This window comes from Paenibacillus sp. GCM10027629, assembly GCF_042676425.1.
GTDB classification, from domain to species: Bacteria; Bacillota; Bacilli; order Paenibacillales; family Paenibacillaceae; genus Paenibacillus_K; species Paenibacillus_K terrigena.
The window spans coordinates 58,321-289,006 of the sequence record NZ_JBHTGZ010000009.1 but is presented as its reverse complement, the minus strand read 5'-3'; the positions used below and the strand labels follow the sequence as shown (position 1 = coordinate 289,006).

General features: G+C 46.1%; 223 protein-coding genes, 2 pseudogenes, 3 riboswitches and 1 other annotated feature (1 of these 229 cut by a window edge). Of the genes and pseudogenes, 57 read left to right on the top strand and 168 right to left on the bottom strand.

The window, feature by feature from the left end:
• From ACFQZR_RS10575 to deoB, 8 genes are all read right to left on the bottom strand, one after another.
• On the bottom strand, window positions 1–146 hold the 5' end (the start) of the coding sequence (locus tag ACFQZR_RS10575; protein ID WP_379345570.1) for an aldehyde dehydrogenase family protein. Its footprint begins 1,333 nt before the window's first position; only the first 146 of its 1,479 coding nucleotides appear in the window; its start codon is at window positions 144–146; its stop codon lies off the left edge, out of view.
• A 12-nt stretch (window positions 147–158) separates the two neighbouring features.
• On the bottom strand, window positions 159–446 hold the full coding sequence (locus tag ACFQZR_RS10570; RefSeq protein WP_379345568.1) for a BMC domain-containing protein: 288 nt from the start codon (window positions 444–446) through the stop codon (window positions 159–161).
• Window positions 447–464: 18 nt separating this feature from the next.
• The gene (eutL, locus tag ACFQZR_RS10565) at window positions 465–1,118 is read right to left on the bottom strand and encodes an ethanolamine utilization microcompartment protein EutL (RefSeq protein ID WP_379348798.1); all 654 of its coding nucleotides are present in this window, start codon (window positions 1,116–1,118) and stop codon (window positions 465–467) included.
• Between the two features lie 432 nt (window positions 1,119–1,550).
• A complete protein-coding gene (locus ACFQZR_RS10560) occupies window positions 1,551–2,504 on the bottom strand; it encodes an ABC transporter permease (RefSeq protein ID WP_018756947.1) in 954 nt (317 codons plus the stop codon).
• Window positions 2,505–2,507: 3 nt separating this feature from the next.
• Entirely contained in the window at window positions 2,508–3,581 is a 1,074-nt protein-coding gene (locus ACFQZR_RS10555) for an ABC transporter permease (RefSeq protein ID WP_018756946.1), read from the bottom strand.
• Window positions 3,578–5,110, bottom strand: a complete 1,533-nt coding sequence (locus tag ACFQZR_RS10550; RefSeq protein WP_379345564.1) for an ABC transporter ATP-binding protein — start codon at window positions 5,108–5,110, stop codon at window positions 3,578–3,580. Before ACFQZR_RS10550 ends, ACFQZR_RS10555 begins: the two co-directional genes overlap by 4 nt.
• 104 nt (window positions 5,111–5,214) lie before the next feature.
• Window positions 5,215–6,246 carry a BMP family lipoprotein gene (locus ACFQZR_RS10545; protein WP_379345562.1) on the bottom strand — a complete coding sequence of 344 codons (1,032 nt, stop codon included), beginning with the start codon at window positions 6,244–6,246 and terminating at the stop codon, window positions 5,215–5,217.
• Between the two features lie 137 nt (window positions 6,247–6,383).
• Complete coding sequence (gene deoB / locus ACFQZR_RS10540; RefSeq protein ID WP_379345560.1) at window positions 6,384–7,550, bottom strand: phosphopentomutase; 1,167 nt, start codon at window positions 7,548–7,550, stop codon at window positions 6,384–6,386.
• A gap of 108 nt (window positions 7,551–7,658) precedes the next feature.
• Between deoB and ACFQZR_RS10535 the strand changes: the two genes are divergently transcribed.
• Window positions 7,659–8,381, top strand: a complete 723-nt coding sequence (locus tag ACFQZR_RS10535; RefSeq protein ID WP_379345558.1) for a Crp/Fnr family transcriptional regulator — start codon at window positions 7,659–7,661, stop codon at window positions 8,379–8,381.
• 192 nt (window positions 8,382–8,573) lie between these two features.
• Window positions 8,574–9,290 (top strand): purine-nucleoside phosphorylase, encoded by a 717-nt coding sequence (gene deoD / locus ACFQZR_RS10530; protein WP_018756941.1) that lies wholly within the window; start codon window positions 8,574–8,576, stop codon window positions 9,288–9,290.
• Between the two features lie 339 nt (window positions 9,291–9,629).
• Here the strand turns inward: deoD and ACFQZR_RS10525 are convergent, their stop codons facing one another.
• Window positions 9,630–9,974 carry a hypothetical protein gene (locus tag ACFQZR_RS10525; RefSeq protein WP_379345555.1) on the bottom strand — a complete coding sequence of 115 codons (345 nt, stop codon included), beginning with the start codon at window positions 9,972–9,974 and terminating at the stop codon, window positions 9,630–9,632.
• Between the two features lie 356 nt (window positions 9,975–10,330).
• On the opposite strand from ACFQZR_RS10525, the gene ACFQZR_RS10520 reads away from it, so the two are divergent.
• The 5 genes from ACFQZR_RS10520 (at window position 10,331) to ACFQZR_RS10500 (ending at window position 16,626) form a co-directional block, all read left to right on the top strand.
• A complete protein-coding gene (locus tag ACFQZR_RS10520; RefSeq protein ID WP_379345553.1) occupies window positions 10,331–11,266 on the top strand; it encodes an ABC transporter permease in 936 nt (311 codons plus the stop codon).
• 11 nt (window positions 11,267–11,277) lie between these two features.
• Window positions 11,278–12,189, top strand: a complete 912-nt coding sequence (locus tag ACFQZR_RS10515; RefSeq protein WP_379345551.1) for a carbohydrate ABC transporter permease — start codon at window positions 11,278–11,280, stop codon at window positions 12,187–12,189.
• Window positions 12,190–12,224: 35 nt separating this feature from the next.
• The gene (locus ACFQZR_RS10510; RefSeq protein WP_379345549.1) at window positions 12,225–13,880 is read left to right on the top strand and encodes an extracellular solute-binding protein; all 1,656 of its coding nucleotides are present in this window, start codon (window positions 12,225–12,227) and stop codon (window positions 13,878–13,880) included.
• Window positions 13,881–13,980: 100 nt separating this feature from the next.
• Window positions 13,981–16,218 carry a helix-turn-helix transcriptional regulator gene (locus ACFQZR_RS10505; RefSeq protein ID WP_379345547.1) on the top strand — a complete coding sequence of 746 codons (2,238 nt, stop codon included), beginning with the start codon at window positions 13,981–13,983 and terminating at the stop codon, window positions 16,216–16,218.
• 156 nt (window positions 16,219–16,374) lie between these two features.
• Window positions 16,375–16,626 carry a YolD-like family protein gene (locus ACFQZR_RS10500; RefSeq protein ID WP_018756933.1) on the top strand — a complete coding sequence of 84 codons (252 nt, stop codon included), beginning with the start codon at window positions 16,375–16,377 and terminating at the stop codon, window positions 16,624–16,626.
• A 74-nt stretch (window positions 16,627–16,700) separates the two neighbouring features.
• Here ACFQZR_RS10500 and ACFQZR_RS10495 read toward each other — a convergent pair whose 3' ends face one another.
• The 4 genes from ACFQZR_RS10495 to ACFQZR_RS10480 form a co-directional block, all read right to left on the bottom strand.
• Entirely contained in the window at window positions 16,701–16,925 is a 225-nt protein-coding gene (locus ACFQZR_RS10495; RefSeq protein ID WP_379345545.1) for a helix-turn-helix domain-containing protein, read from the bottom strand.
• A gap of 15 nt (window positions 16,926–16,940) precedes the next feature.
• Entirely contained in the window at window positions 16,941–17,123 is a 183-nt protein-coding gene (locus ACFQZR_RS10490; RefSeq protein ID WP_379345543.1) for a hypothetical protein, read from the bottom strand.
• A complete protein-coding gene (locus tag ACFQZR_RS10485; protein ID WP_379348796.1) occupies window positions 17,108–17,548 on the bottom strand; it encodes an ArpU family phage packaging/lysis transcriptional regulator in 441 nt (146 codons plus the stop codon). Before ACFQZR_RS10485 ends, ACFQZR_RS10490 begins: the two co-directional genes overlap by 16 nt.
• 190 nt (window positions 17,549–17,738) lie before the next feature.
• Window positions 17,739–18,197 carry a phage holin family protein gene (locus tag ACFQZR_RS10480; protein ID WP_379345541.1) on the bottom strand — a complete coding sequence of 153 codons (459 nt, stop codon included), beginning with the start codon at window positions 18,195–18,197 and terminating at the stop codon, window positions 17,739–17,741.
• A gap of 1,077 nt (window positions 18,198–19,274) precedes the next feature.
• On the opposite strand from ACFQZR_RS10480, the gene ACFQZR_RS10475 reads away from it, so the two are divergent.
• Genes ACFQZR_RS10475 through nagA form a run of 3 tightly spaced genes read left to right on the top strand, consistent with a single transcriptional unit; the run spans window position 19,275 to window position 22,043 of the window.
• On the top strand, window positions 19,275–20,132 hold the full coding sequence (locus ACFQZR_RS10475; RefSeq protein ID WP_379345539.1) for a MurR/RpiR family transcriptional regulator: 858 nt from the start codon (window positions 19,275–19,277) through the stop codon (window positions 20,130–20,132).
• Window positions 20,133–20,139: 7 nt separating this feature from the next.
• On the top strand, window positions 20,140–20,868 hold the full coding sequence (gene nagB / locus ACFQZR_RS10470; RefSeq protein WP_379345537.1) for a glucosamine-6-phosphate deaminase: 729 nt from the start codon (window positions 20,140–20,142) through the stop codon (window positions 20,866–20,868).
• Window positions 20,865–22,043 carry an N-acetylglucosamine-6-phosphate deacetylase gene (gene nagA, locus ACFQZR_RS10465; RefSeq protein ID WP_379345535.1) on the top strand — a complete coding sequence of 393 codons (1,179 nt, stop codon included), beginning with the start codon at window positions 20,865–20,867 and terminating at the stop codon, window positions 22,041–22,043. Before nagB ends, nagA begins: the two co-directional genes overlap by 4 nt.
• A gap of 100 nt (window positions 22,044–22,143) precedes the next feature.
• Here the strand turns inward: nagA and ACFQZR_RS10460 are convergent, their stop codons facing one another.
• The 11 genes from ACFQZR_RS10460 to ACFQZR_RS10410 all read right to left on the bottom strand — a co-directional run bounded on the left by ACFQZR_RS10460 (window position 22,144) and on the right by ACFQZR_RS10410 (window position 38,911).
• Window positions 22,144–27,843, bottom strand: coding sequence for a family 10 glycosylhydrolase (locus ACFQZR_RS10460; RefSeq protein ID WP_379345533.1), 5,700 nt, complete (start codon window positions 27,841–27,843; stop codon window positions 22,144–22,146).
• Window positions 27,844–28,389: 546 nt separating this feature from the next.
• Window positions 28,390–29,310, bottom strand: coding sequence for an N-acetylglucosamine kinase (locus ACFQZR_RS10455; protein WP_379345531.1), 921 nt, complete (start codon window positions 29,308–29,310; stop codon window positions 28,390–28,392).
• A gap of 39 nt (window positions 29,311–29,349) precedes the next feature.
• Window positions 29,350–30,495 (bottom strand): exo-beta-N-acetylmuramidase NamZ family protein, encoded by a 1,146-nt coding sequence (locus ACFQZR_RS10450; RefSeq protein ID WP_379345529.1) that lies wholly within the window; start codon window positions 30,493–30,495, stop codon window positions 29,350–29,352.
• Window positions 30,496–30,513: 18 nt separating this feature from the next.
• Window positions 30,514–31,218 (bottom strand): PIG-L deacetylase family protein, encoded by a 705-nt coding sequence (locus ACFQZR_RS10445; RefSeq protein ID WP_379345527.1) that lies wholly within the window; start codon window positions 31,216–31,218, stop codon window positions 30,514–30,516.
• Window positions 31,219–31,220: 2 nt separating this feature from the next.
• Window positions 31,221–32,189, bottom strand: a complete 969-nt coding sequence (locus ACFQZR_RS10440; RefSeq protein WP_379345525.1) for a GNAT family N-acetyltransferase — start codon at window positions 32,187–32,189, stop codon at window positions 31,221–31,223.
• A gap of 214 nt (window positions 32,190–32,403) precedes the next feature.
• Window positions 32,404–33,600, bottom strand: a complete 1,197-nt coding sequence (locus ACFQZR_RS10435; protein ID WP_379345523.1) for an anhydro-N-acetylmuramic acid kinase — start codon at window positions 33,598–33,600, stop codon at window positions 32,404–32,406.
• Window position 33,601: 1 nt separating this feature from the next.
• Window positions 33,602–34,462, bottom strand: a complete 861-nt coding sequence (locus tag ACFQZR_RS10430; protein WP_379345521.1) for a carbohydrate ABC transporter permease — start codon at window positions 34,460–34,462, stop codon at window positions 33,602–33,604.
• A 19-nt stretch (window positions 34,463–34,481) separates the two neighbouring features.
• Window positions 34,482–35,384: a carbohydrate ABC transporter permease gene (locus tag ACFQZR_RS10425; RefSeq protein WP_379345519.1), complete on the bottom strand. Its 903-nt coding sequence runs from the start codon at window positions 35,382–35,384 to the stop codon at window positions 34,482–34,484.
• A gap of 86 nt (window positions 35,385–35,470) precedes the next feature.
• Window positions 35,471–36,931: an ABC transporter substrate-binding protein gene (locus ACFQZR_RS10420; RefSeq protein ID WP_379345517.1), complete on the bottom strand. Its 1,461-nt coding sequence runs from the start codon at window positions 36,929–36,931 to the stop codon at window positions 35,471–35,473.
• Between the two features lie 22 nt (window positions 36,932–36,953).
• A complete protein-coding gene (gene murQ, locus ACFQZR_RS10415; RefSeq protein ID WP_379345515.1) occupies window positions 36,954–37,868 on the bottom strand; it encodes an N-acetylmuramic acid 6-phosphate etherase in 915 nt (304 codons plus the stop codon).
• Between the two features lie 179 nt (window positions 37,869–38,047).
• On the bottom strand, window positions 38,048–38,911 hold the full coding sequence (locus tag ACFQZR_RS10410; protein ID WP_314591317.1) for a MurR/RpiR family transcriptional regulator: 864 nt from the start codon (window positions 38,909–38,911) through the stop codon (window positions 38,048–38,050).
• 266 nt (window positions 38,912–39,177) lie between these two features.
• Here ACFQZR_RS10410 and ACFQZR_RS10405 point away from each other — a divergent pair, with 266 nt between their 5' ends.
• Window positions 39,178–40,479, top strand: coding sequence for a 6-phospho-beta-glucosidase (locus ACFQZR_RS10405; RefSeq protein ID WP_379345512.1), 1,302 nt, complete (start codon window positions 39,178–39,180; stop codon window positions 40,477–40,479).
• Window positions 40,479–41,480, top strand: coding sequence for an N-acetylglucosamine kinase (locus ACFQZR_RS10400; RefSeq protein ID WP_379345510.1), 1,002 nt, complete (start codon window positions 40,479–40,481; stop codon window positions 41,478–41,480). The genes ACFQZR_RS10405 and ACFQZR_RS10400 overlap by 1 nt, the downstream gene beginning before the upstream one ends.
• 79 nt (window positions 41,481–41,559) lie before the next feature.
• Here ACFQZR_RS10400 and ACFQZR_RS10395 read toward each other — a convergent pair whose 3' ends face one another.
• The 5 genes from ACFQZR_RS10395 to ACFQZR_RS10375 all read right to left on the bottom strand — a co-directional run bounded on the left by ACFQZR_RS10395 (window position 41,560) and on the right by ACFQZR_RS10375 (window position 46,050).
• Window positions 41,560–42,795 carry a site-specific integrase gene (locus ACFQZR_RS10395; RefSeq protein ID WP_379345508.1) on the bottom strand — a complete coding sequence of 412 codons (1,236 nt, stop codon included), beginning with the start codon at window positions 42,793–42,795 and terminating at the stop codon, window positions 41,560–41,562.
• 342 nt (window positions 42,796–43,137) lie between these two features.
• On the bottom strand, window positions 43,138–43,341 hold the full coding sequence (locus tag ACFQZR_RS10390) for a helix-turn-helix domain-containing protein (RefSeq protein ID WP_379345506.1): 204 nt from the start codon (window positions 43,339–43,341) through the stop codon (window positions 43,138–43,140).
• A gap of 217 nt (window positions 43,342–43,558) precedes the next feature.
• The gene (locus tag ACFQZR_RS10385) at window positions 43,559–44,443 is read right to left on the bottom strand and encodes a helix-turn-helix domain-containing protein (protein ID WP_379345504.1); all 885 of its coding nucleotides are present in this window, start codon (window positions 44,441–44,443) and stop codon (window positions 43,559–43,561) included.
• A 131-nt stretch (window positions 44,444–44,574) separates the two neighbouring features.
• The gene (locus ACFQZR_RS10380) at window positions 44,575–45,621 is read right to left on the bottom strand and encodes a beta-carotene 15,15'-monooxygenase (protein WP_379345502.1); all 1,047 of its coding nucleotides are present in this window, start codon (window positions 45,619–45,621) and stop codon (window positions 44,575–44,577) included.
• 3 nt (window positions 45,622–45,624) lie between these two features.
• Window positions 45,625–46,050 carry a MarR family winged helix-turn-helix transcriptional regulator gene (locus tag ACFQZR_RS10375; RefSeq protein ID WP_379345501.1) on the bottom strand — a complete coding sequence of 142 codons (426 nt, stop codon included), beginning with the start codon at window positions 46,048–46,050 and terminating at the stop codon, window positions 45,625–45,627.
• A gap of 166 nt (window positions 46,051–46,216) precedes the next feature.
• Here ACFQZR_RS10375 and ACFQZR_RS10370 point away from each other — a divergent pair, with 166 nt between their 5' ends.
• On the top strand, window positions 46,217–46,960 hold the full coding sequence (locus tag ACFQZR_RS10370; protein WP_379345500.1) for a suppressor of fused domain protein: 744 nt from the start codon (window positions 46,217–46,219) through the stop codon (window positions 46,958–46,960).
• A gap of 76 nt (window positions 46,961–47,036) precedes the next feature.
• Here the strand turns inward: ACFQZR_RS10370 and ACFQZR_RS10365 are convergent, their stop codons facing one another.
• The 12 genes from ACFQZR_RS10365 to ACFQZR_RS10310 all read right to left on the bottom strand — a co-directional run bounded on the left by ACFQZR_RS10365 (window position 47,037) and on the right by ACFQZR_RS10310 (window position 58,429).
• Window positions 47,037–48,506 carry an erythromycin esterase family protein gene (locus ACFQZR_RS10365; RefSeq protein ID WP_379345499.1) on the bottom strand — a complete coding sequence of 490 codons (1,470 nt, stop codon included), beginning with the start codon at window positions 48,504–48,506 and terminating at the stop codon, window positions 47,037–47,039.
• Between the two features lie 122 nt (window positions 48,507–48,628).
• Complete coding sequence (locus ACFQZR_RS10360) at window positions 48,629–49,819, bottom strand: tyrosine-type recombinase/integrase (RefSeq protein ID WP_379345497.1); 1,191 nt, start codon at window positions 49,817–49,819, stop codon at window positions 48,629–48,631.
• Between the two features lie 280 nt (window positions 49,820–50,099).
• The gene (locus tag ACFQZR_RS10355) at window positions 50,100–51,047 is read right to left on the bottom strand and encodes a YhcN/YlaJ family sporulation lipoprotein (RefSeq protein ID WP_379345495.1); all 948 of its coding nucleotides are present in this window, start codon (window positions 51,045–51,047) and stop codon (window positions 50,100–50,102) included.
• Window positions 51,048–51,219: 172 nt separating this feature from the next.
• The gene (locus tag ACFQZR_RS10350) at window positions 51,220–51,873 is read right to left on the bottom strand and encodes a hypothetical protein (RefSeq protein WP_379345493.1); all 654 of its coding nucleotides are present in this window, start codon (window positions 51,871–51,873) and stop codon (window positions 51,220–51,222) included.
• A gap of 300 nt (window positions 51,874–52,173) precedes the next feature.
• A complete protein-coding gene (locus ACFQZR_RS10345; protein WP_379345491.1) occupies window positions 52,174–53,511 on the bottom strand; it encodes a CgeB family protein in 1,338 nt (445 codons plus the stop codon).
• Window positions 53,508–53,909 carry a hypothetical protein gene (locus ACFQZR_RS10340; protein ID WP_379345489.1) on the bottom strand — a complete coding sequence of 134 codons (402 nt, stop codon included), beginning with the start codon at window positions 53,907–53,909 and terminating at the stop codon, window positions 53,508–53,510. Before ACFQZR_RS10340 ends, ACFQZR_RS10345 begins: the two co-directional genes overlap by 4 nt.
• Before the next feature lie 730 nt (window positions 53,910–54,639).
• Window positions 54,640–55,038, bottom strand: coding sequence for a hypothetical protein (locus tag ACFQZR_RS10335; RefSeq protein ID WP_379345486.1), 399 nt, complete (start codon window positions 55,036–55,038; stop codon window positions 54,640–54,642).
• Between the two features lie 202 nt (window positions 55,039–55,240).
• The gene (locus tag ACFQZR_RS10330) at window positions 55,241–55,498 is read right to left on the bottom strand and encodes a hypothetical protein (protein WP_379345484.1); all 258 of its coding nucleotides are present in this window, start codon (window positions 55,496–55,498) and stop codon (window positions 55,241–55,243) included.
• 47 nt (window positions 55,499–55,545) lie between these two features.
• Window positions 55,546–55,818, bottom strand: a complete 273-nt coding sequence (locus ACFQZR_RS10325) for a hypothetical protein (RefSeq protein WP_379345482.1) — start codon at window positions 55,816–55,818, stop codon at window positions 55,546–55,548.
• A 213-nt stretch (window positions 55,819–56,031) separates the two neighbouring features.
• Window positions 56,032–56,583 (bottom strand): hypothetical protein, encoded by a 552-nt coding sequence (locus ACFQZR_RS10320; protein ID WP_379345480.1) that lies wholly within the window; start codon window positions 56,581–56,583, stop codon window positions 56,032–56,034.
• 199 nt (window positions 56,584–56,782) lie between these two features.
• On the bottom strand, window positions 56,783–57,313 hold the full coding sequence (locus ACFQZR_RS10315; protein ID WP_379345478.1) for a GNAT family N-acetyltransferase: 531 nt from the start codon (window positions 57,311–57,313) through the stop codon (window positions 56,783–56,785).
• A 219-nt stretch (window positions 57,314–57,532) separates the two neighbouring features.
• Window positions 57,533–58,429, bottom strand: coding sequence for a helix-turn-helix domain-containing protein (locus tag ACFQZR_RS10310; protein WP_379345476.1), 897 nt, complete (start codon window positions 58,427–58,429; stop codon window positions 57,533–57,535).
• Between the two features lie 127 nt (window positions 58,430–58,556).
• On the opposite strand from ACFQZR_RS10310, the gene ACFQZR_RS10305 reads away from it, so the two are divergent.
• On the top strand, window positions 58,557–59,336 hold the full coding sequence (locus ACFQZR_RS10305; RefSeq protein ID WP_379345474.1) for a phytanoyl-CoA dioxygenase family protein: 780 nt from the start codon (window positions 58,557–58,559) through the stop codon (window positions 59,334–59,336).
• Window positions 59,337–59,631: 295 nt separating this feature from the next.
• On the opposite strand, the gene ACFQZR_RS10300 is transcribed toward ACFQZR_RS10305, so the two are convergent.
• The 3 genes from ACFQZR_RS10300 to ACFQZR_RS10290 all read right to left on the bottom strand — a co-directional run bounded on the left by ACFQZR_RS10300 (window position 59,632) and on the right by ACFQZR_RS10290 (window position 61,219).
• Entirely contained in the window at window positions 59,632–60,201 is a 570-nt protein-coding gene (locus ACFQZR_RS10300; protein WP_379345472.1) for a beta-class carbonic anhydrase, read from the bottom strand.
• Between the two features lie 188 nt (window positions 60,202–60,389).
• Window positions 60,390–60,842 carry a hypothetical protein gene (locus ACFQZR_RS10295; protein WP_379345470.1) on the bottom strand — a complete coding sequence of 151 codons (453 nt, stop codon included), beginning with the start codon at window positions 60,840–60,842 and terminating at the stop codon, window positions 60,390–60,392.
• A 206-nt stretch (window positions 60,843–61,048) separates the two neighbouring features.
• On the bottom strand, window positions 61,049–61,219 hold the full coding sequence (locus ACFQZR_RS10290) for an aspartyl-phosphate phosphatase Spo0E family protein (RefSeq protein WP_379345468.1): 171 nt from the start codon (window positions 61,217–61,219) through the stop codon (window positions 61,049–61,051).
• Window positions 61,220–62,401: 1,182 nt separating this feature from the next.
• Between ACFQZR_RS10290 and ACFQZR_RS10285 the strand changes: the two genes are divergently transcribed.
• The gene (locus ACFQZR_RS10285) at window positions 62,402–62,968 is read left to right on the top strand and encodes a DUF4062 domain-containing protein (RefSeq protein ID WP_379345466.1); all 567 of its coding nucleotides are present in this window, start codon (window positions 62,402–62,404) and stop codon (window positions 62,966–62,968) included.
• Between the two features lie 719 nt (window positions 62,969–63,687).
• Here the strand turns inward: ACFQZR_RS10285 and ACFQZR_RS10280 are convergent.
• From ACFQZR_RS10280 to ACFQZR_RS10200, 17 genes are all read right to left on the bottom strand, one after another.
• A complete protein-coding gene (locus ACFQZR_RS10280; protein ID WP_379345464.1) occupies window positions 63,688–65,016 on the bottom strand; it encodes a sensor histidine kinase in 1,329 nt (442 codons plus the stop codon).
• Window positions 65,009–65,689 carry a response regulator transcription factor gene (locus tag ACFQZR_RS10275; RefSeq protein WP_379345462.1) on the bottom strand — a complete coding sequence of 227 codons (681 nt, stop codon included), beginning with the start codon at window positions 65,687–65,689 and terminating at the stop codon, window positions 65,009–65,011. The genes ACFQZR_RS10280 and ACFQZR_RS10275 overlap by 8 nt, the downstream gene beginning before the upstream one ends.
• 166 nt (window positions 65,690–65,855) lie before the next feature.
• Entirely contained in the window at window positions 65,856–66,866 is a 1,011-nt protein-coding gene (locus ACFQZR_RS10270) for a sialidase family protein (RefSeq protein WP_379345460.1), read from the bottom strand.
• A gap of 544 nt (window positions 66,867–67,410) precedes the next feature.
• Window positions 67,411–68,055: a CPBP family intramembrane glutamic endopeptidase gene (locus ACFQZR_RS10265; RefSeq protein ID WP_379345458.1), complete on the bottom strand. Its 645-nt coding sequence runs from the start codon at window positions 68,053–68,055 to the stop codon at window positions 67,411–67,413.
• Window positions 68,056–68,304: 249 nt separating this feature from the next.
• Window positions 68,305–69,159: a MerR family transcriptional regulator gene (locus ACFQZR_RS10260; protein ID WP_379345456.1), complete on the bottom strand. Its 855-nt coding sequence runs from the start codon at window positions 69,157–69,159 to the stop codon at window positions 68,305–68,307.
• A gap of 207 nt (window positions 69,160–69,366) precedes the next feature.
• Window positions 69,367–69,654, bottom strand: a complete 288-nt coding sequence (locus ACFQZR_RS10255; RefSeq protein WP_379345454.1) for a MazG nucleotide pyrophosphohydrolase domain-containing protein — start codon at window positions 69,652–69,654, stop codon at window positions 69,367–69,369.
• Between the two features lie 170 nt (window positions 69,655–69,824).
• The gene (locus tag ACFQZR_RS10250; protein WP_379345452.1) at window positions 69,825–70,280 is read right to left on the bottom strand and encodes a hypothetical protein; all 456 of its coding nucleotides are present in this window, start codon (window positions 70,278–70,280) and stop codon (window positions 69,825–69,827) included.
• 165 nt (window positions 70,281–70,445) lie between these two features.
• The gene (locus tag ACFQZR_RS10245; RefSeq protein ID WP_379345450.1) at window positions 70,446–71,060 is read right to left on the bottom strand and encodes a histidine phosphatase family protein; all 615 of its coding nucleotides are present in this window, start codon (window positions 71,058–71,060) and stop codon (window positions 70,446–70,448) included.
• Window positions 71,061–71,603: 543 nt separating this feature from the next.
• On the bottom strand, window positions 71,604–71,873 hold the full coding sequence (locus ACFQZR_RS10240) for a hypothetical protein (protein WP_379345448.1): 270 nt from the start codon (window positions 71,871–71,873) through the stop codon (window positions 71,604–71,606).
• 220 nt (window positions 71,874–72,093) lie between these two features.
• Window positions 72,094–72,399 carry a hypothetical protein gene (locus ACFQZR_RS10235; RefSeq protein ID WP_379345446.1) on the bottom strand — a complete coding sequence of 102 codons (306 nt, stop codon included), beginning with the start codon at window positions 72,397–72,399 and terminating at the stop codon, window positions 72,094–72,096.
• Between the two features lie 158 nt (window positions 72,400–72,557).
• Window positions 72,558–72,941: a VOC family protein gene (locus tag ACFQZR_RS10230; RefSeq protein ID WP_379345444.1), complete on the bottom strand. Its 384-nt coding sequence runs from the start codon at window positions 72,939–72,941 to the stop codon at window positions 72,558–72,560.
• 40 nt (window positions 72,942–72,981) lie between these two features.
• Window positions 72,982–74,010 (bottom strand): hypothetical protein, encoded by a 1,029-nt coding sequence (locus tag ACFQZR_RS10225; protein WP_379345442.1) that lies wholly within the window; start codon window positions 74,008–74,010, stop codon window positions 72,982–72,984.
• A gap of 457 nt (window positions 74,011–74,467) precedes the next feature.
• Window positions 74,468–75,232, bottom strand: a complete 765-nt coding sequence (locus ACFQZR_RS10220; protein ID WP_379345440.1) for a glycosyltransferase — start codon at window positions 75,230–75,232, stop codon at window positions 74,468–74,470.
• On the bottom strand, window positions 75,232–75,837 hold the full coding sequence (locus ACFQZR_RS10215; RefSeq protein ID WP_379345438.1) for a TetR/AcrR family transcriptional regulator: 606 nt from the start codon (window positions 75,835–75,837) through the stop codon (window positions 75,232–75,234). Before ACFQZR_RS10215 ends, ACFQZR_RS10220 begins: the two co-directional genes overlap by 1 nt.
• A 373-nt stretch (window positions 75,838–76,210) precedes the next feature.
• Window positions 76,211–76,672: a DUF2269 family protein gene (locus ACFQZR_RS10210; RefSeq protein ID WP_379345436.1), complete on the bottom strand. Its 462-nt coding sequence runs from the start codon at window positions 76,670–76,672 to the stop codon at window positions 76,211–76,213.
• A 13-nt stretch (window positions 76,673–76,685) separates the two neighbouring features.
• On the bottom strand, window positions 76,686–77,414 hold the full coding sequence (locus ACFQZR_RS10205) for an NAD(P)-dependent oxidoreductase (RefSeq protein ID WP_379348794.1): 729 nt from the start codon (window positions 77,412–77,414) through the stop codon (window positions 76,686–76,688).
• 237 nt (window positions 77,415–77,651) lie between these two features.
• Entirely contained in the window at window positions 77,652–77,984 is a 333-nt protein-coding gene (locus ACFQZR_RS10200; protein ID WP_055747654.1) for a winged helix-turn-helix transcriptional regulator, read from the bottom strand.
• 254 nt (window positions 77,985–78,238) lie between these two features.
• Between ACFQZR_RS10200 and cdaS the strand changes: the two genes are divergently transcribed.
• Entirely contained in the window at window positions 78,239–78,859 is a 621-nt protein-coding gene (gene cdaS / locus ACFQZR_RS10195) for a sporulation-specific diadenylate cyclase CdaS (RefSeq protein ID WP_379345432.1), read from the top strand.
• 180 nt (window positions 78,860–79,039) lie between these two features.
• On the opposite strand, the gene ACFQZR_RS10190 is transcribed toward cdaS, so the two are convergent.
• From ACFQZR_RS10190 to ACFQZR_RS10135, 12 genes are all read right to left on the bottom strand, one after another.
• Window positions 79,040–79,879, bottom strand: a complete 840-nt coding sequence (locus tag ACFQZR_RS10190) for a VOC family protein (RefSeq protein ID WP_379345430.1) — start codon at window positions 79,877–79,879, stop codon at window positions 79,040–79,042.
• Window positions 79,880–80,365: 486 nt separating this feature from the next.
• Window positions 80,366–80,680 carry a hypothetical protein gene (locus tag ACFQZR_RS10185; protein WP_379345428.1) on the bottom strand — a complete coding sequence of 105 codons (315 nt, stop codon included), beginning with the start codon at window positions 80,678–80,680 and terminating at the stop codon, window positions 80,366–80,368.
• Between the two features lie 86 nt (window positions 80,681–80,766).
• Window positions 80,767–80,991 carry a hypothetical protein gene (locus ACFQZR_RS10180; protein WP_379345426.1) on the bottom strand — a complete coding sequence of 75 codons (225 nt, stop codon included), beginning with the start codon at window positions 80,989–80,991 and terminating at the stop codon, window positions 80,767–80,769.
• The gene (locus tag ACFQZR_RS10175) at window positions 80,951–81,328 is read right to left on the bottom strand and encodes an alpha-helical endospore appendage domain-containing protein (RefSeq protein ID WP_379345424.1); all 378 of its coding nucleotides are present in this window, start codon (window positions 81,326–81,328) and stop codon (window positions 80,951–80,953) included. The genes ACFQZR_RS10180 and ACFQZR_RS10175 overlap by 41 nt, the downstream gene beginning before the upstream one ends.
• 16 nt (window positions 81,329–81,344) lie before the next feature.
• Window positions 81,345–81,506: a hypothetical protein gene (locus tag ACFQZR_RS10170; RefSeq protein ID WP_379345422.1), complete on the bottom strand. Its 162-nt coding sequence runs from the start codon at window positions 81,504–81,506 to the stop codon at window positions 81,345–81,347.
• Window positions 81,507–81,618: 112 nt separating this feature from the next.
• Complete coding sequence (locus ACFQZR_RS10165) at window positions 81,619–81,774, bottom strand: hypothetical protein (protein ID WP_379345420.1); 156 nt, start codon at window positions 81,772–81,774, stop codon at window positions 81,619–81,621.
• A gap of 151 nt (window positions 81,775–81,925) precedes the next feature.
• Window positions 81,926–82,849, bottom strand: a complete 924-nt coding sequence (locus tag ACFQZR_RS10160; RefSeq protein WP_379345418.1) for a GT-D fold domain-containing glycosyltransferase — start codon at window positions 82,847–82,849, stop codon at window positions 81,926–81,928.
• Window positions 82,850–83,009: 160 nt separating this feature from the next.
• Window positions 83,010–83,741 (bottom strand): sugar phosphate nucleotidyltransferase, encoded by a 732-nt coding sequence (locus ACFQZR_RS10155; protein ID WP_379345416.1) that lies wholly within the window; start codon window positions 83,739–83,741, stop codon window positions 83,010–83,012.
• Window positions 83,742–84,088: 347 nt separating this feature from the next.
• On the bottom strand, window positions 84,089–85,018 hold the full coding sequence (locus ACFQZR_RS10150; RefSeq protein ID WP_379345414.1) for a glycosyltransferase family 2 protein: 930 nt from the start codon (window positions 85,016–85,018) through the stop codon (window positions 84,089–84,091).
• A gap of 4 nt (window positions 85,019–85,022) precedes the next feature.
• Window positions 85,023–85,817 carry a glycosyltransferase family 2 protein gene (locus ACFQZR_RS10145; RefSeq protein ID WP_379345412.1) on the bottom strand — a complete coding sequence of 265 codons (795 nt, stop codon included), beginning with the start codon at window positions 85,815–85,817 and terminating at the stop codon, window positions 85,023–85,025.
• Between the two features lie 252 nt (window positions 85,818–86,069).
• The gene (locus ACFQZR_RS10140) at window positions 86,070–93,845 is read right to left on the bottom strand and encodes a WIAG-tail domain (RefSeq protein WP_379345410.1); all 7,776 of its coding nucleotides are present in this window, start codon (window positions 93,843–93,845) and stop codon (window positions 86,070–86,072) included.
• A gap of 144 nt (window positions 93,846–93,989) precedes the next feature.
• Window positions 93,990–95,153, bottom strand: a complete 1,164-nt coding sequence (locus ACFQZR_RS10135) for a glycosyltransferase family 4 protein (protein ID WP_379345408.1) — start codon at window positions 95,151–95,153, stop codon at window positions 93,990–93,992.
• A 452-nt stretch (window positions 95,154–95,605) separates the two neighbouring features.
• On the opposite strand from ACFQZR_RS10135, the gene ACFQZR_RS10130 reads away from it, so the two are divergent.
• Entirely contained in the window at window positions 95,606–96,694 is a 1,089-nt protein-coding gene (locus ACFQZR_RS10130; RefSeq protein ID WP_379345406.1) for a YheC/YheD family endospore coat-associated protein, read from the top strand.
• Window positions 96,695–96,762: 68 nt separating this feature from the next.
• On the opposite strand, the gene ACFQZR_RS10125 is transcribed toward ACFQZR_RS10130, so the two are convergent.
• Window positions 96,763–96,942, bottom strand: coding sequence for a hypothetical protein (locus ACFQZR_RS10125; RefSeq protein WP_379345404.1), 180 nt, complete (start codon window positions 96,940–96,942; stop codon window positions 96,763–96,765).
• 215 nt (window positions 96,943–97,157) lie between these two features.
• Complete coding sequence (locus ACFQZR_RS10120; protein ID WP_379345402.1) at window positions 97,158–97,292, bottom strand: hypothetical protein; 135 nt, start codon at window positions 97,290–97,292, stop codon at window positions 97,158–97,160.
• Between the two features lie 231 nt (window positions 97,293–97,523).
• On the opposite strand from ACFQZR_RS10120, the gene asd reads away from it, so the two are divergent.
• Window positions 97,524–98,315 (top strand): archaetidylserine decarboxylase, encoded by a 792-nt coding sequence (asd, locus tag ACFQZR_RS10115; protein ID WP_379345400.1) that lies wholly within the window; start codon window positions 97,524–97,526, stop codon window positions 98,313–98,315.
• Window positions 98,316–98,589: 274 nt separating this feature from the next.
• On the opposite strand, the gene ACFQZR_RS10110 is transcribed toward asd, so the two are convergent.
• The 3 genes from ACFQZR_RS10110 to pdxR form a co-directional block, all read right to left on the bottom strand.
• Entirely contained in the window at window positions 98,590–98,673 is an 84-nt protein-coding gene (locus tag ACFQZR_RS10110) for a putative holin-like toxin (protein WP_018759281.1), read from the bottom strand.
• Between the two features lie 133 nt (window positions 98,674–98,806).
• Entirely contained in the window at window positions 98,807–99,592 is a 786-nt protein-coding gene (locus tag ACFQZR_RS10105; RefSeq protein ID WP_018759280.1) for a helix-turn-helix domain-containing protein, read from the bottom strand.
• A gap of 51 nt (window positions 99,593–99,643) precedes the next feature.
• The gene (gene pdxR / locus ACFQZR_RS10100; protein WP_379345398.1) at window positions 99,644–101,119 is read right to left on the bottom strand and encodes a MocR-like pyridoxine biosynthesis transcription factor PdxR; all 1,476 of its coding nucleotides are present in this window, start codon (window positions 101,117–101,119) and stop codon (window positions 99,644–99,646) included.
• Between the two features lie 133 nt (window positions 101,120–101,252).
• Between pdxR and ACFQZR_RS10095 the strand changes: the two genes are divergently transcribed.
• Both ACFQZR_RS10095 and ACFQZR_RS10090 read left to right on the top strand, forming a co-directional pair.
• Window positions 101,253–101,867 carry a pyridoxamine 5'-phosphate oxidase family protein gene (locus ACFQZR_RS10095; RefSeq protein WP_379345396.1) on the top strand — a complete coding sequence of 205 codons (615 nt, stop codon included), beginning with the start codon at window positions 101,253–101,255 and terminating at the stop codon, window positions 101,865–101,867.
• Window positions 101,868–101,983: 116 nt separating this feature from the next.
• Window positions 101,984–103,279, top strand: coding sequence for an aminotransferase class I/II-fold pyridoxal phosphate-dependent enzyme (locus ACFQZR_RS10090; protein WP_379348792.1), 1,296 nt, complete (start codon window positions 101,984–101,986; stop codon window positions 103,277–103,279).
• 230 nt (window positions 103,280–103,509) lie between these two features.
• Here the strand turns inward: ACFQZR_RS10090 and ACFQZR_RS10085 are convergent, their stop codons facing one another.
• Window positions 103,510–104,391, bottom strand: coding sequence for a LysR family transcriptional regulator (locus ACFQZR_RS10085; protein ID WP_379345394.1), 882 nt, complete (start codon window positions 104,389–104,391; stop codon window positions 103,510–103,512).
• Window positions 104,392–104,530: 139 nt separating this feature from the next.
• Between ACFQZR_RS10085 and dapA the strand changes: the two genes are divergently transcribed.
• Window positions 104,531–105,418: a 4-hydroxy-tetrahydrodipicolinate synthase gene (dapA, locus tag ACFQZR_RS10080; RefSeq protein WP_379345392.1), complete on the top strand. Its 888-nt coding sequence runs from the start codon at window positions 104,531–104,533 to the stop codon at window positions 105,416–105,418.
• A gap of 1 nt (window position 105,419) precedes the next feature.
• On the opposite strand, the gene ACFQZR_RS10075 is transcribed toward dapA, so the two are convergent.
• Window positions 105,420–106,616 (bottom strand): oxalate decarboxylase family bicupin, encoded by a 1,197-nt coding sequence (locus ACFQZR_RS10075; RefSeq protein WP_379345390.1) that lies wholly within the window; start codon window positions 106,614–106,616, stop codon window positions 105,420–105,422.
• A gap of 181 nt (window positions 106,617–106,797) precedes the next feature.
• Between ACFQZR_RS10075 and ACFQZR_RS10070 the strand changes: the two genes are divergently transcribed.
• The 3 genes from ACFQZR_RS10070 (at window position 106,798) to ACFQZR_RS10060 (ending at window position 109,406) form a co-directional block, all read left to right on the top strand.
• The gene (locus ACFQZR_RS10070; RefSeq protein WP_379345388.1) at window positions 106,798–107,394 is read left to right on the top strand and encodes a TetR/AcrR family transcriptional regulator; all 597 of its coding nucleotides are present in this window, start codon (window positions 106,798–106,800) and stop codon (window positions 107,392–107,394) included.
• Window positions 107,395–107,508: 114 nt separating this feature from the next.
• Window positions 107,509–108,729, top strand: a complete 1,221-nt coding sequence (locus ACFQZR_RS10065) for an MFS transporter (protein ID WP_379345386.1) — start codon at window positions 107,509–107,511, stop codon at window positions 108,727–108,729.
• Window positions 108,730–109,028: 299 nt separating this feature from the next.
• Complete coding sequence (locus ACFQZR_RS10060) at window positions 109,029–109,406, top strand: DinB family protein (RefSeq protein WP_379345384.1); 378 nt, start codon at window positions 109,029–109,031, stop codon at window positions 109,404–109,406.
• Between the two features lie 26 nt (window positions 109,407–109,432).
• Here ACFQZR_RS10060 and ACFQZR_RS10055 read toward each other — a convergent pair whose 3' ends face one another.
• Window positions 109,433–110,437, bottom strand: coding sequence for a hypothetical protein (locus ACFQZR_RS10055; protein WP_379345382.1), 1,005 nt, complete (start codon window positions 110,435–110,437; stop codon window positions 109,433–109,435).
• A gap of 136 nt (window positions 110,438–110,573) precedes the next feature.
• Here ACFQZR_RS10055 and ACFQZR_RS10050 point away from each other — a divergent pair, with 136 nt between their 5' ends.
• Window positions 110,574–111,896: an MFS transporter gene (locus ACFQZR_RS10050; protein ID WP_379345380.1), complete on the top strand. Its 1,323-nt coding sequence runs from the start codon at window positions 110,574–110,576 to the stop codon at window positions 111,894–111,896.
• On the opposite strand, the gene ACFQZR_RS10045 is transcribed toward ACFQZR_RS10050, so the two are convergent.
• The 20 genes from ACFQZR_RS10045 to ACFQZR_RS09950 form a co-directional block, all read right to left on the bottom strand.
• Window positions 111,882–112,526 carry a hypothetical protein gene (locus ACFQZR_RS10045; RefSeq protein ID WP_379345378.1) on the bottom strand — a complete coding sequence of 215 codons (645 nt, stop codon included), beginning with the start codon at window positions 112,524–112,526 and terminating at the stop codon, window positions 111,882–111,884. The genes ACFQZR_RS10050 and ACFQZR_RS10045 overlap by 15 nt on opposite strands.
• Window positions 112,527–112,586: 60 nt before the next feature.
• Window positions 112,587–113,327 carry a WecB/TagA/CpsF family glycosyltransferase gene (locus ACFQZR_RS10040; protein WP_379345376.1) on the bottom strand — a complete coding sequence of 247 codons (741 nt, stop codon included), beginning with the start codon at window positions 113,325–113,327 and terminating at the stop codon, window positions 112,587–112,589.
• Window positions 113,324–113,611, bottom strand: a complete 288-nt coding sequence (locus ACFQZR_RS10035; protein WP_379345374.1) for a hypothetical protein — start codon at window positions 113,609–113,611, stop codon at window positions 113,324–113,326. Before ACFQZR_RS10035 ends, ACFQZR_RS10040 begins: the two co-directional genes overlap by 4 nt.
• 123 nt (window positions 113,612–113,734) lie before the next feature.
• Window positions 113,735–114,232 (bottom strand): GNAT family N-acetyltransferase, encoded by a 498-nt coding sequence (locus ACFQZR_RS10030; RefSeq protein WP_379345372.1) that lies wholly within the window; start codon window positions 114,230–114,232, stop codon window positions 113,735–113,737.
• 17 nt (window positions 114,233–114,249) lie between these two features.
• On the bottom strand, window positions 114,250–114,924 hold the full coding sequence (locus tag ACFQZR_RS10025) for a hypothetical protein (RefSeq protein ID WP_379345370.1): 675 nt from the start codon (window positions 114,922–114,924) through the stop codon (window positions 114,250–114,252).
• 60 nt (window positions 114,925–114,984) lie between these two features.
• Window positions 114,985–115,566 (bottom strand): CDP-diacylglycerol--glycerol-3-phosphate 3-phosphatidyltransferase, encoded by a 582-nt coding sequence (pgsA, locus tag ACFQZR_RS10020; protein WP_379345368.1) that lies wholly within the window; start codon window positions 115,564–115,566, stop codon window positions 114,985–114,987.
• A gap of 29 nt (window positions 115,567–115,595) precedes the next feature.
• Window positions 115,596–115,979, bottom strand: a complete 384-nt coding sequence (locus ACFQZR_RS10015; RefSeq protein ID WP_379345366.1) for an ankyrin repeat domain-containing protein — start codon at window positions 115,977–115,979, stop codon at window positions 115,596–115,598.
• A gap of 142 nt (window positions 115,980–116,121) precedes the next feature.
• Window positions 116,122–116,646, bottom strand: a complete 525-nt coding sequence (locus ACFQZR_RS10010; RefSeq protein ID WP_379345364.1) for a GNAT family N-acetyltransferase — start codon at window positions 116,644–116,646, stop codon at window positions 116,122–116,124.
• A 17-nt stretch (window positions 116,647–116,663) separates the two neighbouring features.
• Window positions 116,664–116,795 carry a hypothetical protein gene (locus tag ACFQZR_RS10005; RefSeq protein WP_379345362.1) on the bottom strand — a complete coding sequence of 44 codons (132 nt, stop codon included), beginning with the start codon at window positions 116,793–116,795 and terminating at the stop codon, window positions 116,664–116,666.
• Between the two features lie 136 nt (window positions 116,796–116,931).
• Entirely contained in the window at window positions 116,932–117,777 is an 846-nt protein-coding gene (locus ACFQZR_RS10000) for a class I SAM-dependent methyltransferase (RefSeq protein ID WP_379345360.1), read from the bottom strand.
• Window positions 117,778–117,793: 16 nt separating this feature from the next.
• The gene (locus tag ACFQZR_RS09995; RefSeq protein ID WP_379345358.1) at window positions 117,794–118,309 is read right to left on the bottom strand and encodes a GNAT family N-acetyltransferase; all 516 of its coding nucleotides are present in this window, start codon (window positions 118,307–118,309) and stop codon (window positions 117,794–117,796) included.
• A gap of 33 nt (window positions 118,310–118,342) precedes the next feature.
• Entirely contained in the window at window positions 118,343–119,809 is a 1,467-nt protein-coding gene (locus ACFQZR_RS09990; RefSeq protein WP_379345356.1) for a serine hydrolase, read from the bottom strand.
• A 408-nt stretch (window positions 119,810–120,217) separates the two neighbouring features.
• Entirely contained in the window at window positions 120,218–122,500 is a 2,283-nt protein-coding gene (locus ACFQZR_RS09985) for a glycoside hydrolase family 3 protein (protein ID WP_379345353.1), read from the bottom strand.
• Between the two features lie 171 nt (window positions 122,501–122,671).
• A complete protein-coding gene (locus ACFQZR_RS09980) occupies window positions 122,672–122,944 on the bottom strand; it encodes a hypothetical protein (protein WP_379345351.1) in 273 nt (90 codons plus the stop codon).
• A 17-nt stretch (window positions 122,945–122,961) separates the two neighbouring features.
• Complete coding sequence (locus ACFQZR_RS09975) at window positions 122,962–124,167, bottom strand: hypothetical protein (protein WP_379345349.1); 1,206 nt, start codon at window positions 124,165–124,167, stop codon at window positions 122,962–122,964.
• A gap of 13 nt (window positions 124,168–124,180) precedes the next feature.
• Complete coding sequence (locus tag ACFQZR_RS09970; RefSeq protein WP_379345347.1) at window positions 124,181–125,011, bottom strand: hypothetical protein; 831 nt, start codon at window positions 125,009–125,011, stop codon at window positions 124,181–124,183.
• Window positions 125,008–125,697, bottom strand: a complete 690-nt coding sequence (locus ACFQZR_RS09965) for an ATP-binding cassette domain-containing protein (protein ID WP_379345344.1) — start codon at window positions 125,695–125,697, stop codon at window positions 125,008–125,010. The genes ACFQZR_RS09970 and ACFQZR_RS09965 overlap by 4 nt, the downstream gene beginning before the upstream one ends.
• On the bottom strand, window positions 125,690–126,121 hold the full coding sequence (locus ACFQZR_RS09960) for a GntR family transcriptional regulator (protein WP_379345340.1): 432 nt from the start codon (window positions 126,119–126,121) through the stop codon (window positions 125,690–125,692). The genes ACFQZR_RS09965 and ACFQZR_RS09960 overlap by 8 nt, the downstream gene beginning before the upstream one ends.
• Window positions 126,122–126,303: 182 nt before the next feature.
• Window positions 126,304–127,095: a Cof-type HAD-IIB family hydrolase gene (locus tag ACFQZR_RS09955; protein ID WP_379345338.1), complete on the bottom strand. Its 792-nt coding sequence runs from the start codon at window positions 127,093–127,095 to the stop codon at window positions 126,304–126,306.
• An 18-nt stretch (window positions 127,096–127,113) separates the two neighbouring features.
• Complete coding sequence (locus tag ACFQZR_RS09950; protein WP_379345336.1) at window positions 127,114–128,307, bottom strand: MFS transporter; 1,194 nt, start codon at window positions 128,305–128,307, stop codon at window positions 127,114–127,116.
• 156 nt (window positions 128,308–128,463) lie between these two features.
• Here ACFQZR_RS09950 and ACFQZR_RS09945 point away from each other — a divergent pair, with 156 nt between their 5' ends.
• Window positions 128,464–129,435, top strand: coding sequence for a LacI family DNA-binding transcriptional regulator (locus ACFQZR_RS09945; protein WP_379345334.1), 972 nt, complete (start codon window positions 128,464–128,466; stop codon window positions 129,433–129,435).
• A gap of 283 nt (window positions 129,436–129,718) precedes the next feature.
• Here the strand turns inward: ACFQZR_RS09945 and ACFQZR_RS09940 are convergent, their stop codons facing one another.
• The 3 genes from ACFQZR_RS09940 to ACFQZR_RS09930 form a co-directional block, all read right to left on the bottom strand.
• Complete coding sequence (locus ACFQZR_RS09940) at window positions 129,719–130,522, bottom strand: pyruvate, water dikinase regulatory protein (protein ID WP_379345332.1); 804 nt, start codon at window positions 130,520–130,522, stop codon at window positions 129,719–129,721.
• A gap of 86 nt (window positions 130,523–130,608) precedes the next feature.
• Window positions 130,609–131,208, bottom strand: a complete 600-nt coding sequence (locus ACFQZR_RS09935; protein ID WP_379348790.1) for a CBS domain-containing protein — start codon at window positions 131,206–131,208, stop codon at window positions 130,609–130,611.
• A 114-nt stretch (window positions 131,209–131,322) separates the two neighbouring features.
• Complete coding sequence (locus ACFQZR_RS09930) at window positions 131,323–131,502, bottom strand: GapA-binding peptide SR1P (protein WP_018759245.1); 180 nt, start codon at window positions 131,500–131,502, stop codon at window positions 131,323–131,325.
• A gap of 252 nt (window positions 131,503–131,754) precedes the next feature.
• Here ACFQZR_RS09930 and glpX point away from each other — a divergent pair, with 252 nt between their 5' ends.
• The 8 genes from glpX (at window position 131,755) to ACFQZR_RS09890 (ending at window position 137,979) form a co-directional block, all read left to right on the top strand.
• Complete coding sequence (gene glpX / locus ACFQZR_RS09925; RefSeq protein ID WP_379345329.1) at window positions 131,755–132,738, top strand: class II fructose-bisphosphatase; 984 nt, start codon at window positions 131,755–131,757, stop codon at window positions 132,736–132,738.
• 83 nt (window positions 132,739–132,821) lie between these two features.
• Window positions 132,822–132,931: riboswitch (TPP riboswitch) on the top strand.
• Between the two features lie 91 nt (window positions 132,932–133,022).
• Window positions 133,023–134,057 (top strand): ABC transporter substrate-binding protein, encoded by a 1,035-nt coding sequence (locus ACFQZR_RS09920; RefSeq protein WP_379345327.1) that lies wholly within the window; start codon window positions 133,023–133,025, stop codon window positions 134,055–134,057.
• Between the two features lie 209 nt (window positions 134,058–134,266).
• Complete coding sequence (locus tag ACFQZR_RS09915) at window positions 134,267–134,560, top strand: thiamine-binding protein (protein ID WP_379345325.1); 294 nt, start codon at window positions 134,267–134,269, stop codon at window positions 134,558–134,560.
• 56 nt (window positions 134,561–134,616) lie between these two features.
• Entirely contained in the window at window positions 134,617–135,393 is a 777-nt protein-coding gene (locus tag ACFQZR_RS09910) for an ABC transporter permease (RefSeq protein ID WP_379345317.1), read from the top strand.
• On the top strand, window positions 135,393–136,253 hold the full coding sequence (locus ACFQZR_RS09905; RefSeq protein WP_379345315.1) for an ABC transporter ATP-binding protein: 861 nt from the start codon (window positions 135,393–135,395) through the stop codon (window positions 136,251–136,253). The genes ACFQZR_RS09910 and ACFQZR_RS09905 overlap by 1 nt, the downstream gene beginning before the upstream one ends.
• Window positions 136,243–137,040, top strand: a complete 798-nt coding sequence (locus ACFQZR_RS09900) for a TatD family hydrolase (protein WP_379345313.1) — start codon at window positions 136,243–136,245, stop codon at window positions 137,038–137,040. The genes ACFQZR_RS09905 and ACFQZR_RS09900 overlap by 11 nt, the downstream gene beginning before the upstream one ends.
• Window positions 137,041–137,072: 32 nt before the next feature.
• A complete protein-coding gene (gene rpiA, locus ACFQZR_RS09895; protein WP_379348788.1) occupies window positions 137,073–137,735 on the top strand; it encodes a ribose-5-phosphate isomerase RpiA in 663 nt (220 codons plus the stop codon).
• Window positions 137,736–137,748: 13 nt separating this feature from the next.
• Window positions 137,749–137,979, top strand: coding sequence for a hypothetical protein (locus tag ACFQZR_RS09890; protein ID WP_379345311.1), 231 nt, complete (start codon window positions 137,749–137,751; stop codon window positions 137,977–137,979).
• Window positions 137,980–138,166: 187 nt separating this feature from the next.
• Here the strand turns inward: ACFQZR_RS09890 and ACFQZR_RS09885 are convergent, their stop codons facing one another.
• The 7 genes from ACFQZR_RS09885 to ACFQZR_RS09855 all read right to left on the bottom strand — a co-directional run bounded on the left by ACFQZR_RS09885 (window position 138,167) and on the right by ACFQZR_RS09855 (window position 148,460).
• Entirely contained in the window at window positions 138,167–139,282 is a 1,116-nt protein-coding gene (locus tag ACFQZR_RS09885; RefSeq protein ID WP_379345309.1) for a glycoside hydrolase family 88 protein, read from the bottom strand.
• Between the two features lie 34 nt (window positions 139,283–139,316).
• Window positions 139,317–141,479 (bottom strand): alginate lyase family protein, encoded by a 2,163-nt coding sequence (locus ACFQZR_RS09880; RefSeq protein WP_379345307.1) that lies wholly within the window; start codon window positions 141,477–141,479, stop codon window positions 139,317–139,319.
• Between the two features lie 30 nt (window positions 141,480–141,509).
• Window positions 141,510–143,105, bottom strand: coding sequence for a response regulator transcription factor (locus tag ACFQZR_RS09875; RefSeq protein WP_379345305.1), 1,596 nt, complete (start codon window positions 143,103–143,105; stop codon window positions 141,510–141,512).
• A 22-nt stretch (window positions 143,106–143,127) separates the two neighbouring features.
• Window positions 143,128–144,861: a sensor histidine kinase gene (locus tag ACFQZR_RS09870; protein WP_379345303.1), complete on the bottom strand. Its 1,734-nt coding sequence runs from the start codon at window positions 144,859–144,861 to the stop codon at window positions 143,128–143,130.
• Between the two features lie 146 nt (window positions 144,862–145,007).
• Entirely contained in the window at window positions 145,008–146,384 is a 1,377-nt protein-coding gene (locus ACFQZR_RS09865) for an ABC transporter substrate-binding protein (protein WP_379345301.1), read from the bottom strand.
• Window positions 146,385–146,663: 279 nt separating this feature from the next.
• Entirely contained in the window at window positions 146,664–147,500 is an 837-nt protein-coding gene (locus tag ACFQZR_RS09860; protein ID WP_018759231.1) for a carbohydrate ABC transporter permease, read from the bottom strand.
• Between the two features lie 21 nt (window positions 147,501–147,521).
• Entirely contained in the window at window positions 147,522–148,460 is a 939-nt protein-coding gene (locus ACFQZR_RS09855) for a carbohydrate ABC transporter permease (protein ID WP_379345298.1), read from the bottom strand.
• A 258-nt stretch (window positions 148,461–148,718) separates the two neighbouring features.
• Between ACFQZR_RS09855 and ACFQZR_RS09850 the strand changes: the two genes are divergently transcribed.
• Complete coding sequence (locus tag ACFQZR_RS09850; RefSeq protein WP_314591692.1) at window positions 148,719–149,351, top strand: DJ-1/PfpI family protein; 633 nt, start codon at window positions 148,719–148,721, stop codon at window positions 149,349–149,351.
• 856 nt (window positions 149,352–150,207) lie between these two features.
• Here the strand turns inward: ACFQZR_RS09850 and ACFQZR_RS09845 are convergent.
• The 3 genes and pseudogenes from ACFQZR_RS09845 to ACFQZR_RS09835 form a co-directional block, all read right to left on the bottom strand.
• Window positions 150,208–152,268 carry a hypothetical protein gene (locus ACFQZR_RS09845; protein ID WP_379345295.1) on the bottom strand — a complete coding sequence of 687 codons (2,061 nt, stop codon included), beginning with the start codon at window positions 152,266–152,268 and terminating at the stop codon, window positions 150,208–150,210.
• A 464-nt stretch (window positions 152,269–152,732) separates the two neighbouring features.
• Window positions 152,733–153,140, bottom strand: a pseudogene (locus ACFQZR_RS09840) (hypothetical protein).
• A 607-nt stretch (window positions 153,141–153,747) separates the two neighbouring features.
• A complete protein-coding gene (locus tag ACFQZR_RS09835) occupies window positions 153,748–154,545 on the bottom strand; it encodes a copper amine oxidase N-terminal domain-containing protein (protein WP_379345293.1) in 798 nt (265 codons plus the stop codon).
• A gap of 579 nt (window positions 154,546–155,124) precedes the next feature.
• On the opposite strand from ACFQZR_RS09835, the gene ACFQZR_RS09830 reads away from it, so the two are divergent.
• Window positions 155,125–155,601 carry a hypothetical protein gene (locus ACFQZR_RS09830; protein WP_379345291.1) on the top strand — a complete coding sequence of 159 codons (477 nt, stop codon included), beginning with the start codon at window positions 155,125–155,127 and terminating at the stop codon, window positions 155,599–155,601.
• 546 nt (window positions 155,602–156,147) lie between these two features.
• Here the strand turns inward: ACFQZR_RS09830 and ACFQZR_RS09825 are convergent.
• Window positions 156,148–156,603: a MarR family winged helix-turn-helix transcriptional regulator gene (locus ACFQZR_RS09825; RefSeq protein WP_314592124.1), complete on the bottom strand. Its 456-nt coding sequence runs from the start codon at window positions 156,601–156,603 to the stop codon at window positions 156,148–156,150.
• Window positions 156,604–156,718: 115 nt separating this feature from the next.
• Between ACFQZR_RS09825 and ACFQZR_RS09820 the strand changes: the two genes are divergently transcribed.
• The 4 genes from ACFQZR_RS09820 (at window position 156,719) to ACFQZR_RS09805 (ending at window position 161,003) form a co-directional block, all read left to right on the top strand.
• Entirely contained in the window at window positions 156,719–158,017 is a 1,299-nt protein-coding gene (locus ACFQZR_RS09820; protein ID WP_379345289.1) for an FAD-dependent oxidoreductase, read from the top strand.
• Between the two features lie 352 nt (window positions 158,018–158,369).
• Window positions 158,370–159,044 carry a response regulator transcription factor gene (locus tag ACFQZR_RS09815; RefSeq protein ID WP_379345287.1) on the top strand — a complete coding sequence of 225 codons (675 nt, stop codon included), beginning with the start codon at window positions 158,370–158,372 and terminating at the stop codon, window positions 159,042–159,044.
• Between the two features lie 41 nt (window positions 159,045–159,085).
• Window positions 159,086–160,369 carry a histidine kinase dimerization/phospho-acceptor domain-containing protein gene (locus ACFQZR_RS09810; protein ID WP_379345285.1) on the top strand — a complete coding sequence of 428 codons (1,284 nt, stop codon included), beginning with the start codon at window positions 159,086–159,088 and terminating at the stop codon, window positions 160,367–160,369.
• 70 nt (window positions 160,370–160,439) lie between these two features.
• Window positions 160,440–161,003, top strand: a complete 564-nt coding sequence (locus ACFQZR_RS09805) for a DUF3995 domain-containing protein (protein ID WP_379345283.1) — start codon at window positions 160,440–160,442, stop codon at window positions 161,001–161,003.
• 332 nt (window positions 161,004–161,335) lie between these two features.
• Here the strand turns inward: ACFQZR_RS09805 and ACFQZR_RS09800 are convergent, their stop codons facing one another.
• The gene (locus tag ACFQZR_RS09800; RefSeq protein WP_379345281.1) at window positions 161,336–162,187 is read right to left on the bottom strand and encodes an aldo/keto reductase; all 852 of its coding nucleotides are present in this window, start codon (window positions 162,185–162,187) and stop codon (window positions 161,336–161,338) included.
• 200 nt (window positions 162,188–162,387) lie between these two features.
• On the opposite strand from ACFQZR_RS09800, the gene ACFQZR_RS09795 reads away from it, so the two are divergent.
• Both ACFQZR_RS09795 and ACFQZR_RS09790 read left to right on the top strand, forming a co-directional pair.
• Window positions 162,388–163,281 carry an AraC family transcriptional regulator gene (locus ACFQZR_RS09795; RefSeq protein WP_379345279.1) on the top strand — a complete coding sequence of 298 codons (894 nt, stop codon included), beginning with the start codon at window positions 162,388–162,390 and terminating at the stop codon, window positions 163,279–163,281.
• Window positions 163,282–163,521: 240 nt separating this feature from the next.
• Entirely contained in the window at window positions 163,522–163,911 is a 390-nt protein-coding gene (locus ACFQZR_RS09790) for a cytidine/deoxycytidylate deaminase family protein (RefSeq protein WP_379345277.1), read from the top strand.
• 534 nt (window positions 163,912–164,445) lie between these two features.
• Here ACFQZR_RS09790 and ACFQZR_RS09785 read toward each other — a convergent pair.
• The 6 genes from ACFQZR_RS09785 to ACFQZR_RS09760 form a co-directional block, all read right to left on the bottom strand.
• The gene (locus tag ACFQZR_RS09785) at window positions 164,446–165,900 is read right to left on the bottom strand and encodes an alpha/beta hydrolase family protein (protein WP_379345275.1); all 1,455 of its coding nucleotides are present in this window, start codon (window positions 165,898–165,900) and stop codon (window positions 164,446–164,448) included.
• Window positions 165,901–166,675: 775 nt separating this feature from the next.
• Window positions 166,676–167,059: a DUF6223 family protein gene (locus tag ACFQZR_RS09780; protein ID WP_379345273.1), complete on the bottom strand. Its 384-nt coding sequence runs from the start codon at window positions 167,057–167,059 to the stop codon at window positions 166,676–166,678.
• 365 nt (window positions 167,060–167,424) lie between these two features.
• On the bottom strand, window positions 167,425–167,817 hold the full coding sequence (locus ACFQZR_RS09775; RefSeq protein ID WP_379345271.1) for a DUF6223 family protein: 393 nt from the start codon (window positions 167,815–167,817) through the stop codon (window positions 167,425–167,427).
• Window positions 167,818–167,963: 146 nt separating this feature from the next.
• On the bottom strand, window positions 167,964–169,193 hold the full coding sequence (locus tag ACFQZR_RS09770; RefSeq protein WP_379345269.1) for a cytochrome P450 family protein: 1,230 nt from the start codon (window positions 169,191–169,193) through the stop codon (window positions 167,964–167,966).
• A 246-nt stretch (window positions 169,194–169,439) separates the two neighbouring features.
• Window positions 169,440–169,925: a DUF6223 family protein gene (locus tag ACFQZR_RS09765; RefSeq protein WP_379345267.1), complete on the bottom strand. Its 486-nt coding sequence runs from the start codon at window positions 169,923–169,925 to the stop codon at window positions 169,440–169,442.
• Window positions 169,915–170,307 (bottom strand): DUF6223 family protein, encoded by a 393-nt coding sequence (locus ACFQZR_RS09760; protein ID WP_379345265.1) that lies wholly within the window; start codon window positions 170,305–170,307, stop codon window positions 169,915–169,917. Before ACFQZR_RS09760 ends, ACFQZR_RS09765 begins: the two co-directional genes overlap by 11 nt.
• A gap of 171 nt (window positions 170,308–170,478) precedes the next feature.
• Between ACFQZR_RS09760 and ACFQZR_RS09755 the strand changes: the two genes are divergently transcribed.
• From ACFQZR_RS09755 to ACFQZR_RS09735, 5 genes are all read left to right on the top strand, one after another.
• Window positions 170,479–171,165 (top strand): response regulator transcription factor, encoded by a 687-nt coding sequence (locus tag ACFQZR_RS09755; RefSeq protein WP_379345263.1) that lies wholly within the window; start codon window positions 170,479–170,481, stop codon window positions 171,163–171,165.
• Window positions 171,162–172,304: a sensor histidine kinase gene (locus ACFQZR_RS09750; RefSeq protein WP_379345261.1), complete on the top strand. Its 1,143-nt coding sequence runs from the start codon at window positions 171,162–171,164 to the stop codon at window positions 172,302–172,304. Before ACFQZR_RS09755 ends, ACFQZR_RS09750 begins: the two co-directional genes overlap by 4 nt.
• A gap of 74 nt (window positions 172,305–172,378) precedes the next feature.
• Window positions 172,379–172,546, top strand: coding sequence for an NUDIX domain-containing protein (locus ACFQZR_RS09745; protein ID WP_379348786.1), 168 nt, complete (start codon window positions 172,379–172,381; stop codon window positions 172,544–172,546).
• Between the two features lie 504 nt (window positions 172,547–173,050).
• Window positions 173,051–173,350: a hypothetical protein gene (locus ACFQZR_RS09740; RefSeq protein WP_379345259.1), complete on the top strand. Its 300-nt coding sequence runs from the start codon at window positions 173,051–173,053 to the stop codon at window positions 173,348–173,350.
• A gap of 138 nt (window positions 173,351–173,488) precedes the next feature.
• Window positions 173,489–173,905 carry a hypothetical protein gene (locus ACFQZR_RS09735; RefSeq protein ID WP_379345257.1) on the top strand — a complete coding sequence of 139 codons (417 nt, stop codon included), beginning with the start codon at window positions 173,489–173,491 and terminating at the stop codon, window positions 173,903–173,905.
• 187 nt (window positions 173,906–174,092) lie between these two features.
• Here ACFQZR_RS09735 and ACFQZR_RS09730 read toward each other — a convergent pair whose 3' ends face one another.
• The 3 genes and pseudogenes from ACFQZR_RS09730 to ACFQZR_RS09720 form a co-directional block, all read right to left on the bottom strand.
• Window positions 174,093–174,758, bottom strand: coding sequence for a hypothetical protein (locus ACFQZR_RS09730; protein ID WP_379345255.1), 666 nt, complete (start codon window positions 174,756–174,758; stop codon window positions 174,093–174,095).
• 378 nt (window positions 174,759–175,136) lie between these two features.
• Entirely contained in the window at window positions 175,137–175,670 is a 534-nt protein-coding gene (locus ACFQZR_RS09725; protein WP_379345253.1) for a hypothetical protein, read from the bottom strand.
• 100 nt (window positions 175,671–175,770) lie between these two features.
• A riboswitch (SAM riboswitch) is annotated at window positions 175,771–175,899 on the bottom strand.
• A gap of 227 nt (window positions 175,900–176,126) precedes the next feature.
• Window positions 176,127–176,431: pseudogene (locus tag ACFQZR_RS09720) on the bottom strand (DUF4303 domain-containing protein).
• Between the two features lie 269 nt (window positions 176,432–176,700).
• Here ACFQZR_RS09720 and ACFQZR_RS09715 point away from each other — a divergent pair.
• Complete coding sequence (locus tag ACFQZR_RS09715; protein WP_379345251.1) at window positions 176,701–177,894, top strand: macrolide family glycosyltransferase; 1,194 nt, start codon at window positions 176,701–176,703, stop codon at window positions 177,892–177,894.
• An 88-nt stretch (window positions 177,895–177,982) separates the two neighbouring features.
• On the opposite strand, the gene ACFQZR_RS09710 is transcribed toward ACFQZR_RS09715, so the two are convergent.
• The 20 genes from ACFQZR_RS09710 to ACFQZR_RS09615 form a co-directional block, all read right to left on the bottom strand.
• Complete coding sequence (locus ACFQZR_RS09710; RefSeq protein WP_379345249.1) at window positions 177,983–179,209, bottom strand: ABC transporter permease; 1,227 nt, start codon at window positions 179,207–179,209, stop codon at window positions 177,983–177,985.
• Window positions 179,210–179,953, bottom strand: a complete 744-nt coding sequence (locus ACFQZR_RS09705) for an ABC transporter ATP-binding protein (protein WP_018758814.1) — start codon at window positions 179,951–179,953, stop codon at window positions 179,210–179,212. It lies immediately after the preceding gene.
• A 79-nt stretch (window positions 179,954–180,032) separates the two neighbouring features.
• Window positions 180,033–180,842, bottom strand: a complete 810-nt coding sequence (locus tag ACFQZR_RS09700; protein WP_379345246.1) for an energy-coupling factor transporter transmembrane component T family protein — start codon at window positions 180,840–180,842, stop codon at window positions 180,033–180,035.
• Window positions 180,839–182,356, bottom strand: a complete 1,518-nt coding sequence (locus ACFQZR_RS09695; protein ID WP_379345244.1) for an ABC transporter ATP-binding protein — start codon at window positions 182,354–182,356, stop codon at window positions 180,839–180,841. The genes ACFQZR_RS09700 and ACFQZR_RS09695 overlap by 4 nt, the downstream gene beginning before the upstream one ends.
• A 28-nt stretch (window positions 182,357–182,384) precedes the next feature.
• Window positions 182,385–182,978: an ECF transporter S component gene (locus tag ACFQZR_RS09690; protein ID WP_379345242.1), complete on the bottom strand. Its 594-nt coding sequence runs from the start codon at window positions 182,976–182,978 to the stop codon at window positions 182,385–182,387.
• A gap of 188 nt (window positions 182,979–183,166) precedes the next feature.
• Window positions 183,167–183,281: riboswitch (TPP riboswitch) on the bottom strand.
• A 72-nt stretch (window positions 183,282–183,353) separates the two neighbouring features.
• Complete coding sequence (locus tag ACFQZR_RS09685) at window positions 183,354–184,514, bottom strand: hypothetical protein (RefSeq protein ID WP_379345240.1); 1,161 nt, start codon at window positions 184,512–184,514, stop codon at window positions 183,354–183,356.
• A gap of 34 nt (window positions 184,515–184,548) precedes the next feature.
• Window positions 184,549–184,986, bottom strand: coding sequence for a hypothetical protein (locus ACFQZR_RS09680; RefSeq protein WP_379345238.1), 438 nt, complete (start codon window positions 184,984–184,986; stop codon window positions 184,549–184,551).
• On the bottom strand, window positions 184,983–185,525 hold the full coding sequence (locus tag ACFQZR_RS09675; protein WP_018758820.1) for an RNA polymerase sigma factor: 543 nt from the start codon (window positions 185,523–185,525) through the stop codon (window positions 184,983–184,985). The genes ACFQZR_RS09680 and ACFQZR_RS09675 overlap by 4 nt, the downstream gene beginning before the upstream one ends.
• 130 nt (window positions 185,526–185,655) lie before the next feature.
• On the bottom strand, window positions 185,656–186,441 hold the full coding sequence (locus tag ACFQZR_RS09670; RefSeq protein WP_379345235.1) for a polysaccharide deacetylase family protein: 786 nt from the start codon (window positions 186,439–186,441) through the stop codon (window positions 185,656–185,658).
• A 30-nt stretch (window positions 186,442–186,471) separates the two neighbouring features.
• A complete protein-coding gene (locus ACFQZR_RS09665) occupies window positions 186,472–187,083 on the bottom strand; it encodes a YkoP family protein (RefSeq protein ID WP_379345233.1) in 612 nt (203 codons plus the stop codon).
• 22 nt (window positions 187,084–187,105) lie between these two features.
• Window positions 187,106–187,798 (bottom strand): ABC transporter permease, encoded by a 693-nt coding sequence (locus tag ACFQZR_RS09660; RefSeq protein WP_379345231.1) that lies wholly within the window; start codon window positions 187,796–187,798, stop codon window positions 187,106–187,108.
• The gene (locus ACFQZR_RS09655; RefSeq protein WP_379345229.1) at window positions 187,791–188,714 is read right to left on the bottom strand and encodes an ABC transporter ATP-binding protein; all 924 of its coding nucleotides are present in this window, start codon (window positions 188,712–188,714) and stop codon (window positions 187,791–187,793) included. The genes ACFQZR_RS09660 and ACFQZR_RS09655 overlap by 8 nt, the downstream gene beginning before the upstream one ends.
• A gap of 154 nt (window positions 188,715–188,868) precedes the next feature.
• Window positions 188,869–189,804, bottom strand: coding sequence for a HAMP domain-containing histidine kinase (locus ACFQZR_RS09650; RefSeq protein WP_379345227.1), 936 nt, complete (start codon window positions 189,802–189,804; stop codon window positions 188,869–188,871).
• Window position 189,805: 1 nt separating this feature from the next.
• Window positions 189,806–190,516, bottom strand: a complete 711-nt coding sequence (locus ACFQZR_RS09645) for a response regulator transcription factor (protein ID WP_379345225.1) — start codon at window positions 190,514–190,516, stop codon at window positions 189,806–189,808.
• Between the two features lie 167 nt (window positions 190,517–190,683).
• Window positions 190,684–192,426: a phosphoenolpyruvate--protein phosphotransferase gene (gene ptsP, locus ACFQZR_RS09640; RefSeq protein WP_379348784.1), complete on the bottom strand. Its 1,743-nt coding sequence runs from the start codon at window positions 192,424–192,426 to the stop codon at window positions 190,684–190,686.
• Window positions 192,427–192,441: 15 nt separating this feature from the next.
• Window positions 192,442–192,705: an HPr family phosphocarrier protein gene (locus ACFQZR_RS09635; RefSeq protein WP_152396886.1), complete on the bottom strand. Its 264-nt coding sequence runs from the start codon at window positions 192,703–192,705 to the stop codon at window positions 192,442–192,444.
• 147 nt (window positions 192,706–192,852) lie between these two features.
• A complete protein-coding gene (gene nagE / locus ACFQZR_RS09630) occupies window positions 192,853–194,301 on the bottom strand; it encodes an N-acetylglucosamine-specific PTS transporter subunit IIBC (RefSeq protein ID WP_379345222.1) in 1,449 nt (482 codons plus the stop codon).
• A gap of 40 nt (window positions 194,302–194,341) precedes the next feature.
• Window positions 194,342–194,824 carry a PTS sugar transporter subunit IIA gene (locus tag ACFQZR_RS09625; protein WP_379345220.1) on the bottom strand — a complete coding sequence of 161 codons (483 nt, stop codon included), beginning with the start codon at window positions 194,822–194,824 and terminating at the stop codon, window positions 194,342–194,344.
• Window positions 194,825–195,140: 316 nt separating this feature from the next.
• Window positions 195,141–196,010: a PRD domain-containing protein gene (locus tag ACFQZR_RS09620; protein ID WP_379345217.1), complete on the bottom strand. Its 870-nt coding sequence runs from the start codon at window positions 196,008–196,010 to the stop codon at window positions 195,141–195,143.
• 77 nt (window positions 196,011–196,087) lie between these two features.
• On the bottom strand, window positions 196,088–197,407 hold the full coding sequence (locus tag ACFQZR_RS09615) for a DEAD/DEAH box helicase (protein ID WP_379345215.1): 1,320 nt from the start codon (window positions 197,405–197,407) through the stop codon (window positions 196,088–196,090).
• A gap of 91 nt (window positions 197,408–197,498) precedes the next feature.
• Here ACFQZR_RS09615 and ACFQZR_RS09610 point away from each other — a divergent pair, with 91 nt between their 5' ends.
• Entirely contained in the window at window positions 197,499–197,762 is a 264-nt protein-coding gene (locus ACFQZR_RS09610) for a YusU family protein (protein WP_379345213.1), read from the top strand.
• A 19-nt stretch (window positions 197,763–197,781) separates the two neighbouring features.
• On the opposite strand, the gene ACFQZR_RS09605 is transcribed toward ACFQZR_RS09610, so the two are convergent.
• Window positions 197,782–198,561: an SDR family NAD(P)-dependent oxidoreductase gene (locus ACFQZR_RS09605; protein ID WP_379345211.1), complete on the bottom strand. Its 780-nt coding sequence runs from the start codon at window positions 198,559–198,561 to the stop codon at window positions 197,782–197,784.
• A 142-nt stretch (window positions 198,562–198,703) separates the two neighbouring features.
• Window positions 198,704–199,159: a chemotaxis protein CheX gene (locus ACFQZR_RS09600; protein WP_379345209.1), complete on the bottom strand. Its 456-nt coding sequence runs from the start codon at window positions 199,157–199,159 to the stop codon at window positions 198,704–198,706.
• Window positions 199,160–199,453: 294 nt separating this feature from the next.
• Here ACFQZR_RS09600 and ACFQZR_RS09595 point away from each other — a divergent pair, with 294 nt between their 5' ends.
• On the top strand, window positions 199,454–200,413 hold the full coding sequence (locus ACFQZR_RS09595) for a zinc dependent phospholipase C family protein (protein WP_379345207.1): 960 nt from the start codon (window positions 199,454–199,456) through the stop codon (window positions 200,411–200,413).
• Between the two features lie 56 nt (window positions 200,414–200,469).
• On the opposite strand, the gene ACFQZR_RS09590 is transcribed toward ACFQZR_RS09595, so the two are convergent.
• A complete protein-coding gene (locus ACFQZR_RS09590; RefSeq protein WP_379345205.1) occupies window positions 200,470–201,729 on the bottom strand; it encodes an MFS transporter in 1,260 nt (419 codons plus the stop codon).
• A 200-nt stretch (window positions 201,730–201,929) separates the two neighbouring features.
• On the opposite strand from ACFQZR_RS09590, the gene ACFQZR_RS09585 reads away from it, so the two are divergent.
• Window positions 201,930–202,832, top strand: a complete 903-nt coding sequence (locus ACFQZR_RS09585; RefSeq protein ID WP_018758838.1) for a LysR family transcriptional regulator — start codon at window positions 201,930–201,932, stop codon at window positions 202,830–202,832.
• 13 nt (window positions 202,833–202,845) lie between these two features.
• Window positions 202,846–203,661 (top strand): histidinol-phosphatase, encoded by an 816-nt coding sequence (locus ACFQZR_RS09580; protein WP_379345203.1) that lies wholly within the window; start codon window positions 202,846–202,848, stop codon window positions 203,659–203,661.
• Window positions 203,662–203,821: 160 nt separating this feature from the next.
• Here the strand turns inward: ACFQZR_RS09580 and ACFQZR_RS09575 are convergent, their stop codons facing one another.
• The 3 genes from ACFQZR_RS09575 to ACFQZR_RS09565 all read right to left on the bottom strand — a co-directional run bounded on the left by ACFQZR_RS09575 (window position 203,822) and on the right by ACFQZR_RS09565 (window position 206,540).
• Window positions 203,822–204,805: a DMT family transporter gene (locus tag ACFQZR_RS09575; protein WP_379345201.1), complete on the bottom strand. Its 984-nt coding sequence runs from the start codon at window positions 204,803–204,805 to the stop codon at window positions 203,822–203,824.
• Window positions 204,806–204,894: 89 nt separating this feature from the next.
• Window positions 204,895–205,650: a metallophosphoesterase family protein gene (locus ACFQZR_RS09570; RefSeq protein WP_379345199.1), complete on the bottom strand. Its 756-nt coding sequence runs from the start codon at window positions 205,648–205,650 to the stop codon at window positions 204,895–204,897.
• Between the two features lie 29 nt (window positions 205,651–205,679).
• Window positions 205,680–206,540 (bottom strand): metallophosphoesterase, encoded by an 861-nt coding sequence (locus ACFQZR_RS09565; RefSeq protein ID WP_379345197.1) that lies wholly within the window; start codon window positions 206,538–206,540, stop codon window positions 205,680–205,682.
• A 270-nt stretch (window positions 206,541–206,810) separates the two neighbouring features.
• Window positions 206,811–207,059: a binding site (T-box leader), on the top strand.
• Between the two features lie 319 nt (window positions 207,060–207,378).
• Here ACFQZR_RS09565 and ACFQZR_RS09560 point away from each other — a divergent pair.
• Window positions 207,379–208,461, top strand: coding sequence for a bifunctional 3-deoxy-7-phosphoheptulonate synthase/chorismate mutase (locus ACFQZR_RS09560; protein WP_379345195.1), 1,083 nt, complete (start codon window positions 207,379–207,381; stop codon window positions 208,459–208,461).
• Window positions 208,462–208,670: 209 nt separating this feature from the next.
• On the opposite strand, the gene sdhB is transcribed toward ACFQZR_RS09560, so the two are convergent.
• Genes sdhB through ACFQZR_RS09545 form a run of 3 tightly spaced genes read right to left on the bottom strand, consistent with a single transcriptional unit; the run spans window position 208,671 to window position 211,883 of the window.
• Window positions 208,671–209,435 carry a succinate dehydrogenase iron-sulfur subunit gene (sdhB, locus tag ACFQZR_RS09555; RefSeq protein ID WP_379345192.1) on the bottom strand — a complete coding sequence of 255 codons (765 nt, stop codon included), beginning with the start codon at window positions 209,433–209,435 and terminating at the stop codon, window positions 208,671–208,673.
• Between the two features lie 2 nt (window positions 209,436–209,437).
• Window positions 209,438–211,195, bottom strand: a complete 1,758-nt coding sequence (gene sdhA / locus ACFQZR_RS09550; protein WP_379345190.1) for a succinate dehydrogenase flavoprotein subunit — start codon at window positions 211,193–211,195, stop codon at window positions 209,438–209,440.
• 13 nt (window positions 211,196–211,208) lie between these two features.
• Complete coding sequence (locus ACFQZR_RS09545) at window positions 211,209–211,883, bottom strand: succinate dehydrogenase cytochrome b558 subunit (protein ID WP_314589614.1); 675 nt, start codon at window positions 211,881–211,883, stop codon at window positions 211,209–211,211.
• 167 nt (window positions 211,884–212,050) lie between these two features.
• Between ACFQZR_RS09545 and ACFQZR_RS09540 the strand changes: the two genes are divergently transcribed.
• On the top strand, window positions 212,051–212,977 hold the full coding sequence (locus tag ACFQZR_RS09540; RefSeq protein WP_379345188.1) for a LysR family transcriptional regulator: 927 nt from the start codon (window positions 212,051–212,053) through the stop codon (window positions 212,975–212,977).
• A 24-nt stretch (window positions 212,978–213,001) separates the two neighbouring features.
• Here the strand turns inward: ACFQZR_RS09540 and ACFQZR_RS09535 are convergent, their stop codons facing one another.
• The 3 genes from ACFQZR_RS09535 to ACFQZR_RS09525 form a co-directional block, all read right to left on the bottom strand.
• Window positions 213,002–214,237 (bottom strand): cation:proton antiporter, encoded by a 1,236-nt coding sequence (locus tag ACFQZR_RS09535; protein WP_379345185.1) that lies wholly within the window; start codon window positions 214,235–214,237, stop codon window positions 213,002–213,004.
• 222 nt (window positions 214,238–214,459) lie between these two features.
• Window positions 214,460–215,137 (bottom strand): potassium channel family protein, encoded by a 678-nt coding sequence (locus ACFQZR_RS09530; protein ID WP_379345183.1) that lies wholly within the window; start codon window positions 215,135–215,137, stop codon window positions 214,460–214,462.
• Between the two features lie 17 nt (window positions 215,138–215,154).
• Window positions 215,155–216,540 (bottom strand): TrkH family potassium uptake protein, encoded by a 1,386-nt coding sequence (locus ACFQZR_RS09525; RefSeq protein ID WP_379348782.1) that lies wholly within the window; start codon window positions 216,538–216,540, stop codon window positions 215,155–215,157.
• 142 nt (window positions 216,541–216,682) lie between these two features.
• On the opposite strand from ACFQZR_RS09525, the gene ACFQZR_RS09520 reads away from it, so the two are divergent.
• Complete coding sequence (locus ACFQZR_RS09520; RefSeq protein ID WP_379345181.1) at window positions 216,683–218,398, top strand: CPBP family glutamic-type intramembrane protease; 1,716 nt, start codon at window positions 216,683–216,685, stop codon at window positions 218,396–218,398.
• On the opposite strand, the gene uvrC is transcribed toward ACFQZR_RS09520, so the two are convergent.
• From uvrC to trxA, 3 genes are all read right to left on the bottom strand, one after another.
• Window positions 218,370–220,208: an excinuclease ABC subunit UvrC gene (gene uvrC, locus ACFQZR_RS09515; RefSeq protein ID WP_379345179.1), complete on the bottom strand. Its 1,839-nt coding sequence runs from the start codon at window positions 220,206–220,208 to the stop codon at window positions 218,370–218,372. The genes ACFQZR_RS09520 and uvrC overlap by 29 nt on opposite strands.
• Before the next feature lie 86 nt (window positions 220,209–220,294).
• Window positions 220,295–221,629, bottom strand: coding sequence for an outer membrane protein assembly factor BamB family protein (locus tag ACFQZR_RS09510; protein WP_379345177.1), 1,335 nt, complete (start codon window positions 221,627–221,629; stop codon window positions 220,295–220,297).
• A gap of 149 nt (window positions 221,630–221,778) precedes the next feature.
• Entirely contained in the window at window positions 221,779–222,096 is a 318-nt protein-coding gene (gene trxA, locus ACFQZR_RS09505) for a thioredoxin (RefSeq protein ID WP_018758854.1), read from the bottom strand.
• Between the two features lie 218 nt (window positions 222,097–222,314).
• On the opposite strand from trxA, the gene ACFQZR_RS09500 reads away from it, so the two are divergent.
• Window positions 222,315–222,479 (top strand): hypothetical protein, encoded by a 165-nt coding sequence (locus ACFQZR_RS09500; protein ID WP_018758855.1) that lies wholly within the window; start codon window positions 222,315–222,317, stop codon window positions 222,477–222,479.
• Between the two features lie 83 nt (window positions 222,480–222,562).
• Here the strand turns inward: ACFQZR_RS09500 and ACFQZR_RS09495 are convergent, their stop codons facing one another.
• From ACFQZR_RS09495 to ACFQZR_RS09470, 6 genes are all read right to left on the bottom strand, one after another.
• Window positions 222,563–222,757, bottom strand: coding sequence for a YezD family protein (locus tag ACFQZR_RS09495; RefSeq protein ID WP_018758856.1), 195 nt, complete (start codon window positions 222,755–222,757; stop codon window positions 222,563–222,565).
• A gap of 97 nt (window positions 222,758–222,854) precedes the next feature.
• Window positions 222,855–223,742 carry a sulfate ABC transporter permease subunit CysW gene (gene cysW / locus ACFQZR_RS09490; RefSeq protein WP_379345174.1) on the bottom strand — a complete coding sequence of 296 codons (888 nt, stop codon included), beginning with the start codon at window positions 223,740–223,742 and terminating at the stop codon, window positions 222,855–222,857.
• A 14-nt stretch (window positions 223,743–223,756) separates the two neighbouring features.
• Window positions 223,757–224,596: a sulfate ABC transporter permease subunit CysT gene (gene cysT, locus ACFQZR_RS09485; protein WP_379345172.1), complete on the bottom strand. Its 840-nt coding sequence runs from the start codon at window positions 224,594–224,596 to the stop codon at window positions 223,757–223,759.
• Between the two features lie 2 nt (window positions 224,597–224,598).
• Window positions 224,599–225,642, bottom strand: coding sequence for a sulfate ABC transporter substrate-binding protein (locus ACFQZR_RS09480; protein ID WP_379345170.1), 1,044 nt, complete (start codon window positions 225,640–225,642; stop codon window positions 224,599–224,601).
• A gap of 274 nt (window positions 225,643–225,916) precedes the next feature.
• Window positions 225,917–226,876: a primosomal protein DnaI gene (gene dnaI, locus ACFQZR_RS09475; protein ID WP_379345168.1), complete on the bottom strand. Its 960-nt coding sequence runs from the start codon at window positions 226,874–226,876 to the stop codon at window positions 225,917–225,919.
• A 23-nt stretch (window positions 226,877–226,899) separates the two neighbouring features.
• Window positions 226,900–228,429, bottom strand: coding sequence for a DnaD domain protein (locus ACFQZR_RS09470; RefSeq protein ID WP_379345166.1), 1,530 nt, complete (start codon window positions 228,427–228,429; stop codon window positions 226,900–226,902).
• 195 nt (window positions 228,430–228,624) lie between these two features.
• Here ACFQZR_RS09470 and ACFQZR_RS09465 point away from each other — a divergent pair, with 195 nt between their 5' ends.
• Window positions 228,625–229,596: an MraY family glycosyltransferase gene (locus ACFQZR_RS09465; protein WP_040675774.1), complete on the top strand. Its 972-nt coding sequence runs from the start codon at window positions 228,625–228,627 to the stop codon at window positions 229,594–229,596.
• A 62-nt stretch (window positions 229,597–229,658) separates the two neighbouring features.
• Here the strand turns inward: ACFQZR_RS09465 and ACFQZR_RS09460 are convergent, their stop codons facing one another.
• On the bottom strand, window positions 229,659–230,348 hold the full coding sequence (locus ACFQZR_RS09460) for a YidC/Oxa1 family membrane protein insertase (RefSeq protein ID WP_379345163.1): 690 nt from the start codon (window positions 230,346–230,348) through the stop codon (window positions 229,659–229,661).
• Complete coding sequence (locus ACFQZR_RS09455) at window positions 230,275–230,652, bottom strand: hypothetical protein (protein ID WP_379345161.1); 378 nt, start codon at window positions 230,650–230,652, stop codon at window positions 230,275–230,277. Before ACFQZR_RS09455 ends, ACFQZR_RS09460 begins: the two co-directional genes overlap by 74 nt.
• Window positions 230,653–230,686 lie beyond the last annotated feature (34 nt).

Below are 230,686 nucleotides of genomic sequence, written 5' to 3'. Positions count from 1 at the left end.
GACCGCCGGACTTCGCCTGCCATCTCCGCAATCACGGCGTCGATCTGCACTTGGCTCATCGCCTCCAGCTGCGCTTGCGCAGCCTTCGCACGCTGTAAGGAATCACGTACTTCTTGTATGGATTGTAAATCAATATCGAATCCCATAGGGTCTCCTCCTTACTCCGGATTCGGATAGATCCGATCTCGCACCTGCAGATCCGGTCTTGCAATGACATGCGCACTTAACAGCTTGCCGACTTTTCTTGCCGCTTCCTGCCCTGCATCAACCGCTGCTCGAACGGAAGCCACATCCCCGACCAAATAGATCGTGACGATTCCGGCATCCGCCTTCTCCAGCGTAACGACACGTACATCTGCGGCTTTGGCGGCCGCATCCGATGCAGTGATCAAGGCGGGAATTCCCCACGTCTCGATCATGCCTAACGCTTCATGTTTACCGCTCATACGCTACCTCCTCTACCCTCATCGCATGTACTGTGGGTTACGTGCAACGTCGTGTACCGCAGCACGGAACGCCTCCGCTGCAGCTGTACAAGCCGATTGACTGCCTGTTAAAAGTCCGCCTGCAAAGTTCGTCTCTGTCGGTGGACCGTAGAAGGTCTGCAGCTTCACATCTGCCGCCTTCAAGGCCGCATCCAATCCGACCATCGCTTCGAGCGGAGGTGCAATCAAATAGGCGAGTGGCTCACCCTCACGGATACCCGCAATGCGTGATAAGTACCGACCTGTTCGAGAGACGACATGCGCATAATAGGCATGTGTCGCCTCGGCATTAAGCGCGTAGAAGCACGCGCCACGATCCATCACTTCAATGGCGGCAGAGAGGCCACTCTGCACTTCTGCTGGACTGGCACCGCCAATCATCCCGATAAATTCACCCGATAGCGGCCCTGATGCATGGCCTGATCCGGCATAGAATGACTTTGCATAGACGACGTCCACATCTGCACGCTTCGTCGCTTCATCGATTGCTGTATAACCGACGTCATCGATCGTTGATGTAATCAGTCCCAAGCTGCGGACTGTAGGGGATAGATCCAGATGTGCTGCCAAGCCTGCATCCACATTCGGGATCACGCGAACGGCGAGCGGTACGGCTCGAATGGGCTTATCCATCACAAGCATTCAACTCCGATCCTGCATTTTGACGATAACGTGGGGACCCCGACAACGTAAGACAAAAAAACGCCATGCTCCATACAATCCATTCGGAAGACTCCGAAGTCGCATGAATCAAGGCGCCATTGCCTTATCGTTATCGCTATATACTTGTATTATCAGCTTATGATGGACAAAGCTGATTATGCCTCGAAATGTAGAAGTTTGACACCTTCATGGGAGGTACCCAAATGGATACCACCTTAGCCAAACCATGGCTAACGAACTCAGATCATCTTATCAGGGCAGATTATTGCCTTTTGAAGTTGTAACGAACTCCAGGCACGTTATTCACGGCGAAACGGCTCCTTCTGCACATGAATTCACCCAGGCAACACAAAAACGCCTCTCATCCCTAAGGATAAGAGGCGTTCATTACTTGAAATCGAATTATCGTTTACCCGGATCGTACGGTTCCCCGAGCGCACTAGGTCCGCTGGAGCGACCAACGGCGAACAGGAGAATGAGAAGTGTCATCAAGTACGGCAGCATGTAGAATACTTCCGTCGGAATGCTTTTCGCCCAATCATAGATTTGTGCCTGATCCTTCAGTGCTTGCGCAAAACCGAAGAATAACGAAGCGCCAAATGCGCCAACTGGATTCCATTTACCGAAGATAACAGCTGCTAACGCGATAAACCCTTGACCCGAAATAGTACTTTGTGCGAAGCTGCTTCCTGCTGTCAAGGCAATCGTCGCACCACCAAGCGCAGCGATCGATCCGCCGACAAGCACGGCATACGTACGGATACGGTTTACTTTGACACCCGCTGTATCAGCTGCTCCCGGATGCTCCCCTACAGCACGCATACGAAGACCAAGCGGTGTCTTATACATAACGAACCAAACCACGGCCACGAGAATCAGAGCAATATACGTTGTTGGATAAGCCGTGAAGATCGCGTTACCCAGGAACGGAATGCTGCTCAGACCTGGAATCGCCCATTTATGGAATACATGATCGATAATCGGTGTCTCTGCTGCACCATCGAATAACAATTTAACCATGAAGAAGGTCGAGCTCGCGGCCAGTAAGTTAACGACAATCCCGCTAATAACCTGATTCGCCTTGAACTTAATTGAAGCAAGTGCATGAATGCCTGAGAAGATTAAGGTAACAACCATCGCACAGATCAAGCCGATCCATGGTGAAGCGCCACCCATTCCTGCTGTCTCCGCATAATGTGTAGCGACGGCTGCCGAGAAAGCACCGGATACCATGAAGCCCTCAAGCCCCAAGTTGATAACCCCCGTACGCTCTCCAATTACCCCGCCGAGTGAAGCAAAGATTAATGCTGTGGCGAACACGAACGTCCCGTTGATTAGATTGCTTAGAATATCCATGTCCTACCCCTCCTCCCGCTTCGGTTTGCGTCTGAACATCTTCAAGAACATCCGGATTGCGGCCGGTGCTGCAGCGAAGAAGATAATAATACTAATAACCATTCGAATAACTTCTGGCGGAACATCCGCACCGAAGCTCATCCCTTGCGCACCATAGTAGAGCGCTCCGAACAATGTACCCGATAAGAGTACGCCTACCGAAGTGTTCATACCCAGCAATGCAACCGCGATACCATCGAACCCGATACCTGACGTATTCGGTGCAATCGCCATGTATTTGAACACGCCTAGTATTTCGAAAGTACCGATCAATCCGCCAATCGCACCCGAGATGAAGAATGTACGGATTGCAATGCTCGATACGTTCATCCCCGCATATTCAGCCGCATGCTTATTGTAACCAACCGCACGCAATTCATAGCCCCATTTTGTACGGTTCAAATAGTAGTAGTACCCGATTAACATGAAGATGACGATGAAGAATCCCCAGTGAATCCGTGCGCCGCCGAATAGATCGGACAACCAAGCAATTTGAATACTTGCCGAATCATGAATCGGCTGCGAACGAGAAGTTCCCATCTCCGCCATGAATGTCTTAATTACGATATGGCTAATGTATAAGGCAATCCAGTTCAACATGATACAGGAGATAACCTCGTTCAAGCCGCGTTTAACTTTGAAAATCGCAACAAGTGAGCCCCAGATTCCGCCGAACAATGCGCCGACAAGAATCGCTACAATCCCGTGAAGGATTGGCGGCAAATCTAACATATTACCGACCATCAAGGCACCAAGTGAACCCATCACAATCTGTCCCTCGACCCCAATGTTGAACATACCGCCGCGGAAAGCTACGGCAACAGCAAGACCTGATAAGATGAGCGGTACGATTTGACGAAGCGTCTCACCGATGTCGTACGGACTTCCGAAAATTTTCTCAATCAAGGATTGATAAGCGAGAATAGGGTTGTAGCCGCCGGCCAACATGACAATCGCGCCGATCAAAATCCCGATAATAATTGATAAGACCGGAATCCAAATCGAATCGGAACGAAGGAGTTTACGTACATTATTCAATTGGAATCCCCTCCTTGTCGTCTGCCTGCCATCATCAGTCCGAGCTCTTGATCATTGGTTTGATCTGGGTACGTTTCCCCTACAATTTGACCATTGAATAAGACAATAATGCGGTCTGCTACATTCATAATCTCTTCAAGCTCGAACGATACGAGCAATACGCCCTTCCCGTTGTTGCGCTCTGCAATTAACTCTTTGTGCACGAACTCGATTGCACCTACATCCAATCCCCGTGTTGGTTGTGCCGCGATCAGTACCTTCGGACGGCGGTCAATTTCCCTTGCAATAATCAGCTTCTGTTGATTCCCCCCGGACATCGCCCGAACCGGCACATCATACCCTGGAATCCGAATATCGAAGGATTTTACGTATTTCTCAGCAAGCGTTTGCGCTGCTTTGCTATCCATCAATCCGCCTTTGTTCATCTCAGGCTTATTATAAATTTGAAGAATGGAATTCTCAGGCACCGTAAAGTCTAGAACTAGACCATGTTTGTGTCGGTCCTGCGGAATATGCGATATCCCGGACTGTCCAACGATACGCGGTGATTTATTCAGAATATTGACGCCATCAAGCTCAATAGCACCTGAATCAGAACGACGCATACCTGTCAATGCCTCAATGAGTTCCGCTTGACCGTTGCCATCTACCCCTGCAATCCCGACGATCTCACCTGCGCGCACTTGGAAGGATAGACCGTTAACCGCCATTTGTCCATTATCGCCACGAACCTTTAGATCTTTGACCGAGAGCATCGCTTGCTGTGGTTGCGCTTTCTCTTTATCCGTCTTGAATCGAACTTCCCGACCAACCATCTTCTCGGCTAGCTCTTGCGGACTTGACTCTTTAACAACAACCGAATCAATGACGCGGCCACGACGGATGATCGTACATGTGTCCGCTACTTCCATAATTTCTTTCAATTTATGCGTAATGATAATAATCGATTTGCCTTCACTTGCCAGGCGTCTCATAATCGCGAGCAGCTCGGTAATTTCTTGCGGCGTGAGAACGGCTGTCGGTTCATCTAGAATGACAATCTCCGCACCGCGATAAAGCGTCTTCAAAATTTCAACCCGTTGCTGCATCCCTACTGAAATATTCTCAATCTTTGCGGATGGATCGACATTGAGTCCATACTGCTCCGATAATTGTCGTATTTTTGCGGAAGCGCTCTTCATATCTGTGGCAAGGCCAGCTTTTGGCTCCATACCAAGAATAATGTTCTCCGTTACTGTGAACGGTTGCACCAATTTAAAATGCTGATGGACCATCCCGATCCCCAGTTCAATCGCCTTATTCGGCGTATCCATCTGTACCTCTTGATTTCTTACCCAAATCGAACCTTCTGTCGGCTGATATAGCCCAAATACAATGTTCATCAGTGTTGACTTGCCCGCACCATTCTCGCCGAGCAATGCGTGAATCTCACCCTGCTTAAGCGCAAAGCTTATATCCTCATTCGCAACTACTTCACCAAAACGCTTCGTTATTCCCTTAAGCTCCAACACCGTTTCAGCCTGCGCCATTAGACGTTCTCCTTCCTGCTACCTACTGCCAGAAATCATGAATCTTAGAGACCATCCTCTGCACGATTGCAAAGGATGGCCTTCTCGTTCACAACAAAAATCGTTTATTTCTCAGGAATCTTAATTTCACCGTTAATGATTTTTGTTTTGTACTCTTCAACTTTCTTCAATACATCTGCCGGAACATTCTTGCTCGATGTATCAGCAATGCCTACACCATCTTCTTTTAGACCCATTTGAGTAACTTTACCGCCTGGGAATTTACCTTCAGCAAGTTGTTTGGAGATTTCATATACCGCAACGTCAACTTTCTTGATCATCGAAGTCAATGTTACTTCGTCACCGAAAGTTAAGGATTGGTCTTTATCTACACCAATAACCCATACTTTTTGACCTTTAGCAACACGCTCTTTGGCTTCGTTAAATACGCCGTTACCTGTCAAACCGGATGCATGGAAAATAATGTCCACGCCGTCGTTGTACATGGTAGCTGCTGCCGATTTACCCATGTCAGCACGTGTAAATTGACCCGTGTAGTTCTCGATGTATTTCGCATCTGGGTTTACAGCCTTGATCCCTTCACGGAAACCAGCTGAGAAACGTTGGATTGGAGGAATTTCCATCCCGCCAACAAAGCCGATTTTGTTCGTCTTCGTCATAAGTCCTGCGATAACCCCTACCAAGTAAGCTCCCTCTTGCTCTTTGAACGAAACAGCCGCTACGTTAGGTACTTCGATCGAGGAATCGATAATTCCAAGCTTCGCGTTCGGATTTTCTTTTGCGATTCTTGTTACCGCATCATCGAGTGTAAAAGCTGTTGCCCAAGTTAGGTCATAACCGCCTTTTACGAATTGGTTCAAGCTTGGATCTACGTCGGAATCTTGTTTAGGCTCCAAGTATTTTACATCATAACCGAAGTCAGCTTTCAACTTCTGAAGACCTTCCCAAGCGTTCTGGTTAAAGGACTTGTCATTCACACTACCAAGGTCAGTAACCATACCGACTTTCAATTTTTTGCCGCCAGGAGCTTCACCCGTAGCTGCGCCGCCTTCTTCCGTCTTCTTCGCACCACAAGCTGTTAATGCCATAGACACCATCAAGACGAAAACGAGCATAAGATTGATTCGTTTTTTCATGTAGATCGACCCTCCAAGACTTATTTTTTATATATTTCATTGACAGCAGGGACATTTGGCTAGAACAGTACTTCAAGGAAGTTGAATTTTCGCCGCCCCGCCGTCATAATGAACAAGTAGAACAATATATCGGATGACTATAAGAAGCTTTTACCGTGTGTATCGAAGGATACTTGGAAATTCGCTGCAATCGTCGCTGCCAAGTCGGCAAAAGTCGAACGAACACCAATCGTCGTTGTCTTCCCTTGGAACTTCGGACTATATGCAAGTACCGGCACGTATTCACGCGTATGATCGGTTCCCGGATGAATCGGGTCATTTCCGTGATCTGCTGTTATGATTAACAGGTCATCTTCACCCATGGTGGAGAGGATCTCAGGCACATAGCGATCGAACTCTTCAAGACATGCAGCATAACCTGCTGGATCCCGACGATGTCCGTACAAGGAATCGAAATCAACCAGATTCGTGAACAACATGCCATGGAAATCTTTCTTCATATATTCAATTGTTTTATGAATACCATCCTCATTGCTCTTCGTGGAAGTGTACTCCGTAATGCCTTCGCCTGTGAAAATATCATTTATTTTACCTACAGCAATGACATCAAGTCCATGATCCTTCAATGCATTAAGAACAGTTGGTCCAGACGGGCTAAGTGCATAGTCATGACGATTCGGTGTACGGGTGAAGTTACCCGGTGTTCCTACATAAGGTCTAGCAATGATACGTCCCACTGCGTAAGGAGCAGTTAATGTCATTTCTCGAGCAATTTCGCATGCGCGATACAATTCATCGAGCGGAATAATGTCTTCGTGTGCAGCCAATTGGAATACGCTGTCCGCTGAAGTATAGACAATCCACGCGCCTGTGCGCATTTGCTCTTCGCCGTATTCGACTAGGATTTCCGTCCCGGACGCTGGTTTATTCCCGATCACTTTACGGCCTGTACGTTTTTCGAATTCTTCAATCAACTCTGCTGGGAATCCATTCGGATACACTTCGAAAGGAATCGTAACGTTTAAGCCCATGAGCTCCCAGTGACCTGTCATTGTATCCTTGCCAACAGAAGTCTCTGCCATTTTACCATACATCGCAAGAGGCTCTTCAACTGGCGGGATTGCAGCGATCGGAGCAATATTCCCTAACCCTAGCTTCTGAAGGTTCGGTAATTGAATAGTCGGCACACGCTCAGCGATATGCCCTAAAGTATGGGATCCTACATCCCCGAATTGATTAGCATCCGGTAATTCGCCGATGCCAACGCTGTCTAATACGATCGTCGTAATTCGTTTGAAAGTCATAAGTAACCACTCCTGTTGTTATATTTGCCTATATTTCATGGAAAAATGTTCGGCTCTTGCAATAAATAAGTTGAATCCCATGAAACCGCCCGAAAGTGAGGTCTACCCATGATAACCGATTTGAGACAAATCACCATTTTTCAAGACTTGCCCGATGAGGGCGTGGAACGCATCATGCCGATGCTCAAGAAACGTCAATTCCGGAAAAACCAAGTCATCATCTACGAACAAGATCAGAATGGCGATGTGTTCATTATTCGTTCAGGGTCGATCAAAGTGTATAGTTTATTAGAAGATAAGGAAATCATATATGGGGTCGCCTTCCCCGGCCACGTCGTCGGCGAGATTGAAGCTATCTATTATGACGATTACCGCATTGCCTCGATCGCGGCGATGGAAACCGTTCATACGTGGTTTATTACTAAGCAAGATTTTCTCAAAATCGTGGATGAATATCCAAGCGTACTCCGCCGGGCTTATTGGTTGCTCGTGGAGAGTGTTCGAATTTTGAATCGTAAAGCGCAATATATCTCTTTCCTAGATACACGTCTGAAGGCTGCCAACCTCATCTACGACCTGTATTGCAACCTTGGAATGGAAACGGAAACTGAATCCGCTTACATTATTGACTACAAACTCACACATCATGTAATTGCCAATATGATTGGCGTAACGCGGGAGTCCATCTCCAAAGTGTTGAAAGATTTCCAAGATGAGGGCATCATCTCGATTGAACGAAAGACGATTACGATTACGGATCTCGCCAAGCTTCGCAGCATTTGTGATTCCGTAGGTCACGTCCCGCCGAAGCATCGCATCTGGTATGCGTAGCCTCGTGACAATTCGATTATAGGTCTAATGGTCAAGAAGTTCAGTTAACCTCTGCACGGTTTTTTTGTAATCTAGTTCACATAAAAGGAATGGTACGGGTTACGGAAATATTGAATGAGGTATGTTACTGTAGTGAAGTAAAACGTTTTCAAAACAAATGGCTTGAAATTCACGGAGGAGGCTTTTATTACGATGAGTGTACATTTAGCAGCAAAACCAGGTGACATTGCACCCGTAGCTCTAATGCCAGGAGATCCGCTTCGCGCGAAATATATTGCAGAGACGTTCCTAGAAAATGCGAAATGCTATAGCGAAGTACGCGGCATGTTAGGATATACAGGTACGTATAAAGGGAAACCCATTACTGTTCAAGGTTCCGGGATGGGTGTTCCATCGTTCGCGATCTACTCGACAGAATTGATCCAAGATTACGGCGTGAAAACAATTATCCGTATCGGAACTTGCGGCGCGATCCAAGAGGATGTGAAGATCCGTGACGTACTCATCGCACAAGCGGTATGTACAGATTCTTCGATCAACCATACACGTTTCCCAGGGTACTCGTTCGCACCGATCGCTGATTTCGATCTCATCAAAACAGCTTACGAAATCGGACAACAAAAGAACTTGAACCTTCGCGTAGGTAACATCCTGTCTTCCGATGTGTTCTACACAGAAGATAACAATAGAGAAACGATGATGAAGCTTGGCCAATACGGCGTATTAGCAGTTGAAATGGAGACTGCGGCGCTCTACACATTGGCAGCGAAACATAAGATCAAAGGTCTTGGCATGTTCACGGTAAGTGACCACTTGATCACGCATGAAGCAACTTCTGCGGAAGAGCGTCAAACGACGTTCAACGACATGATCGTGGTAGCGCTTGAGACAGCTATTCTTCAAGGTTAATAATTGCATTACTGGAATGGAAAAAGGCCCGAATTGGATTCGGGCTTTTTGATTATATTGGAACTTTCCCAATGCTGCATTCGGAGGATAGTTGTTCCACTACTAGTGTCCGACACGATGCGCGGATTCATCGAAATGCTGCAGGATAGCCACGATGACAAGCATAACTGTCATTCCAAGGAGAGCATATCCGATCCACTTACCGTTAGTATACTTCTTATTAGAAGTTCGACTTGTTAGGAGTAGAAAACCTACTCCTATTAGTAGTCCAATTATGATAACTAGATTAAGATAGTGAGACATAGTAGCCTCCCTTTTTTCACAGAATGAATCCTGAATCTATTCTTCTCCTCCAAGGGCATCGAGCGGAACCAAATACAGCTCCATTCCCTCATCTTCGACGAGCGCTAGATTCTCATTGTCATAGGCATGCAACAAGGTAAGCTCGCTGCCTATCGGGAGCTCTTCTACTTCTCTCGTAAGCGCGACAGCTTTCTCCACTTTACCTTCAGGATAGTAATTCGAGATTTGTAACAGCTTGGATTGCAGTTCGTCCAAATGATAGGTTAATTCGGTATAGATGTTACGTGTTTCTTCATTTCCCTCTTTTGCGGCCAACTCGTTGTATCCATCGGCTAGTGCTTCCATTTCCTTCGCGACGGCAAAGGTATTCTTGATGTTCATATTTTTATCTCCTTTTAGATTAACGATAAGACTATATTCGATATTCCTCAGTGTACTCCCTTTTCCCACATTCAACCACGTTTCGATGGTAAAGATGATTAGTCTTCGCCTTTGAATTTGAATTTATAAGTGAGCGAAATGAACAGCGGATCCATTTAAGCAATAAACATTTCTTGATTTCGGAATACATTTTTTTACTTTCGAACCATTTTACATACCTCCTCGCCATGCCCGAAAATATTGCGCAGCATTTCAAAATATGTTACTTGCTGCCACCTAAAATTCCCCATTATGATAAATCCATGCGGAAGAACGGGCCCGGAAATGCCGCAATCGATCGGTGAAAGGAGAAGGTTATGAGAGCAATCCGTCAGCCAGGTAAGCGTGTCTCTTTTCGCTTACGTGAGAATATGCAGCTGTATTTGATCATGCTGCCTGTCCTACTGCATATTTTTATTTTCAGCTATATTCCCATGTACGGGATCGTCATCGCATTTCAGAATTATTACCCGGGAAAACCTTTCTTCTCTTTTGAAAGCGCTAACTGGGTTGGACTGCAGCATTTTATTGATTTTTTTAACGGTCCTTATTTCGGAAGGCTGATGCGCAACACGTTTTTACTCAGTTTATACACGCTTGTCTTCGGCTTTTGGGTGCCAATTCTATTCGCCCTTCTACTTAATGAGCTGAAGAGCGGTATTTTCAAGAAATTCGTACAGACGGCAAGCTACTTGCCTCACTTTATTTCTAACGTTGTCGTTGCCGGCATGGTCTTGTCCTTCATTAATGCGGACGGCATTATCAATGCGATGGTGAAGCTGTTCGGCAGCGAGTCCACGGTTGCGCTGAACACGGAACCAGGCTATTTTCCTGCCATCTATACGATTACGAGCATCTGGAAATCTTTTGGCTGGAGCAGCATTCTCTATCTCGCATCGATGTCCTCCGTCGATCCGCATCAATATGAAGCGGCCAAAATGGACGGTGCGAACCGGTTCAAGCAAATGCTCCATATTACACTGCCTTCCATTCGCCCGACGATTTTCATTTTGCTGATCTTCGCAATTGGAAATTTATTGTCAGCGAACAGCGAGTTTATTCTACTCATCTATAATCCGATGGTCTATGAGACGGCCGATGTCATCGGCACTTACTTATACCGTGACGGCTTGCTGGGCGGCAATTTCAGCTTGGGGACGGCGGTCGGCTTGTTCATCGCGCTCATCAATTTCTCTTTGCTCTACGTTGCCAATGCATTAAGCCGCAAATATTCTGACTACGCTCTATGGTAAGGAGGAGTTCGATGATCGCCTCGCTGAAGAGGAATCCGAACACGATTCGGCAAGGTTCCGTCGTTGTCGATGTCGTCTTGCTCGTGATTGCGCTCATCATTTGTTTTATTACGCTGTATCCTTTTTATTTCGTCATCATCATGTCTATCAGCAATCCTCAAGAAGTCGCGGCTATGAACGTATTCTGGTTCCCTAAAGGGTTCTTTCTCGGATCCTATGAGCTGATTGTCCGAGACACCAAAATGTGGTGGGCCTACTCGAATACGATAATCTATGTATCCGCGGGAGCGTTCTTGAATTGTCTCATGGCCGTGCTAGGTGCTTATCCACTGACGGTACGCGGACTGATCGGGCGCAAATGGGTTGTTGCGTTCATCCTGATCCCGATGTATTTCGCCGGCGGATTGATTCCATCGTACCTGCTCGTGAACCAGCTCGGGCTATACAACACCATGTTCGCCGTCATCATTCCCGGCATGGTGAGCATCTGGAACATCATTCTCGTTCGGACGTTCTTCTCGACGATCCCGGAAGGGCTGAAAGAATCCGCCTTTATTGACGGTGCCTCACACTGGCAGATGCTGTTCCGAGTCGTCCTGCCGATATCCAAACCGATTATCGCGGTCATTGCCATCTATTCGATCGTCGCCATTTGGAACAGTTGGTTCGATGCGCTCGTGTATCTGCCGAATGAGAAGTTGCATCCGCTGCAGATGTATCTATACCGCGTCGTGGTACAGCAATCAGTAGATTTGAAAACACTGTCGCTCCAGGATACCCGAAATGCCGTAGAGAACATGTTATCGAACATTCAATTGAAGTATGCCATCATCGTCTTTACGACGCTGCCCGTTATTTTTACCTATCCATTCTTTCAGAAATATTTCATCAAGGGCGCTCTGCTAGGTTCATTAAAAGAATAGAAGCATAAACATTTAATTATAGGGGGAATTCGTCCATGAAGCTTTGGAAAAGAACATTTCTATCCGGGTTGACGGCTGTGTTGCTCGTTGGATCCGTCGCTGCTTGCAGCAGCAAAACCGATAACGACGCGAGCGGCACGAAGCAGGAAGGCAACGGCAGCACCACTTCTTCCGAACAGAAGGTTACGAAACTAAAAATGCTCGGACCCGCCGGCATCAACAAATATATTAAATACGATGATCGCGAGAACTATCCGGTATGGGGCGAGATCGACAAGCTGCTGAAGAATGAAGGACTCGAGCTGGACAACGAATTTGTCCCTGCAGAACAATATGAAGTGGTGCTCAAGACAAGAATGGCGTCGGGGTCCAATCTGCCTGATATCGTGAACATCTCGAAGCTGGATAATACAACCGTGCTAAACCTTGCGAAGCAAGGCGTGCTGCTCGACCTGAACCCGCTCATCGAGAAGTACAGCAACGGAAATATCAAGAAAATGTACGACCAGGAGTTCCCTTACGCAAGAAAATCGACGACCTCTCCAGACGGCAAAATGTACTGGTTCAGCAATCTGCACAAAAAGACCTACCAAGGCAAAGATCCGGCACCGGTCTCCCTTACGATGCTCATCCGCAAAGATTGGCTTGAAAAGCTCAATCTCTCCGTTCCGACAACGGCTGATGAATATCTAGAGACACTCAAGAAATTCAGAGAACTTGATGCGAATGGCAACGGCAAACAGGACGAGGTGCTCGCCTACAATTATCCAGGTCAATTCACCGGTGCGATCGCCCAATGGTTCGGGCTAGGTTCGGGCATCACAGCCGTTGATGTCGAGAACAAGAAAATCGTATCTCCATGGTATCAAGAAGGCGTGAAGGATTACTTCCGCTACATGCAGCGACTCGTGAAGGAAGGCGTGCTCGATACGAGCCTCATCGAAGCGACAGGTGAGCAGAATCAGCAGAAAATGACGGATAATCAAGTAGCTTCATTGCACGATTATAACCTCGAGAATTATCAAGAACCGACAATTAAAGGCGGAGGCGAATTCCTGCCGCTCATGCCGCTGAAGGCTGTTGAGGGAATCACGCCAGCGGTGCAGCAGGAGCCTCACTTCCTTATTTTCAATAAATATGCCATTACAAAAGATTGCAAAGACCCCGCGGCAGCTATTAAATTCTTCGATATGGTCTACTCGGAGAAATATGCGGATCTGATGTTCTGGGGTATTGAAGGACAGACCTATAAAGTCGAGAGCAACGGTGCAAAAGTATATCTAAACAACGGATCGGCGGAAGAAAAAGCGAAAACCAAACAGGTGACGGGCAACATGCTGCTCGGCGATACCGTCTTCCCGCGCGTGCAATTCTCCAACCTGGAGTTCGAGCTCTCCAGTGCGCCGAAATATAAAGCGGATAACGAACTACAAGTACTTAACTACAAGCCGTATTATGTCAACATGAACAATAACTTCTTGGCGATTCCGGATGATAAGCAATTGGAGACAAAGACGAAAATCCTGACCAACCTGAATACCTACTCCTCAGAGCTTGCGACTAAGCTCGCTTTAGGTCAGAAATCGCTTGACGACTGGGATCAATATATTGCGGAACTGAAGAAGCTTGGCCTCGACCAATTGATTGAGATCGATCAACAATTGCTTGACAGGTACAACAGCATCCAGTAAGGTTACAAAAAAAGGAAAATGGCAGACCTCACGTGATCGGGATGGACTGCCATTTTCTTCATTCATTCAGTTCGATTCTATGCCGGAGGAGGGATGCAATTTGCATAAGAAAAGGTTCGGAAACCGTACGTTTCGTAAAATATTTTTGTCGTATACCGCCATCTTAATCATTCCAATCATCATCTTCAGCAGCATAAACGTACACCGGAACATCGTGGAGGAGCAGCGACAGCAATATGACAGACACGCGTCGGATGCAAGGCGAATTGCAGATATCATCGACAACAAGTTAAATGAGCTCAAACAATTCGGCAAAACGTTGAGCAGCAAGTCCTGGGTGAAGAAGCTTATGCAAAATACGAACGTATATGACCAGGAATTCGACTTATTGAAAATGATTGAGATCCGCAAAGATTTTGACAATGATGTCAATTCCATCGGCATTCTCTCCTTCGGCATGGTCATCTTCCCTGAGAAGCAATGGATCCTCTCTTCCATCGGCAACTTCCAAGCAGAAGACTTCTTCTCGTATGTCACCGTATTTGACCCAAACACACAACAGGCCATTCAGAAATCCGTGATGGACAATAACGATTTCAAAATTATGCAGCCTACCACTTTGAAACTATGGGATAGCCCTAAGCGCGTCATCCCTGTCCTTCAAAGTTTAGAAGTCGTCAATCGGCCGCGGGCGGTCTTAGTACTCTTTATTGACAGCGCTTACTTATCAGATTATATGCATCGATTTGCAGGAAGCGAGTTTAAGGAACTATCGATTACAACGCATCAAACGAGCATCTATCAACAGATACAGCAATCATCCGGCGAGCAAAGTACTCGTGAGAAAGGTTATACCCTAGCGCTGCCCTCGAAATCTAGCGATTGGCAATATGCTGTCACGTATACGGACAGCAGCGGGGTATGGATCCATAATTTATTCAGCTCGCTGTTAGCCATTCTAATATCGATCGCCGTCGGCACCTGCTCAGCCTTCATATTAACTCGCATCACCTATCGCCCGCTTCGCGCCCTGTTGAACAAACTCTCGGATGGCGATCGGTATGAAGATGTCAAGCCTGATGCCGGAGCCAGTTCGGAATACAACTATATTGAGAAGTCGATCGATCGCTTGCTGCATGAGAATCAAGAGCTTCAACAGTCGATGCTTGCGTTCGAGAGCGCTGCCAGATCGAATATGTTCCTTCGGCTGCTCAAGGGGTACTTCCCAGAAGATCCGCAGATCAACGGACTCGCTAAATTCGGCATCCGCTATACGGAGGACATGTCCTATTGCACGATGCTTGTCAGCCTTCACGCCATTCACGAAGTGACCGAGCTGGCAATGATCCGTAAAATCGAGATGATCACCATGCTCGTCGTCGAGAAAGTGATGAAGCAGGCGCAGCTTGACTATGAGCTCTTCGAGATCACCAACGCCGATAAAGCGCTGATCGTATCTGCGGGACAGCCTTTTGGCGCCGATGGGCTAATCGAACGCATCGCCTCTGAGATTACTGCGGAAATTGCGCAGAACAGCGGATTCCATCTGGACGTCCTGCACGGCCCGGTGGAGCAAGGTCTGGTCGGCATCAGCAAATCCTATTACGCTGCGCATGAGCAATTGCAGTATCTGCTCTTCTCGCGCGGCCATATTCGTACGATGCAGGAAGAGGCGGTCCCGAATGAGCTCGACTATTACTATCCGACCGATTGGGAGGTTCAGCTGATTAATAACCTCAAGGTAGGCAACTTGGATACGTCGATGCATATTCTGCAAGAGATCAGCAGCGAGAATGCAAGGCGGCAGCTGTCGGAGAGCAGCACTGTTCGACTTGTCTCCTTGTTGATGGAGACGTTGCTCCGCGTGCTGCATGAGGTCAATCTCGATACGAGCATCTATGCCAAGCAATTCACGAGCATGATAAACGCGGGGAACACCACCGTGATGTGGAGTTATGTCTATGAAGTGGGTACGCTGATCTGCGAGCGGAACCGGTATTCGAACACCTCGTCCACGATGGAAGTGGGCAGCAAACTGCTGCAATACGTCAATGACAACTATACGAGCGCCGACGTCTCATTGAAGATGCTAGCGGAGATGTACCAAATGTCGAGCTCGAACGTTTCGAAGATTTTCAAAGAGGTAACCGGCATTAATTTCTATGATTATCTGTGCCGATTGCGGATGGAAATGGCTAAAGAGTTACTTCGGGAGAAGAAATGCGCAATCGATGCGATCGCGCTTCGGGTGGGGTATGAGAATGTATATTCCTTTAAGCGGGCTTTTACCCGGTATGAGGGGATTAAACCGGATGAGTATATGCAGATGGCGATTTGAGGCAGAACTAGAGAACTAGATACAGATAGTGCCCTATAACTGTCTATGTCTGCACGCGAAGGAGCCCTTTGCAATTGCGAGGGGCTCTTATTTATCTTTTAATATGATACAATTGATACCTATTCTAATTAGAACTGTATCAGGAGGACAAACATAATGGCAAAAACAAAAATCCCAAAACGTCCAACACGTGATGAATTTGTGTTAGAGGAGTTAGGAAATCAAATTACTGAAGCTTTTCATGAAAAATCAGAGGTCTTACTTACGGTATGGGGATGGGAAGAACAAGCTCGTGGACAGATTGTCCATTTAGATTCAAGAACCAGTAAAGTTCATGTTGAACAAGGAAGCGAGACAATAAAAGTTCCCTTTATGGATATTATGAGAATTGACTACCCAAGGGACTAAATCAAAGAACCTTCCCACCCTTGTTCCCCAAGGAACAAAGGCAAAGAAGGCCAATTAGAGCATAACAAGCTCAACTAAATTTTTAGCTCCCCAAGCTTGATCAACTCGACAACCGCTTGCGAACGACCCTTTACATTGAGTTTCTGCATTACGTTGGAAATGTGATTACGCACCGTTTTCTCACTGATAAATAATTGACCTGCGATATCTCTCGTTGTTTTATCTTGTACCAACAGCTCGAATACTTCGCGCTCGCGATTCGTCAACAAAAATTTCGTTTTATGGTCGCTACCCTTCAATAGTATTGTCTGTCGTTATGAGGTGAAATGCACGTATGTAGAATTAATGCGGTATCCAGGGGCTTCCTTGTGATCAAGAAAATCGTTAGTTAGCTTGTCTCCCGCTTCAGGCGGCTGTCCATCACAGAAATATCCGCGCAAGACGCCGCCATCATGCCACCAATCAACCTTGTTCGCTCGTCCTAACTTCCCTTGCATACCTGAATGTTGAGTGCATAGGCAAGCTTCTTCGTCGCTTCCCATTTGAGCTTGTAGAACGTATATTCACTAATCGGAGGATCAAAAATCTGGTTGTATACCACGTAGTTATAGACTCGATCCTTCTTCGTCATCTCCGTCATGAGCAGCTTCTCCCGCTGCGGCAAATGTTCAATGATCTGCTCGATCCGTTCACAGTATAGCTTACGCTTCTCCGGCTCGTCCACATTATAAATCGCGATATTCGCCGTCTTATCACTTGTCTGATTCGTCGATCCATGAAGGCGCTCTTGGTAGGAGGCCGTTATACTGCTCTCTCTAACTTCGAAGGTAATCGTCTTGAAAAATCGATACTTCTCCAGCGCGTCATCGACAGCGGCTTGCGTTCGTTTACGGTCCAATTCCTGTAACGTAGGGATAATCATTGGTTCCAATCGAGGTCCCTCCTTGTTCGTCTTGGTTAGACCATTATAGCACATTTTAGGAACATTTGTTCTTATTTTTTCGAGATATGGATTTGTTGCTTCGGTAGCAATCTAGAGGACTATGTGCTTCTCTCACAGTCTATAGCCTGTTGCTACAAGATCTTTGCCCCTGCGTCCCACATAACGATTTTCATGATTTGGATTCCCCCTTTCGGCTCTCGGCCCGTTCTGTCTTCTTGTCCAGTTCACTCCTCACCCACTCCGTAATTCGTGTCATGATCCATTCCGGGAACCAATTCCCCCACCCAGCGCTAATCGCATTCGCTGTCATCGACTGCAAATTGCGATACAGCACACCCACCGAAATGGCACCAAACAAAATGTCCGGCATTTGAAAAGCTTCATCGAGCAAATGCCCGCCTGCTGGCAATAATAGAATAAAAAAAGTGCGGAATACCCCGTCGATCCCGTATTTACTGGCGTAGAATCGGTCTTTTTGTGCGGCACGAATACCCGTAATCCAATCTAGTAGGACAAAGAAAACAAGTGCAACCATAACCCCACTCGACATCGTTCCACCTCCATAGAAAAAGTTACATACAGGTGCTGCTACGGCTCCAAAAATGAACGTCAACGCTTTGTCGATCATGTCATCCCTCCTTTGAAATGAAATGCCCTCGGGTGTACCAAGGGCATAAAAATAGCGCCTGCTTAGAGAGCGCGCTTAAGGTGTGTTTATAATCGTGTAAAATAACTTATGTTATTGCGCAGTATCGTCCTACTCTACTAATTCAGGTGAACATCAGCGATATGGGCATCACATTTCAGCTTGTAGGGACGTAATAAGCTCTGCTTGGCCTTCAAGCTTATAGACTTCTTCGAGCCCCGGCGAACCGTCTTTTGCAATACGCTTCAATGCCCTGCTCATTGTCGTTAACAGGGTCCATCACCTCATTTCCTTCGATCCTTGTTCGCATATCTACCGCCTCCCCTCAGCGTGAAAAAAATAAGAGATTCGAGCTGTCACCGATCCATGCCTACATTTGTTCGTACAGCCTTCATTATTAGGACTGCATATCGACTACTTGATTAGGTGTTCCGTGTTTCCTCTCGAATCTCTATGGTATAAATTTACCATACAATAGAACAAGTGTTCTTATTTTGATCTGTTTTATTTCTTTGACTTTTCTTTGGACACCTCTGTACGGTAACAGGTAATCACCTCTATATTGGAATTCGTACAAGATAAGCCTCCGATATCAGCACTTACATGATGTATGTTGGATAATTGCAATAACTTTGGTGATTATGGGCTCCAAAAGTAATGTTTCGGTGTTCTATCCTGCAACGATCCAATATAGCCCCTCATACAGTGTCAAAACACCAAATGTTCGTGGATTAAATCCATGATAGCTTCCGTAGCAGCAGAGAATAACAGCACCGAATAGGGAACCCTCAACACAAAAAAGATAGACTGCCAAGTCAACTTTTTCCACCTATCCTTTACTCGCTATCTATCCAATGGCGAATAACACGATATTTTTTGATAATCTGTCAATTTATTTACATTGCATGTGACTTGTTTACGATAAAAACATGATCTTATCCAACCCTTTCTATTGAAAAAAAAAGAACCATCATATATGATGGTATTGAAATAATTTTCATGATTAATGGTTAAAATATTAAAATCTTTTTCACACATGAACACAGAGGGGTGCGAGTTTTGTCCAGCATTTTGAATGCCATTGAACAGCAGCTTGACACCTTTCATCAGCAAGAACGCAAGCTTGCCGACTACATCCTGAGCTTTCCGGGAAATGTAGTCAATATGGGCATTACCGAGCTTGCGGAACAATCTACGACGAGCGCAGCAACGGTAACGAGGTTCTGTAAATCCTTGCATTTTCGCGGGTTTCCAGACTTCAAGATGCGACTCGCCGCGGACATCGCGCAGAAGGAACAAGCGCAAGAGTATAAAGATATTGTCGCAGGCAACCCGCTTGCAAGTGTGGTTGCAGCCATCGAAGCCAATCATTTGCGTTCCATCGTTGATACAACACGTTTACTAGATCTTCATCAACTTGAACGCGCATTAGATGTGCTGCGAGAGGCGAAGTTGGTTGATGTATACGGCATGGCGACATCGGGGATCGTCGCACAGGATTTGTGCTACAAGCTAGGGCTTGTCGGCAAGAGAACGCGATACAGCGCAGACTCACATCTACAGATCATCTCCGCTTCGAACCTGACACCGGGAGATGTCGCAATTGCGATCTCACATTCCGGTGAGACACAAGAGACGATTGATGCACTCAAATGTGCCAAAGAAAACGGGGCAACGACGATTTCATTAACGAAATACGGCAGTTCTACGGTATCGACCATGGCGGATATTCCATTGTTCACATCAACGATGGAAGCAGGCATGCGCCGAGGCGACATGGCATCCCGAATTGCACAGCTGCATGTCATTGATATCCTGTTCTCAGGTCTCGTCAGCGAGCAGTATACACGCTACATTCCACGTATTGAAAGATCGTATGAAATGGTACAGAAGTACCGCAATGATAAGGGGAGGTAATTACCACATGAATATTTTGACTTTTGAGACGAATGAAGAATTGAACCAAGTCGGGGCGAACATTATCGCCAGCCTCGTGCAGACGAATCCTTATTCCGTTCTAGGGCTAGCTACAGGCAGTACGCCAATCGGGATTTACCAAGAACTTATCCGTCAATATCAGAATGGTCTCGTGAGCTTCAAACATGTCACTTCCTTCAACTTAGATGAATACGTTGGCTTGCCTGAAGGTCATCAAGAGAGCTACCGTACATTCATGAACAACCAACTCTTTAACCATATCGATATTCCAATGGAACAAACGCATGTACCGAACGGTAATGCGGAAGATTTGCACGCGGAATGTCTAAGCTACGATGAGATGATGTCGACTTCCAAGCAAGTGGACATGCAATTGCTCGGCCTTGGCCACAATGGACATATCGGCTTCAATGAACCAGACGATACGCTGAACGGCGGAACGCATTTGGTAGAATTGAAAGAACAAACGCGTGAAGCGAATGCACGCTTCTTCAAATCCATTGATGAAGTGCCTACACAAGCGATTACGATGGGTGTAGGTACGATCCTCAAAGCGAAAATGATCATCCTCGTCGTTCGTGGCAAAGACAAAGCTTCCATCGTGAAACGCGCGCTGCAAGGCCCAATCACAACCGATTGCCCGGCTTCCTTGCTTCAAACACACTCGAATGTTGTTGTCCTACTCGACAAAAAAGCGGCAGGTGAATTGCAATGAGTACATCGAACCCATTTTTTATCGTTAACGCAAACGTCGTAACCCCGCAAGGAATCATCGAAAATGGTTGTGTACGCATCGAGAATGGAACGATTGTATTTGTTGGAACACAAGCGGAAGTACCGGTCGCAGACCTTGCGGCATGGCAGCATGAAGCGCTTGATGCACAAGGCGGATGGATTATTCCTGGATTCATCGATGTGCATGTTCACGGTGGATACGGTGCCGACTTCATGGATTCGAACAAAGAAGTGCTCGATACCATTACGAAGTTCCACCTGAACCAAGGTACCACAACCATTATGGCGACGACCATGACACAATCGCACGATGCGATTGAACGTGTCTTGGCAGAAGTCTACGAATATAAGAACAATTCCATGCCGTACGCTCAAGTCCATGGCGTACACATGGAAGGGCCTTTCATTAACCCGAAATATAAAGGTGCACAGAACCCTGAATTCATGGTTGAAGCACGTGTGGATTGGCTGGAAGATTGGAATACGAAATATCCAGGCGTGATTAAGCAAATCTCCCTGGCTGCCGAGCGTAACGGCGCAATCGAAGCGATTCGTTGGGCCCGTTCGCACGGAATCAACGTCGCAGCAGCACATACGGATGCAACGTACGAAGAGATGATGACGGCTGTCGAAGCAGGTCTGAACCAAGCGGTGCATACGTATAATGCGATGACGCCTCTGACGCATCGTGCGCCAGGTACGGTCGGTGCGGCCCTGAGTGAAGACCGGATCGTAGCAGAGCTAATCGCAGACTGCATTCACGTGCATCCTGCAGCAATGAAAGTTCTGGTAAAATGCAAGACGAACAACAACCTCGTGGTCATTACCGATGCGATGTCTGCTGCGGGTCTTGGCGATGGCGATTATGATCTTGGCGGTCTTGCCGTTGTGGCGAAGAACGGTGAAGCACGTCTGAAAGACGGCGGCTCCCTTGCAGGCAGCTTGCTGACGATGATTGTTGCATTCCAGAACATCATCCACCGCGTCGGCGTAAGCATCGAAGAAGCAGTACAGCTTACGAGCTACAACGCTGCGAAGCAGCTTGGTATCGATGATCGTACAGGCAGTATCCGTGCAGGTCTGCAAGCCGACTTGCTGCTGCTGGACACGGACCTGAATATTCAATCCATTTGGGTCAAAGGCAACAAAGCCTAAAATTTAGCATTTCCCGATCCAATCGGCAGAATTCCTGATTCGTCCGAAACACAAAAGACCAACCGTAGTTAATTAATACGGTTGGTCTTTGTGTTACATACTATTCCACAATTTTTCTCGCTATGGCAGCGAGGTCATCAATATCGATCACGCCATTGCCGTCGTAGTCGGCGGCCTTGATCCGACTCCAGTCCGGATGCTTATTGTCTTTACCATAATTCGCAGCCGCGAACGCTAAGTCGCCGATCGTGTACTTGCCGTCATGGTTCGCATCACCCGGCAAGCCTGGTGGAACCACCGTAACTTCAATTCGGATTGATGTTGGCCGCGCCTCCAGCTCGTTTCCTTCCCCATCGCCAAGCCATGCTTTGGTGACCGAGATCTCGCCTGAAGCCGATTGTGTGACATTTTTCGCTTGGAAGGAGAGCTTCACCAATTCAGCGTTGCCGCTAACCGCATTGCCCGCACCTTGACTAACAAGAATGAGCCGGACTTTGCCTGGACTCTTCTTCTCCGACAGGATATCGATCCCGTTCATCAGCGGTGCTGACGAGACGTATTCGGCAATCGATTCATCATACGCAATCGTAATGTCCTGAGCGTATACATTCGATGTTACGCCATGAAGACCGAATTGGACGGTAAACGACTGTCCGGTCTGTACTTTGCTTGGCCCCGTTAACACGGTCGATAGCTGCTGCTCTTGCTTTCGAACTTCTATAGTCGCCATTGCTGTAAGCCCGCCATAGGTCGCCGTAATGACACTCGTGCCTTCTTGATGCGCTGTAATCAATCCCCCTGCGTCGATCGATGCAACAGCAGTCTGACTGCTTGCAAATTGTGATCTGCCCGTCACATCCATCGGCACGTCACTGTTCGGAAGGTAGGCGAATACTTGAGCCTGCTTGGTACTACCTACCGCAAGCTCGCCCAGCATTCCGAGTTCGATCCGCTTCACGCTCTCGCCAAGGGTGATTGGATTACTGACTTCGCTCTCGTGATGAAGCCGGTTCACGGCCGTGACGGCGTAAGTGTACACACGTCCCTCAACGGCATTTTTATCGGTATAATGCTGAACATCAACCGACTGCTTGCGAATGATGGCTGCGATGTGAGCGGGATTATCCACGCTTAAGCCCTCTTTGCCTTCAATCCGGTATAGCACATAGGAAGTCTCATCGCTGCCTTGTTCACCCTTCCAGGTGACTTCGATGCCTGCCGCGCCTTTGGTCACAGACTGCAGAACAGGCTTTTTAGGAGCCTTATTGTCCAGCCAAGGCATAACAGGAATCAGGGAAGGCAATTTATAGCTGTCTTGGGTAAGTCTATCCTTAATGCCGAGTGGATTTCGGATAAGATCCGAGGCGCTGAAATGCATGCTGCCTTTAACCCCCTCGAAGTTCCAATTGTACTTGAGCTGGTTCGGCAGCTCATCGGGTTTGGCCCAAGCTTCGTTGTTATCGTTAATTTTGTAGTCGGCATGCCCGATATAGAGATGTACATTCGTTCCCTTTGTTTCTTTCGTCCACCAATCGACCAGTTTCTCGTAAGCAGCCGCACTAAATCCGAAGTTCCAATAAATTTGCGGCGTTATATAGTCGATCCAGCCTTCGTGGATCCACTTGCGCGTATCCGCGTACAAATCATCATAGTTGCGCTGCCCAGCCGTCGTATCCGAACCCGTCGGATCATCCGCGATGTTCCGCCATACGCCGAACGGACTGATGCCGAACTTGACATAGTTCTTCTCCTGCTTAATCTCGACTGATAATTCATGAACCAGCTGATTCACGTTGTCTCTTCGCCAGTCGGCTTTGTTCGTGAAAGCTCCGCCGTACGTCTTATAAGTGTCCGCGTCCGGGAAGTCTTGGCCGTTGACCGGATAAGGGTAGAAGTAATCATCCATATGCACAGCGTCGATATCATAATTGCGGACAACCTCCATGACGCTTCCGACGACAAAATCTTTTGCTGCAGGTACGCCCGGGTTATAGTACAATTTGCCGCCATAACTGACTATCCAGTCCGGATGCTGCCTTGCCGGATGGTTCTCGACCAGATTCCCGATGTTATCCTTCATGCTGACACGGTACGGATTGAACCAGGCATGGAACTCCATGTTGCGCTTATGCGCTTCTTCGATCATAAAGGCAAGCGGGTCATACCCCGGATCTTTCCCTTGGACGCCGGTCAGATATTCGGACCAAGGTCCATACTGGGACGGGTAGAACGCGTCAGCGGTCGGTTTAATCTGAACAATGATGGCATTCATGCCCATGCCGGCCAATTCGTCCAGCAATGCGGAGAAGTCCCGTTTCTGATCCTCCGGTTTCACGACGCCCTGCTTCGGCCAATCGATATTCTCAACCGATGCGATCCAAGCTGCTCTCAGTTCCCGTTTCGGAGAAGAGGTTACTTTATTGACAACGACGGTAAATTCAGCCGTTTTGCCTCCGAAGGAAGCTCTTATTGCGCTAATTCCTATACTCAGCGCCTTGACTTTCCCTGCTTCGTCAACCGTCGCAACCTGCGGATTGCTGCTCGTGAAGGTGACGCCACTCGTAAGCTCCACTGGATCAGGCGTCAAGCTGTATTTTGCCGTAACCTTGGTCAGCTGTGTATCACCAATCGTCATGGCGCTAAGACCATTGATCTCAATGCTCTGCAATACAGGAACTGGATTCTTGACCTCCAGCTCGTAGATAGCTGATTTCTCGCCATACGATGCTGTGATTGTCGTCCGTCCTGGTTTCAGTGCACTCACCTTGCCAGCGGCATCGATCGACGCCACGTCGGGTTGACTGCTGCTAAATGTGACTTCGCTGCTGATAAGTTCAACCGGGTTCGGATTGCCTGCGAACGTTGCGAACACCTTCGCTTGCTTCGCCTGACCGGTCTCCATTGCACTTAGTCCCGTCATTTCTACACGTTCGAGCACAGGAGCCTCCTTCGTTACTTTAAGCTGATATTCAGCCGGCTGTGCGCTGCCGTACAACGCGATAATCGTTGCTGTTCCCTCTTGGAGCGCCTTGACCGTACCGCTTGCATCGATGCTTGCTACCTTCGAATTGCTGCTGTAGTAAGATACACCGCTCTGCACCGGCACGTGCTCCGTGCTGCCTGCGTAAGCTGCAAGCAAGCTCACTTGCTTCGTCTCTCCAATGACCATTGGCGTAAGTCCCGACAGGGCGAGCTCAAATACATCAGTGTTCGTGTACAAAGCGGACAACTGATCGACGTGTAGCGTTCCACCATTCTTATTGGCGTCGTTCGTCTCCACAATATATACCTGATTCAGTCGGATCGGTGGGGTAAGGCCTGTCGGCATATTCACCGTAACGTATTTCCATCCGGACCAGTTCAATCCACCGGATGCCGTAAAATCAACGGTAGGTTTGTTGCCTGCCGCATCCTGGAGCGCTGCGCGCAGCCAATGTTTCTGAGCATCCCCGTAGAACCACATCCCAAGCTTCTTCGGATAGCCTTCCAAGACGCGTCCCGTCCCACCAAGCGCATCCTTAAAGTTCATATACGCTGCCGACGTTCCTTTAGTATCCGTGAAATCATAGGCGAATTTACCGGCATACACGCCAGCGCGAACCGGTTCAGGCCTTGCAACGCGGGTCAGTTTCACAGAATCCGGCACGGCACGCACGCTTGAAGCCATGATATCTTGAATGTCCTCGAAGTCTTCCACGAGTTGAGCAAGCTTGCCGACAATGACCGCCGCTTCCGCACTAACGGTCCCCGTCGATACGGTGACTTTGCCTGCAGCTGGATTGGTCGCTGCCTGCAGCACGCCACCGGCTGATATGGAGCCAATCGCGCCCGTTTGGCTCCACGTCAACTGATCGGCTTGCACCGCCATTTCGTTGCCGCTGCCATCATAGCCTTTGACCGTGAAGGCTTGCTCCGCCCCGAGATTGATTGATGCAATCGCAGGTGAAATATCCAGCCGACTTAGCACGGGCGCATTCAGATCCACGAGCTGCATGCCCTTGTAATAGCTGTTGAGAATCCGGTCGTAACTCCATCCCTGCATCCCGAGCATTTGCGCCCCGAATTGGCTCATACCGACGCCATGCCCGTTGCCGCCGCCATAGAAGGTGACATTCTTCAAACTGCCATTCTCATCCCGTTCGAGATCGAATGTCATGAAGGCGGAATAGAGAATGCTCGGGTTTTTAAGCGGAGCATTATCGTAAGCGCCCGCTCCGCCTTTGGCACGGTAAGCGAGGATGTCCGTCGTTCCGCCGGTATACGTCTTGCTCGGTCTAATGGTGAAGCGAATATTGAATTCACGAATAATTTTATAAGTGCCCGTACTGCCTTCAATCACGAGCTCCATCGCGTTGCCACCTCGGCCTCGCTTCGCGACGTACATGTTGCTGATGGTGCCTGCGCCTTCCGCCGGAATCGGTCTGCTGACGAAGCTGCCGTTAGCGTCCTTCGTCAATACGAACATCGGCTCTGCCGCATAGCGATCAAGAATATTTTTATTGACTGTGTTCTGCAGCTCCGTACTTGTCAGACTAACCTTCCAGCGGAAATACGGAGATTCCGAATCGTAGCCTGTATAGTTCAAATTTTTGTAGAATGCGTTCAACACTTCCTCACTCGCCGTATCGATCTTAAGCAAGCTGCCGCTGTTCGCCGGATCGTATGTATAGCTGTCTCCGATTAGATAAGGGAGCGGCGTACCAGGGAATTGATTCGTGTCGATATCTTGCCATACTTCATGCTTCGATGCGCCATAGCCGCCTGATGTCGAGTAAAATCTCGCATCAACCAGATCGCTGCCGCTCTTCATAATTTTGCCAGCCGTTGCCTGTACGGCTTGTGTCGTCAGCGTGTTCTCCGCCTGGTTGTTATACACTTGGCTTAATGTGCTGTCGTCGATATGGAAGCCGCGATCTGCGAATCGGCTCGTCATATAATCGGTAAGCGCATACGTCCTTGCCGCAACGGACTGTGCTTTCAGCGCTTCCAATCCATAAGATGCCGGCATTTCGCTAGGAACGACTTGGTATAAATACTGTTCGATATCGAGTTCATTAATCAGCCGCAGCTTATCCTTCTCTGGATTCAGTGACACCTCGAATATCCCTCGATACTGTGGCTTCCCGTGACTGCGTGTGATGGACGTCACCTGAATAAGTGAGCCGCTATTCACAGGCTCTACAATTAGGCGGTTTGCTGTCCTGATCAGCTCTGCGCCATTCTGTTTTACCGTAATCTGCCCATTGTCAACGGTGAATAAGACGAGCGCTCCAGCAGTCATATCCAGGCTTGTGCCGCCTTTTTTGTCTCTGATACGTAACCCGTCGATCGATTTCATCTCGATTTGCGAATGGCCCAGCTGTGTCATATCCGCTATATCGGCGATATCCTTGCGGATGCCGACACGCATACGATTCATCGGCGTATCGCCGTTAATCACAATCTTGGCTGCTTTCCCATCCGCTCCGAGATAGACATCCACATTCTCAGCGCCTACCATGACATCCCTTAGCGTCTTGGTTAATACGTTCTGGCCGAAGTGCTGTTCCACCGTCAGCGCATCGCTCAGCTCGACCTTTCCTTTCAATTCCAGCTCGATCGTTCTGGCTACAGAGTCTTTCGCCATCACCTTCTCACGAATCGGGGCAGATTCCGCGGCAGCCTTCGTGCTGGTACCGCCTTCTTGTGCATGAACCACCGGTAAAACGCTTACAAATCCTGAAACCACCGTACTACAGATCAACACCGCAGCTAATGCTGCATTCATTTTCACTCGCAATGAATTCACGAAGTTTCTCACTCAAGGGCACATCCTTTCTGTGATTGTTCCAACCATTCGTTTCAGTCCATGCATTCGTGTCCACTCAACTCTGATCGATCAGCTATTCAGCGTTTCATCGCATCACCGTCCTTCTTGGAATATCAAGTTACAAACTTTATTCCAAAATATTTTTCTAAATTTATATATAATAGTGAAATTTAATTTCATAATTACACCTCAAGTTTAGCTTGAATGCTTAAAATTTGTATATAGCGAATCATGACTGTTTTTGTCTTCATTTCAACGATTTCAAGCGACCAAAAACGACGCATTCCGCACTGAACCCTCTAACGAACCCACATATGCTTATTCGCCCCGAAGCACACTACGATTCGTTAGCCACGCTACAGCACCACGCACCATTCAGCACATCACGCAACTCACCACTCACCCCGATTAGCGACTTCCCCAAGTCAACAAATAATACAAATAACCCCACAGTGGGGCTTTGGTTTCGGAGACGATTCCCCTATTTGTCTATCAAAAAAAGCACCCCGGGTCATCTAATCCGGCGTGCTTCACCTATTATATTGCTCGATTCAACCGCTCCAACGCCATGAGAACCGCGCCGACGGACGCATCCTGCTTCGGGGTTATGCATTGCAGCTTCGGATATTTCTCTTGCAGCATGTCGACCAACGCCGTCTGTACGAAATGGTTCTTTAGCAACACGCTCCCCGCCATCGCCAATGCTCCTTCCTGTAAAGACAGCTTCTCTGCTACAGGAATGACCAGCTCGAACAAGGAATCAGCGCTTCGATGCGCTATGCCAAGAGCCGCTTGATCACCAAGCAGGCATGCCTCCGAGAGAATTGGGGCTAATGCCGCAATGTCCTTCTTATGGGTCCGCGCATCGTACACAAAACCGATCATCTCCGCAATTGTCGACATGTTCAGCTGTCTATATACCATTTCCGTGATTACCGTTTCGGGTGCGCGTCCATCATTCGCCCGAACCACAGCCGAGATTAAATCCCGTCCGATACTATAGCCGCTGCCTTCGTCATCAATCAGATGACCGTAGCCGCCGGATCGATGAACATCACCGAATTCATTTTTCCCATAACAGATGGACCCTGTGCCGGCAATAAGAATGATTCCATACGGACGCCCGTGCGCGCCGCTTAACGCTGTTTCTTGATCGCCCAAGATGAGCAAATCTCCATGATAGCCACATGCTCGGATCGTGGCTTCCAGCCGTGCCGTGACCGTAGGATTGCTGACTCCTGCCGCCCCAATACAGATCTGTACGCAGTAGTCCAATCCTCCACAGACGCTCCCAATGGTATCGACAATTTCTTGCAGATTATGGCGAACGCTGCCCTCGTCCTGCCCGTTATAGTTCATGCCTCCGGACGTGAACGAATGTACGACGCGACCTTGATCATCGGCGATGGTGACCGCCGTCTTGGTGCCGCCGCCATCCAGTCCGGCAACAAATCTCATCAATATGTTCACGACCTTTCAGACCAGATCTGGCGATCCTTAATACAAATGATACTGCTGCTTAATGCGGGTGAACGCTTGGCTCTCGGCACGGAATTGCTCCAGCATCGTCGGTACGTCAACTGAAGCTGTATCATCCCCGTACAACTTCTCGCCGCACAATAAATCAATAAAAGGTCTGGAACCCTCCTTCAGTGGGGGAAGAAATCGGAAGTCTTCATAGTTCCGTCTGATCGTATCCAGCAGCATAAACCCGGTCGCCACCGGCTGCAGTGCATGGCGGTCCGTTACATGCAGCTGCACACCTCTGCACAGCTCCCCCTGATATTTGGAGGAGGAAGGTTGAAAATAGACCGGACGGAACATCACGCCAGGCAGCTTCTTGCCGTTCATTTCATTCGCCAGCCGATAGGCGTCAATAAACGGCGCCCCGATCAACTCAAATGGAGCCGCCGTACCTCTACCTTCCGAAACATTGGTCCCTTCGAATAGACAGGTGCCCCCATACAGAAGGGCCGTATCGAACCGCGGAATCCCTAGCGAAGGCATGACCCACATACGCCCGGTATCCGGGAACTGCATCTCCCGCTCCCAGCCTTCACAACGCACAACATGGAGCTTGCCGTTCCAGTTCATTTGGTCATTCGCCATCATTGCTAATTCGCCAGCGGTCAGGCCATATCGAATGCAGAGCGGATAATTACCAACAAAGGATTGATACCCCTGCTTAAGGATGTTGCCTTCCACCGTTACCCCGTCGAGCGGATTCAACCGGTCCAAGACGGTGAATTCCTTTCCCGCCCTTGCGCAATCCTCCAACGCATAGAGCATCGTATAGATGAATGTATAATACCGTACGCCGACGTCCTGAATATCATAGACGATCATATCGACTTCATCCAGCATTTCCGGGCTTAGTCGCTTGGAATCTTCACGGTACAAGCTGTACACCGGGACACCTGTCATCGGGTCCTGATAGCTGCCAACCTGTGCGCCTGCAGCCTGATCGCCGCGTACGCCATGTTCCGGAGAGAACAGAGCCGTCAAGTTGAATTGCTCGTGCAGAACTTGAATGGTCGTGCCGAAATCTTGCGTCAATCCGGTTGGCGACGTAATTAATCCCAATCGTTTTCCCTTGAAAAGATCGGCATAGTTCGCAATACAATCAATCCCATTTCGAATCATAGCTGTCTCCCTCGATCCTTATAGTTCCGTCCTAACCATACGCATGCTCTCTTCCGGAATCATGAACGTTTCTGCATATTCCTTTCTTGCCTCAATGCCCCGAACACGAGCCAAATGCTTGTAATATTCCAGATAAGGGAAGGAAGTGCTTCCGGTAACGAACCAATGCTGGGATACCGCCTTCACCCACAAATCATAGGCTTCCTGAGAGAAATCCACATACACATATGGCTTATAATCGACCGCATCCTCCCAGTTCTCCGCATAATAGAGCTTAGAAGCAAAGAACGCAGGCTTATCTCGCTGGAAGGATGCCAGACCTGCATAAAAGCGTGCATCGTTCACAATCTTGTGCGTCGTCATATGATCCTTGTGCATGCTGTTCTTGAAATGCGTAATGATGATGTTCGGACGGACCTCGCGAATCACGTCGCATACTTTAAAACGCATTTCATCATTGTCCTGGAGCTCTCCATCAGGAACGTCGAACACGATCGATTCTCCGCCCAGCATCTCTGCGAATGCCTTGGCCTCATTCACTTTCTGTATCCGATATTCCGCCATATCTCTGCCTGCGGGAACCCCGCGTTCTCCAGCTGTCATCGCTAACGTGACTATCCGGTCGCCTCTCAGCGAGTGACTGGCTAATACGCCGCCTGCCGTCAACTCTGCATCGCCTACATGACCGCCAATAGCCAGTATCGTTAATCGATGCTCGCTCATAGTTACAACAACTCCCTTCGCATCACTGAAAATTGTCTAACGGTTCGAAATCCTGCCTTCTCATAGATGCGAATGGCGGGATTCGTACTACCGGTGTAGAGGGACATATACGCCGTTCCGATCTGCTGAAAAGCCTCGCATAGTCTAAAAAATAAAATGCTGCCCAGCCCGTGTCCTTCATGCTCCGGGTGCACCCCGATCCCGGCAAAATAACCTCGGCCGTTCGGTTGACGGATCACCGGACCAGCAAATCCGATCGCCTTGCCGCGATGCGCCGCGATGACGACGGGCACGCCTGCGTTGACGCACTGAGCGATCTCTTTCTGCCATAGCGGATTATCGAATCCGCTGAGCATGTCCTCCACGCCGTCATGCAGGGTCGGATTGAACAAGGCTACGCTATAATGCTCAAGTGACGCACTAGCTTCCTTCGCCTTGATATCTTCCGGGACGTTGAATCCTTCCAAATTCAGATACATCGCGCACTCGATGGCGCGTTCAGCATATCCCTCCCGCAGCAGAAATGCATACAGCGGACTATCTATCGGAACGCCCGGCGCGTTATTGTGTTCATGCTTCGGCGTATTCGGGATATACCACGGCAGCATCATCGGATTGAAGAACAACACATCCGCCTGCATCTTCCCGAGTGATCTAAATCGTTGCTCTAATGCCCCCAGCATGATTCGGTAGTGTTCATCGGTTCTGACGTCATCGGATAATATGATGCAGGTGATATATCCCGCAATACTCCCTAGCGGCAGGTCATCGCCTGTACACCCGCAAGCAAACCCTGCCACTTGACCGGCATCCAATAAGACAAACGTATTCTCCCTGTCGAAATACGGGCTGGACATAAAAATACGCTCGAAGCTATCCTCATCCAGCTCCTTATACCCTTCTCTCACAGCGACCTCGTTCCACAACGAAATAACCTCATGAATATACTGAGGATCCCAGCACACGACCATTCGAACCCGCCCCCCTTAGCCGAACATAAAGGTTGTTCAAAAAATCATCTTTTGATCACGAAGTGTTTCATGTAGAGAATTCGACATCGAATCTTGCGTTCATCCTCGAAGTCCGGTACTCATTTAGGTTTTGCCTAAACTCCGTTCCTCCTTCTTCAGATTCTCGCAACCTTCTCGGTGCTGAAAAGCCGACTTTTTGAACACGATTCTAATTCTAATACGAAACTTTCCCCATCACGACCGCGCGCTTGGCGCCTGTCACAGCAGGAAGATTGTTCGGCTGCCGGACCAGTGTATAATCCGCAAGTAAGGCGAACGCGACGGCTTCTTTGGCATCGCTGCTCAGACCAACCTGTTCCTGCGTCATCACTTGCACGCCCATCGGTTCCATTTCTTGCGAAATGTACGCCATCAGCACGGGATTATAGCTTCCTCCGCCGCCTACCAGCATGACATCTGCAGGATTCTGGTCTCGGATATAGCGTCGATACGCATCTCCGATCGACCACGCTGTCAGCTTCGTAACCGTTGCTACAATATTCTCGGAAGAAATTCCGTGCTCCTCCGCATACCGAAGCAACCTATCTATATAAGAAGAACCAAATTGTTCTCTGCCTGTCGATTTCGGCAAAGGCAGTGCATAGTACCCCTCTTGCTGCAAAAAATGAAAAAACCCCGCGTCTATGCTGCCCGTTCGAGCAATGGCTCCCCCAGTATCCATCGTTAGTTGTCCCGGATATAGACGCTCAACAACACCGTCGATAAGCATGTTCCCCGGTCCGGTATCAAAAGCATATACCTGCTCAGGCATGCAATTGGCAGGAATAATCGTAATATTGCCGATTCCGCCGATATTCTGCAGCAGCATCGTTCGATGAGCTTCCCGATACAGCAGATATTCCGTGAAAGGAACGAGCGGCGCACCTTGACCACCGACTGCCATATCTGCCGGCCGAAAGTCCGACACGCAAGGTATTCCTGTTCTTGCCGCAATCACGGAACCTTCACCGATCTGTACGGTATAATGCACATCAAATCCATGCATACGCTCCAGATCCGGTGCATGATAAATCGTCTGTCCATGCGAACCGATGACCGAAACCTCTGACGGCGTAAGCCCTGCTCTTGCAATCACGGAGAGCGCAGCTTCAGCAAATAATTCGCCAAGCAATACATTCATCTTGCCAACCTTGTCTACGGTTGCCTGGATCGGATCGAAGAGCGTGAAGATCTCCTCTCGAATTGCAGCCGTATAGGCCGTATTCTCGAACGCGATCAGCTCGACCTGCGGCGATTCGCCCGGAATACCGCTCATTCGTATGACAGCCGCATCGATTCCATCAACGGACGTGCCGGACATCAGGCCGACAGCATAACGAGATTGGGACTTAGATACCATCGTACTGCTCATATTAACCTTTCACCGCGCCTACCGTGACGCCTTTTAAGAAGTATTTCTGCAAGCTGAAGAAGAGGATGAACATCGGCAGCGCAGAGATCGTCGCACCCGCCATCATTGGTGCGAAGTACGTCGTATTCGCAAATCTGAAGTTTTTGAGCCCGACTTGAATCGTCTGCATATCCATCGTATTGGTGACGAGCAGCGGCCAGAAGAAAGTATTCCAGCTTTCCATGAAGGTAAGAATCGCCATAACGGCGAGAACCGTTTTGGATAATGGGAGAATAATTCTCAAATAGACCTGGAACTGGTTACACCCTTCAATCTTCGCGCATTCAAGAATTTCTCCAGGAATGCTGCTCATGAACTGCTTCGACAGGAATATGTTATATACCGTTACAAGTCCCGGCAGAATCAGGGCGCTATAGGTATTCTGGATTTCAAAAATATTAACGATCAGGATGTACAAAGGCACTTGCGTGACCTGATACGGAATCATCATGGCAACGAGCAAGATGGCAAAGAGAACGGATCTGCCCTTAAATCGTATTTTAGAGAATGCATAACCCGCCATACTGGCAAAAAACACATTTGAAACGGTAACGACGCTTGCCACAAGCAGGGAATTTAAAAGCCATCGTAAAGAATAATCACTATAGTCAAAAAAGAACTTGTAGGATTCTAACGAAATTTTGGTGGGAAATAGCGTATAACTCATTGCCCCGGCTTCGACGGGATCGCCTAAGGAAGAAATAATCATAAAATAAATCGGGAATATCGTCGCAAGAGCAAACAGCAGTAGTATGATAATAATGACCGTATTTCTAGCATATTTGAGCGGCTTTTTCCCCGTGTGTTCACTATAGAGCGCCATATGGATTTCTCCCCTTTCCTCAATACTCCACGTCTTTGCCTAAGAATTTAAATTGAATCAATGAGATACCCCCGATAATCAAGGCCAAAATGAGAGATTGTGCGGCAGCTTTGCCAAATTCAAAATATTTGAAAGCATTGTTAAAAATCAATAATCCGACCATTGTTGTCGCATTGTCCGGGCCGCCTCCCGTCATAAGGTAAGCGTTCTGGAATACCTGGAACGAGCCAATGACACCCGTTACAAGCAGGAATAATGTCGTTGGTTTCAGACAAGGAATAACAATATACCACAGCTTTTTCAAGAATGAAGCGCCATCCAATTCTGCTGCCTCGTAGTAGCTGTCATCAATACCGAGCAAAGCGGCCAAATAGATAATGATACTCGTACCGTGACTCGACAACCATGACATGAGAACGAGCGAGAACATGGAGGTGGAGGTAGCTCCAAGCCAATTCACATTGCTTATGCCGAAATATCCGAGCAGTTGGTTGAAGATCCCGTTCGGCATCGGATCGAAAATCCAAAGCCATACGACGGATAATGCGACACCGGATGCAACGGCCGGCAAATAATAAATAGCTTTGAACACGGTTTGCAGCTTTTTTCTCAGCGGCAGGATTAGGAGAGATACACCTAACGAAATGAACAGAGCTACAGGTACGGTTAGCACGGTATACACAACGGTATTCTTAATCGCTTTCCAGAATAGAGGGTCCTTGAACGAGTCGATATAATTATCGAATCCGATAAACTTAGAACCAAGCGGCATATATTTTTGAAAACTAATGATCAATGCGCTCAGAACCGGATATGCAGTAAACAACGCGAAAATAACCAACGCAACGGCAATAAAAGCATAACCAGCGCCGCTGTCTCCTTTGATTTTTCTTCTCTTTATCGGCTTTGCGATTTGGGTCATGTTGCGCCCCCTCTCCCATCTCAGTTTCATAAAAGTTTCGGATAGCCGCATGAACATTCGCACGGCTATCCGAGACAGCTTACATCTTAGTCTTTTACAACACCATCTTCGCCGAAGGTTTGAATGGCTGCCGCCTTCACCGCATCATACATGGCTTCTGGCGTGATTTCACCAGCAATCAATGCCTGCAATTTCGGAATGATGACTTCATCTTCCAGCTTAATTGCTTTGGCGCCTAAATCTGTTGGAATGTCAGGACGAGCTGGAGATGCTGTCGCGAGCATCGCTTCTACCGCTGCGACATTGTCAGGATTCCGGTTCACGGTCATGCTCTCTGCTTCTTTTTTACCGCTCTTCGTGATATGCGCAGCGAACAGATCGTTATTCGTCGTCGCCGCTACTTTGCCGCTCGCCAAGAAGTAAGCTGCTTTAACCACATTGGCTTTGTGCTCAGGCGTTGGCTCCTTCTTGCCGCGGAACGCGACGTATCCGTCTACGACAGCACTTGCCATCGCCTTCTGGCCTGCGAAGGAAGGAACCGGGAGCACGATGTATTCTGCCGGAATACTTCCTTTGACAGCACTGCCATCATTCGCTTTAATTTTCTCGTTATTTTTATTCGCGGAGTTCTCGAACACCGCCAGCCCTTTACCTGTAATCATCGTCTGGCCTGTCAGGAACATATTCCAACGTTTACCGGCGTCAACCGAACTCAACTCTTTCGGCATTGAACCGTCATCGATCATCACCCGGATATCTTTTAAGACTTCCAGATAGTTTTTACTCGTATAGGCAAACTTCAGATCTTTATCAAATGCCGCTGGCATGCCCGCACTTTTGACGAGAATCGCCAGATAATCTTTCGACGCTACGCCGGCCGTCGCGAATACGAATCCGTAACGGGAGGTTTTGCCCCCTTCGGATACAACGCCTTTCTTGATGTCTTCACGGAATTGCTCGAAGGTCCAGCCTTCTTTTTGAATTTTCTTGTAGTCGATCCCCGCTTTTTCGAGGAACTCCTTGTTTCCGCCTAAGGCGTGTACTTCCATATAAGCCGGGAAGCCGTATAGACCGGTGCCATTCTTCATGTATTCAAGCGGTGCTTGATCAAAATCCGCAATCATCTCAGCCGTTGCCGCATCCGTAATATCCAAGGCCATCCCTTGCTCAACGTATTTCGAAATGCCTGACGAACCCAGGAATGCGATATCCGGTGGGCTGCCCGCATTCACCTGCGTATCCAGCTTCTGGGTCATATCTTCCCAGCTGGCAGGTTCAATTTTCAACGTAAGATTCGGATATAAGGCATTAAAATCTTTTTCCATTTGCGAGAAATTTTCTTGATAGGCTGGTGATACTGGCGGCAACAGTGCCGTAATGGTATCTTTCGCTGCTTCGGTGCTCACATTCGTGTTGTTGTTGTTCGTATTGTTTGTGCCCTCTGGCGTCCCCTCTTTGGTCGTCGATGAGCTGCCACATGCTGTCAAGGCGGTTAAAGCTAAAGTTAAAGCACAAATCGATGCTAATACACGCATTTTTCTTTTCATAAATACATGCCTCCTTAATCTTTTACACTACCTTGTTAAAACTGCCGATTGCCTTTTTCAAACTGCCGTCGAACTGTTCCAACACATGCTCTGCTTCCTTCGCATCCAGACCGGTTTTAATCATCATAATAGCAAGCTTACAACTCATGGAAGCGCTTTCTAAATAAGCAGCAGCTGTACCGGCATCGACGCCTGTCGCAGACCGAATGATACGAACGGAACGGTCTCGCAATTTTTTATTACTTGCCTTCAAATCTACCATCAGGTTGTTATACGTCTTCCCGAGCTTCACCATCGTGCATGTCGTGAGCATGTTGAGTACAAGTTTCTGTGCTGTACCCGCTTTCAATCGAGTAGAACCCATGATGACCTCTGGCCCGACAACGGGCGCTATGCATACATCGCAGACAGGCTCTAATTTGGAATTCTTGTTATTGACGACACCGATCGTTGCGGCTCCAATTTCCTTCGCCTTCGTAAGTCCGGCAATCACAAATTGCGCGCTTCCGCTGGCCGTAATGCCGATAACAACATCCTTGTCTGTCACCCCGCACCGTTCAATAAGTGCTATACCCTCCTCTGCATTGTCTTCACAACCTTCAACAGCGGTTCTCAGCGCCCCATCGCCTCCAGCAATATGTCCCTGCACAATCATCGGGTTAATGCCGAACGTAGGAGGACATTCCGATGCATCGAGTACACCAAGTCTGCCAGAAGATCCAGCTCCTACGTAGAACATTCTGCCGCCGTTCTTGAGCACATGGTGCAGTATGTCAACCGCTCTTGCAATTTGCGGTATTTCTGCTGCGACTGCACCCGGAACCGTAGCATCCTGCTCGTTCATGAGACGAACCATTTCCTCGGTTGAACATTCATCAATTATCCGTGTCGTCTCATTGATCGCTTCCGTAGTCAATCTCGCCAGATATTCATCCATTGCCATCCTCCTATCCATCCTGGTGATGTATTTATCTTAAATTCATATTATCCAGTATTTTCAATTCGGTCAACAGTTTTTGAAATAAAATTTTATTATAAAATAAATTATTGTTTTTTTATTTCCCTATTTCGACAAAAAACACCGGCTCTATGGCAATAGACCGATGTCTGTATCATTTATTTCCGATGTTTGCTGGATAATATATTATGCGTCTTGGTTAAATATTTCTTGACGTTCTTATACTCGGCGCTGGCTACGCCTGCAAAAAGGATATCGATCACGGTCAACATCGCAATTCGCGATCCCATCGCCCCGCTTCGAATCGTAACTTCTGGCGTCGAGATGCTTAGCACGATATCCGCTTTATCCGCCAGCTCACTTTTATGATATTTGGTGATGGCAATCGTACATGCGCCGTTCTTCTTGGCAATCTCGAGCGAATCAAGGATTTCCACCGTATCGCCGGAGTTCGAAATAAAGATAGCCACATCGTTCTTCTCCATGAGCACCGCTGCCGTCAGCTGACTGTGACCGTCCGCATAGGTATGACACACCTTGTTAATCCGGGTAAATTTCTGCTCGGCATCAATACCGATCAGACTCGAAGCGCCGATCCCGAAGAACGCGATCCGTTTGCTTTGACGCAGCACTTGGACCGCCCGAGCGATTTCATTCTTGTCGATGACGCTCTGCGTGTCTTCAATCGATTTAATATTGTTGCGAGAAATATTCGAGATAATGACGGACAGATCGTCTCCAGGCTGTATATCCGTATATTGATCCTTCTCTTCCTCGTCCATTGAACCGAGCGATGCCGAAATACTTACGATAAAACTGCGGTACCCGGTATAGCCCATCGTCTTACAGAAACGAAGGACCGATGCGTCGCTAGTCTTGGTCAGTTGTGCGAGATTCTTGATAGAGAGATGCGGGATATCTTCCAAGTTTTCTAAGATATACTCGGCAACCAGCTTCTCTACGGGCGTCAAGCTTTCTTTCATGTCCCGAATCTTAATTAGAATATTATCGTTAATTGACATGTCTCTTCCCTACTCGTCATTATGATTTATGTTGCAAAATTTAATTTCATCATAAGGGGAATGGTGTAAAAATACAAGAATTATGCCAGAGGCCGAAGCAGGGCCTACTAGAAGACAAGTCCAAAATTTTATTTCAAAATTTTATTATCACTATGAAATATTAATTCTATTTTATATTGCGGCATGTCAAAATGCAATGCTATAATAACAGCGTAATCTTATGGCAACATTTTCCGGATAACTAAGGACTGAAGGGTGGGAAACGGATGAATAGTAGATTGAAAATTGCGATCATCGGATCAGGCAGCACCTACACGCCCGAGCTCATTGAAGGCATGATCAAGCGTAAAGACGTTTTGCCGATCGATGAGCTCGTTCTGATGGATATCGATGATAGAAAGCTTAAGATTGTAGGCAGTCTATGCGAACGGATGATTCAGGCAGCGAACCTGTCCTGCCGCGTAGTCATGACCCAGAACTTGGATGAAGCGTTGCGCGATGCGAGCTTCGTACTCGCGCAAATTCGCGTCGGCAAGCTCCCCGCCAGAGTCATCGATGAATCGATCCCGCTGAAATATGATTTAATAGGCCAAGAAACGTGCGGTATCGGCGGATTCTTCAAAGCGATGCGCACCATTCCGGTGATGCTCCATATTGCGGAACGTATGCAGGAGCTATGCCCGGACGCATGGCTCATCAATTTCTCCAATCCGGCAGGGATTGTTACCGAAGCGATGCTCAATCACAGCAAGGTCAAGATGCTCGGCCTGTGCAATGTGCCTTTCAACATGTTCAAGAGTATTCGCGAAACCCTGCAGCTCGAACGTGCAAATTTCACCTATATCGGCCTTAACCATCTGAGCTGGATCACATCCATCGAGCAAGACGGCAAAGACTATCTGAAAACTGCACTGGAGATGGGCCTGAATAGCGAAGCGATGAAGAATATCCCTTCGAGCGGATTCTCGAAAGATATCATTCAAATGGTAGGGGCGATCCCTTCTTCTTATCTGGAATACTACTATTTCAAAGAAAAGAAGCTTAAATTACTCAAAGAAAGTGAATTAACGCGCGGCCAGAAGTGCATGCAGATCGAAGAAGAACTGCTGAATATCTACATGGATGCCGAGCTTCATACCAAGCCTGAGCTGCTATCCACCCGCGGAGGCGCGAACTATTCTGAAGTCGCGATCAGTCTTGTGGATGCGATCTATAATGATAAACAAGAGATCCATGTCGTGAACCTGCTTAATAACGGCGCTTTAGATTTCATGGAGGACACGGACGCCGTTGAAGTGTGCGCCGTTGTTGGCAAGGATGGCGCCGTACCGATCAAAGTTCGCGACTTCCAAAATCGGCATATTATCGACTACATGCGGATGCTCAAAGCCTATGAGCGCGAAACCGTTGCTGCTGCCGTACACGGGGACGAGGACGCGGCGATGCGTGCCCTATTAATGAATCCATTGGTCGGCGACTATGATGCCGCTTATCACTGCTTCAGTGAGTTGAAAGCTGCTCACAAGGTCGATCTCCCGCAATTTTTCGCAAAGGAAACGAAGGTATAATGAATCGAAATCACATTATCGGTGTCGATGGCGGCAATAGCAAAACCGACTATTTCCTGTTTGATCTGCAAGGGAATTTCGTGGATCACATCAACACTGGCACATGTAGTCATGAGCAATTTTCCGACGCCTATGCAAGCTCATTCCGTATCATGAATGAGAATATTCAGCATCTGCTGACGCGGAATCAGTTAACCATGAGCGACATTGCAGCTGGGGCATTCGGACTCGCTGGCGCCGACATCCCTTCTCAGAAAGAGAATTTATGCCGAGTGATTGAGGAAATCGGGTTTACGCATTATGCGATGGACAATGACTCTTTTCTTGGCGTAAAAGCAGGCAGTGAAAAAGGATACGGCATATGCTCCATCAACGGCTCCGGCACCTCCACTGGCGGCATATCCCCAAGCGGAAAGCGCCTGCAGGTAGGTGGTGTTGGCAGCGAGCTGTCCGGCGATGAAGCGGGAGGGTTTTATCTCGCAAGAAAAACGCTCCGGGCAGTATATGACGCCTATTACCGGATGGGACCGACAACGGCGATGACCGGGCCGGTGATGCAGCTGCTTCAGATCCCAAGTCAGGAATTATTCATTGAATATGCGTTAACTGGTATGCTTCAACGAACACTTCCGAATACCGAGCTGATGCAAATCCTGTTCTCCTGTGCAGATCGAGGGGATATGGCGGCACTGGACATCATCGAACACTCAGCCAAGCAGCTTGCCTGCTCGACGGTTGGCTGCATGCATCATTTAGACTTCGATCATGAGGTGGACATTGTACTCGCTGGTTCGGTATGGGTCAAAGCGGAGAGCCCGCTACTATTACAGAAATACAAAAGATATGTCGAACAATTAACCTCACATCACTGCAACTACATCCTGTTGCAAGTACCGCCAGCTACAGGCGCCGTGTTATGGGCGTTGGAGCTGGCGCACGGTCAACCGGTGGATCAAGCAGCTCGCCAGAAGGTCATCCACTCGGTAGAAAATCGATCATAGCATGAATCTATGGTTTTCCTTCACAAGTCAAAGAAGCTAAGGCTGTCATTCCACCTTAGCTTCTTTGCGTTAATCCGTGTTAATGCGGGAGCAAAGGCTGGCTAAAAAGAAGTTGGTCTAGGGGCTCGATCATATCATGCTGAAGATGAGGAAGAAGATGGGAGTACGTATTGAGGGTCATATGAACGGAGGCGTGACCGAGCCGTTCGGATACGATTTTGGGGTGAACGCCTTGCTGCAGCAGAATACTCGCATGAGTATGCCGCAAGTCGTGAAACGTAATGCGCGGAAGCTGCCAATCCTTAAGCAGGCGCAGCCATAAACGATGCAGCAGGCGGGGCGAGAGCGGGCCTCCTTCTGGCGTACTAACGACAAGCGTTGGCGGTCTCAGCATCTCCTCTGCAAGCTCCTCATGTTCGCTCTCGATCTCATGAAGACACCTTAATCTACGCTTCTCCTCCCATTCTGCGATCAAGAAAGCCTGATGCGCCTCAAGCATGCGAACCGTCTCCTGCGATAAGGCAACGACCCGCACGCTTTGCGCTGTTTTGCCTCCTGCTTGAAAAGCCTTCCCACGATGGGTGAGCGTCTGCTGCATCCGAATAACACCTTGCCGGTAATCGACATCCTGCCAACGTAAGCCGAGAATTTCTCCCTGCCGCATGCCGGTGAGCACAGCAAGGGAGAATGCGATTGCGTAGCGATCTCCCTCTGCCTGTAGACGCATCAGAAAGTCACGAATTTGATCGAGTGACCAGACTTCGAACCTCCGGCGACGGATGGTCGGCTTCTCGATCTGCGCTGCTGTATTGCGAGGAATATGTTCTGCCCTAACCGCCGCTTGTAATATCGCATGCAGTAGTGAGAAGATGCGCTTGATGGTCGTGTCGGACAGAGACTTCGAGTACAAGGTATCTACAAAATGTTGAATCTGCTGCGATGTCAGTGATGTTAGCTGCATGATGCCAAACGCGGGAAGAAGATGGGTCCGTAAAATCGACTGATATAGCTCCTGCGTATTCTCACTTAGACCACGGCGCTGTGATATCCATCGCTGCGAATAAGTGGCAAAATTCAGTCCAACGGATCCTGCTGTATTGCGCCGCGGAACATCTACACTTGCGCCATATTCTGACTTTCGCAACACTTCCTCGATCTCGCATCGCCATTTCGCTAACGCAAGTTCCGCTTCTTTCTTCGTGCTGAATCCACGCTGTTTGTAGCGTATCCGCTTGCCTGTCTGCGGATCTCGTCCCGCTTCCGCCTCGATATACCAAGGGTTCCGCTTCGCGTTCGGATTTTTATACACAGGCATCGACTCATCCCCTTTACACCAAGCTGCCGCCTGAAGCATACGGTCTAATCCGTATCAGTATATGCCGCCAATTCCCCGCCAACGACTAACCAGCATAAGAAAAAAACCTTTGTGAACAGAGGGTTCTTCTCAGCCGCCCTACCCTTCAATAGTGTTGGGGTCATTTATCTGGTTATTATCTCCAATCATTATTAGACTTCAGAGATCATTCAAAGTATTGGAATATCTAGATTCTATGCTGATCCTAATAATTTATTAATTCCTTATGTAGCTTATAATCATCGGAAGTATAGTGCCAACTTTAGTGCCGGATGTAGTGCCAAATAAAAAAAGAAGCAGGGGTTACTCAGCCTGCTCCTCACTAGTTCCATCAAACCACTTTAAAAATCCATTCCTTGAAATGATAATCCTTCTCCCCACATTAACAACGTGGAATTTTCCTGATTTAACTAAATCATATGCTTGAACTTTCCCAATACCTAAAAATTTCTGAATATCAGCAACAGTCATTACTTCAGGTAGATCTTCTTTTTTTCGTGTCAGCATTAAATCACCTCTTATGTCATTTATACAATTCGCATGAATTGTCCTATTACTCTAAGTTATTTAAAATGATTCTTATGCAACTCCAATATCCGAAATTAGTACCACATGAAACAAAAAAACATTCGTATACCGAAGCCGTCGCAGATTTAAAATCATACAGGTTCTAGTATGATCAAATGCGACTAGATGGCTATGGTATACGAATGTTCTTCTTTGCCTACTCCTCAAACGATAAATTCATAGGCTCGTCTAGAAGATCACACGAAAAATCAATATTCGTCGTAGGTACCTTGGTATCCACTTCCTCGAATTGCAGCCCATCAATCCAGACCTGCCCGCTTCCGGACAGCAGCACACCAAAAGCAATCGCAGCACTATGATCTGGCACATCTAGCACGATGCTGTAATGGTTCCACGCCGTATCTCCGATAATAGGGCGGTCACTCATGTTATCAAATTGCAGTACATCATGAAGAGCATCGTCGACTCGCATCCAGAACCCGCAAAACCCGCTCACTGCCTTTGTTTTGATAAACCCTGAGAGCTTTAATCTTTTGCCGATATATTTATCCGCTTTGAATTGCTGCATCATCGTTGCAAATTCGCCTTCCGTCTGTACCACGGTAACCGACTTTAAAAATCCGGACGCTTTCCCTTGATGGAAGGTTTCCCGGTCAATCCCCATCTGATAATTAAAGGGGTGACTTCCGCTTAACTGCCATCCTTTTAATAATTGTTCATTTTTCATTTTCATTTCCTCCCTTTGCATCGTTAATTTGCCCATGATTTTGCGATACTGCCCTGGCGGTAATTGATAGTATTTCTTAAAAGAACGGGTGAACGATTCTTGGCTCTCAAAGCGATAATAGATGGCAATATCTATAATTTTGTCATCTGTGAACAGTAACATATTGGACGAATTTGCAATTCTCCGAAATCGGATATATTCAGATGCGGTCACTCCAACCTCTTGCTGAAAAATCCGATGGTAATGATACTTTGAAAACCCTGCAAACTTAGCCATGCTCTCTAGCGACAATTCTTCGTGCAAATGTGACTCTATAAAGGCAATCGACTGTTGGATGATCGGACTGTAGCTCAATTTATAACCTCCTTAGGAACAAAATAACAGAAGCAGCCGCTGCTTTTTTGACGTATATTGCTTTGTTTGCCTACTTTGAAAAAAACACGTGGGGAACGGATATATCACCCAATCTCCTCACGTGCTGCGATTTAAAACTCCAGGCTGTTATTCTCCATTTGATGCACAATCATTTCTCTGAGCTGCATCGGCTGATCCGAACGAATAGCGATTTGGGAATATTCTTTTTGGATGCCCATCATTAAGGTTGCTTTGACAGGTGTTTTCATTTTCAAAATGAGATCTGGATGAACCTTTTCAAAATCTCGCGCAATGAACTCCATCGTATCTTTCGATAATTTGCTTGCAAGAATCGCAGGATCTTCGATAATACACTCGATGTTATCAAATTCGATCTCTACACGCTTCAATAATCCAAGAGAGAGAAACAAGGAGCCCTTATGGATATGGACCGGATTTAATCGGACCGCTTGAATATCTGCCAAGAAAAAAATGACCGAATATACATTCAGAACGAGTAAAATGATCGAAAGAATGATCGATTTTTGATGAAGCCACAAATGGACACCTAATGTTTCAATGACAATGGCATGGATCATCATCACTTGGAATGCGATGTAGCTTGAACGTTTATACAGTGTGATCCCTGGCGGTGGCGTCTTTTTCCAGCTAAAGAAAGCATAATAGAACATCATCGCTTCTGAACAGATCATCTGAATGATTGGATTTTTGTGTATGTATACATCGATTGCCTGAGGGAAAGTAAAAACGGCCGGTAGTGTGCTCGTTTTCACCTTTTTTATGATTTTGGGCATGTAATGGACAAGCGTAACAATGAGCATCAATTCAAAGATGATGAGCCCCGCCTCGACTGCAATACCGGCCCAAGTAATCGCTGCAAAAGGTTCTAACAGCGAATTGGGAATGAGCAACCTTGCTAAGACGCACCCAGCCGCCGACAATATAATCGCTGTCTTGAGAGAGAACTTCTTACGGTACAACATCGAGAGTAGAGGCAGCATGATGATTAGATCAAATAAGGACCCTAATACGACCCCATTCGTGTGGGATGGGAGTAATTGATCTCCGATATGCGTGCGATAGAGCATGAAATTACTGCATAGAACAAAACCCAACAATAATAACCAAACATACTTACCTCTTTCAATGACACGCATCGCCTATTCCCCTTTCACAATCCCATTTAATTGTTCGAGTATACGAACCATATGCTCCAAGTCTTCTACAGGCAGCTGTCCGTAAACCTCGCGGTTGATCTCCTCTTCAAACGTTTGCGCTTCTTCGAAGTACCTCTCGCCCTTCGCCGCCAGCTTCAGTACAATTTCACGCCGATTTTCCGGGTTGATACTGCGGGTAATGTATTCTTTGGTCTCTAGTTTGTTGAGAATTTGACTAACGGCACTCATAGATATATTCAATTGAGCAGCTAAATCCTTCGTTGAAGCGCAGCCGGTCCGGATGAGCTCTAATAATAAAACCTGCTTCACTGTAAGATCATTATCGATTTGATGCTCAAATCTGCTTGCTAATTGAACGCTTAAACGATTTAGTAAACCGTTAATTTGTTGAATAAGATCATTTTTCACGTTTAATACACCTCACTTAATAATTAAGTTGACTTAACTATAAAGTAAAATAAATTAAAAGTACATAGAAATTAAGGCGAGGATATCCTTGTCAGAAGGGGGCTGTAATATGATAGACTGACATTATCAATATTTTCCACCAACTGAGATGAGGAGAGAGGATTAGATGGGTTTCCTTAAAAAGATATTCGGGGGTAAGAACGACGGAGAAAAGTCGAATGACGGCACTACGATTTACAAATACGAAGAAAGTGCCGATTATGCGCCGCCAGCTCCAATGGAATACGTGGAAGAAATCGTTGCACATTTCGAAACGGTATTTCCCGGACGAACAAGCAGTGTCTTTCATGAGATTATATCCGACACCATACATATTGATGTAAATATCATGGAACCTACGGAAGAAGAGCCATTCTGGGTACTATACACGAACGGTATGAGTGACTTGCCGATGACGCTTCCAGATGAAATACTAGCTGAGCTCGACGATCAATACGATCGGGCGGAAGTTATGATGTTCCTTCCCGCTTCCTGGGAACTGACAGAAGAATCCGTCAAGGATGAGAACAACTACTGGCCGATCCGACTCATGAAGCAGATGGCTCGTTTTCCCCATCAGTATAATACGTGGTTGGGTTATGGACATACCATCCCCAATTACCAGGACTATGAACCCTATGCCGACGGAACGGGGTTGAATGGGGTTGTACTCTATCAATTAAACGAAGAAATCAGCGTCATCCCTACTAAAGACGGGAATAAGATTCATACCTATTTCTTGATTCCTCTGTATAAAGAGGAGATGGATTATAAGTTAGAGCATGGCATGGATGCACTGATGGACAAATTATTGGAGTTGGACGATGAAGTACTTGAGTTACACGCAAACAGAATGAATACTTGCAAATAGTACATCGACCTGAACGAAAGCTAAACAAGCTGCCTTCTGTTCCATACAGAAAGCAGCTTCGTATATCTGCCGTCACCTATTTTTTATGCGGCAAATATGTCGGCATCTTCACTTGTTTGACCAGCAGAACGCCGTCGAAATGCCGTCTTAGCTCTAGCGGCATCGGCATCATCACCTGATAAGAGGCGATCATCCGTTCGAACATCCACGAATTTCCCCGTTCATTATCCCGATAGCGTAAATCCATGAATGTATATGGCTGTCCTCCTGCCGATAAAATATCTTCCATAGATCCCGTGATCATCGGATCCAGCTTATGCGGTTCCCTCGTGTTCTCGGCCACTTGTCCTTCACCCATAAATAGACCCATGACATAGCTTTCCTGCTGCAGCTCCTTCGGCATGAGCTCTCCCATACTCTTCGGCATGGTGGAAATGAGAGACTGTGCTTTGCTGATATGGCCATTATGTCCCCACACGATGATTTTCTCTTCCGGATAAACTTCTGTCGCCAACCACGCTAGGTTGCTGGCCATCGCCCGGTCGCGCCATTCCATCATGGACTGAGCGGCACTATAATCGCCTTGTTCTGTTAGTATATTGGATTGGATACACAGTTCATTGAATTCCTGAATGACCCGGATGCGATCCTCCAGCGCTCGCTTCATCAACTTGACGATATGCGACTCATCGGGATAGTCCATCTTCAGCGCATTTTCATTCTTAGTCACGACCTGCAATAGCTCTTCATACACCTTAATCAGCTCAGGCTTGACCTTGCGGAATCCGCTGAGATCCTTGCTCTTTCTCCACTTATGAACCTCTTGTTCCGCTTGTAGCGCTCTGTCCTTCAGCCCTTTGCTTGGAATCCAATTCGCATCCTGAAATAGCGGGGATTGCACCTGAATATCGAAACCCGTCAGCCGCAAAGGAGATTCGATCTTATGTGTCACCTTCATATACTCGAATAGCGGCTTCGTCTCTTCCGTCCACCATACGCCAAATATGGAACGCATCATCGTCTCCTGGGTCGCAGCCTTTTTTATCCGTCCCTGTGCAAGGGCAGCATCGCCCAGACCACTTTCAAAGGCAATAATGTTATACCCTAGCGTTTGGTGCAAATATTGAATGAGGCGCGTTTTGACGAGGTTAAATTCGGCCACGCCATGTGAATTTTCTCCCAAATATACAATTCGCTTGTCAGCAAGCAAAGGGATCATCATATCTAGGTCGCTAAATTTGTCCTGCGCAATGGATCCTCCGTTCGAAGACCATGGTTCCGGTTGAATCGTATTTAAGGCATAAGCATGATCCGCGGCCCAACGCTTCCAATCGGATAAAGCGGCCTGATACGATCTTGCTGTTCTGACTTGCTGTTCATCTACTAATGTCCCGTTCATGGGTTGGGACGAAGTTCCCACCGCAGCTTCCCCATATGCGGTCTTTACCGGAATAACAGCAGATGTCATCGAGGTACTAAGCATGATCAACGTGAGCGGCATGCACAAAAAGCGTCGCAAACCAAGGGTATCCGTGTTCCATGTCATTGAATCTAACTCCTCACAGAAATGTAATTTACGTTCTTTTTCAAGAATACATAAATTGCATCCTGCCTTTTTGATCATTATTGCTATCTTCATTTGAAAAACGTCATGTTGCCGTTCCCTTCTCAGGATGGATCTGCGCAGAATATCTCTCTCAAATCATTCTCTATCTTCCTATTATCCTCTTTCTCTCTTTCACTCCCGCTCTTAATCAACAAATCTAATCCATCCGCTGCATCCGCTTGTAAGTTAGGAAGTAAATGCGAATATGTATCCAATGTGATGACAACAGATGAGTGTCCTAGACGTTCGGAGACAATCTTAGGATGTACGCCTTGCTGAAGCAATAGACTTGCATGGGTATGCCGGAGGTCGTGGAAGGTGATTCGCGGAAATTCCAATCGTTCTATAAACTTATTCCATACTTTCATAATAGATCGTGTGCTTGCTGGTGTTCCTTTGGATGAGCAGATTACCAGATCATTCTTCTGATAATCTTCTCCTTCCTTAACCATTTCCATGACAATAAGTTTGCGCTGCTCCTTAAGTCGAGCTACGGTTTCCGTTGAGATCGCAACGGACCGAATACTTTTCTTACTCTTCAATGTATGGTTTATTGTTTTGCCATCACGAGCGAGCGACTGCTGAACGTGAATAGTCTTATTGTCAAAATCAATGTCCGCCCAACGTAATCCAAGTAACTCGCCCTGGCGCATCCCTGTCATGAGTGCAAGGTACATTGCAATGGAATACCGACTACCGTCTTGAGTCGCTTCAAGAAATCGATTGATTGTCTCCAAATCCCATACCTTAAGCTCTCTTCTTTCACCTTTAGGCTTACTTACCACACTAGCCACATTCCGTCTAACAAGTTCCATCCGGAACGCTTGGTTTAAGGCGGTGTTGATGACGGAGAAGATCCGTTTGACCGTATTCTCCGCTAATCCTTTGCTTCGGAGTAATGAAATGAAGTTCTGTATATCCATCGAACATAATTTATCGATTGGATGATGTCCCAAATCCGGAATAATGTGAGTTCTTAAGTACGATTCATACAATTCACGCGTTACTGTATTTAGATCCTGTTTATTATCAAGCCAGCTGTTCATATACTCAGCGACCGTTATTTTTTTCCCTTTAACAAATTCACCGCGTTCGAATTCTGCTTTGGCTTTAACCATTGCAGCATCAGCTTCTTTCTTCGTGCGAAATCCCCGCTTCTTTATTCTTTCCCGTTTCCCATTAATAATCTCGCCCGTATAAAACTGAAAGAACCAAGGATTTTTCTTTGCTTTCTCATCTTTATGGACAGGCATAATTCATCATCCCCCTGCCTACACTTTAATAATGACAGAGTAACACCAAATTAGTGCCAATTCAATAAAATTATATTCTGAAAATGACGAAGAACCCTTATAAATAAAGGGTTCTTCACTTTTGACAAACACCCTTCAATAGTGTCACCCCTCCTTGCTCGGGATTTTATGGTGTAACAAGGTTAAGGGATACAGTCAAATCATACTATGAAGGGGGCAAACTAATGGTGCGGTCATCGTGGAAAAATGGGCAGTACTGCGTCTAGACCATCGTGTTTCCTTAACGACGTACAGATGGAGTTGTTGGCACATTCATATCTTGATTATAATAAGTCCCTGTGTTGTTCATCATATTGCCACGATACATTTTTGGAGTGACCGTGCCCGTGCCTGGTCCAGCAGCGCGTTCTGGGAAGAGGCGATTAACCATGGTCGTAAATTCATTCGCAAGCCCTGAAATCGGATGTCCTGCACGAACTTGATCCGCATAACCGTTCACACGGGATACGAAGTCAGCATTTGCAGAGACGTATACATTTTTAGTTTGAGGCACAGCCTGCTTCACCGCATGCGCAATGTGCTTCTTCATGTCATCCGTTACACGATCTCCAGATGTTGCACCAGATGTTGCATACGGTCTGACATGCGTCGATTGACGATGCGTCGTGGGATTCATCCCCATATCTGAACTCATATGGTGTACCATGCCACTTGTGTTACCTGTACTATAGGTTCCATAGGTACCATAGCCATCTTTTGTAGCGATATGGGTACCCTTGCCAACGCCTTTTGCCGACGTTGATTTCAAGACAACAGCTACATAAGCGTCATTACCCATCATGACGACATTCGCAGAACGAACCCCTGGAACTTTGGTGACGTGATCAGCAGCGATCTTACTTAATTCCATCTTGTTGGCTTTGTTCGTGCCATAAGGATGGACTCCTTTCGTGCCATATCGACCATCCACCCCAGTTCCATAAGTCCCATAGCGACCATCCATCCCGGTGCTATAAGTCCCATAGCGGCCATCTAGACCATACGTGTTCCCCGTATTTAATGGGTTCAAATTGTTCCGGGTTGTCGAGTTCGGCACAATTTGATTACTCGTATAACCTAAGCTGTTCGTCTTCACCTTTGACGGATTGGTACATCCTGTCAATCCCATAGAACTAACCATGATTACAGCCGCGCTTAGACAGATCAGAGCAGTTTTTGAGCTTCGCATAACCATCCTCCATCCAATTTGTAATGGCCTTGACATGTCATATCATGCATCGGTGGAGGATAAGCTATACCCTCAGGAATTTGGCAGTGAAGGAACGAAATAACCCTACAAAGTTATACATTCAAAATGAAAAAGCCGTTCGGCCAAATGACCAAACGGCTAATCAACTATCTTATAGGATGGATCCAAAAAATCCTGAAGACACAATACCAAGCACAATCACATAACTTCCTATAGCATAGACCAGCAATTCTGCTCTCTTCTGCATGGATTCAATTGCATAAATTTCTAGTGCGGCGATAACAATAAAAATAAGATTTAAAATCAACGTAACACTGGCAAGCAGGAACCCAATCTGACCTAACAAAAGACCAATGATGGCAGCAACGATGTATCCTGCTCCGAATAACCACTGTATACCACCTAAGTATGTAATTAAATCACGCCAAGCATACTTACGACTTCCTAGCCAATTACCGAATACCCAGATCGATCCGGTTAGGAGTCCTTGCGAAATAATGGCTAAAACAATCATGCGGAAGAACATACTCGAATAGACGCTAAATCCAATTCCTCCCCCGCCTGTGAGGCTCGCTAATGGATTCAAGAACGCGCCAAATATCGAGGATACCGACACCGTCGTCCATAGCGCAAATCCAACGATAGAAGCAACGAAACCGAGGACCCCATACAACCACTGTGATCCCGTTGATAAGGCTAGCCCTTGGAATGGGCTGCGAATCAATTGCACCACAATCTGCATGTCGAACGACGACCCCGACGGCCTTGGCGACCCCGAGTTCGGATTTAAATGCGGTTCAGACATAAAATACCTCCTTAGATAATGTATTGGAAATTTACCATTATATTAACTGATTACGGAACATATTGGAACCATTTCCCACAACAAAATCCTCCTTAAGTCATGACACCCTCCATACAAAATTAAAAGAAGCTCTTATCAGCGAAATGTTAAGAGCTTCTCTTATTGTTACCGTATGACTAAATGGATCCTAGCATTAATATATCTTCCCACTCCAAATACAGTCGAGTAGTATCTTGCTCCGTAATATCATGCAAAGATCCCCTGTATAAAAGTCGTATACCGGGGTTGATCGGTACCACATTAGGTGTTAAATATCGTCGATAACATATAATCAAGCCGTTTGGCGTAGGTATGCTCGCGGAAGGAACGTTCGAGCGCTCGCAAGGCAATCTCTCTTCGTTCTTTCTCATGCGTGAGGTAGAAATCGACCTTATCCCTCAGTTCCTGTGGTGAGGAATACGTCTCGATCTCTACGCCTGGCGTAAAGAACCGGGCGAGATCATCCCGCACATCGGTTAATTGCAGCGTTCCAGTTGACGCAATTTCGAAGGTGCGAATGTTCGGGGAAATGGCTGTTAATCGGGTGTCATTGCTGTTGACATTATCATCATCATACGCACGATGCATGTTAATGACGATCTTCGAAGAGCCGTAGGCATCTGAGGTTTCTTGCGGTCCCATCCATTTATCTAGCTCGATTTTATGCTTAATCGCATGATATTCACGAAGGCGATCCCACCAGATCCCGGATATGATTATATTTTTGTCCTGTAGGTAACCTGTCAGTTGATCGATATATGCAACACGGTTCCAATAGCCTGAGCCGATAAAGCTTATATCGCGGCGTACACCCGACACATGCGTGAGCGGCCGATATTGCCCAGGATGGAAGCCAAAAGGTAAATAATGGACTCGGCTGCAACCTTTGGATTGATAATGCGCTACGCAATTCAGCTCCAACGTGAATACATCATCATAGTGAGGTACGATCGTAGATGTGATGTCGGTGTAGTATGGATCATCCGTGAGCCAGATTGCCGTACGAACGCCTAAGGCGCGAACGGCTTGAATTTGTTCAACAGGAACCACCATACCATCAAGAACGAGTACCAGGTCGGGATGCAGTTCCGCTACTTGCGCAGAAATAGGCTGTCTCGGGTCGGTCGGCGTAACACGGGCTACCATGCTCTGCAGCGTTGTAATGATCGCTTCATCCAGCGGAGAATAAGGGAGTCCTTTGCCTGAGGAGACGTACAGCACATGAAGCGGTCGAAATACTGGCTGCTCCTGATAACGATTCACAATCACATTTGCTCTGGCGCGCAAGTAGCCTTCATCAAAGCCCTTCTCATATCCATGCTCTCTCCCTTGTCTTCTCATTTCTTCAATCGCATGGGTATTCTTGATCACTCTGATCACAGGGGATACGGCTAGCTTACGTCTGATCTTCGTTCTAACCTTCGATCTAGCCTTCGGTCTATAATTAGATATCACTCGAGCCAACAGCTTCGATTTCACTCTGGGCTTCGGACTCAACGTATTGTTATGATTCGTACTTGGACTTGAGATCGTACGTGCTGAAAAGCGGTTCATGATGCTACTTGGTACAACGACACCAGTCTTAAAACGAAATGTCATGACGCCACTCCTTCACAAAAATTCAATTTTCTCCTGCAATTCGAAAGGGCTCTCAAAGGTCTCAATGTCATAGCCCTGTCTATACAAGCTGCTCCAATCTTCTCGAATATCGATGATTTGCAAAGTAGCCCCTCCTGCGATTCCGTAGGTTCACGGGTTGGTCGATGTGCCGACAATGCATTGCCGATGAAGCAGATGTCTGACATATCATTCGAATCGACCTTCATGACCCCCATATTACGAATTTCATCCATATGCTCATGATGCATCGCCGGAAAAGCGGAAGCGAGCATATCCGTTGCACTTACTTCGCGATAATCCTTCATTAAGCTGCAAAGGGTCTCTGAAATCCCCAGATCGATCGAATCAAACCCTTGAGGTACATAGATCACGCTCATTTTTCAAGTCGAATAATGATCTCTCGGGAGTCTCATGATAATGGATTCACTGTGTCCTAGCCGATAGCCATGTGAATAACCCAACGCATATTGATCATCCCGTCCGCTGCTCGAAAGACCATGATTCTTTGTTTCCACAGCATTCATCCTGTCTATAGCTGGATTATTAGGTCTGTATACTATATATGCACCATAGTTATTTGCATCATGGACATTAATCCAGCTGAGGGAAAATTGGCGAATGACCATTTTTTGAGAAGGGGGGACTGTAGTGTAGTGCTGCTCCGGGAGCTTTCGGGGGATGAGGGTGCATGAGATGGGGGAGAGAATCTCGTAAACTTAAAAGTTTCCAAAGGAAGCTCACATACGCTCCGCGAGTTTCCCTCCCTCCTTGTCTCAGGCGGTGAGTAAATGGAAAAAGAGACTCTATTGGGACTATATCAGAGTCTGAGTTCTAGATGCATTACAAAGTATGAAGTTAGAAATGATTGATTTGTTTAAAAATAAATAGTTTTATTGTGGTTTTTAAAACACCACCGTCTATTTCCCCTTCTAAGAGAAATGGACGATGGTGTTTTAATTCAACAAATGATATTCTAATTTTTTCTGATCTCTTGGTGATCCGATGGAGAGATCTGTTATTAATTAAAAAACAAGCAGTCCTTCTTTTAAAGGCTGCTTGTTTTATTTAATAAAATTATTGCGGATATGGAAATTAACACGGATAAAATTATATAGTAAGTTTTAATGCTTTCATATTATTTGCCCAACATCCTATAGAGAATACAATAGCAGTTCCAGCAAAAAATGCATAGAACGGGATCATAATCGTTGTTTTAAAAAAGCTACTCGTATACATCATAAAACCCATCAAGAAAAAAGCAATAAACGTAGGAATAATACCAACAAATATAAAAATTAGAGTTCGAAGCCAGAAATAGGAACGGTTAAAGTGTAAGAGAAGATAATGAATAAATAAATATAAAGGAATGACGATAAATAAGAACGAAGTTGCTGTCAAATAAATAAGATTTTCCGCATATTCAAAGCTTTGGCCATAGATAAAATCAAGTAGAAGCTGCATTCCCAGATAGGAAATAACTCCAGTAAAATAACTTGCAATCGACACGGTTATAAAATATAGAAATTGTTTCACAAACGTTTTCCTCCTTATTTAGATAGCTAAACCACCGATTGGGTAGTAATCCGAAGAAAAACAATGAAACATAAAAAAACGCCTGGTCACAATGAATACGAACACAGAAGGAATCCGGTTTTCGTAATCGGTTAGCTAGAACTCGTTGAACTAACGTGTCCCGTTAGCTTAATGATTAATTTGACTCGTCTTTATAATGAAAATGTTCGTGATGAATAGCATCCATTCCAACTAACTTTCCACTCTTTTTATGGAAATACGAAAAGTCTTTATTTATCGGCATCCGAAGTAGCTGATAATTATTATCTCTGGGCATGGCTTCAATTTGGTTAATAGCTAATTCGCGTGTTGTAAATAGTCCAACTGGAAAGAAATTAGGGAATGGCTTTGAACTATCGGCTACAAATATCCCCCAAACAAATGTATCATTCATTGTCCCCGTCCACCTTACATATTCAATAGTTATACTAAAGTTTCCCGTTAGTGTAATAATTCTTCTCTGTTCACTTTCTCAAACAATGTTCTGTAATGAGTTAATCCAAAATCCCTTTCAAGACCACTTACATTTCTCCAAAACTTATCTTCGTCAAAGCCTTCAAAATCTTCAATGATGAACAAGGCAAGATTGTGAAAAACATGAGCGATTCGAAATACTTGATTAAAGTTCTCTCTACTGAATTCACCACTATTTTTAATATCTAATAACGCTTGATAATTGATCGTCAAGTATGCCTTTTTTTTATTTTCTTCCAACAGAACCCCTCATTTCAAATGTTTTCTCGTTAGATTTAACACAGCTGCTTCAATTGCTTTACAGCGGTCTCTTGGGGTTCTTGCGTAAGCTAACGTGTCCCGTTAGCTTAACCGCTTTTTGCATACTATAGTGAACAACCCTCAATATTATTTGAACAAGAGAAAAGTACAAACGGATGTTGATGCTAACTAAATATTAGGACACCAAATATATTACTGACTATGAATTAAATTATTTTGTTTATCAAAGACTTCAACAAAGTAGTTAGCTGATTCTTCTTTAAAGTGTCCATACCATAAATATGTGTTAGGTATATCCTTATCATACGTCAAACTATCTTCCAAGTTTATCAATGTTGCGGGGTAAGTGTTATTAATAATAATTTTTTCAATATTATTAAATGAGGTAAGACCAAAATAGAATTTATTAGAGTCGTTCAATGCACCAGTACTCGCCTTTGATAATTTCTGTTTTATATCAATTTCTAAACCAGTCCCAGTGGAAGATCCATTGAATTTCCATCCAAAAATACCTTTATCTAATCTTACTCCAACTATATTGTTTTCTTTATTCAAGAAAAAGTAAAAGGCTTTTCTTCCATATTCACTCCCTCCAATAATTTGATTTATCTGCATAAAATTCGAGGAACTATCTTCGTTATAGAGTGCTTCATTTATTGATTTAAATGACCTATTGTAATCTGAAACGATATAAACTAAACCGTAGATTAATAGGATTATTAATAGAAATTTTCTTTTCTTCATTTGAGTCTCCGTTCAGTATCAGTGGTAATTTCACATAACTTATTAATCACGAACTCTGTAAATAATTCCTTATATAGTATTCGCAAAATCATTAAGTTATCCTGCCCGTTAGCGCAACGCGGCTGCCGATCTATGTCGGTAGCCGCGTTTTAGTTATTTATTAAGCTATAGTGTCCCGTTAGTTGAAATAGCTACTGACTTATCTCCATTCACTTTCTAAGATAGAATAAATAAGTTCATTGCACCATTTCTGATTACATAATTTAGTTTCTCTAAGAATACCCTCCCTTACCATTCCAGATCGTATCATTACTTTTTCTGAAAGCCCGTTTTCAGCATTACAGTAGGCTACTATTCGATGAGCATTAAGATTCTTAAACGCAAAATCAATTAGTATTTTTACAGCTTCGGTTGCATAGCCCCTTTTCCAATAATCTGGGTACAATGCCCAACCGATTTCCCATTCGCGGATTTCACTCCAGTTTAATTTTATACTTACTCTGCCAACTGGAATCGAATCGAATTTTTGACATAACAGAAAAGAATATCTGGTACGAGAATTACCATTTACATCTGATAAAATGGATAAGAAATGCTCTTTAATATGAGGTGCACCAGGATTATTGCTTTCGTATTTATAAGTATGTATATTTTGTTCTAATTCATTATAAAAAGAAAAGTCTGCCTCATTATAATCTCTTAGGAAAACTCTCTCTCCTGTGATTACCACTTACATTCCTCCGTTCATTGAGTCTCGTATAACTGTATAGTTCTGCAAATCGCTCCGTTATCCTGTATTCGGTATTAAATTATCCTGCCCGTTAGTTGAGAAAAGGCAGCCGATCTCAAGAAGTCAGCTACCTTCAAATGTCTTTTATTGAGCTATCGTGTCCCGTTAGTTCAATCGTCGGATTGAATGGACTTGAGATTTCGAACACTATATTTATTATCATAAACCAGAACCATATTTACGATATTGTCCTGGGGACAATCCGGTAGCCTCTTTGAACAAACGTGTAAAATAGTGCACGGAACTGTAGCCAGTTTCCTCGGCAATCTCTTGTATTGATAAAATTGAGGTTTTAAGTAGGGTTGTCGCTTTTCGGACACGTTCCTTCCTAACATAATCAGAAAGAGAAACCCCTGTTTCCCTAGCAAATAATCGACTCAAATGGCGTTCCGAAATATGCAAATAGTTTGCCAATTCCTTGGAGTGAATTGGAACGGATAAATTATCCCGAATATACAACTTTGCTTGGTGTAGCAATAAAGACGTCGTTTCTACAGATGTTGCGGTCGGTTTGATATTTTCATGAAAATAAGGGGATGCGAATTGCTGCAAAATGGATACCAGAAGACCGAAAGCAAGCGCTGGAAAAAGCTCATCCGGCATAAAGGTTTGCGGAACGTCCGGGGAACCAAGCAAGGACCACAGTTTACCTGCCGGTAAATTTCTGGAGTCCTCAAGATAAAAATGCTCACACTTCGTCAAATGTTCGTTTAGTTGTTCCATATATCCGGAATTTTTTAAATGCTCCAGTTCAAAAGCGACGTATACCAGACTAACACCGTCCTCATTCTGACCCTTGATTTTATGCCAAATGCCTGGACGCGATAAAAACATGGCCCCTTCACTTAGCGGAAAATATATGCCGTCATCTACATAGGTTCCTGAGCCGCCGGTAATATAACAAGCTTCATAGAAAGAATGTTTATGAAGAGGATGGTCAAAATGTAAAACGCTTCCCCAGTAATGAATATTAAAAGAAAGAGCGTTACCCGTCAGTTTTAGAGAATAGGAATTGAGATACGCTACACTCTCCACATTAAACTCTTGTCCAACCATGCCGCTGCCCCCCTGATTAAAAAACGCAAAAACATGTCTCTCAAGTGCAAAGATTTCGTATAACTATCCCATTATACTTTTCTTGTAATTCTACTCATTATAGAAAAGAAGCTAGGAGATGAAAAGTATGAACTTACCGGAATCTTTGAATGAGCAATACGAAAGAGATGGTTACGTCAAGCTACCAAAAGTATTGGATGATAATTTGGTCAAGGAAGCCAAAGCGCATTTAGATTGGTTGACAAGAAAGCATCCAGAGCTTCGTCCCGAACAATTTCATGCTGGTTTGGTGAAGAACGATCCATTCTGGTTGCGTTTGGTTAGCGACGACCGATTGCTTGATATTGCCGAACAATTTATTGGATCAGATATTGCATTATTTGCTTCCCATTATATTTGTAAATCGCCTTTTGATGGGCAACCTGTTCTCTGGCATCAGGACGGAGCGTTTTGGCCGCTTGAACCGATGCAAGTGGTTACGCTTTGGCTAGCAGTGGACGATTCGACAACCGAGAACGGTTGCTTGCGGGTCTTACCAGGCACTCACAAAATGGATTTGAAGGGAATGAACAAACGGGATGACATCGCCAATGTATTGGAGTATGAAGTTGATCCAGCCTATGTGGATGAATCGAGAGCAGTAGATATAGAGCTTCAAGCCGGCGGCGTATCAATTCACCATCCGAACATTATTCATGGCTCCAAGGCCAACCATTCTCCTAACCGCCGTTGTGGACTCACAATTCGATACATTCCTACGACCACGAAAATCAAAACGGAAGATGCATCGAAAAGTGCTTTCCTGCTGAGAGGGAAAATAGTTCCTGGTATTAATGAATATATGCCTAGACCACAATATTCTGCCGGAGAACACATGTATTTTCAGGGATGTGAGAATTGGAAATAAAAACTATCTAAAAGATAAAAGCTGTCGGGTCAAGTCGGCAGCTTTGAACTATCCTGCCCGTTAGTTGAGAATTGGCAGCCGTCGTCTGCCATGAAAAAATCCCCTCCAGTCAACAGTTGAATTCATCATAACATGAACTCTTTTTTTACTGTCTACCTTAAGGGGATAATACCAGATCAGCGGCTTTTTTTATGTTACTAAAGTTCTTGTCATTTATGAGATCAAGTTTTTCCTGATTCCTTAAAAAACACTGCTTTTTCCCATTTTTTATTGGTTATTGGCGATGTCTGATCATCTATTCCTGCTCCCGGTAATCCTCAACAATCAATTCAAGAGCTCCCGACTCGGGGTCCATTACAAGCCCGTGTACGGGTATCGCTTTGGGGAACAGCGGATGCCGGCGGATCATCCTGATGCTATGCATGATGCCTTCCTCGGCGCTTCCGAAGCCGCGCAGGAACTTTTCCATGTGGATCCCGGCGTTCTCCAGCGTCTCCACGGCAAGTGAGTCAATGCCATGATCTGCAAATTTATCCACGATACCTCTGGCATCGACATTCGTCATCCCGCAGCCATGATGGCCGATAACAAGCACCTCGCGAGCGCCCAGCTCGTATACCGCCACCAAGATGCTACGCATCGCGCTGCCGAACGGTTGGGTCAGAATGGCACCTGCATTTTTGATAAACTTGGCGTCTCCATTTTTGAAGCCGAGCGCCTTGGGCAGCAGCTCAACAAGCCGCGTATCCATACAGGTTAATACGGCGACCTCTTTATCCGGGTATTTATCGGTCAGATATTCTTCATACCGCTTCTCTTTAACAAACTCTTTGTTGTATTCGAGTATACTCTGCACGTTGGACATTTGGACCAACCTCCTCGCAACTTGTCTCTTATGTATATTATTTTCGAAGTCATAATATTTAGGGCCGCAAAGGGCAATGTTCCATAAATGTACGACAAAAGTCAAAATGGCAAAAACAGAGGAACCAATCGGTAAAAGATCATTAATCGGATCTACATCATTGGATTCTTAGCCCTATTGTATCTTCATTATTTCCGTTCTTTATTTCTTTTTCTTTTAACGCCTAAATAAAATACCCAAATAATCGCAGCAAAGATTAAGATACCTAGCACAATTCCTAATAAGTTGGAAAAAATATACGTAATGAAAATAAATGAAAATATAACATGAATAATTGCTATTATAAACGATACAACTCTTATGGTTGTAGGATCCATATCCACATAGTCATCTTTCAATAACTCTTTTAACCATGACCATACCATTACAATATTAAGAACTAGGCTTAAAAGATTTATCCCAAATGTCCACATTATCTCTAAGTTTTCTCGGCTGTTAAATATACTGCTATAAAAACCTTTTACAGTTGCAATTCTTATTTCTTGAAATCCAAAAATCGCTACAATCCCCATAATCATTACAATTAATGAACCTAATGATTTTCCTAGATGTTTTTTAATGATATCTATTACTTTCTCCATAATATCTCTCCCCATACTTTTTATAATGAATACGTTAATTAGGCTGAACAATTCCTACATTTACTAGATTTATAGGTTTAAAGTATAATATTCAGTGGTTGTATTCGTCCCATCTGATTTCGCTTCATGATTGAGTGGTTGACGTCGGCCGGCAATTCAGGATCTGCCATCAATTTAACGGTTACGCTTTTATTAAATTTGTGTTTTTACAAAACCTTCTGGTATTTATTGAGAAGCTCATCCAATTCGATGGATAAGCTCAATACCTCTTCTATCTGAAGATCGAATCCAAGGTGCATTCCCACCTGATTCAACGCTTTCCTTTTTCGCTCGATCTCTTCTTCGATATCCAATGAATCTCTCAAAAGCTTGTACATTCAAATCCTCCTCAAGCGTTTTACGACAGCTAATCATGCATTGTGATTTTCTATCTTTTCTTCAGTTTTGAAAAAGAGATACTAATGAAGAGGTCTATTTCTTCATTAGCAATCATACGCTTGCTACCGCTCTGGCCTTATCGATCGCAGCTTGAAAGCCGTTTCTATCTAATAATAGAAATGAATTAATGATTGGACTTTTGAAAGTCGCTAGACGATAATCCCGTAATTTCCTTGAAAACTCGGCTAAAATATTTGGGATCGTTATAAAGCAATTAGAGCTTGAATGTCACGTTTCATTTCATATGAACTCCTTGGATGCATAAAATCTGTACAGCTCATATTATTTCATGAAATCAAATTCTTTTATGGTATAAAATTAAGAAAAATTGTATTAAAAGAGGACTCCCTAGCTATTATCACAATTGGTTATCAATCAACATCCGAGCAAAAGCTCAGGGGAGACCCGCGATTTATAACCCAGCGATGCAAAAAAAGATACCGCGAAAAAGACGGTATCTTTTCTTGCATTTAGCTTAGGGACTTTTTCTGAGATGATTATTTTATCAGTTTTAAATCATTTCTGGAGTTTCTTCAGGCTCTTCTCGAACAGAACTTTTACGAATGTTACCGGATCCGTAATTGCTTCTCCCCACTTATTCTTAATTTTGACCTGATAACTAAAAGTGGTTTCAGCTTTCAAAGTATTGTCACGGAATCTTGTAGCCGAACCCGCATAAACAATGTATCTACTGTCTCTGATAAGAGTATAAATAGTGCCTATGCTTTGTGCGATCCACTGAGCAGAAGATCCGTCATGATAAACAAGCCGCGTTTTAGTTATTTATTAAACTATAGTGTCCCGTTAGTTCAAAGCTTGCTCATTGGTATCCTTCACTATGGCATAATCTCCTTAAGCATCTTTGAATACAAGTCCGCCTGCATATAGAATCATATTCGAGTATTGCGTCCATTCCCCAATCCGAACGATCGATCTGAACCCGGTCCAGCTCAACAGGATTATTGATCAGAATCTTTTTTTCCATTTTTCTTCGGCACGAATAAACCTCCTATTTGCCGTCTGGTGCAAGCTTGCCGCATGAAAACCCTAGTCATTTTTGACAAATAAAGTGAGGGAGTGGTAAATTCTTTTTATACTAATTCTTTAATTTGGGTGGGCCTATGAGAAAAAAATTACAAATTTACATATCGTCTACTTACTACGATCTTATTGAGGAAAGACATACCGCTGTTGAAGCCGTACTTCAAGCCGGTCATATCCCAGCCGGAATCGAGCAATTTTTCAAGGAAAGTCCATTGAAAATCAGGAAGAGATGGATCGACGACTCCGATGTATATATCCTGATTCTCGGAGGATTCTATGGTTTAACTCTTCCTGATGAATCCAAGAGCTATACGCATTGGGAGTATGAGTATGCCGGAGAAGCGGGCAAACCTAGATTTGCTTTTGTTGTCACAGATGAAGCATTAAGACAAAAGCCATACGACTTCGCAGCAATTGAATACTATCAGGAGTTTCAAGAGTTTAAGCAATCGGTCATGGAACAAATCCCTACCTATTATGTTGAAGATGTACGGCACATTAAAATGGTACTTCGTGATCAATTGCCGGAGTATGCAGCAAGAGACGATTTGTATGGCTGGTTATCCGGCAAGGATGTCCCGGACGTTCAAAAGCTGTTGGAAGAGAATGCAAGATTAAAGGCGGAGTTGGAGAAAAAGAATTGAAAGAGGGGCTGGCATAACCAGCCTCTTTCTTCCGTCTTCCTGCGTATTATCAGTTTCGCCATACTTACTGTATGGTTCACCGCGTATGATCTTAAACTATCCTGCCCGTTACTTAAATGAAAACGGCAGCTGATCGTTTGACCAGCTGCCTCTATATCATGATTCAACTATCGTGTCCCGTTAGTTCAATAAAGCGTGACTAAAATTTTGCATAATTATGATTGTTTTTCTACGTGAACCACCATCCGCGACAATGTAGGTAACTTTGTGTCAAATAACGATTATGTGGGGACATTTGTGTGTTTTTCTATGAAACAAATGTTCCTACATAAAAGAAGAAAAGCCTGATTTATCACGTTAAGATATGTTTGGCACTTTTGTGTGAGTAGACAATGTCTTCTCAGTACTGACTATTGAGAGCCAACCCATCCTGCGCTAGCGGCAGCCGTGTGACTAGTGAGATAGAGGAGTTCTTTACGCTAACGGGGAACTATCCCAAATCCTCTACGCCCTCTCCAGCTTCGAGAAAGATATTGCATACGAATCTAAGCATGACACTTATCGAGTCATAGTATGTTAACTTGGATATGATTACGAGTACCTGCTCTTCAAGATCCGGTTTCTCGGAAAGCGAGTTCAGGTTATTGAAGGAGATTATTTGAAAAAGCGAATGTTAGAAGCGTCAACGAAGGCTCAGGAACGATACGGCGTGATTCCATCTAGCGAGGAGTAATCCTCGTTAGATGGTTAAGTGTGAAAGTGAATGATGTCCATTCATTTTCTACACTTGTCACATGAATGCTGCCATCAAGCAAATGAACAATTGATTTCGCAATGGATAGTCCCAGTCCATGTCCTTCTGTCTTTGTCGCTCTTGAAGGATCGCCGCGATAAAAACGATCAAACACTTTAGGTAAATCGGCTTGTAGAATTCCTTTGCCGCTATTTTTAATAACAAATTTGACCTGTTTTTTGGTTTTGGATAGAGTAAGTTCGATCTGGCCACCACTATTCGTATATTTAACCGCATTGTCGAATAGAATCGTAACAAGCTGCTTGATTCTTTCTTCATCACTTTCTATGACAATACTCGGTTCGATGTCACGCAATAATGTGATTCCTTTATCATTCAGTATCCCATCCATCGACTCCGTCACCGTTCGTATAGCTTGGCTGAGATTGAATTCCCTCTTGCATAACTCGATGTTTGCTTCATCCATTCTTGTTAAAGTCAACATATCGTTAACCAATTTCGCCATTCGATCCGTTCCTGTTTTCATATAACTTAACCATTTGTGCTGACTCTCGATCGTCTCAGTCTCATTTGCCATGAGTACATCATAGTTGGCTTTCATAATCATTAGTGGTGTTTTTAACTCATGCGAAGCATCTGCAACAAATTGTTTTTGTCTAGCCCAAGCCTCTGCGATAGGCACAATAGCACGATTTGCAAAGTAACGACTAACCAAAAAAATCACGACCAGCATGACTAATCCGATACTTATTAATGTTGTTAGAAGATTAATTAGCGTTTTATGAGATTCTGTGATATCTAATAAATTTATTGTATAGTAGTATTCCTGCAGAATTCGTGTTTCGCCCTTTTGATCAACAACATGTGTGGTGGGAGGCAAGATGACGGTATACATCCATTGTTTCCCCTCTAATGTGAAGGACCCATTCTCTCTATTCTTCCAAGCCATTTGAGTCGCTTTTTGAATCATATTAATTTGGGATGGGCTACCGATATTTCTATCTAACAAATTGCCGTTTGAATCCACTCTGATACTAAAGAATGACGATGACGGCTTGGAGTTAAGATCCGTTATGGATGTGGTACCTTGAATTTCTGTAACAGGACCATGACTTGTTTCTCTAATGACCGATTGAGTTCCTTGTATATTCAATTTGTTTTGGTTTTCCGTTTGAATATTGTTGTAAGTTATCCAATAGATGAGTGAAAAAGCAACAATCATCAGTAGCGATGTAATAGACATATTGATGATGAGAAATTTATTGCGAAGTTTATTGAACATTGTCTTATCCATCTTTCTTTTTTAAAATATAGCCTGCTCCTCGTATCGTATCAATCATGACAACGGATGGTAGTTGTTTCAATTTTTTCCTTAAGAATGAAACTTGTACTTCAACATGGCTATCGTCTGCATCAGAGTTATAACCCCAAAGTTTTTCAATGATGATTTCTTTAGAGGTAACTGTGTTTTTGCGATGGATAAAGAGTTCTAAGAGCTGTGCTTCCTTCAAAGTGAGTTTCGTATTATGGTCGTGGCAACGAAGTAGCAACTGATTTGTATCCAGCTCCAAATCTTCAAACGATAGAATGCCATCGGGAATCAGTTCTGCCTTTCTACGTGTTAATGCTCTTAAGCGAGCAAGTAATTCGTTGGTGTGAAATGGCTTGGCTAAATAATCATCAGCCCCACTATCTAATCCGCGTATTTTATCTTCAATATCACCTTTTGCAGTTAATAAAATAACAGGTGTTTGGATGCCATTTTGGCGCAATTCTTTTAAAACTTGAATACCATCTAATTCTGGAAGCATAATATCGAGGATAATAATATCATAGATATCCGTTAGCCCACAGTCTAACCCGTACGATCCATCTATTGCTAGGTCAACACTATAGTGATTCTTCTTGAGAACTTGGGCAATTGCTTCTCCAATTAAGATTTCATCTTCAACGATTAACACTCTCATAGATAGCCTCATTCAATTGGTTTATTTTGAATATATAATACGATATTTAACAATTTATTCATAAGACTCTATCACCACACTTCTAGCAGAAGTGTGGTGATAGAGTCTTCCCAATGTTTTCTTTGCCTTTATATCTCTTGGAAAACCGTTCTCTATTTACATCATTTTATTTTAGCTCTTGGAATTGTACACCTGCTGGTGCTTTTTTGGACCATGTTTTCCCGCCATCCGTGGAGTATTCTTCATTTTTCCCATTCGCATCGGTTCGAATCGAAACTCCTGGTCCGAAATCATCTTTGGAGTAATTAGGATCTGCAGTAGAAACCGATTGCGATCCATCTGCGTTTTTCGCTGTCTTTGTTACTTCAGGGAGACCATTCTTCCACGTTTTACCTCCATCTGTTGAGAACTGGAATGAACCATCATCCTTTTGCTTTATTTGCAATTGTACATGAGATGAAAATTGTTTACCATCTAGCTCTTGGAATTGTACACCTGCTGGTGCTTTATTGGACCAAGTTTTCCCGCCATCCGTGGAGTATTCTTCATTTTTTCCATTCGCATCGGATCGAATCGAAACTCCTGGTCCGAAGTCACCTTTGGAGTAATTAGGATCTGCTATAGAAACCGATTGCGATCCATCTGCGTTTTTCGTTGTCTTTGCTTCTTTAGGAAGACCGTCCTTCCACGTTTTCCCTCCGTCTGTTGAGAACTGGAATGTGCCATTATCCTTTTGTTTGATTTGCAATACATTAGATGCAGATTTTTTACCATCTAGCTCTTGGAATTGTACACCTTCTGGTGCTTTACTGGACCAAGTTTTCCCGCCATCCGTAGAGTATTCTTCATTTTTTCCATTCGCATCGGTTCGAATCGAAACTCCTGGTCCGAAATCAGATTCAGAGTAATTAGGGTCTGCTATAGAAACCGATTGCGAGCCATCTGCGTTTTTCGTTGTCTTTGCTTCTTCAGGAAGACCGTCCTTCCAAGTTTTCCCGTTATCTTTTGTGTAACGGAATGAACCATCTTGGTTTTGCGCTACTTCTACAAATTTAGATGGATTACTTGCAGCATATACTGCTCCAGCTCCAGCACCGACAACAAGGACTGCGACTGCTGCAGTAAAAACAACTCCTTTCTTTGTTGTACCTAAAAATGATTTGACTTTTTCTTTCATACTCGATTACCTCCTTTATTTTTCGTAAGAATCTATCTTACAGGACTTATCATACCTGCTATAGCTTTAACCAACCTTTAATCATGAAAAAGAGTTTTAAATTTGATCCCTATATAAAAAGACTGCCCTCAGACAGTCTTTTCTCCCAGCATTAATTCACTATTAAAATCGATCCTGCATTCATTCATTACATCATCAAGCTATTTTGCATCATACCTTGCGTTTTCGTATTCCCTTATCTTTGATGACCTTTCTTATACATTTGCTTTAACTCGGAATTAACATTGATATAATCAACAGATTCCATTTTTAACTTGGGAGCTACTTTGGATATAGGAGACCTAGGATTAGATTGTGAACAGCTCGCTATCAAAATAACCAATAGAAAAATGTAAAAAAATACCATCAAATCAACTCGTAACTTAGACGCTAAGTAGATCAGAATTGTTTCGTCTTACTACACTAAACTGCCCGTTAGCGCAACGCGGCTGCCGATCCATGCCGGCAGCCGCGTTTTTTTATTAAGCTATCGTGTCCCGTTAGTTCAAAAGCCGAAAATTTCCATAAGCATCTGAGGTGGAGCATTCATAACTCCATGAATAATGACGATTGCCCAGACGTTGCGATACTTTGCCCATAGATAACCGAGGAATAGACCTGTGATTCCCTGGTTGGACAATACGGTCGCTAAATCGACGTTCCACTGCCCTATGCTTTGGATTGCCAGATGCCAGCTCGCCCACAATACGGATGTGAGGGCGATCGCAGGCCACCTGCCCAGTAATTGTTCCAGACGGGTTTGCAGCCAAACCCGATAAAACACTTCTTCCAGCAAACTATTAATGAGAAAGCCGAACAGGACGGCAAGCGCCAACGCGGCCGGATCAAACCCGGTCGGTACGTAGGGAAGGCCGTAGGGAGAACCATAACTTATATACAACCAGACGCACACGACGAAGAGCGGACCGAACCAACGCCACGGAGACAACGAAGGCGGCCTGGCGATAACGGAGCGCCAAGGTTGTAGTGATGCAGACATTCTTCGCAGCATGACCAGCGGCAGGAGTAGGAGAAGTCCGAGTTTGAGGCCGATATACCATATTTGAAATTCATTTTGATTGTTGACCAGAATCACGCCGACAGTGAATAATGCCGCGCACGCTATCAGGATCCAAGCTTGGATTGCCAAGGTACGCTGCTGCAAACCTTGAAGGGGGGGTGTAGGCGGCAGGGGGCCAGGGAAAAAGGCGAATAAGCAAAATACAAACCAGAGCTGGGATCCATTGATGCCAGACAGGCATGGTTCGTTCGTGATCCGCCGTATATCGAATCTCTAAATTACCGCTCCATAACAGCCACAATGCGGCCGTAAAAATAACGGCGAGACCGATGACTCCGACTGACCGGGCCCAGAGCGGTTGCGGTGTACGCATCATAATCACCCTTTCCTCTCATCCCGGTCGAACTGCTCCATGATTCGATCTACGTACCGGATTAAAGCCTCATCCAATCCGAAGACGACGGGTTTCATCGAACCTGTGGGAGTAACCAAAGCGAAGTATTTGTCCATCAGCCCGGCGTTTCCTTCGAACCATCCGGAAAAGCAATCCCTCCACTTTCCGGCTAGAGTCCGAACGGCGGACGGGTTCCACGGAGAGGCCATGCACCGCCGAGTCTCCTGAATAAGTTTCAGCGCATGATGTATCCGCGGGTCGTCACTACCGATAAGCGGGAGTCGCTTAAGAACTTCAATTTCTTCCTCCTTGAACAGATGTGCAGGGAACGTGGCCGGAATCTCGCCGTTGACGAAGTCGGGGCTCTGTATTTTCTGGAACAGTTCAAGGACATACGTATCATTGCGTTGTCCCGACATTTGAATGGTCTGCAGCACGCCCCGCAATATAAACTGTTTTCGTTTCAATTCCTCGATTTTTTGAGCAGCGTAATCGATCTGCAATTGCAACAGTAAGACCCATGGATCGTCCTTTCCTGTACTCGGTGGCTGCGCGTCAAACAACGCTTTAATCTGATCTAGCGGGTAATCCATCGACTTCAAGGAAAGAATGGTTTGTAGCTTGATTAAGGCTTCATCGTCGTAGTAGCGGTAGCCGTTATCCTTGACGATGGCCGGCTTCAACAGGTCGATCCGGTCATAATAATGCAATGTTCTTCTACTGATATTGACTTTGTTAATGATGTCTCCGATTGTGTAGATAGATCTTCGACTCCTTTCACTCGTGCAATGTTCGGAACTCGATGTTGGATAAAAGCCCGCAGCAGATGCGACGCACATGATGATTACACGCTTATTTAATCATTGACGTTAACGTCGAAGTCAAGTCGTCATTTTCATATATTATCGCGACGAATCGCTGGCCGCTCTGTCGCTACATTTTCTAAAAATTGCTCGTTTACCCCCATTAGTAGTGAAAACGGCAACCTTTCGCGGCTGCCGTTTCTTTGTAGTCGTTAATCTATCGTGTCCCGTTAGCGTAATCCCTTAATTGTATTTTTCTTTATTAATCGCTTCTTTTAATTGATGACAATTCTCTAAATCAATATCGTACACATTAGCTAAGCAAGTAACATAGTAGAGTACATCGTACAGTTCTTCTTCAATGGTTCCTTTTATCGTGCTCTGATCAGTTAGCCGCTTATCTTTCCTTAAAACCTCAGCTAATTCGCCTATTTCCTCGATCAATTTCAGAAAGTATGCCTGCTTAAGTTCAGGCTTATAATCCTTTTCTTTAAGTATTGATTGCAATTGCTTCAGTGTTAAATCAGACACCTATTTCCCCCCTGATAAAATTGATTGTTAACATATATTTCTTGGTTTACTAAGCAATCTCCTTCTGAATTTTTTCCTGCCCTTTAGCTTAACGAGGCTGCCGTTTCATACTGGTAGCCTCGTCCTGGTGATTGTTAATCTATAGTTCCTCGTTAGCATAACGATATTCTTCATTTTTGATCGTGTACTTGAACCGTAATACTGTCAAAAAGTTTTTCACCGATATAAGCATCTAATCTCCAAAGACCAGGTGAAGGTAATGACATTTGTGAAGGAGTGTGTCCGTCAGCTCCATTATTAGGTCCACCTAATGCTAAGGCTTCAATTACAGTGATTTTATCTCCTGTTTCTTTGCTAATACCCATTACTTTTAATGAACCTTGTAGTTCTTCAGGTTTTCCCCAAAAGTGCCACATATATTTTTGTTTTTTATTCGGGTAAAAACGGACTGCTTCACCATCATCATAAATAAACCCTAATTTTCCTTCTTGTCCAATCATCGTATAGGCACCTGATTTATACAGATGGCTAACTTTCCAATCCTTGTTCTCGGGAATAGTTTTTTCTGCTGAGCATCCTGCCAGTAATAACAATACTGCCATCAATACAATTTTAGGATAAATCATTTCAACTAATCTCCTTTCGAATTATTTACTTAATCTTACCATTTATGGTTTCGAAGAGGAGATTTATTTTAGTATTTGTTAAACTAATCTGCCCGTTAGCGCAACAAAAGCTGCTGGTCTTATGCCGGCAGCTTCTTCTGGTGATTTTTGAGCTATCGTGTCCCGTTAGCTTAATGATTTTAAATGTTCAACTGATGCAAAGTCTTCTATTTTATACTTTCCGTTTTCATAATTAAGCGTTGTTATTGAACACTCAGGAATCAACTCGCTTTGTACGGAGATGAAATTAGAATGACAAGCATCAAGTTCGTTTTTAGGGAATGTATGAACCAGAAAGTCAGTTATTAAACCTCCATGAGTAACTATCACAATATTACTTTGAGACGGGTGTTGCATTGCTAATTCTGATAATAAAGAGGATAGGCGTTGCCCTGCTTGCTTTGCAGAATCACCAACGGGTGGTATATATTCAGGCTCACGTGTACATCTCTCCCACATCGCAACAAACTCATCAAAAGTTTGTCCTTGCAAGTCTCCCCAATTAGCTCGTTCTCGTAAACGGGCATCTACATTAATTGTTGATTTCGTCTCTAATCCTATATGATCAGCGGTTTCTTTTGCTCTTAGAAGTGGGCTTGAAAGTATGACTGCTATCGGCAAATTGCAAAAACGTCTAGCTGTCGATTGTGCTTGTAATATACCCCAAGGGGTTATTGGAACATCTCCAATTGCCTTTTCTTTTAAAGCATGCCTAACAAGAAAGAAAGTCGTTGTGCCCATTTATCGAACCTCCTGCTAGAGATTACTGCCATTATCTTCAACGATTATGTACAATTCGTATTGTAGTTATTTCCAGATTACACCTTATAGGAAATACGAACAATGTAAAATTTAGTTCAAGTTAAACTATCCTGCCCATTAGCACAACGCGGCTGCCGATCATGCTGGCAGCCGCGTTTTAGTTATTTAATAAGCTATCGTGTCCCGTTAGCGTAATGAACTCTCCTGTCCTCTATGTTACGGTTCACCGTGATATAACCGATTGTTTCGTGGGTCAGCTGTCTGATTACATCTTTCAAATGAATGTCAGTGAGAACAGTATGGATTGTTCATTGAAAGAAAAAAATGCGGATGTGAACTACAAGACAATAGTACATAAAAAGGACAATGGAGAGTATTTCACTTATAGATATAACTATTAGTGGTCAGCGCAATTAAATAGAAGCCTGATCAAAAGATAACCACTCCTTTGATGGGAGTGGATTCGCAGTAATGAGGTTAGTTACAACATCATTTGTAACCTCCAATGAAATTGTTGTTTTATTAGATCTCTGAACTCTTAACGAACTTTATCATCAATACACCATCTTGCAGTTCGGCAGAATAACAATTTTCGTTTAAATTTTCAGTTGAAAATTGATATTCGAGAATTGCATCTGCCATTTCTTGAGTGAATCTCCCTTTAAAATACGGTATATTCAACTTAGTTCCAACTTGGAAATCTTCATCACAACAATTAGTATCAATGTGTTCTATTATCGTTTTAACTGGATCGCTTAAATCAGCCCATTTTAATTTACATTTATTATTCACGACTTTCTTCCCCCTTAAAATTATCTTTTCATCATTAGTTGTTTAGCTGCTTTAGTAACATTTTTCACCTAACGTCTTATTCACGTACTTCGTAAATAATTCCATATGTAGGGTATTCGAGAAACGATTGAACTATCCTGCCCGTTAGCACAACGCGGCTGCCGATCCATGCCGGCAGCCGCGTTTTTTTATTAAGCTATCGTGTCCCGTTAGTTGAGTGCTAATCACCATTAATTCGGATTTTCCGCACATTGTTATCTGAAATAGCATCCAACAACAGTTGGAGTGTGGTTTGGTATTTGACATCCATCAGGGGCTTATAGTTAATCAAGTCGTTTTTCAAGCCATCCATTGCCTTTCCACTGAATTCCTCATTTGTACAATAATAGTCACTTAACTTTCTAAGAAATAAATAACTCGCCCAGAGTTTATAAGGTGCAAATATGTCTTTATGTAAGTTTTCATCAATTTCATGAATCAAAATGAGTCTATTCCTATTGTCAAAGAGTAAGACGTCAAAACCCACAAAAAGACCTCCTAATTTAATTTTAAACTTAATGTATCATATTTCACTAGTTCACTACATTATCCTGCCTGTTAGCTCAACGCGGCTGCCGATCCATGCCGGCAGCCGCGTTTTTGTTATTTTATTAAGCTATAGTTCTCCGTTATCTGAATGACAATTTACTTGGGCCAGCCACCCCAAATATCGATTTTATTTCCATCTGGGTCATAGGCATAAAAATTAAGACCACAGCCCCCATTATCTTCAATCTCCGATACCTTAGCTCCGTTGTTTTTCATTTGGCTGTAGAGTCCGTGAAAATCATTGACTTCCAAGGTAAGTGCACATTGTTCCGTTCCACCTATTTGAATGTAGTTTAGATTTGTCTGCTCAGGAGTCTTAATCAAAAAAATGGATTGTCCCAAAGGGATACGAAGCTGAGCCTGATTTTCATGAACGGGTCTCATTAACTCCAAACCTAAATTATGCACATACCATTGGGCCGATTCTTCTGTATCGGTTGTAGGGATGTAAATGCAATTAATTTCTTTTACAATACTCATCACATCATCTCCTTTAATTTAAAGGCAAAAGTGACTCAGTTTATAAGAAGCATATCTCTCTTAAGCAAGACAAACCTTTTCTCTCTAACAACAATATATCCCTTAGAATGGTAACTACGTCTTGCCGATTTACTTCGTTAAATGATTCCCGCGGCTGCTCATAAGGAAATTTGTCTTTTAATACCTTGGTTTTTGTAGCTATATTTCCGTATGTACTAATCGCTTCATCAAACAAGTGATGTGATTTTCCATCAAATATTTGTTTTAACTCCGTCAAGAAAAGATTGGCATGGTGCCTAGCCTCGCTAACTACTTCAATAACAAGGGCAAAATCATATTTTAGAACTCTATTGCTTTCTATTGCGTTTATCCATTCTTCAAAAGCCTTTAGACCCACAAAATACCTTTTGCCAAACTCCTCATATGTCTCCTTTTCATTTAGGCTAAGGACGAATTGTAAGGCCTCTTTCATGGAATTCATCTTGTCATTAGCAGGGATAGGCGTAGCCCAATGCAGAGAAATCAATCCACTCGTTGCTTCTTTAGATTCAGAAACTTTACGGTCGTTCACGCAGTTCACACAAGGACATCGAGATAATCCCAATAAGTTCCATGGGATGACATCTTGCCCGTTTTCATACCCTGTATGCCATGAATCGATGTAATAGCCGATATCGTCGAAAGCGGTTATTACTGAGGTCTGGTTTTCTTGAGCAATATTTTTAGAAAATACAGGTTTCTTCGAATCGATTGCAGCTTTGGCTTTGTCCCATGCATCCGCTTGAAGTTTAATAAATGCAGCACCATCAGCATATTGGTGTATTCCTTCAATATGAATACCTAAATTGCGAACAAGTCGGAAAATATCTGGTTCAGGTGGTCCAGCGTTTGGCTGGACAAAGTTTTCATCGAATACGTTGAGAAACGCGAGCCCCGTAAAACCAAGAATCTCCGTTGGCGTTAAGGACATTTGATAATAATCTGCAACTGATTTAACTGCACCGATTTGGGATGAGTCTAGACCTGAGAATCCGTAATTGTCTAATTTTACTTGAATACGCTCCAGCATGAGAACACCTCCATCTTATTAAAGGAAATATTCTCCATATTAAAGCGAAATTCCTGTTTAACGACAATCGTTAAACTATCCTGCCTGTTACTTCAACAACAGAAGGCAGCCGATCGGCTGCCTTTTTGTTTTATTGAACTATCGTGTCCCGTTAGATTAATGGCTACATATCTAATTTAGGATTATATAGGGATAATGAAATACATTATTGTGATGCTATAAATGATTGCATTTGAAAAATCGTCCTTGTCGTCCATTGATAAGTTCGATTTAATAACAGTAACAACAAAAACGATAATCGTATCATATTCTTGGCACTTTTTTGGAAATCTGTACACTTTTCACATGCTGGCTAGCTGAGAACCGATTCCTTTCCTTTCGATGTCCCTGTAATACGTGCTCGGATTTTACAGACGAACAATAGATGGGAGGCATTTAGTATTAGGGATACTTGGTTCTATCGGATTTGATCCTCATAATATGCTTCATCAGCATATTTACGATCTGTCCCTTTCAGATACGCCATGATCAATTGCGGACGTCTCACTAGAATCCAATCGCCACCTTGATCGAATTTACGGCAAGAGGTAATCATCTGCGCTTTTTTGATCGTGCCGTACTTCTTACCGTTTTGTATTCCCCATTTTTTTAACCGCAAAGCAAAATCAGCATCCTCTGACATCAACATCTGATCATTAAATCCGCCAATCGCATCGAAATCTTTCTTATAACACCAGAAGATGCCGACAGAGATAGCACCATATATGAATAACATGGGAATAATCAACATTATCGTCGATACGATAATCCCTAGAGAGACACGCTCGAATTTGCCGCTAACCCCCCCACCAATATACGATCCCATCTGAAGATGACGATCAATCTCCGATAACATATTCGTTGTCACCCGACTATCCGCATCTATCGTCACAAGGATGTTACCCCGAGCCTTATTCGCTCCTGCGTTGCGAATTTGCGATAGATTTTTCATATCATTCCGGACAATCACACAGTTGTAATCTCTTGCAATCCGCTCAGTACCATCCTGACAACGATTCAGCACAACAATCACTTCGACCTGACCTAAATAAGGTACCGCCGCTTCGGCGATCGATTCTAGGCAGCGTCCAATATATTTTTCCTCGTTATGCGCAGGAATGACAATACTGAATTTCACACTTGCTTCTTCTTGTTCTCCGACGAATACGTATTTCCCCATCATCACTTCACCTCATGATTTGGATTGATAATACCTTCGAGTATCAGCCTTGTTGCATTTCGGTACAATTGCTTCATTGCCGCCTTGTCCATCAAGCGATGGCTGTCACTGAGCCCTGAATAATAGCTCATGAGGATGAATGCCAGCTCTTTAGGATTCTCATGCTTGAATTCTTCGCGTGCCACACCTTCTGCTACCAATGTCTCAAATCTAGCAACGTATTCCATAATGATCACCAAGAACTTCTGTCCAACTTCTGATTCCATGCCGACCTTGGCCATAAAATCTTCCCCTGCTTTATTCAGGGGCTTTTCGAGCGTGTCTGCGAAGTAATCGGCGTAAGCGTAAAGTTTATCGATCGACGTCTCATAAGTTGCCGACCGTGCATCCCAAGTCTCCCAGGAATGTTGGAACGCTCCTTCAGCCAATTGGATGAAGAGATCCTCCTTACTCTTAAAATGGTAATACAAGCTTCCCTTGCTGTACCCTGTCGCAGAGCAAATATCATCAATCGATGTCGCGGTATACCCTTTATTCGCAAATAACTCTCGTGCTGTCATGATAATATTCGCTCTTGTTTGCTCAGCATCGTATGCTCTTCGACTCAAGAATACTCACATCTCCTTTAAAACATACCGCGTAGTCGGTATGTTTTAATCGTAACCAAATATCGGAAATATTTCCAGTGAATTTTCAGTGACTAAGGAGGAAAATTCTCAGTCAAGACCCAAAACAATCATGTATGACGAAGACGCAGCAACAGCAGCAGCCCTGGAATTAAAGTCCTAGGCTGCTGCTGTTTTTATAGCTCTATAGTGTCCCGTTAGCGTAACCTCTTGTGCGAACTATAGAGCCTTAACCGTGGCAATCTCTCTTCCAGCCCATGAGCGCTTTGACTGAACGTATTGCTTCCATAATCAATCCCCTTGTTTCAAAACAACATGAATCACGGGCCGATTGTTAAAAGGCTTGACGGCTTCTTTAGAATGGCTTAAGGACCATTAGCACGGTTATGGCAATCATCAGCAGCTGTGACGCCGTCTCGATTGGTTCGATCTTTTTCATCAATCGACCGAGCTCGGCAGGTACTACATCCCCTTTGCCTTGACTTATAGATGCAATCTGCATGATCTTTTTAATGCGCGGCCCGATCAATCCGTCGATCGTGGCGACCATGAGCAGCGATAAAAGGATCGATATATTTAGCCACATTTGGGACAACCCCATCTGGGTTATGATCATTAGCCAAACCCCAGTAATAATAAGTACGGCACCGCCAATTTTAGGCAGGATGGCAAGCTTGTTCGTTACATCAAAAGCAAAGCGCAACTGGTCGACGGTTCTAGCGGACCTTCGAATGACGGGTACCACGAAAGCGGGACCGATTACCGCGATAGAAGCCAATATATGCAAAACGAGGAGCCATCCAAACAAACTGATCATCTCCTTCTTGCTCTTAGCGCACCGGAATATCGCTTTGATAGGCGAGACCGACCCTTTTCCTCTTAAAAGGCCCTCCGAGCTCGATATGGTCCAGCATGCATTTCACGACATCATCATAAGCAACATCCAGCTCTTGAATCCGGCTGAACAAGTAACCGGCTATATCAGCCTCGGAAAATTCCTTAATCGTCTTCGGAATTGATATGGGTAAGGTTTCCGTTGTCACATTTAGATGAACCGACGCCGGAGGCTCTATCGAATCAATCATAGTTCCCGGACACATAATTGACCAATCGAGCTCAGACTGCAGCAGTCGTTCAAAATTCCGGTTGTGATCTTTATACGCGGGTGGGAAGCCGGGTAGATTGTTGCCAATGAGATCAGTATATGGAATATCCAGCAGGCCGGCACCTCCCATTACCCATACCCTCCCAGAAAAACTTGGGTGGACTTCACATTGGCTTACAATGTTATCAACGAGACGAATGAACTCATCTCCTTGACCTGCATGGCCTGCAGCAATAATAGCGGCGTCTTGATGCGAGAGCGCCTCGCCGACGCTTACTGGGTTTATGATATCGTCCACGATTACCTTCACATGTTTTGCGGAACGCTCGCCTTGCTGTTCATAAAACTTCTCAGAGTTTCGCACGAATGCTGTCATTTCATGTCCCATTTTACCCCCTTGCTCCAGCGCTCTTCTCCCTGTATTTCCAGTTGCTCCGAAAACAATAATTTTCATCATTTTTTCCTCCTTTTATAATTGCTCCCGATATTTCATCTTTGGATTGACTCAAGCGTACCATCGTTTCAAAATCTTGATAAGAACCCACTTTAATGTAGGGTACTTACTTAAAAGTAAGCATAAGTAGAAAGGGATAGGAATGCTGACTTAAATGAGAAAAAGCCGCCAGGTCAAATCCCGTGGCAGCTTTTGTTATGAGTGATTGAATTAGTGTACAAATTAATTGAACCATCTTTAAGAAGCAGGTTCTTCATATTTCCGCTTATTATGGTTTTCTCCCCAAGCACACATGACTTCTGCTACAGGAATCAATGTTTTGCCATATTCACTAAGGGAATATTCTACTTTTGGAGGGACGGTGGGGTAGACCGTTCTATCGATTATCCCCTCTCGTTCCAAGTCCCGTAAATGTTGTGAAAGCATTTTTTGAGAAACATCAGGTATAAGCTTTTCCAGATCGTTGAATCGCTTATTGGATTGTATCAAATGCCATAAAATCATTGGTTTCCATTTGCCACCTAGAACATGAATGATTGTCTCCACTGGACATTCAAGCTGATGAATCATTGATAAATCATCCCCTTACCTTTAAGTAAGTTCATTACTTAAAGCATACAATTAACAAAATTTTACATCATGTTTTCAATCCGGTCAACCAAATACAACTAATTCGAACAGATGTCAGCAGGAAGTCTTTATTCCACGCGTAGCCGATGGCTCCATCCTCTGAGGCACCATCTGCGAGCTTGGAGTTGGATAATTGTTGGTCTATTGGGAAACGATAGAACATGATTTTCATCTTTTCGAATCGAGGTTATGACATGAGTGACCCTAATACTTGCAACACCTCCCCATTGAAGCAACAATTGGAGCAACAATTGAAAGAAATTTCAACACTGGCCGAGCAAAATATGATGCGGCTAAGCAATGAAAACATGTGTCTCATCCAAGAATTCGAAACGATGCGCAAGGTGATGACTGATATCGTAACGACAGCAGCTTCGTTTTATTTAAAATGCTATTTATCCCCTTATACATCCAAATACGAAGATTTGACGACTTGTGTGCGGCATTTATCCGAACGCAAGCATGGCGCGTTAATTGTCGTGGAGCGCAACGATCCGCTTGAAGCGCTCATTCGTCCCAATGTACCTATCGGAGGGATGATAACACATGCCTTAATCGAATCGATATTTTATCCGGGAAATCCGCTGCATGACGGCGCTGTCTTGATTCGCTCCGACGTTGTTATATCTGCTGCAAATGTCCTGCCTCTGTCTAATATTCAAGCAACAGATCAGAAACTGGGCACAAGGCATCGAGCGGCGATCGGCCTGACCGAACGTTGCGATGCTATCGTCATTGTTGTGTCTGAGGAGACCGGTCAGGCTTCATTTGCCATCAGGGGAGCACTCCATCCGATCAATATGGGAAACGCGTGATATCCATCGTTAAAAAGGGACGCATGATTATATAGATATTGGAAGTTTTCTGTCCATTAGCACAACGCGGCTACCGATCCATATCGGCAGCCGCGTATTTATATTTTTTAAACTATAGTTCTCCTTTAGTGCAAAGGTCTATCAGAGGTTTTTGTCACACTCTGGTCGTTTACGATTCAGTTAATATTTATATACATTAAATCGGTTGCCGTCTGGGTCATAAAAGTGAAAAAATGCAAAAAAACCACCAGTAATGTAGTCAGAAGTACAGATACCGTTATCTCGTAGATATTGAAAATATTGAGAAAAAGCCTCTCCATCATGAGTGACACAATAAGGGCGGCAAGGTCCATCTACTGGTCCATTATCCGGTGCGTCTTCTGAAAGTTGGTCAAGCCACCAAACGGAATGTGCATCGGGATGATGTTCCAAAGATAACCCCATTTTTAGGGACCCTTTTGTAGAGTAATCCTCCAATAATACCATCCCTAAATATTTTTCATACCACGTTCTAGCCTCTTGAAGATTTCTTACTCCAATACGAACCCAACTTCCGCCAAAGCGTGAACCGTCTTGAATATCTTGGCTTTCTGCTGCGGTTAAGCGGGTACCTTCGAATCCCCAAAAATCAAAGTGACCCTTACCATCGGCTGTGTAATAAATGTCAGAAGTACGTATGCCTTCTTTTTGGAAATAAGCATGCTCGGCTTCTACGTCACGCGTAGCATAACACCAACGAACGTTTGGGTTAACCGTGCCACGTTCGGCGAAAAAATGATTAACTCTTCTGTCCGTCAGTACAGATTTGAGCCATAAACCAGCTCGCAACTCTGTCATAATTTCCGCTGTAGATAATTTTTCATTTTTCCCATTCATTACTTGCTTGCGGGTAAATCCCATATGTTTTTCATACCATTGGACAGCCATTTCATGATTGTCCCAAATTACATCGATTTGTCCGCCGTCATATGCCAATTTAGGGACAGATGTAACCGTAGCTGGCTGCTGCGTAACCTCCATCGGGCAAACCTTCTTTCCTCTTTTTTTAGTACAAGTAAGAATTCAATGCTCACCATTATTTTCCTGCGATAATGAAAAATATATTGATAAACTATCCTGCTAAAAAAGAGGTTTGGGATTTTTTCTTATTTCGTAGTCTAAAGTTCTCTAAGGTTTACCACTGTTCCCTGGCTTTGCCGGGGATTTGTAGAGTAGAGCGACTACGCGCCTTATCCTGCATTACCTAAATTCTCTCTCTTCGCTCGCAACTCTAGGTAATGCCCACCGGAAGAAGCAAAAAAGGAAAAGAACTCCAAGCGTTCGCGGCGCTCAAAGTCCCATAGGTAGAGTGTTGCTTGGAAGGGTATTAGCTCTTCCTTATCCCCCTTCGCCGCCACATGGAAGCAGTCCCTCTCAAAGACTCTTATTCGCATTTCGGGAGGCAGCAGAAAGAGAGGTACCTCGTCAAACGGAAGATACCTCTCTATAGTAGAGAATGATTTTAGTTTAATTGTTGCTGTAGGAGTTTTTATGACCATCCTCGAAACCTTGCTCAAACCCGGCATTAAATCCTTCATTATACGCAAGATCATATTCTTGGTTAAATTCCTTCGAATGCCCGTCTTGAGGCATCACAAGAGGCTTCGAAGTCTTTTGGCGTTTTTTACGCACAATTTTGCGGAGTCCGCGTTTAAGTACACGTTTTTTTCCTTTAACTACTCTACGTTTTTTTACCAATTGGCGGCTTACTTTTCTGATTTTGCGCAGCACTTTGACCTTGCGTTTCAGGCCATTTTTTTTGGTTTTTACTTTTGTTAACATTTCTGTTATCCTCCTGTACTCCTCGGGTTACATTCGGTACTTTGGCGAAGTCTGCAGCTTTCCACGGCTTTGTAGGAGTTCCCTTTTTATAGCGCCGAATGAACGATTTTCTTGACGCCATACGACACAATGCATTCTGATAACACTTGAATATTCCCAACCAGCTTCTTCGCCAGCTCATTGTTCGACGAGTCGTGTGCCGCGACGTCCGCAACCGAATCGAGGATACGCGACAACGCACCTTGACTTCTCGCTATCGCATGAATTAACTTATCCTTTGCTGCCCATTCCCTGCGATGAAGATCCATCATCAGTGTCTCCCGTTCCGAACTGATCACCAAACCAGCCGCCTTCACCGAAACCGCCCAAACCACCATCGGCCTCCCGGTTCAGTACAACCTTTAAATTATGCGCAAGTCCGTTCTCTAGCTTGGTTAATCCATCGAGGACATCCACGAGTGAATCATGAATGCCGAGAGACTCCTTAAGCAGTTCCGTATGGCTCGTGAAGGCTTGCTCCGACAAATGATTCAGCGCCCAATTACGCACTTTTTCTGCTTCAACTGCTTTCGCCTCTAGAATCATAGCGACATTCCATTGGATCTTGGCAGCTGCGTCCAGCATATTCAGATATGCTTGTTCTCTCATACACAACCCTCACTTCTTATTCCATCATTCTTCCATCGAAATTCGGATGCTGATCTGGTAAAGCGTGAATGAGATGTGCCATTCGGACAGCAACATGGCGTTTCGCATCAATAACTGTTGCCATATGGAGATGCGAATTGGACATATGCACGATCATCTCGGTAATTCTGTTCTGCATAGGCCCCCCCTCTCTAACGTTAATCATTCGCAAAGAGAGCCCTTAGCACTACCCTTTTACAGCATATGCTGACAGGTGTACCGTGCTACTGAGCATTCGCCCAGTTCCAAGGCTATAATTCGGGATTACGAAACAAGGGTGGAGCAATAATCGGAAGTCCTTCGGGATATAGACCAAGTTCCTCTTGGGTCCATACCGTATGCGCACGCTCCTGCAAATGCCAGCGCATGACCGGGATAAAAAACTGTTCATTTCGACGATTGACCACCCTCGGTTCTGGGAATCGATATGACGGCGAATGGCTCTACCGATGGAAATATTACCATCGGTAGAGCCATTATCGATGACAATGATCTCATACGGCGCATCCGTGTACCACATGATCCCCCAGAACCTCATTCATCCTTCGTCTAGACGGGTTAGCCCTTCACAAGCTTGTTAGCGAGGTGCCCGAAATCAATGGCGACACGACCCAGCTCCGTTGCAACCCGCTCCGAAATGATGACAGCTGGAATACCTGCTGCGACAAGCGCAATATCAAAAGCATGTGTAGCGATTTCCTCCACTACACGATCCACATCGTGAATCCCTTGAACTGGCGTGACGATTCCGACGATACGTACACCACGTGATGTAAGTACAGCTCCCAGCGCATTAGCTTCATTCCCGACAACTAGCACACGTCTTCCTTTGAGCAATAACGTTAAGTACCCCAATTCATAGAATAAATAGTTGATTGTCGATATGGTCATACGTAAGTCTCGATAATCGATGCCATGTGCTTTAAGTGCAGGGAATAGCATTCCTTGGAAGCTGCGCATGCGAGAGACGGGAATGCCTACGATGGTGGCACGTCTAATCGAATCGGCTAACAATTGCCGCGCTGTAGGATCAGGTAGACTAACGCCTGCATAAGGTAAAAAAGGGCCAATCTGTCGCGCTTGATCTGCAGGGATAATCAAGTCATGAGACAGCGTAAGCATCTCACCATCCCCTAATCGAACGATGGACATCGGCTTCTCCGAGTCCAATGCCTTCTTCATCTCGCGGTATAGCGTAACCGGATCGACGAGAGGATGCAGGAGGTGTTGCATTTGGCTGAGCCCCGCCTGCAGAACTTCTCGCAATTCAACATTCGGCAGTACCGTAAAAGGTGGAAGCATCTGTGTTAGGATACCATCCCCGCCTTCGTAGAACCCCTTATCAAAACCTTTATCGTAGGCGTTCCGCCATGCTTGATGATCAGGAATGGATTGGTCTTCCTTATGCCTTCCCAGCTTTCTTGTAACACGGTTCGCATACGAACGATACGATACATCCGAACCTCGCAGTCTCGATTTCATTCTTGATTTATGTGAAGCGGATTGCTTTTTACTGCTTTTCCTCGGTTTCCTGATCACCGATTTACGATGCGCTGTTTTGTTCTTACGTCTTTTTCTCGGCAGAAGGAGCATTTCAGCACCCCACTTTCTCTTCGCAAGTCATGAAAATAATCCATCGTTCTCAAGGATGAAGTCCTCGCAGCTTGCGACTCGCTTCCTGCAAAGAATCAAATGTTCCCGCATCCGTCCACCATCCGCGAAGAACATCAAATTGCAATCGACCTAACTCCGCATAGATGTTATTGACATCTGTTATTTCGAGTTCACCGCGCGCTGAAGGCTGAATCTGGTCAATGGCTTCAAACACAAAAGAATCATACATATATATCCCTGTGACGCAATAGTTAGCTGGCGGCTTCTTCGGCTTTTCTTGAATCCGAATGATCAGGTCCGGATTATTCGGATCGAATACGGGCACGCCAAATCGTTTGGGGTCATTCACCCGCTTGAGCAGCACACGTGCAGAACCTGGCGGTTGATCCCTGAAGGCAACAACATAAGGCGTCAGATCATCTTGGAATAAGTTATCTCCGAGCAGGACGACAAATTTCTCTTGCGGCGAGATATAGCCCTGGGCAAGATTCAGTGCCTGTGCAGTTCCACCAGCATTCTCTTGAATTTTGTATGAGATATTCACGCCCCATTCTACACCGCTCCCTAGAAAATTCAGATAAAGTCCTGCGGAAGCTTTACCGATGATGAGCAGAATATCTTTAATTCCCGCCTTCCGTAAGCGGTCAATCCCGTAACAGATCATGGGGAATCTACCGACTGGCAGCAGATGCTTATTCATCATCTTCGTAAGCGGATAAAGTCTGGCTCCTGTCCCGCCGGCTAGTATTATTCCTTTCACACAAATCCTCCCTTTCCTGAAGAGGTAGTTCAAAAAGTCATCTTTTGATCACGAAGTGTTTCATGAAGCGAATTCGACATCGAATCTCGCGTTCACCCTCGAAGTCCGGTACTCATTTAGGTTTTGCCTAAATTCCGTTCCTCCTAAAAGTTTTTCGAAGAAAAACTCGCTACGGAAGCATAGATCTTCGAGTTCTCGCAACCTAAGCTTACGCTTACGATGTAAGTTTTCTTCGAAAACTTTTAGGTGCTGATAAGCCGACTTTTTGAACACTCACTTGTACACTCCCCATCCAGAAATAAATGTGAGGATCCTACTCGAAGCCCAAAATTACATGCTGGTCGGTCTCATATCCCGTTCCTACTCGCCGCAATGCGTTTCCGCGAATGATCGGGCAGCGATAATCGATTCCCGCTCAAGTTCATCGCTTGACGAATCGCTTCGAGGTGATCGCCGATAATCATTTGTGCGACAGGATTCACATCGCCTACATTACTCTTACGCAACTTATTGCGTTCGATCACATTTACACTCCCCACAAGCTCAATCTTAAGTCCCTTCAACATCGCGATCGCTTGCGCTTTTGGCGGGACCATCAAGTTGTCATATCCAATGATTTCGATCGCTCTGCGGGATAGCGCATGCGGGATCGCTGTCATGGAATTCACCGTCAGATCGCTGCGACCTAAGCTTCGATTCAGAAATTCTTTGCAGCGGGTCAAATCATCTCGACGATCAAATGTGGATATGAACGGACTAATATCATTCAGTGCGACATCAATTCCTCGATGCACAGCATAGATAAAAGACATTAACGCATTTGCAGATATAGGAATATCCCCATCCACGAACAATAGAATATCCGAGGTCGAGAGTTTGGCACCGATTGCCCGCCCGACATCATGTCCGATCGGATCTGCATAATGAACAATTTTCACATTTTCATGCTGCCTAGCTATGTCATAACTACGGTCCGTACACCCATTCAAGATAACGATAATCTCATCAACTTGCAGCTTCTTCAGTTCATTCAGAACTCCGCCAATGGAATCTTCTTCATTCTGCACGGACAGAATGGCCGACACCGTCTGCTGAAGCGGTGGGAAGACAGTCCCCGTATGAATCGGATAGCGTGGGGATAGCTCTGTGGCAGATCGTAATCTTACTTGTGATCGTGGTCGTGACCGTCTAGCCAGACGTGGCTTGGATCTTACAGCAGGCTGCCGTTTGGCAGTAGGCTGCCGTTTGGTAGTAGGCAAATTCATTCGTTGTCTCATCTGCTCACCTCGCGATCTCACGATTCCGCGTCAAATCCGTGAATCCCCCGCGAACACCAAGCTCATGACTTAGCCAGTCCATCGTCTCCAAATGATCGCCAACAATGAGATTCTCCAGCGGATCACCATTTCGATTACGAACACGACTCGGATTAAGCTTACCAACATTCACATGATGTACGGCTTTCACATGCAATCCACGTTGGACAGCCATCGCATGCGCTAAAGGGGGAATGGATAAATTCGGCGGCTGGATGATATCCAACGCTCGCCGGCTTAATGCATGCGGAACAGCTGTCATGGAAGTCCCGTGAAGATCGGGTCTTGAGAGCATGATGTTCAACACATGCTTGGCTAATACGACGCCATGCACTGTTCGTTTATGTGTCGGTCCTGAGTAGTCATTGAGCGCAACATCCGTTCCGCTGGCAATGGCTTGAACGAAGGGCCTTAATTGCTTACAAGGAATAACCATATCTCCGTCGATAAATAACAGCACTTTCCCTCTTGCCGCGTTCGCTCCAATACTACGTCCCACATCATGGCCCAATGGTTCTTCGTAAGAGAGCACTGTCACCCTTTGCTGGGCAACAATTTTCTTGGTTCCGTCCGTTGAACCATTCACGACGACGATGACTTCCGTATTCGGGTGGATTCGCTTCGCCTCTCGAATCACTCTCGCGATCGTACGCCGTTCATTCATGACCGGGATGATGACGGAAAGATAGGGTGAGGCATACGGACCAGATCGTACGCTGCGTCTTCGTTTCGGACCCCTTTTTCGGTTGTTTGCAATCAATGACGATTCACCTCCAGTTCCAAGAAAAGTTCACTCCCTCATGCATGGCCTTTCTATAGCAGCCGCAGCCCTATATACAAGACATTTTATGTTGTACATTCCTTTGTGCGACGGCTTCTGTACTGCTCCACACGCAAAGAGGATCGCCACCCCAAGCTTCATGCTTTGGAGCGCGATCCTCTTTGTTTCTTTAATGACCTGTTACGTATGATGGCACTGGGGCTCGACGTATAGCCTAATGGTTGAAGCTCATTAACCTTTGGTTCCCATAGCGATCCACGAGATGACCGCGTTCGGTTCCGGTGTGAATCTTGTGCGCACGACCTCAACAACCGCATACTTCTCATTCTTGGATTTGAGCGAGGTATAGCATGTCGATTGATTTGTCATTGCGACAACCACATAGTTCGAATTGCCGAATGCTTCTTGGAATGGAATTGTAACTTCAATCTTCTCGTCATGCAGATTAAAGGTGAACGGTGTCATACCAAATTGCTGCAATGTGGCTCCATTCGAAGCAACGGTCTGAACAGGCTGGAAGGATAGCTTCTCTGGGGTAACGGATTGATTCTGCAACTTATCCGTACCAATACTATCTGTCTGAACATGCCAGGAAAGAATCGATGACGGCTGAATATGGCGTGATACGATCGTTTGAGCCCGAATATGATCCGTCGTCACTTCATCCGGTCCAATATGCTGACTTTGAATAATTCCTTCAACCAGATGGTGGGATTGAATCACTTGCTCCTGCAAATGCCCCGCTTCAATCTGCTGACCACCGATATGCGCTGTAAGAATCGATCCGGGGGTCACATGGGCAGAGGTCACTGCAAGAGGCGCTATTTTATTCGAAGTCACAGACTCATCGGCCAGAACATCACTGGTTACACTGTTTTCTGGTAACTCTATCGTCATGGAGCGAGACATCGCTTGGATACAATCCAGTGTCTCGATTTGCAAATGCTCAACGCCAATGGATTGCTTAGCCAGTTGCTCACAGCCAATAACCTCAAGAGCAAGCTTATCTCGCGTTACAGCACTTTCTTGCAGATGATCCGATGTAATGCTGCCTGCTACCAAATGATCGCCCTTAATACTTCCCGCTTGCAGCTGCCTTGCGCCGACGCAGCTTTCGCCAAGATGTGCTTCGGTCACGCTGCCAGCTTGTAGATGAATACTGCTAATGATGCCTTCTTGCAGAGATTCACTGCCAATTGCGCCTATTTGCAAATGTGCTGTGCCGACAATACCTTCCTGCAAATGCTGGCTTCCGATGACACCGGCTTGCAGATGACTCGATGTGACAGAGGCTAGGGCCAGATGCTCCCCTTGAATGGATTCCTTCGCCAAGTGGTTACCCCTTACGGATTCGACGGCAAGATGTTCTGCATGAACAGCTTCCATCGAGAGATGCGCCTCTGTTACGGATTCGGATGCAAGCTGCTCTCGACCCACTGCATTTGCCGCTAGCTTCTCCCGCGTAACCGCGCCATCCATAATGTTCACGTCATGAACACTGCCTACCTGCAAATGCTGCGTTCCTACACTATCTTCAAGCAAGTGGTCCTCTGACACGGATCCAGACTGCAAATGTTCCGAACCTACGATGCCTACACGTAAATGCTCACTGCCGATAATTCCATCTTGCAGGTGTTCACTGCAGATCGTATTCACTTGGATATGATCCGATGTAACGGACTCATGAGCAAGATGCGTCGTATTGACTAATTCCGTCGCCAAATGCTTGGATGTGATCACGCCAACACCGAGCTGATCGCTGCCAACAGCATCTCTCGCTAATTTCTCCCGTGTAACGATCTCATCGGCCAGACTCTCCGTCTGTATACTGCCTGTTTGCAAATGTTCGCGTCCAATGGATTCATTACCTAGATTTACACGCTGCAGCAGCCCTGGCTCCAAATGCTCCATCGTGACCGAACCCATTGCAATGTGTTCGGATTTCACAGATTCGTAAGCAATATGGGCTGTGTCTACAGATTGATTCGCGAGCTGCTCTCGGCCGACTGCACCTGCACTTAATTTATCTCTCGTGATGGCACGATCCTGGATGTTCCGTGTCTGCACGCTAGCTTCCTGCAAATGATCGCTTGTTATTATGCCTTTACGCAAATGTTCTGTCGTTACGGATGCAGATGCAATATGCTCGGATGTGATCGCGTCGCTCATTAAATGTTCCGAAGTCACGGATTGATCCAGTAGATGCTCCCGTCCTACGGCTCCCTCACTTAACTTGTAACGGGTAATCGTACCATCCTGAATATGACGAGATTGAACACTAGCATCCTGCAAATGCTCTTTACCGATCAGTCCATTCGTTAAATGGGCGCTCTGAATCGTATCCGACTGCAGATGACGTGACGTAATGGCCCCATCTGCAATGTGTTGTGATTGAACCGCTTCGCGAGCAATATGCGATTCGCTAACCGCATGCTCTTCGAGCTGCTCGCTGCCAACAGCACCTCGCCCGATTTTACTCCGAGCAATAGCCCCATCCTGTACGTGTAGTCCTTGAACACTATTTTCTTGCAGTTGATCACTGGCGACAGTATTCTGCTGCAAATGCAGTGTCGAGATGCTGCCTGCTTGCAGATGATCGCTCGAAATCGCTCCGCTCGTGATGTTCTCTGATCTTACGGCATCGTAAGCGAGATGCGAGGAATTCACAGATTTTTGAATCAACTGCTCCCGGCCAACAGATCCGTCACTTAATTTATCTCGCGTAACTGCGCCATCCTTCAGTTGATTCGAATGCACGACACCCGCTTGCAGATGTTCATTTCGAATAATGCCCTGCTGCAAATGCGCGCTTCCAATAATGCTGTCATTCAAATGCGCGGCTGTAATGATTTGCGGTTGCAGATGCTCCGAACCGATCACTTCCATGGAGAGGTGAGCTGAGGTTACCGTGTCATGCATCAGTTGGTCGCGTCCCACCGAATCTCTGCTCAATTTATTGCGTGTAATCGTCCCATCCTCAATATTCCGATTCTGAATGATCTCTTCCTGCAAATGACTATTATCGATAATTCGTTTCTGTAGATGCGGCCCTTGAATAATTTCCAGCTGTAAATGAACTTCGTTAATGCTAGAAGGCTGCAAGTGATTGGAATCCACCGCTCCTGAAGCTAAATGCGAGCTCTGAATCGCATTCTCTTCAATCTGTTCTCTGCCTACTGACTGTGGGCTGAGCTGCTCGCGCATAATGGAACCGTCTTGCAGATGCCTTGTATGAATAGCCCCTTCCTGCACATGTTCACTGCTAATGATCCCTTGCTGTAAATGAGCACTCTGCACAATTTTCTTCTGCAGGTGAGTCGTCGTTATACTATTCGGCTGTACATGCTCCATGCCTACAGATCCTGACGCCAAATGAACAGAGGTTACCGATTTATCGACGAGATGTTCCCGTCCTACAGCACCCTCACTCAGCTTATCGCGCGTCACGGCGCCATCCTGCAAATTCTTCGTGTGAACGATACTATCCTGTAAATGATCATGGGTGATGCTCGATGACTGCAAATGATGGCTCTGAACGACGTTATCGAGAAGATGAGTGCTGGAGACGATGAGCGATTGAAGATGTTCCGATGCGACGGAGCCCTGGGCCAAATGCGATGAAGATACGGACCGCGGTGCGAGCTGTTCACGTCCTATGGATGCCTCGCCAAGCTTCTCGCGGGTAATTGATCCATCCTTCAGGTGACTCCCGCTAACAGCTTTCTCTTGCAAATGCTCCTCTTGTACGATGCCTTCCTGCAAATGTTTGCTCAGAATGATCCCATCTTGCAAATGCTCCGTCCCAATACTACCCGGCTGCACATGCTCTTGACCTACGGCTTCTGCGGCCAAATGGGTGGAGGTCACCGACTTCTGTACCAGATGCTCCCGTCCAACAGATCGATAACTGAGCTTATCGCGCGTTACAGAGCTATCCTGTAAATGTCGGGCTTCCACAATACTCTCCTTCAAATGGCTGCTTCCGATAATTCCAGATTGCAGATGTGCTTCTTGAATACTCCCTTCTTGCAGATGCACATCAGAGATACTGCGCGGCAGCAGGTGATCGGACCCTATCTCCATCGCTCCTATATGGACGCCTTCTACGGCTCCCGCACTAATATGCTCGGATAGAATCGAATCCTCAGCCATATGATCGGCCGTCACCGACTTGAGCGCCAGCTTATCACCGGATACAACGCGGTCATTCAGTTTATTCCGCGTGACGCTTTGATCCTGCAGCATACCGGTATGAATGGCATTGTTCTGAATGTGCAGTTCCGAAATGGACTGCTCACGCAAATGATGTGGAAGAATAACCCCTTCTTGTAAGTGCTCTGTCTGAATAATATTCGGCTTCAAATGGTTGGAATCAATAATGCCCGGCTGCAAATGGCTGTTACCCACGCTTAGTGGATTCAAATGTTCTGCCTGGATTGATCCCACAGCCATGTGCTCGGTCTGAATGGACTCCGGTGCGATTTTGGAGGCTGATACTGCGCCTTGTGCGAGTTTAGATTCCACGATACTTCCAGCTTGCAGCTGCGCGGAGCCTACCGAGCCCGTCTGTAGATGTCCTTCTTGGATCGCTTCTTGCTTAATATGCTCGGCGAATATTGATCCTTCTGCCAGATGCTCTGGCTGAATGACGCCATATTGAATATGCGATGACTGAATCGAGCGAGGCTGCAGATGTTCCGAGAGGATGCTTCCCGGCTGCACATGCTGCGATTGAATGGCAGCTTGCGATATTTTATCCGGTGTAATCGAGCTGGATTGCAGCTTCTTGCCTGCCACGGAGAGATCTGCAAGATGGTACGATTCGATGACACCCGGCTTGATTTTGCCGCCGACGATGCTTTCTTCCGGCATCCAATCCGAATTCAATACATCTTGGGCGAGATGCGCCGTCGTGATGATCCCTTTCTTCAGATGATATCCTTGAACGGCCTCGACTCTCAGATGCTTGCTGGAGATCACTTCAAGTCCAACATGACGGCCTTCAATCGCTCCCGAGCTAATCTTCTCACTCGTGACGGACTGATTCTGCAACATATCCGTTCGGATGGCATCCTGCTGAATATGACGTTCTCCCACAGCATGATCCTCGAGGTGCTGCTCCTGAACCGACTCATCTTGGATATGGAAAGAAGTAATGGCTCCAGGCTGAATTTTGTCTTGCCCCACGGAGCTTGACGCCAAATGATCTTCCGTGATGCTATCGATGGCTAGCTTATCACTCGTCACACTGCCGTCCGCGAGCTTCGCTGTCGATACGCTCACATCGCTTAGATGTTGGGACTGGATCGTTTCTTGCATTAGATGACTGCTGTGAATGGCTTGATTGCGAATATGCGGCCCATCAACAGAACCGATGGCCATCTTGTCACTGGTAATACTCTGTTTCGTAAGCTTCTCTGAAGTAATGGATCCGTCCTGTAACTGTTCCGTGCCAACCGCATCGAATTGAAGATGCTCTGTCCCGATAATCTGATCCTGTAGATGCTCGGAGCTAATCGCCTGTTCTGCAATAATTGGCGAAGTCACAGCACCAGCGGATAGATGTGATGTCATAACAGCTTCGTATCCGATTTTTGAGGAGTTAACACTCTGATCTGCCAGCTTTGGTGTTGTAACAGCCATGTCATTTATTTTATCTGTGGAGACACTCTCTGGAGAAATTTTGAGCGATGTCACGGCATGATCTGCCAGATGGTGGGAGAATACCGTACCAGGTCCGATATGTCGGTCACGGATCGCATTGGATGCGATTTTCTCCGCAGATACCGCCTCGTTCTTCAGCATCGGTTGACCGACGGAGAACATCTGGAGATGCTCACTGCCAATCGAGCCTGACTGAATGTGGAACGATTGAACAGCTTCTTGCGCAATCGCCTGTGATGTGACGGACTTCTCTGCGATATGGAAGGCCTGAACAGCGTCATCGGCCAGAACATCGGCAGTGACACTTTGAGAAGCCAGCTTCGCTTCCGTCACGGAACCATCGACGATGGCTTCGGTTAGGACACTATTCTTCGCTAATTTATCGCTCGTAATGGTTTCATTTGCCAAATGTTCGGTATGAATGCCTGCAAGTTCGATGTGCTCCGATTGAACCGCACGATTGTTAATCTTATCGGATGTCACGGCGCTTCTGTTCAGATGAATCTCCATGATCGCTTGATCTTGAATATGCTCCGGTCCTACGGACTCTGATTTCAAATGGCTTGAACCGATGGCAAGCGGAGCAATTTTATCGGAGACCACAGTGTTCTTAGCGAGGTGACGGGATTGAATGGCTTCATCGGCTAACTTCTGCGGAATGATGCTCTGATCCGCAATTTTGGAAGTCGTCACCGCATGGTCTACGAGTTTTACGGTGGATACCGCTTGATCTGCAAGCTTCGGCGATGTAATACTCTGATCCGCAAAATGCCATGTCTGAATTTCAGATACACCGATATGCTGCTGCTTAATCGCGTCATCTTGGAGATGCGGTGTGCCTACAGCCTGCGAGTCGAGTAAAACCGACGAGATCGAATTCGGCTTCAAATGCACCGAATGAATCGCGGCAGGCAAGATATGATGGGAATCAATCTGAGCGTCCTCGATATGATCACGTTGGATTGACTTCTTCGCGATATGGCGTTTCGTTACAGCGCCTTCCTTCAGGTGGACGCCAACGACACTGCCCGGGAAGATTTTACTCTCCGTTACGGATTCATCCTGCAGCTTATCTGATGTCACCGCACCATCGCTAAGCTTCGAAGTATCGATAACGTCATTCGCGAGGTTCTCGGTTTGTACCGCACCGCTGCGGATTTTCTCGGAGGTAATCGATTGGTTCTGTATAAGATCGCTGGATACGATAAGCGAAGCCAAGTGTTTCGTCTGAATAGAACCTTCTGCGATTTTATTCGAATCGATGGTCTTGTCGGCGAGCTTCTCAGATGTAATGCTTCCGTCTTTAAGCTTCTCACCCGTGATGGAACGATCGCGGATTTTACCACTGGTGATGGATTGACGGATGAGGTGTTCACCGGATACCGATTCTGGAGCAATTTTGGCGGCGCTAATGGCTCCGTCTGCAATCTTAATGCTCTGAATGGCATAATCCTTCAGCACGTCAGCGCCAATGCTCTCCTTCTTGATCTTCGATCCGTCAATCGAATAAGGGGCGAGCTTCTCATTCGTAACGGCACCGTCGACAAGATCGTCGGTATAGACGACCCCTTTATTGCGCCCGAACGGAGAGAAGATCCGCGAGAGGCTGTTCGCTTCATCGTATTCCTGTTGTTCAAAGGCTTCTGGCACTTGCTGTACCTCGACCTTCACTTCTTGGACTGCTTCGCTCTTGACCTCCTCAACCTTTGGAGGTTCAGACGAGGCTTCTGGCGGTGTCACTACCGCTTGAGGCTCTGACTTCGATTTGGATCGCGCTCTGACGGCTGCGCGTCGTTCTTCAACGGATTCGCTTGCGGTCTTGTTCCCTCGTGTGGACGGGGGTTGCGTGGCGCTGTCCGCTTCCGCCGCAACTTCAGATGGCGGCTTCATCGCAGATGCTCTTCTTGCTTCCAGCTTCGTCCGTGATGCAGACGATGCCGAAGTATCGGATTCGGATGATTCCGGTCGCTGCTCTAGTGGCGCGGGCCCGGATTCCGTGTCTTTCGAAATCTCAGACTTCAAGCCCTTCGCAAGCTTCTGTTCTTGTAAATTGACTTCCGGCTCGGATTGCAGCTGCAGCTGAGCTTCTTCTATCACTTGGCTAAGGACATCTTCCAATGGGATCAATATTTCAGTGTCATCGGATTTCGAATTTGTTTCAGGCCGAGTCGGAAGTGGAGTCATCGCATTAATCGATACATCCTTATCTTCTTGGGGATCGACGGCCGCCTGCGTTTTGTTCGCAGTTCCGAGCCAATTTAGTTCGCGAGAGTTCGGGTTATCGACATAATAAAGCGGCTTTTTCGATTTCGTCGATCTCGCCGATCTTTTCGGTTTTTTCATGAGCCCTCTCCTTCCTGCATAGATCGTCATTTGCATCATATGCACTCGACTAGGACCCTGTCACTCGCCTAAGCCCTGAAAAAAGAAAAACACCGAACGAATTTCCTTCGGTGTACGCTTGAAAAATCTGCTATAAGAACTCAATCAAACACTGGCATGTTGTTCGATTAGGCTGGCCCAGCGATCCGCTGTATGCTGCCATGTGAAATACTTCTGCACCCGCTCCGCACCTGCCTGACCCAACCGATGTTGGAGCGAAGCATCTCGCAGAATATATAGGATATACGGGACGAGTTCCTTCGTGAGCTGCTGCGTGTCTACGAGGAACCCTGTTATATGATGCTGCACAATCTCACGGATTCCGCCTGTCCTCGCAGCAACCACAGGCACCCCTGCAGCCATGGCCTCCACATTGACAAGCCCGAATGCTTCATCCCGTACGGAAGGGACAACGACAACATCAGAAATGCTGAACCAGCGTGCTATCTCATCATAAGGGACATACGGTATAAACTGTACATGATGCGGGATTCTCCGTGCCATCCGCTCTAATTTACGAACATAAGCGGTCCGTCGTCTTGAACCATAGAAGGCGCTGCCCACAATGACCAGCACAGCTGAAGGCTCTATCAACGCGATGTACCGCATCGCTTCCAGCAGATGATGCACCCCCTTCTGGGGATTCAATCTTCCTGCGAATAATATGATTCGCCGTCCCGATAACCCTTGACGAATCTTCCAGTCATTAGTTACATTCCTATACCCGAATTCACTCTTATGAAGCTGGAACTGCTCAGGATTGACCCCAAGATGATTTACGACAATTTTCGCTTCCATATCACGAAACCGACTAATAAGGTGCTCCTTCATGAACATACTGTTCACCATTATCTGATCCGCACACTGCAGTGCGCGGCGCAAGGTTCGATCCGGTATGACGGTCTTCGAAATATAGGTCATCGAATGCAAATAGAGAAATACACACGCATGCGGCATACGCTTCTTGATCGCCAGGACATATCTGGGTCGATTCTCAACTTGTATGATGTCTGGTCTAAGGAAGAGCAGATGCATGATCACCGCTTGGATGTAACGCGCTCCGCTTCCGTATGGAACCCGATAACAAGGTACGCCATGAACCGTCCCATAGCTAGGAAGATGCTTCACAGTACGGCCAAAAATGTAACAATGGAGCCGATGCTGCACCAGCGGAACGACTTGCTCAACCACCCGTTCCACCGAGCTGCTTCGCACCGAAGGAATCGGAAAGGAGCCCGGTGTAACAATTGCCACGCTAGGTCGTCCCATCGTATTTCTCCCTTCCAGAGGATATTCAAAAAATCATCTTTTGCCCACATCAGAATGTGAACATTCTGATTGGCGAATAAACCTACCTTAATAGCGGTCGCTCATCATCGAATGAAATGACTTCGATCAAGGTTTATCTCATCACGAAGTATTTTCATGATGTGGATTCGACATCGAATCTTGCGTTCACCCTCGAAGAGCCTCTGCTTACGAAGTATGTTTCCTTCAGAAACATTTCAGGTACTCATTTAGGTTTTGCCTAAATTAAACTCGCACGAATGAATACTTCTATATCACAGCATATACACCTTCGTCCGAGAACGATCATGACTTCGCCAAAAATGGTCAAATCACCGTCAGCAATCGCCTTTTCGAAACATCCACCTAACTCATACTCTAATATACAAGCATCAAACGTTTATGTATCCGATAGAACAGGAGGAGAAAAGCTCATGGGGGGAGCCTATGTGGGCATATTACTCAATGCCAGTGCGTATCGCGGCATACCGTTAGGTAGGACGCAGAACGAATCATTATCCGCCTACGAAGAGGCCGGTCAAGAATTCGGAATCATCCCGTGTTATTTTCGCCTCGCAGATATTCAACCAGGGGAGCCGTTCACAACCGCTTATGTCAAGTCGAAGTATGGGTATATCCAAAAAAGTGTTCCCACGCCCCGTGTCGTGCACAATCGAGCGATCTATTTCAAAACCGATTGTTATCACCAGATTCGATCACTCATCGCGAGCGGGATTTATATCTTCAACGAAGAAAATCGTTATGGGAAGCTATACGTTCATGGATTGCTCCAGCATGATCTGATGCTCAAGACACATTTGCCGGAGACCCTTCCGCTCAGCAATGTGAACCTGCAACAGATGATGGAACGACATACTGAACTGATCTTGAAACCCAATAACAGCAGTCTAGGGCGCGGGGTCATGAAGCTCCGGTGCATCCATGGCACTTGGCATGCAACCTACCCGATCACAGGCAGAAGGACCGTCTGGAGAACGGTCAAATGTCGTATGGGTGAGCTGCCTGGCGTCATCCAGCGTAAAATTGGAAAAGAACAATATCTTATTCAACAATATATTCCACTCGCGAAATACCAAGGTCGTCCCTTCGACCTAAGAGTATCCGTACAGCGAAACGTGAACGGCGAATGGCAGATCACCGGCATGATCGCACGTGTCGCCGCCCACCATCGGTATGTCACCAATCTCGCTAGAGGTGGCACCAGCTTGCCTGCGGATAAAGTAATCGCAAGAGCTCTACCAACCCTTTCCAAAGAGTACCTCATGAATCACGTTAGCTTCCTCTCTATGTATATTGTCAAACGCCTGGAAATGACACTCCCCCATCTCGCGGACGTAGGGCTCGATATTGGCCTAACCCAAGAAGGCGTTCCCATGTTCATCGAATGCAATGGCCGGGATCAGCGCTACAGCTTCCGCGAAGCGGGACTGACGCAGGTCTGGAAGTCAACCTTCCGCAACCCAATCGCGTATGCGAGTCATGTATTGAAGCAATCTCATTAAGATGAAGAGCCCCACAGGCCTGATGAAGACTTGCGGGGCTTTTGGTGTTAACTATCTGTCTATTGAAATTACAGTAAAATATATCCTCCATCCGGGAACAACGTACTACCCGTCGTGTAACCATTACTCATCAAATAAAGCACTGTATGGTCTGCTACTTCCGTATAACCAACTCGTCCAAGCAGATTCATTTGAGCCTGGATTCCTGTCCGATCCTCGCATACGATTCTACCTATCATGGATTCCATGCAACATAAGGGCACGGTTTGCACCCCATTTACTTCCTATCATGAATTCAAGCAGGATAGAGGCCTCCATTTAACACTTTTTAGCCCAATCACACAAAGTAAATGCAAAAATACAGGGTAGTCCTTAACCGGATACAAATGCATAGAAAGTTACTGCAAATATCCAGTGTAGGCAGCAGAGGGTGACACTGCGGCATCATCACGCGGCTTTTTAATTAACTCTTTTCAAAGCTAATCAATAGATCCCCTTTTGCCGTCGCCCTTCCTTCATCACCAATCTTCATCGTCTTGAACAAAGTAGGATCCATGACGGTAACCGTAACGCTTTGAGCGTTATCCTTTAACAACATAACCGTTCACGATTGTACTGTATTCGCCGCTCCCATAACCGTAAAACCTAACAAGAAGAACTCCAAAAGTTAATCTACTGCACATGACTTGAAAATCGTTAATTTCCTCTACAGCATGGCGACAGTCTGTCTCGGCTTATCTCCCACGAACACTCGCCCCGCCATCTTCCGTATTGATTTACACTGCGTTATATGGCAATATAACGGATGAGAAGGAAGGGTGAAAGAAACATGGCCAAATCATTGCTGCGGTTAATGACCGAGCTCTCCTCACGGAAGTGGATCTCACAGTTGACGGGGAAGTTCGCCCATTCCAGCGCAAGCCGGCATCTCATTCCGAGATTTGCAAAGATTTACGGAATATCAATTGAAGATGCGGAGAAAGCATTACATGAATACCGTACGTTGAATCAATTTTTTACAAGACGGCTCAAGCCGGGACTTCGTCCGATCGATCCGAATCCGGATACCCTCGTCAGCCCTGTCGATGCACTGATCACAGGAATCGGTCCGATTGAAAATGGACTGCTGCTGAACGTGAAGGGGCAAGATTACACGATCGAGGAGCTGCTCAATCAATCCCCTTATACGCAAAAGTATAAGCATGGAACTTATTTCGTCCTCTATTTAAGCCCAACTGACTATCACCGCATTCATACGCCTATCGCAGGGAACTTGGTTGAATCCGAGCATGTACCGGGAAAAGTCTATCCGGTCAACGATTTTGGACTCCATCACATGAAGCGGGTGCTTAGCCGGAATGAAAGGCTAATTACATACATACGTCATCATTTTGGTGAAGTGGTTGTTGTGAAGGTCGGCGCGATGAATGTCAGCAGCATTCAATACGTGAAACCGCTGCCTAAATCGTGGGAGAAAGGGCAGGATCTCGCCTATTTTGAATTTGGATCCACCGTCGTCCTGCTCACAGAGAACGGCACCTTCACCCCGCGAAGCGATCTAGCGCTCGGCTCCACAGTCAAAATGGGCGAAGCACTCGGTACAATCCATCCAAAAGCCTAATCTGGACGTGAGTGTGAGATTTGCCCTTTTCAAAATATTGGCAACTATGTTAGAATAGCGTTATGTGAAAGGGCAGCACTGCCCGAAGCTATACCAATTATTGCATAATCATGCAAAAAACGCCCTACATCCTTGGCGGGATGGAGAGCGTTCATAAAGGCCATAAGTGTTGGCGCACCTGCGGCCTTGACAATAGATCGCCTTCATAGGCGGCCGGCTGCATAGCATCGTATCCGAAGACCTCCCTTATCCGCGAAGATAAATCAAGGGAGGTCTACTTCTTTTTCATGTACGAAAGTAAAGTAATGAGAAATAGCCCAAATGAGAGCATCAATGTTAATGCATCCTTTACTTCCATAGTAACACCCCCTCCGTCCTCCGACTTGTTAGGAATGCAACCGTTCACCTTAGTCTATTGTGTTTTGATTATAACATATTTTTCCAAAATAGGAACATGCTTTGTGTGAAATCCTTCTTTATTCCTAATATTTCTAACGAATCTCCGAAGGACTTTTTCCAGTATACTGCTTAAATTGTCGACTAAAGAAGAAAATGTCCCGATAACCGAGCGCATCCGCGACTTCAGTCACATTCATCCCTGCATGGTGCAGCAAATGCTCCGCCCGTTCGATCCGCGTCCGAATAATGTAAGACTGGACGGAAGCGCCAATCAGCTCCTTGAATTTAATGGAAAAGTATCGCGGCGACAGCTGCGCCCGCTTCGCTAAATCTTCCACGCGATGCTGCACGCTCGGATGCTGACGAATATAGTTCGCGATCTCATGGATCACTTCGGTGATCTGGTTGCTCACTTTCTTCTCCACCGGTACCTCCTGCTCTTCCCGAAGCAAATGAATCATCATCTGCTTGAGCATCAGCTTCGCCTCAACATCGGCGGCGAACGTCTGCACGAGGAACAATCGAACATAACGAGATAATAAATATTCAAAATCAAGTGTATCCTGGATCACTCGATAACGAGCGGGAATAAGATTCAAGGCTTCTTCAATATCAAAGTGAATGTACGTAAGGACAAGCGGTTTCTGTGGATTATGCGTCGCACTCGTGTGATCCCCAGGACGAAATAAGAAGCAGCTACCCTTGCCCACTTGGTACGGCTCATCGTTCAGAATCAATTCGCCTTCGCCGCTCCATACATAGAACAGATCGAAGTTTTCAAGCGGCTTTTCCCGCTTGGCCCACTTCCAGTTCGGTTCACATACGATTTTGGCAAAAGCTGGTTTTAATACAAATGATGAAGGTGATACATCAATCATCGGATTCCCTCCTACTGATCTGCGAAAGCTTTCTTACGACAATCTTCATTGCTACGTGTTATATATGTGTCTATCTTCCCATGCTGTCTTCATCCTCAGAATGCCCTGAAGAAGCTCTTCCTCTTGTAAATGCGCAAATCCAAAACAAGCAGCATTCTGCGTACTTGGCAAATAGAGATACCTCCTGTCGTCTGTCCAGCCAACACCATGCGCTGCTGCGGAGCATCGGAAGGCCTCATAATCCTTCGCCGTTCCTTTCCACGACGCATAGACATGCATCCCGGCATCACAAGGTAATACATTAAACAAATGACCGACATGTTCCTGCATCATTCGATAAAAAAATGCATATTTCCTGCTATATATTCGGCGCATGCGACGCAAATGGCGTTCATAATGCCCATTCTGAATAAAGGCTGCTAGAGCGCGCTGCTCGATCATCGAAATGGGACTCGGCTCGTAGATCTCCTTCGCACGCCGCATCGGTTCAACGAGGCACATCGGCAATACTGCATACCCGATTCGAAGCCCTGCGTACATCGTCTTCGAGAAAGTCCCCACATAGACAACACGGCCTTCAAGGTCCAGCGACTTGAGCGGCTCAATGGGCCTGCCGCCATACCTGATCTCACTATCATAATCGTCCTCGATAATGACGCCATTCCGCCTTGCTGCCCATGCGAGCAGCTGCTGTCGGCGTTCTAGACTGAGCACAGCACCCGTTGGGAACTGTCTGCTCGGTGTGACGAAGACCAGCTTCTCCTCCCAGTCTTGCACCAAAATCCCATGTTCATCCACCGCATTCGGTTTCACGATGCCTCCAGCCGCTTCGATCGCCCGCTTCATCCCCATGTAACCCGGATTTTCGACGATCACGCGGTCCCCTGGATCGATGAGCAGCTGCGTAAGTAATGCGATCGCATGCATCGAACCGTTGAAAATAACGACTTGCTTCGCATCGGCTTGAATCCCGCGCATCCGACGTAGATGGAGCGCGATCGCCTCGCGTAACGGGACATGACCTAACGTATCCGGATGTTCCGTATCCATTCGGGTGGACTCGAGCTGCCGAATTTCTTGATAGAGTACATGGTTCCAGGCGTCCGTGGGAAAAGCATCCACCACCATCTTGCCCATCTCTAGGCTAATGTACGGCTGCTTCAGTGACTCCGGCCAATTTTCACGTGGCAATGGCATCCCCTGTGTGGCCCGTCTCCCCCATGCGGAGAGCGCAATGTGTTGACTGCTCTCCGGATCTGTCCCCTGCGGCTCCTGCAGCTCATAGGTTACATAAGTCCCGCTGCCAATCGCAGCAGTTACATATCCCTCAGCCAACAGCATGTCATACACTTGATTAACCGAACCGCGAGACAGCTGATACAGGTCCGACATTTCCCGCGTCGAAGGCAGCTTCGCGCCATGCGGGATTGTCCCTGCAAGAATCGCTGCGCGAAGGGCATGAAATAGGGCCAAATATTTATACCGGTACTCCTGCAAATAGGATGCAAATGGCACACCAAAATCCATTTCCGTACCCCCTCGCACCATTCCATCCATCTCACGACGAAATGGTCTATTAAAAATACTCTAAATTGGTTCTTTTTTATTGTCAACTTCCCCGTTATTGTTAGTTGAAAAAGATGAGCCAGGGGGAAGAACCATGCGTAGAAAAGAATTTTCGATCCAAGAAGAACAAGAAATTGAATCCTTTTTAGCGGAGATGACCTTCGGATTTCTAGGCACGATTAGTGAGGATGGTTGGCCGCATATTACACCGCTGAATTATGTGTACTTCGAAGGCGATATTTATTTTCATGGCAGTAAAATTGGGGATAAGATGCGGCAGATGAAAAAGGATGCGCGCGTCACCTTCTCGGTAGCCAAAGAGTATGCGATTATCCCGTCGTATTTCACCGAGCCGACTTATGCTTGTCCAGCAACGGCCTTTTTCAAATCGGTTCTGCTCAAAGGCACAGCTTCGATTATGGAAGATCTAGAAGAGAAAGCCCGCGTCTTCGCAGCCTTCATGCAGAAATTACAGCCCGAGGGCGGTTATGCCCCATTCGATATGTCGGATCCGAAGTATGCTAAACAGGTGGCTGGCGTAGCTATGGTTCGCCTCTCCGTCGAATCGATTACGGCCAAGTTCAAATTCGGACAAAATGCTTCCGAAGCGAAATTCGATCAGATCACATCCGGTCTCGCAGAGCGCCAATTGGATCTCGATGAAGAGACCATCGCATTGATGGAAAAATATTGCCCGCACCACCAGTGAAAATTCCTATCCTGCAAGTGACGGTTGCCTTCCAAAATGCTATAATATGGGGAATGTGTTTAGGCACGAATAATCATGAAACCTCTGAAACTGATTCTGGAAGGATGACAAAACAAATGAATCCATTAGCCCAGCAATTGAACAACACTCTGCAAGAAGAAACACCACATGTATACGCGATGTTATCAACTTTAGGGAAGCAGATCTACTTTCCAAAGGAAGGCATTCTGAGCCAATCGGCAGAAGCTGGTAGTAAAGCGAAAAAATATAATGCAACGATCGGAATTGCAACCGAAGGCAAAGGACCAATGCACCTGAGCATCATTCAGGACACATTGTCCGCATATCAACCGAAGGATCTCTATCCTTACGCACCTCCGCAAGGCAAACCTGAGCTGCGTACTGCTTGGCGGAACAAAATGCTTCATGAAAACCCATCGCTCGAAGGCAAATCCTTCGGTAACCCGATGGTAACAAATGCATTGACACACGGCCTAAGTATCGTAGCAGACTTGTTCGCTGATGCAGGCGATGTGGTGATCTACCCGGATAAAAACTGGGAGAACTACGAGCTGACTTTCGGTATTCGCCGCGGTGCAGAAATCGTGAATTTCCCTCTCTATACAGCAGATTATAAATTCAACAGCGAAGGACTTCGGGAAGCGATTCTTGCGCAACGTGACAAAGGCAAAGCCATCGTTGTATTGAACTTCCCGAACAACCCAACGGGCTACACGCCAAGCATCGAAGACGGTGACGCGATTATCGCAGCGCTTCAAGCGGGTGCGGAAGCGAGCATTAAGCTTGTTGTCGTAACGGACGATGCGTACTTCGGACTCTTCTTCGAAGATTCCTTGCAAGAATCGCTATTCGGTAAATTGGCGGGGTTACATCCGAACATCCTGCCGATCAAAGTCGACGGCGCAACCAAAGAAGAATATGTATGGGGCTTCCGCGTTGGATTCATCACATTCGCATCGGAATCAGCTGCCGCACTTACGGCATTGGAGCAAAAAGCACTTGGTATCATTCGTGCGACGATCTCCAGCTGTTCGCATCCTTCACAGACTTTCGTGCTTCATGCGCTAAATTCGCCGGAGTTCGAAAGCCAGAAGCTTGAGAAATTCAACATCATGAAAGGCCGTGCGAATAAGGTCAAATCGATCCTCGACAGCGGCAAATACGGGGATGTATGGGAATATTATCCGTTCAACTCCGGTTACTTCATGTGCTTGAAGCTGAATACCGTGGATGCCGATCAACTGCGTGTACACTTGCTTGATCAATATCAGATCGGAACGATCGCCCTTGGCGAGACAGATCTTCGTGTAGCGTTCTCCTGTATTGAAGAAGAGTATCTGCAAGATCTATTCGATACGATTTACCAGGGCGTATTGGATTTGCAAGGCTAATATAGCTTAATATGTAGGGTTCGTTGGCGGCTTGTGTGGCGGCTAACGAACCCTACATTGCTTATTGGCGCAAAATACCGTGTTTTGAAATTCTAACGAACTCCAGCGGCGCTATTGTCTTCAATTTCGCCCAATTTCACCTGAATTTGATCAAATAGCGATAACTGAGTTCGTTAGCACAAAAAAATACGATTTACTAGAGAATAAGCATGATACGGTTCGTTAGCGGGTTAGCGGAGATGTGTATTATCCATCAGTCGGATGAAATGATCGAGCGCAGCGGAACGCCACTTCTTCGGGTGCATCACCCATTGCAGGTAGATGCGTAGGTCGGGGTGGTGGAACGGGATGACCGCAAGACTCCCACGTTGAATTTCTTCCTCCGCAACAACGCGCGGCAAGAGCGCAATCCCAAGCCCCTTCATCACGCAATGCTTGACCGCCTCCAAATTGCCCAGCTCGAAGACAGTACGATACCTAATCTTCGTATCTTTCAATAGCAGTTCGAACATACTGCGGTACAGGCAGCTTCCTTCCGTCATAATGAATTCACAATCTTCGAGATCCGCAATCTCGACCTGCGCCCGTGTCGATAGGGCATGTCCAGGCTCAGCAATAAGAACAAGCGGCTCTTCACGCACAACCTGACATTGCAGAGCAGGATCTGCCGGGATCCGGTCGAGCAACAAGCCAATATCGTAATCCCCTTCCTTCACCTTCGCGAGCAAAACATCTTCACGGTCCGGGAATAAATGAACGGATAGTCCTGGGATTTCCACACGCAGCTGCTGCAAATACGTCGGCATTACATAAGCAGCGAGCGAATCGATCGTTCCGATCGTCAGCGTGCCGCCCATTTGCTGCGAGATTTTCTCCATCGACTCCGCATACAAATCCAGCATCGGCAGGACGAACTTCAAGAGTTCTTCCCCTGGCGGCGTCATCCGCATCTGTCTGCCAGCCCTCTCGAATAACGTAACCCCGTACGCCTGCTCTAGCTTCTGAATTTGTGCCGTAATGCTAGATTGCGCGTAACCCAGTGCTTCAGCTGCACGAGTAAAGCTGCCTCGTCTTGCTACCTCGCGGAATGTCTGAAATGTCGTCATATCCATCGCTCGTCCGCCCTCCACTGAATCATCAATATTTTCGATACCTATGATCACTTATTATAGATAACTCCGATGGAATATTCCATGATAAGGTGGAAGAAACGAATCATCGCATCATCCACTTGAAGGAGGACTCCTATTCATGCTAAATGAACACCAACTACACGGCGTCTACGTTCCCGTCGTGACACCATTTGACGCAAATGAAGAGCTTGATCTGGAATCGCTGCATTATCTCGTATCGACCGTAGCGAAGAGTGCCGTGCATGGCATCGTGCTGAACGGTACGACAGGCGAATCGCCATCGACCTCGAAAGAAGAAATCGAACGCATGATGGCAACCGCACAAAGCGCATTAGCTGACTCCCGCATCCCTATTGTCCTTGGGGCAGGCACCAATGATACCCGTTCGACGGTATCCCGCATCGAACAGGCTGGTAAGCTTGGCGCAGAGGCCGTACTAGTCGTCGTCCCTTACTACAATCGTCCCTCGCAGCAAGGGGTCGTTGAGCATTTCCGCAGAGCGGCGCAGGTAGGCGTACCTGTCATTCTCTATGAAATTCCACACCGTACCGGGCTTAAGCTCAAACATGATACGGTTCGTCGAATCCTCGATATCGATGGTGTGATCGGGATGAAAGACAGCACGCCGAACACCGATCTTGTGACAGCACTTGCGCAAGGCTCAGAGACGAAGCCGATCCTATGCGGCGAGGATACGCTGCTCTACGCTTCCTTATCCGCTGGAGCGAAAGGCATGATGTCCGCATCCGCCAATGTGCATACCGATCGATTCGTCACGTTCTATAATACATTTGTAGCTGGTCAGCACGCCGATGCTGAAGCGCAATTCAACGCGCTGCTGCCGTTGGTCCGTCTCCTTTTTGCCGAGCCAAATCCCGCACCACTCAAATGGCTGCTTCACGAGCAAGGCATCATCAAGCATGAAAGCTTACGACTACCGATGCTCCCGATCAGTCCTGAGCTGCGTGAACGACTCTCGCCTTATGTTCAGCAGTTACAAACCTAGACTATGGCGATTTCGGATAGCGTACCACAGGCCACTTTTCCTTGCGGAGCGCGTTCAGTAGTTCGTCTCCCACATCCAAATTATCTCGCACGAGATCACGTGGGGTGAGCGCCATCCATTGGTTCAAGGAAATGTCAGCGAACCGGTCGCTCTTGAACATCTCAAGGAACCACAGCGTATCCGTGCCTGTGTTCTGAATATAATGCCCGAACGCAAACGGCACGTACCCGACATCGCCTGCCCGGTAATCGAAGGTGCGTGCTGCTCCATTTCCCCCGAATACCGTCATCCGCCCCTGCCCCGTCAAATAATACTGCCACTCATCATTGTTCGGATGCCAATGCAGCTCTCGCATGCCGCCAGGCAGAATCTCCACCAATGCAGCTGCGACCGTCTTCGAGATTGGAAAGTTCGTAGAATCTACAATGCGTACGCTTCCTCCCGGTGTGATAATCGGTTTCTGTGCCAGCAATTGATGCTTGAAGCTTAGCGGTATCGTTCCATAAGGGGACTGAACCTCCTGGCTGTCGATCGAACCTGGCACTTGATCTTGAAAAATATAGACTTGCCCCTTAGGAATATCCTCAAATGCCTTCTCAGGCACGCCAAAATTCGCTGCGAGCACATCACGCGGCGTATGTGCGAACCAATCGGATATCGATAATGTATTCAGATCAGAGAAGTGCCCGTCATCAAAGACCAATAGAAATTCGCAACCATCCTCAAGCCCTTGAATCGAATGTGGAAGCCCCGGTGGAAAATACCATAGATCTCCATGACCGACATCCGCAATAAAATTTCGTCCCTCGGCATCCACCGATGTGATCCGCGCTTTGCCCATAATCATGAAGGCCCATTCCGCTTGCTGATGCCAATGTAGTTCACGTACGCCTCCTGGCGTTAATCGCATATTGACGCCGGCGAGCGTGGTTGCGATCGGCAGCTCTCTTACCGTAATTTCCCGGGACCAGCCGCCTTGATTGAGCTGCATATGTGTATCCGAGAATGAGAATCTCATGTTCGGAATGAGACCGTTATCCGTAACCGGCGGAACGAGCATATTCGGATTCTCGCAATCCCGCATCACATCACGAGGCCCAAGGTCGGTTGCACCCGCACCGTCCTCGCGCCGGATTGGCTGTGGAATATCCCCGTTCCTAGCTCCATTTCCCGTTGAAGTTCTCTGACGGTGTTCCATCAGACTCACTCCTCTCGCATTGACTTTTCACAAGCGACATCATACATCACCAAGTAACCTATGCTCAATCCGTCTCGTCCTATGACTTGAATCTACTAGCAAACTCTGATAAGATACTGAACAAGCGTTCAGTATGTATGATTTTGGGATAATGATCCGTCCTACAAGTGAGGGGATTCTGATGAATAAGAAGCAAATCCAGAGTGAGCAGACCAAGAAGCGGATAGCTGATGCGGCTAGGGCTCTTTTCACACTGAAGGGGTACAAAGCCACATCGATTGAAGATATTGTCGAAGCGACAGGAAGCAGCAAAGGGAATATTTATTATCATTTCAAAAGTAAAGAAGGCTTGTTCCTCCACTTAATCGATGAATGGGATCAGGAATGGGAAGTGAAGTGGAAGCAGAAGGAATCACAGTACAAGACGACGACCGAGAAACTATTCCAGATTGCCGAAGAGCTGGTGCTCGATGATCTGAATCACCCGCTGACGAAGGCTGCCGATGAATTCTTCTACACCGAGGAAATTACGCCCGAAGCGGAAGAGAGAATTGCAGAGATGGTTGCGCGCCACTTGGTGTTCTATCAAGATTTACTACAGGATGGCATCCAGCAAAGCGAATTCAAGTCGCTGAACGTGGAATATATGGCTATCATTTTGGAAAGTCTAACCTACGGGCTAAATCAAATGTCACGGAAATCGACGCTTGAGGAGAAGCTTGGGCTCTATCGAATGGCGATCCAAGTCGTCCTTCATGGCATTGCAACCGAATCTTAGCGATGCTCAACATAACTCGGCCCTCTCTAGTAAACGAAAGGGTCGAATATTTTCATAAAATATAGACCGAACATTCAGTATTATTCTATTTTTTCAACAGTTAAGGAGATTATTATGTCATTATTACTACGTAATCGAGGGGCCTTGCTGCTCCTCATGTTAAATCTATTTCTAGTCTTCACCGGTATTGGCCTCGTCATTCCGATTATGCCAACGTATATGAACGAGCTTCATATTTCCGGAAGTGTCGTTGGTCTGCTCGTCGCAGCATTTTCGGTCACCCAGCTCGTCTGCTCTCCGATCGCAGGGCGTCTTTCCGATACATTGGGTCGTAAAAAAACGATCATCGCCGGTCTGATTGTTTTCGCGGTCTCCGAATATTTATTCGGTGCTGCGAATGCACCTACACTCTTATTCCTCTCCCGGATGCTCGGAGGGGTGGGCGCGGCGCTCATTATGCCTTCCGTTATGGCTTACACCGCTGATGTGACGTCGGTTGAAGAGCGTGCCAAAGGGATGGGGCTCATCAATGCAGCAATTACAACCGGCTTTATTATTGGTCCAGGAATTGGGGGGTATATTGCAGACTTCGGGATTCGTGTGCCCTTCTACTCTGCAGCCGTCGCTGGGGTCGTCGCAGCTGTCCTTACCTTCTTGATCCTGCCAGAATCTCGGTCTGTGGAGAAGCGTACCGCAGCCAATAACGAGAAACGAAAGAAACAACCTCTGATCAAGCAGGTTCTTCAATCTTATCGCGAGCCGTACTTCATCAGTCTGATCATTGTATTCGTGTGTTCATTCGGCCTCGCCAATTATGAGACGATCTTCGGCCTGTTCGTGGATCACAAATTCGGATTCACAGCGAAAGATATTGCCTTCATTATTACATTCGGTTCCATCGCAGGCGCTGTGGTCCAGGTCACAATCTTTGGATGGCTGCTTAACCGATTCGGTGAGAAAAAAGTGATTAGCACCTGTCTGCTCATCGCAAGCATATTCGTTCTCCTAACACTCGCTGTTCACACGTATTGGCTGATTATTGTCGTCACGTTCATCCTGTTCTTGTCGATTGATATCTTGCGACCGGCGATCGGTACGCAAATGTCCAAGGTAGCCGAAGACCAACAGGGGTATATTGCCGGGTTGAACTCCGCATTCACGAGTCTCGGAAATATTGCCGGTCCTGCTGTAGCAGGCGTCCTGTTCGACATGAACTTGAATTTCCCGTACATCTCAGCGGCGATCATCCTATTCCTTGGGTTCATTTTGGCCCTCAGATCAAGACTTAGCGCTCCAGATCCGGTTCAGATGAAAGTGAAAAATAACGAATCATAATTAGTAAAATGACGAAGAGCGCTCCGATGGGGCGCTCTTTTTCGAATCCGCTATATCCTCCCGTCTCGCTGGTGACCGCGAAGGAGAATGCTCCTCCGGGTGGAACGGCTGTCTTCAATGGATAGGCGTCTGACACTTGGGAGATTGCAAGTATGGTCCTTTAATGATCTCTAGTATAGTGGACACCTCTCAACCGCGGATTTATGTAAAATTTGCTAAACCCTATCGAATTCGTTACGATGAATCTAATAAATTGCATCTATGAAACAGCGACCCATTTACTGAGGAGGAATTCTATAATGAGTACCGTATCCATCATTCGTGACCACTTGTTACATGAATTAGAGCATGGCGTGATCAGCACACAACGATTGGTTGGTCTCATTACAACCGAACAGTGGGATTATCGTCCACAGGAGAACATGCGCTCCTTACGCGAGTTGACACACCATCTCGTCATGATCCCTGCAACCGATCTCGCTATTATCCAGGAACAGGATGGCTCCGAATTCGCGCGCATCGAAGGCAGTATTCAGGACGTAACGGATCCACAGCAGTTATGTGATAGTATGCAGCAGAGCTACGAAGCACTGAAGGACTATATGGTTTCCCTGAATAAAGAAGATTTTCTGAATAAATTAGAAGACTACCGGCTGATTGATGATTGGTGGAGATGATCCGCGATCGAGGTGTGATCTTCTCCTCAGCTTATCGATAATGCTTGTCTAACCAGACCGACCGTTTCTACCTCTAACGCCCTAGCCCGCTCCAGAAGCGGTATCATTTGCTGTACCTGCGTCTTCGATACGGGCTTGCCAAGATGTTGATTCCCATTCCAGTCCTGCATGAGCACCTCTTCCGACATCACCCGATAGATCTCCCATACTTCTTCAAATTTTGCTGCAATATCAGCTAACCCGGATATTCCCATCCACGTCTCCGATAACTTGCGAACATACTCCGCAGCACACATTTTCGATTCCGCATAGACCGATACCAAATATCGCAGGCCGAAATCCTGATAGGATGCCTCTCTTAGCGATTGAATCCAGTTATCATACGCCTTGAATCCACATTGGAAATCCGGTGCAATATGCTCCTCTTTCTCCATTTCGTTCACATAATAATGTAACGAGTCTCGGTACACTTGCTCGCAGTCATAAGGCACACGCTCAATTGGAATTTGATAATGAAGAAACGGGGCGGGTGAGAACTTCTTCGCAATATTCGCATACAGCATCGGATCACTGCCAAGTGTACGGTTGAATTTATCCACACCATCTACGTGGAATACGCCATCTTCATCATCGTACCCGTAAATCACCCCGAACTCTCCCGTATCGATAGCCCAAGCTATAACGCCGATTCCGCGATCGATCGAAGCTTTAATATGTTCAACAGCGCGTATTCGGGCTGCTTCATAGGTTCGTGCTCCCGGCTCATAATGATAGACCTCCGACAACACGCCAATCCGATCCAACGCATTACGATGGCGCCCTACCCAATCGTAGACGGTAACCGATGCCACATCGCAGTGCTTATGTATGATCAATTGAAAAGCCATTCCTGTCATCCCCGCCATCTCGCTAAAAGAGAGATCCGTCATTTGCGCTGCAGATAATACACCATGTATTGCACCGAGATAGGTCGTCCAACATGGACTTAATCTTGCTGTCGTTGTTCCAGCTTGAAAAGATGCTTGAGTCATCGAAAAAAACCTCCATCTTCGCTGTTAGCGTTTTGATTCGTAAATTCGTGTTCTTGAATTTTTGAACTACCTCAAATATAACATAGGGGTGTGCCATATATTGTCATATGGTATTGTTAGATGGAGGTGATTTTGAATGGAGCTTAAACACGAACATTCATCCGCTATCCAGAATAGTAGAAAAAAAGCGGATAGCTACATACATTCCCCTGCTGAGCAGCAGAGGCTGTATAAAAGAACACTGCTCATTGTCGTTATTTCTCAGATTTTTGGCGGTGCAGGTCTCGCTGCGGGGGTAACGGTTGGGGCTCTATTAGCCCAAGAGATGCTCGGGACAGATAGCTATGCCGGAATTCCGGCTGCCCTGCTCACATTAGGTTCTGCCTTATCCGCTTTTCTCATCGGTCGATTCTCCCAGCGTTCGGGGCGGCGGCTCGGGCTCGGCCTAGGATTTCTAGTGGGTGGAATAGGCGCGATTGGCGTTGTCATGGCTGCAATCATGAGTAATATCATCTTATTGTTCGCCTCGCTGTGTGTATACGGAGCGGGAACCGCAACCAATCTCCAAGCTCGTTATGCAGGGACGGATCTAGCGGGGCCTACCCAACGAGCAACAGCCATTAGTATTGCCATGGTCTCGACAACCTTTGGCGCCGTAGCAGGTCCGAATTTAGTCGAGCCGATGGGTCGGTTCGCCCTCTCTATGGGAGTTCCTGCATTAGCAGGCCCATTTATGCTAGGAGCCGCAGCATTTACCCTTGCCGGACTCGTATTACTTGCATTTCTCAGACCTGATCCGCTGTTGATCGCGAAGAGCTGGGATAGGCAGCAACCGAAGAAGTCTGCTGAATCGAACCCGTCTGCAGATCAATCTTCTATCGTCAACAATCGTGGGATCATTGTGGGAACAACCGTCATGGTCTTAACCCAAATCGTAATGGTTGCCATCATGACGATGACACCAATCCATATGAAGCACCATGGACACGGACTGAGTGAAGTGGGACTCGTTATTGGAATCCACGTCGGTGCCATGTATTTTCCTTCTCTTGTTACAGGTATCCTCGTGGATAAATTGGGACGGACTTTCATGGCTTACACATCTGGAGTCACACTGCTCGCTGCAGGGTTACTCGCTGCCATCGCACCAGGGGATTCCCTCATTCTCTTGATTACGGCCCTTGCACTATTGGGACTAGGGTGGAATTTAGGATTCATTAGCGGTACGGCTTTGATCGTAGATGCGACCACAGCATCGACACGTGCCAAAACGCAAGGAACGCTGGATGTACTTACGGCATTAGCGGGAGCAGCGGGCGGAGCCCTCTCCGGTATGGTCGTTGCGTCAAGCAGTTATGCCGTATTGTCTTACGCAGGAGGGTTTCTCTCCCTGTTACTGATCCCGGTTGTGATCTGGACGCGGCGGAAATCTGCGGCGTCGAAATCATCCGCGATGTAACTGGTGCATCCGATCGAGATATTGAATGAGTTTCTGCCGTAACCATTTGGGATGCGTAATGACGAATGTCAATCCCGAGGCTAACAGCGCAGGGATAAATTCATAGGAATCATAGAATTCAAATATTATGGCCTGTTCTTCATTCCGACCTCGGTAATATGGCTGTAACGAGGTCGGAATGCTGTTCAGTGATTTATCCCGGGATTCTAGTCTTGCCACAGCTTGAAATGGTATGATGCCATCTCGTTGAATCTGATGAATCTTCATCGATAGGTTTAGCGGTCTGCCCGAAAGACGTGATAATAGCGCTGCTAGTTCCGTGAACGTTCCCGTTGTGCGACGATTATGCTGAGCTAGAACCTCGTAATGGGCTGCTAAAAAAGATAGCATTTCTTGTTCGCTCTCAGTAATTTGTGGGCCTGGAATTACAAATGATTCATCCTCATAATAATATCCTCTACGACGAGAACAATAGGCAATTGGCGCTCCGAGTGAATCTCGCATATACTCGAGATCCCGCATCGCTTGTCTTCTTGAAATTTCGAATTGTTCCTTGATCGCGTCAACATTCGGATAATTTCCCCTTCGAATGCATGTATCAATCCACTGTATACGGTGAAGTGATGCCAAGCAATCACCCCCAACTTTTCATGAGATCTAATGCATTGAACCCCTCGTAACGGACTTATGCTAACGTCGTCCCTCGCGGTACAAAATGGCTCGAATCGCAAACTGCGGTAAAATCAACTGTCTACGCCAACGATGAGGCTGTTGAATGAGTCGATATAACCACTCCACATTCCAACGCTTCCATACTTCAGGAGTTTGCTTCACTTTTCCAGCAATGACATCTAGGCTTCCGCCAACCCCAATTGCGACTTTCGCATTCAACTTGGTTCTATGTTGATAAATCCACCGTTCCGCGTAAGGCGCTCCCAGCGCAACGATCAGAAAATCCGGCTTGGCCGCGCTTATCTCTTCAATGATTCTTCCCTCTTCCTCTGGCTTAAAGAATCCGTGTTGATTCCCACAAATCTCAAGATTCGGGTAGGTAGCACGAATAACCTCACATGCTTTGGGATTGGTTACAGGATCTGCCCCGAGCAAATAAAAAGACCATTTCTTCTCGTTTCCTACTTCAAGCAGCTTCAGAAGCATATCGTATCCCGTAACACGCTCTGGAAGATGGCTGCCTTTAATACGGGAGACCATGACAATGCCGATCCCATCCGCGGTGATCATGCTCGCTTCTTCGACAATGGAACGCAGCTCGGTATTTTTCTGACAAGCCATTGTGATCTCTGGATTTACTGTAACCACATGGAACAACTCAGGTTGTGGCTCTTCGACAACTTGGCTGAGAATATCAACGGATTCGTCTAGCGTTCGCTTAGGGAACTGAATTCCCATGATCTGTGCTGTATCTTTCATGGAGAAACCCTACTTTCATGGTTGTTTGTCTTACCAGTTATTTCAGGCGGGACGCGCTTGAACAGGCCGATTAACTGCTTTTTTGCAGTTATTTCAGGCGGGACGCGCTTGAACAGGCCGGTTAACTGCTTTTTTGCAGTTATTTCAGGCGGGACGCGCTTGAACGGGCCGATTAACTGCCTTTTTGCAGTTATTTCAGGCGGGACGCGCTTAAACGGGCCGATTAACTGCTTTTTTGCAGTTATTTCCTGGTCTGTCCATATTTTAACACTGATTGGATTCATATTATAGGTCCCGTAATATGGAACTCGAATGCATTTTAAACTTCGGTGAATCATTCCTATATTGCGATGCAATTGAGGGAAAAAGTTCCTAAACCAAAAAAGAAACCCTATTCTCAGGGCTTCTCAACAGCTGGCAGCCTTTGAAGGCTGCATTTTCTTATGGTAAAAGACCAGTGTTGCAAATTCATTTAGTCGCTTCGTAGCACCAGTTGTGCGGTACCCCATTTTCTCATAGAGATAACAATTCCTTGTCTCCTCTAAGATCGTAGCTAATTCCCATGTCTCTGCCATTGGATACATGCTCTCAACAGCATTGATGGTTTGTTGCGCGATGCCTAGTCCTTGATAGGCAGAAATGACGAATATCGGGCTAATCCAATAATGTGATTCTGTCTCATCCCATCGAACACCAATAGCACCAACAGATACTTCGTTATAAAGAATCATGTAGTAGGCACGTCTCGGATTCATAATACGAGCGACGACCTTTTCTATGGATTCATTCGCAGGATTCGTATCGTAGTCCTTGTACTTTTCCAATAATGGCAGAAATGCTTCGTGTTGAAGGTTGAATATAACTTCCGCTTCCGATACCTTCGCTCGACTTAACTTCAGTTCCAACCCATCACCTCAATTGATTAGGAAGTTAGCTTGGTTGCCCCGATCATTACACCCGTATCTCCGGGATCCTTCAAGGCAATACGTGAGATCCCCCAATAATCGAAGGACTCTCGCTTAATTTTATCAACCGTTAATACAGCACTTCCTGTGCCGATCACCTTATCCTGTGCAACGAGCGGATAATGAAAAGAGATTTGTACTTGATCTGGCGAAATCGTCTTCGTCTGGAGTGCATCCACCTTGCCCATATGCGGGCTGGAACCGCCTGTCACCCAGAAGCTCTCCATAAATTCCTTTTTCGTCTGCTCACGAAGCTTTGGTGACAACACCGCATATTGCATTCCACCACTTCTCCGCTGCACGCCCCGAATCCAGGTCTGAACCGCTTCCTCTGGCGAATAAGCTTGGAGTCCATTTTCGAGACTATTGATCTGCATTTGCATCTCCGATGCTTCAGGCATCGTGACGTAGAAGGCATTGTCTTTGTAAGCTACCTTCCCACGAAGTTCTTCGACAATCGACTTCAAGGATACCATCGCCGTCCCGTTCTCCATTTTCAGGTTAAACACACTGCTCGCAAATTCTGCGCCATTGATGAAAATTCGCGAACTCGCTACCGCTGCGTATATTGAACCGGACATCACCAATAGCCCAGCTATGGATGCAATTAGAACCTTTTGTTTTACTCTCATCGTTCATCCAACTCCTAACAGGAAATATTAGGTATTATTTCTCTAGAGAAGATGAGGTATTCATAAGTGAAGTGTACGATAATTATTCGCGATGTACTTATACCCTGAATATATGGTTAGGACAACCGCCAAGATCATCAACATAAAATCAACAGGTAAAGAGGTGATCCATGCAAATGGATAGTTCTTGAGTAGAATGGCGGCGATTGCAACGACTTGCAGGACCATTTTGAGCTTGCCGTGCTTGTCAGCCGCTAGTGCTACGCCTCTTGCAGCAGCAAGGACCCGAATTCCCGTGATCACTGCTTCTCTGCCAATGATGAGAACCGCCATCCACGCCGGAATCATACGCTGTTCCACCATCATTAATAACGCAGCCGAAATGAGCAGCTTATCGGCCAAGGGGTCCAGCAGTTTGCCGAGAGGCGTCACCTGATTATATTTACGCGCAATATATCCGTCGAGTTTGTCGGTCGTTGATGCCAGGAGGAAGATGAACACCGCTATACCTGATCCATACAGGTTCACTTGACTTAGAAAAGGCATTCGCTCTACCATCCATACCGGATAATGTTGAAGCGCCAACATAAATAAAGGAATGAGCCCGATTCTTGCTATCGTGATTTTATTCGCTAGATTCATGAGGGTTCCCTCCGATCATGAGCTTACTATTACTTTAGAAATTCTACGACATGAGCAGCTTCAGCCCCACCCGCTTCAGCATGATTAATAAGAGGTATACCATGCGGACCTAGGCAATTCTTCAGCTCTGGATTATCACTAATCAGACTTCGAACAATGTCTATTTTTCCGAGCATAGCTGCCGTAAAAATATCCATGCGGGCGCCCTTCGAAATGAGAAAAACGGCGATATCTCTTCTTCCCATATGCGCGGCAGCTCCTAAAGCCGTCTCCCAATCGCCATTCCCCCAATCCCAGCAAGCATTCAATAAGCCGGGCTCTTGCTCAAGCAGCTCTTTAACACGCTCAAAATCCCCGTGCGCACTACCGACATAACTTTGTACAAGTTCTGGTGCAATCGATTTACTTTCCATAAATAATCTCCCTTACTATTCTATTTATTTGAAGAGTAATGCTAACTCTAGGTGCCCTTGTTTAACACACACATCATAGGGGGTATCACCATGATCATTAACCAGCATCCGATCCGCACCTTTTCGCAAATACGTCGTGCTTCTAGATTGTGATCCAGAATCTTTTCAAAACATTGCCGTCATCCTCTACGAAATTCGTATCCTCAATTCCTCCATTATTACGAATCGTTCGCTCCGATCCTATATTCGTCGCATCACAGACAACGAGAGCTTTCGAGATCCCCAGTTCCTTGGTTTGGTGAAGTGCAAGAGCCAAAAGCTTGGTCGCATAACCCTTCTGTCGTTCGGAAGGACGAATGCCATAACCAATGTGACCGCCGGATTGGAACAGTCTTTCGTTCAGTTCATGTCTAATGTTCACAGCTCCGATGACCTTATCCTGCTCAGAAACGAGCCAATACGTAGAATCGGGTACCCAGTTATCAGGCAAGTTCTCACCCTTCTCACGCTCCGTCTGAAATAGCACCAACCCTTGGAAATCGGATGGATCCTTGCTAATCACCCATGGGACCATACTCTCTCCACTTGCGATCCAATCCTGATAAAAATCTAAATAAGCTTCCTCTAACTCTACCGTCGGTTTGATTAAATACACCTGCTCAGACATTGTTCTCCACCATCCTGTCACGTCAATAATTGTCCGATAAAAATAACAAAGCCTTCAAAAATAATCAACCCTGTAGAGATCATGAGAGGGATCACCGCACGCAGATAAGTCCTTCCATTCGTAACCCCATAGAACCCGATTACACTCACGATAAAGGCAATGATACTCGCACAAAAGATGATTAGATGTAATGAAGGCGATAGTTGTGTGAAAGAAGCACCCAATAATCCAACGGTACACAACAGTGTGGAAATATAAGACCACCTGTGGATTTTACGTATATGTTCAACCCGTTGTTACTATAGTTGATTTCGGTTTCGTCCCGCACGCCATCAGAAACACCATCATGGCATAAGCATCAGCGTTTTGGCTAAATGCTTCGTACGATTGCTTCAAGTTCTCGAACTCCATGGCATTGAGTATGCCTCGCTTATAAAATCCGGCGAACCGTTCACTATCAAACTGCTGCTTAAATCCATCCAGGCCCTGCAGATCACTATGCTGAATAACGGCATCCATATCAACATCTTGATACCCTGCGCTGGCTAACAATCGTGGCAAGCTTCTTCCTATATGTCGATTTCCTCCGTTAGATGCTTGTGACTTCGCTATTTTACTCAGAATCAATGGTAGAATCTCCATTTCCGGTTCAATGGCCCCGAATATGCCATCATCAATATCGATAATCACCAATGTACCACCAGGCTTCAGAACACGCATTATTTCTTGTGCGGCTTGGAGTGGGTCATGTAAATGAAGGAATAACAACCGCGCTATCGCAAAATCATATTCGTTATCCGGCAGCCCTGTGTGATATGCAGAGGCTTGAACGAATTCAACGTGATCTGCTGAAGCATGCTTCAATAATGCCTTCGCTTGATCTAATAGACTTTGATCGATATCGAGCGCTGTAATCGGGCTATTCGGTAGATTCTCCACTAGCTTCTCTGTCATAAACCCTGGACCACAAGCAACTTCTAACACCTTCATGCCATCTTGAAGCCCGAACCATTGTAGGTTCCGAAACTCCTTCTCCCAGCCCATCTGGGCTTGAACTTTTAACCGCTTGACCTCGGCTTCCATCCCAATACTCGAATGCTGAATATTATAGGTTGAATTTCGTTCTTCCACCGCTTACAACGCTCCTCTACTTACGTGTCATAAATACCTGCACAGGCCCATGCCATGCCTCCCCTTGCAGTTCCTTCTCCGTATAAGCTCCGTTCGTATATTCTTCAATCACCCGATTCCAGAAGCGATTCGCCGGGAGGTTGGCCGCTGTCTGGCGGACTTCCCATGCACCTGGGGACTGATCGAATATGGAGAAAGCCGCTTGCTTGCCATACCCCTTGCCCCTGAACTTCCGCATGATGAAAAAATCGTTAATCGTGTTCGTCTCATCTGCCTCGCTTAACTTAACGAATTCCTTCGGCACGCCTAGAGTAACCAAAGCGAAACCAGCTAACTCACCATTTACTCTAAAAATCAACGGGCGGCGATATTCATCTGTCCATTGATGGTCCAAATATTTATATAGATACAACCCGTGCGACGTCAAAGCATGCCCATCAAACTCACTCGAATCATACCGATATAGCTGAATGAGTTGGTGAAGGAGCGTCTTGTCCTCGTAAGGAATTGCTGATATGTCAAACTGATTCATATCCATTCACCTCTTTGTTACTCGAATGTAAGCCTACTTCTTCACGAACTCTATATCTTTTGTGCCGGGTTCTATCAGCATTTTAATGCCTACACGAACGATATGATCATTAGCATCCGTATAGAAGGTAGCTGGTGTCTTGTATTGAAATGGCTTATAATCCAGTTCGAACGCATGATTGTTCAATCGAGCCAGTGGAAGCTGAATCGAATTAAATGTAACTTGAAGATGATCATCGATCATATCAATAACGAGTTCCCCATAACCCGGATGCTCGTAAGTTCCTGTATACTCGTGCATTTGATGCGTTGGAAGGGTCTCTGCTTCTTTGGTTATTTCCTGCTCTTTCGCTTCTTCTTCAGGCTGGTGCGTTTCATCTTGATTCTCTGTTTCATTTTCTTTTCCCGTACCGCGTATTCTACCGCTCCAATCGATCTCATCCAACCCCAGCAGCCGATCAAATAGATTATGACGTAATATCAAAGGAAGTGGGCTACCGTTTTTATTGGCTAAAATAACGACACCTAGATTCTCATCTGGTGAGAAGGCTACCTCCGCCGTAAAACCATCGATACCACCTCCATGATGAAGCACTTGGTGACCTCGATACGGTTCAATGCACCACCCAAGGCCATAGCAGCACATCGGAGTTTCTTTTGTGATCCACGAATCCGTAGGCATATGAGGCTTGAACACTTCTGCTAAGCTACTTTCTGAAACAATCCGTTGTCCCTGTTGCACGCCTTTATCGAGAAGAACCATAACCCATTTCGCCATATTCATAATGTTCGAGTTGATCGACCCGGCGGGACCAATCAGATCAATGTTTCGGAATGGAATACGCTGAAGCTGATCCCCATTATCTATATACGGTAAAGCGTAATTCGGTTGTTTTTGGGAATCTTCCACTGAAAAGTTGCTTACATTCATCTGCAATGGATTCAAGATCTTTTCTTGAACAACTTGCTCCCATGTTGTTCCCAGACGCTGTCCTACGATATAACCTGCAACCATGTACATAATATTCTGATACTGCCAACCTGAACGAAAATCTTGATTCGGCTCCAAGTACTGTAAACGTTCAATCACTTCTTCTCGAGAAAAGGAAGAATTATAGTGCATGAGTTCATGCCTCGGCAGCCCTGTACGATGACATAACATATCTCGAAGCGTGACCCGTTCGGTTGCGAGTGAATCATACATTTTAAAGTGTGGCAAATAGTTCTTAACAGGTACATCCAAGTCTATCTTTCCTTCATCGACAAGAATGCCGGCAGCCACTGCTGTAAAAGCCTTGGTCGTCGAACCAATCGCGAACAACGTCTCTGGCGTGACCTCTAGTCCCGCTTCCACGTCCCGATAACCGAAACCCTCAGCCATGATGACTTCTTGATCTTTGATTACCGCGACCGCAAGACCGGGCACGTTCCACAATTTCATCTGCTGCTCAATTAATGGACGAATTCCTTGTAATGCTTGATTCGTTTCTGTCATGATCATTGCTGCACACTCCTTCTTTTTCTACGTCTAGCAAATTTAGGTCGTCTACTTACTTAATTCACCACATCTCCGCCATATCCTGTAAAATAATACAATAAAGACCGAAAACGCCATGAATCTCGTACAATCGTTATGTATGCTAGTGAAATTACCCCTCCGCCGAAAAATAACTGCAATAACGCAGCTATTTAGTCCACTTATACGTCAATAGAGAGAAATAACTGCAATTATGCAGCTATTCTAGCATTTTCGCTACCAAAGAAGTAAATTTAACTGCATTTATGCAGTTATTCGCATCACTCCTCCGCACAGCACCCAAATTAACTGCACATTTGCAGTTATCCTACCCCCTCGAGCCCACACAACAAAAAAACGCCCCTATTCCATCACGGAATAAGGGCATCTCCATTACTTATGCTTCTTATATTTCGCCGTACGCGTATCCTCAATCACACCGCTCCAATTCAATCCAAACGCGAAGTCATAGACATGATTCTGCGCGTCCACATGGCAGTCCATATCATGCGCGACATCCTCGAGCTGTTCCTCCACGGTCTTCATGTTGGCTGGCATTTGCATAGGAAGCAGCGCAGAAGGCTCGACCGCACCGGACACAATTTCCATAATCGCTTGATCCTGTACACCAAAGTTCGCGATGATCGCATCCACTTCCGACTCGAATTCAGCGACGATCGTCGGATTCGTTAAGGTCATCGAGACGATGACCGGCTTGCCCTTCATCTTCGCCTTAGTCTCCAGAACGCTATCGAGATCCGTTGTATTATGAGGCGTTACGCTCTTGCCAAGATACGAACGGTTCAGCACATCGCTATCACGCGCATCCCCTGCAAGACTCTGCGCCCGACCGTGTTCGGCCGTGTACGTCCGATATTGCAGACTGATCGGCACATACCCATTTCCGCCTTGATCCGCATCTTCCTGACTATACCCGGTGCCCGAGTTCGGGCTGCAAATGAACACGATCGCGAAATCCGCTTCATCCGGGTTATCGGTGACGTGGAAATATTTCTCCACAATCTCCAAATTCACAGGATGTTTGAGCGATTCCGGCGTCGGGAACCCGAACCAATCTTTCCCCACTGGCAAATAACGCTTCGGAATATAGACCTTGCTCTTCGGCTTCATCGGAAGCACTTGATTCTTATTCTTCAGCATCACAATCGATTTCAATTGGGCTTCATACCCTGCAGTCATGAACTCCGGATTGCCTACGACACGCGCGCTCTCTTCAACATCCAAATACGGATTCTCGAACAATCCCAATTGGAAAATATTCCGAAGCAGACGAACCGCCGACTTTTCAAATCGACCACGCATATATTCCTCACCATGCTCGATAACGCCCATGTGATACGCTTCCAGCACAGGTTCAATCTCATTGTTGCCCCCGAACTGATCGACGCCTGCCATGATCAGCTTGTAGTGGCGTTCCGCAATGCTTAGCTCTTCCACACCCCACGGTTTACCCGTGAGGAACGAATCCTTGCTGCCGGACTCATCCGCAGTGATGAGCCAATCCGTGCAGACCACACCGTCATAGCCGTACTTCTCACGGAGCAAATCGGTCACGAGATACTTGCTGTACGAGTTCCCTACATTCTCGACATTCACTGGATCTTGATCCACTGAAACTGTGTAATACGGCATCACGGCAGAAGCCTTCTCCGTCTTCCAATCCAGCTTGAACGCACCATCCGTAAACGGAATCAAATGCTCATCAAAGTTATTTCCCGGATACACCGCATACTTACCGCAGCCGTAGTGCGCATCCCGACCACCTTCGCCAGATCCGCCCCCTGGCCAGTGCTTCACCATCGCATTTACGCTATTGTAGCCCCAGCCGTCCGCAATCTCTTGATCCCCGGTTGAAGTTTGGAAGCCATCGACATACGCACGTGCCAGATCCGTCGTCAGCTTGGAATCTTCCCCGAACGTGCCTGTGAACCGGAACCAACGCGGATCTGTTGCAATATCGATTTGCGGCGAGAGCGCTGTTGCTAGTCCAAGGGCGCGATACTCCTTCGCTGCGATTTTCCCGAATTGACGCGTAATCTCAGGGGTGAACGTCGCTGCAAGTCCGAGGGTCTCTGGCCACATCGAGATATGACCGCCTGCTCCCGCATTAAATTCGGAGTTCACGTCCGAGCTATGTCTTGGGTCCGAGCTGTTATTCGCCGGAATGCCATAGTCCGTCGACTCAGCAAAAGCTTGCACCTTATTGCTCCAACGCGCCGCGACCTCCGGGCTCTCAACATTCGTTACGAGTACATGACGGAGATGGTCCTTCGCTAGGAACCCGATCTGCTCATCCGTCAGTTCCCAAGGCTTCGCACCGCTCTCTTCATAGGTTTTGCCGCTATACGTGCTTGCGAACCACCCCGTACTTACCGCAGGAATCGATTGGTGTCTACTGTATAGCATGAGTCCCGCGATTTGTTCGATCGTCATTTTGGAAGCAAGGTCCTTCGCCCGCTCATCAGCAGACAACCGCCAATCTTCATATTTATCGAGTGTCCCATCTTTGCTTAAATCCTTGAAAAATAGTCCGTCATGCTCCAATATGGAGACGCCTGATGCTGTCGAGTAGCCGAGTATTGGGCCGCCGTTATTTTTGACGTACTTAATCGTATCCTGTTGTTCTGTTATAGGTGTTTGTTTCAGATCGGACATTCCTGATCCCTCCTGCTCTATTTCTAGCGAAGATATCGCTTACATTTCTCTTCCATTATATAAAAAAACGCCTGTCGTCAGACAGGCGGGAACGATAGACTTTAGTAGCCATTTTTAACTTCTTTTTGGGCGTCTCTCTCTCATCCAACTTATCAAGGGTTAAAAATCACCCTAATTCAGAATAGGATTCCGCTGCTTCGCGACTAACCATATCTGCTTCATGTGGATCGCGTGACGCATAACCAATTTGCGCCATTGTGCTCGTTGTGAGGCGATTTCTTCTGTGAAAAACTCATCCTTCGCACTGATCTCCAGTAGAGCTAATTTGACTGCATCTAACGCAAGCTCCTCTTCCTGTAGCATATAATGCGCTACTTGATACCCGTACGTCTCTAACCCTCTTAATATCTCAATCTTATGCCCAAAGCTCATCGTTTGATCCATCGGGCTGTACCTCTTTTCTAAGAAACCCATTCATTAATATTCAGGTTGTATAACTGCAGCAATTTCATTTCCTTCGCACGCTCCGAAGCAGGTCCTTCAAAAGACACTTCACCAACATAGCGTACACTTCCATCCGCTGTATCTAACACGACGGCCTTCGGGGAAGTCCCTTTCATCAAAGAGACATAGGCACGATTGCCGGAAACGATCACCGATTGAACTTCATCTGCACCGAATTGCGAGGCCTTAAACGTTGCATAGTCTCGTTCTTCAAGTCCTGTCACCAGATTATAACGGGATAATTGTACCGTCTGATTATCGTACGTCGTATACAAAATCTGGTCGCCTTCATGGTAATAGTTCGTACGAGGATTAAATTGCTGCTTCGGATCTGGCAGCGCTACTAGCTTCCCCATCTGATACGAATATACGTATATATGAGTAGCAATCCTTTCACTGGTATACGAGTTTTCTTTTTTGTCTGAAATCTTATTTTCTGTCACTGTAAATGCTAAATAATTGTTAGGAGTACCGGCATTGTACATTGTATTATAATCGGTCTCAACATTTTTTTTGGTATTTTTCCAATGTGTGATTTGTTCACTCTGTATTAAGGTACCGTTATCAAAGTTCAACACATAATGGAAATATTGCATGGGTTGCTGGATTTGCGTCGCTTTCGTATCTTGCAGCGTAATAACATGAAGTTTATCTTTAATCTTCTGCACATCGACGACGTTATAGAACCCCTTCTCAACTTGAACAGGAATCTTGGTCGTATACTGCTGCACTTCATTGGTCTTCAGGTTTAACCGTTCGATACTTAAGCCAACCCTCGTGGAGCCTGTGACATAAATCAACCATTCATCATCTTTATAAAATCCATACAGCTGATCCTTGCCGCGCATGAACTGGCGATGATCGCGTATCCATTGTTCCATCTCCTTATTGTTATATACCCATGAGCGCGCACCTAGAATCTGATCACGCAGGGTCTCTCGACTCCGATACTTGCTTCCGTCCACCGTTACAGATAACGACTCCGAACGCATTCTCCCTCCATAATTGCCGGATAGCTCGATCACCGTACCCTCTTTCGGATCTCCTTGAACCGTCGTCAGCTTATATTCAGGCAAATGATCCGCCGCGCCATAAGTATAGTACGTACACAATATACCTAACGTACAAAGTCCGAGGACAATTGATAATAAATAACGTTTCATCGTAATCTCTCCTTTACACCGTGATCTTCTTGCGAAGCAGCCAGAATCCAAGACATACAGAGATTACGGAGACAAGCAGGCAAGCAGCTAGCTCCATAGCGTATATATCACTCGGGTAATAGTATCCGCTAGAGCGATCCAATCCGAGAAGGAGTGCCGGGAATAGAATGGTAACAGCACATAATGCAACATAGCCAATCCCATACAGAATTCCCCACCGCCGATAGCTTCGCTCGAGTAGCACAGCCGTGAATAGGACCATGATGCCGATTATGCCCAGTCCATAGGAATAGACGAATTGCTCGAATTGTTTCGTTAAAAGAATTTCCAGTGCATAATTCATCGTAATCCCTTCAACAAACGTCGAACTTGTCCGCATCTCAGCCGGTACAATCATGTTAAAGAGCATACTCTCCCCAGCAAGCAGCACCAATTGAAAAGAAATCATACTAAATACGAACAATACAATGGCAGTCAGCTTGGATACATAGAGTACCCATCTCACCGATGGCAGCATAAGCAGCCGGTAAATGAATGTCGATCGACCGAACCAATCTCGATACCATATAATCAGCGCATACAACACTAGCACTGTGACGCTAAGCAAGATCGGAAGAATGAACCACTGCCTCGTCGACACGATCGCCCATGGGAAGGAGAGAAGCTTCGGTAATTCAAATCCGACATCTGCTGGACTCAGTCCTTGTTCCTTGATCGATACAGCCCGCTGAAGTGTCCAAATCCATGAGCTAATCTGACTGATCAACGTTACCACCATTAAGGAAGCGAGAATATAACGGAAGCGATGAATTTCCATGTTAACCAATTTTAAATACCTATTCATCCCGTATACACCTCCCTCATCACATCAATGACGGACTTCCCTTCCGATGTACGCATTTCTTCGCAATCAAAAGCGAGGCGAACCGTACCATTCTGGAGCAGAACCGCCTGGTCGATCAAATGCTCCATATCATCAATCTCATGGGTGGTTAGGAGCACCCCACGATCCTCAATGAGGTCTGTCGAGAAGACTTCCGCGATGATCTCGCGACTGAACATGTCGATCCCCGAGAACGGCTCATCCATTAAAATATAATCCGTGTCTTGCGACAACCCGAGCAATAGACTGTATTTCGCTGCCGTCCCTTTGGACAGGTTACCCACACGCTCCGTCCGATCCAACTTGAAGAACGCCAATAATTCATTTGCACGAACGTCATTCCAATTCCGATAGAAATCCTTCATGAACTGCATGCCCTCCGACAATCTCATCCCGGTTGGCGTCGTTAGGTGATCAGGTACGAAAGCAACCTTCTCATACATCGCCGGCCCAACAGGCGCATCATCAATTCGAATCATACCGCTCTTCAGTGGAGTAAGACCCATGATTGCCTTAAGTATCGTCGATTTGCCCGCTCCGTTGATGCCGATCAGGCATGTAATCTGCCCTTTCTCCGCGGTGAAGGAGACACCGTTCAATACTTTGCGTCCACGGTATCGTTTATGTAGATCAATAACCTCAATCATGGATGCTGCCCCCCTCCTCCGCTTGATTCGTACGGGCGCGTTCCTCCACATATTTCGTCCGGACAAGATCCAGCAGTTCATCGACGGGTACATCAATTCTCCGAACTGACACGACAAAAGATTCCACTGCACTTTCTATTAGTTCCGAACGTATGGCTCGCAATATTTCAGCCTCCTCGGTGATCCGACTCGGCGAATTCCCCTCTGTAATAATCAACCGCTGCTCCTCCATTTCCTTATAGGCTTTCTGCGCCGTGTTTGGATTTATTTTGAGCAAAGCGCCGAGTTCTCTGCGGGAAGGAATAACCTGCCCAGCCTTCAATCGGCCTGTTGCGATCTGCTCCTTGAAATGCCTAACGACTTGCAGATAGACAGGGTCTCGGTTATTAAAGACAACACTCGTCCACCCTTCATTCATCTTCATGTTCACCCCTCGTCTTCATCGCCAAGTGTGTGTACTATGTAGTTCATACACTTTATGAGTGTATTATGTCCGTAATACATCATTGTGTCAATAGCTCGTTTTTATTATTTTTATCTCGTGTAATATGGACCTAGTGAAATAAAAGAAGCCAATTCCTCATCGGAATGGCTTCCATGTGCCCATCATAGTAGGCTGTCTATCGCATCCAGCACAGCTTCAGCATTATTCGAACCGATCTGATACTTCGCCGCCCTCTTCACAATGTCACTCGCATGTTCCATCACATAACTGTAATGTGCATGCCTTAGCATTTCAATATCATTGCCGCTATCGCCAAAAGCTACCGTCTTATCGTCTGCAATCTGCCATCTTTGCTGAAGCAGCCGAATGCCATGCGCCTTGTGAATGCCAGTCACAATAATATCCACATCCCCATGGCCACACGCCACAGGGGTAACCTCCTCCCCTAACTCACGTTTTAAGTTCACAAGTGCTTGATCCAGCTCTTCAAGCGGAAACCGAAGGGCAAATTTGAACAATTGATCCTCAATCCGCGTTAAATCTTCTACTCTCTTTAAGCGATGGTAAAATTGAATGGAATAGTCATAATAGTCATCGGTTTCATCATGGTGCATGTACGCACTTTGTTTGCCGCATATCGCAATGTTCGAGGAAGGATAGTGCTTCAGAATTTCCAGCGTCTTCGCGATCGTCTCGGAGGACATTCGCCCTGTGAATACTTCCTCATTCCCGTCAACAATATAAGCGCCATTCTCCGCAACAAAAGCGATTTCATGTTCAATTTCAGGGAAGAAGGACCTCAGCTGATAATATTGATTCCCGCTAGCTACGACAAAACGAATCCCTTTTCTCTTCATCTCCGCATACTGCTCGCGAAAGCGATCTCGATTGTAGTCCTTACGGTCATTTAGAAACGTGCCGTCCATATCTACAGCGATCATCTGAATACTCATTTTCAAGTCCTCCTATATTCATTCGTTTAACGCCACACCCGCTTGATGACGATAGAATCTACCGATGCCCAGCAGCAGGATGAGCAAGTAAATTACTGCAAAGCCAGCAATATACCACAGCGCAGATACCGTGCCAGAATGGTCCATCGCATACCCGATCAAGGCAGGGAATACTGCTGCTCCGAATCCGGCAAAAGCCGTAACTAGACTGGTCACGAGCCGCGCCATGCCAGGAAACGTATGATTCGCGTACACCATCGTAATCGAATAGACGCCCGACATCGTTAACCCCATCATTATGACCAAGATAAAGCCGACCACGGCCTCCCTACATATCGCAAACAGGATGATCACCGCGAGCGTGCCGAACATACTCCAGCGCAAATATTGCGCATAATTTACTTTGCGAATAATCCAACCCGTAGCTGCTCTGCCGACTACCATCGCCATCCAGAATAGTCCTATACTCAATGAAGCGTAATAAGGTGTAACTTCTAAATGGGTCAGGAAGATGGAAGACATGAAATGATTCAGACTCCCTTCGATCCCGCTATAGATGAAAATCAAGAAGACGAATGCGAACAGAATGTAGCGCTTCATGTGGTTGTTCTTGAACATCGGCGGCGGTGCGATATTCGCATCCAACGGCTCTGCCTCATCTGACCGCTCCTTCGCAAAGGATATGAAGCACCATACCACGGCCATGATCAATCCAAGACAAGCCGTTACGAAAAAGGAATACTGCCAGGCCTGGTTCGCAATCAAAACACTGGCGATCAGCGGCATACAAAGCGCACCAATCCCAAAAGATACTTCAAGATAACTCATAACCACCGCACGGCGGCCCACGAACACTTCCATCATAAGCGTTGCTACGACGCACTCGATAGCAGCGGCGCCAACACTATTCATGAAATTGAGCGCCACAACCCAGCCGAACGACGGAAGCGACCCTATACTGAGCTGTGCGATCGCAATGATAACCGCTGAGAGCGCGAGGACGTACTTCTCTTTCTTCAACGATTTCATAAGCCATGCGGAAATCGGCACGCCTGCAATAAATCCGACTGCACTCACGAAGACCATCTGCCCGCCAACCGTATAAGATTGTTCATAGTGAGCGAGCAATTGCGGCATCACGGAACCGATCGTTGTTATGACCAGTCCTGCTAGAAAATACAATGAATACGATGCAATCGCAAAGGTTCTCATGCCTTAACCTCCTTCTAGAAATAGGAATATTCCTGCTGATGTTGTTCATTGTAAAGAATGAAATGCGTTTCAAGTCAAGCATACAATCCATATTTCTAAAAAAGAAATCAACATGTTACAATGAGTCCGAATGTGTAGAAAAGGGGGAGAGCCTTTATGGCGAATATTAAAGATGTCGCTAGAATGGCGGGTGTCTCCATTGCAACCGTATCCCGCGTCCTAAATGATCATCCTTATGTCACTAAAGACAAGCAAGAAAAAGTTATGGCAGTCATGAAGGAATTGAATTACTCGGTGAATGGCAATGCGGTAAAGCTAAGCCGAGGAAAGACGAATACCATTGGCGTCATTGTGCCGTACAACAATAACTCTTGCTTCGATGAACTCATTAACGGCATACTGAGAAAAGCGCATGAATTACATTACCAAGTCCTCTTACTTCCTTCGTACTATGAGAATGTCATTGAGAGCAGCTATCTTACACTATTGAAAAAGAAGACGATTGATGGCATTCTGCTCACGTCGCATACCCTACATCATGAACAGATTCAAACCTTGTCCGAGTGGGGCAAAATCGTATGCTGCGAGGCTTGTCCTGTCCCGCATATTCCGTCTGTGTACCCAGATCGATATGCCGCGTATATTGAAGTGTTCAACCATTTGAAGAACAAAGGCTATGAACATATCCATTTCACTTCGGGGAGAGATGTTCAATCGAGTCCAAGCACCCGATTACGCATTCAGGCGTATCAAGAAATCATCTCCGAGGATTATGAAAATCAATTCTTCGACCAATGCTTCGACTATCACGATGGGAAACGCATTGGCGAGGTCATGTTCCAGAAGTCGATCATCCCGGACGCGATCTTCACCAATGGCGATGAGGTCGCCGCTGGCATTATTGCTGCAGCGCAATCACACGGGTACAGCTATCCGCGAGATTTCGAGATCATTGGCGAGGAGAATACGCCATTAAGTGAAATCCTAGGCTTCCCGAGCATAAATTATCATATGACGAGCATTGGCGAACAGGCCGTCTCGCTCTTATTGAGTGAAGAGAATACGCGAATCCCGGTTCAGCATTCTCTCGTCTTCAGAGCTAAGGCAGGAGCAAGTGCGCCGTCCTAGCGCAGCCCATCCTCTCTGCCGCCCCTCTACAAAAAGAAGCCAGACCCTTGAGGGACTGACTTCTTTTGTGTTGTTCGAACCCTTCATGAATGTCAAGAGGAGGAGGGGTGTCTCGTGGAAGAGCCTGCGTCCGATCTTTGGTAGCCATTTGTATCCTTCCAATCTATTCAAGCAAATGGCGGACAAGAATTGGCTGGAACGAGACACCCCTCCCCTCCGAACTAACATTCATCCCCCCACAGTCGAACAACAAAAAACCAGACCCTCACAGGTCTGGCATCTTTTATATATTCCCTAGTATTAATCCCGCCGTCTCCTCAATCGCTTTATCCGTCACATCGATGACCGGACACTGCAGCTGCTTGGCGAGCGCATGCGCATAATCAAGCTCCTCTTGAATGCGTTCCCGTGTCGTATAGCTTGCGCCTGCAGGGAGACCGAGTGTCTTCAAGCGTTCGGTCCGGATTTTGAGCATCTGCTCAGGGTCCATCGTGAGCAGGACAACACGTTGATTCGTGAGCTGGAACAGTTCCTTCGGCGGCTTCATCTCCGGTACGACGAGCACATTCGCTGTCTTGTAACCTTTATGGCCGAGGAAAATGCTGAGCGGTGTCTTGGAAGTACGTGATACGCCGAGCAGCACGATGTCCGCTTCTGGCAGCGTTTTCACATCCTGGCTATGATCATATTGCACCGAATATTCGATCGCTTCCATCCGGCGAAAATAATGTTCATCCAGCTGGTGAAGCAATCCCGGCTTACGGCTCGGCGCATCATGAAAAGTATCAATATAAGCTTGCATCATCGGACCCATAATATCGACGGCGCGAATCCCGAGTCGGATGGCTTCAGATCGCATCATTTCCCTCAGTTCAGGCTGAACGAGCGTATACGCAACAAAACCGCCGCTCCGACTGACTTCTTCCATAATGGCGCGTATATCATCTTCATACTTAATTTGCCCGATTCGACGCAACTGTACGTCTTGTCCGGCAAACTGCTTCATTGTCGCTCGAACGACACTCTCCGCCGTCTCACCGACGGAGTCCGAGCATATGGTGATCATCTGCTGTGGCTCCTGCCCCATTCATCCTTCTCCCCTTTTTCCAATATGGCTCAAGTCAATACGACTTTCGGTTCGTGATCATAAGGTAGTAACTTGATGAAACCCATTCATTTTGCAAGTTTTAAAATAACTTTATTCACGGTCGTCTTGGATATGCGTCCGACAACCTCCCATTTCTCGGACGATTTGCCCTCTCCATACGGGACAACGACGGGCAAGGTGCTGACATGATGATCATCCATTTTCCGAGCAACATCCAATAAATGATCCTCTGGGGTCACCGTAACGATATTCGGCATCCGTGTCATGACGACGCCAACAGGCAGTGTTGCCGCACTCGGATTGCCGATCGTCACCTTGAGCAGATCCTTACTGGAGATAACACCGAGCAGCACCCCATCTTCGTCCGTCACGATGAGTACGCCGGTATTGCCCAAGAACAGCGCAACAGCCGCATCGCTTACCGTGGCGGTCTCACGCACGATAATCGGCGGCATCTGCACATCTCTCACCAGGACATCTGGCGAGACTAGGTTTTCTTGACGATTCTGCTTGCCGAGGAAATATCCGACCTTCGGCTTCGCATCCAAATGACCGAGCATGACGAGAATCGATAAATCCGAACGAATGGTTGGCCGACTGACGCCAAGCTGTTCAGCAATCTGTTCCCCGGTAATCGGAGCATGATCTTGTACAAGTTGTAGAATTTCATATTGCCGCGACGATAGCTGTATGACCCTTCACTCCTTAATTCTTACTGAAATCGGTTCATCTTACAATTATCCTCATCATATCGTATCTGCACCTATTCGTCCATGTCCTTAGCCGCTATAAGGATCGGAGGAATCTTCCCTCACGACGCCTGATTCAGCAGAACATTGACCGCTTCTACACTGACTATAATAAACAGACGGTTTCTCCGTCTCCACCATATCAATAATGCTGTTACAACGCGAGCAGAGCACAACGCCCCATCTTAACTCATTCATCGCTTCATTCATGTTGTTTCATCCCCTCTTCATTATGAAATAAGTCCGGTATATATGATGTAACAATCTTAAGGAATCAGAACGTATAGTTCATCTGCTACTGAAAAGTGTATGTGGCTTACATTGTACTTATTACGCTCTTTTTATGTGGATAGATAATAGTTGTTGCAAAAATAGGATGTACATCATATGATTTATTGTGTCATAATAAATAGAGAATGTAAAGCCTAATATTACATCATAAATAGAGATGGAGGCCCTATAATGCAAAGACTATTATCACTGGAAATGGTGCGAGTAACGGAAGCGGCAGCCATCGCGGCTGCGCAATGGACCGGTAGAGGCATGAAAAATGAAGCAGACGATGCGGCGACAACAGCCATGCGGAGCATGTTCAAAAATGTGCCAATTCACGGGAAAGTCGTCATCGGCGAAGGCGAGATGGATGAAGCGCCGATGCTATATATTGGAGAGGAAGTCGGTAATGGCGAAGGCGAAGCGATCGACATCGCAGTGGATCCCGTTGAAGGTACCGAGCTCGTTGCGAAAGGCTTGAACGGGGCACTTGCGGTCATGGCGATCGCCGAACGCGGTCAGCTCCTTCATGCGCCGGATATGTATATGGAGAAGCTGGCCTGCGGTCCTGCGCTTGCCGGCTTATTGAGCCTTGATGATCCGCTCGAACTGACGCTTCAGAAAGCCGCTTTTGGCCTCGGCAAGAAACGTTCGGAGCTGACCGTCTCTATTCTGGACCGTGAGCGTCATGCGAAGCACTTTCGAATTCTACGCGACGCGGGCGTTCGTATTCGATTGCTCAATGCAGGCGATGTCGCAGGTGCAATGGCACCTTCTTTTCCAGAGTCTGGGGTCGATCTCTATATCGGATCTGGCGGTGCGCCGGAAGGCGTACTGGCAGCAGCAGCCCTGACTTGCCTTCGCGGGGAAATCCAAGGCAGATTGATGCCGATGAACGAAGAAGAACTAAATCGCTGCTACGCGATGAATATTATGAATCCACACGAAATGCTGACGATGGAACGAATGGTAGGTAAAGGCGATGTCATCTTCGCGGCAACAGGAATCACGCAAGGTGATTTCGTCGGTGGTGTGAAGTTCCTCGCAGGCGATCAAGCCGAGACACATTCCATTGTGATGCGTGCCGAGACGCGTACGATTCGATACTTACGCTCCATTCACTACATGCCGAGCAAGCCTCAACTAGACGCCTATTTAGGGCAAGTGATTTAAACTTTTTGACTACTTAGGTAAATACTTAAATTTTGTTATGCATTCTCTTATATTTTTGATATAATGAGGACTCCTGATGAATTGAATACCCCCAGGGGTGCTGGAATGGCCGGCTGAGATTGTGTCCCATATGACACTGACCCTTATACCTGATCTGGATAATGCCAGCGTAGGAACGAAGCTTATTTTCTGTGATATTCGCTTATGCTAACGCCTCCGGTTGGGGGCGTTTTTTTATTTGTCAGTCGAACTACAGAAAATGAAAAAAGGGGAGAACTGTCACCATGAAAAAATCATTATGGCTCATCTGTCTCACACTATTCATCGTCATCGCAGGATGCGGCGGCAAAACAGAAGAACCAACCAAAACAACAGAACAGAGCGGTGAGGCAGCTCAGCAGCAGGAAGCACCGAAAGAACTAACGAAGGTCAAAGTCGTGCTCGACTGGACGCCGAACACGAATCATACCGGGCTATATGTCGCGAGAGATAAAGGATTTTTTAAAGAACAAGGCTTGGATGTCGAAATCGTTCAACCAGGTGAAGGCGGCGCAGATATGATGGTCGCAGCGGGAAACGCCGAATTCGGGGTTAGCTACCAGGAAAATATTACACTCGGACGTACGCAGAACGTGCCGATCGTCTCGCTAGCGGCGATCATTCAGCACAACACTTCAGGATTCGCATCCCCTGTAGACAAGAACATTAAGTCGCCAAAAGATTTTGAAGGCAAAACCTACGGTGGCTGGGGATCTCCGAATGAAGAAGCCATGCTGCAGTCCTTAATGGAGACCGAGAAAGCGGATGTGAAGAAGGTCAACAATGTGAGTATCGGCAGCGCGGATTATTTCACAGCGACGAAGAGCAACATCGACTTTGCATGGATCTATTATGCGTGGACGGGTGTTGAAGCCGAACTGCGCAAAGAGCCGATGAACATGATTTATTTGAAGGACTACAGCTCGAAATTGGATTACTATACACCGGTTCTTGCCACAAGCGAGAAGATGATTGCCGAAAAGCCTGACCTCGTACGCGCCTTCGTGAAGGGTGCAGCAGAAGGATATGAATTTGCGATACAGAAACCGGATGAAGCAGCAGATATTCTCATTAAGGCAGAGCCAGATTTGAACGCCGATCTTGTAAAAGCAAGCCAGAAATGGCTCAGCCCGCGTTATCAAGACGATGCAGCGGCTTGGGGCGTACAGAAGCGTGACGTGTGGGTCAACTATGCGGATTGGATGACAGAACACAAATTGCTGACAGGCACATTTGATCCGGACAAAGCGTTTACGAATGATTTTTTACCGAAACAATAAAAAAATAGCGTGTTCAAAAAGTTGGCATTTCAGTACCGAGAAGGTTGCGTGAATCTGAAGAAGGAGGAACGGAGTTTAGGCAAAACCTAAATGAGTACCGGACTTCGAAGGTGAATGCAAGATTCGATGTCGAATATGCTTCCTGAACTACTTCGTGATCAAATGATTACTTTTTGAACAACCTCTAAAAAGAGAGTGAGGAATGGGACATGGCAAATGCACTACTGAGTATTCAAATTATCCCGAAAACATTAAACTACGAGGATGTCATCCCTTATGTGGATCGCGCTATTGCAGTCATCAATAATTCCGGCGTGAAATACCGCGTCGCACCGCTTGAGACGACGATGGAAGGCGAGCTCAGCGAACTGCTCGATATTGTGAAAGTCATGAACCAAGCGATGATCGACGATGGTTGTCCAGCCGTGATCTCGCAGGTCAAAATTTTCTATAATCCAACTCATGGCGCTTCTATGGATAAGTTAACGGAAAAATACGATTAAGTGAGAGTTCAAAAAGTCGGCTTTTTGAACATCCTCGATTAAGGATGTTGTAGAAGATGATGAAAAAACGTTGGTTCCAAGTAGGATGGCCGCCTGTGGCCGTCCTCTTCTCTTTTCTTGTGATCTGGCAGCTCGCGGTGACTTGGGGACATATTGAAGAATTCCTGCTCCCGAGTCCGCTAAGAATCTTGGAAGTATTCACCCAAGCGGATGTGCGCGCGCGGCTATGGATGCATGCGGCATCGACCATACGCATCACCCTGCTCGGATTGGGCAGCGGCATCGGGCTTGGAATCGTGCTGGCTGTGCTGCTGCATGTCATTCCGTTTCTCAGATCAGGGATTTACCCCCTGCTTATCTTAACGCAAAATGTTCCGATCGTCGCAACCGGCCCCCTGCTCATTATCTGGCTGGGATACGGGATTGCACCAAAGGTAATACTGATTATGCTTGTCTGCTTCTTCCCTGTTGTCGTCTCGACCTTAACGGGACTCTCGCAGCCGGATCCGCAATACTTGAATTATATGCAAATGATCGGCGCGACGAAACGGCAAATGCTATGGAAGCTAGAACTGCCAAATGCGCTCCCTTATCTTTTCTCAGGAATGAAGCTCGCAGCTTCGTATAGTGTCATTACCGCTGTCGCGGCGGAATGGCTCGGGGCCAAGGAAGGGCTCGGCACGTATATCAAATTATCGGCGAATGGCTTCATGACGGCGCAAGTATTCGCAACGATCGTCGTCATCGTTGCCGTGAGCTTAGGATTATTCGGCATCTTCGCATTGCTCGCGAAGTGGGCGGTTCGCTGGAATATCAAGAATGGAGGTCGGTGATGGTGATGAACACGACAGCATTGGATAGAACGCAAGAAAGCCCTAAGCTTGAAGTGTCTCAAATCGATAAATCGTTCGAGCGAGATCGGCAGCGGCATACCGTGTTGAAGAACTTGACCCTCACCGTGCATTCGGGCGAATTCGTCTCGATTATTGGCCCTTCCGGCAGCGGCAAGAGCACTCTGCTCCAGCTCATTGGCGGACTGCTTGAGCCGGACAGCGGCGAGATTCGGATGGACGGCCGCAATGTTACCGGCAGCAAAGGCCTCATCAGCTACATGCCGCAGCAGCCTGCGCTGTTCCCGTGGTACACGCTGGAACAGAATGTACTCATGGCGCTCGATATTGCAGAATCGAACGCCAAGGGGCGCGGCGGCGGTGCGGGGGGCACCCGCTCTGCCGCTTCGCGTGAAGAGCGGCGCGAGCTCGCCCGGACGTGGCTCGCGCGCGCAGGACTTGGAGGATACGAGCACCAGTATCCTCAGGTGCTCTCCGGCGGCATGCAGCAGCGCGCCTCCTTCGTGCGCGCGATGCTGAGCCCGCAGGAGCTGATCTGCCTCGATGAGCCGTTCGGCGCACTGGACGCGCTCACCCGCCTGCAGATGCAGCAATGGCTGCTCAGCATCTGGGAGGAGCATCGCCGCTCTGTGCTGCTCGTCACGCACAGCATTGAAGAAGCGATCTTCTTATCCGATCGCATCTATGTATTGTCCGCTGCGCCGGCACAGACGATCGCGGAGTTCCAAGTGCCCTTCGAACGCCCGCGAGACGAAGCGATCATCAATTGCGAACCCTTCATCCGCATGAAGCGGGATATCTATCAATTATTGCAGACGGGAAGTGGTCAGCATGCACGATAATTCGATTCGAGCGATCGATGCGCATATTCATCTCGATCAATATACACCGGAGGCTCAGCAGAAGCTGTTGTCCGAAGCGGCTGCAGCAGGTGTGGGGCAAGTTGTGGCTGTCTCCATGCGATATGACTCCTGCCAAGCAACGCATGCATTAGCGAAGGCATACCCGGATCAAGTCATTCCAGCCTATGGGTTCCACCCTGAGCAGTCGCTCCCTTCGGCAGAAGATGAGGCGCTGCTCTTCCAATGGATTCGGGCGCATACGGACGAGCGATTCGCCATCGGCGAAGTCGGCCTGCCTTACTACAACCGTCAAGAAGCGGAAGCATCGGGACAACCATTTGCGCTGGAAGGTTATATTGCACTTCTTGATCGATTCGTGGAATTGGCGCGCGAACTGGACCGTCCGATCGTACTGCATGCCGTCTATGAAGATGCGGACATCGCTTGCGATTTGCTAGAGAAGCATCGCGTGACACGTGCGCATTTCCATTGGTTCAAGGGAGCTCCGCATACGGTAGAGCGAATGATTCGAAACGGTTACTTCATCTCAATTACACCGGATGTGCTCTACGAATCCGAAATTCAAGATTTAGTGCGCGCCTATCCCATCGAACAACTGATGGTCGAGACCGATGGTCCTTGGCCGTTCGAAGGTCTCTTTGAGGGACAGCAGACACACCCGAAGATGGTGCTTGATGTAATCAAGGCGATTGCGGACTTGAAGTCGATATCTACCGCAGAAGCCGCATCGATTTTGTATAATAACACCGTGACGTTGTATACTTAGAGGATTACATACCGAGGTGATCTTACATGAGCATAAACCCTAAACAAATTGCAGCAGAAAAAGCTGTCGAGTCCATTGAGGACGGCATGATTGTTGGTCTAGGTACTGGCTCCACAGCGTACTGGGCTATTCAAAAAATCGGCGAGCGTGTGCGCGATGGACTGAACATTCAAGCTGTCGCCAGCTCAACGATTTCCGAAGATTTAGCGAACGAGCTGGGCATCCCTGTTATCCCTTTTGCCGATGTGGAGACGATCGACCTAACTATTGATGGGGCCGATGAGGTGGATGCGAACCTGCAGTTGACCAAAGGCGGCGGCGGTGCGCTGCTCCGCGAGAAGCTGCTCGCCGCGAACAGCCGACGCTTCATCGTCATCGTGGATGAGTCCAAGGTTGTCGACACGCTTGGCGCCTTCCCGCTCCCTGTCGAGATCGTACCCTTCGCGCATGAATTAACCGTTCGCAAGCTGCAATCCCTAGGCTGCGAGCTTACGATCCGCCAGAAGGACGGAGAGAATTTCATCACGGACAACGGCAACCTGATTACAGATTGCCGATTCGGTTCCATCACGGATCCTTTAACACTCCACACCCAATTAAATCTCATTCCAGGTGTCGTCGAGAACGGATTGTTCGTCGGCTTGACGAGCCAGTTGATCGTGGGTCATTCGGATGGCCGTCTAACCATTCGCTAGAAAGCACATCGAAATGGCGTCTTTGATTACCAAAGGCGCCCTTCTTATGTCTTCAGGCATGCAGGAAATCAATCCCCTTGATTGGGCATTTGATCCGTTGACCGAGGCTATCGTGGAAATTAGCATCATAGAGCCCCAAAATATCGCTGTTTCGATATCTATGATGGATTTTCGCAGCAACTTTAGGACGGATGAGTGGCTTGAAGTTCAATTTGGCCTACTATCCTGCATGAATCCAACATAGAGTCAAAATGAGGGCGAAAAGAGAATTATCCCTGCAATAATCCAACATAGCTTCCATAGCATAGAGAAATAGAAAAAAACATGGCACCACGCATAGGTGATACCATGTTACACCAAACAATTTAGGATGCTGATTCATCTGACTCTCAGGGATCTCCATTGATAAGAGCCAGCGAAACGCCTCGGCGTTACCAGTACCCTTTAATCCCTTTCTCCATCCGCACGAGCGCCTCGAGATAATAATAGTCGCCCCAGATCATATAATCATCCGGGCCGCGATTGCCCCGGACATGATAGGAACCATGCTGAATTAATCCTTCCGCTCCAGGCAGATCCTTGGTCGAATAATTCGCGACAAGCGATCGCATCATGTTACCGAGCGCCGTCTGGAACAATTCACGGTCTGGATCATTCGGCTCCATCCATTCGAGCAGCTCCAGAATGCCGCACGCCGTTATCGCCGATGCTGAGCTGTCGCGCGGGGTACCTGCTTCCACCTGTACATCGAAATCCCAATATGCCACATGATCTTCCGGCAGATGCGCGATGAAGTATTTTGCCAATCGCTTGGAAGCATCAAGATACACCGGATCTTTCGTATATCGATAACTGAGTGCGAAGCCGTACACGCCCCAAGACTGGCCGCGCGTCCAAGTCGATCCGTCTTGATACCCTTGATGCGTACCGCCGCGAAGCGCATTACCGTTCTCTTGGTCGAAATAGAACGTATGATACGACGAGCCATCCCCCCGCACAAGGAATCGAAGACTCTTATTCGCATGCTTTACAGCGATCTCGTAATAGCGACGATCCTCCGTCTGTTCATACGCCCAATAGAGCAGAGGTAGGTTCAGCAAGCAATCGATAATGATGCGCCCGCCGTTCTCTGGATCTCCCTCCTGTCCCCAAGCTTGAATCGCACCGAAATTCGGACGATAACGCGCTACAAGCTTATCAGCCGCCTGCAATGCAAGCTCCTTCGCCTGTGGGTTACCGGTAATCTGCCACTCTGCCACGGCTGACAACGAATACAAGAATCCGATATCATGATGATCCAGCCCGTGGTGACGAACGAGTCGATCCTCAAAATTGCTTAACAAATCCGAAGCCGATTTCTTGAAAAACGCATCCCCGCTATATTCATAAGCAAGCCACATCAGGCCTGTATAGAATCCTTCGATCCAATCGCCATTTCCACCCCAATTATACCGTTGATTCTCTGTAATATGGGGAAATAACCCCGGATGCTGCTCAATATTTTGCCGAATTGTCTTCATCGCTGCTTCAATCGCCGTTTGCCACATTTTCTCATCACCCCATCGCGTTGGTATGTACCTTTTATTTGATAACAATGACTTCTTCTTGCCCCTGTTTCCGTCTCAGCAAGACCACTTCGCCGAAGACTTGTGTCCCATCAACCACGTACGAATCGATATGATAACCCGGCACCTTATGGCAGATCAGGAGAATATGCTCCTCACCCGCAAACACCGAATGTTCTCCAAACGTCAGTCGAACTGCTTCGGCTTCTCGCTCCGCGACAATATGACCTAAATAGTTATAGACATTGACCGCTTCAACCTGAGGCGCATCCAGTGAGCCTGCCGGCAGCGGGAACAGGATATGGACCATCGAAGTAAACCCAGTCGCGCGGCTCTGATACGTAACGGCTAGATTGTCCTCGACGACGTTGTATTCTCTTGAGATCACACTATCACGCACACTGCCTGTTACACGCTCCGGATGAACGGGAATAATGCGAAGATTCGCCTCATCAGGCGATACCGTGCAGCAGACCTTATTCGAATCATCAAAGACCACTTCGCCCGGCATGAAATGAAAATGCTGTTCGAACGTATGCTCTCCCTTGCAATCGAAGCTATCTGCGAGCACCCAATACCCCGGCTTCACGAACACAATTCGGCGCAATGGGTAGACTGGGTCTGCCAGATAGCGATAACCAGTATGACTGCCTTCTACATAATCGAATGTCGGCTCCGTGATCCATTGTGTGCCTACAGGCTCCGCGATTCTTCCATACGACCAAGAACTGTGGTATTCTGAGAAATCCATGCCATCCACTGTCGTCGTGTTATGCGAATCGCATTGCTTCAAGAGTCGCCGCAACGCCGTATGATCCCCGTAATTATAACGCCCTGCATCGGTCAATAAATCTCTGCCATAGGCGTGAATATCCAAATGGAGCATATCCGCGTGGCCGTGACCGCCACCCATAAATCCGCAGTGGAAGTAACCATACATATCCTGCTCTTCCCAGCCCGAACGCATCACATAGTTCCCGGTATTCCGAAAAGCCACCGAGGTCACATCAGGAGCAGCCGTTCCTAATTGATCATAGTTCAGAACGCCCTCCCAGCCGAAAGTCCATACATTCTCGAAATCAAGCCGCGCGAACCCGCCATATTTTAACTTCTCGTCTTCAAAATACAACGCCCCTGCCGTGATAAAATCTCGCAGATCATTATCGTCGCTATCGCCTTGGAGCGGCTGATGATGATTCGGCTTCGCGATATAGAGATCCGCATAGGCCATCTTCTTTACTGTCGCTTCGATCTCCGAATCCGGCGTCAGTCCGTTATTTCGGGAGAGAAGGCAATAATCGAGGTAACAATGCAGCACTTCATTATGATACATCGGCGATTGCTCCCAATGCAGACCATCCTTCAGCACTTGCAGCCTCGTAGTCTCCTTCAGACGTTTCTCGCTGATCTCCTGCCAGACCCCAGCTGACTTCCACTCCCTCATAAAAAGCGACACTTCGAACAACCCGTGGTTCTCGAGCACACTCCAATTACTAATCCGTTTCGCCCCTTCGCAAGGCGTGGCTACGATATACTCCGCATGTTCGTACAGAGAAGTTAACATCTTGGCGAGCAATGCTGGTGTAAAATGCGGACTCCGCTTCACATAAGAGAACGCCTTGATCCAATTCTCGCAGCGCAGGCCGGCCTCAATCGACCGCCAAGTGAGACCCGGCGGCGCTCCCTTCACAGGGACAGGGTTACGATCAATCCAATCCTCTAATTGCTGGCAGAACGTCTTCGCATAGGTCTCATCCCCCGTCAAGACATACGCTTGGCCAAGCGCAATCCAATACCGATGCCGGTTCAGCATATAGGTCCATTCCGGATCCTCCGCCGGAATATGATTCCAATCGATCGCCCCATCGAAGGTAACCGGGATGTTCGTCCGTTCCATATCCCACGGGAATTGAAAGACGAACGTATTCGCAGCCACCTCGTCGGCTGTCTTCCGAATAAGCTGCAGTTCGTGTGGACACTGCTCTAGCATGTATTGCTTTAGCTGCGCCAGATCGGACTCTTCCCAATACAGCTTCGGCTCGATGCGGTCGAGATAATGGCCATGCAGCGCCGCATAGGCGGCTGCTTCGTCTCCCGCTGCCAAGGATGCTCGAACCATCTCAAGCCCTTCGACTTCCACTTGCATTCGATTCAGATGAACCGTTTCCCCTGCACTCATCTTGTCGCCTCTTTCCTGAACTGCACGACGCTATAGGCCGCTGCTCATTTTAGATTTGTACTCCCCTGGTGTCATCTCAATGTATTTCTTGAACACTTTGGTAAAATAAGTTCGGTCCGAATATCCCAGCTTGAGCGAGATCATTTCGATCGTCTCATCCGGATATTCCAGCATTCGCATGGCTGCTTTCATCTTAAAACGATGGACATAATCCGTGAAATTCTCATCGGTCAGACGTTTGAAATATCTGGAGAAATAGCTCGGATTCAAATATAAATACTGTGCTACATCCACGGAGGTCACGTTCTCGGATAGATGGGCCAGCAAATATTGATCAATCTCTTGCAGCTTCATATCTTTGGATCTGGAGCTGGTCTGTGTTCTTATATTCCCGAGCAGCGTATACAGCTTCATAGCCATTAGCATCTTCGTATCCTCGACATGCATGGTGGTATCCAGACAAACATAATAGCGTTCATCAATGGTTGACTTCGACGATTGCATCTCGATCAATCGCATGGTGCGAGAGCAATCCTGAATCAATTCAATCGGATCAAGCTGCTCTGCTCTTGCTTTCTGGAACAGCTTATCTAGGGAGGCAATCGTCTGCTCCGTCTGCTGTGCTTGAACCGTGCGGATCAATTCATTCCGCTCTTGCTGTAGTAGAATCTTCGAATCGCCGTACTTCGGCTTCAGCTTCGCGGCTTCCCGCGTCATGATCGGCTCATCCACATAATACGCATAATACTTCTCTTTCTGCATCTGACGAAGCGCCCCGCCTAGTTGCTCGATCTCCAGCTTGTTCGTGAACAACACAAAGCGCAGCTTTACCTTCAAATATTGCTCGCAATTCTCCTCCAGCATCTGCAAATAGCGATGTAGGTATTGCTGTGCATTAAACGCCAGACTTTGCCGATAATTGAGGACAATCGCCCATTCGCCTTGATCAGCAAAAACCGTGATGCCATCATAGGTCCTGGATAACTCCTGCGCGATATTATAGATCCCGTAACGAAGCGTCGAGATGTCATGATACGAATATTTCTGCAATGTCCCCGCCAAGGAAATCGTACCTGATGCGATCATGAACATCGGATATTCCCAGCGAATCTCTAGTTGCTTCGCATATTCCAGGAGCAAATGTGCTGGGTTTCCTGCAAGCAGCCGCTGATAGAACGATTGCTTGAACAAGTCAATATTGCGTTCGAACTGCTCCCGATAGGAGATTTGCTCCGACATCGTAACAGTTGACTGGATGGATTGAATCGAATTCATGAGGCTCTTCTCGAGCTGCATGGCCGTGAGCTCATCTTTAATCAAATAGTCGTCCGCATTCATCGCAAGCGCCTTCTTCGCATAATGGAAGTCTTCATGGCAAGTCAGGAAAATAATGCGGACACTTGGCTTGATTTTCTTGAATTCGGCGCTTAATTGCAGACCGTCCATTTGAGGCATACCGATATCCGTAATGACGATATCCGGCAGCAGTTCCTTGAACATCTGCAGCGCCTTCACACTCGAGTAAGCGCTTCCGATTATGGAGAGCGACAGCTGCTCCCAATCCATCATCTGCTGAAGAACCTTTAACATCGGTACATCATCGTCAATGAGCATGATTTTGAACATATAGCCATTCCCCCCGAACGATTTATGATGGATCTATCGTGCTTATAGGCAATTGCATAATGACAATGACCCCGCTAGGTGTGTTCGGAATCAATCGGATCGAAGCATTCGGCCCATAGGTTAATCGTATACGTTCTCTTACGTTCACTAGTCCTAAACCGCTGCTCGATATGGGCTGCGCCAGACTTCCTTCTTCCAGCATGTGGTGTATGGCATCATATCGATCCTGTCCCATGCCGTTCCCATTATCCCGGATCTGGATCTCTACCATCCCGTCCTGCTGTCGTGCGTTGACTTCAATATGTGCCTGCACATCACTGTCCCACGAACCGTGTAGAATGGCATTCTCTACAAGCGGCTGCAGCAGCAATTTGGGCATTTCAAAAGAACTGAGCGCCATTGGAATATCCACGGATATGGATAAAGGAATTTCACGTCGCATCGTCATAATATCGACATAGGCCGATAATAAATCACCTTCGCTTTGCAAGGTTGAAGGCTGATCAATCTTCATATATGCCCGGAGTAACCGCATTAATGAACTGATTTTCTGACTATGGAATGGGTCATCAACCAGCATGAGATTACATTTAATAGAATTCAGGGTATTGAGCAGAAAATGCGGACGAATCTGAGCGAATAGCGCTTGCAGCTCGAGTCTCCGCTTCTGTTCTTGTTCTTGTTCAATATCTGCGATGAGCTGCTTGATCTGCTCCAGCATCTGATTCAGCGTAAGACCGAGTAGTGCGATCTCATCTTTGCCTTCTGCCGGAAATTGTATCGCATGATTGCCTTCTCCAAATTGCCGCGCAACCCGCTGCAGCTTGCGAATCGGCAGATACAGCTTCTTCGCGACGATCACCGAGACGATGAGGAACACCACCGAGAATGCGAGAATTGCCATAATCATCGTATAGAAGGTTCCAGTGATCTGTCCGACTAGCTCCTCTTTCGGCATATCGTAAACCAGCTTCCAACCGACCTTTTCAATGATGACTTCACTGCGAATTTCAGAGCTTCTCGGCTTCAGGGTATAAGGTATATCGGCCTTGCCCGCAATTAATTTCCCTTCGGTATCATACAGCGATATGCCGCCAATGCGAGCGCTTTCGAACAATTTATTGAAGTAACGTTCAGAAATTCCAATATACAAGGTTCCTAGCTGTGCTCCATCCCGAATGTCGTACAGCGCACGTGCCATGTAATAATAGTTGTCCCCTACTGTACCTGTAGGCGGTGTTGCAAGACCGATCCATTGCACTTTATTAATAAGCGATTTATTGACGCGGGTCCGCAGCTGATCACTCCACTGCGCTTGTAATTCGCCTAGTCCCGTACCAAGATCTAATAGATTCGTCGATGGGATAATGAACCCGACATTATTCACATAGAACATGCGAAAGCTCGTATTGAACGACTTATTCTTGTTCGTTAAGACCTCGAATAAATCGCTGATTTCCGTGTAATTCTGATATTCTTGATAATTGCTGATTCGCTTGGTCGATCCGAAGCCTCGCATATCTTTTCTAGCATTCGAATCTTGGAGGAAAAAGTCCGTCGTGAACGTCAAGTCCTCGACCATCTTCGATATATCCTTGGCAATAATATTCGTGACTGCTTGATTCGATAATTGAATCTTCTCCGTCATCGTCTTCTCAATTACGGTATACGTTAGATAAGATACGACGATAATCGGCAGGAGAATAAAGATAACAAAGGAAACTTGAATGCGTTGGTAGTAGGTTAGTCGGAACATCGCAGTCCCCCTTCTCGGGGATATTATGGCATATTTTTTCTATTATTTCCACGAAAAATATAAACATAGAAAGGGCAAATCATGTGGAAAAAGGGCGGCTCGATGCGCCCCTTCTCCCTTGTACCAGAACTATACAGTACGATCTATTACTTCGTGTTATCTTTAATAATTTTATTCGCTTGCTCCATCATCGTCTTCATCGCATCTTCAGCCGTAGTGTTGTCCAGAATGAATTGACTGAAGCCGTCTTCGAGGACCTTCTTAAGCTGAGAACCGTAGGCTACGGCCACTTCGGAAGCGCCTGGCGATTTGATTTTCGGGTCGAACAGGGCATTGAATAAGGATTCTTTATCGAACAACTCTGGATGTGCTGCAATCGTACCTTCAATAATTTTCTTATCATCGGCCTTCTTCCATCCGGACAATTCCTTCTTCGCATCCGATGTATTCGTCGTTACGAAACGAATGAATTTGTAAGCTGCATCTTTATATTTCGAGTTCTCACTAATCGAGATGTACTGACCACCGATGCTTGTGAGTCCTTCTTCGGCATCCTTAGATGAACGCGGAACCGGCGCAAATGCCGTCTTGAACTTGTGCGGATATTGTTCGATGTTCGCCGTATCTGCGACCATCCATGTACCCGTTGTCAGCATCGCCGCTTTCTCATTGAAGAATTCCGTGCGGTAAGCTAGCTTCGCACCGATGACGTCTGCATAAGGCTTCACGGATTTGTCATCCTTCTCCATCGTACGGCGAAGTTCGAAGAAGTATTTCATGGACGGATCATCGAATTGTGGTGTTAGATCTTCTTTTTGGAACGGATTTTTGCGTTCATTGAACAAGATCGGATTCGCATAATCGCCCCAGCCATGGAAGTACGTACCATACACCTTGTCGTTGCCTTCGCCCTTCGTCAACTTCTTCGCATATTCCCGAAAGTCATCCCATGTCCAACCCATTGTCGGAACGGGTAACCCGGCAGCGTCGAGCATATCTTTATTCAGCATAATGAACCACAAACCACGTTGATTCATCGCTGCATAGCTCTTGCCTTGGTATTTCGGATTGACATAATACTCTTCATCCGGGTTTATGTTATCTTTCGCATAGAAATCATCCAGCGATGCAAGAACCCCTTGCGATGCACGAGCCATCGTCTCTTCAAGGTTCGGAAATAACATCAAGTCCACTTGATCGCCGGAAGAGATCATAATGTCGAGCTTCTTCATCGTCTCGGTCGAGTTCCCCGGTACAAGCGGAATCGATTCAACCTTGATGTTCGGGTTCTCCGCTTCGAACTGCTGAATCAAGGAAGATGTCGTAGCACCCATCGTCTCGTTATCCCAGTTATAATACTTCAATGTCACTTGCTCATCGGATTTTGCCGGTTCTGTCTGTGTCTCTGTCTTCGGTGTATCGGTTTGAGGTGCAGATTCATTCGATGCTGTACTGCCGCAACCCGTGAACATCGCTACAGCCAATAATAGACTTCCAAGTTTGAGCCAAGATCTCTTCTTCAAGGAAATACCCCCTCTATTCGAATGCATATCTCATTTATAAGTCCGATTATACGCAGGATGCTGCTGCATCGTTGTGTACAATTTTGTTTAATCTGTGCAGATTTTTTACTATACGTTATATGTCCAAAACTTCGTCTTTTCAGCACCGAGAAGGTTGCGAGAACCCGAAGAAGGAGGAACGGAGTTTAGGCAAAACCTAAATGAGTACCGGACTTCGAGGGTGAACGCAAGATTCGATGTCGAATTAACTTCTTGAGGCACTTCGTGATCAAAAGACGACTAGCCCTTTACTCCGCCTAGTGCAATCCCTTTAATGACCTGCTTCTGTAGGATAATGAACACAATCAGCAGCGGTAAAATCGCCGACAGCGACGCCATCATGATGACTGCGAAATTGTCTGCATAATCATCCTTGAACATCTGCATCCCGAGTGTAATCGGGAATAGATTCTTGTTCACGAGGAAAATGAGCGGGTTCTGGTAATCATTCCAGGACCAGATGAATTTAATAATCCCGACCGTTGCGAGAATCGGCTTACAGAGTGGCAGCATAATTCGCCAGTAAGTCATGAAATACCCTGCGCCGTCAATCTTCGCAGCTTCCAAATAATCATTATGAACGCCTAGCATGAATTGTCGCAACAGAAATGTGAAATAGATCGAGAACATCCCCATGATAATAAGTCCGGCGTGGGTGTTGAACAGATGGAACCAACGCATAAGCAGAAATCTCGGCACGAGCGTCGCTTGCTCCGGGATGATCATGAACATCATCAGCATGCCGAATGCTAAGTTCCGCCCACGGAACCGCAGCTTCGTGAAAGCATACGCCGCCATCGATGAGAAAAAGATCGTCACGATCGTCATGATACTTGCCAGCTTGATAGAGTTTAGGTAGAACATATAGAATGGAACGCGGCCGGACCACACTTCCTTGAAATTTCCTTCATAGTTCCACACCTTCGGTATCCAGCGAATCGGGAACTCCATCACATCCTTCTCCAGCTTCCCGGCCGATGAGGTCATCCACACGAGGGGGATTAAGAAAATAATTGAGAAGATTGCTAGAACAATAGTGATCGTCCATTTGGACCAGTCGATTTTACGGAGTCGCATCGTTTCCCTCCTCTACGGTGGTTAGATTTCTTTTTTATTTTGGAATTTCCATGTAATCAAGGTCACGAGACCAACAATCGCGAACAACAGCCACGATAGAGCAGATGCGTAACCCATTTTGTAATTTCGGAAGCCTTCCTCGAAAATACGGTATACGAGCACCGTGGAAGAGTCGTTGGGTCCGCCTGCCGTCAAGAACGCGACTAAGTCGAACACTTTGAAGGAACCGATCAACAGGGTAATAAATAGGAACGAAGTCGTCGGTGTCAACAGCGGCATCGTAATCTTGAAGAACTGCTGCGTCGATGAAGCGCCATCAATACTTGCCGCCTCGTACACATCATCCGGAATGTTCGTCAGTCCAGCCAAGTAGATAATGATCTGGTACCCAATGCCCGCCCAAATCGCAATAATAATGATCGATGGGAGCGAATACGTGGTGTCTGCAAGCCATTTCGGCGGATCGCTGATCCCAAGACGAATCAAGAACTGATTGATCGGCCCTTGTGATGGATGATAGAGTGCGCTCCAGACTGCCCCAACGGCAATAATGGAAGAAATATAGGGAATGAAGAAAGCGACTTTGAAGTAGCTCTGAAAAAATACGCGCGTATGAATTACAACGGCCAGCAGAAGCGATAATGCCATCCCGATCGGAACGGTAAATACGGTGTATATCAAGTTGTTCTTCAGCGACAGGAGGACCTTCTTGTCCTCAAACATGGCGACGAAATTATCGAGTCCAATGAACTTGATCGATGCCAGTCCCCCGACAAGATTCCAATCACAGAAGCTTAAGTAGAGCGAGAAACCAACCGGGAACACGTATAGAAACAACATGCCGAGGAACTCCGGTGCGAGAAACAACCAGCCCGCCAGCGCTTCTTTGCGTTCATTATTCCAGAATGATTGCTCGCCAGCCCGCGTCAGACGTGCTGCTCCTTTACTACTCTCATTCATTTCTTCACCTCATTTAGAATTCAATTATCCGATACTCCTACTGTAGTGAAATCTGGCCTACGCTGTAGTAGATGATTCTGACAAGGTTGTGCAATATTTTGACTTTTCTATTTCGAATGCGGAACAATGACATACAGTTGTCAGTATTAGAAATCTATAATAGCTATAGGAACAGCAAATAGGATGTTACGAAGCGAAGAGTGATCGTTTTCGGACAGTTATCTGAAACGTCAAGTCTATTAGGAAAGGGAAGAAACTATGAAAAACGCATATGTCTATGTGCTCGATACACTAGCAGACTGGGAACTCGGCTATGTCATTGCAGAGCTGAACTCAGGCCAATATTTTAAACATCAGGGGGAGAGAATTCCGGTCAAGACCGTGGGAGCAACAAAAGATCCGGTGACTACCAAGGGCGGGATGACCATTATTCCCGATATGACGGTCGACAGTATCATGCCGGAGACATCAGCAATTTTGTTGCTGCCCGGAGCTGACTCATGGAAAGATCCGAAGAACGTACTGGTCATCGAAAAGACCAAGCAGCTGCTGGACAGTGGTTGTCTCGTCGCTGCAATCTGCGGGGCGACCGCCGCGCTTGCAGAAGCTGGAATTCTGGATCAGCGCCCACACACGAGTAACAGCCCTGAATATTTATCCATGTTCTGTCCAAATTACAAAGGGGCCTTCTATTATAAAGAGGAGAAAATCGTGGATGACGGCCAACTCATCACGACCGGATCAGCAGGCGGACTGCATTTGGCGCGTCAGGTCATGGAGCGTTTAGACGTCATGTCCAAGGAGGCGTTGAGCGCATGGTACGAATACTACCGTACAGGCGATGCCAATCACTTTTACGCGTTAATGGATGCTCTCTCGCCTCAACATTAAATAAAGTTGTCAGTCGAAAACTATATTTTCGATGCATAAATATATAAATGAATGCACTTATGCGTGAATATTTTAATTGACCGTCTTCACAGAAAGGCGGTTTCATTATGCCTAAAAATTGTAACATTGACTCCGAACTAATTTGAAGAACAGTAACATATAAATACTAACCATTTGAGTCAGTTTGAGGCGAATTTATAGGAGTTTGTATTAAATTGATATTGGTGGTGTCGGGTGACAAGAACCTGTTCACATTCCCGAAATTGACAAGAACATATACTTATTCCCCATGAAGGAGCATGATAAATAGCAAAACAGATTAAACCGCCACTACGCTAACGGGCAGGATAGTTCAAAAGTTTTGCGAATACCGTACATATGGAATTATTTGTGAAGTTCGTGAATAAGACGTTAGATGAAACATTAGTGGACTTTAATGTAACACAAATCTGGATATTTCTTCGGAGGTATAATGAAGAAAAGATTATTTGTTCTTACAGTTATTATGCTCGTGATAGTAGGTAGTATTATTGGTTATATTAACTCCAAGAATGGAACAATAAAAATATTAATAGAAAATGTTGAGAGATGTAATCTTAAATGGGGAGGATTGAGTAACGAACAGGTAAATCCCGTTTTCACAATATGTAAGTCATAACTTACACATATCCTGTGTTATAGGAATATCAACGCCAAACTCTCAATTTATGAAGCTTGGCGTTTTACATTCCTATAGTACTTTGAAAATCAATAATTCCTATAAACTAAAGTCTTTCGTCGGTATAAAAATGAAATGAAGCTTCAATTATTTAGAAGTAGGCAGCCATAGTGATGCTCGTATAGTTGAAGTACTCTACTAACTAGACTTTAATCCTTCAAAATAGCTTTGAAGCGATTCCAAATATCCATATAAACGCTGATTCATAGAGCTAAGCACACCAAGTTCCCCGCGATATGACGGTCCTTGAGTCACAGGAGACAGCTTGTCTACATAATGTTGGATACAAGCTTCTACCTGACAAGATGCTATCAGACTCAACGCTTCCTGAATACGAGCAACCTGTTTAGCCTCTTCTTCAGCATCTAGAGCAGCATGACTTGTCTCATATCCTAGGCAAGCACTTCTCAAATTCTCGATCTGTTCAAACTGTTCAGACAAATGATGAAGTTCCAAGGCCAGCTTCAGCATCTGATTCAACTGCTGCAATCGAGATCCGCGTTCAAGCGGCTGGTTCGATAATTGCTGCTGTAGGGCGTTTACTTTCGTGTAGCATTCATCAGTAAGGCGTCCCCACAAGGAATGGAAACCGTAAAACTCCATTGATTGAACACCTTTAAACCAATAATCGCTGTCCACCGCGATAACTTGCTGAAGAACTTCTGCAGGGAGATTGGCACACTCTCTTCCCCATATTTCGTTGTAATGTTGAAGAGGTGTATACGTTTGGCTCCACAATCGTTTGTCCATGTAGCTGAATTGATCTTGAATCTCTTTGATGCGCCAATGAATCGCAATAACACCATCCGCCCCCAACAGCTTAGCTTGATGAATCTGCTGATCAAGGGAGTGCAATCGCGGCTGCGGATGCCATAACTGATGGTCGCCTTCAAACCACGGAATGATCCAATATTTGCGATCCTTCAGCTCCAGCAGCTCCTTCGGACCATCTATCTCGCCAAGATTAGGGGCTAAGCAGGAGAAGATTATATTCTCATCCAGCACACCACTTAGACCTCTTAGCATTTGTGGAAATTGCATATCTCCGCCCCAGCCAGAAACCACAGTCTTCACTTGCGGCATATAACGAGTAAGCAGTGCATGCGCTTGCTCGAACATCGCTAACGACCAGCAGCCATCCATTCGACGATCGTAACGTTCCAAGTATGAAAACTGCTGTTCATGCTTATTGCAGTATTCTTCAAACAGAGTATCGGGACGTGGAATATGATGATCCATTATGGCATGCTCATGCTGCCACAGCACCACATAATCCAGATCCGAATACTGTACCGCAATATACTTAATCGTATTGCCCAATATCTCTTGCGAGGCTGGATGAAACGGATCCAACACTAGATTAGACAGTCTCGCCTCAGCCGGAATAAGCGAATGGATCTCAGGGGGAACAATACCTGGCTCAAAGCCTAATCCGACCTTTATTCCTCGTTCATGCGCATAGTTCAGCAGCCTCCTGAACATATCAGCCGCCTTCGTATAATGCTGCTCCTTGTTTTGAGCGGTCAGGGTAAGATCACTACCAAATACCTCATCTGGGAAATAAGGCTTCGCTTCCGCGCTGAATGCTAAAGTTGATCTCGGTACATTCCCCCAACGAGCTGTCGCAGATGTATCAAACTGCGCCTCAGGAGTAACTCCCATCCACTCGATCTTCAGAAGCGGCTCCACATAAGGCCAATAACGTTCAAGCCCCCCTGTATAGACGTGGAACATGACGAAGTTGCAACGCAGCTTCGCTAACTGCTCTACATACTGGAAATAGTCCTGCTCATTCCAACCAGAAGGGCCGCACAAGAAATTGTGCCACGGCAGTGTGCCGCGAATCGCGAAAGAACAGCTTGCCTGATGCAGCATATTCTTGATTGGCACAGAAGCCGGCTGTTCGAACACATCCCCTTCCATCGTGTAGCGAACACCGAGAAACTGTTCGGCAAAGGAATATACAGCATACAGCATAGCAGCTGAATCCGTTGCCTTCATCGTAATGCGAATCGGCTCAGCTTCAGCTTCAATATGCCAGCTGTAACTTTGACTGAACGACTCTCCTTGCTGCTCCGTAACGAGAGTATATTGAGCTTCCGCCCAGCCCGTCATTTTGCATCGATTGACATACTTCTGTAATTCATCAGTTGCGAGCCTTGCCGTTTGATCATTCAAGCAAGCATCGACCTTAATCATAAACAATCACTCATTTCATATAGAGAATGGAATACTGGTTAGCAAGTTTTCTCTGCTAATGAAACGCTTTCAGCTTATACTTAAAACCAGCGGTATACTATAATCTTAATTGATAAAAAGCTAAAGGCTTCAATCTGAACGTTTCTTGTCGTCTTACAACCTATAAAGACTCCAATTAACGCTGATTAGGCATCCTTTGAGCAAGCATTCACTGCGATATTGTGCTGGAGAGATCCCGTATTTTTTCTTGAACAAAAGTTAAGTGTAACCTCAGAAATATCCAGGTCTCCTAGTTCTCTTAGTAGCATCTTGAGCTGCAAGTCATAGGCTTTCAATGTACGTCCCGCGATTCACACGGACTTTAGAAATTTTGTGTCAAAAATAAGCTATTATGACTTGGCCATACTTTGATAACGTTCATGCTGTCATGGATGATTTCAAATGGACCAGGGAAAGGATTGTACTCATCCCATAACTTGCCTAAATAATCCTTTCTTATAAAACACCGTTTGTCTTACATTGATTTCGACTAACTCCTCATTTGGATTTGCGCTGCCGAAATTCGCCCAGATCGTCGTATTCAACTCATCGACACTTGCAAACCAGTACAGCGTGCTGCCCTCGTTTTGGAGGACATCATCTAACATGGCTGCTTTGTCTAGCCCATCCTCATTCAAATACACCGATCCTGTATGGTGATCCCGTTCATTAGGATGAAACTAATCCCCTTTGATGAGATCACTGTATGGATTGAATGCTCCGAAAAAGGTGTTTGGAATCGTTGTCTTCCATACATTCTCGTGTACGTTTTCCCAATCCTTCACGATTTCGGAGCCTTTTATTTCAACTCGCTCACCCGCTGCTGCTGTCATTTCCCGTCATCGATACATGAAATTCTCTTCTTTGATGAATTGACAAACATCTTCACTCCTAAAGTACTGATGAAATTAATGCTTACTTTTATTATAAGAGTCTAGCTCAGCTCTACAATGTCTACAATTGACATGATTTTATCCGTGATTGATTTCATTGTACTCTTGAATAAGAGATTATACTAACTCTACTATGCCCACGATTTACACATTTTTATCTGTGATTGACATGATGAAGATAATAGAATGTGGCAATTCCATGATGGTTATGAAGTAGTAGAAGAAGATGGACGAATTATAACTTTGAAAGAAGTAACTGAAATGGATTCGAGCATTATGGAATTACATGATTAGCCCGAAGGATGGTTTGCTTTTAGAGAGACAGAGAATAGCTATTGGATTAGGGCAGGAAAGAATAACACCTTATTCACGCTTCGGGATATTGAGGATTAAGCTAACGGGACACGATAGCTCAATCGAAACACGAACGCAGTTGGTCAGTACGATCAGCTGTCTTTTCAAATCTAACGGTATAATGAACAGCGAAAAAGAAAAACCCTCGACTTCTTACAGTCGAGGGCTGGCATGCTAACAGAGGATATGTAATCTAGTCTTTCCTAGCATCGATTCTTTTTTCTTCGTTGATTGGGACAATTACTTTGCCTTTATTGTTTTCCTTCGATCGGTCGAATTGCCCTAGTTCGGTTTCCTTTCCCAATTTATCAATCGTCCCATAGTACGTGTAATCGGACATTACGCTATCCATGAAATAGACGGCTTCTCCTAGTTCGGCTGGTTTGTTCCCTTTCTCGCGGTGCTCTATACCCGATTGAGATTCATCCCCTTGCCATTTTACTTCAGCTAGTCCATCCGCATTAATTTCTACATAATTAACTAGCCCTTTATATTGTTCATAATAACGAAGAGTTTCTCCCTTAGGAAACGTATACTTGATTGAAAATCCTTCTCCTTGTGGTTGAAGAGCATCCTTCCCGTATATGACAGGAAGGCGAATGGCAATCTTACGTGCCTCCGTCAAGTCTCCGCTCATCAATGTTTTGAATCGTTCTTGCTCCGTTGGGGTACGAACGACGACTTTATTGCCTACTTTGTCATAACGAACGCTTCCTCCCAAGTTTTCAGACAAGAAACGCAACGGCACAAAGGTACGACCATTCTTAAAGGTTACTTGCGCATCAAGCTTTACTTTTTTCCCGTTCATAATCGCTTCCTGCGCTCCGCTAACTAATCGAATGCTCACGTTGTTGACCTTGTTCGTTATGTTGACCGTCTTCGAATTGGCATCATAGGAATAACTAAGCTGAGCCGGATCATCGAAGGCACGCAATGGCACAAGTGTACGCCCCTGCAACAATAGCACATCTTCCTGTTGCTTCCCATTCATATAAACGTTTAATGATTTTGCCGGGGCGGCAGCGAATATCGTTGTGGGCGCTACTACAAGAACTGAAAGTAGAAATGCGGAAATAATAAACGGATAACATTTTCTCAAAATAGTTCCTCCATTCGTATCCAATCTAATACATCCATAATAAACGAATCAAATTTTGAAATGTTGCACATTACAGAAAAACAGTTATTTTCTATTTTTAACCTGTGAGCATTTTTTGTCATAGAGAAGAATCAATTAGGATATTCATCAATACAGACAACAATGATCTATACACACTTAACGGATGAAGAAATGCGAAATGCTGTAATTTATATGGATACAATTAACCTTAAATCACTTATATCGTCGACACAAAGTTCCCATCTTGTTTGGAGGATTTGATACAAAAATACCTTTTTGCTAGATTCCTTAGTAACACAATGACAAGAACTTGATATCATTCCCGATATGATCTCATCGGCAGCAAGCAAGTTAAAAAGATGCCATTGTTGTTAAGCTAACGGGCAGGATAGTTTAATGACTTCGCGAATTCTTCAAGTATGGAATTTGCAGAAAAGAAGGAGGGGAATAATGGATAATTCTCATAAGGAACTAGCTGAGAAGACATTAAAATACCTTTGTATTGGATCACAAATTGAAGGAATAAAGTTTTATGGAACACAAATTTTGATCTCCGAATCTGAAACAAATGGAAACAGAATTGATGGACAGATATATCTAAACATTGAAAGTAGATTCAAAATCTTTAAGTCATACCCAGAATATATTCCAAACCATAAGGATGAACTTCCTGATATGGATTGGATTGATGGATATAAAATATTATGTGAATTAAGATTAAAGAGAATTACAAATGTTCAGTTGGGTGAGTTCATTCCACACCTTTTTATTTACTTCGAAACTGGGGAAGTTCTGTTTATATTTGGTCATCATGATAAGTATGAGTCTTGGCAATTAGGGGTATGGAACAATTCTAACAAGGATGAACATTGGGATGTTATTGCAGTTCCAGGAAACAATATCGCGGTATTTACTCCATTACGCTAACGGGACACTATAGCTCAATAAATAGACTAGAACACGGCTGCCGGCATGAATTGGTAGCCGTGTTGCGCTAACGGGCAGTAGAACGCAATATACCTAATGGTATGTGATTGTATCTCAAGAAGTTTCAGCTTACGGGACACGTTAGTTCAATGACAACAGCGGCAGACTAAGACTTTATTTTCAAGTCTTGGTCTGCCGTTGTTTGATTTTTGTCTAAAACTCATTCTTCTACCTTGGCTTTATCCTACAAGATCTTGCTGTAAATCAGTTTAATTATTCCAGAAATGTTTCAAAATTGGATCATGCTGAATCACTGCCATACAGATATACACAAAAACAAATATTACGAAGATGATTTGCGACCATCAGTTACTGGGCGGATGATATGGAGGCTGCAAAAAAGTGGTACTCACCGCACGGGTTATCCGGCTCAGTAGAGTAATTTTTTGCTTAGCGTACGTTTTTCGCGTTTTGTTAACTGGATCTCAATATCCCCCTGTGGGCAGCTGTCTTTTGAATGAAAAAATAGAGTGAGATATTGTTGCATCATTTATTCATATTTTTCGTAAAATCCCTTAACAAGGAATTACATTGTCTAATAAAATCAAGAATTTTTTCTAGTTCCTCGTCATTATAACTCGAAAACACGTGATTTATTTCTTTTCCAAATAGATGAAAGATAGGCAAAATATCTTTTTCTGCCTTATCTAGATCTATTTGAATGATGACACGTCTTTGGTCTTGCGAATCTTTCACCCGAAAGACGTATCCCACTTTCTCCAGCCTGTCTAATACACCTGTGATAGCACCCGTTGTAAATCCAGTTAATTCGGAAAGCCGACCAGCAGTAATGGGCTGATTCTGCAATATTACATCTAGACATTTGTGATCCGTAGGATTTAATCCTAACTTCGTCCCAATTGCTTGGTGAAACAGGATCGTTGCTGTGCTGTTATTTCGTAATTCCTCCGAAAGATTGTTTATAATTTGACCTCTTGACATTCATGTAACCTCCGTATATATTTACCTTATCTCGTGAGATAAATTAATTATGTCATGTACATTGTATCAATAAATGATTTGAAAATCAAAGCCTCTAAAAGGAGATGTATCAAAAATGCCAAAGATTTCAGTGGCTATCGCCGGTGCTGGGTTAAGCGGCTTATGCTTGGCCCATTCATTAATTCGTGCCGGGTTTGCTGTGCAAGTTTATGAACGTGATCTAGAGCTGCATGCCCGTCGCCAGGGATATCGGATCACGGTTGACGAGTATGGCATTGCTGCACTTCAGCGATGCCTGCCTCCTCATTTATTTAAGCTATTTCTTGCCACTACTTCGCCTACTGATGAGACTAGTTACTTTCGGGTAACGAACCAGAAGCTTGGCGAGATTTTCAAACTTACTTTTAAAGGCGATTCGAGCGGTATTGACTTGCGTACACCACGGCAAGTAGACCGCCAAACACTTCGTACCATTTTGCTTGAAGGGCTTCAGGATAAAGTGCATTTTGGTAAAGAAGCGGTACGTGCTGAGTCAGCATCTGATGGAGCAACACTTCATTTTTCAGATGGAAGTTGTACCCACGTTTCGATCATAGTAGGTGCTGATGGTGTGAATTCAGCCTTACGAAAGCAATATTTACCTGACTGTGAGCCGGAAGATACCAACAGTTGGGGGATTTTTGGTCGCACGCTCCTCGTTCAAAATGGACGATCGCTGGTTCCTAGTCCATTAGAAACCAGTGGAGTATTCGCTATGGGTCCATCGAGTCGTGGATTCTTTTTTACTACGATGAAGTTTCGCGAGGCTCCTCAAACAGCTTTTTCCCGTTTTGGAGTGGATCAAATACCTCCAGTCGCTGACGATTATGTAATGTGGGGAATTGTCTTGCCAAGGGGGCAATCTCCAGAGCATCAAGAGAAACTTAGTAAAGAAATGTTACACCGATTTGCACAGGAAATTACCCAAGATTTTCACCCAGTGTTACAAAGTTTTGTGGAACGAGCCGACATTGATTGTACCATGGCAATAAAATTAAGAGCAGCAAGAGAACCATCTAGTTGGCCAGTCTCCCGAGTGACATTTATGGGAGATGCAGTACACATCATGCCTCCCACTGGAGCTCATGGAGGTAACACAGCTTTGCGTGATGCCGCACTTCTTGCCGAAAAGCTTGAAGCAGCGGCGATCCAAGGTGAAGCTCTTGAGCAGGCGGTTAGCTCCTATCAAGAAGAGATGAGCAAGTATGCATTTCGTGAGGTTGAAGCATCAAAGGTGATGATGAAGCGATTCACCATCAAGAATCCTCTAATAAATTGGGTAATGTTGTGTGCAATACCGTGGATTCGTTCAATTGCCAACAAACCACTAACAACAGAATTGACATATGACGGGCCTATGATAAGTAAAAAGTGAATCTATTAGCTTTTGGGTTGAACCGGTTTTCAACTAACGGGGCACAATAGTTGAATGACACACATTGATTGATGAGCAGGTGCTTCGGTATCTTGCTCTTTTTATTAAGCTAACGGGCAGTATAGTTTAAGATCATACGCGGGGAACCGTATTATAAAAAGGCAAAATTATTAACAGTATTGCCCCATGAGCTTGGAGAGTTATTCCTCTCAAACGGTTCCATTTTCAATTTCTAACCATCTGATTGGAGAAAGTGGAATTAATCGTTTGTTGATTGTGGTATCTTGATTAATATCATAAAATGGAAAAAGTCTCCCGAAACTTTAGGGATAATAACCGGAGGGAAAGTAGAATGATTCCCAAAATTCTGTACATTGAAGATGACTTGGAGATTGGCTCCTGGTTAACGAATTATCTGTCCGAAAGCGGTTATCTTGTGGAATGGTTACAAACTGCGAATGAGCTCACAGAAGAACTGCCAAAGGTTGATCTAATTATTCTTGACGTGATGCTTCCTGGGCTAGATGGTTACTCTGTGGGTCTTCGTATCAGGAAAAGGCTTCCCCATATCCCGATTTTAATGCTGACGGCCAGAACGTCTATCGAGGATAAGCTCCAAGGTCTGGCATTCGCCGATGATTATATGACCAAGCCATTTCATCCCGATGAGCTATGTGCACGCATCAAAATATTAATACGCCGCAAGGGAGACCTTTCAGCGGATCGCGTCCAACTGGGGCATATCATGATCGATAAAGAGTTGAACCGAATAACGAACACCCAGACAGGTGAAGATATCGTGCTTACCGGCAAACAATATCATATTTTCATGGAGCTATTTCAGCATGCTAACCGCATCCTCACCAAGAAGAGATTGTATGAATCAGTCTGGGGGGAGTCTTATCTGGAGGGTGACAAATCCCTAATGGTTCATATTCGTCATCTGCGGGAGAAGGTTGAAATCGATCCTGGAAATCCGATGATTATTGAAACCATACGCGGCGTCGGCTATCGGCTCAAGCAATGATAAAAGGGAGATCATTACTTGTTCGATACCTGTCTCTGATTTTGATAGCATTAATTATTTTTCCTCTTATACCTGCTCTATTCTATTTTCCGAATTATATATTAAGCAGCAAAGTCTTGCTTGATGCTGAGGAGATTGAACGTGAATGGCGGCTCGAAGCTAAATTAATAAAGGATACGTCTGCAGAAAGCGTGAAAGCGCGATTACAGCTTCTCGTCGATCGGTACCCCGGCACAGAGGCATTCTGGGTAGATAGTGATAGAACGACATGGTCGATTGGCGAACGTCCGGCTGATATACCAGAGCGATGGACATATACCGACGCAATTGAGTTGCAAGCTCAGACGGGGCAGAATGATCAGCTGACGTTCACGGCTCTACTTGGCGGCGATGCTCGAAATGGATTTATGACGATTCGTATTCCTCGTTCACTAACGACGATAGCTGATATTCCACCATATCGAAATGGAACGCTGATTACCATTATGGCATTGGTATATGCGCTATTCTTGCTTGTCTCGTTCTTATTCTTCTATCGCATTCGGATCAGGCTTATTCGGTTGGAAGCGGCAATGATCGTGAAAGAAGAAGGCGGTTTTCCGAGTGGTGTTATTTCTAGTAGGAATGACGAAATCGGCCGTCTGGAACGATCCTTCAACACGATGAGCAGTCAACTGAAAACGATGAGGGAAAACGAAAGAAAGGAGGAGGAATTGCGCAAGCAGCTGGTTGCCAATTTATCTCATGATCTTCGAACACCGTTAACGGTAATCAGGCAGCATGTTCATACGCTTTTAAATATGCCGTCTATTTCGTCTCACGATTCGTTACGTATTATAAATAGAAAATTGGACGATATCGGCAAGCTAATGGAGAATCTTTTCTCTTACTCGTTATTATCGGCAGGCAAATATCCAATGGAAATAAAGGACACCGATGTTCTAGAAGAGCTTCGCAATGCAGCCGCCGACTGGTACCCGGTCTTTGAAGAGGAAGGTCTGGAAATTGAAATTGAACTGTCTGAGAAACGATTAGTGTGGCAAATTGATCCTTTCTGGTTCCGTATCATTATCGATAATTTGTTTCAGAATGTAATTCGGCATGCCAAGTCGGGACGGTATATCGGTATTTTTTGCTGCGAAGAGGATGATGGAATGGCTGTAGCCATACGTGACCATGGACCCGGCATGACTTATCGCTCCGATGCGAAAGGGGCGGAAATCGGTCTATCCATTGTATCGCTTATGATCAAAGATATGCATTTGCAATGGAGGATCGACTCCTCGAACAATGGAACGACCGTATATATCGGCAATTCAAATTAAACAAAACTTAAACTTGAGGTCACCTGAAAGCTAATCTTAGGATGTTAGGATAGTTACTGAGGTGATGGGGATGAATGTTGTTAAGAAAAGAAATCGAGCAGCGTATATGGCGTGCATATGCGGGGTGTTATATGCCCTTCCGCATTTTTGGTGGGGCGTTGGGGTTTCGTTCGGTTTTCCGGGGGATTTTGCAAAGGCACCAGATGAATTATTGTCTCGAATAATCGGTTATTGGTTTATGGGAGTAGCGGCCGTGTTTGCTGCCCTGTTCAGCTTATCATTCGTTTATAAGTGGGGAGAAAAGCTACCGAGGAAGTTGAAGCTCATTCCTGCATGGATCGGATGTATAGGATTGTCCATATGGGGATTTAGCTTCTTTGTTCTGAAGTTTCAATTCGCGATCGGACGTGTCGTGTCCGCTCCTGCTTTTGTTGAACAGGATGCAAGCCCAATGGCAGCATGGGGTTATGTATGGTATGCTTTGTTCCTTGGTTGGGGTATCTCGCTCGGCCTTGCTGCATTTTTTGAAGCAAAATTACGAAACCATTCGGACATTACGATTAGGCAGGTTTATAAACAGCGTGAATTCATCGTTCTGAATCCCTGTAATAAAACGAAGGGCACCCAACGTTAGGGTGATACTAGAAGATGGCTATTCCGACGATCAGGTTGGCATTAAAACGGCTTGCTGATCGGGAAGAGATCGAAGACTATGACGCGTGAAACTAAATCATTGTCAGTAATTCAAAGAAGGCAGTAACATCACCAACAATGCATTCACGCTTCGCAGCCTTACGGCTGCTCGGTTGCCGAGAAAAGTATTTCGATCAATAAATAAACTGAAACGCGGTTGCCGGCATGGATCGGCAGCCGTGTTACGCTAACGGGCAGTTTTGCTTAATTACTGCAAACGAATAGGAGCAGATGGCCTTAGTGCCACCTGCTCCATATTTGGGGATACGATAATTAGATGTCGAGTTTACGTTCACCAATCCATTTCACCATTGCAGGGTCTCGATGTGAAAAGAACAAGCTCTGTTTCGTATCTAACGTGGCAATCGACTCCATATCCTGCTGGCTTAATTCAAAATTAAAGATGTTGAAGTTTTCAACCATTCTTTCTTTACGAACAGACTTTGGTATCACAACAACTTCTCTTTGCGTCAACCAACGTAAAACCACTTGAGCGACGGATTTATTATACTTTTCAGCTATGGATACCAATACCTCATTTTGGAACAAGTTGTTTTTTCCTTCAGCAAATGGTGCCCAGGATTCGATCTGAACATTGTTTTCTTTCATGAATTTTGCATGTTCGATTTGCTGGTTGAATGGGTGCGTTTCTACCTGATTTACGGCAGGAACGACTTCATTATGAATAATTAAATCGATTAGGCGGTCTTCATGGAAGTTGCTGACGCCGATTGCACGCACCTTTCCTTCACGATACAACTCCTCCATAGCGCGCCAAGAACCAAACACATCGCCATAAGGCTGATGAATCAAATACAAATCCAAATAATCCAATTGCAATCTTTCTAGTGATCTTTCAAATGCCTTTTTTGTGCGCTCGTAGCCTGTATCCTGAACCCAGAGCTTCGTAGTAATAAATAACTTTTCTCTTGCCACGCCACTGCGCTTGATCGCTCTGCCAACAGCTTCTTCATTTAGATAAGAGGCAGCGGTATCAATCAGCCGATAGCCTGCCATAATAGCGTCATAAACGCTTTGTTCACATTCATATGAGTCTGCAATCTGAAAAACGCCAAAACCAAGGATAGGCATCTCAATACCGTTGTTCAAAGTTACTCTTTGCATGAAAAGTCCTCCAATTTTTTATCCGACTCAATCATATCCATAACAGACACCCTTATTACATCTTTATTATGCACCTGATGACAAAGCAATCGTTATCCCATTCATGTCAAATGTTTGCCTAATCCTCTCACTCCCACTATTTTGAAGTGAAAAATCAATTATAATGGAACTATGAAGAATGACGGAACGAGGAGGAACAAATGTCTGAACTAATCGCTATGCAGCAAAATGAGCTTGCCAAAATTATTCAACGTTATGTAGAAAACGATGGTGTTCATACTACAGCCATTCCATCATTAGTTTTCATACGCGACTCGAATGCGTTCGTACCTCGACATGGGGTTTACAAGCCTTCCTTTTGCATTGTTGTTCAAGGCGCGAAGGAGGTTTTGCTGGGGCAGGAACGCTTCAAGTACAATCCTGCAGATTATCTTATTGCATCCGTCAACTTGCCTGTTACTGCTCAAGTCACCGAAGCTACTCCAGACGTTCCTTATTTGGGTTTCAAACTTGAATTTTCTGCGAATCAAATTCTAGAGGTTTTACTTGAATCTAAAATTTCAGAAGGAGCGAAAGAGAACGCAAAGCGAGGTATGTTTGTTAGCCAGCTGGAGCAACCTTTGTTGGATGCAGTCATCAGGTTAGCTCGTTTGCTGGACAACCCGAAGGATATTCCCATTCTTGCGCCGCTGTTTACGAAAGAAATTCTGTATAGGGTTCTGCAAGGTCAACATGGTACTAGGCTTCAACAGATTGCAATTGAGGGTAGTTCCGCCCATCAAATAAAAGGCGTTATTGAACATATAACAAATAACTATGATAAGTCATTTCGGATTGAAGAACTAGCGGAAATAGTGAATATGAGTGTCTCATCGCTACATAGACACTTCAAAGAGGTAACCGCTATGAGCCCTATTCAGTTCCAGAAAGAATTAAGGCTTCAGGAAGCCCGTCGTCTATTATTAACCGAGTCAGTAGATGCCACTGATGTGGCATTTCGAGTAGGGTATGAAAGTTCCTCACAATTTAGCCGCGAGTATTCCCGAATGTTTGGCTTCCCACCTAGACAGGATGTAAAGCGCTTGAAAGCATAAAGGAGAGTACGAAACCACGGTAAATTGAGTATGGGGCTAAACTAACGGGACACGATAGTTGAATCATGATATATAGGCAGCTGGTCAAACGATCAGCTGCTGTTTTCATTGAACTAAAGGGCAGGATAATTCAACCGTTTCGCCGAACACGTTAGGCACGGCGGATTTACGAAGTTCGCGAAAAAGATTTTGTGAAATAACCGAAATACAAAAAAACATAAGTTCGGAGGTTCAAGATACATGGAATTAGATATCAATGATCTCGAATTAGTAAAAAAAGCTGAAAACATTATTGAAAGCAATTTTGATAATACCAAATATAATCATACTGTTGGTGCAGCTGTGCGATGTAATAACGGAAATATATATGTTGGAGTCAATCTCGATGGTATACATGGATCATGTGCTGAAGCAATAGCTTTAGGTGCAGCTATTACTTCAGGCGAGCGTGATTTTGAGTGCATTGTAGCCGTGTATGGAAAGGAACAGCCTCATAATGTATTACCACCATGTGGAAATTGTAGACAATTGATATTTGAATATGCACCTGAAAGCTTTGTAATTTTACAATCAGAGGGGCAATACCATAAGGAAAAAATCACAGATTTATTACCTTACCCATGTTTATAAAGAGTTTTTAAGATAATTCGGTGAAAGGGGCGGCTACATCACATAACTATGTTTACACATCAGGGCATTCGGAAAGAATCATTACGCTAACGGGACACGATAGTTTAATACATAACTAAGACGCGGCTGCCGGCATAAATCGGCAGCCGCGTTTCACTAACGGGCAGTTTAAAGTAATCATTGGAGCTCAAATAGCGGAATGAACATTTAGAATGAGTCGCTGGGGGACATCTTCATGAATGTAGTCCAAGATCTTATAGACGGCCTACAAGATCTATCCATAGTTCGCTTTGAAGTGTTAAGCATGGGTTTCTCTTCAGCCCCAAAATATATCAGGAAGATCAAGCCTGTGACTCAAGAAAGAAGCTGCATATTCCATTGGATTTTCCGGCTTACTGACTGCATCAGATGTCACTAAATAATAATCATGAACTGCGGTTGCTGAGTTCTCCCCTATTTCCTCCATCCGACCGACCAACGTTAATACATGTAGACGATCAGGTTATCAAGAAGATTTCCTAGTGCCACCTAGGATCACCGCTGTTCAAAGTGCACTTCAGGATATTGTTTTGGTAGTCCATCAAGCAGTTTTGATGGTAGATCCTTTAGGTACTTATCAAAGAACGCCAATGTGTAAGAATCAATAATATTGTTTGCTCGATCTCCATCGATTGGTCCGGTTAGGCCTGCCCACGACATCAGTGGTGAGTAAAGTGGCGCATCGGAAAAGTTTACGTGAAAAGTGCCAGGTATCAAAACTAAGTAACCGTCTTTCAGCAGTTTCTTGTAAACCGACCTCATAGTTATTTGAGTTTTATCTATATCCTCTTTCGACCACCCTTCCATCTTCATCCACTTAGCTTCACGACTGATAAACATGGTTGGTTGCTTTAAACCAGAACGAACCACATTGGCAGGCATATGAACATCCATTGCTATGAAGGCACGCAAACGAGGGTCTAAGTAACTGGCTTCGGCACCTACAAGACCACCCATTGAAGGTCCAAACATACCAACGTTCTTAAGATCCAATCGTCCAGTCAGGATTCTTCTCGGATCAGATTGGTTTAAGGCTGTGAGTTGATCAAGTGCAAAAATAACGTCCTTAGCGAGATAGGGTATAACAATGTTGTCAAAGAATTCGCGATCAGCTGGTATACCACTCTGAGGCCCAGGAAGAAGGCGAGAGTCGAGGGATATCAAACGACCATCAGGAAATACTACTCCGCTAGAGGTGTAAGGATGGTCGATGGAAGCCACAATGTAGCCATGTGACGCCAACTCCTCAAACATATGGGTGCTTTCTTGACGAAAACCTCCACGCCCAGCTGAAAAAATTAGCACTGGATATTTAGACTCATCTGTCGACACAGTTGCAGAAGGAATAGCATGAGTTTGAACGTATTTAAATTGCTCAAAGATAAACCCCGGAAAACCTAACATGTGGGCAAGTGATGCTAGGGAGTCCGTCTCCTGAATGTAGGGAGCGTACGTCGATGATAGATTTCCTTTGGCTGGATACCAAATCTGTACCATGATCTCACGACGATCATTGGGATCATTTGTGAAAATCTCCGGGCGAGTTTTATCTACCCAATGATAGGTCAATGTACCGATTTGGTTAGGTCCTGACGGTTGTGGTAAGTGGAATACAGGAAAAAGAATCGGTAGAGCGGAAGAAACTATCAGTCCCAGTGCACCTAGACCAATAGTAAAACCGAAAGCAAGTCGCCTAATCATACTCGTTCCACCAAGTTTAGGCTTTCGCACAATATTTTTAGCTAGGCAGGCCACGAAGAGTATCCCACTCATGATATAAGCTGGGATCATCCCCCAGCGCGAACCCTCAACCAGTACCTGAACACCGGCTATTGGCAGCAGGACGAGAGCCAAATATCGTACCCACTTTATTGACCGGTGCAATGGGATTACCAAGGCAAAAAAAGCCAGTAAATTGGCAAACAGTAGTATTATTTCAATTAGTCTCATAACATCACCCCATACTGATTACTAACCAAAAAATTTTTGCTAATAGATCTGCAATATCATGTTGGATGAAAAAAAAGTAAAATGCGAAAAAAGCTTCCTTCAGGCTTATCGAACCATGGCAAACGCATTAGACTTTGAAAGCGAGAGCTAAGATTTTCAATAAATGCGTATCGTTCCAGGCTTTTATTTATGGCATTATAGTCGATACGCGTGCAAACGTTTCGACTTTGGTGCTGTTTCTAGGTGGGCATTAATTGACGCTTGCCTATGTGTCCCTATCGAATCCTGAATGCCGACATCACGCGCTGCCGCGTTAATTATATTCCAAGCTTATACACAACTAAGCGGCTTATCCCCATTCCGGGAAGGAAACAAATAATCCGAATCCAATAGTGTACGGCAATACTTTTGGATTTCGTTTTTTAGCGCATCCGTCATCAAAATACGACAGGTGTTTCCAGTCTTTTTCTCTCGCACCTTGAGATGCGTAGCCGACTTCACATCCCACACACACAGCGGCAAAATGTCACTGATCCTAAGGCCCGAAATTACCCTCATAAAAAATAAAAAATAGTGGAATATAATTGGTCAGTTTTCATTTTTTCCAAGATGACAGACACCCGCTTTCTTCCTGTCACTCACACCAAAATGGTTTCCCGCCCACCCTTCTGAAATATCTTATGTCGAGCAAAATTCTTATGACTGGACACCCAGAGTGGTTATTTCGCCAGCATAGCTGACACCAGCAATCGAGAGAACCGTTCCCATTGTTAGGTCAGCTTTTGCGACGGGAGCGGACTAGAATTAGACAAGCGAGAACCACGCCAATTAGCCCCAACACGATGGCTACGATGGACCCAGCTTGCCCGTAGCTAGTGCCGAAAAAACCAGTGGCGTCGAAAAGATGCCGCCCGCCGACATAGATGCTGAACATAGCAATCACGATGGCTACGATGGCCCAGTTTCGTCCGTTGCCGTTGCCGAAAAGACCGATGGAACGGGCCAGAGCCACCCCACTGATGACTACGCTGATCAGCCCTATTACCACGACCACGATGGCCTTGAGTAGTTCGATGGTCATTTCATCACTACCGCCAACCATTTCAGCAGAAGCAATCGTTGTATAAAGTATTCCGAATGAAACTAGTTTCATTTTCATATGCTCATTCCTCCTCTTTATTGTTTTTACAAACTGAATCTATATCAGCTTTCACTTTACACAACAAATGTCGAGAACTTATGCAGATTTTCCTCTGTTTACGTGGATTTCTTTAAAGTGATGTGAGAGTAGTGAAAAATCGATTGAAATCTGTTATTCATTCAATACGTTGTGTGGGCCTTCTAAGAATAAAAATTTAAAACGGCTGGGTAAATATGCTCAGTGGCACTTCGTTGATCGCGAAATATGTGTGGTATGTAAAACGTTTTTTATTTTTTATCATAAAAGGTTATCTGGGTTTGGATTAACCAGATAACCTTTTACCTAAGGATAAATTCAGATCAAGATATTCAAACCCATTTAGGTCAGCCAGCACGGCGAGAGCGGATCAGAGTGATACCGGCAAGAACTATGCTAATGATCCCCGTCACGATGGCGATGACAGCCGCAGCTCTTCCGTCGCCAGTGCCGAAATCACCAGGGAACATGGTCATATGAATTAAAGCATAGATAATGACGATCAGCGCCACTACTACGGATATGATGGCCCCGTTTCGCCCACCATTGCCAATACGACGGATGGAGCGGGATAGAGACAGCCCAGCAAAGATTGCGTTCATCAGCCCCACAAACGCGTCTACCGTGGACCAGATTCGCCCGGTCGTGATTACATATCCGACTTTATTTTCAGCAAAGGCAATCGTTGGTACAAGTAGAAGTGCACAGAGTACTCCGAATGAAACTAGTTTCATTTTCATATGCTCATTCCTCCTCTTTTATTGTTTTTACAAACTGAATCTATATCAGCTTTCACTTGATCGACAGTATGACAGTAAAGGCGGCACCACCTCGCCCATTACCGGAACCAATATCGCCGGTAGTGTAAACAAAATGCGGCTCAACATTAAAACACAACTGGTAATTCAATTAATCCACGCATGATAAAAGTAGGACGCCATTTCAACGTTTCAGCATCTGTATTCAGACGAAGATTGGGCATTCTGCGCAGTAAAGTGAGAAGGGCAATCTGACCTTCCAGTCGTGCTAGTGGAGCACCCAGACAGTAGTGAATTCCCATACCGAAGGCAAGATGACGGTTATTCTTTCTAGTAATATCAAATAGATCCGGATTTTTAAACTGTGTCTCATCACGGTTAGCGGAAGCTAAAGCTACTACAATCATATCTCCTTTACGTATTAACTTCTCATGTAACAGAACATCTTCACCTGCGAATCGACTAGTCGCTAGCTCTACAGGTCCGTAGAAACGTAATATTTCTTCAATCGCAGATGAGATAAGTTCAGGATTACTTTTGAGCTTTTCAAATTGTTCTGGATGCTGCAACAAAGCTAATACACCATTTCCAATCAAATTAACCGTCGTTTCATATCCAGCAATAATGAGCAAGAAAATCATCGAATACAATTCATTTTCTGTAAGTTTTTCTCCCTCAGTCTCAGCTTGAATCAAAGCACTAACAAGGTCTTCAGTTGGATCTTTTCGCCGCTCTTCAATCAGATGACCAATGTATTTAATTAAAGACTGAATCTTTGGGAGAGCCTCCTGCATTTTCTCGGGGATGTCAGTAGTAATAGCCTCAATTATTACGTTAGACCATTCTCGGAACTGATCACGGTCTTTTGTAGGAATTCCCAACATTTCAAAAATCACAATGATAGGCAAAGGGAAAGCAAACTCATCAATTACATTCATTTTCCCTTTGTCTTGAATCTCATCTAGTAACGTGTCAGTGATCTCTTGAATTCGACCAAGCAATTCCTTGATCATTTTTGGCGTGAAAGCTTTTTCAACTAAGTTACGCAAGCGGGTATGATCTGGGGGATCAGAGAGCGCCATATGGTTAATGAGTAAATCCCTTTCCAGCATGGGAATCAATTTGTTCATTTGTTCTTGGCTCAACAGTGTATGTGGATTCTTAATAAACCGATTGTCTTTTAATGCTGCCTGTGCATCTTCGTATTGTGTAATGAGCCAAGCAATTTGACCGTTAGGAAGCATGAAACGATAAACGGGCTCATTTTCCCTGAGTCTTGTGTAAAAAGAATAGGCTTTACCTTTAAATTCAGAAGAAAACAAATCGAGTAGAGGTGCTTTATGATTCGAAATTGACATATTTCGATCTCCCTTTCATGTTTATTCTGTACACGCATTAACAAACACATCCTGCACTACATCTTCCGCGTCTTCTTGGGTCGCTGTTCGGTGGACGGTGCACCATAGTGAGACTTGGCGCTTAAGTGCCATAGCGAAACTCGTACACTTTGTGTGAAAAACTCGCTTCACTCAGAAACAAGTTTCGCCTCGCCGAACATCGCCTCGTCACTCTGTTCATTCGCCATATTTGGTAAATGTTTCGGTTCAGCTAGTGCGATATCGGGAGGCGAACCAAGCCATTCCAGAGAGGACGATCGTGATGATCGACAGTATGACGACAAAGGCGGCACCACCTCGCCCGTTACCGGAACCAATATCGCCGGTAGTGTAAACAAAATGCGGCCCAGCGATAAAAAAGGCAATCAATGCCAACGCGATGGCCACGAGGGTCGCAATTCGCCAATTACCTTTGCCAGAACGATCAGAGGCACGGGCCAAAGACAACCAAGCGATGCCCACACTGCCCAACCCCATCACCACGGTCACGAGGATCTTGATTCGTGCGGGAGTAAAACCGTAGACTTGTTCAGCTGAGTCAGCTGAGGCAATCGTCGGCACAAGGAAAAATGTACAAAGGATTACAAATGAAACGAGTTTTATTTTCATGCCTACCCTTCCTTTCACGATCAGTTTACAAACTAACTTCACGTTCTTAAGAGAAACAGAAAAAATATTCGAATTATTTGTCACGAAGAGAGCGGAACCAAGCCATTCCAGCGAGCACCAAGCCGATCAGTCCAATCACGGTCGCTATGATCGCTCCAGCACGTCCGTTGCCAGCACCAAAACCAGCAGGCGTAACGGCTAGATGAAACATGGAGAGAAGCAAACAAAACAGACCCAACACGATGGACAGAACAGGCCATTGACCTGTAGCAAAACGATTGGTTGGACGGGCAAGAGCAATCCCAGCAAGAAGTGCGCTGCTTAGCCCAATCAACACAGCCGCGAAAGTCAAGAGCCGCCCAGGGGTGATACTACCATAACCAACACCAGTCCCTTCAGCAAAGGCGATCGTTGGCACCAGTAGAAATGTACAAAGGATTATGAATGAAATGAGTTTTATTTTCACGATGATTTCCCTCCTTTCACCCCCAGTTTACACAACAAATGTCGAGAACTTATGCAGATCTTCCTCTTTTTGCGTGGATTTCTTCAAGGACCTACCAAATCACGGTATAATTTCGGTAAGCGATATAACTCTCGTCAATGGAAGCAGACTAAAGGGAAAGATGTGATGGGAATGGAACCGAAATTGTTGCTTGTGGAGGACGAACCGGGCATGCTGGAGGAGATGCAGACCTATTTGCAACGTGAAGGGTTCCGGGTATTGATTGCCTGTACCGGCAAGGAAGCGCTCATGATTGCCCGGTCTGAACGGCCTGATCTCGTCGTGCTTGATTGGATGCTCCCGGAGAAAAGCGGAATCGACGTATGCCGCGAAATAAGGCAAACCTCGCATTGCGGCATTATTATGGTCACGGCACGATCGGATGAATCGGATAAAATTGTCGGTCTGGAAATCGGCGCGGATGATTATTTGACGAAGCCGTTCAGCTTGCGCGAGCTCGCTTCGCGCATCCGAGCTTTACTTCGCCGCTTACGCGGACCTGAAGATAGGTCGATGTTCTTGGAAAGAGACAACTTGATCATTTCCGAGGCTAAATGTCAGGTATTCAAAGACGGTCAGGAAATCCAATTAACACCTACCGAATTCAAAATTTTGTTGATACTGGCTGGTCATCCTGGCATTGTCTTTAGCCGTTTGCAATTGTTAAAGGCTGCTTTGGAGGATGAGTACATGGGATACGAAAGAACGATGGATTCCCATATCCGGAATCTTCGCCGCAAGCTGGAAGATGATCTGGCCAATCCCCGTTATATTCAAACGGTATACGGTTTCGGTTACCGATTCGGTGAACGTTCATGAAGATGACGGTCCGCATGAAAATATTTGCCTATATGGTACTGCTCGTGCTCATTGTAAGCTTCACTTTCTCTCTGACAACGCAAGTCTACACAGCCGACTTGATCGATCAATTTCAAAGGGAACAAATCTATACCGACTATTTGAGCTCCGCGCCCAAAGAGCAATTCGAAATCTTTAAATCTTATTTCCTTGGCAACACGCGGCTGGACGCACTGCTTCAAGTTACGCATGGCATGCGGTTGCTCTTTTTTGGCGCGATTGGGTTGATCTTCAGTTTTTGGTTATCGGGGGTTCTGACCCACCCGCTCAAAAAGCTTATAGCCGCCATAGAGCGCGTGGCGCAGGGTGACCTGAAAGTCAAAGTACCTGTAGACACGAAAGATGAGTATGGAAAAGTCGCCCAAACGTTCAATGATATGACGTTTCGCCTGCGTGAAGCCGAAGAAGCCCGAAGACGGTTAGTGGCTGATGTCGCTCACGAGCTTCGCACGCCGCTGTCCGTTATGCAGCTTAAACTGGAAAATTATCAGCAGGCCGGTCATGATATCTCGCCGGAAATGCTGCTTCGGCTGCATGACGAAGTCATCCGGCTCAACCAGCTTGTGGACGACCTTCATGTCTTATCGCTCGCCGAAGCGGGCCGGTTGTCGCTCGATCGCAAACCGCTCGATCTGTCTGCACACCTGGAACGAATTGTGGATGACGTGAGATACGAAGTGGAAGAAAACGGATTGGATATTCGCCTCTGTACGAATTCAAGACCGGTTACCATGATGGTCGATGCGAGACGGATCACGCAGGTTTTCATTAATTTGCTGACCAATGCGATTCGTTATACGCCTCGTGGAGGGAAGATTACAGTTAAAATCGAAGACCGGGTCGTTGACCGGAAAGCTATCTTTGCGTGTGTCTCGGTGATCGATACCGGCATCGGAATACCGGCGGAGGAGTTGCCCCACCTATTCGATCGATTTTACCGGGTAGAAGAAGCGCGCTCGCGGCATACAGGCGGTACGGGGCTCGGATTATCCATCGTCCATCATTTTGTAAGAGCCCATGGCGGTTTCATCCGCGTTGCGAGTCAGCCTGATGAAGGTACTATATTTACCGTATATCTACCTAAAGGCAATGAGATTTAAAGAAATTTGACAACTCCGGCGCAGAAACATGCAGGACTTCCTCATTACGATTGCCCCTGGGTTCCGGTGTGCATATGCTGCCAATCCACAACAACAAAATTCTATTACAAAGATCAATAGAAAATGAAAGATGGTTTTTACCTGGGGGAAGAGCAGAGCATTTTGAAGATGCGAGCAAAACAATTGAAAGGGAGATCTGCGAAGAGTACGCTGTTCCTATTATTGACAAAAGACTTGTATGAGTTGTCGAGAACTTTTCTACGTATCCAACGATTTACCTCCATGAAATAGCACTGTTTTAACTTGTCACTCTTCCCCCAAATAGCCCTCTTTACCTTCATGAGTCTGAATTTATAAGTAACGAGGAGGAATTTATTAACCTGTGGGTCAGCTTAGAACAACTTGATAATTACAGAATAATTCCTCAGTTTGTTGTTCCAGAGTTAAAAGAGTTAGATTTTACTTAAGGCATAAAACATTGAACAGAGAAGAGAGATTAAACTAACGGGACACTATAGCTTCATAAATAACTAAGACGCGGCTGCCGGCATGGATCGGCAGCCGCGTTGCGCTAACGGGCAGGATAGTTTAATAATTTCGCGAACGAGGAACAAACGGTCTTTTTTTATAAGAAACAATTATTATGATATGCTCGTCTAAATAATGAATATAAGTTAAATTTTGGGAGGTGTAATTGGGCAACATTACCAACCGGTAATGATTACATTAACTAAAGGAATGATCACATGAATAAAAAAAAGAAACTAATAGCGGTATGTTTTAGCGTCATCGTTGTAAGCGGGGTATTAGCAACTACTATATTTGCTAATAATGCAATGTTTACTCCTCAGAAAAAAATGAGTTCGCAAGAAATTGCTAACGTACTAAACTCCGTAGAAAGTATTAATACCAAATATGGTGTATTCGAAAGAACTGCTGCTTCTAATAAACAATTTAATTCCTCTGAAATTGTTTACAATGAAGACGATATAACTGATAGCACCAGACAGGTAATAACGGACTACGGGACATTTATAAAAAAATAATAAAAAAGGCTATCTTCATCATCATCACATTAAGAGGATAGCCTTTTTTTATATTTACACAACCAGAGGGCAGTTATACGCAACTGTATTAATAGCGTCAACATAAATGGGATTATTTCTTGCCAGGGGAGGACTACTATGAGGAAGTTACTCACTGCCTGTCTAGTCTTTGTTGTTATCTTTGTATTTTCAGGTTGCACAGGTGAATCAGCCAGAACATTAGATAAAGAGTTTGTAAAGGAAAAAGCAGAAATTGGTCTTTCGAAGTCAGAAGTAGAAAAAAGATTTGGAAAAGACTATATCTCAGGTGATGCAGATGGTGGCCTACTATGGCTTTATGATACCACCAATGAGGACACAAACTATGAACGAAGATTAGATGTGGTAGCCCACGAAGATATAATCGATGGCAATGTTGTAAACCAGTTATTTATTAACTTCCAGAAGGAAAAAGCTTTTATGTATTCTTTCTTCTACAAGGGAGATGACGGAAAAGTGTGGGAATTTGTATTATACCCTGATAGAACCACGCTTGAAATACCTGTAAGTCAATAGCGATGTCATACCTGAATTTGGTTAAGCTAACGGGACACGATAGCTTAATAAAATAACTAAAACGCGGCTGCCGGCATGGATCGGCAGCCGCGTTGCGCTAACTGGCAGGAATGCTCCATAAGAAGTAATGTGATAATTAGAAAAAGCCTGGCGAATTGCCAAGCTTTAGAATCGTTATTAATTAATGTTATCTACCAAATCCGAAATGTTCTTCGACTTCCCGAATTAAATCCAATGGGTTAGTGTTGAGATTATCTCTAGTGTTATATCTGAAACCACTTTCCCGAATAGCTTTATCACGCTCTTCTTGCTTATACAACATTGTATGAAAGGTATTTTCAATAGCTGCATTTGGGTTTTTCAGTCCGTTTATGCACTCTAACATTTCTCGTTTTTCTTCACGATTAAAATAATCATGACGTATGACTTCTTCAGATGCAAGCAAGAAAAATACCCGACTGTAGTCTGTTATTTCTTTTAATATGTCCGCGGTGAAAAAGCCATCTACAATTATTTTTTTGCCACCAACATTGCCAGATAGCCTCAATAAGTCGACAGTCGCCATGCTAGTTTGTTCCTTAAATGAACTTGCTAACCAATCAGCAAACGCCTCTACAGGTCTCATAAAGTATTCTTCCCAGGAAGTAATATTCGAACGTTGGCTCATTGCAGGCTGGTAATTAGGATGCGCTATTGCTTGATATTCTGCAAACCGATCATCCCAACTATAAAGAATTAAATCATATTTATTTGCAAGGAACTTAGATACGGTCGTTTTTCCACCGCAGGCACTACCTGTAATAAAATAAATATTTTCAAAATGGTGCTTAATAATGTTATTAGCGATTACCATATATTCATCCCCTATTAATTAAGTTATCTAGCTTGTTAATCGGGGTTTGTTATTAAACATACGTTATCCCTCCTTGATGGAAAGCATATCAATATAGGACATTATTGAACATACGTAATCCCTCCTATAGATCCATTTAATATTATTCTATGTACTGGCATCTAATTCCTTCCAGTTGTTTTTCTTCGTGAAAGATCGATTATTATGAAGGGATGACTGTGAGATTGTTAAACTAACGGAGAACGTTAGCTTGATTGAACAAACCATCTTTGTAATTCAGCCCCAAAGCAGACACTCGGAATCTTCGGGCCGTCGGTCTGCTTTGGGGAAGCCGTGTTGCAGCTCTTTGTTCCGCTTACGGGTAGGATTGTTAATCTCTTAAAAAGAGATGTACGCTTGCGTATGGTTAAATATGTATGCCCGATCCCAGAAGTAGAAGTATCTTTGATCCTTGTTGTTTATTAATGCTAATTCATTTTTTTCAATTATATCCATTATTGCGGACTCAATTAATTCAAATCTCACAGGTCCCCATGCCTCTTGCTTTAATTGAGCATATTTCATGCTTTCCGTCAAGGTCAGACCTTTAATTCGCTGGAAAAGAGCAGCCCACATAGTCAAATCGGACCTCAGGCTGTTACAAGGGATCTCAAATTCCCTTAAGCCAACTGCTCCTGTATTTGTGGAGATAGCAATTAGCCCGCAGATATCATCTGTTCCATGTCCAAGTTGCAGCTTTTCTGTATGTTTACTGTCAAATCGAAAACATTCTATTCGGGTAATCTTACACTGCTGCGAACTTTCAAAAGAAAGACCAATCGCTGATTTTTTCAAATTTAGCAAACCAATACGAAGGGGATGAATATCTTGGTGATACTCGACAGTTTCATTGTTAGGAATCGTGATCGGCATCCTTATCACACCTTTACACATGTTTAGTTAGCTCATGAAAACAAAAATGACCTTCTCTAGAATCAGAGAAAGGTCATAAGAATTCAAAGTCATATCCTCGCTCTTATCTCCCAGATTCGCTTAGTACAGCTTTTCTGCAAGAATTAGCACCGTGCATTCCTTTGGTAACAAAGGTTTGTCGGTTGCCGGGTTTCATCGGGCTAGTCCCTCCACCTACTCTTGATAAGAAAATTCAACATATTCAATTATTTTTATAATACTATAAAGCATTCTGATGTCAAGGTACCTCGACGTAAAAGAGGTCAGAGAGGAACCAAGTTTGAACCCCATCTTCGATTTTTGTACAATGATATTTTTTTATAAATTCCCAAAATCCTTTTTGGTAAGTTACAACCTATTTCCGAAGATCGATTTCCATCGCCTTATCCTACCCGCCGAGAACGGAACCTTCCGGGTTTATACGCGCCATAATAGCGAGCTTTCTAGAGCATTCGTAGCATCCGAAACAGTAAAGACCAGTACCCCAGATTCGTTCAAATCGAAGAAAAAGCCTTCTTCGTTCAGCGAATCAAGCGCTGCCACGCAACACTCGTATACTTTCTCTTTAAAATGTCTGACGCTTTCCACCGATTTCATACCCTTCACTTCGTTAAACAATAGATTAGATATTCCGCAAAATATTCAGCACCTTCAAATTCATGATCCCATTCCCCTGGACTCCAGCGATAATAAATTGCATCATCAGGATCGCCAGCAATCATGTTGTTCAAGTTATCGGTTGAGTTTACCGCCGTGAAAATCCAAATCCATTTCTCTCCTTTGTCCCTCGTATTTCCGTGGGCTCTCCTATTTCTTTCTAGTTGAATCCAACCAACGTTATAGCGAAAAAATACGGTGATTAAAGTTTTGAGATTTTCAAGTATTGTTCTATGATAAACTTGATGCGATTATTTGATTCGAGCGATGGTATGGAATAGTGTCCCTTACTCTTACACAATTTAGAGAACAGTATACCTAAGGAGCGGTAGAAATGGCGCGTGTGTTATTTATTAATGGCGGATCAGAGGGTCATATCAATCCAACGATTGGAGTGGTACAAGAGCTTATTTCCCGTGGAGAAGAGGTCGTGTACTTTTGTATAGAAGCTTTTCGGGAGCGTATTGAGAAGACAGGAGCAACAGTTCGAACATTTGACGATCAAAAATTTATTAAAGCCTTTATCTCAGGTGGAAGAGATTATTTACTCGAAAGAGTTAACGGTCTTTTACTTACGTCAGATATCGTCATACCAAGCGTTCTTGAACAGATCAAAGGAGAGCATTTTGATTACATCATCCATGATTCCATGTTTGGTTGTGGACGATTACTTGCTCAAATTCTTAAGCTTCCTGCAATCAACTCTTGTACTTCTTTTGCGCAGTCAGAAGCTTCATTCGATAAAATGTTAGAACAATTTTCTACCGAAGTCCCTGCGGAAATCGTTAAACCAATCAATTATAAATTTCAAAGCCTGACGGCAATGGTGAAGGAAAAATATGATGTGGAGATCCATTCTCCGTACGAAGTGTTTTGTAATCCTGCACCACTTACAATCGTATATACAACAAGAGAATTTCAACCTGATGGAGAAGCATTCGACCAAACTTATAAATTTGTAGGTCCATCCATCTCTTCACGATTAACGCAAGAAAACTTTGACTTTACTGCAATCCAGGGGAGTAACCCTATTTACATTTCACTGGGTACAGTCTTTAACCAAGCAATGGATTTCTATAAGCTTTGTTTTGAGGCATTTGGGAACACGGAACATACGATTGTTATGTCTGTTGGAAGTAAAGCCCAAATATCTGATTTAGGGGAAATTCCTAAAAACTTCATCGTAAAAAATTATGTTCCTCAAACGGATGTACTGCAATACACGAAAGTATTTATTACACATGGTGGAATGAACAGTACTCATGAAGGTCTCTATTACGGGGTTCCGCTAATTGTCATCCCACAAAGCGCGGATCAGCCGATCATTGCGGGGCAAGTCGCCAATATCGGAGCAGGCATTCAATTACAAATGCAAAGCTTGACTGCAAATCAACTACGTGAAGCCGTAGATCATATGTTAAGCCTCTCATCTTTCAAGAATGCTGCAGCAAATATTGGTGAATCCTTTCGAGAATCAGGGGGGTATCATCAAGCTGCTGATGAGATATTCGAATTTTATAATCAATGAACAACTGCTCCATCTATCTCATGAAAAAATCGCTTTTCCTGCCCTTACAATCGGGAAAGAAAAGCGATTTTCTCAAAAGATGTACCTCTTACAAATCCTCATCATCCTCATGCTCCATCCACTTCTTCTGGGACCAAGCCCACTGGAAGAAGTATACGAACGCGATGCCACCAACTAGGGCAGCGAAGACCATAGACCATGCCCCACTCGTTAGCAGCAATGGCAGCCATAAGATGAACGCGAGGGCAAGATGCGTCCGCCGTGCGACCTTCACAACCGCCTTTTTACGGAAATGATAAGGGATTGGATAGATCGACGCCCAGAACGAGTACCGATGGAACCGCCTGATTGCGGTCAGCTGTGTCCCTATGATCAACAACATGAAGGCATAGAGCGGAAGTGCCCAATTCGAACTACGCACCCAATATAAGATCAACATGCCGAGCACAGTCAGACGAATGACCATGCCGAGCACATCACTACGCAGCAATGTTTTCAAATATAAATAATCGTATGCAGAATCCTGCTGAAAACGAATCCGCCTGCCAAGTACGTTCAGCCATGTACGCTTATACACCTTCTGCGGCATGGACGGCACATCGACGAACCAGTTCAAGAAGATCATGAACCGTCCGCGCTGATCTCGCTCTGTTGCAATAAGCAATTCCCACGGTACGGCATGTTTACGCGGTACTCGGAGAGCAACCACATATGTAATAATAACAATCAAGCTGAAGATCACAGCTTTCCACGTCGGCTGCCATAGCCATACGGCGAGCAGCACTATCGATATCAGCCAACGTGTCAGACGATAACTCCACCGTACTCCAGGCCGGCTCATGCAGCGCTCCTGCCAACTGCCATAGCTGTTCATGATATTGAGCGCCAACAACACGCCCCATAAGAGCAAGAACGGCTTCGGATCTTGATCCGCTCGAACATAGAGCAGCCATAGAATGCCGTATACTATACTTAAAAGGATAAGCTTTGGCTTGACGCTATACCCTATACTTTTTCGAAAATATTCCTTCATCCTCGGTTCTACCCGAAGCAAATAGACTAGGTCCGCAGGCTGAAGGAACGTCCGAAAGCTGCTCCACAGGACAAACGGCAGCAGTACGATAAGGCTCACCGTTCGAATTGGGAAATCCGCCGGGATCCTCCCTAGAAATCCGACATACCCTGCAGCACCGCCGATGAAGATGAATCCAAGGAACAATAGAAATCCGCTCTGCCCCACATAGCGGAAGTACGGAAAGACTTCCTGCCAGAAGGCGCTTTTTCGCCGTCGCCATAATGATTGAAGATCCATCATCTACGCCCCGCCTTTAACGAGCTGATAGAAAATATTCTCCAGCGATGTATCGCCAAGATAGCGGTGCTGCTGTCTTAGTTCCTCCAACGTCCCTTGTGCAATCACACGCCCATGATGAAGCACGATGAATCGATCACAATAGTTCTCGATCGTCGATAGAATATGGGAGCTTAGTAGAATCGAAGCGCCGCGTGATTTCAGTTCCACCATGAAATCCAGCAAGTTCCTGATCCCAAGCGGATCAAGTCCTAGAAAAGGCTCATCGATCATATAGAGCGGCGGATGAACGAGAAATGCGCTCATGATCATGACCTTCTGCTTCATCCCTTTGGACAGATGCATGGAGAAGGTATTGTACTTGTCGTTCATCTGGAACAATGTCAGCAAATGCTCTACGCGTTCCTCATAGTCCTTCTTCTCGACGCCATACGCCATCGCCGCCAGCTCAAGATGCTCCTTCACGGTCAGTTCCTCATAGAGCATCGGTGTCTCAGGAACGAATGCTAACGACCCCCGGTAAACTTCGGGTGCTTCCGCTAATGTCTTCCCTTGCAGCGTAACATCGCCCTTATGCGGCTGCATCAGGCCTAGAATATGCTTCATCGTCGTGCTCTTGCCCGCGCCGTTCAATCCGATCAGGCCCACCATTTCGCCTGCCTTAACATCAAAATTCACATCATGAAGCACTGGCTTTCCAGTGCTATAGCCGCCCGTTAATTGATTGACCTGCAATATCGTCTTCATGGCCTGTCTCACCTCTACCCTTATTATAGCGAAGCGATGAGGAAGTTGCGAATGGGATGTATGCGACCACAGGATCCGTTCACCCACGAACATCACCCACGTTGAACAAAGGAATTTCATGCGACGCGACAAAAGCAACCGTCACCATCACTAGGATGATAACCAAGAAGTAGCCATCACGGCTTGTGATCGATGTCTTGTAATAATAGGTTCGCATCCTCGTGCTAGCCTGTGCAGTGAACCGCTTGGCTTCCATCGCGACGGCGACCCGCTGCGCACGGCGAATGCTCTGTGCAAGCAGTGGAACCGCATAATTCAGCAGCCGTTCCTTCCACCCTCGAATGGAATGCTTCGAACGAACACCACGTACCGCTAGAGCCTGCTGCCGAATCTGGAGCTCTTCCCACAAAATGGGCAGCATTCGGAAGGAAGCCATAAATGCGTAGGCGTATTTGGGCGGCAGGCGCAGCTGCTGCATCATCGCGTAGAATAGCATGGTGGGACGCGTCGTTAACGCAAATAACAATCCCGTTGCCGCACAGCTTAATGTTTTGAACCCGATGTGAATACCTCGGAAGAAGCTCTCCTCCGTGATGCGGAAGAGTCCCCAAGACCACCATAAGGTCTCCCCTTTGCCGAATAGAATCATGGTCATGGAAGACGATACGAAAATAAAGATGAACGGCAGTGTCAGCAGCAATAATTTACGTAAAGCATATCCGCTGCTCAGGAACAACAAGGCTGCATACCCAAGGAACTGATAGAGAATAAAATCCAACCGATGCGTAAATAAAATGATGATGAACAAGCCAATAAAGACAAGGAACTTGATCGCAGGATTCACGTGATGCATCCATGTCTCCCGCTTCGGTGAGAACCAGTTGTTCATACGCTCCCCACCAGCTCTCTCTTCATCCGGGTCGTTGCAGACGTAGCAACGCCAAGTCCTTCTGTAACGCGCCAGATTCCTGTTGCAAAATGCTCTGCAATCCAAGGGTCATGCGTGGCCATCACAATCGCCATCCCACGCTGCCGCCACGCTTCAATCATCTCGAGCATCGCAAATGTGCTACGTGCATCGAGCCCGAATGTAGGTTCATCCAGCAGCAATAAAGGGCGCTGATGAATCAGCGCCGTGGCTACGCTCAACCTGCGTTTCTGCCCCATCGACAGTTGATACGGGTGACGATTGCGTTCTGGCTCCAACTGAATGTGACGCAGCATCTCACATACCCGAGGATCATCCGCCGCTGTAGCACCATCTGTCTTGGTCATACCGATCGATAGCCCAAGCTCTTCCGCCACCGAATTCGTAACAAATTGCAACTCCGGATTCTGAAAGACGAACGCGAGTTGATCCGAGAGTACTTCGCCCCGCCGAAGTTGTACTTCCTTTCCTTGCAAACGATAGATCCCCTCAGTCTTCAGCAATTGCATCATGGAGAGCAGCAACGTGCTTTTCCCCGCGCCATTCTCGCCGAGTAATGCAATCCACTCGCCCGATCGGATCTCTGCATGCTGAATCAATATTCGACTTTCTTTTCCCCGTTTGCCCTGAAATTTCCGTAATTCAACTAAGGGTGCTGCATCGTCATGTCGTTGAGCTATTGCGTACATGTCATCCTCGTCCATAAGATTCCGATAGCGAGATGAGGCGACATATTCATCCCATACGCCCGGATACCAGATGCCATATTCGATCAGCCGAGGCTTCTCTTCACGGAACAACATCTCAGGTGCGCCATCGGCGATAATCTGCCCCTGATCATCGAACATGACAACCCGATCAATGAGTTCCAACACGTGATCCAGCTTATGCTCTACAATTAGGAGCGTCCGATCTGCCGCGATCTGATGGATTGCATCCCATATTTGTACCGTGCCTTCCGGATCGAGCAGCGCGGAAGGTTCGTCGAGCATCAGCACATCTGGTTCAAGGAGCAGAACCGCCGCAAGCGCTAGACGCTGCTTCATCCCTTGGGACAAGCTATGGATCGGCGTATGGAGGTCACGAAATTGGAGTCCGACCTGCGCCAGCACCCGCTTCATTCGCGCCTCCATTTCCTCGCGTGGCACACATTGATTCTCCATGACAAAAGCCAGCTCTTCGTCAACAAATGGCATTCCGAACTGCGTATCCGGATCTTGAAACAGCATCCCCCAAGACGATGGCAATCGCAATGATTCGGATTGCATCGGAACTTCAATCGAGGTCGGTATAATCCCGCATAACACCTGAAGGAGCGTTGATTTCCCGCATCCGCTCGGACCGAGCAGCAGCACCTTTTGCCCCTTATTCACAGAAAAGGAGAGATCCTTGAACTGTAGATTCGGCTCTCCTGGGAATTTCAATCGGAGTCCCGTCACCCCCAGAACTTCTTCTGCTTCCGCCTTGTCTATCATCGGTCTCTCTCCTTTTTCACTGCTCATTCTATTTGTTCAACGCATCATATTCGGATTTCGATACAGGTCTTACTAGATTCGTCACGCCTGTCGCTTCAAGTGCTCTGACCAAGTAATATGCGAATAAGCCTGTAATCACGATCCCGCTGACGCAGCGCAGACCATATTTCACGAAGAACATCCAAGGCTCGTAATCCGCAATATAGCCATACACATAATCGACACCCATGGAACCAAGCGCAACAGCGAGCCCCGCCAATGCCGCCGTTCCGGCAGAATAGCTGCGATAGCGGAATAAGGCAAAGATAATTTCAGCGCATAGCCCTTGAATAAGTCCATATAAAAATAGCTGAATACCCCATTCTGCGCCGAACAATAATGAGACATGCGCCGCCGCAAGCTCTGCCAATAAGGCTACCCCAGGTTTACGAATTAGCAGGAACGCAACTGTAGCCGCAATGAACCACATCCCATACACCAACTCATCCGCTTGAAAGAACAGAGGTTTGAATACATCGTATACGCTGCCCCACAACTTATAGATGACCCCAAATACCAACGCGAGTAAAATCGTGATGAGAATGTCTGAAAACTTCAATCTCAACTTGCTCTGCACAACCATCAACTCCCCATCCTAAATGATCTAGAGCAACAAAAAAACCGCCTGGCAGCATGCACAGACGGTGAGAAAAGTCTCGATCGTAGTTGATTCGATGATATACAACAGGCAAGGGTATTTTATCGCCAAATAGATTAGTCGTTTCGCTACTTCGAAACATAAACTCCATCTATTGTGGTCAGAAAAGGTCCCTATTCATCGATTAGATTCTCTCCGCTGGCATTATCCAGATCAGATTAACGGTCAGTAGTGGTGGTGAACGACTACAATCTCAGCCTGACTCCTCAAGCCCCCGTATCACATATTCGGTTCTTTCATTACAATATTTCAACAATACAATACACGGCCAATTGTTTCAAGAGAATTCTCGTTCAACCATCAAGGTCTAGGATCGAAATCCTCTTCGAACATTTCCTCAATCCCCCGTTGCTTTTTCCCTCCGAATAGCAGCTTCACGCCGCCTCCAATGAAGAGTACCGCAATGACAAGCGTCTGGAAGTATTGCTGCACCTGATAGCGAACAATCCAATTCGGGAAGTAGTTCTCAAGCATCGGAAGTGCAATCTGATCGAACATATAGTAGGCTCCGATGACAATTAATCCGAATCCCATCCAACGGTTATGTGTTGGCAGCCATCTGACAATCGGCGTATCACGTAACAAGTCTCCGCGGCTATACCGGTTCAATTGCTGCAGCGTATCGAAGAAGCTGAAGCACCAGATGAGTGGGATGAAGAAGAAAAATAACGACAGTCGCATAAAATCAAGGATATAAATGGAGCCGAGGAACCCAACCATCAATTGTAACCCGCGCTTTTGTAACCCAAGATACATATGCCCGGCTCCTGGCAGGAGCGATAAGACCATGGCCAGCATCTTGCTGCGTCTGCCGTCTTCACGGAACGAATCAAAATCATCGAATAATGTACGATCCTGCAGCAAATCACCTTGCTGCTTGCGATGAGCCGCCTGCACCGCATCGAACATACAATAGAGCCAAATAATCGGCAATAATCCTAAGAATACCGCGAATCCGCCTTGATTCGTAACGGCCGTTACGAAGATCAGCATCGTCCCTAACCCGAAGAAAGCAATTAGGAATGACAACCCTCGATGCATCAGTCCTAGATAGAAATGGCCCAGCCCAGGAACGAAGGACAAGAGAATCGTGAAGAACCGCTCTGATTCCTGTCTTGGCGTTGGTTGCATGGGACCATGCGGTCCGTAAGGGCCGTATCCCCCAAGACCTGCATCTTGCAGGAATTGTTCGCCATATGTGCTTGGAATGTACGGCGTACGAACTAAATAAAAGATCATATCCAGCATGTTAATGCTGCCGACGACAAATGCGAAAATAACTCCCGAGACAAACGGTGCATCATCGTTGGTCGCGATAGACCCCAATACGCCAAGCCCGAGCGCTCCGAAGAATAACATCACGTACAAGACCGCTCTGACCTTTTTGCCCACATAATAATGACCTAATCCAGGGATAAAGCTCGCGAAGAACGCGATCCCTTTACTACGATATGGTTGCAATGCATATCCACTCCTTTACATTATTTCCGATTTATCATTTCAAGGCATCGAGCCAACTAAAAGCTTTCTGAATAATGGAATCCGTAAATGATCCGCTCGGCTGATCGAGCAGCGCTTGAGATCCGCCCGTCAAGTTCTGGAATACACCACTTATCAATAGGATAAAGGTGATGGATGCCGCAATCGAATAGTGGAACATCGGATGCTCATACCAATACTTGCTACGCGGCTGTACCCTATCCTTCGGAGAATGCTGAACTGGCTTCCCATACAATTGCTGCATCATTCGATCTGTAAAAGCATCGTGATCTTCGGGTTCAGGGAGCTCCCCTTCAAGCCCATCCATCGCGAGCAAATACTGCTCCATCGCTTCTTCGGATTGCAACAACAGCTCTTCCATTTCAAGTTGTTCCTCTTCACCCAGCGTTCCTTGAATGTATGCCACCCAATCTTCCAGGTTGTACTTCTTCATCGCCAATCTTCCTCCTTCCAGTGGGTTCGAAGCCATTGTCTCGCACGGTATAAGCGAGATTCAACCGTCTTTAGCGAAATGTCACATTCCAACGCAATTTGGTCGTAGCTTTTTTCCTCCAAATAAAACGATTCGATCATTTGACGGTGCAGCTCGGGAATGTGCTCGAGTTGTTCCCGAATTCGTGCCTGACGATCCCGGTGAATAACCTCCGATAAGACATCGCTCTCCATACTGCTGGCCACGAACGGACGGTTACCTTCTACCACCTCGACATCTTCCACAACGTCTTCCCGCCTTCGATTCAGCTTCCGTTTATAATCAATTGCCTTATTCATCGCAATTCGGGATATCCATGTCTTCAATCCTTTGGACTCATATTGGGGGAGAGACCGGTGGATCTGAATGAATACATTCTGCGCGATATCTTCTGCATCCGTGCGATCACGAACGACGGAATACGCGATTTGAAATATATGTCCGTGATATCGGTCGATCAGCTGACGGAATGCAGCTGAATCGCCTCGCCGAATTCGCATCACGAGTTCTTCATCTTCGATGTGACTCTCCCCCCTCCTGCCTATATAGACGCATGTATGATCATTACCCCCTGCACATTCTAACCTACTTTTTTCAATAAAAAAACAGAGACACTGTCATATGTCTCTGCTAATGTATGGTAGATTTATAAGACTTCTTCATTATCGGCGCTCCGGCTCCGATCTGATACCTCGTACGCCAGTATGGATCCAGCATCTCATCTACTCTGACGCAGGCATACCCCTGCAGCCTTACTTCCTTCAGTACGGCATCCAGACCTGCTATCATCTGCAGCGGTGCACCCGCGTCAGCGCCAAATGTCTCGCCTGAATCATGCAATACAACGATAGCACCTGGCGTGATTCGTCGCATCAGCTTGCTTCTCAGCCTTTCTGCCGTCGTGGATCGCTTCCAATCCCCGACCATGACCGACCACAGCACGATGCGATAGCCGCTGCGCGAGCGGAAGCTGAAGAGATCGCCTAAATTCAGAATCCCCCATGGCGGCCGATAGCACGTAGGCCGTTCGCCAATAATCCGTTCTACAATGTCTGCCGACATGTCAACCTGCTCCCGCTTCACTTCGCCCGGTGTCATGACCCAGTTCGTGGTATGTGTATAATTATGAATACCGATTTGATGACCTTCCTGGTGCATTCGCTGAATGATGTCCGGATATTTCTCAGCCTCACTACCGAGCACGAAGAAGGTTGCTTTCACCCCATGCGCTTGCAGCAAATCCAGCAATCTAGGCGTATACGTCGGGTTCGGGCCGTCATCAAAGGTAAAAGCTACCTGGCGAGTCGCCTTTCCTCTGCGCACAACGACGAGTCCGCATATTCTAGTGATCACAAACGGTGCCAGCATATAGATTACAATAAATAGTATGACAAGTTGCAAGACTGTCATTAACATGATGTGCTCCTCCCCAGCCACAAATGACGTTTAAATGTAAATCGTTCTTAACTCTTTGTCCTTATCTTCCGCTGACCAACGGTCGAATAGCGCTTGCTTCGAAATAACGAGCATCCTGGGCTCCAGTTTCTCCCCCGCTTGCTTCACGCGCTGCTTCCCTTCAGGATGCAATATACGAAGCAAGTAACTGAGATAGATCTTCGCAAATCCCTTTGCCCATTTCGAGGGAAGCGGATGCTGTTCGAATCCTAATCCATGAATAATCCCGCGATGGAGAAGCGTAATCCCCGTGATGGCTTGAACTTTCGCAAGCTCTGGTGATGTCTGCATGGCATGGCTAATCTGCTTCATCCCACGGCGCAGCATACGTGCTGTCATGATCCCCGCTCGGTCCGCTCCGACGGCACGTGAAAGTTCTATCACTTGTTGATTATCTAGATGAAGCTCTCCGATCCAATCCCCATTCGCGATCTGGTGACTGTCGTGGCATGCAATGGCTTTACCATAATGTCTTCGGATCACTAATTTACATATCCCAAATCGCCAGATGGATTCACTACGAAATCGCGTAAATACATCAAAGATATTCTCCCACACCATCCACATGGATTGTGCAACGATCTTCGCATACGAAGTTCCCATATCTATCCCACCTCTCGCTTGCTTAATTGATATCGATCTGATCGATTTTTCGAATGGCCATGTATCCAATCGCCGCACCAGCAATTGCTAGTAGAATAGGAACGATAATAATGTCATTCAAGTTAAACCCGCCATTGTTCGAGCAGGTCACCATAACGATGGCAATAGAAGATACAATGGTTGTCGGAAGCGAATATTTGCGCATGCCGAAGTAAAGCGGAATAAGTGCCATAAAGCATGCAGATAGCGCATTGAAACTAAGTTTAACAACCTGCTGCATCACCAGCGTCATAGTCAGTTCACCGGGTACAAAGTGCGTAAACGAGTTGACGGTGAGATACACCGTACTCAAGAATGCCATGGAAATTACGATACATACGAAAGTGAAAATAATAACAACCAAAAGCTTTGCAGCAATGATTTTTTGACGTTTGATCGGGTACATGAATAAGACCGTGATGGTCTTACTATTGAACTCGTCGATTACGAAACGCCCCAGCAAGACGGAGGCGAAAATAATAAATGTCCCTCTCACTGATACATCGATCATTGAGAACACGGTGCTATAGTCTCGAAAAATTGTCGTTCCATCCATCTCTGGTGTATAACTCATCAGCATCAGGAACCCAAAAATAATCACATTGGCGATAGCGGCCCCTCGAATATATCCCATGATCTTGAATTTTCGTAGCTCTAGCTTCATTAATTTAATCACGTACTCCGCCTCCGTTCAGCACTTGCATGAAGTAATCCTCTAACGAGCTGCTCCGCTTATGAATCGAGTCAATCACAACATCGTTCAGGACCAATGTCTTGGTGATTTCACTTTGTGCAATATGCTGGTCATAAATCCGTACATACTGATTATCGATCACCTTGATATTGTTCAGTTGAAGTTTGTCGGTCAATACGTAAGCTGCTTTGCTACAGTCGGATGTGATGATCTCAATGTAATTCGTCGTCTCTTCATGAATTTCAGCCATCGTAATTTCCCGCAGCAATCGTCCGCTCTGAATGACGCCAATCGTATCCGCAATTTGTTCGATTTCGCCTAGAATGTGGCTGGAGATCAATAGCGTCGTTCCATATTCCTTGCACAGCATGCGGAATACATCTCTTAACTCTTTGATTCCTAGCGGGTCCAATCCATTAATCGGCTCATCGAAAATAAGCAGCTCTGGCTTTGTCGTAATAGCGCGAGCGATACCCAGACGCTGTTTCATCCCAAGCGAGAAGGTCTTCACTTTCTTCTTGCCCGTATCGATTAAATTCACGAGCTCTAGCGCTTCATCAATCGCCTTCTTATTGTAGTAACCCATATATTCGCAATGCAGCTCCAGATTCTCGCGGGCTGTTAGCTTATCATAGAACACCGGATATTCAATGATGGTCCCCATCCGCCCCAAAAGGCGATAAGAATCCGGCGTTAACTTCTCTCCAAAAATCTCGATCTCGCCGCTCGTCGGCTTTACGAGATTCGTGATCATCTTCATTACCGTGGTCTTCCCTGCACCATTGGGACCGAGAAACCCATAGATTTCGCCTTGCTTAATATTCATGCTGACATTCGAGACGACTTCTTGCCCTTGAAAAGTTTTGGTCAATCGATTCGTTCGTACAATATGCTCCATACTCTCTTTCCCCTCTCGCTCTCTCATATCTCTATCTTACTAGACGTCATTTTCTTTTTTCTTACTTCAATCTTACGAATTTCTTAAGCAAATTACGTACACCCACTTGCTCAAGAAAAAACTCATGAAATGTGAGCGATCACCATTCCATGAGTTAGTACTGCACTTTTTTCAATTGTACGGTAAACACCGTAAGCTCATATGGGTTGCTGCGAAGATGAATGGATCCGCCCATACTCTCAACCAGCCGCTTCGTAATCGTGAGCCCCAGTCCACTGCCCTGATACGATTTATTCCGTGAATCCTCGAGCGTGTACATACGTTCAAAGACATGATCGATATGCATCGCATCAATGCCTTTCCCTCGATCCCATATATCCACATAGACAGAAGATTCATCTTCTCGGAGCGTCAGGCCGAGCTGCTTGCCATGACTGCCGTATTGAATGCTGTTCGAGATCAGATTGTTCAATACGCGGTGCAGCGCCTCATCATTGCCGAAGCCATAAATCGGATGCTCAGGAATCTCAATATGGACGAGGTACCCCTGCTCCGTAAGGATGTCGTAATAATCCAGTATCGTCGTGCTGCAACGTTCATTCATGAGAATTCGAGTCATCGGCATTTCTCGATCCCCGGATTCCAGCTTGGCCAAGTCGAAAAAGTCATGGATGAGCGCTAACGTCTCTTGAGTCTTGGCATATACTTTGCCCAGCAGCCGCTCGCGCTCATCTGCATGCATCGCCGGATCAAGATGTAGCATCTCGATGTACCCCAGCACGACTGTTAATGGCGTCTTCAGATCATGTGAAATATTCGATACCATCTTCTTCATCGACATTTCCATTTTGGCATAATCCGAGTACATCTGGTGCTGCGCCCCTAAGAGCCGATTGATCTCCATCAGCAGCGATTGGAGCTCCCGGTCATCCGTCATAAGCAATAGCTTCTCATGAGTAGCCAGAGAAGAAATTCGCTCGACCTCCGATCGCAAGTGTCGCAGTTGCATCCGATGGCTGCGGCGGTTGAGGGCTTGAACGATAATAATCCCTACGAGTATCACGATAATCATAGATAAGATTATCGTCATATTAACCGCCTTCCCACTTGTAGCCGATGCCCCACAACGTCTTAATATATCGCGGTTCAGACGGGTTATCTTCAATTTTGTCTCGTAGTCTGCTCATATGTACATTAATGACATTCTCATCTCCGTAGTAGTCGTCATTCCATACCTGGCTGTAGATATGCGCCTTCGTATAGACACGATTCGGATGCGCGGCGAACAGCTTGAGAATTTCAAATTCTTTGGAAGTCAGCTTGATCGGCTCATGATTCTTGAAGACCGCATAATTATTCAGATCGATCCGCAAATCACCCATCATGAGTATCTGCTGCTCAGGCTCCGCCTTTGGCTCGATGCTCGCATACTGGGTCGCACGCCGAATAATCGCTTTAATTCTCGCAGACAATTCAATCATCGAGAAAGGCTTCGCAATATAATCGTCAGCTCCGAACCCGAGTCCTAACGCCTTATCAATATCGCCATCCTTCGCGGACATAATGAGAATAGGAACGAGGCTATGAACCCGAATCCGCCTGATCACTTCCATACCATCAACCTTTGGCATCATGAGATCCACCAGTACTAGATCAAATTCCCCCTGTGCTTGCTCGAATTTCGCTAACCCTTCTTCCCCATCCCCAGCAACAGTAACGGTATAACCTTCCTTGATCAAATAATTCTCGACCATCTCCACAATCGCTTGGTCATCTTCAATAATAAATACAGAATTCTTCATCGCGAACGACCCTCCCTACCCCATGCTAATCTTATCCATTCATTTAGTATATCAAAATATCCCACAAAGTGGGGCTTTGGCTTCGAGACGAAAACATCTGAAATCTTATCTAACAAAAAACAGGGACATGTCATAATCAACATGTCCCTGCTATTTATCATGAAATCTTATAACACTTCCGCAATTTGCGGGAATGATTCTTGTACAAAACGCTCAATCTCTTCAGCCGTCTGCATATCAAGAGCTTTTGCTGCTACTTTCTTCGCATCAGCCAAGGAAATCTTGCTCATCAATACCCGTGCAGGCAATATGGAGCTTGCACTCATTGAGAACTCATCAAGCCCAAGTCCGAGCAAGAGCGGAACCGCGACCGGATTCCCTGCCATCTCGCCGCACATGCCAACCCATTTGCCTTCTCGGTGTGCATTCTCGATGACCATACGAATTAGGCGAAGCACCGAAGGATTCATCGGCTGCGTTAAATGCGATACCTTCTCGTTCATCCGGTCAGCCGCCATCGTATATTGCACGAGGTCATTCGTACCGATACTGAAGAAATCCGCTTCTTTCGCGAGTTGATCCGATACGAGTACAGCTGCTGGAATTTCGATCATAATGCCAACTTCAAGCTCTTTATTATAAGCAACACCTGCTGCATCGAGTTCTGCCTTCACTTCTGCCAAAATCGCATTCGCTGCACGAAGTTCAACGATCGTTGCAATCATCGGATACATGATCTTCACATTACCGAAGGCACTCGAACGAAGAATAGCACGAAGCTGGGTCTTGAACATTTCTTGCTCATCCAAGCACAAGCGAATCGCACGGTAACCTAAGAATGGATTCATTTCCTTCGGCAGTTCAAGATAATCAAGCTCTTTATCACCACCGATATCAAGCGTACGAATTACAATGGGATGATCCTTGCCGAATGTCTCAGCGACTTCTTTATAGGCTGCGAATTGCTCTTCTTCCGTCGGGAAGTTCGGGCGGCCCATGTACAAAAATTCGGTGCGGAACAAGCCGATGCCTTCTGCGCCATTCTTATGCGCATTGTGTGCATCCCCAGGGTTCCCAATGTTCGCAACAAGCTCAACTTGATGGCCATCAGATGTTATTGAAGCTGCATTCAGATAGTTCTTGAATTCGGATTTACGCTTCTCGAAGTTCACTTTCTTCGCTTCGTATTCTGCGATTTGCTCCGCCGTCGGCTTCACAATCATATCACCTGTCGTACCGTCAAGAATGACCATATCTCCGTCTTGAAGACGTTCCGTAACATCCTTCAAGCCAACAACCGCAGGAATTTCCATTGATCTCGCCATAATCGCGGAGTGTGATGTTCTTCCTCCGATGTTCGTTGCGAATCCTGCAACACGATCACGGTCCAATTGTGCGGAATCGGAAGGCGTCAAGTCATCCGTAATAAGGACAACCGGCTCTTCGAAATCCGATAACGATGTCTGCTTCACACCGGTTAACAGGTTGAGCAGTCGTCTGCTGAGATCGCGGAAATCGGCTGCGCGCTCTTTCATATACTCATTATCCATACTTTCGAAGAAGGTTACGAGCTCTTCTGTCACTTCAGCAAGGGATGCTTCCGCATTGATCGATTTCTCTTCGATCAATTCTTTGGTACGACCTACAAATTCATCATCATGCAGGACAAGAATGTGCGATTCGAAGATCTCAGCTTGCTCCTCGCCCATCTTGACGCGTGCTTGCTCTTGAATTTCTTTGACTTGTTCGATCGCTTGTTTGACAATTTCCGAGAAACGTACGACCTCTGCCTTTGCTTCTGCTGCCGATAGTGTTCTACGCTCGATTTTGACACCGGTGTCTTTCATAACGAACGCAGGCCCGATTGCGTAGCCAGGTGCTGCAGCAATACCTTTTAAATTCATTGCTATTTCCCCTTTTCAGGCTTATTCAAAAACAGTCTCGAGCACTTCGCCTACAGCTTGCAATGCTTCAACTTCGCCGTCTCCATCGGTAATCACTGTCACCTGATCGTTTTGTTTAAGTCCCAATTTCAGAAGTCCTACCATCCCTTTAGCACTTACGCGTGTGCCGTCAGCTTTCTCAATCTCAACTTTGCAAGCAAATTGGCTTGCTTTCTTCAAGATCGCGCCAGCGGGTCTTGCGTGAACACCTGTAGGGTTTTTGATTGTAAATGTTTGTTGTTGCATATTGTTCCACTCCTTTTATGTTTAAGTCCACATGTTGTTTTCTCTTTTTATTTACAAGCCAAGGGTGATCAGCAAGCCTAGAGGCTAACGGAATCACCCATGATTTATCCTATTGTATGGTTTCTCTGATGTGGCTTGTTCACTATTCTACAGTTTATTGATTTCATCTTTCAACATTTCGGACTGCGTCCCAAATACGACCTGAACGGCACCGCCGCCAAGGCGCATAACACCGGCTGCACCTAATTTTTTAAGTTCAGCATCGTTCACTTGCTTATCATCTTTTACGACAAGACGTAAGCGTGTGATACATGCATCCGTGCTGACAATGTTCTCTTTACCGCCAAGATTGCCCAGAACTTTTACAGCTTTTTCAGACAATGGCGTCTTACCGCTTACTGGCGCATCATCTGTTTCTGTAACATCGTCATCTTCGCGACCAGGTGTCTTCAAGTTCAACTTCACGATCAAGATGCGGAACAAGAAGTAGTACACCAGGAAGAATACGATACCGACTGGAATTAAACGCAATGGATTCGTGGACAACTGGTAGTTAACCAAATAGTCGATTAATCCGGCTGAGAATCCGAATCCAAGCTTCACATCAAGCATGTACATCACGACACCGGCTACACCAGACAGAATGGCATGCACAACATATAGAACTGGCGCAATGAACATAAATGCGAACTCAATCGGCTCTGTAATCCCTGTCAAGAATGAAGCAAAAGCAAGTCCTACGAATGTAGAAGCAACGAGTTTTCTTTTCTCCGGTTTTGCTGTGTGAATAAACGCTAGGGCAGCACCCGGAAGTGCGAACATCATGATTGGGAAGAAGCCTGTCATGAACATCCCTGCTGTTTTGTCTCCAGCGAAGAAGCGGTGCAAGTCACCACGAACAACTTCGCCCGCTGCGTTCGTAAAGTCACCGATCTGGAACCATACGATGGAGTTGATAATATGGTGTAATCCGAATGGTACAAGCAACCGGTTCGCTAGACCATATACGCCTGCGCCTATTGCTCCAAGGCTAACGATCCAACGCCCGAAATCATCAAGTGCAAGCTGAACAGGTCCCCAGATAAGACCAAATACAATACCCACGATAACCATCGTAAGCGATGTAATAATTGGAACGAACCGCTTACCGCTGAAGAATCCTAACCAGTCCGGTAGCTTAATGTTGTGGTATTTGTTATAGAAGTACGCTGCGATACCCCCGGCGATAATACCGCCGATAACACCCATATCGAGCTTCGTATCTTTACCGATGAACGTGAATGCTCCTGGCATTTTGCTTAGAACATTCGTAAGTACAAGGTGCGAAATAACCGCAGCGAGCGCAGCAACTGCGTCGCCTGCAAAGCCGATCGCTACCCCGATCGCGAAGATGAGCGGCAAGTTATCAAAAATTGCTGAGCCGCCGGCCGCGAGGAAAGGAGCAATGTATTGGTTAATGAATCCCCCAACCGAGTCTCCCATATGGAAATCTTTAATGTAATCGACATTACCGAACCGGAGTAAAATGGCTGCTGCTGGAAGCGTTGCCACCGGAAGCATCAAGGACTTACCAATTCTTTGCAAGAATGCAAGCATGAAACGTAACCTCCTGAAAATTAAATTTAAGGCTGCTTTGTTACTTCTTCACTTCAACATCTAGAACCGTGTTGTCCCCTGCCTTTACTTCCCCCGTATGCTTCGTCAATTGCTCGACTACTTCACCGTTCGCCATAATCACAGGCGTAATCACGGGATACCCTTTGGATTCAATAAACGCCATATCGAACTCGATCAAAGGCTGTCCTTGCTTGACAACATCCCCTGTCTTGATCAATGGCTTGAATCCTTCGCCTTTCAATTGCACTGTATTAACACCGATGTGCATGAGCACCTCTACACCTGAATCATGACCAACAATGCACGCATGATGCGTATCAATCAAATGTGCAACGATACCGTCACATGGTGACACGAGAACACCATTTGTTGGCTTTATAGCAACGCCGTCACCTAGAAGCGCTTCAGCAAATGCCGGATCCGGCACTTCACTTAGTGACACCGATGTTCCTGTTAAAGGAGAAACCAAAGATACAATTGTTTTTTTCTTTTTGAAAAACATAAAATCCACCTCTTAAGATAATTTTAGGTCCTTGTGTAGCATGCCCCAAAAAGAGCACAAAAAAAGCATGAGTTAAGGAGAAAGAGGGTATTAGAACACTCTTGTCTCACTTAGCTCATGCCTATCACTAGTCGCACGCTAAATAACACAATATTATGGACTTGGGAAGTAAGAATGCTACGAATTCAATGATTCCGCTTACTTCTCGTTATAGTCTGTATTATAGGACAGGATTCTGAGTACGTCAACGACAAAAAACGATCCATTATCTTACAATTCGTCATAAATCGTCATTAAACGACAATATTCATAGAGTTTATCGTTGAATCGGTTTTCCATAATGCTGAAATAAACGATACAAATGCATTACCAAGTATCCGATTTCATCCTCTGATACGGTTACACCAAGATTCGCTTCCATCATGAGCGCAATTTTCTTCCCTAAGGTATACTCATCCTTCAGTGTTTCACGAAGTTGGGTCGCAAATGGATTCGGTGACTTCTGCCCTTCGGTTAGCCGTTCAATGGCAAAGCGCAGATGGGTAATCAGTCTTATGTAATCGAGACTATCTCGCGGCACCTTAAATCCACGTTCTGCTTCAATCATGGCAACAGCTTCTTGGATCAAATGGGTCCATTTCACAATATTGCCGACCGATATATGACATACGGCGGACTGAATGTGCATGGCTAGAAATCCAACTTCGGTCTCAGGGATCTCGATATTGAACTTCTTCTCGATCAAGACTGCTGCTTTCTTCGCCAAGGCGAATTCTCGCGAGTGCAGCGCTTGAATCTCATAAATAAATGGATTTGCGATATCGATGTTATTCTCAAGTCGATACAACGCAAATTGAATATGACTCGGAAGCGCAATGAAAATCTGCTCATTCAGCGAGGTGTCGAATTCGTCTCCAATCATGGAGATGATTTCTTGTGAGACGTCAAGCACTTTCGGATCAACTTGTTCCGTTAATGCTCTGAATTGATTGCGCGAATCGGAACTAGCGAGATTAAATTTCTTCTCGATGCGAGGGTCTGAAGGAAGCACTAACATGCCGGCTTTTGCACCAAATCCGAGCCCTTTGCCCATGAGGACGAGCTCACTATCGGATTTCTCTATGGATACCAATATGGCGTTGTTACTAATCACCCGTTGAATGAGATATGCGGCTGATTCGCTCATTATTTCCCTCACCCTTTTTCGATCATCATTTATTTGTCCTCATTGTAGGGGCGAGCCCACACCTGCGTCAATGAATATTATTTCGGATCCGATTTGGCCTTCAGCCATTTCGGTGCTCCCGCATTCTTACGATCACGATCACGGTCTTGTTTAGGCTTAGATGGGAGCGGCTTAGCAGGCGATTTCACCGCTGCCTTCTTCACAGGTGCCTTCGTTTTCGTTACCGGAAATTGGCGATTTGATGCCTCCATTGAACTCGCTGCTTCCGGATTGAATACTTTCCCTTGATACATTGATTGGGGTTCAATCACAATATCCAGCTGACGCATGAATTTCTCTATGATGAACATTTCACGAGGGGTAACAATTGAAATCGCGATCCCTTTTTGCCCCATACGTCCAGTACGCCCAACGCGATGCACATAATGCTCACTGCTAATTGGCAGGTCAAAATTAATGACCATCGGGAGCTCTTTAATATCCAGCCCACGCGCAGCAACATCCGTTGCAAGCAATAATTGAATCCGGCCTTCCCGGAACCGTCGAAGCACATTCATCCGCTCTTGTTTGTTCGCTTCTCCGTATAGCGGCTCAACAGACAATCCCACAAATTGCAGCTTCGCAATCCACTCCGCAATCGATTCGATTTCGTTCACGAATACAATCGCGGATTTGGGCTTGTATGATCTTACAATCCGGCGAAGCGTGTCAATCTTATTCCGTTCTTCCGTCTCAAAATAGAAGTGGGACAAAGTCGACGAAGTCTTCTGCTCCGGCTTAATCCCGATTTCCACGGGTTCATTCATCCATGCGTCCGCAATATTTCGTACTTCTTCCGGCATCGTTGCTGAGAAGAACAGTAATTGTCGATCACGAAGGGCCGACTTGAATATGGCTTCCGTATCGCCCGCTGCACCTAGCTTGAACATTTGATCCACTTCATCGACAGTAATTGTACGGACTTCGTGCATTTTAAGTTTGCGCATCCCAATGAGTTCAAGCACGCGCCCTGGTGTTCCGACAATAAATTGCGGATGGAGTCTTAATTTCTCGATCTGTCTTTTGCTTGCTGCCCCGCCGATTAGAGATTGTACTGTAATGCCAAGCGACTCTCCGTACATCTCGGCTTCGCGGAAAATTTGCATTGCGAGCTCCTGTGTTGGGGCAAGAACAAGGGCTTGTACCTGTTTGAGCGCTGGATCAATCCGCTGCAGCATAGGCAGCAAATAAGCAAGTGTCTTACCTGTTCCTGTCTGGGACTGCGCGATCAAGTCTTTACCTTCAAGGGCAACTGGAATTGCCTCTTGTTGGATGGGTGAAGGCGTCTCGATTCGTTCTGCGAGCAATCGCTCGACGAGCCTAGCGTCAATATGTAAATCTGTAAATGAAGTTGTCATGGTCTAGCATTTCCTTTCTTTGGCCCATTGGGCATTTGTATGGTACACTGAGATGCAGTTATTATCATTTATTGGAAAGGGGGTTCTATCGATGGATCAAGCCTTTATGGAACAGTTCGATGGCCTGCTCGAAAAATACGCTGAACTGCTATTAGGTGATAACTCACCAGAACAAGTGGAGAAGATTAAAATTTGGGCCCTCTACAGCCATATGCATAAGACGATGCCGAACCTTACACAACACTGGACAGCGAGTCATCCTGAGGCTAAAGCAGCTGTTCGCGCTCTCTTCGAAGAGGTGAAGCAGTTGAATGAGGCGCACCGAGCTAAGGCAAAGCCGAAGCAGGAACCTTAGGGCTTCTGCTTCGTTACCGTTATTTCTTGTTGATTAGCCGGTAAGCCAACTTATCCGCAAGTCTTGGGAACAGTTGATACAGCTTAATCCCGATGGCTGCAGCGAACGGTAAATTCACTTCTGCTTTTCGCTTCGGAATCGCTTTTATTATTGTGTTCACGACTTGCTCAGGTTTTAACAAGAACATTTTAACATTATTGACGTAGGTCCCGCTCGGGTCTGCCTTCTCAAAAAACGGAGTATCAATAGGTCCCGGATTAATCGCCGTTACACCTATGTTCTTGCCGACCATTTCTTGCCGCAGCGCATTCGTTAAGCCCAGTACGGCGTGCTTTGTCGCGTTATAGGCGCTTGATTTGGCAGTACCGATCTTACCTGCGAGCGATGCGATATTCACGATATGGCCTTGCCCTGCGGTCAACATATGCGGGAGCACGGCTTTGGTACAACGGACGATCCCCATATAATTGACATCCATCATCGCGTTGAACTCCGCTGTATCCGTATCCAGGAAAGATTGAAACACACCGTATCCAGCATTATTAATCAAGATATCGATGCGTCCAAATTCAGAGATGATCGATTCCACCGCGTCATTCACTTGTTGCTCATCCGTTACATCCATCGGGATCACATGGCATCGTCCTGAGATTTGCGACCGCAGCGCCATAAGGCGTTCTGTAGAGCGTGCAGTTAAAATCGGAATGGCTCCGAAATCCGCAAGCTTCTGTGCGGTTAATGCACCAATCCCACTGGAAGCTCCTGTTATCAGCACGATTTTGTCTTGGTACGTATACACCGTAACACTCTCCTTCTATGTTGCGATGATTTGAAAAATCCCCACAAAACTTTCTTTACGAAAAAAGAATAGCCCCGTAAGCGGAGCTATATCGATTCGAAATTCATTATGTATTCACGAAGCTGCATCGTTGCTACTTCTGTTATCCAACAAGTACCTGAATATCTAAATGCCCGATCCCTTCCATCATGAGCGGAACCGTTAAGGCCTGTTTAGCTTTGAAATGTCCTGCAGCTGATTGTACCACTTTCGGCGGGGTAATATCAACTTTTACGCCTTGGTTAAATAAAATCGTACTTGCATTGCCGCTAATCATATTCCCGAGTTCCGAGATCGCACTATGTCCCATCTCATCGAGCTCCGTCAAGACGAAGCCGCCCATCATCGCTGAGACGATCTTCAGGGCTACAGACTCATGTAGACCAAAGACAATATTCCCATTCATCTGTCCTGTCATCCCGATTTCAATCCATATATATTGATCGAAGAACTGAACTTCTTTTATTTGAAGTTGGCCAGTCGTGGGGCGAATCTGTATCAATTGTTCAATTACATTACGAGCTGCATCCAAAAACGGATTAATATATTCCGCTTTCATGAATAGATTCTCCTCTATAGTTCGACATATATTTATTTCATTCGACATTATTCATTCTAATTCTACGATAAATGATTGACTACATTATACGTCATGCGTCTTAAAAAATCACCTCAAAAATATACTTTTTTTGGTATTTCCGAACGATGCCTCCTTCATCTCGTAGTCATTTGGGCCGATACACGTACAAATTCAACTAGTTCTATACGATTATATCGGTATTCGGTACAATAATTTTATACTTAGGAAGAAAGTTTCATAGTGTAACATTTGTGCAGAAGGATGTGAGAAATCTTGCCTAACATTTGGACTCATTTTATTTTTGGTGAAGAAGTATTGAAAGATGCTGATCTTACAGCGATGATCACACGTCCAGAGGATCTTCGAATGTTCCGCATGGGCTGTCAGGGCCCGGATTTTCTGTTCTATCATCACTTTTTGCCGTGGCAAAAAGATAAGACGATGAATGATGTCGGTTCTGTGATGCATAACGAGCATTGCGGTCCGGTGATTATGGATCTGATCGAAGGTGTCGCCCATCGGGCGCTGCAAGACCCCGCCGTTATTTATGTTCTTGGCTTTGTCCTGCACCATGTACTCGATCGGAATATGCACCCTTATGTGTTCTATCGTTCGGGATTCAAGAAATGGGACCATCAGCGGTTCGAGATCTGGATGGATACACTGGTCGTACAGAACAAGCTAGGGCTTGAGACATGGCGGACGCCGGTATGGAAGGAGTTCGAGACTGGCGGGAAGTTCCCGGATGGCATTGTCGATTTGTTCGAGCAAGTCACGGCGCGTTATTACCCCGAGCTTGCGAAGCGTGTTCGCCGTGAAGCGTGGGAAGAAGCCAATCGGCATATGACGGCTGCGCAGCGGCTCTTCCATGATCCAACAGGGCTCAAACGGCTGCTGACCTTCGGTCAGATTGAGCCGTTCGTCTTCAAGCGGCCAAGCAAGCCGCTTGATATCTTGAACGAGTCGCGCGAGCCATGGCGCGACCCGACAGGCCGAGACGCCTCGTATACGACGAGCGTCTGGGACATGTGGGCCGCCGCACGCGAAGATGCCGCGGCTGTGGTTGGCGCTGCCGCCGCCTATTGGGCGGCTGTGCGCGAAGACGGCGCCGCGAGCGCAGCTGCGGCAGAGGCGCGAGAGCGATTGGCCAGCGTCGTGGCCAACCGCTCTTATGAACATGGCGAGCCGTGTGACAGCGGCTTGCAAATTATCGTGGCAGACCCCATCATCTGATGGGGGGCTGTCCACGACACACCAAGGGCTGCCTCCATTCGGGGCAGCCCTCATCTTTATGCCTTGGCTTCGTTAAGCCCCTTCGCCAGGTTCACCCGCGTCAGCATGATGATGCCGACGATGAAGAAGACCAGCAAGGACAGAATTGCGAGACGCGCAGAGCCTGTGAGCAGCGTGACAAGTCCGAACAGCGCTGGACCAAGCGATGCCGATACTTTGTCCGAGAGGCTCAGGAAGCCGAAGAACTCCGATGTACGGCCCGCCGGAACCAGCTTGCTATAAATGGACCGAGCAATCGACTGGCTTCCTCCCTGCACCATCCCTACGACGAATGCGAGCATATAGAAATGTAATGCATTCGTCATGAAATAGCCTAAGAACACAACCAATACATAAATACATAATGACATATAGAGTGCACGCTTCGAACCGATCTTCGAAGCCATTTTACCGAATAAGAACGTAAATGGAATTCCTACAAATTGCGTAATCAGCAGCGCAATGATTAAATGACTCGTGCCAATTCCAATCGTCTTCCCATAGATCGTCGCCATACTGATAATGGTCGAGATCCCATCATTGAAGAACCAAAATGCGACTAAATATTTCAGCAGCTCCGGGTATTGCCGAATGTGTCTGAACGTCGTAAAGACACGGCGGAACCCTTCTTTTGCATAGAAGCTCACGGGTTGCTTGCTCTCTGCTCCCTTATCCTTCACATGGCGGAAGATAGGTAACGAGAAGAGAAACCACCAGAGTGCTACCGTCACGAATACCGCTTGCGTAGCCACGAGTTTATTGGGGAAGCCGACTTTGTCCCACATCTCGAGCATCACGATATTCACCGCGAGCAGTACGCCGCCTCCAATATATCCGAACATATAGCCTTTTGCAGAAATTTCATCTCGCTGATCCAGCGGGGCAACATCGGTCAAGATCGAATCATAGAACGTATTACCACCGGAGAATCCGATCACCCCGAGAATATAGCAGACCGAGACGAATAGATACGTCCCATTTCCCGTAAAAGCCATCAATAAACATGCAAGTACGCCCATATAGGCGAATACGCGAAGAAACCGAACCTTACTTCGAGAAGAATCCGCAATTGCACCAAGAATTGGCGAGATCACAGCCACGATAATCATTGCAATCGTCTGGGTGAAGCCCCAGTAGCTTGTTGCAAGATGTTCCGGCAGATTGCTAGCAGCGACCGTTAAATAATAGATCGGAAGCACCGCGGCCATCATCGTTGTCGCAAATGCTGAGTTGGCCCAATCATACATCATCCAACTGCGCACAATTTTTCGATTCAAATAAGAACCCTCCTTTTGAAATATGTAACTCCACTGCCATGGAACATAAACCTATTTTTTTCGACAAACACCCCCTGCTTTCCTCCTTGCTGACTTGCCCAATATTGATCATTGCTGAAAGTTCACCTATAATGTGAAATAAACCTTTAATTAGATCGTCTAATGTTGAACATATATTTTTACAGCCAAGGAGGGATTCTGTGAACATCAGTCAACTTGAGACACTCATTACCATTTCCAAGACGACGAGCTTTCGCAAAGCAGGGGAGCTGCTGAATTTAACGCAACCCGCTGTGTCCGCACAAATCAAAAGCTTAGAAGATGAATTCAAGACCGTGTTAATCGATCGGAACCAGCCCGTCACACTCACCGATCAAGGCCACGTCTTTCTTGATCATGCAGAGCGTATTCTGAAGATTGTCGCAGAATTGAAGCAGCGTCTGAGTGATCTGAGTAATATTCCACAAGGTCATATTACGATCGGCACCACAACCTCCATCGCGATTCAAATTTTACCGCGCGTTCTCTCTTATTTTCAGAACCAATACCCGCTTATCAAAACTTCAATCTTAACGATGTCTTCCGCGCAGATTATGGCGCAAGTGGAGAATGGGACCGTCGATATCGGCATCGGTTACTTATCGGAGAGTACACCGAACCTGAAGTCCAGTGTATTGTACTATGACACCTTCGAACTTGTCGTTTCACCTAGCCACCCCTTGGGTACACTAAAGCACACGACCGTTGAAGCATTGCGTGATGTTCCGTTCATCGTCTTATCTCCTGACACGGTCGGCCGCCGATTTGCAGATCAAGTCTTTAAAAATTACAACATTCAACCACATATCGTGATGGAATTATCCAGTAGTGAAGAGATCAAACGGATGGTAGAGCTCAATCTCGGTGCCGCAGTGATCTCGAAGCTATCGATCGGAAGCGAGCTGCGACGCGGTACCTTGAAAATGATCAAAGTCAGTGAATTTGAGACTGCACATCCTGTCGGTGTCGTCTATAAATCCGGCAAATATTTAAATTCGGCTATGCAGCAATTTCTCAGCGACTTAAAAGGCATGCCTGAAACCCAATTTATCAGTTCAGAGTAAGGAGCGTAACCAGATGACTACGAAATTTGATTTGCATACACATCATTTTCGCTGCGGGCATGCGGATGGCAATATTGAAGACTATATCCAAGCGGGTATCCAAGCCGGGCTTCAAGTCATTGGAATTTCGGATCACTCGCCTTACTTCGGCAGCCCCGAAGATCAAGCTCAACCCCGCATTGCGATGGCAAAGAGCGAATTTGCGAACTATATTCATGAGGTGCTGCGACTTAAGACGAAATATGAGGGGCAAATTGATGTCCTGCTCGGCGTCGAATCGGATTTTTTCCCGGAACACGCCTCTCTCTATCAACAAATATATGCAGAATACCCCTTTGACTATGTAATCGGTTCTGTTCACCAGACGGAGGGCGTAAGTATATTTAACAAAAATCGTTGGAAGGGCCTAACGACGGCACGGATGATCGAAGCGAAGAACATTTATTACGGCATGATCCGAGATTCTGCATCAAGTGGGATGTTCCAAATCCTTGGTCACATCGATGCGATGAAAGGTAATTATCCTGAATTTTCTAACATTGAAGCGCATACGGCGATTGATGAGACACTCCGAGTAATCGGTGAGAGCGGTATTGCCATCGAAATCAATACATCGGGGAAAACAAAGCTGAGCGGCGGTTGGTATCCATCGGATGATATCCTTGAACGTGCCCTGTTCCATCACGTGGATGTTACCTTCGGCTCTGATGCACACGTCCCAAGCCGTGTTGGTGACGAATGGGAACAAGTTCGCGACCGTTTGAAGCAGATCGGATTCACATCGTGGGTCTATTACAAACAGAAGCAGAAGCAAATCGTGCAACTCTAGATCACACCAAAAAAAAAGGAGGACCTGCCACGTTGGTAGGTCCTCAAGTTTATTTATTAAAAGGGGGTCTTGAGTACATCTTACCCCTTCAACATTATGGTCGTATCACAGAACCATTTCATTTGTGTAACAAATGAACAAAGCTGCAAGCCACAGCAGTTTATTGCGCTATTTCCAGGTCTGATTCTCTTACGGCTTTCGTCGTTGCATGCGAGCGGTTCACGATAATAATACCGGAGACCACGCTTGCTAGTGCTAGAACAACCCAAATGTGTATCGTCTCGCCAAGAATGATGGAAGACAAGATTACGCCGAATACTGGAATCAGGAAAAGGTACATTGAGACTTTCCCGACTTTATTATATTTCATGACCATATTCCAGAGTCCGAACGCCGCAGCCGAGACGAACGCAAGATAGATGAAGATGATCCCTGTCTTCATATCGAAATGAAACGGCATGAATCCTGTACGAACGACACCGATCGCCGCAAGGCCTAGCCCCCCGATCAGCATTTGCTTCGCGGTAAGTTCAAGCACAGATACTCTGCCCGATTCGTGCCGCGCGAGCACATTCCCGAACGCACCGAAGGCAGCAGATAAGAGTAAGCAAATCTCACCGAACCCGAATTGGAAATGCAATCCGCTCTGCGTGAATCCGACGGCAAATACACCCACGAATCCAAGGAACAAGCCCGTAATCTTAGCTGATGTGAACGGTTCATTCCGGTACATCGCTTGCGCGAATAACATTTGGAAGAATGAAGCCGAACCCGATATAATCGCCCCTTGAATCCCAGACGAATGCATCAGACCGATATAGAAGAATAGGTATTGTAAGAAGGTCTGTACAAGTGCAAGCCGAGAGAGACGCCATACACTTAACTTCCCCGTAAACTCATTCGCCTGCTGACTGCCTGCTGATTTCCCGATGGAAGCGAGCTTTAGCAGCAAATATAACAATAAACCTGCGAGTGCGAATCGATAGCCCGCAAATATGAGCTGCTCGAACACATCTTGCTTCGAAATTTGAAGCTCCACATAGCTTAATTTCACAAAGGGAACAGCACTGCCCCAGAGTAATGTTGCAGCAACAGAGCTGACGATAATACCGATTGGATGCGTAAACCAACTTTTTGCTTTCACAGGATGTTTGCCACCTTTTTGATTGATCCTTGGTGTGACATTAGACACACGTATCCCATTATGCTCCTAATCAGCATGATCATCAACAATTATTTTTCAGCCCATTGCTGCAGCCCACGATACACACCAGTCCGTAGTTCCCGTATGTACATCTCCATCTCTGGCACACCCGCTTCGAGTGCATGCTGCACAGCGAGCTCTATGTCATAGGGTACGCGTACAAGCTGGATAGAGAATGGATCGAGTGCACTTCCGCCCTCCGTGCCTTCCATGATCGCGTAGGATGCTTGGATCATATCCAGTGCATTCCCGACGCTGCCCACATTGAACAGCATCCGGCGCTCCATATGCTGTACATAGACATTGTGAATATCTCCGTAGCCGACAACTTCTGGCTTCGGGTCTTCCTCCAATTTACCTGTCTCCGGTGTGTTGTCGAACATCCCGAGTCTACGTTCCTCACTGTCCCAAGGCTGAACCCGATGGTAGACACTCTGCGGCGAAGCATGGACAAACCGTATCCGTTTCCCACTCATCTCCATGTCATAGCTGAACGGGAGATTCGCTAAGTAATGCAACCTGTCTGCTCCGAGCCGATCCTCATGCCATGTAAATATCTCCTTATCCGTCAGCTGACGCCCGATGAGCTCATCCCAATTGCCACGAATAACGATCTCGCAGCAATCGCGAATCCGATCGACTGCTTCAATGGGATTGGGCCCTTTACCTGCCAAGTCTCCTAGGCAAATAATCCGCTTAATTCCCCGTTTACTAATATCTGCGAGCACGGCTTCCAGTGCAGGCATGTTGCCATGAATATCTGATAGGATAGCAATTCGTTGCACAATAAATCCTCCTTGATTACTGCCTGCGGCTATGTTACTTGCCGCCTTAACGTATGGACCGTAATTTCCGGTCGACATAAGAAGCGGACGGGAAGAAAGGTCATTCCCAGCCCGCGGTTGGTATACACTTTAAATTCCGAATTCGGAAATGTATAGAGGCCGTCCGGGTATTTCTGCCCCATCTCTGGATTCCACTTCACAGGAACGCCCGGAATGCGTACTTGTCCCCCATGACTATGCCCCGATAACTGAAGATCTATCGCATATTTCATGGCCTCATCAGCCAGATCCGGTTCATGTGCTAACAGCAGCGTATAGCAATCCGCTAGGATCCCTTTCACAGCCTCCCTAACATTCGGGAAACCGCCGAACCAATCTTCGAGCCCCGCCACCGCAATTTTTGCACCGCTGCGCACCAGATCTACATGTTGATTTTTGAGCACTCGAAATCCAGCCTGTTCTAAGGCATTCGTCGATTTCGACTCCGGCGCATGACGGAAATCATGATTTCCGAGTACAGCGAACTTCCCAAGCGGTGCATGAAGCTTCTTCAACGCTGGAATAACCTGATCCACTTTTGCAAGCCCATTATCTATCAGATCCCCCGTAAAAAGGATAAGGTCCGCCCGTTCTTCATTCATCTGCTCTACGATGCTAAGAAGCCGCTCCGCATTCATATGATATCCAAAATGTAGATCGCTAAAATGAATTATTCGCAGGTTATGAAACGCCTCCGGCAGCCGGCTGCTATAATGAATCATTCGCTTCCACTCGATCCATCCCGGTTCGATAAACCGCGTATATGTCCCCCCAGCCACTGCCATGCCCAGAAGCGTTAACGCACTCCGCTTCAAGAATGAACGTCGTGTCATCTTTCGCTTGTTCCCCATTTGTCCTCCCGTACACCCATATGCTAACTTATAGTATACCATCTTCATCCAGTCAAAGGAAAATTGAACTATCGGGCAAGAAGCTCGATACCTAGCAGCACAACCTTTCTTGCAACCGTTGGTTTTCACGGTGATACAGGAACAGGATGTCCTTACTGTATTACTTTACAGATATAAATTGTTAAAGCTTCACACGAGCCTATTGCATATTTCAGATCATGGGATTACAATCTCTATTAACCGGTTTGAATTTGAGGAATATGATACTTATTACAGACGATGACGGAGAAAAGTAAGCGAAAGACAGCCTTACAGGGACTGTGTGCCGACCGACTGAGAGCACACGGAAGGAAATGATTTGCTGAAGTTCACTCCAGAGTTGACACCTGAACCAGGAAGAATGTTATTCATCCTTCACTAGGGAGGTCCGTCCGCATGACGTTACCATGCATTGAGCGAGAAAGCTGAATTTACGGCTGTCTAACAAGGGTGGTACCACGGAGTTTCACCGTCCCTTGATTAGGCAGTCTTTTTGCGTTCTAAGGGCCCTTAGAACGCAAGAGCATGGAATTCGGCGATAATCTGAGTAGAGAATATAAAATGAGAATTCAAAAAGTCGGCTTTTCAGCACCAAGAAGGTTGTGCGAATCCGAAGAAGGAGGAAACGGAGTTTAGGCAAAACCTAAATGAGTACCTGAAATGTTTCAGAAGGAAACATACATCGTAAGCGTATGCTCTTCGAGGGTGAACGCAAGATTCGATGTTGAATTCGCTTCATGAAATACTTCGTGATCAAAAGATAACTTTATGAATAGCCTCTAAAAAGGAGCGATTTGAGATGAGTGAGAAGAGACAAGATTTAGACCAGTTACGTAATCAATTAGATGAAATTAACCTAAAATTATTATCCCTATTAAGCGAGCGCGCGGTCATTGCCCAAGAAATCGGCATCGTGAAGCAGAAGCAAGGGATTCCCAAATATGATCCAGTACGTGAGCGCGAGATGCTCGAGGAGCTTGTCGCACGCAACGATGGTCCATTCGAGGATGCGACAATCAAGCATTTATTCAAGCAAATCTTCAAAGCATCACTTGATCTGCAGCAAGATGATCACAAGAAAATTCTGCTCGTCAGCCGGAAGAAGCAGCAAGAGAATACAATTGTTGATGTGAAAGGCGTGCCGATCGGTGGATCTGCGCAAGTAATGATCGCCGGACCGTGTTCGGTGGAATCCTATGACCAGCTCAAGACCGTTGCCACGGCACTGAAAGAATCCGGTATCCGCGTGCTTCGCGGCGGCGCCTTCAAACCACGGACATCTCCGTATGACTTCCAAGGTCTTGGCATTGAAGGATTGAAGCTGCTGAAGCAAGTTGGTGAAGAACTCGATATGGTGACGATCAGCGAAATTGTACACCCAGGACATATCGAGCTGGCCGCAGAGTATATCGATATCATTCAGATCGGCGCACGGAATATGCAGAACTTCGAGCTCCTTAAGGCCGCTGGCCAAGTAGGCGTTCCCATCGTACTCAAGCGCGGACTTGCAGCAACGATCGAAGAGTTCATCCTCGCAGCAGAGTACATTGTTGCTGGAGGCAATCCGAATGTCATCATGATCGAACGCGGCATTCGTACCTATGAGAAATGGACACGGAATACGCTAGACATCTCGGCTGTTCCGATCTTGAAGCAAGAGACACATTTACCCGTGCTCGTCGATGTCACGCACTCGACAGGACGCAAGGATATTCTCGTTCCTTGTGCGAAGGCAGCACTCGCCGCAGGTGCGGATGGCATTATGGTGGAGGTACATCCAGACCCAGCAACCGCTCTGTCCGATGCGCAGCAGCAGCTCAATATCGATCAATTCCATGATTTCTGGCACCGTGTCAAATCTTCCGGATTGTTCAACGAATAACATACCCCACAAAGTGATGCTTTGACCTCGAAACGATCCAGGTACTTTGCGGGGACCCCGGTAAATGCAATACGAACAAGAAAAGGCATACCCCGAAGCTACAGGTGGTTGATTCATTCAACCGATCCAGTGCTTCAAGGTATGCCTTTTTATGATGCTGCTCTTCACCTAACACAGCTTTTGCTCATTTCACTTTTGCTAAAGTTGTGTTATACGCCTAACCATTTCTTGAACATATGCTTCGTTGTCGCCTTGTTCATCTCAGCGATCGAAGTTGTGAGTGGAATGCCCTTCGGACAAGAACGTACACAGTTCTGCGAGTTACCGCAGCCTTCGATTCCGCCCTCTTCCATCAAGGCATCTAGACGCTCATCCTTGTTCATCTCACCTGTTGGGTGCGCGTTGAACAAGCGAACTTGTGAGATCGGCGCAGGTCCGATAAAGCTTGTTTTTTCGTTCACGTTCGGACAAGCTTCTAAGCAGACACCGCATGTCATACACTTCGACAATTCGTACGCCCATTGGCGTTTGGATTCTGCCATCCGTGGTCCCGGACCAAGGTCATATGTCCCATCAATCGGAATCCATGCCTTCACTTTCTTTAAGGCGTTGAACATCCGGCTGCGGTCAATGACAAGGTCGCGAACGACTGGGAAGGTGCTCATCGGTGCTATACGTACCGGCTGCTCGAGTTTGTCGACGAGCGCCGAGCAAGCTTGACGCGGTTTGCCGTTAATGACCATCGAACATGCCCCGCATACTTCCTCCAAACAGTTGGATTCCCAGCATACCGGCGATGTCGATTGACCACTCGAATTCTTCGGATTCCGCTGAATTTCCATTAAGGCACTAATCACGTTCATCCCTGGACGGTAAGGCACTTCGAATTCTTCTGTATAAGACTTCGCATCCGGTTTATCCTGACGCGTGACGATGAATTTAACGGTTTTGGATGATACTGTAGTCTCCGCCATCGTTATTCTCCTTTCTTCTTATCTGTCGAATAATCGCGTTTACGCGGTTTAATAAGCGATACATCTACCTCTTCATACGAAATCGTTGGGCCATCTGGCGTCCATGCTGCTTTCGTCGTCTTCATGAAATCTTCATCGTTACGATCCGGGAATTCCGGTTTGTAATGCGCACCACGGCTCTCATTACGCATTAATGCGCCTAACGTCATCGCTTCGGATAACTCTAACATGTTCCAGAGTTGACGCGTAAAGGCTACTCCTTGGTTGTTCCAACGCGCCGTATCGGTCATATTGATGTTCTGGTAACGCTGCTTTAATTCTTTGATCTTGGCGATAGTCTCTTCAAGCTTTTTGTTATAACGAACCACGGTCATGTTATTCGTCATCCACTCACCAAGTTCTTTATGCAATACATAGGCATTCTCTTTGCCTTCCATCTTAAGCAAGCTCTCGTACTTGTCCGTCTGCTTCTTGCTCTCGCGATCGAATACGGAGGAGGAGATATCTTCAGCCGATTTCTTCAAGCCGCGGATATATTCAACTGCCTTCGGTCCGGATACCATCCCGCCGTAGATGGCGGACAAGAGCGAGTTCGCGCCCAGACGGTTCGCACCGTGATATTGGTATTCACATTCGCCGGCTGCGAATAATCCAGGAATGTTCGTCATTTGATTGTAGTCGACCCACATGCCGCCCATCGAATAATGGACTGCCGGGAAGATTTTCATCGGAATTTTACGAGGGTCATCACCCATGAATTTCTCATAAATCTCAATAATGCCGCCGAGTTTCACATCTAGTACTTTCGGATCTTTGTGCGACAAGTCAAGGTATACCATGTTCTCGCCGTTAATCCCCAGTTTCTGATCCACACAGACGCTAAAAATTTCACGTGTTGCAATATCCCGCGGCACAAGGTTACCGTATGCCGGATATTTCTCTTCAAGGAAATACCAAGGCTTACCGTCTTTATATGTCCAGATCCGTCCGCCTTCACCGCGTGCAGACTCCGACATCAAGCGAAGCTTATCGTCCCCAGGAATCGCCGTCGGGTGAATCTGAATGAACTCCCCGTTCGCGTAATGAACGCCTTGCTGATACACTGCGCTCGCTGCTGTTCCTGTGTTGATAACCGAGTTCGTTGTTTTACCGAAAATAATACCAGGACCGCCTGTTGCCAGAATAACCGCATCCGCTGCGAATGTAACAACTTCCATTGTACGAAGATCTTGCGCAGTAATCCCGCGGCATACGCCCTCGTCATCGATGACCGCCGATAAGAACTCCCAATGCTCGCGTTTTGTTACAAGCCCAGCTGCCTCATGACGACGAACTTGCTCATCGAGTGCGTACAAGAGCTGCTGTCCTGTCGTCGCCCCCGCAAATGCTGTACGGCTGTATTTCGTTCCACCGAACCGGCGGAAATCAAGTAATCCCTCTGGTGTACGGTTGAACATGACACCCATGCGGTCCATCAAGTGGATAATCCCTGGCGCTGCATCACACATCGCTTTGATTGGAGGTTGGTTCGCTAAGAAGTCTCCCCCATATACCGTATCGTCAAAGTGCTCCCATGTGGAGTCGCCTTCACCTTTCGTATTTACGGCACCGTTAATTCCGCCCTGTGCACATACGGAGTGAGAACGTTTCACTGGTACAAGCGAGAATAGTTCTACATGTACATCTGCTTCTGCTGCTTTGATCGTGGCCATCAGACCTGCTAGTCCGCCGCCTACGACGATGATTTTAGATTTCGACATTCCATTCCACCCCTTAACCGTTAATCATGCCAGTTGCCAAATTTACAAGCCCTGCTGCTTCAAATTCACTGCCTGTGAATGCAACCAGTGACAGAATGAACAAGAGCGATACAAGAACGAATACGCCCATGCAAATATAAGAAGATACACGTTGTGCGCGTGGTCCAACCGTAATCCCCCAGCTCACAAGGAACGACCATAGTCCGTTGCTGAAATGGAATACCGCAGCTACAACCCCAATGACGTAAAAGATAAAGAAAACAGGTTGTGATAAAATATCATTCATGTGCTGACCAAGTTCTTCATGCGTCAAATTGCCAAGCGTAACTTGAAAACGCGTGGTATATAGATGCCATACAACGAAGATGAACGTAATGACACCCGTAACCCGTTGCAGCATGAACATGATGTTACGACCGTAGCTGTAATTGCTGACATTATTTCTAGCTTGATAGGCAATATAGAGACCATATACACCGTGATAGAGCAGCGGCAAGAAAATCCCGAAGATTTCTAAGAAGGTAACTAACGGGAGATCGTTAAGAAATTTAACGCTGCTATTAAAACCTTCCTTGCCTCCTTCGAACGCGGAGTAGTTCGTCAACATGTGCTCCAGGATAAACAAGCCCAGCGGAATAATCCCGAGTAGCGAGTGCAACTTCCGTGAATAAAAAGAAGTCCCTTTCATAAGTAAGCGTTTCCCCTTTCAATCGTTGCCATTGATTAGTTTCCATTTTTCATGTGAACAAGTTGTGAATGGTTTATACCATCTATCATGTTACTCCTTTTTCGCTTATAATGGAAATGCGTATTTTCTATTAGTTTTTATAACTAATTTGCATAAGAGGTGTCGAAATGTTAGAAATGATGCAATATTTTGCAGCAGTCGTTGAACAGTCGAGTCTGAACAAAGCCTCTCAGCTGTTGAATTTATCACAACCAGCCCTCTCCAGAAAAATTACCAAACTGGAAGACCAGCTTGGTGTACAACTCTTTACTCGAAATGGTAAGAAGCTCGAACTGACAAGAATCGGCCAGCTCACCTATGAATTCGCACTCGAAATGCGGCAAATCGAACGTGATCTGCTGCAGACCATCGCTGAATATAAAGCAACGGATAAAAGTATGATTACGATCGGGGCCAGTCTAACAACCCTGCAATCTACGCTCCCCGACCTTATTCATGTCTTCCTGAGCAAGCATCCCGAGACGGAGATGAAGGCGATCACAGGCAAAACCCACGAGATCGTCACCCTCGTCCGGGAAAAGAAGGTCGATATCGGTCTTGTTGCTTCTTTAATTAATGAACCACCGCTCCAGTGCCTTCCTTTATTCGAAGACCATCTGGATCTCGTACTCCCGAAGCACCATGTGCTGCATGCCAAGAAAACAATTGATATACAAGATTTGAACGGCCTCCCGATGATCCTATTCTCGAGAGGCACCTGGTACCGTATACTAACCGATGATCTATTCCATCGTTGCCGGGTTATTCCAGATGTTCGCATGGAGATTGACTCCTTTGAAGCCATCATTCGTTTGCTCTCAACTGGGAAGTCAGCAACTCTTCTGCCTCACTCGTATCTTAGACCGCAATTATTAGCTGATAACGAGCTAACGGTCGTCCATTTACGTGAATTGGAGCAGACCAAGCGTACGACATCTTTGATCTATTCCGACCCTGCATCCCTAAGCACTTCGGCGCAAATGCTCATTCAAGAAGCCTCTTCATATGCGAAGCTGCAGTCTTTTACCGCAAAAGCAAAAAGCCATGGAATTTAAACATCCATGGCAAGGCCATCAGCATTAATTATTCGGCTTCACTTCAAGTCCCAGCTTCCGCGCGACCCAGGCCGTTGTGCTTGCCTGTACCAGAATCGTGAGCATGATCGCCATGAAGGTAACGGATGCAATAATATCCGCATGCTCCACACCTGACGCGACAATCATCCCCGATAACGCGGCCGGAATGACGCCCGTCTCACGTACCCATACCATGAACGCCATCTCGCGCCACGTCCATTTGGCTCTTCGATCAGGGAGTGCACAAGCTATGACGGTGAGCGGTCTCGCAATGAACATCAGCACCAACACAACGGCAAGACTTGGCCAGAAATATTCGATCAACACGTGGAAGTTGACTTGACTGCCAAGCAGAATGAAGATTAGCATGCGCATCAATACGGTAATATTATCTGCGAAGTGATCCATCTCTTGGCGTTTCTCATGCATCGATAATCCGAATGTCTTCTCATTGCCCCAGATTAGACCCGCAACGAATGTCGCCATAAAGCCGCTAACATGCAACAAATCCCCAGTCAAGTACGCCGCAAGCGCGACAACGATCATCGCAATCGTCGTATACTCACGTAAGACTGCAAATCGATGATGTCCTGTCAAATACGAGAACGGGATTGCGACGACCACCCCAACAATAATTCCACCAACTGCTGTCTTCAAGAAATCAAAAATCATCGGACCTGCTTCCAAACTTCCTTGGCCTAAGACCACAGCGAGCAAGGTAAAGGTAATAATAGACCCCGTCGCATCATTAAATGCCGACTCACTCTCAACCGTCTCACGTACCTTGTCCCGAATCTTGACCTGCCTGAAGACCGGAATGATCGATGCTGGGTCCGTTGATGCGATTACTGCACCCACCAATAGCGACAAAATCCATCCAAGCCCGAACAAATAATGCACGGCTACACCGACGACACCGACAGTGATCAACACCCCTGGCACACTTAATAAGGAAATCGTGATCCAGACTTTGCGAAGCCCATGAAGTCCAATATTCCGCCCGCCATCGAACAGAATTAATGTAGAACCAGCCGTTAAGATCGTCTGATTGAGCACCGAACTGCTCGTCTCATGAATCCAATGCAGTCCTTGGCCAAGCACCATACCGATCAGAATAAAAACAACCACATCTGGGAGCTTCAGCCATGCAGCAATTTTGCCGGATACCATGCCTGCGATGAAGATTAATACAAGTACAATCAATAGATGCTGAATGATTTCTCCCGTTGCTGTTCCCAAGTCTACCACGTCCTTGAATGATCAATTCATTAATGCTTTAAATGCGTGTTCAAAAAGTTGGCTTTTCAGCACCGAGAAGGTTGCGAGAATCCGAAGAAGGAGGAACGGAGTTTAGGCAAAACCTAAATGAGTACCGGACTTCGAGGATGAACGCAAGATTCGATGTCGAATACGCTCCATGAAATACTTCGTGATCAAAAGATGACTTTTTGAACAACCTCTTTAAGCCAAAACTTGTCCAACCGTCATTCGCTCTTCGAAGGCGTCGATTTGCTCATTCGTCCCAATGATGACCATAATGTCTTTCTCAGAAAGCACTTGTTCTGCCGTAGGTACGATGATAACCCCTTCCTTCTTATTGATCGCAACAATACTGCAGCCAAAACGGGATCTCGGATTGAGATCTTTGAGCGAGATGCCATCCAGACAACTAGGAACGGTCAACTCCGCAATCGAATAATCTTTAGACAGTTCGATGTAGTCGAGCAAGTTCGGAGACACCAGCTGATGCGCCACCCGAATCCCCATATCCCGCTCTGGGAAAATCACACGGTCAACGCCGATCCGCTCAAGCACGCGACCATGCAGATCAGAGATTGCTTTGGCAACAACCTTCTTCACACCAAGCTCCTTCAGCTGAATCGTTGCCAGAATACTCGTCTGAATATCGTCCCCAATCGCGACGACTCCGCAATCGAAATTGCGAACCCCTAAAGAACGCAGCGTCTCCACATCCGTCGCATCCGCAACGACCGCGTGGGTTATCTTACGGCCTATAGCATCGACTACCTCTTCATCTTTATCAATCCCCAACACTTCGTGCCCTAGCTCAATCAATTCCTTCGCAAGACTTGAACCAAATCGTCCTAATCCAATCACTACAAATTGTTCTGTTTTCATGTCTTTCTTCCGATCTCCTATCCAATAATCATTTTGCCTTCGGGATGACGGTATAATTCTTTCTCTGTCTTTGGTCCAATCGCATAAGCTAGAGTTAATGGTCCAAGTCTTCCCATAAACATCATCAGGCTAATCATAATTTTTCCGAACACGGTTAAATCTGCCGTCAACCCCATCGATAATCCTACCGTTCCGAAGGCCGAGGTCGTCTCATACAAAATCATTAAGAAATGATGGTCTTCTGTTGTTGAGAGCAGCATCGAGACGAACACGACGAGCATCAGAGACAAGAACGTGATCGTTAACGCTTTGAATATTCGCTCTTTCGCCAGACGATACCGGAACATGACCACATCTTCTTTACCGCGAATCATAGAAATGACAGCCATGATCAAGATGGTAAAGGTCGTCGTCTTAATCCCGCCTCCAGTCGATCCGGGGGATGCACCAATAAACATCAGAATAATCGTAAAGAACTGCGATGCCTGCCGCATGCTGCCGATATCGAGTGTGTTCGCACCTGCCGTACGCGGGGACACCGATTGGAAGAAGGAGGCGAGTATTTTACCTGTCCAATCCAATGGAGCCAATGTCTTATTATTCGTAAATTCAAAGACGAAAATGACTATCGCACCAAAAACGATCAAAAAACTCGTCATCGATAAAACGACTTTTGTATGTAAAGACAATTTTTTTCGATTTCTAAAATCAACCAAATCCGCCATGACAATAAATCCGATGCCGCCGAAGATAATAAGGAGCATGGAGACGATATTGACAAGCGGGTCGCTGACATAGGCCGTTAAACTCGAGAAATGCCCGAATATGTCAAACCCGGCATTGTTGAAGAAGGATACCGCATGGAATATACCGAAATAGAGTGCACGGATGAACGGCATATCGAAGGACCAACGGATCGTGAACAATAATGCAGCGGCTGCTTCGATCGAAACCGAATAAATAAGGACCCTTCGAATCAAACGAACGATGCCTTCCATACTCGATTGATTCATCGCCTCTTGTAAAATCAAGCGCTCCGACAAGGAGATCCTTTTCTTCAGGACAAGAGCGAATAAAGTAGCCATGGTCATAAATCCAAGTCCGCCAATCTGAATAAGGAACATCAACACGACCTGCCCAAAGACGGTGAAATGCGTTCCTGTATCTACAACGATCAATCCCGTCACACATGTCGCTGAGGTCGCTGTGAACAACGCATCTACGAAATCAAGCTGTACGCCGTCAACATTCGATATCGGTAGCATCAAGAGGAATGAGCCCAGCAGAATTATGGACGCAAATCCAAGGGATAAGATACGAGGTGGCGTTAACGCAAAAAATTTCTTTTTCAAAAATACCCTTCCCTTCACTAAAATACCAAAGCAAGTATACTTGATCTCCATCATTTTGTCATACAATGTTTTTAGGGCATTCTTGATCATACGCTGGTACTCAGCAGATGAACTATGATATTTTTACTAGTATCATCCTGTAGACCTTAAATTTCGGTGCTCAACTCAATTTGTCATGATTAGGAGGAACGTAATGAATCATCTCGGCAATCGCCTTCAGCTACAATTCAATCGCAAAATACTACTAACGTTGGGAACCATCGGACTCGTCATCTTCATACTCCTGCAGGTGTTACCAGCATTCTTCTCGCCGCAAGCGAGTGAGGTTCCGAATCAACCTGCCATCTCCAAAGAAGCTGCAACGGACAAGGCGCTTGCGTTCGTGAAGCAAAACTGGCCTCAAGCTAATCCGAATGCAGTCGAAGCTTCCATCTCTTACGCGACCAATTCTAACCTATATGGTTATCTTGTTTCCAATAAGCTATTAGATAAATATCATAAAACATTTGTCCAAAAATATCCTTATGAATATTATCGCGTTGAGATCCCAGAACGAAATGTACCCAGCAAGGCCTACTACATTTACTTGAATATGCAATCTGGTGAAGTCATTTCGTGGAAAATGTTCACGCCGGAGGATACACCATCCCTTCGAACAAAGGATGAATTGATCGATGCAGCCAAGCAGCACTTGGCAAAGGCCGGGTATGATATCAACTTGTTAACCGTGCAGCAGACGACATCCGAGAAGAATTTCCCGAATCACACGAATATTGTCCTAGAAGATACATCCCGAAAGATCGGTGAATCTACACTGCTCATCACTGTTCAATTCATCCAAGGGGAGATTTCATCCGTGACACCTGCTTTCTCTGTACCGGAATCACATCTTCTCTATGTTCAGCAGCAGCAGCGAAATGCCAACTGGATGACAGGACTCGGTTACTATCTGTTTACCGTGGCACTCGCTGTGTTAGCCATCGTCTATAGTATCCTTAAACGACGTCACACCTCATTCAAACGCGGTATATTCCTTGCATTGCTCTATACAGGTCTCAGCATTTTCTCGTTCTTCAACATTATGCCGGCCATGAAAGCCATGTCCGGGGATATGCCAGTCGATGATACGTTGTTAATCGCTACGGCATTATTACAATGTGTCGTCACGGTCTTCATGGGGATTGCTACTTATTTCTCTTTTGTCGGTGGCGATGCGTTATGGCGAGAACGAGGACTAAACCCTTGGCCACGATTCCGTGAGCCTGGTTACGGCGATTATGTCTTTCGTAGTATGGGAATCGGCTACATTACCGCCTTTTTCCTACTCGGATTACAGGTGATCATCTATATCGCCCTTTCCATAACGATCGGCACCTGGTCGACAACCGATGCCACGCAATCGACTTACAATATGATTTATCCACTTCTCTTCCCGCTTATGGCTTGGGTTGCAGGTATTGGGGAGGAAGCAACATACCGGTTGTTTGGCATTATTATGCTGAAGAAAATCGTGCGTAATACGTTTATCGCTTGTCTGATCTCCACGTTAATCTGGGCATTCGGTCATACGTTATACCCGATTTATCCAACGTATTCGCGACCGATTGAATTAATATTTTTAGGGCTAGGATTCTCATGGATCTTCTTCCGATATGGATTTATTACAGCGGTCTTTGCTCACGTCATCTTCGACAGCATTGGAATGGGACTAAGTGTGATCCTGATGAAGAATGGAACCGCCTATACGTTAATTGGACTCGGATACATGATCTTGCCTGCCATCGTCGCTTGGGTGATCCGATGGTTCTATCGCATGAGGTACCCCCATGATCCAAATGAACCTGTAGAGCCTATTCAGCCAAAAGAAAAGGAGCCGTTAACTACGACTCCTCCTGAAGCGCTTGTATAATTTGTGAGGCGAGCTTCTCGCCAATCGACAGAGGCCTGAAATCTTCGATGGAGGCCTCTTTGATTTTCTTAAGGGAACCAAAATGTTTAAGCAGTGCCTTCCGACGCTTCTCTCCAATCCCTGGAATCGAATCCAGCTTGGACGTAATCATCGATTTCCCCCGTTGCTCCCGGTGGAATGTAATGGCGAATCGATGCACTTCGTCCTGGATACGCTGCAAGAGATAGAACTCTTGGCTATCCCGCTTGAGCGGAACTACCTCTGCTGGATCACCGACCATGAGCTGTGCCGTCCTATGCTTCTCATCCTTCACGAGACCGCATACAGGAATAAATAACCCAAGTTCATTCTCTAGGACATCGACAGCTGCAGAAATTTGGCCCCGCCCACCATCAACGACGACGAGATCAGGCATCGGTAAGTTCTCCTTCAACACCCGCTCATAGCGGCGTCTGATGACCTCACGCATCGTGCCGTAATCATCGGGCCCGACGACCGTCTTAATCTTATACTTGCGGTATTCCTTCCTCGCAGGCTTCCCATCGATAAATACGACCATCGCGGATACCGGATCCGTCCCTTGAATATTCGAGTTATCGAAAGCTTCAATGCGATGCAGACTACCCAGTCCAATCCATTCTCCGAGGTTCTGTGCCGCCTTAACGCTCCGTTCCTCATCCCGTTCAATCAATTTAAACTTCTCATCTAGCGCAATATGCGCATTCTGCATCGCCATCTCGACGAGCTTCTTCTTCGAGCCGCGCTTTGGAATATTCACCTTTACCTTGAGCCAAGCTCCGAGTGCATCTGCGCCATTCTCTGCGGACACTTCAGCAGCTTGTTCTGAATCGTCATCCGGCAAATAAATTTCACGCGGCAATGCGCTGTTCTCGCTATAATATTGGCTAACGAACGACATGAAGTCATCATAAGCTGTTCCGTAGTAAGGGAACGTCGAAGAGTTACGCTGAATCATTTTTCCTTGGCGCATATAGAGAATCTGCACGGACATCCAGCCCTTATCGACGGCATATCCGAAGACGTCTCGGTCCATGTTATCGGCCGTAGTAATGTTCTGCTTCTCCATTAAAGCATCAATACTTATGATTTGATCGCGAAGCTCCTTCGCCCGTTCGAATTCGAGTGTTTCCGCCGCTTCGCCCATCCGCTGCTGCAGATCCCGCTTAATCTCTTCGTGTCCACCATTCAGAAACCGCGTAATCTCTTGGATCATCGCTTCATTCTGTGCCGCCGTGACGTCCTCAACACAAGGGCCAAGGCATTGACCAATATGGTAATACAGACAAGCTTGGTTCGGAATGTTCATGCATTTGCGCAGCGGATACAACCGATCAAGCAGCTTCTTCGTCTGTTGGGCAGCAAAGGCGTTCGGGTAAGGGCCAAAATATTTGGCTTTATCTTTCAATACACGTCGTGTCACTTCAAGACGCGGATGCGTGTCGTTCGTAATTTTGATATATGGATATGTCTTATCATCCTTCAGTAGGACATTGTATCTTGGGTAATGCGTCTTAATGAGGTTGCACTCTAGAATGAGTGCTTCCATGTTGCTCGCCGTAACGATATATTCGAAGTCTCGAATATCCGCAACCAGGCGCTGCGTCTTGCCGTCATGGCTCCCAGTGAAATAGGATCGAACACGATTCTTAAGCACCTTCGCCTTACCGACATAGATAATCGTGCCTTCACTATTCTTCATCAGATAACATCCCGGTTGGTCCGGAAGAAGTGCTAATTTGTTGCGTATATTCTCCATTGCTTTCTCGTAATCATCCGGATGCTCCGTCATCTGTATTCAACTCCCAATATGAAAACATAAGTTCGATATCCATTATATCAAACCTGCTGCTTCATGCCTATGCGGGATCACAGATTTCACTTCACAGATGCTGGTAACCGTACACCAATGAGCCGATCTTCCGCTTGAATGATGACCATCCGGCCTGCCTTCAAGGTCGGCCCGTAGAAATGGGCATTCGTGCGAACCTTGAACAGTGCCTTCGTCGTATCGACATCCAGCCCATACAGGACGCCATCGGTCTGCGCACGGTACATCACGCTACCGTAAATCTCCACTTGGGCCGCAGGATTGTCACCGGCCCAAGCCATCTCTTGGCCGTCCGATATCTTAATGCCTTTGATTTCTTGCGTATTGCGATCTTGGAACAAGAACTTCCCTTGGTGGATCGCGCCTAAGAAGCTCACGTCTGGGTACATGACGGCCCATGTCTTAACCGGTTTGCTCGCGCCAGCTTCCGAAGAGAAATCATACTGCGCAATCCGCTGCCCTTGGGCCATATAGAGATTGTTGCCATCCAGCAGAATCCGACCGCTTCCAGGGCTATACGGCGGCTGTCCAGCCATCTTATAGCTATAGGTTCTCGTCTCTCGAGCTTTACCCGTCTGCAGATCCAAGCCTAGAATCGTAAGCTCGCGATCCGCCACCGCATCGTCCATATTTAACTCATCGGTCTTCGAGAAAGCTATGCCGTTCTTCACGAGGATCGGCATATCCTGCCGAGATTGGCCCCATTTCTTCTTGCCCGTCTTTAGGTCGAACGCATCCAATTGAACGGTGGTCAACGCGCCTTGGACTGTGAATGTCGACAGCAGGACGCCGTCCGCTTCCATCACGTCCAACGCATAATTGGCTTCCGGTTCTTCCGTGCTCCACAGCAATTTCCCTGTCGAAGCCGACAGCGCATCGATTTTACGTTCATGATGCAGTACATAGACACGATCCCCTTGAGGAATCACGCCCACGACTTCCGCATATTTTGCCGTCCATTTTAGCTTGCCTTGGTTCGCGCTCACGGCAAAAATCTGGCCTGATTGCGAGACGCCGTAGACGATGCCTTGGTGTACCTTAATGGTCGAAGTCAGGTTCTGTCCATACGTCCACTGCTTCTTCCCCGTCGCAGCATCGATCGCGACCAGCTTCTTATCTTTCAAAGCGAACACTTGATTCCCGACCGCCTGCGCCGTCGTAATCGCATGCCACTGTTCATTGCGATCCACTGCGAATGTCCATGACGGCTTCAGCTCCGGCACCTGTCCCATGACTCTGCTATTCTGCATCACGTTCTCCGAGATGATCGGCTTCTCCACCTGACCCGCCGTTCCTGCGGCTTGCGCCGTACCGAACGCTCCAGCCCACAACGTTAACACTATTCCGCTAATCAAAACCTGTTTCCATTTCGTATGTATCAACTTCCTGCACTCCTCTTCCATATCATGTTAATTATAGCTATATAGCTATTGACGGCTGACGGCACAAAAAGTTTCAGATTCATACCGACCAACAAAAAAAGCCCTCTCAGTTCACTCACTGAGAAGGCTTCTATGAAGATCAATCAATCTTATTGGTGTTTGCCAACCATGCTTTTCAAAGCATCTTTCGAGTTCAGACCAACCACTTTATCAACCGGTTGACCGTCTTTGAACACGATCAATGTTGGGATGCTCATTACACCGAAACGGGAAGCCGTCTCAGGGTTCTCATCCACGTTCACTTTTGCGATTTTCAAGGAATCGCCGATTTCCGCATCAAGTGCTTCCAATTCTGGAGCAAGACGTTTACAAGGACCACACCAAGGTGCCCAGAAATCTACTAGAACGACGCCTTGACCTTCAACCTCCGTATTGAATGATTGATCGGTTACGTTTACAATTGCCATGACAATGTCCTCCTTTATATAGAACCAATTTTTTTTAGGTACTCATCAATTGAAAGTATACCACAACCAACTTCATTTTGTGAAATATGACTAAACTTTGTCACTTTAGGCGACTTTACAAATAAACGATTCTTTCGTTATACTAATAGTAATATTTGGATTCATGAATTGTGATGCTTATCATTGCAATAACGGAACCGATAGTCAGGGGGCAGATCATGATGGAAGATACTATCAAACTATCCACGAACGATCCAACAAAACATGTGAATGAAGAAATTCGTAACGATTTCTCCGACGTAATGAATGGCTTCACTTTCATGTTTGGATTCATGTTCATTGTATTCTTCGCGATGGTGATCATTAAGTTCTTAGCGAGTTAAACCAAGCGAAATCAGGAAACGAATAAAGTCTGAACCGCTGTCTTCACTGACAATAAGGTTCAGACTTTTTTATTATTTACGAATTAATTCGAAGTTAATCGCTCAGAAGGAGACGGAGGGGGGGAATAATTCAGCTCAAATCGTTTGCGCTCCGTGCGCTCCAACTGAACAATTTTGCCATCATGAACTGTGATGAGTACAGAACCGAACTCCATACCATTCAATAACGCAACAATCTGATCACGCCAACGCTCATCAATCTCCAGCGTTCTCCCCATACACATCCTCCTTATTCCCCAAGAAAGAAATTCATTTCATTCCGACCTATTTACTATGATTTGATAATTATTATCTTATCATCTTGCGCTCATGTCGTCAATTCATCCTATTTCTAGCAGCGGCGCGCTGCTGTCGACGTTCAATCAGACTCTTCGCGACTAACGTCACGAGCGCTAAGGCCACGAGAAGCGAAGCAACCGCAAATGCGGCGGAGAATTGATATTCGTTGTACAGGATTTCAATGTGAAGCGGTAATGTATTGGTCTCTCCCCGGATATGTCCCGATACGACGGAGACAGCGCCAAATTCGCCAATCGCACGCGCATTGCAGAGGATGATGCCGTAGAGCAGCCCCCATTTGATATTCGGCATAGTCACATGCCAGAAGATATGCCACCCTCTTGCCCCAAGACTTGCAGCCGCTTCTTCTTCCTGCTTGCCCTGTGCCTGCATGAGCGGAATCAACTCACGCGCAACGAATGGGAATGTCACGAACGTTGTCGCCAGAATAATTCCAGGTACAGCATAGACAATCTGCAGATGATTCGTCTCAAGAAAAGGCCCGAACCAACCTCTTGCCCCGAACAACAGCACATACACCAGCCCCGATATGACTGGCGATACAGCAAATGGCAGATCGATCAGCGTCAGTAGAATATTTTTGCCGCGGAACTGAAACTTCGTGATCGTCCATGCGACAGCCACGCCAAATAATGTATTCAGCGGTACTGCGATGAGTGCAACGAGCAGCGTTAACTTCAGAGCAGATATTGCATCAGGTTCGATTAAAGCCGTAAGATACAGCTCTACTCCCTTCTTCAACCCTTCATAAATCACCGTAACTAACGGCAATATGAGTACCAACCCGACGAATAATAATGAGATCGTAATCCAGAGCCATCGAAACAGCAGCGACTCTGTCGCGTGTCTCGGCCTCACCTCCGAACTTCCAGCTAAGCCGTTTATTGTTGTTGAACCTGCCATACTTCACCTCCTACCTATTCTGAGATAGCTTGATGCTGACTGCGCCACTGCAAGAAGTTGATGACCAAGAGCATCACGAATGAACTGAGCAGCATCACGAGTGCAATAGCCGTGGCTCCCGCATAATCGAATTGCTCCAACTTCGTCATAATGAGCAGCGGAGCGATTTCCGTCTTAAACGGCATATTGCCGGCGATGAAGACGACCGAGCCATACTCACCTATCGCCCTCGCAAAGGCAAGTGCAAATCCTGTCCATAAAGCCGGAGTCAATTCTGGAAGAATGACGCTACGAAAGGTTCTCCAGCGATAAGCGCCAAGCGTCACCGCTGCTTCTTCAATTTCACGGTCCAGCTCCTGAAGGACGGGTTGAACTGTCCTCACAACGAAGGGGAGTCCGATAAATATAAGCGCAATCGTAATCCCGATTTGGGTGTAGGCAATTTTGATACCAAGCGGCGCGAACAGCTTCCCGATGATCCCATTCTCTGCATAAATGGCAGTTAATGCGATCCCAGCGACGGCTGTTGGCAGAGCAAAAGGAAGATCGATAATCCCATCGATCAGCTTCTTGCCTGGGAACTTATATCTGACAAGTACCCATGCAAGTAGGAGACCGAAGATTACATTGATGACCGCAGCATAGAATGCGGATAAGAAAGTGACGCGATATGAAGCGATAACCCGCGGATCCGATATCGTCTGCCAGATTTTATCCCAGCTCGCATTGGCCGTCTCCACGAACAGACTGGCGAGCGGAATCAGAACAATAATGCTCAGATAGAAGATCGAATAACCTAAGGTGAGGCCAAATCCCGGCAGTACTTTGATACGTTTGGATTTCAGCTTTGTCATTATTATTTACCTGCAGCATATATCTGATCGAACAATCCACCATCTGCGAAGTGCTTCGCTTGCGCAGCGCTCCAGCCCCCGAAATCTTTATCAATCGTTAAGAGCTTGAGTGTTGGGAACTGGTCCTTATACTTGTCAGCCACAGCCTTCAGAATCGGACGATAGAAGTTCTTCGCAACAAGATCCTGCGCCTCCGGTGTGTAGAGATACTTCAAATATTCTTCGGCTGCCTCCCGCGTGCCGTGTTCATCTACGACTTTATCAACGACCGCGACAGGCGGTTCTGCCAGAATACTCAGCGATGGATAGACAATTTCGAATTTATCTTTACCCAGCTCATTGGTCGACAACAAGGCTTCATTCTCCCAAGCCAGCAGCACGTCACCAATGCCACGCTCCACAAAGGTCGTCGTTGAGCCGCGTGCGCCGGAATCCAGAACCGGTACGTTCTTGAACAATTTCGCGACGAACTCTTTCGCTTTATTCTCATCGCCGCCGCTCTGCTCGAGCGCGTAGCCCCATGCTGCAAGATAGTTCCACCGTGCTCCGCCGGATGTTTTCGGGTTTGGTGTGATAATCCCTACGCCATCTTTGACGAGATCATTCCAGTCATGAATGCCTTTCGGATTGCCCTTACGCACTAGGAAGACGATCGTCGACGTATAGGGCGCGCTGTTATCTTCGAATTTCTTCTGCCACCCTTCTTGAATAAGACCTGCCTTCTGAATCGCATCCACATCATAGCCCAGCGCGAGCGTAACCACATCCGCTTTGAGTCCATTCACGACGGAGAGGCTTTGCTTCCCAGAACCGCCGTGCGATTGCTTAATTGTAACGGTCTGACCGGTCTTCTTTTGCCAATAGTCACTGAATAATTTGTTATAAGCCGCATATAATTCTCGAGTCGGATCATAAGAGACATTCAGCAGTTCGACTGGTTTTTTGGCTGGCTCTGTTTTGGGTGCATCGGCCGTCTTGGATCCGCACGCTGCCGCGGTTACGGCTAATAATAATAAGACGACGATGGTGGTTACTCTCTTCTTCATACGATTTTTCCCCTCTCAACATGCAAAATGAAAAAGGACAGCGGGAAGAAACGAATACGATGAGCAAATAAAGGTTGTAAATCTCTACAATCCCTTTTTGAATCGTATCGTTTCCTCCGGCTGTCCGGTCGAAAACTTATAATTCCTATATAATTACTTGGTTTAAACGTAATATACCAACTGCCTAGATAAATGTCAATCCTTATTTTCGAGGAAAATAACAAAAAAACCAGCTGACTCTCCCGAAGGAATCACACTGGCTTGTCGCTATGTTTTAGTTCTTTTTGCGTCCGCGTTTGTTCTCGCCATTCACCACAATGACATCTACGAATGGCCGAATACGATCCATTAGCCTCTGACCTTTGTAGGCCTCTTCACCGTCTTTGCTCGTGAAGCTAAAGTGCTTCTCCAGCGCATCCAATTCATAATTCGAGGTATAGAAGGTTGGCTTGCGGTTCATCCGATAATTCAGAATCGATCCGAGCACATGGTCTCTCGCCCAAGGATTCATGTTCTCAGCACCAACATCATCGAAGATCAGAATGTCCGTCTCCTTCAAGACTTCCATCGTCTCCTTTAATTTGGCCCCGTCTAACATCATTGATTTCAAATCCTCCACGAACTCTGGCATATAGACGATCGCACCTGTGAATCCTTCCTTCGCTAGCTCATACAACAAGTAACACATCAAGAAGGTCTTCCCTGTACCGAATTTCCCGACCAAGTACAGTCCGTTCGTCTGAAGCCCCTCTTCCTTCGTCCGTAAAATATACGTCAACACCTGGTTGGCAGCCGAAGCCCGCTCCAAGTCTTTCACAAGAATCTCATCAGCTGAATAGCCTTCCTTAAGCGCCCGATCGTCCACGTAGAAGCTCCGGATCCGCTCACGAACTTGATCTTGTCGTTGTTGACCAAGGAATTTCTTGCAGGATACTTTACTATCATAGACTTGGGTCAATCCATTGACGGTGTCGCAGGAGATTTTGGTATAGTGCCCTTGCATATCATTCGGACATTGATCTAACCCTGGGCATTTCGAGCAGTTGTTGTACTCCGTAACGTATTGATACAAGCGATTCATATTCTGTTGAAGAACTTGTTCCGTGATGTCCGGGTATTTCGCACGCAGCTTCACAATCAGCGGATTCGCAATCAGCTCCGCTTTCTTCCGTTCTACCTTTTGCCACATTTCTTGACTTGGAATTCGTTTTAATAGATCTCCGAGTGAGTCCATGACACAATACATCTCCTCTCTTCTTAGGATTTACCATCTAGTTTCCGCGCAACTTTGCGCATTTCTTCTAATTCTTCTGGGGTTACAGCCATACCTTGCGGCACATCTTGAATAATCGGTATGCTCGGCTTCTGCTTCGCAGATCTCGAATACCCTGATCCACTGCGCCCGCGTGAGCCCGATGCGGCGGATTTGCTGGTCCGCTCTTGCTCCAGCCGCTGCTTGAATTGACTCTGATCTCGAATATGTTGTACAGCGAGTTCATAGGTGGTAATCTGCTTCATTAGCATCGTCGATGCAATGGAATCCACAAAATTCCGGTTCAAACGCTGATCCGTGCCTGAGACGAGCAACGTCATCAAGTAGTGAATTAAGACATTGATGACTTCTTCAGGCAATTTATAATTCAAATCGATCTTCTCGAACATGTCCATCATATTATCCGGCACGGAGCCTGGGAAGAACTTCTTGAGCAACATCGTATAAGGTTCATTACGAAGCATCATATTATATTGATGGATATCACATTTCCCCTGGAATTGCGGCGGCACATCCAGATAGAATTCCATCTCCACGGCATATTCTTCCTGCGGTTGATCCTCTCCGGTAAGGTCTACTGAATCACGAAGTGCGATGACCTTCTTCGCATACCGATCACTCGTCTCACTCCGTTTCTTCCCTTGACGGAACTGCAGGTTCGCCCGGTGCTGCAGCTCATCGAGCAGGACTTCGCCTTGATCAGAGAAGACGCCTTCCTCATCCAATAGTCCACAGATGTCTTGCAGACTTAGTTGATATTTGTGAACGATGTAATTGATCATACCCATTTGTTCATGCTCATAACGCAGCCGCTCGACGAATGCGCGATTCTTCGAGATGCGTGGGAACCGTGAAATAATATCCGCATAATTCAGCGTCTCCTCCGAGTCTGTCGCCTGATACCCCGGATGCCGGGAAGGAGCAACCTCGGATAACGCCTGTTCCAGCTCATAATCTATCACATGTGTGTTCAATTGGAACAGCTCATAGAATGGGATCGATAGATCTTCTTTATGAACGGCCTTATGAACAATCTCGGCAGGCTCTTCTGTGCAGAATTCCTCACGAAGTGATAGGACCGAGAACTTTCCTACTTTATCCCGTAATAACAGCGTGAGGTGCTGTGTCTTAAAAAATTCATTCGGCGACAACGGCGCGTAGAGCTCATATTCATACAGACTATCATCCTGCTCGGGTATGTAGATCCGCGACGTATGCAATAACCCTACCGCTTCGAGCTTCGATGTGATCTCGATCAACTGCTTACGGCCTTTCTCACTTGGGTCGATCCCTAGGGTGAGGAAGAGACGGCGCTGCTGTTCAATCCGCGAATATCCGACACGATCACTCGAAATATGTTGGTAGAGAAATTGATAGAAACTAATCGCAAGTCCACCAACCATCGGTTGATAAATATAGGAGAGCATTTTCGAATCCATCCCGCTGAGCGAGAAGTCCCTGAACGTATAATACCGATGATGTTCGGTAAACTGCATTAGATTTGAAATACGCACCCTTCACTACACCCCATTTTTCCCCATTAATTCCGTACTTCAAGCATCCTTTTATTCTATCATAAAAAAAGAGCCAAGTCTGTCTCTGGAGAACTCTACCACGAATATGATCAATTACTCGACAGGTTCTATCATCGAAAATTCGACAGTGTTATCCATATTGCGTATAATACTTAATGGACAACAAACTAATGGATGGTGATCGTTTTGATATACGCGCTCTCATTTTTCATTTCGTTTCTCATTGTATATGTACTCATTCCGCCACTCGGCAAGATGGCGTTCCGTATCGATTTTGTGGACAAGCCACGGAAAGACACGGAGCGCAAAATCCATCGCGAGCCAATCCCGCTGACAGCCAGCTATGCGATATTCATCGGATTCTTCGTTACATACTTGCTCGTCACACGTGAATTCAATTGGGAGACTGGGGCACTCTTTATTGGCGGTGTTCTCTTACTGACGATCGGAACCATTGATGATTGGTATAAGACGAAGGGGAAAGATTTCCCGGCATTGCCCAAAATGGTTATTCAACTCTCAGCAGCTGCGCTCGTCTTCTTCTCGGGCAACGCCTTTACAGGGTTCTATAATCCCTTCAGCAATGAATATGTCTTGCTGCCGATTTGGCTGCAATTTATACTTACCATTCTATGGATCTTCGGCGTCACAACAGTAATTAACTTCTCAGACGGCATGGATGGCCTCGCTGGCGGCTTAGCCACGATATCAGCGGTGACCCTCTTTATCGTAGCGCTCACCAAAGGTCAGACCAATTCAGCGATGATGGCGATTATCTTGATTGGTGTGACGGTTGCTTACTTACGATACAACAAGCCGCCGGCCAAAATATTCATGGGCGATGCAGGAGCGACATTCATCGGGTTCATACTTGGTGTGATCGCGTTAGATGGAGCGTTCAAGCAAGCGACAATTCTCTCGCTCTTCATTCCGATTCTCGCGCTCGGGGTGCCGATCTTCGATAACATCTTCGTCGTCATGAAGCGAATGATTCAAGGCAAACCGATCTATCAGGCTGATGCCAGTCAAGCGCATTACCGACTGCTTCGTTCAGGACTGAATCACAAGCAAGTGCTGATGTTCTTATGTCTGATTGGGACATGCTTCGGACTATCTTCGATCATCTTATTATTAATTCAGACGTAAATGCATAAATCCCCCATGCCATGGAATTATCCACGGCATGGGGGATTTCTTATGATCTGGGGTTAGCTCGCCGCCTCCACAGGGACTTGAATGCCCCGATAGAGCAGCTTCTGCCCCCACTTCGTTCGGTACACGAGCTTCTCCATCAAGGCGAACACCGCGCTCGACGCATAGTATAAGCCGATAGCGATCGGCGACCGCCACAGAACGAAGAGATAAATTAAATTCATTACGATCGAAAGGCCGGCCTGCTTCTTGGCCGCTTGCAGAATCGTCAGCTCCATCGTAATGGGGATGAGCGCAGCGGCAAGCGTTAACAATGTGCTCAGAATCGGCAGCACATGCAGCGGGTCTGTTTGGGACAACGTGTCCACCCAAGATACAATCGTCGAACTCATGTCGCCCCCATGCGTTCGGAAGAGACCAAAAAGACTCATGAAGATCGGAATTTGAGCGAAGCTGATCAATAGCATATTGAACGGCTTAATGCCATGCTCCTTGTTAATTCGAAGCGTCTCTTCGAGCAATCGATCCTGCTTGTCTTTATATTTCTCACGGGCTTGTTGAAGAATGGGCTGCACGGCCTTCTGGCGGACCATCTGCCGGTAGTTCATCAAATTCAACCCCGTGAATAACAATCTAACGATCAGGGTTAGTGCGATAATCGCAAGTCCCCAGTCATGCGTAAGCTGGAAGAGATCGGTGAGCAATGTGTTGAATACAGATACGATTGGTGATAACCAAGAGATCATGGATAATTCCTCCTATAGGTGTTTGTTCTACTCTGTCCAGTACACCTACAGCGGAATGCATCTCATCATCGGTTGGCTTTTTGCGCGGCTTGCGGCTCGGTATTTTCCGACGTATCCATCCTAATCGCAGCACCATGCTCTGCGCATGTGTCGGATAGTCATCCGTATGCGATTGCAGAGACACGATTACAGCTGTACGAATCGGCATGCCGATCGGGGACTGCAAATAGAAGTAGCCTACCAACACTGCTGCGACCGCAATCATCGACCATAACAGCACACCATAATCCACGGATATTTCCATTGTCTCACCTCCCTCTTTGTTGATCATCTTCTAA

Excerpts from the sequence above, each read along its gene's own strand:
- ACFQZR_RS10250 (WP_379345452.1), bottom strand. The coding sequence starts at position 70,280 with ATGATTTATCCTAAAATTGTATTGATGGCAGTATTGTTATTACTGGCA.
- ACFQZR_RS09970 (WP_379345347.1), bottom strand. The coding sequence starts at position 125,011 with ATGAATAGGTATTTAAAATTGGTTAACATGGAAATTCATCGCTTCCGT.
- ACFQZR_RS09975 (WP_379345349.1), bottom strand. The coding sequence starts at position 124,167 with ATGAAACGTTATTTATTATCAATTGTCCTCGGACTTTGTACGTTAGGT.
- ACFQZR_RS10480 (WP_379345541.1), bottom strand. The coding sequence starts at position 18,197 with ATGATCGACAAAGCGTTGACGTTCATTTTTGGAGCCGTAGCAGCACCT.
- ACFQZR_RS10485 (WP_379348796.1), bottom strand. The coding sequence starts at position 17,548 with ATGATTATCCCTACGTTACAGGAATTGGACCGTAAACGAACGCAAGCC.
- ACFQZR_RS09755 (WP_379345263.1), top strand. The coding sequence starts at position 170,479 with ATGGAACCGAAATTGTTGCTTGTGGAGGACGAACCGGGCATGCTGGAG.
- ACFQZR_RS09850 (WP_314591692.1), top strand. The coding sequence starts at position 148,719 with ATGAAAAACGCATATGTCTATGTGCTCGATACACTAGCAGACTGGGAA.
- ACFQZR_RS09880 (WP_379345307.1), bottom strand. The coding sequence starts at position 141,479 with ATGAGTGCAGGGGAAACGGTTCATCTGAATCGAATGCAAGTGGAAGTC.
- ACFQZR_RS10270 (WP_379345460.1), bottom strand. The coding sequence starts at position 66,866 with ATGAAAGAAAAAGTCAAATCATTTTTAGGTACAACAAAGAAAGGAGTT.
- ACFQZR_RS10545 (WP_379345562.1), bottom strand. The coding sequence starts at position 6,246 with ATGAAAAAACGAATCAATCTTATGCTCGTTTTCGTCTTGATGGTGTCT.
- ACFQZR_RS10435 (WP_379345523.1), bottom strand. The coding sequence starts at position 33,600 with ATGAGCAGTACGATGGTATCTAAGTCCCAATCTCGTTATGCTGTCGGC.
- ACFQZR_RS09960 (WP_379345340.1), bottom strand. The coding sequence starts at position 126,121 with ATGAAGATGAATGAAGGGTGGACGAGTGTTGTCTTTAATAACCGAGAC.
- ACFQZR_RS10125 (WP_379345404.1), bottom strand. The coding sequence starts at position 96,942 with ATGGAATCCATGATAGGTAGAATCGTATGCGAGGATCGGACAGGAATC.
- ACFQZR_RS10310 (WP_379345476.1), bottom strand. The coding sequence starts at position 58,429 with ATGGTTGGACAAGAGTTTAATGTGGAGAGTGTAGCGTATCTCAATTCC.
- ACFQZR_RS10515 (WP_379345551.1), top strand. The coding sequence starts at position 11,278 with ATGATCGCCTCGCTGAAGAGGAATCCGAACACGATTCGGCAAGGTTCC.
- cysT (WP_379345172.1), bottom strand. The coding sequence starts at position 224,596 with ATGACAAAGCTGAAATCCAAACGTATCAAAGTACTGCCGGGATTTGGC.
- ACFQZR_RS10120 (WP_379345402.1), bottom strand. The coding sequence starts at position 97,292 with ATGTTGTTAAAGGATAACGCTCAAAGCGTTACGGTTACCGTCATGGAT.
- ACFQZR_RS09645 (WP_379345225.1), bottom strand. The coding sequence starts at position 190,516 with ATGAAGAATTCTGTATTTATTATTGAAGATGACCAAGCGATTGTGGAG.
- ACFQZR_RS10570 (WP_379345568.1), bottom strand. The coding sequence starts at position 446 with ATGAGCGGTAAACATGAAGCGTTAGGCATGATCGAGACGTGGGGAATT.
- ACFQZR_RS10010 (WP_379345364.1), bottom strand. The coding sequence starts at position 116,646 with ATGTCTGAGCAGGTGTATTTAATCAAACCGACGGTAGAGTTAGAGGAA.
- ACFQZR_RS10370 (WP_379345500.1), top strand. The coding sequence starts at position 46,217 with ATGGGTTTCCTTAAAAAGATATTCGGGGGTAAGAACGACGGAGAAAAG.
- nagA (WP_379345535.1), top strand. The coding sequence starts at position 20,865 with ATGAGTACATCGAACCCATTTTTTATCGTTAACGCAAACGTCGTAACC.
- ACFQZR_RS09560 (WP_379345195.1), top strand. The coding sequence starts at position 207,379 with ATGAGTGAGAAGAGACAAGATTTAGACCAGTTACGTAATCAATTAGAT.
- ACFQZR_RS09565 (WP_379345197.1), bottom strand. The coding sequence starts at position 206,540 with ATGGGGAACAAGCGAAAGATGACACGACGTTCATTCTTGAAGCGGAGT.
- ACFQZR_RS09695 (WP_379345244.1), bottom strand. The coding sequence starts at position 182,356 with ATGATAGACAAGGCGGAAGCAGAAGAAGTTCTGGGGGTGACGGGACTC.
- ACFQZR_RS09920 (WP_379345327.1), top strand. The coding sequence starts at position 133,023 with ATGAAAAAATCATTATGGCTCATCTGTCTCACACTATTCATCGTCATC.
- murQ (WP_379345515.1), bottom strand. The coding sequence starts at position 37,868 with ATGGATGAATATCTGGCGAGATTGACTACGGAAGCGATCAATGAGACG.
- ACFQZR_RS10445 (WP_379345527.1), bottom strand. The coding sequence starts at position 31,218 with ATGAGCGAGCATCGATTAACGATACTGGCTATTGGCGGTCATGTAGGC.
- ACFQZR_RS09700 (WP_379345246.1), bottom strand. The coding sequence starts at position 180,842 with ATGAACAACTGGTTCTCACCGAAGCGGGAGACATGGATGCATCACGTG.
- ACFQZR_RS09735 (WP_379345257.1), top strand. The coding sequence starts at position 173,489 with ATGAGGAAGTTACTCACTGCCTGTCTAGTCTTTGTTGTTATCTTTGTA.
- ACFQZR_RS10025 (WP_379345370.1), bottom strand. The coding sequence starts at position 114,924 with ATGAGAGTAAAACAAAAGGTTCTAATTGCATCCATAGCTGGGCTATTG.
- ACFQZR_RS10305 (WP_379345474.1), top strand. The coding sequence starts at position 58,557 with ATGAACTTACCGGAATCTTTGAATGAGCAATACGAAAGAGATGGTTAC.
- ACFQZR_RS10075 (WP_379345390.1), bottom strand. The coding sequence starts at position 106,616 with ATGGAACACCGTCAGAGAACTTCAACGGGAAATGGAGCTAGGAACGGG.
- ACFQZR_RS09540 (WP_379345188.1), top strand. The coding sequence starts at position 212,051 with ATGTTAGAAATGATGCAATATTTTGCAGCAGTCGTTGAACAGTCGAGT.
- ACFQZR_RS10085 (WP_379345394.1), bottom strand. The coding sequence starts at position 104,391 with ATGGATATGACGACATTTCAGACATTCCGCGAGGTAGCAAGACGAGGC.
- ACFQZR_RS10360 (WP_379345497.1), bottom strand. The coding sequence starts at position 49,819 with ATGCCTGTCCATAAAGATGAGAAAGCAAAGAAAAATCCTTGGTTCTTT.
- ACFQZR_RS10430 (WP_379345521.1), bottom strand. The coding sequence starts at position 34,462 with ATGGCGCTCTATAGTGAACACACGGGGAAAAAGCCGCTCAAATATGCT.
- ACFQZR_RS09650 (WP_379345227.1), bottom strand. The coding sequence starts at position 189,804 with ATGACGATAATCTTATCTATGATTATCGTGATACTCGTAGGGATTATT.
- ACFQZR_RS10550 (WP_379345564.1), bottom strand. The coding sequence starts at position 5,110 with ATGGCGCAGGCTGAAACGGTGTTGGAGCTTAAGGGAATAACGAAGCGT.
- ACFQZR_RS09955 (WP_379345338.1), bottom strand. The coding sequence starts at position 127,095 with ATGAGTATTCAGATGATCGCTGTAGATATGGACGGCACGTTTCTAAAT.
- ACFQZR_RS09665 (WP_379345233.1), bottom strand. The coding sequence starts at position 187,083 with ATGGGAACTTCGTATGCGAAGATCGTTGCACAATCCATGTGGATGGTG.
- ACFQZR_RS09530 (WP_379345183.1), bottom strand. The coding sequence starts at position 215,137 with ATGAAAACAGAACAATTTGTAGTGATTGGATTAGGACGATTTGGTTCA.
- ACFQZR_RS09775 (WP_379345271.1), bottom strand. The coding sequence starts at position 167,817 with ATGAAAATGAAACTAGTTTCATTCGGAGTACTCTGTGCACTTCTACTT.
- ACFQZR_RS10425 (WP_379345519.1), bottom strand. The coding sequence starts at position 35,384 with ATGACCCAAATCGCAAAGCCGATAAAGAGAAGAAAAATCAAAGGAGAC.
- ACFQZR_RS09520 (WP_379345181.1), top strand. The coding sequence starts at position 216,683 with ATGAATCATCTCGGCAATCGCCTTCAGCTACAATTCAATCGCAAAATA.
- cdaS (WP_379345432.1), top strand. The coding sequence starts at position 78,239 with ATGAGTGACCCTAATACTTGCAACACCTCCCCATTGAAGCAACAATTG.
- ACFQZR_RS09655 (WP_379345229.1), bottom strand. The coding sequence starts at position 188,714 with ATGGAGCATATTGTACGAACGAATCGATTGACCAAAACTTTTCAAGGG.
- ACFQZR_RS10130 (WP_379345406.1), top strand. The coding sequence starts at position 95,606 with ATGGGGGGAGCCTATGTGGGCATATTACTCAATGCCAGTGCGTATCGC.
- ACFQZR_RS09815 (WP_379345287.1), top strand. The coding sequence starts at position 158,370 with ATGATTCCCAAAATTCTGTACATTGAAGATGACTTGGAGATTGGCTCC.
- ACFQZR_RS10410 (WP_314591317.1), bottom strand. The coding sequence starts at position 38,911 with ATGTCAATTAACGATAATATTCTAATTAAGATTCGGGACATGAAAGAA.
- uvrC (WP_379345179.1), bottom strand. The coding sequence starts at position 220,208 with ATGACGGAGCATCCGGATGATTACGAGAAAGCAATGGAGAATATACGC.
- ACFQZR_RS10110 (WP_018759281.1), bottom strand. The coding sequence starts at position 98,673 with ATGGAAGTAAAGGATGCATTAACATTGATGCTCTCATTTGGGCTATTT.
- ACFQZR_RS09615 (WP_379345215.1), bottom strand. The coding sequence starts at position 197,407 with ATGACAACTTCATTTACAGATTTACATATTGACGCTAGGCTCGTCGAG.
- ACFQZR_RS10055 (WP_379345382.1), bottom strand. The coding sequence starts at position 110,437 with ATGACTCAAGCATCTTTTCAAGCTGGAACAACGACAGCAAGATTAAGT.
- ACFQZR_RS10510 (WP_379345549.1), top strand. The coding sequence starts at position 12,225 with ATGAAGCTTTGGAAAAGAACATTTCTATCCGGGTTGACGGCTGTGTTG.
- ACFQZR_RS09465 (WP_040675774.1), top strand. The coding sequence starts at position 228,625 with ATGGTGATCGTTTTGATATACGCGCTCTCATTTTTCATTTCGTTTCTC.
- ACFQZR_RS10365 (WP_379345499.1), bottom strand. The coding sequence starts at position 48,506 with ATGACATGGAACACGGATACCCTTGGTTTGCGACGCTTTTTGTGCATG.
- ACFQZR_RS10065 (WP_379345386.1), top strand. The coding sequence starts at position 107,509 with ATGTCATTATTACTACGTAATCGAGGGGCCTTGCTGCTCCTCATGTTA.
- ACFQZR_RS10380 (WP_379345502.1), bottom strand. The coding sequence starts at position 45,621 with ATGCGTGTCATTGAAAGAGGTAAGTATGTTTGGTTATTATTGTTGGGT.
- ACFQZR_RS09835 (WP_379345293.1), bottom strand. The coding sequence starts at position 154,545 with ATGAATGGGAAGCAACAGGAAGATGTGCTATTGTTGCAGGGGCGTACA.
- ACFQZR_RS09675 (WP_018758820.1), bottom strand. The coding sequence starts at position 185,525 with ATGCGAATTCGGCGAGGCGATTCAGCTGCATTCCGTCAGCTGATCGAC.
- ACFQZR_RS09610 (WP_379345213.1), top strand. The coding sequence starts at position 197,499 with ATGGATCAAGCCTTTATGGAACAGTTCGATGGCCTGCTCGAAAAATAC.
- ACFQZR_RS10095 (WP_379345396.1), top strand. The coding sequence starts at position 101,253 with ATGCGTAGAAAAGAATTTTCGATCCAAGAAGAACAAGAAATTGAATCC.
- ACFQZR_RS10390 (WP_379345506.1), bottom strand. The coding sequence starts at position 43,341 with ATGCTGACACGAAAAAAAGAAGATCTACCTGAAGTAATGACTGTTGCT.
- ACFQZR_RS09705 (WP_018758814.1), bottom strand. The coding sequence starts at position 179,953 with ATGAAGACGATATTGCAGGTCAATCAATTAACGGGCGGCTATAGCACT.
- ACFQZR_RS10275 (WP_379345462.1), bottom strand. The coding sequence starts at position 65,689 with ATGAGAGTGTTAATCGTTGAAGATGAAATCTTAATTGGAGAAGCAATT.
- ACFQZR_RS09480 (WP_379345170.1), bottom strand. The coding sequence starts at position 225,642 with ATGAAGAAGAGAGTAACCACCATCGTCGTCTTATTATTATTAGCCGTA.
- ACFQZR_RS10405 (WP_379345512.1), top strand. The coding sequence starts at position 39,178 with ATGAATAGTAGATTGAAAATTGCGATCATCGGATCAGGCAGCACCTAC.
- ACFQZR_RS09580 (WP_379345203.1), top strand. The coding sequence starts at position 202,846 with ATGACTACGAAATTTGATTTGCATACACATCATTTTCGCTGCGGGCAT.
- sdhA (WP_379345190.1), bottom strand. The coding sequence starts at position 211,195 with ATGTCGAAATCTAAAATCATCGTCGTAGGCGGCGGACTAGCAGGTCTG.
- ACFQZR_RS09825 (WP_314592124.1), bottom strand. The coding sequence starts at position 156,603 with ATGTCAAGAGGTCAAATTATAAACAATCTTTCGGAGGAATTACGAAAT.
- ACFQZR_RS09990 (WP_379345356.1), bottom strand. The coding sequence starts at position 119,809 with ATGATCATGACAGAAACGAATCAAGCATTACAAGGAATTCGTCCATTA.
- deoB (WP_379345560.1), bottom strand. The coding sequence starts at position 7,550 with ATGACTTTCAAACGAATTACGACGATCGTATTAGACAGCGTTGGCATC.
- ACFQZR_RS10500 (WP_018756933.1), top strand. The coding sequence starts at position 16,375 with ATGGCAAAAACAAAAATCCCAAAACGTCCAACACGTGATGAATTTGTG.
- ACFQZR_RS10295 (WP_379345470.1), bottom strand. The coding sequence starts at position 60,842 with ATGGAGAAAGTAATAGATATCATTAAAAAACATCTAGGAAAATCATTA.
- dnaI (WP_379345168.1), bottom strand. The coding sequence starts at position 226,876 with ATGGACTCACTCGGAGATCTATTAAAACGAATTCCAAGTCAAGAAATG.
- ACFQZR_RS10340 (WP_379345489.1), bottom strand. The coding sequence starts at position 53,909 with ATGAGCGTGATCTATGTACCTCAAGGGTTTGATTCGATCGATCTGGGG.
- ACFQZR_RS09800 (WP_379345281.1), bottom strand. The coding sequence starts at position 162,187 with ATGCAAAGAGTAACTTTGAACAACGGTATTGAGATGCCTATCCTTGGT.
- ACFQZR_RS10070 (WP_379345388.1), top strand. The coding sequence starts at position 106,798 with ATGAATAAGAAGCAAATCCAGAGTGAGCAGACCAAGAAGCGGATAGCT.
- ACFQZR_RS09845 (WP_379345295.1), bottom strand. The coding sequence starts at position 152,268 with ATGATTAAGGTCGATGCTTGCTTGAATGATCAAACGGCAAGGCTCGCA.
- ACFQZR_RS10455 (WP_379345531.1), bottom strand. The coding sequence starts at position 29,310 with ATGAGATTTGTTGCCGGACTGGATGGCGGCGGCACCAAGACGGCGGTC.
- ACFQZR_RS10420 (WP_379345517.1), bottom strand. The coding sequence starts at position 36,931 with ATGAAAAGAAAAATGCGTGTATTAGCATCGATTTGTGCTTTAACTTTA.
- ACFQZR_RS10285 (WP_379345466.1), top strand. The coding sequence starts at position 62,402 with ATGAGAAAAAAATTACAAATTTACATATCGTCTACTTACTACGATCTT.
- ACFQZR_RS10330 (WP_379345484.1), bottom strand. The coding sequence starts at position 55,498 with ATGAATGATACATTTGTTTGGGGGATATTTGTAGCCGATAGTTCAAAG.
- ACFQZR_RS09945 (WP_379345334.1), top strand. The coding sequence starts at position 128,464 with ATGGCGAATATTAAAGATGTCGCTAGAATGGCGGGTGTCTCCATTGCA.
- ACFQZR_RS09750 (WP_379345261.1), top strand. The coding sequence starts at position 171,162 with ATGAAGATGACGGTCCGCATGAAAATATTTGCCTATATGGTACTGCTC.
- ACFQZR_RS10050 (WP_379345380.1), top strand. The coding sequence starts at position 110,574 with ATGGAGCTTAAACACGAACATTCATCCGCTATCCAGAATAGTAGAAAA.
- ACFQZR_RS09995 (WP_379345358.1), bottom strand. The coding sequence starts at position 118,309 with ATGAATCAGTTTGACATATCAGCAATTCCTTACGAGGACAAGACGCTC.
- ACFQZR_RS09980 (WP_379345351.1), bottom strand. The coding sequence starts at position 122,944 with ATGGATCAAACGATGAGCTTTGGGCATAAGATTGAGATATTAAGAGGG.
- ACFQZR_RS10210 (WP_379345436.1), bottom strand. The coding sequence starts at position 76,672 with ATGATCAGTTTGTTTGGATGGCTCCTCGTTTTGCATATATTGGCTTCT.
- ACFQZR_RS10355 (WP_379345495.1), bottom strand. The coding sequence starts at position 51,047 with ATGCGAAGCTCAAAAACTGCTCTGATCTGTCTAAGCGCGGCTGTAATC.
- ACFQZR_RS10190 (WP_379345430.1), bottom strand. The coding sequence starts at position 79,879 with ATGGAGGTTACGCAGCAGCCAGCTACGGTTACATCTGTCCCTAAATTG.
- ACFQZR_RS10525 (WP_379345555.1), bottom strand. The coding sequence starts at position 9,974 with ATGAACATCAAGAATACCTTTGCCGTCGCGAAGGAAATGGAAGCACTA.
- ACFQZR_RS09495 (WP_018758856.1), bottom strand. The coding sequence starts at position 222,757 with ATGGGGAGAACGCTGGAGATTGATGAGCGTTGGCGTGATCAGATTGTT.
- ACFQZR_RS09860 (WP_018759231.1), bottom strand. The coding sequence starts at position 147,500 with ATGCGACTCCGTAAAATCGACTGGTCCAAATGGACGATCACTATTGTT.
- pdxR (WP_379345398.1), bottom strand. The coding sequence starts at position 101,119 with ATGGATTTTGGTGTGCCATTTGCATCCTATTTGCAGGAGTACCGGTAT.
- ACFQZR_RS09600 (WP_379345209.1), bottom strand. The coding sequence starts at position 199,159 with ATGAAAGCGGAATATATTAATCCGTTTTTGGATGCAGCTCGTAATGTA.
- ACFQZR_RS09545 (WP_314589614.1), bottom strand. The coding sequence starts at position 211,883 with ATGAAAGGGACTTCTTTTTATTCACGGAAGTTGCACTCGCTACTCGGG.
- ACFQZR_RS09620 (WP_379345217.1), bottom strand. The coding sequence starts at position 196,010 with ATGAGCGAATCAGCCGCATATCTCATTCAACGGGTGATTAGTAACAAC.
- ACFQZR_RS09635 (WP_152396886.1), bottom strand. The coding sequence starts at position 192,705 with ATGCAACAACAAACATTTACAATCAAAAACCCTACAGGTGTTCACGCA.
- asd (WP_379345400.1), top strand. The coding sequence starts at position 97,524 with ATGGCCAAATCATTGCTGCGGTTAATGACCGAGCTCTCCTCACGGAAG.
- ACFQZR_RS09950 (WP_379345336.1), bottom strand. The coding sequence starts at position 128,307 with ATGAGAACCTTTGCGATTGCATCGTATTCATTGTATTTTCTAGCAGGA.
- ACFQZR_RS09820 (WP_379345289.1), top strand. The coding sequence starts at position 156,719 with ATGCCAAAGATTTCAGTGGCTATCGCCGGTGCTGGGTTAAGCGGCTTA.
- ACFQZR_RS10535 (WP_379345558.1), top strand. The coding sequence starts at position 7,659 with ATGATAACCGATTTGAGACAAATCACCATTTTTCAAGACTTGCCCGAT.
- ACFQZR_RS09770 (WP_379345269.1), bottom strand. The coding sequence starts at position 169,193 with ATGTCAATTTCGAATCATAAAGCACCTCTACTCGATTTGTTTTCTTCT.
- ACFQZR_RS09725 (WP_379345253.1), bottom strand. The coding sequence starts at position 175,670 with ATGCCGATCACGATTCCTAACAATGAAACTGTCGAGTATCACCAAGAT.
- ACFQZR_RS09890 (WP_379345311.1), top strand. The coding sequence starts at position 137,749 with ATGGCGTCTTTGATTACCAAAGGCGCCCTTCTTATGTCTTCAGGCATG.
- ACFQZR_RS10490 (WP_379345543.1), bottom strand. The coding sequence starts at position 17,123 with ATGCAAGGGAAGTTAGGACGAGCGAACAAGGTTGATTGGTGGCATGAT.
- ACFQZR_RS10345 (WP_379345491.1), bottom strand. The coding sequence starts at position 53,511 with ATGACATTTCGTTTTAAGACTGGTGTCGTTGTACCAAGTAGCATCATG.
- ACFQZR_RS09730 (WP_379345255.1), bottom strand. The coding sequence starts at position 174,758 with ATGGTAATCGCTAATAACATTATTAAGCACCATTTTGAAAATATTTAT.
- ACFQZR_RS10090 (WP_379348792.1), top strand. The coding sequence starts at position 101,984 with ATGAATCCATTAGCCCAGCAATTGAACAACACTCTGCAAGAAGAAACA.
- ACFQZR_RS09500 (WP_018758855.1), top strand. The coding sequence starts at position 222,315 with ATGATGGAAGATACTATCAAACTATCCACGAACGATCCAACAAAACAT.
- ACFQZR_RS10350 (WP_379345493.1), bottom strand. The coding sequence starts at position 51,873 with ATGTCTGAACCGCATTTAAATCCGAACTCGGGGTCGCCAAGGCCGTCG.
- ACFQZR_RS10150 (WP_379345414.1), bottom strand. The coding sequence starts at position 85,018 with ATGAGACAACGAATGAATTTGCCTACTACCAAACGGCAGCCTACTGCC.
- eutL (WP_379348798.1), bottom strand. The coding sequence starts at position 1,118 with ATGGATAAGCCCATTCGAGCCGTACCGCTCGCCGTTCGCGTGATCCCG.
- ACFQZR_RS10180 (WP_379345426.1), bottom strand. The coding sequence starts at position 80,991 with ATGATGGATCTTCATCGCAGGGAATGGGCAGCAAAGGATAAGTTAATT.
- ACFQZR_RS09910 (WP_379345317.1), top strand. The coding sequence starts at position 134,617 with ATGATGAAAAAACGTTGGTTCCAAGTAGGATGGCCGCCTGTGGCCGTC.
- ACFQZR_RS09680 (WP_379345238.1), bottom strand. The coding sequence starts at position 184,986 with ATGAAGAAGTACAACCTGGAAGATTGGGTGGCATACATTCAAGGAACG.
- ACFQZR_RS09905 (WP_379345315.1), top strand. The coding sequence starts at position 135,393 with ATGGTGATGAACACGACAGCATTGGATAGAACGCAAGAAAGCCCTAAG.
- ACFQZR_RS10060 (WP_379345384.1), top strand. The coding sequence starts at position 109,029 with ATGAGTACCGTATCCATCATTCGTGACCACTTGTTACATGAATTAGAG.
- ACFQZR_RS09985 (WP_379345353.1), bottom strand. The coding sequence starts at position 122,500 with ATGTCCGATCTGAAACAAACACCTATAACAGAACAACAGGATACGATT.
- sdhB (WP_379345192.1), bottom strand. The coding sequence starts at position 209,435 with ATGGCGGAGACTACAGTATCATCCAAAACCGTTAAATTCATCGTCACG.
- ACFQZR_RS10015 (WP_379345366.1), bottom strand. The coding sequence starts at position 115,979 with ATGGAAAGTAAATCGATTGCACCAGAACTTGTACAAAGTTATGTCGGT.
- ACFQZR_RS09830 (WP_379345291.1), top strand. The coding sequence starts at position 155,125 with ATGGATAATTCTCATAAGGAACTAGCTGAGAAGACATTAAAATACCTT.
- ACFQZR_RS10300 (WP_379345472.1), bottom strand. The coding sequence starts at position 60,201 with ATGTCCAACGTGCAGAGTATACTCGAATACAACAAAGAGTTTGTTAAA.
- cysW (WP_379345174.1), bottom strand. The coding sequence starts at position 223,742 with ATGGCAGGTTCAACAACAATAAACGGCTTAGCTGGAAGTTCGGAGGTG.
- ACFQZR_RS09870 (WP_379345303.1), bottom strand. The coding sequence starts at position 144,861 with ATGTTCCGACTAACCTACTACCAACGCATTCAAGTTTCCTTTGTTATC.
- nagE (WP_379345222.1), bottom strand. The coding sequence starts at position 194,301 with ATGCTTGCATTCTTGCAAAGAATTGGTAAGTCCTTGATGCTTCCGGTG.
- ACFQZR_RS09525 (WP_379348782.1), bottom strand. The coding sequence starts at position 216,540 with ATGGAGATCAAGTATACTTGCTTTGGTATTTTAGTGAAGGGAAGGGTA.
- ACFQZR_RS10220 (WP_379345440.1), bottom strand. The coding sequence starts at position 75,232 with ATGATGGGGAAATACGTATTCGTCGGAGAACAAGAAGAAGCAAGTGTG.
- ACFQZR_RS10260 (WP_379345456.1), bottom strand. The coding sequence starts at position 69,159 with ATGTGCGTCGCATCTGCTGCGGGCTTTTATCCAACATCGAGTTCCGAA.
- ACFQZR_RS10140 (WP_379345410.1), bottom strand. The coding sequence starts at position 93,845 with ATGAAAAAACCGAAAAGATCGGCGAGATCGACGAAATCGAAAAAGCCG.
- ACFQZR_RS09690 (WP_379345242.1), bottom strand. The coding sequence starts at position 182,978 with ATGGTTGTGCAGAGCAAGTTGAGATTGAAGTTTTCAGACATTCTCATC.
- ACFQZR_RS10225 (WP_379345442.1), bottom strand. The coding sequence starts at position 74,010 with ATGCTGGAGCGTATTCAAGTAAAATTAGACAATTACGGATTCTCAGGT.
- ACFQZR_RS10205 (WP_379348794.1), bottom strand. The coding sequence starts at position 77,414 with ATGAAAATTATTGTTTTCGGAGCAACTGGAAATACAGGGAGAAGAGCG.
- ACFQZR_RS10230 (WP_379345444.1), bottom strand. The coding sequence starts at position 72,941 with ATGAGTATTGTAAAAGAAATTAATTGCATTTACATCCCTACAACCGAT.
- ACFQZR_RS09780 (WP_379345273.1), bottom strand. The coding sequence starts at position 167,059 with ATGAAAATGAAACTAGTTTCATTCGGAATACTTTATACAACGATTGCT.
- ACFQZR_RS10035 (WP_379345374.1), bottom strand. The coding sequence starts at position 113,611 with ATGAATCCAATCAGTGTTAAAATATGGACAGACCAGGAAATAACTGCA.
- ACFQZR_RS10040 (WP_379345376.1), bottom strand. The coding sequence starts at position 113,327 with ATGAAAGATACAGCACAGATCATGGGAATTCAGTTCCCTAAGCGAACG.
- trxA (WP_018758854.1), bottom strand. The coding sequence starts at position 222,096 with ATGGCAATTGTAAACGTAACCGATCAATCATTCAATACGGAGGTTGAA.
- ACFQZR_RS09715 (WP_379345251.1), top strand. The coding sequence starts at position 176,701 with ATGGCGCGTGTGTTATTTATTAATGGCGGATCAGAGGGTCATATCAAT.
- ACFQZR_RS09805 (WP_379345283.1), top strand. The coding sequence starts at position 160,440 with ATGAATGTTGTTAAGAAAAGAAATCGAGCAGCGTATATGGCGTGCATA.
- deoD (WP_018756941.1), top strand. The coding sequence starts at position 8,574 with ATGAGTGTACATTTAGCAGCAAAACCAGGTGACATTGCACCCGTAGCT.
- ACFQZR_RS09900 (WP_379345313.1), top strand. The coding sequence starts at position 136,243 with ATGCACGATAATTCGATTCGAGCGATCGATGCGCATATTCATCTCGAT.
- ACFQZR_RS10280 (WP_379345464.1), bottom strand. The coding sequence starts at position 65,016 with ATGGATAAGACAATGTTCAATAAACTTCGCAATAAATTTCTCATCATC.
- ACFQZR_RS09885 (WP_379345309.1), bottom strand. The coding sequence starts at position 139,282 with ATGTGGCAAACGGCGATTGAAGCAGCGATGAAGACAATTCGGCAAAAT.
- ACFQZR_RS10560 (WP_018756947.1), bottom strand. The coding sequence starts at position 2,504 with ATGGATATTCTAAGCAATCTAATCAACGGGACGTTCGTGTTCGCCACA.
- ACFQZR_RS10185 (WP_379345428.1), bottom strand. The coding sequence starts at position 80,680 with ATGTTAACAAAAGTAAAAACCAAAAAAAATGGCCTGAAACGCAAGGTC.
- ACFQZR_RS10200 (WP_055747654.1), bottom strand. The coding sequence starts at position 77,984 with ATGATTCATCAGCTTGAATGTCCAGTGGAGACAATCATTCATGTTCTA.
- ACFQZR_RS09710 (WP_379345249.1), bottom strand. The coding sequence starts at position 179,209 with ATGATGGATCTTCAATCATTATGGCGACGGCGAAAAAGCGCCTTCTGG.
- ACFQZR_RS10245 (WP_379345450.1), bottom strand. The coding sequence starts at position 71,060 with ATGGGCACAACGACTTTCTTTCTTGTTAGGCATGCTTTAAAAGAAAAG.
- ACFQZR_RS10320 (WP_379345480.1), bottom strand. The coding sequence starts at position 56,583 with ATGAAGAAAAGAAAATTTCTATTAATAATCCTATTAATCTACGGTTTA.
- ACFQZR_RS09460 (WP_379345163.1), bottom strand. The coding sequence starts at position 230,348 with ATGATCTCTTGGTTATCACCAATCGTATCTGTATTCAACACATTGCTC.
- ACFQZR_RS10175 (WP_379345424.1), bottom strand. The coding sequence starts at position 81,328 with ATGAGAGAACAAGCATATCTGAATATGCTGGACGCAGCTGCCAAGATC.
- ACFQZR_RS09875 (WP_379345305.1), bottom strand. The coding sequence starts at position 143,105 with ATGTTCAAAATCATGCTCATTGACGATGATGTACCGATGTTAAAGGTT.
- ACFQZR_RS09855 (WP_379345298.1), bottom strand. The coding sequence starts at position 148,460 with ATGAATGAGAGTAGTAAAGGAGCAGCACGTCTGACGCGGGCTGGCGAG.
- ACFQZR_RS09745 (WP_379348786.1), top strand. The coding sequence starts at position 172,379 with ATGCTGCCAATCCACAACAACAAAATTCTATTACAAAGATCAATAGAA.
- ACFQZR_RS09915 (WP_379345325.1), top strand. The coding sequence starts at position 134,267 with ATGGCAAATGCACTACTGAGTATTCAAATTATCCCGAAAACATTAAAC.
- ACFQZR_RS09790 (WP_379345277.1), top strand. The coding sequence starts at position 163,522 with ATGGAATTAGATATCAATGATCTCGAATTAGTAAAAAAAGCTGAAAAC.
- dapA (WP_379345392.1), top strand. The coding sequence starts at position 104,531 with ATGCTAAATGAACACCAACTACACGGCGTCTACGTTCCCGTCGTGACA.
- ACFQZR_RS09455 (WP_379345161.1), bottom strand. The coding sequence starts at position 230,652 with ATGGAAATATCCGTGGATTATGGTGTGCTGTTATGGTCGATGATTGCG.
- pgsA (WP_379345368.1), bottom strand. The coding sequence starts at position 115,566 with ATGAATCTAGCGAATAAAATCACGATAGCAAGAATCGGGCTCATTCCT.
- ACFQZR_RS10160 (WP_379345418.1), bottom strand. The coding sequence starts at position 82,849 with ATGAAATCGAGACTGCGAGGTTCGGATGTATCGTATCGTTCGTATGCG.
- ACFQZR_RS10105 (WP_018759280.1), bottom strand. The coding sequence starts at position 99,592 with ATGATTGATGTATCACCTTCATCATTTGTATTAAAACCAGCTTTTGCC.
- ACFQZR_RS09965 (WP_379345344.1), bottom strand. The coding sequence starts at position 125,697 with ATGATTGAGGTTATTGATCTACATAAACGATACCGTGGACGCAAAGTA.
- ACFQZR_RS09930 (WP_018759245.1), bottom strand. The coding sequence starts at position 131,502 with ATGAATGAAGCGATGAATGAGTTAAGATGGGGCGTTGTGCTCTGCTCG.
- nagB (WP_379345537.1), top strand. The coding sequence starts at position 20,140 with ATGAATATTTTGACTTTTGAGACGAATGAAGAATTGAACCAAGTCGGG.
- ACFQZR_RS09670 (WP_379345235.1), bottom strand. The coding sequence starts at position 186,441 with ATGTTAATGACAGTCTTGCAACTTGTCATACTATTTATTGTAATCTAT.
- ACFQZR_RS09740 (WP_379345259.1), top strand. The coding sequence starts at position 173,051 with ATGAATAAAAAAAAGAAACTAATAGCGGTATGTTTTAGCGTCATCGTT.
- ACFQZR_RS09625 (WP_379345220.1), bottom strand. The coding sequence starts at position 194,824 with ATGTTTTTCAAAAAGAAAAAAACAATTGTATCTTTGGTTTCTCCTTTA.
- ACFQZR_RS10520 (WP_379345553.1), top strand. The coding sequence starts at position 10,331 with ATGAGAGCAATCCGTCAGCCAGGTAAGCGTGTCTCTTTTCGCTTACGT.
- ACFQZR_RS10135 (WP_379345408.1), bottom strand. The coding sequence starts at position 95,153 with ATGGGACGACCTAGCGTGGCAATTGTTACACCGGGCTCCTTTCCGATT.
- ACFQZR_RS10400 (WP_379345510.1), top strand. The coding sequence starts at position 40,479 with ATGAATCGAAATCACATTATCGGTGTCGATGGCGGCAATAGCAAAACC.
- ACFQZR_RS09940 (WP_379345332.1), bottom strand. The coding sequence starts at position 130,522 with ATGGGGCAGGAGCCACAGCAGATGATCACCATATGCTCGGACTCCGTC.
- ACFQZR_RS10170 (WP_379345422.1), bottom strand. The coding sequence starts at position 81,506 with ATGCAGAACAGAATTACCGAGATGATCGTGCATATGTCCAATTCGCAT.
- ACFQZR_RS10290 (WP_379345468.1), bottom strand. The coding sequence starts at position 61,219 with ATGTACAAGCTTTTGAGAGATTCATTGGATATCGAAGAAGAGATCGAG.
- ACFQZR_RS09785 (WP_379345275.1), bottom strand. The coding sequence starts at position 165,900 with ATGAGACTAATTGAAATAATACTACTGTTTGCCAATTTACTGGCTTTT.
- ACFQZR_RS09795 (WP_379345279.1), top strand. The coding sequence starts at position 162,388 with ATGTCTGAACTAATCGCTATGCAGCAAAATGAGCTTGCCAAAATTATT.
- ACFQZR_RS10450 (WP_379345529.1), bottom strand. The coding sequence starts at position 30,495 with ATGATTCGAAATGGGATTGATTGTATTGCGAACTATGCCGATCTTTTC.
- glpX (WP_379345329.1), top strand. The coding sequence starts at position 131,755 with ATGCAAAGACTATTATCACTGGAAATGGTGCGAGTAACGGAAGCGGCA.
- ACFQZR_RS10395 (WP_379345508.1), bottom strand. The coding sequence starts at position 42,795 with ATGCCTGTGTATAAAAATCCGAACGCGAAGCGGAACCCTTGGTATATC.
- ACFQZR_RS10440 (WP_379345525.1), bottom strand. The coding sequence starts at position 32,189 with ATGGTCGTGTGCTGGGATCCTCAGTATATTCATGAGGTTATTTCGTTG.